This is a genomic window from Chromohalobacter sp. HP20-39 (assembly GCF_033052815.1).
Taxonomy (GTDB): domain Bacteria; phylum Pseudomonadota; class Gammaproteobacteria; order Pseudomonadales; family Halomonadaceae; genus Chromohalobacter.
In genome coordinates this window covers 57,672-260,890 of record NZ_JAWHTP010000005.1, presented here as the reverse complement: position 1 = coordinate 260,890, position 203,219 = coordinate 57,672, and the positions used below count along the sequence as shown (strand labels likewise).

At 59.2% G+C, this 203,219-nt stretch carries 169 protein-coding genes, 2 tRNA genes, 8 pseudogenes and 1 riboswitch (1 of these 180 only partly in view); of the genes and pseudogenes, 80 read left to right on the top strand and 99 right to left on the bottom strand.

Features of this window, described 5'->3' with window-relative positions; translation table 11 throughout:
- Nucleotide 1: 1 nt before the first annotated feature.
- From RVY79_RS12670 to RVY79_RS12645, 6 genes are all read right to left on the bottom strand, one after another.
- Nucleotides 2–76: transfer RNA gene (locus RVY79_RS12670), tRNA-Lys, on the bottom strand.
- A gap of 56 nt (nt 77–132) precedes the next feature.
- Nucleotides 133–207, bottom strand: a tRNA-Lys gene (locus RVY79_RS12665).
- Nucleotides 208–275: 68 nt separating this feature from the next.
- On the bottom strand, nt 276–1,136 hold the full coding sequence (rluB, locus tag RVY79_RS12660) for a 23S rRNA pseudouridine(2605) synthase RluB (protein WP_317464585.1): 861 nt from the start codon (nt 1,134–1,136) through the stop codon (nt 276–278).
- The gene (scpB, locus tag RVY79_RS12655) at nt 1,133–2,053 is read right to left on the bottom strand and encodes an SMC-Scp complex subunit ScpB (protein WP_317464584.1); all 921 of its coding nucleotides are present in this window, start codon (nt 2,051–2,053) and stop codon (nt 1,133–1,135) included. The genes rluB and scpB overlap by 4 nt, the downstream gene beginning before the upstream one ends.
- Nucleotides 2,050–2,928 carry a ScpA family protein gene (locus tag RVY79_RS12650; RefSeq protein ID WP_317464589.1) on the bottom strand — a complete coding sequence of 293 codons (879 nt, stop codon included), beginning with the start codon at nt 2,926–2,928 and terminating at the stop codon, nt 2,050–2,052. Before RVY79_RS12650 ends, scpB begins: the two co-directional genes overlap by 4 nt.
- Before the next feature lie 148 nt (nt 2,929–3,076).
- Complete coding sequence (locus tag RVY79_RS12645; protein ID WP_317464583.1) at nt 3,077–4,933, bottom strand: DEAD/DEAH box helicase; 1,857 nt, start codon at nt 4,931–4,933, stop codon at nt 3,077–3,079.
- Between the two features lie 167 nt (nt 4,934–5,100).
- Between RVY79_RS12645 and RVY79_RS12640 the strand changes: the two genes are divergently transcribed.
- Nucleotides 5,101–5,310: a hypothetical protein gene (locus tag RVY79_RS12640; protein ID WP_317464581.1), complete on the top strand. Its 210-nt coding sequence runs from the start codon at nt 5,101–5,103 to the stop codon at nt 5,308–5,310.
- A gap of 47 nt (nt 5,311–5,357) precedes the next feature.
- Nucleotides 5,358–5,675: a putative quinol monooxygenase gene (locus RVY79_RS12635; RefSeq protein ID WP_317464580.1), complete on the top strand. Its 318-nt coding sequence runs from the start codon at nt 5,358–5,360 to the stop codon at nt 5,673–5,675.
- Nucleotides 5,676–5,756: 81 nt separating this feature from the next.
- On the opposite strand, the gene RVY79_RS12630 is transcribed toward RVY79_RS12635, so the two are convergent.
- The 6 genes from RVY79_RS12630 to purL all read right to left on the bottom strand — a co-directional run bounded on the left by RVY79_RS12630 (nt 5,757) and on the right by purL (nt 15,203).
- Entirely contained in the window at nt 5,757–6,920 is a 1,164-nt protein-coding gene (locus RVY79_RS12630; RefSeq protein WP_317464578.1) for a mandelate racemase/muconate lactonizing enzyme family protein, read from the bottom strand.
- Nucleotides 6,921–6,945: 25 nt separating this feature from the next.
- On the bottom strand, nt 6,946–7,401 hold the full coding sequence (locus RVY79_RS12625) for a tripartite tricarboxylate transporter TctB family protein (RefSeq protein ID WP_317464577.1): 456 nt from the start codon (nt 7,399–7,401) through the stop codon (nt 6,946–6,948).
- The gene (locus RVY79_RS12620; protein ID WP_317464576.1) at nt 7,398–8,939 is read right to left on the bottom strand and encodes a tripartite tricarboxylate transporter permease; all 1,542 of its coding nucleotides are present in this window, start codon (nt 8,937–8,939) and stop codon (nt 7,398–7,400) included. The genes RVY79_RS12625 and RVY79_RS12620 overlap by 4 nt, the downstream gene beginning before the upstream one ends.
- A 105-nt stretch (nt 8,940–9,044) precedes the next feature.
- Nucleotides 9,045–10,004 (bottom strand): tripartite tricarboxylate transporter substrate binding protein, encoded by a 960-nt coding sequence (locus RVY79_RS12615; protein ID WP_317464575.1) that lies wholly within the window; start codon nt 10,002–10,004, stop codon nt 9,045–9,047.
- Between the two features lie 319 nt (nt 10,005–10,323).
- Nucleotides 10,324–11,073 carry a FadR/GntR family transcriptional regulator gene (locus RVY79_RS12610; RefSeq protein ID WP_317464574.1) on the bottom strand — a complete coding sequence of 250 codons (750 nt, stop codon included), beginning with the start codon at nt 11,071–11,073 and terminating at the stop codon, nt 10,324–10,326.
- 188 nt (nt 11,074–11,261) lie between these two features.
- The gene (gene purL / locus RVY79_RS12605; RefSeq protein ID WP_317464572.1) at nt 11,262–15,203 is read right to left on the bottom strand and encodes a phosphoribosylformylglycinamidine synthase; all 3,942 of its coding nucleotides are present in this window, start codon (nt 15,201–15,203) and stop codon (nt 11,262–11,264) included.
- 191 nt (nt 15,204–15,394) lie between these two features.
- Between purL and mltF the strand changes: the two genes are divergently transcribed.
- The gene (mltF, locus tag RVY79_RS12600) at nt 15,395–16,849 is read left to right on the top strand and encodes a membrane-bound lytic murein transglycosylase MltF (RefSeq protein ID WP_317464571.1); all 1,455 of its coding nucleotides are present in this window, start codon (nt 15,395–15,397) and stop codon (nt 16,847–16,849) included.
- A gap of 28 nt (nt 16,850–16,877) precedes the next feature.
- On the opposite strand, the gene tadA is transcribed toward mltF, so the two are convergent.
- Nucleotides 16,878–17,333 (bottom strand): tRNA adenosine(34) deaminase TadA, encoded by a 456-nt coding sequence (gene tadA, locus RVY79_RS12595; protein WP_317464569.1) that lies wholly within the window; start codon nt 17,331–17,333, stop codon nt 16,878–16,880.
- 72 nt (nt 17,334–17,405) lie between these two features.
- Here tadA and RVY79_RS12590 point away from each other — a divergent pair, with 72 nt between their 5' ends.
- The gene (locus tag RVY79_RS12590) at nt 17,406–18,212 is read left to right on the top strand and encodes an acyl-CoA thioesterase II (protein ID WP_317464568.1); all 807 of its coding nucleotides are present in this window, start codon (nt 17,406–17,408) and stop codon (nt 18,210–18,212) included.
- 128 nt (nt 18,213–18,340) lie between these two features.
- Here the strand turns inward: RVY79_RS12590 and RVY79_RS12585 are convergent, their stop codons facing one another.
- On the bottom strand, nt 18,341–19,396 hold the full coding sequence (locus RVY79_RS12585; protein ID WP_317464567.1) for an NAD(P)-dependent alcohol dehydrogenase: 1,056 nt from the start codon (nt 19,394–19,396) through the stop codon (nt 18,341–18,343).
- Between the two features lie 229 nt (nt 19,397–19,625).
- On the opposite strand from RVY79_RS12585, the gene RVY79_RS12580 reads away from it, so the two are divergent.
- Nucleotides 19,626–20,561 carry an AraC family transcriptional regulator gene (locus RVY79_RS12580; RefSeq protein WP_317464566.1) on the top strand — a complete coding sequence of 312 codons (936 nt, stop codon included), beginning with the start codon at nt 19,626–19,628 and terminating at the stop codon, nt 20,559–20,561.
- Nucleotides 20,562–20,621: 60 nt separating this feature from the next.
- Here the strand turns inward: RVY79_RS12580 and iolB are convergent, their stop codons facing one another.
- Complete coding sequence (gene iolB, locus RVY79_RS12575) at nt 20,622–21,428, bottom strand: 5-deoxy-glucuronate isomerase (protein WP_317464565.1); 807 nt, start codon at nt 21,426–21,428, stop codon at nt 20,622–20,624.
- Between the two features lie 57 nt (nt 21,429–21,485).
- Entirely contained in the window at nt 21,486–22,346 is an 861-nt protein-coding gene (locus RVY79_RS12570; protein WP_317464563.1) for a MurR/RpiR family transcriptional regulator, read from the bottom strand.
- A gap of 454 nt (nt 22,347–22,800) precedes the next feature.
- Here RVY79_RS12570 and RVY79_RS12565 point away from each other — a divergent pair, with 454 nt between their 5' ends.
- The 9 genes from RVY79_RS12565 to RVY79_RS12525 all read left to right on the top strand — a co-directional run bounded on the left by RVY79_RS12565 (nt 22,801) and on the right by RVY79_RS12525 (nt 34,606).
- Nucleotides 22,801–23,628 (top strand): TIM barrel protein, encoded by an 828-nt coding sequence (locus RVY79_RS12565; protein WP_317464562.1) that lies wholly within the window; start codon nt 22,801–22,803, stop codon nt 23,626–23,628.
- Between the two features lie 43 nt (nt 23,629–23,671).
- Complete coding sequence (locus tag RVY79_RS12560; protein WP_317464561.1) at nt 23,672–24,574, top strand: sugar phosphate isomerase/epimerase; 903 nt, start codon at nt 23,672–23,674, stop codon at nt 24,572–24,574.
- 15 nt (nt 24,575–24,589) lie between these two features.
- Nucleotides 24,590–25,600 carry a Gfo/Idh/MocA family oxidoreductase gene (locus RVY79_RS12555; protein WP_317464560.1) on the top strand — a complete coding sequence of 337 codons (1,011 nt, stop codon included), beginning with the start codon at nt 24,590–24,592 and terminating at the stop codon, nt 25,598–25,600.
- A gap of 319 nt (nt 25,601–25,919) precedes the next feature.
- The gene (locus RVY79_RS12550) at nt 25,920–27,860 is read left to right on the top strand and encodes a bifunctional 5-dehydro-2-deoxygluconokinase/5-dehydro-2-deoxyphosphogluconate aldolase (protein WP_317464559.1); all 1,941 of its coding nucleotides are present in this window, start codon (nt 25,920–25,922) and stop codon (nt 27,858–27,860) included.
- Nucleotides 27,857–29,707 (top strand): 3D-(3,5/4)-trihydroxycyclohexane-1,2-dione acylhydrolase (decyclizing), encoded by a 1,851-nt coding sequence (iolD, locus tag RVY79_RS12545; RefSeq protein ID WP_317464557.1) that lies wholly within the window; start codon nt 27,857–27,859, stop codon nt 29,705–29,707. The genes RVY79_RS12550 and iolD overlap by 4 nt, the downstream gene beginning before the upstream one ends.
- A 49-nt stretch (nt 29,708–29,756) precedes the next feature.
- Nucleotides 29,757–30,656 carry a myo-inosose-2 dehydratase gene (iolE, locus tag RVY79_RS12540; protein WP_317464556.1) on the top strand — a complete coding sequence of 300 codons (900 nt, stop codon included), beginning with the start codon at nt 29,757–29,759 and terminating at the stop codon, nt 30,654–30,656.
- A 22-nt stretch (nt 30,657–30,678) separates the two neighbouring features.
- On the top strand, nt 30,679–32,181 hold the full coding sequence (locus RVY79_RS12535; protein ID WP_317464555.1) for a CoA-acylating methylmalonate-semialdehyde dehydrogenase: 1,503 nt from the start codon (nt 30,679–30,681) through the stop codon (nt 32,179–32,181).
- A gap of 89 nt (nt 32,182–32,270) precedes the next feature.
- Nucleotides 32,271–32,654 (top strand): tautomerase family protein, encoded by a 384-nt coding sequence (locus RVY79_RS12530; protein ID WP_317464553.1) that lies wholly within the window; start codon nt 32,271–32,273, stop codon nt 32,652–32,654.
- Between the two features lie 218 nt (nt 32,655–32,872).
- Nucleotides 32,873–34,606 (top strand): hypothetical protein, encoded by a 1,734-nt coding sequence (locus RVY79_RS12525; RefSeq protein ID WP_317464551.1) that lies wholly within the window; start codon nt 32,873–32,875, stop codon nt 34,604–34,606.
- Nucleotides 34,607–34,896: 290 nt separating this feature from the next.
- On the opposite strand, the gene RVY79_RS12520 is transcribed toward RVY79_RS12525, so the two are convergent.
- Nucleotides 34,897–35,499: an XRE family transcriptional regulator gene (locus RVY79_RS12520; RefSeq protein ID WP_317464549.1), complete on the bottom strand. Its 603-nt coding sequence runs from the start codon at nt 35,497–35,499 to the stop codon at nt 34,897–34,899.
- Nucleotides 35,500–35,542: 43 nt separating this feature from the next.
- Between RVY79_RS12520 and RVY79_RS12515 the strand changes: the two genes are divergently transcribed.
- The 3 genes from RVY79_RS12515 to RVY79_RS12505 all read left to right on the top strand — a co-directional run bounded on the left by RVY79_RS12515 (nt 35,543) and on the right by RVY79_RS12505 (nt 37,839).
- Nucleotides 35,543–36,247 carry a B3/4 domain-containing protein gene (locus tag RVY79_RS12515; RefSeq protein ID WP_317464548.1) on the top strand — a complete coding sequence of 235 codons (705 nt, stop codon included), beginning with the start codon at nt 35,543–35,545 and terminating at the stop codon, nt 36,245–36,247.
- 9 nt (nt 36,248–36,256) lie between these two features.
- Entirely contained in the window at nt 36,257–36,877 is a 621-nt protein-coding gene (locus tag RVY79_RS12510; RefSeq protein ID WP_317464546.1) for a LysE family translocator, read from the top strand.
- Nucleotides 36,878–36,945: 68 nt separating this feature from the next.
- Nucleotides 36,946–37,839, top strand: a complete 894-nt coding sequence (locus tag RVY79_RS12505) for a dihydrodipicolinate synthase family protein (protein WP_317464544.1) — start codon at nt 36,946–36,948, stop codon at nt 37,837–37,839.
- Nucleotides 37,840–37,942: 103 nt separating this feature from the next.
- Here RVY79_RS12505 and RVY79_RS12500 read toward each other — a convergent pair.
- Nucleotides 37,943–39,089 (bottom strand): annotated as a pseudogene (locus tag RVY79_RS12500) (IS3 family transposase).
- A gap of 231 nt (nt 39,090–39,320) precedes the next feature.
- Here RVY79_RS12500 and RVY79_RS12495 point away from each other — a divergent pair.
- Nucleotides 39,321–41,873, top strand: coding sequence for an EAL domain-containing protein (locus RVY79_RS12495; protein WP_317464543.1), 2,553 nt, complete (start codon nt 39,321–39,323; stop codon nt 41,871–41,873).
- A gap of 51 nt (nt 41,874–41,924) precedes the next feature.
- Here RVY79_RS12495 and RVY79_RS12490 read toward each other — a convergent pair whose 3' ends face one another.
- A complete protein-coding gene (locus RVY79_RS12490; RefSeq protein ID WP_317464541.1) occupies nt 41,925–42,710 on the bottom strand; it encodes a DeoR/GlpR family DNA-binding transcription regulator in 786 nt (261 codons plus the stop codon).
- 240 nt (nt 42,711–42,950) lie between these two features.
- Between RVY79_RS12490 and deoC the strand changes: the two genes are divergently transcribed.
- The 5 genes from deoC to cdd all read left to right on the top strand — a co-directional run bounded on the left by deoC (nt 42,951) and on the right by cdd (nt 47,522).
- On the top strand, nt 42,951–43,724 hold the full coding sequence (gene deoC, locus RVY79_RS12485) for a deoxyribose-phosphate aldolase (protein WP_317464539.1): 774 nt from the start codon (nt 42,951–42,953) through the stop codon (nt 43,722–43,724).
- Between the two features lie 76 nt (nt 43,725–43,800).
- Nucleotides 43,801–45,129, top strand: coding sequence for a thymidine phosphorylase (gene deoA / locus RVY79_RS12480; protein WP_317464538.1), 1,329 nt, complete (start codon nt 43,801–43,803; stop codon nt 45,127–45,129).
- Nucleotides 45,126–46,376, top strand: coding sequence for a phosphopentomutase (locus tag RVY79_RS12475; protein ID WP_317464537.1), 1,251 nt, complete (start codon nt 45,126–45,128; stop codon nt 46,374–46,376). Before deoA ends, RVY79_RS12475 begins: the two co-directional genes overlap by 4 nt.
- Nucleotides 46,376–47,107, top strand: coding sequence for a purine-nucleoside phosphorylase (gene deoD / locus RVY79_RS12470; protein ID WP_317464536.1), 732 nt, complete (start codon nt 46,376–46,378; stop codon nt 47,105–47,107). The genes RVY79_RS12475 and deoD overlap by 1 nt, the downstream gene beginning before the upstream one ends.
- Nucleotides 47,100–47,522, top strand: a complete 423-nt coding sequence (gene cdd / locus RVY79_RS12465) for a cytidine deaminase (protein WP_317464535.1) — start codon at nt 47,100–47,102, stop codon at nt 47,520–47,522. The genes deoD and cdd overlap by 8 nt, the downstream gene beginning before the upstream one ends.
- Before the next feature lie 28 nt (nt 47,523–47,550).
- Here cdd and RVY79_RS12460 read toward each other — a convergent pair whose 3' ends face one another.
- Nucleotides 47,551–47,778 carry a DUF3820 family protein gene (locus RVY79_RS12460; protein WP_317464534.1) on the bottom strand — a complete coding sequence of 76 codons (228 nt, stop codon included), beginning with the start codon at nt 47,776–47,778 and terminating at the stop codon, nt 47,551–47,553.
- A 203-nt stretch (nt 47,779–47,981) separates the two neighbouring features.
- Between RVY79_RS12460 and RVY79_RS12455 the strand changes: the two genes are divergently transcribed.
- The 4 genes from RVY79_RS12455 (at nt 47,982) to RVY79_RS12440 (ending at nt 54,019) form a co-directional block, all read left to right on the top strand.
- Nucleotides 47,982–49,532: a BCCT family transporter gene (locus RVY79_RS12455; protein ID WP_317464533.1), complete on the top strand. Its 1,551-nt coding sequence runs from the start codon at nt 47,982–47,984 to the stop codon at nt 49,530–49,532.
- Entirely contained in the window at nt 49,529–51,565 is a 2,037-nt protein-coding gene (locus RVY79_RS12450; RefSeq protein WP_317464532.1) for a CocE/NonD family hydrolase, read from the top strand. Before RVY79_RS12455 ends, RVY79_RS12450 begins: the two co-directional genes overlap by 4 nt.
- A gap of 56 nt (nt 51,566–51,621) precedes the next feature.
- Nucleotides 51,622–52,533, top strand: coding sequence for a LysR substrate-binding domain-containing protein (locus tag RVY79_RS12445; RefSeq protein WP_317464531.1), 912 nt, complete (start codon nt 51,622–51,624; stop codon nt 52,531–52,533).
- Nucleotides 52,534–52,642: 109 nt separating this feature from the next.
- Nucleotides 52,643–54,019 carry a DEAD/DEAH box helicase gene (locus RVY79_RS12440; protein WP_317464529.1) on the top strand — a complete coding sequence of 459 codons (1,377 nt, stop codon included), beginning with the start codon at nt 52,643–52,645 and terminating at the stop codon, nt 54,017–54,019.
- Between the two features lie 43 nt (nt 54,020–54,062).
- Here the strand turns inward: RVY79_RS12440 and RVY79_RS12435 are convergent, their stop codons facing one another.
- Nucleotides 54,063–54,746 carry a GntR family transcriptional regulator gene (locus tag RVY79_RS12435; protein ID WP_317464526.1) on the bottom strand — a complete coding sequence of 228 codons (684 nt, stop codon included), beginning with the start codon at nt 54,744–54,746 and terminating at the stop codon, nt 54,063–54,065.
- Between the two features lie 224 nt (nt 54,747–54,970).
- Here RVY79_RS12435 and RVY79_RS12430 point away from each other — a divergent pair, with 224 nt between their 5' ends.
- From RVY79_RS12430 to RVY79_RS12415, 4 genes are all read left to right on the top strand, one after another.
- A complete protein-coding gene (locus RVY79_RS12430) occupies nt 54,971–56,605 on the top strand; it encodes a gamma-glutamyltransferase family protein (protein ID WP_317464525.1) in 1,635 nt (544 codons plus the stop codon).
- Between the two features lie 2 nt (nt 56,606–56,607).
- Nucleotides 56,608–57,174 (top strand): chromate transporter, encoded by a 567-nt coding sequence (locus tag RVY79_RS12425; protein WP_317464523.1) that lies wholly within the window; start codon nt 56,608–56,610, stop codon nt 57,172–57,174.
- Nucleotides 57,171–57,701: a chromate transporter gene (locus RVY79_RS12420; protein ID WP_317464522.1), complete on the top strand. Its 531-nt coding sequence runs from the start codon at nt 57,171–57,173 to the stop codon at nt 57,699–57,701. The genes RVY79_RS12425 and RVY79_RS12420 overlap by 4 nt, the downstream gene beginning before the upstream one ends.
- Before the next feature lie 119 nt (nt 57,702–57,820).
- Nucleotides 57,821–58,678, top strand: a complete 858-nt coding sequence (locus RVY79_RS12415; protein ID WP_317464520.1) for a transporter substrate-binding domain-containing protein — start codon at nt 57,821–57,823, stop codon at nt 58,676–58,678.
- A gap of 68 nt (nt 58,679–58,746) precedes the next feature.
- Here RVY79_RS12415 and RVY79_RS12410 read toward each other — a convergent pair whose 3' ends face one another.
- From RVY79_RS12410 to RVY79_RS12395, 4 genes are all read right to left on the bottom strand, one after another.
- Nucleotides 58,747–59,754 carry an NAD(P)-dependent alcohol dehydrogenase gene (locus tag RVY79_RS12410; protein WP_317464519.1) on the bottom strand — a complete coding sequence of 336 codons (1,008 nt, stop codon included), beginning with the start codon at nt 59,752–59,754 and terminating at the stop codon, nt 58,747–58,749.
- A gap of 110 nt (nt 59,755–59,864) precedes the next feature.
- Nucleotides 59,865–60,482: a TPM domain-containing protein gene (locus RVY79_RS12405; RefSeq protein WP_317464518.1), complete on the bottom strand. Its 618-nt coding sequence runs from the start codon at nt 60,480–60,482 to the stop codon at nt 59,865–59,867.
- Nucleotides 60,483–60,503: 21 nt separating this feature from the next.
- A complete protein-coding gene (locus RVY79_RS12400; RefSeq protein ID WP_317464517.1) occupies nt 60,504–61,289 on the bottom strand; it encodes a TPM domain-containing protein in 786 nt (261 codons plus the stop codon).
- Complete coding sequence (locus tag RVY79_RS12395) at nt 61,289–61,912, bottom strand: LemA family protein (protein ID WP_317464515.1); 624 nt, start codon at nt 61,910–61,912, stop codon at nt 61,289–61,291. Before RVY79_RS12395 ends, RVY79_RS12400 begins: the two co-directional genes overlap by 1 nt.
- Before the next feature lie 188 nt (nt 61,913–62,100).
- Between RVY79_RS12395 and RVY79_RS12390 the strand changes: the two genes are divergently transcribed.
- From RVY79_RS12390 to yejK, 4 genes are all read left to right on the top strand, one after another.
- Complete coding sequence (locus RVY79_RS12390; RefSeq protein ID WP_317464514.1) at nt 62,101–62,823, top strand: YebC/PmpR family DNA-binding transcriptional regulator; 723 nt, start codon at nt 62,101–62,103, stop codon at nt 62,821–62,823.
- A gap of 122 nt (nt 62,824–62,945) precedes the next feature.
- Nucleotides 62,946–63,953, top strand: coding sequence for an ABC transporter ATP-binding protein (locus RVY79_RS12385; protein ID WP_317464513.1), 1,008 nt, complete (start codon nt 62,946–62,948; stop codon nt 63,951–63,953).
- Nucleotides 63,950–64,711, top strand: a complete 762-nt coding sequence (locus RVY79_RS12380; protein ID WP_317464512.1) for an ABC transporter permease — start codon at nt 63,950–63,952, stop codon at nt 64,709–64,711. The genes RVY79_RS12385 and RVY79_RS12380 overlap by 4 nt, the downstream gene beginning before the upstream one ends.
- 64 nt (nt 64,712–64,775) lie before the next feature.
- Nucleotides 64,776–65,771: a nucleoid-associated protein YejK gene (gene yejK, locus RVY79_RS12375; protein ID WP_317464511.1), complete on the top strand. Its 996-nt coding sequence runs from the start codon at nt 64,776–64,778 to the stop codon at nt 65,769–65,771.
- A 24-nt stretch (nt 65,772–65,795) separates the two neighbouring features.
- On the opposite strand, the gene RVY79_RS12370 is transcribed toward yejK, so the two are convergent.
- Nucleotides 65,796–66,590 (bottom strand): RsiV family protein, encoded by a 795-nt coding sequence (locus tag RVY79_RS12370; protein WP_317464510.1) that lies wholly within the window; start codon nt 66,588–66,590, stop codon nt 65,796–65,798.
- A gap of 349 nt (nt 66,591–66,939) precedes the next feature.
- Here RVY79_RS12370 and RVY79_RS12365 point away from each other — a divergent pair, with 349 nt between their 5' ends.
- Nucleotides 66,940–67,986 carry an aldo/keto reductase gene (locus RVY79_RS12365; RefSeq protein WP_317464509.1) on the top strand — a complete coding sequence of 349 codons (1,047 nt, stop codon included), beginning with the start codon at nt 66,940–66,942 and terminating at the stop codon, nt 67,984–67,986.
- Nucleotides 67,987–68,123: 137 nt separating this feature from the next.
- On the opposite strand, the gene RVY79_RS12360 is transcribed toward RVY79_RS12365, so the two are convergent.
- Both RVY79_RS12360 and RVY79_RS12355 read right to left on the bottom strand, forming a co-directional pair.
- On the bottom strand, nt 68,124–69,587 hold the full coding sequence (locus tag RVY79_RS12360) for a catalase (protein ID WP_317464507.1): 1,464 nt from the start codon (nt 69,585–69,587) through the stop codon (nt 68,124–68,126).
- 452 nt (nt 69,588–70,039) lie between these two features.
- Nucleotides 70,040–70,504, bottom strand: coding sequence for a transcriptional regulator (locus RVY79_RS12355; protein ID WP_317464506.1), 465 nt, complete (start codon nt 70,502–70,504; stop codon nt 70,040–70,042).
- 188 nt (nt 70,505–70,692) lie between these two features.
- Here RVY79_RS12355 and RVY79_RS12350 point away from each other — a divergent pair, with 188 nt between their 5' ends.
- A complete protein-coding gene (locus RVY79_RS12350; RefSeq protein ID WP_317464504.1) occupies nt 70,693–72,489 on the top strand; it encodes a GGDEF domain-containing protein in 1,797 nt (598 codons plus the stop codon).
- Nucleotides 72,490–72,495: 6 nt separating this feature from the next.
- Here the strand turns inward: RVY79_RS12350 and RVY79_RS12345 are convergent, their stop codons facing one another.
- Complete coding sequence (locus RVY79_RS12345) at nt 72,496–73,689, bottom strand: aldose epimerase family protein (RefSeq protein ID WP_317464503.1); 1,194 nt, start codon at nt 73,687–73,689, stop codon at nt 72,496–72,498.
- 329 nt (nt 73,690–74,018) lie between these two features.
- Between RVY79_RS12345 and RVY79_RS12340 the strand changes: the two genes are divergently transcribed.
- Nucleotides 74,019–75,023 carry an NADP-dependent oxidoreductase gene (locus RVY79_RS12340; protein ID WP_317464502.1) on the top strand — a complete coding sequence of 335 codons (1,005 nt, stop codon included), beginning with the start codon at nt 74,019–74,021 and terminating at the stop codon, nt 75,021–75,023.
- Between the two features lie 10 nt (nt 75,024–75,033).
- On the opposite strand, the gene hemG is transcribed toward RVY79_RS12340, so the two are convergent.
- On the bottom strand, nt 75,034–76,464 hold the full coding sequence (gene hemG / locus RVY79_RS12335; RefSeq protein WP_317464501.1) for a protoporphyrinogen oxidase: 1,431 nt from the start codon (nt 76,462–76,464) through the stop codon (nt 75,034–75,036).
- Between the two features lie 102 nt (nt 76,465–76,566).
- Nucleotides 76,567–77,817 carry a dicarboxylate/amino acid:cation symporter gene (locus tag RVY79_RS12330; RefSeq protein WP_317464500.1) on the bottom strand — a complete coding sequence of 417 codons (1,251 nt, stop codon included), beginning with the start codon at nt 77,815–77,817 and terminating at the stop codon, nt 76,567–76,569.
- A gap of 133 nt (nt 77,818–77,950) precedes the next feature.
- On the opposite strand from RVY79_RS12330, the gene RVY79_RS12325 reads away from it, so the two are divergent.
- Nucleotides 77,951–78,724, top strand: coding sequence for an HAD-IIA family hydrolase (locus tag RVY79_RS12325; RefSeq protein WP_317464499.1), 774 nt, complete (start codon nt 77,951–77,953; stop codon nt 78,722–78,724).
- A 24-nt stretch (nt 78,725–78,748) separates the two neighbouring features.
- Here the strand turns inward: RVY79_RS12325 and yghU are convergent, their stop codons facing one another.
- Complete coding sequence (gene yghU, locus RVY79_RS12320) at nt 78,749–79,618, bottom strand: glutathione-dependent disulfide-bond oxidoreductase (RefSeq protein ID WP_317464498.1); 870 nt, start codon at nt 79,616–79,618, stop codon at nt 78,749–78,751.
- A 235-nt stretch (nt 79,619–79,853) separates the two neighbouring features.
- Here yghU and RVY79_RS12315 point away from each other — a divergent pair, with 235 nt between their 5' ends.
- Nucleotides 79,854–81,518, top strand: coding sequence for a hypothetical protein (locus tag RVY79_RS12315; protein ID WP_317464497.1), 1,665 nt, complete (start codon nt 79,854–79,856; stop codon nt 81,516–81,518).
- Between the two features lies 1 nt (nt 81,519).
- On the top strand, nt 81,520–82,626 hold the full coding sequence (locus RVY79_RS12310; protein WP_317464495.1) for a hypothetical protein: 1,107 nt from the start codon (nt 81,520–81,522) through the stop codon (nt 82,624–82,626).
- Here the strand turns inward: RVY79_RS12310 and RVY79_RS12305 are convergent.
- Genes RVY79_RS12305 through RVY79_RS12295 form a run of 3 tightly spaced genes read right to left on the bottom strand, consistent with a single transcriptional unit; the run spans nt 82,610 to nt 84,556 of the window.
- Nucleotides 82,610–83,863 carry an AGE family epimerase/isomerase gene (locus RVY79_RS12305; protein ID WP_317464494.1) on the bottom strand — a complete coding sequence of 418 codons (1,254 nt, stop codon included), beginning with the start codon at nt 83,861–83,863 and terminating at the stop codon, nt 82,610–82,612. The genes RVY79_RS12310 and RVY79_RS12305 overlap by 17 nt on opposite strands.
- Nucleotides 83,864–83,906: 43 nt before the next feature.
- Nucleotides 83,907–84,251 carry a hypothetical protein gene (locus tag RVY79_RS12300; RefSeq protein ID WP_317464493.1) on the bottom strand — a complete coding sequence of 115 codons (345 nt, stop codon included), beginning with the start codon at nt 84,249–84,251 and terminating at the stop codon, nt 83,907–83,909.
- An 8-nt stretch (nt 84,252–84,259) separates the two neighbouring features.
- Entirely contained in the window at nt 84,260–84,556 is a 297-nt protein-coding gene (locus tag RVY79_RS12295) for a YciI family protein (RefSeq protein ID WP_317464492.1), read from the bottom strand.
- A 197-nt stretch (nt 84,557–84,753) separates the two neighbouring features.
- Here RVY79_RS12295 and RVY79_RS12290 point away from each other — a divergent pair, with 197 nt between their 5' ends.
- Entirely contained in the window at nt 84,754–86,010 is a 1,257-nt protein-coding gene (locus tag RVY79_RS12290) for an MFS transporter (RefSeq protein ID WP_317464490.1), read from the top strand.
- A 15-nt stretch (nt 86,011–86,025) separates the two neighbouring features.
- On the opposite strand, the gene tenA is transcribed toward RVY79_RS12290, so the two are convergent.
- A complete protein-coding gene (tenA, locus tag RVY79_RS12285; RefSeq protein ID WP_317464489.1) occupies nt 86,026–86,697 on the bottom strand; it encodes a thiaminase II in 672 nt (223 codons plus the stop codon).
- 82 nt (nt 86,698–86,779) lie between these two features.
- Nucleotides 86,780–86,903: riboswitch (TPP riboswitch) on the bottom strand.
- A 451-nt stretch (nt 86,904–87,354) separates the two neighbouring features.
- Here tenA and RVY79_RS12280 point away from each other — a divergent pair.
- Nucleotides 87,355–88,569 carry an FAD-dependent oxidoreductase gene (locus tag RVY79_RS12280; protein ID WP_317464488.1) on the top strand — a complete coding sequence of 405 codons (1,215 nt, stop codon included), beginning with the start codon at nt 87,355–87,357 and terminating at the stop codon, nt 88,567–88,569.
- 153 nt (nt 88,570–88,722) lie between these two features.
- The gene (locus RVY79_RS12275; RefSeq protein WP_317464486.1) at nt 88,723–88,974 is read left to right on the top strand and encodes a helix-turn-helix transcriptional regulator; all 252 of its coding nucleotides are present in this window, start codon (nt 88,723–88,725) and stop codon (nt 88,972–88,974) included.
- An 11-nt stretch (nt 88,975–88,985) separates the two neighbouring features.
- Here RVY79_RS12275 and RVY79_RS12270 read toward each other — a convergent pair whose 3' ends face one another.
- From RVY79_RS12270 to RVY79_RS12255, 4 genes are all read right to left on the bottom strand, one after another.
- Nucleotides 88,986–90,419: an FAD-binding oxidoreductase gene (locus RVY79_RS12270; protein WP_317464484.1), complete on the bottom strand. Its 1,434-nt coding sequence runs from the start codon at nt 90,417–90,419 to the stop codon at nt 88,986–88,988.
- Nucleotides 90,419–91,783, bottom strand: a complete 1,365-nt coding sequence (locus RVY79_RS12265; protein ID WP_317464483.1) for a Na+/H+ antiporter NhaC family protein — start codon at nt 91,781–91,783, stop codon at nt 90,419–90,421. Before RVY79_RS12265 ends, RVY79_RS12270 begins: the two co-directional genes overlap by 1 nt.
- A 77-nt stretch (nt 91,784–91,860) precedes the next feature.
- Nucleotides 91,861–93,150, bottom strand: a complete 1,290-nt coding sequence (locus RVY79_RS12260) for an FAD-binding oxidoreductase (RefSeq protein WP_317464482.1) — start codon at nt 93,148–93,150, stop codon at nt 91,861–91,863.
- A 9-nt stretch (nt 93,151–93,159) separates the two neighbouring features.
- Entirely contained in the window at nt 93,160–94,527 is a 1,368-nt protein-coding gene (locus RVY79_RS12255) for a glutamine synthetase family protein (RefSeq protein ID WP_317464481.1), read from the bottom strand.
- Between the two features lie 188 nt (nt 94,528–94,715).
- Here RVY79_RS12255 and RVY79_RS12250 point away from each other — a divergent pair, with 188 nt between their 5' ends.
- On the top strand, nt 94,716–95,375 hold the full coding sequence (locus RVY79_RS12250; RefSeq protein ID WP_317464479.1) for a GntR family transcriptional regulator: 660 nt from the start codon (nt 94,716–94,718) through the stop codon (nt 95,373–95,375).
- Nucleotides 95,376–95,436: 61 nt separating this feature from the next.
- Here RVY79_RS12250 and RVY79_RS12245 read toward each other — a convergent pair whose 3' ends face one another.
- Nucleotides 95,437–97,152, bottom strand: a complete 1,716-nt coding sequence (locus tag RVY79_RS12245; RefSeq protein ID WP_317464478.1) for a mechanosensitive ion channel family protein — start codon at nt 97,150–97,152, stop codon at nt 95,437–95,439.
- A 308-nt stretch (nt 97,153–97,460) separates the two neighbouring features.
- Here RVY79_RS12245 and RVY79_RS12240 point away from each other — a divergent pair, with 308 nt between their 5' ends.
- Both RVY79_RS12240 and RVY79_RS12235 read left to right on the top strand, forming a co-directional pair.
- A complete protein-coding gene (locus RVY79_RS12240) occupies nt 97,461–98,969 on the top strand; it encodes a DUF2252 domain-containing protein (RefSeq protein ID WP_317464477.1) in 1,509 nt (502 codons plus the stop codon).
- Nucleotides 98,966–99,115 carry a hypothetical protein gene (locus RVY79_RS12235; protein ID WP_317464476.1) on the top strand — a complete coding sequence of 50 codons (150 nt, stop codon included), beginning with the start codon at nt 98,966–98,968 and terminating at the stop codon, nt 99,113–99,115. Before RVY79_RS12240 ends, RVY79_RS12235 begins: the two co-directional genes overlap by 4 nt.
- 152 nt (nt 99,116–99,267) lie before the next feature.
- Here the strand turns inward: RVY79_RS12235 and RVY79_RS12230 are convergent, their stop codons facing one another.
- The 11 genes from RVY79_RS12230 to RVY79_RS12180 all read right to left on the bottom strand — a co-directional run bounded on the left by RVY79_RS12230 (nt 99,268) and on the right by RVY79_RS12180 (nt 107,911).
- Complete coding sequence (locus tag RVY79_RS12230; RefSeq protein WP_166638253.1) at nt 99,268–99,417, bottom strand: hypothetical protein; 150 nt, start codon at nt 99,415–99,417, stop codon at nt 99,268–99,270.
- The gene (locus RVY79_RS12225) at nt 99,414–99,671 is read right to left on the bottom strand and encodes a hypothetical protein (RefSeq protein WP_317464474.1); all 258 of its coding nucleotides are present in this window, start codon (nt 99,669–99,671) and stop codon (nt 99,414–99,416) included. The genes RVY79_RS12230 and RVY79_RS12225 overlap by 4 nt, the downstream gene beginning before the upstream one ends.
- A gap of 11 nt (nt 99,672–99,682) precedes the next feature.
- Nucleotides 99,683–99,874, bottom strand: coding sequence for a zeta toxin family protein (locus tag RVY79_RS12220; RefSeq protein ID WP_317464472.1), 192 nt, complete (start codon nt 99,872–99,874; stop codon nt 99,683–99,685).
- A gap of 207 nt (nt 99,875–100,081) precedes the next feature.
- The gene (locus RVY79_RS12215; RefSeq protein WP_317464471.1) at nt 100,082–100,558 is read right to left on the bottom strand and encodes an NYN domain-containing protein; all 477 of its coding nucleotides are present in this window, start codon (nt 100,556–100,558) and stop codon (nt 100,082–100,084) included.
- Between the two features lie 84 nt (nt 100,559–100,642).
- A complete protein-coding gene (locus RVY79_RS12210) occupies nt 100,643–102,298 on the bottom strand; it encodes a GGDEF domain-containing protein (protein ID WP_317464469.1) in 1,656 nt (551 codons plus the stop codon).
- Nucleotides 102,299–102,565: 267 nt separating this feature from the next.
- The gene (gene rpiB, locus RVY79_RS12205) at nt 102,566–103,012 is read right to left on the bottom strand and encodes a ribose 5-phosphate isomerase B (protein WP_280542407.1); all 447 of its coding nucleotides are present in this window, start codon (nt 103,010–103,012) and stop codon (nt 102,566–102,568) included.
- Nucleotides 103,013–103,033: 21 nt separating this feature from the next.
- Nucleotides 103,034–104,308 carry a TRAP transporter large permease gene (locus RVY79_RS12200; protein WP_317464467.1) on the bottom strand — a complete coding sequence of 425 codons (1,275 nt, stop codon included), beginning with the start codon at nt 104,306–104,308 and terminating at the stop codon, nt 103,034–103,036.
- Between the two features lie 9 nt (nt 104,309–104,317).
- Complete coding sequence (locus tag RVY79_RS12195) at nt 104,318–104,785, bottom strand: TRAP transporter small permease (RefSeq protein ID WP_247619461.1); 468 nt, start codon at nt 104,783–104,785, stop codon at nt 104,318–104,320.
- A 65-nt stretch (nt 104,786–104,850) separates the two neighbouring features.
- The gene (locus RVY79_RS12190) at nt 104,851–105,837 is read right to left on the bottom strand and encodes a TRAP transporter substrate-binding protein (protein WP_317464466.1); all 987 of its coding nucleotides are present in this window, start codon (nt 105,835–105,837) and stop codon (nt 104,851–104,853) included.
- Nucleotides 105,838–105,844: 7 nt separating this feature from the next.
- Entirely contained in the window at nt 105,845–106,615 is a 771-nt protein-coding gene (locus tag RVY79_RS12185; RefSeq protein WP_247619459.1) for a FadR/GntR family transcriptional regulator, read from the bottom strand.
- Between the two features lie 348 nt (nt 106,616–106,963).
- Entirely contained in the window at nt 106,964–107,911 is a 948-nt protein-coding gene (locus tag RVY79_RS12180; RefSeq protein WP_317464464.1) for a DUF808 domain-containing protein, read from the bottom strand.
- A gap of 271 nt (nt 107,912–108,182) precedes the next feature.
- Here RVY79_RS12180 and RVY79_RS12175 point away from each other — a divergent pair, with 271 nt between their 5' ends.
- A complete protein-coding gene (locus tag RVY79_RS12175; protein ID WP_317464463.1) occupies nt 108,183–110,063 on the top strand; it encodes a monovalent cation:proton antiporter-2 (CPA2) family protein in 1,881 nt (626 codons plus the stop codon).
- 17 nt (nt 110,064–110,080) lie between these two features.
- On the opposite strand, the gene RVY79_RS12170 is transcribed toward RVY79_RS12175, so the two are convergent.
- Together RVY79_RS12170 and RVY79_RS12165 are read right to left on the bottom strand one after the other, a co-directional pair.
- Complete coding sequence (locus RVY79_RS12170; protein ID WP_317464462.1) at nt 110,081–111,295, bottom strand: hypothetical protein; 1,215 nt, start codon at nt 111,293–111,295, stop codon at nt 110,081–110,083.
- A gap of 598 nt (nt 111,296–111,893) precedes the next feature.
- Complete coding sequence (locus tag RVY79_RS12165; RefSeq protein WP_275285730.1) at nt 111,894–112,097, bottom strand: cold-shock protein; 204 nt, start codon at nt 112,095–112,097, stop codon at nt 111,894–111,896.
- A 952-nt stretch (nt 112,098–113,049) separates the two neighbouring features.
- On the opposite strand from RVY79_RS12165, the gene RVY79_RS12160 reads away from it, so the two are divergent.
- Entirely contained in the window at nt 113,050–113,676 is a 627-nt protein-coding gene (locus RVY79_RS12160) for a DUF6338 family protein (RefSeq protein WP_317464459.1), read from the top strand.
- A gap of 779 nt (nt 113,677–114,455) precedes the next feature.
- On the opposite strand, the gene RVY79_RS12155 is transcribed toward RVY79_RS12160, so the two are convergent.
- From RVY79_RS12155 to RVY79_RS12140, 4 genes are all read right to left on the bottom strand, one after another.
- The gene (locus tag RVY79_RS12155) at nt 114,456–115,142 is read right to left on the bottom strand and encodes a hypothetical protein (protein WP_317464457.1); all 687 of its coding nucleotides are present in this window, start codon (nt 115,140–115,142) and stop codon (nt 114,456–114,458) included.
- A gap of 99 nt (nt 115,143–115,241) precedes the next feature.
- The gene (locus RVY79_RS12150) at nt 115,242–116,579 is read right to left on the bottom strand and encodes a hypothetical protein (protein WP_317464455.1); all 1,338 of its coding nucleotides are present in this window, start codon (nt 116,577–116,579) and stop codon (nt 115,242–115,244) included.
- Between the two features lie 120 nt (nt 116,580–116,699).
- Nucleotides 116,700–117,167 (bottom strand): BrnT family toxin, encoded by a 468-nt coding sequence (locus tag RVY79_RS12145; protein ID WP_317464453.1) that lies wholly within the window; start codon nt 117,165–117,167, stop codon nt 116,700–116,702.
- Nucleotides 117,168–117,419: 252 nt separating this feature from the next.
- Nucleotides 117,420–117,740 (bottom strand): hypothetical protein, encoded by a 321-nt coding sequence (locus RVY79_RS12140; RefSeq protein ID WP_317464451.1) that lies wholly within the window; start codon nt 117,738–117,740, stop codon nt 117,420–117,422.
- Nucleotides 117,741–117,978: 238 nt separating this feature from the next.
- On the opposite strand from RVY79_RS12140, the gene RVY79_RS12135 reads away from it, so the two are divergent.
- Nucleotides 117,979–118,599 carry a tyrosine-type recombinase/integrase gene (locus RVY79_RS12135; RefSeq protein WP_317464450.1) on the top strand — a complete coding sequence of 207 codons (621 nt, stop codon included), beginning with the start codon at nt 117,979–117,981 and terminating at the stop codon, nt 118,597–118,599.
- A gap of 64 nt (nt 118,600–118,663) precedes the next feature.
- On the top strand, nt 118,664–118,909 hold the full coding sequence (locus tag RVY79_RS12130) for a hypothetical protein (protein ID WP_317464449.1): 246 nt from the start codon (nt 118,664–118,666) through the stop codon (nt 118,907–118,909).
- Nucleotides 118,910–119,113: 204 nt separating this feature from the next.
- Here RVY79_RS12130 and RVY79_RS12125 read toward each other — a convergent pair whose 3' ends face one another.
- The 4 genes from RVY79_RS12125 to RVY79_RS12110 all read right to left on the bottom strand — a co-directional run bounded on the left by RVY79_RS12125 (nt 119,114) and on the right by RVY79_RS12110 (nt 124,523).
- Complete coding sequence (locus RVY79_RS12125) at nt 119,114–120,568, bottom strand: UvrD-helicase domain-containing protein (protein WP_317464448.1); 1,455 nt, start codon at nt 120,566–120,568, stop codon at nt 119,114–119,116.
- Complete coding sequence (locus RVY79_RS12120; RefSeq protein WP_317464447.1) at nt 120,561–122,315, bottom strand: ATP-dependent nuclease; 1,755 nt, start codon at nt 122,313–122,315, stop codon at nt 120,561–120,563. The genes RVY79_RS12125 and RVY79_RS12120 overlap by 8 nt, the downstream gene beginning before the upstream one ends.
- A 506-nt stretch (nt 122,316–122,821) precedes the next feature.
- On the bottom strand, nt 122,822–123,409 hold the full coding sequence (locus RVY79_RS12115; RefSeq protein WP_317464445.1) for a hypothetical protein: 588 nt from the start codon (nt 123,407–123,409) through the stop codon (nt 122,822–122,824).
- A gap of 262 nt (nt 123,410–123,671) precedes the next feature.
- Nucleotides 123,672–124,523, bottom strand: coding sequence for a helix-turn-helix transcriptional regulator (locus RVY79_RS12110; protein ID WP_317464444.1), 852 nt, complete (start codon nt 124,521–124,523; stop codon nt 123,672–123,674).
- Between the two features lie 111 nt (nt 124,524–124,634).
- On the opposite strand from RVY79_RS12110, the gene RVY79_RS12105 reads away from it, so the two are divergent.
- The 4 genes from RVY79_RS12105 to RVY79_RS12090 all read left to right on the top strand — a co-directional run bounded on the left by RVY79_RS12105 (nt 124,635) and on the right by RVY79_RS12090 (nt 129,799).
- Nucleotides 124,635–125,744: an MFS transporter gene (locus RVY79_RS12105; RefSeq protein WP_317464443.1), complete on the top strand. Its 1,110-nt coding sequence runs from the start codon at nt 124,635–124,637 to the stop codon at nt 125,742–125,744.
- Between the two features lie 241 nt (nt 125,745–125,985).
- Nucleotides 125,986–127,338 carry a hypothetical protein gene (locus RVY79_RS12100; protein WP_317464441.1) on the top strand — a complete coding sequence of 451 codons (1,353 nt, stop codon included), beginning with the start codon at nt 125,986–125,988 and terminating at the stop codon, nt 127,336–127,338.
- Nucleotides 127,339–127,361: 23 nt separating this feature from the next.
- Nucleotides 127,362–128,219: a class I adenylate-forming enzyme family protein gene (locus RVY79_RS12095; protein ID WP_317464440.1), complete on the top strand. Its 858-nt coding sequence runs from the start codon at nt 127,362–127,364 to the stop codon at nt 128,217–128,219.
- Nucleotides 128,186–129,799 carry an EamA family transporter gene (locus tag RVY79_RS12090; RefSeq protein ID WP_317464588.1) on the top strand — a complete coding sequence of 538 codons (1,614 nt, stop codon included), beginning with the start codon at nt 128,186–128,188 and terminating at the stop codon, nt 129,797–129,799. Before RVY79_RS12095 ends, RVY79_RS12090 begins: the two co-directional genes overlap by 34 nt.
- Nucleotides 129,800–129,855: 56 nt before the next feature.
- Here RVY79_RS12090 and RVY79_RS12085 read toward each other — a convergent pair whose 3' ends face one another.
- Nucleotides 129,856–130,752, bottom strand: a complete 897-nt coding sequence (locus tag RVY79_RS12085) for a LysR family transcriptional regulator (protein WP_317464439.1) — start codon at nt 130,750–130,752, stop codon at nt 129,856–129,858.
- Nucleotides 130,753–130,834: 82 nt separating this feature from the next.
- On the opposite strand from RVY79_RS12085, the gene RVY79_RS12080 reads away from it, so the two are divergent.
- Nucleotides 130,835–131,425, top strand: a complete 591-nt coding sequence (locus tag RVY79_RS12080; RefSeq protein WP_317464438.1) for a cysteine hydrolase family protein — start codon at nt 130,835–130,837, stop codon at nt 131,423–131,425.
- Nucleotides 131,426–131,727: 302 nt separating this feature from the next.
- On the opposite strand, the pseudogene RVY79_RS12075 reads toward RVY79_RS12080, so the two are convergent.
- From RVY79_RS12075 to RVY79_RS12050, 6 genes and pseudogenes are all read right to left on the bottom strand, one after another.
- Nucleotides 131,728–131,832 (bottom strand): annotated as a pseudogene (locus RVY79_RS12075) (transposase); the annotation flags it as partial.
- Nucleotides 131,833–132,125: 293 nt separating this feature from the next.
- The gene (locus tag RVY79_RS12070) at nt 132,126–133,697 is read right to left on the bottom strand and encodes a hypothetical protein (protein WP_317464436.1); all 1,572 of its coding nucleotides are present in this window, start codon (nt 133,695–133,697) and stop codon (nt 132,126–132,128) included.
- Between the two features lie 48 nt (nt 133,698–133,745).
- A complete protein-coding gene (locus RVY79_RS12065; RefSeq protein ID WP_317464434.1) occupies nt 133,746–133,898 on the bottom strand; it encodes a hypothetical protein in 153 nt (50 codons plus the stop codon).
- A gap of 261 nt (nt 133,899–134,159) precedes the next feature.
- Nucleotides 134,160–135,857, bottom strand: a complete 1,698-nt coding sequence (locus RVY79_RS12060) for a hypothetical protein (protein ID WP_317464433.1) — start codon at nt 135,855–135,857, stop codon at nt 134,160–134,162.
- Nucleotides 135,854–137,542, bottom strand: coding sequence for a hypothetical protein (locus RVY79_RS12055; protein WP_317464432.1), 1,689 nt, complete (start codon nt 137,540–137,542; stop codon nt 135,854–135,856). The genes RVY79_RS12060 and RVY79_RS12055 overlap by 4 nt, the downstream gene beginning before the upstream one ends.
- A 152-nt stretch (nt 137,543–137,694) precedes the next feature.
- Nucleotides 137,695–137,835 (bottom strand): annotated as a pseudogene (locus tag RVY79_RS12050) (hypothetical protein); the annotation flags it as partial.
- Nucleotides 137,836–137,852: 17 nt separating this feature from the next.
- Between RVY79_RS12050 and RVY79_RS12045 the strand changes: the two are divergent.
- From RVY79_RS12045 to RVY79_RS12035, 3 genes and pseudogenes are all read left to right on the top strand, one after another.
- A pseudogene (locus RVY79_RS12045) lies at nt 137,853–138,347 on the top strand (ATP-binding protein); the annotation flags it as partial.
- A gap of 29 nt (nt 138,348–138,376) precedes the next feature.
- Nucleotides 138,377–138,609 (top strand): annotated as a pseudogene (locus RVY79_RS12040) (transposase); the annotation flags it as partial.
- A 162-nt stretch (nt 138,610–138,771) separates the two neighbouring features.
- A complete protein-coding gene (locus RVY79_RS12035; RefSeq protein WP_317464431.1) occupies nt 138,772–141,828 on the top strand; it encodes a DEAD/DEAH box helicase in 3,057 nt (1,018 codons plus the stop codon).
- Between the two features lie 147 nt (nt 141,829–141,975).
- On the opposite strand, the pseudogene RVY79_RS12030 reads toward RVY79_RS12035, so the two are convergent.
- From RVY79_RS12030 to guaB, 5 genes and pseudogenes are all read right to left on the bottom strand, one after another.
- Nucleotides 141,976–143,162 (bottom strand): annotated as a pseudogene (locus RVY79_RS12030) (tyrosine-type recombinase/integrase).
- Between the two features lie 130 nt (nt 143,163–143,292).
- Nucleotides 143,293–143,703 (bottom strand): annotated as a pseudogene (locus RVY79_RS12025) (GMP synthase (glutamine-hydrolyzing)); the annotation flags it as partial.
- A 1-nt stretch (nt 143,704) separates the two neighbouring features.
- Nucleotides 143,705–144,708: pseudogene (locus RVY79_RS12020) on the bottom strand (virulence RhuM family protein).
- Between the two features lie 73 nt (nt 144,709–144,781).
- Nucleotides 144,782–146,359, bottom strand: coding sequence for a glutamine-hydrolyzing GMP synthase (guaA, locus tag RVY79_RS12015; RefSeq protein WP_317464430.1), 1,578 nt, complete (start codon nt 146,357–146,359; stop codon nt 144,782–144,784).
- Nucleotides 146,360–146,504: 145 nt separating this feature from the next.
- Nucleotides 146,505–147,974 (bottom strand): IMP dehydrogenase, encoded by a 1,470-nt coding sequence (gene guaB / locus RVY79_RS12010; RefSeq protein WP_317464429.1) that lies wholly within the window; start codon nt 147,972–147,974, stop codon nt 146,505–146,507.
- Between the two features lie 226 nt (nt 147,975–148,200).
- Between guaB and abiEi the strand changes: the two genes are divergently transcribed.
- The 3 genes from abiEi (at nt 148,201) to xseA (ending at nt 151,184) form a co-directional block, all read left to right on the top strand.
- Complete coding sequence (gene abiEi, locus RVY79_RS12005; protein ID WP_317464427.1) at nt 148,201–148,740, top strand: type IV toxin-antitoxin system AbiEi family antitoxin; 540 nt, start codon at nt 148,201–148,203, stop codon at nt 148,738–148,740.
- Entirely contained in the window at nt 148,730–149,659 is a 930-nt protein-coding gene (locus tag RVY79_RS12000; protein WP_317464426.1) for a nucleotidyl transferase AbiEii/AbiGii toxin family protein, read from the top strand. Before abiEi ends, RVY79_RS12000 begins: the two co-directional genes overlap by 11 nt.
- Nucleotides 149,660–149,834: 175 nt before the next feature.
- Entirely contained in the window at nt 149,835–151,184 is a 1,350-nt protein-coding gene (gene xseA / locus RVY79_RS11995) for an exodeoxyribonuclease VII large subunit (protein WP_317464425.1), read from the top strand.
- A gap of 9 nt (nt 151,185–151,193) precedes the next feature.
- Here xseA and glrR read toward each other — a convergent pair whose 3' ends face one another.
- The 6 genes from glrR to RVY79_RS11965 all read right to left on the bottom strand — a co-directional run bounded on the left by glrR (nt 151,194) and on the right by RVY79_RS11965 (nt 159,039).
- Nucleotides 151,194–152,594, bottom strand: coding sequence for a two-component system response regulator GlrR (gene glrR / locus RVY79_RS11990; RefSeq protein WP_317464424.1), 1,401 nt, complete (start codon nt 152,592–152,594; stop codon nt 151,194–151,196).
- A 28-nt stretch (nt 152,595–152,622) separates the two neighbouring features.
- Nucleotides 152,623–153,153 carry a hypothetical protein gene (locus tag RVY79_RS11985; RefSeq protein ID WP_317464423.1) on the bottom strand — a complete coding sequence of 177 codons (531 nt, stop codon included), beginning with the start codon at nt 153,151–153,153 and terminating at the stop codon, nt 152,623–152,625.
- On the bottom strand, nt 153,150–154,706 hold the full coding sequence (locus RVY79_RS11980) for a sensor histidine kinase (protein WP_317464422.1): 1,557 nt from the start codon (nt 154,704–154,706) through the stop codon (nt 153,150–153,152). Before RVY79_RS11980 ends, RVY79_RS11985 begins: the two co-directional genes overlap by 4 nt.
- An 896-nt stretch (nt 154,707–155,602) precedes the next feature.
- A complete protein-coding gene (gene argA, locus RVY79_RS11975) occupies nt 155,603–156,916 on the bottom strand; it encodes an amino-acid N-acetyltransferase (RefSeq protein ID WP_317464421.1) in 1,314 nt (437 codons plus the stop codon).
- 120 nt (nt 156,917–157,036) lie between these two features.
- Nucleotides 157,037–158,308, bottom strand: coding sequence for an anion permease (locus tag RVY79_RS11970; protein WP_317464420.1), 1,272 nt, complete (start codon nt 158,306–158,308; stop codon nt 157,037–157,039).
- Between the two features lie 50 nt (nt 158,309–158,358).
- Nucleotides 158,359–159,039, bottom strand: a complete 681-nt coding sequence (locus RVY79_RS11965) for a TIGR00153 family protein (protein ID WP_317464419.1) — start codon at nt 159,037–159,039, stop codon at nt 158,359–158,361.
- A 118-nt stretch (nt 159,040–159,157) separates the two neighbouring features.
- Between RVY79_RS11965 and RVY79_RS11960 the strand changes: the two genes are divergently transcribed.
- Both RVY79_RS11960 and RVY79_RS11955 read left to right on the top strand, forming a co-directional pair.
- The gene (locus RVY79_RS11960) at nt 159,158–160,006 is read left to right on the top strand and encodes a CYTH domain-containing protein (protein WP_317464418.1); all 849 of its coding nucleotides are present in this window, start codon (nt 159,158–159,160) and stop codon (nt 160,004–160,006) included.
- 21 nt (nt 160,007–160,027) lie between these two features.
- A complete protein-coding gene (locus tag RVY79_RS11955; RefSeq protein WP_317464417.1) occupies nt 160,028–160,918 on the top strand; it encodes an ion transporter in 891 nt (296 codons plus the stop codon).
- Between the two features lie 162 nt (nt 160,919–161,080).
- On the opposite strand, the gene RVY79_RS11950 is transcribed toward RVY79_RS11955, so the two are convergent.
- Together RVY79_RS11950 and RVY79_RS11945 are read right to left on the bottom strand one after the other, a co-directional pair.
- The gene (locus tag RVY79_RS11950; RefSeq protein WP_317464416.1) at nt 161,081–161,701 is read right to left on the bottom strand and encodes an L-threonylcarbamoyladenylate synthase; all 621 of its coding nucleotides are present in this window, start codon (nt 161,699–161,701) and stop codon (nt 161,081–161,083) included.
- Between the two features lie 106 nt (nt 161,702–161,807).
- Nucleotides 161,808–162,701, bottom strand: a complete 894-nt coding sequence (locus tag RVY79_RS11945) for a PHP domain-containing protein (RefSeq protein WP_317464415.1) — start codon at nt 162,699–162,701, stop codon at nt 161,808–161,810.
- A 110-nt stretch (nt 162,702–162,811) separates the two neighbouring features.
- Here RVY79_RS11945 and RVY79_RS11940 point away from each other — a divergent pair, with 110 nt between their 5' ends.
- The 5 genes from RVY79_RS11940 to RVY79_RS11920 all read left to right on the top strand — a co-directional run bounded on the left by RVY79_RS11940 (nt 162,812) and on the right by RVY79_RS11920 (nt 168,218).
- Nucleotides 162,812–163,366, top strand: coding sequence for a septation protein A (locus RVY79_RS11940; protein ID WP_317464414.1), 555 nt, complete (start codon nt 162,812–162,814; stop codon nt 163,364–163,366).
- Entirely contained in the window at nt 163,366–163,665 is a 300-nt protein-coding gene (locus tag RVY79_RS11935; RefSeq protein WP_317464413.1) for a YciI family protein, read from the top strand. The genes RVY79_RS11940 and RVY79_RS11935 overlap by 1 nt, the downstream gene beginning before the upstream one ends.
- 157 nt (nt 163,666–163,822) lie before the next feature.
- A complete protein-coding gene (gene mnmC / locus RVY79_RS11930; protein ID WP_317464411.1) occupies nt 163,823–165,910 on the top strand; it encodes a bifunctional tRNA (5-methylaminomethyl-2-thiouridine)(34)-methyltransferase MnmD/FAD-dependent 5-carboxymethylaminomethyl-2-thiouridine(34) oxidoreductase MnmC in 2,088 nt (695 codons plus the stop codon).
- A complete protein-coding gene (gene ligA, locus RVY79_RS11925; protein WP_317464410.1) occupies nt 165,907–167,952 on the top strand; it encodes an NAD-dependent DNA ligase LigA in 2,046 nt (681 codons plus the stop codon). The genes mnmC and ligA overlap by 4 nt, the downstream gene beginning before the upstream one ends.
- Nucleotides 167,949–168,218, top strand: a complete 270-nt coding sequence (locus tag RVY79_RS11920) for a YheU family protein (protein WP_317464409.1) — start codon at nt 167,949–167,951, stop codon at nt 168,216–168,218. The genes ligA and RVY79_RS11920 overlap by 4 nt, the downstream gene beginning before the upstream one ends.
- Nucleotides 168,219–168,313: 95 nt before the next feature.
- On the opposite strand, the gene RVY79_RS11915 is transcribed toward RVY79_RS11920, so the two are convergent.
- Nucleotides 168,314–169,630: a 2-hydroxycarboxylate transporter family protein gene (locus RVY79_RS11915; protein ID WP_317464408.1), complete on the bottom strand. Its 1,317-nt coding sequence runs from the start codon at nt 169,628–169,630 to the stop codon at nt 168,314–168,316.
- Between the two features lie 207 nt (nt 169,631–169,837).
- Here RVY79_RS11915 and dcuS point away from each other — a divergent pair, with 207 nt between their 5' ends.
- Nucleotides 169,838–171,463, top strand: coding sequence for a DcuS/MalK family sensor histidine kinase (gene dcuS / locus RVY79_RS11910; RefSeq protein WP_317464407.1), 1,626 nt, complete (start codon nt 169,838–169,840; stop codon nt 171,461–171,463).
- Nucleotides 171,464–171,484: 21 nt separating this feature from the next.
- The gene (locus tag RVY79_RS11905) at nt 171,485–172,225 is read left to right on the top strand and encodes a response regulator (protein WP_317464405.1); all 741 of its coding nucleotides are present in this window, start codon (nt 171,485–171,487) and stop codon (nt 172,223–172,225) included.
- Nucleotides 172,226–172,349: 124 nt separating this feature from the next.
- Here the strand turns inward: RVY79_RS11905 and zipA are convergent, their stop codons facing one another.
- Nucleotides 172,350–173,192: a cell division protein ZipA gene (zipA, locus tag RVY79_RS11900; RefSeq protein WP_411161728.1), complete on the bottom strand. Its 843-nt coding sequence runs from the start codon at nt 173,190–173,192 to the stop codon at nt 172,350–172,352.
- Between the two features lie 644 nt (nt 173,193–173,836).
- A complete protein-coding gene (smc, locus tag RVY79_RS11895) occupies nt 173,837–177,331 on the bottom strand; it encodes a chromosome segregation protein SMC (RefSeq protein ID WP_317464403.1) in 3,495 nt (1,164 codons plus the stop codon).
- A gap of 389 nt (nt 177,332–177,720) precedes the next feature.
- Between smc and RVY79_RS11890 the strand changes: the two genes are divergently transcribed.
- From RVY79_RS11890 to RVY79_RS11870, 5 genes are all read left to right on the top strand, one after another.
- Nucleotides 177,721–179,175, top strand: coding sequence for an ATPase domain-containing protein (locus RVY79_RS11890; protein ID WP_317464402.1), 1,455 nt, complete (start codon nt 177,721–177,723; stop codon nt 179,173–179,175).
- A complete protein-coding gene (locus tag RVY79_RS11885) occupies nt 179,172–181,511 on the top strand; it encodes an EAL domain-containing protein (protein ID WP_317464401.1) in 2,340 nt (779 codons plus the stop codon). The genes RVY79_RS11890 and RVY79_RS11885 overlap by 4 nt, the downstream gene beginning before the upstream one ends.
- 114 nt (nt 181,512–181,625) lie before the next feature.
- On the top strand, nt 181,626–182,099 hold the full coding sequence (locus tag RVY79_RS11880; RefSeq protein WP_317464399.1) for a LexA family transcriptional regulator: 474 nt from the start codon (nt 181,626–181,628) through the stop codon (nt 182,097–182,099).
- Nucleotides 182,099–182,719: an IMPACT family protein gene (locus RVY79_RS11875; RefSeq protein WP_317464398.1), complete on the top strand. Its 621-nt coding sequence runs from the start codon at nt 182,099–182,101 to the stop codon at nt 182,717–182,719. Before RVY79_RS11880 ends, RVY79_RS11875 begins: the two co-directional genes overlap by 1 nt.
- Nucleotides 182,720–182,831: 112 nt before the next feature.
- The gene (locus tag RVY79_RS11870) at nt 182,832–183,857 is read left to right on the top strand and encodes a tRNA-dihydrouridine synthase family protein (protein WP_317464397.1); all 1,026 of its coding nucleotides are present in this window, start codon (nt 182,832–182,834) and stop codon (nt 183,855–183,857) included.
- Here the strand turns inward: RVY79_RS11870 and RVY79_RS11865 are convergent.
- Both RVY79_RS11865 and RVY79_RS11860 read right to left on the bottom strand, forming a co-directional pair.
- Complete coding sequence (locus tag RVY79_RS11865) at nt 183,847–185,028, bottom strand: GGDEF domain-containing protein (protein WP_317464396.1); 1,182 nt, start codon at nt 185,026–185,028, stop codon at nt 183,847–183,849. The two genes, RVY79_RS11870 and RVY79_RS11865, sit on opposite strands and share 11 nt — an antisense overlap.
- A gap of 241 nt (nt 185,029–185,269) precedes the next feature.
- Complete coding sequence (locus RVY79_RS11860) at nt 185,270–186,367, bottom strand: GGDEF domain-containing protein (RefSeq protein WP_317464395.1); 1,098 nt, start codon at nt 186,365–186,367, stop codon at nt 185,270–185,272.
- A 334-nt stretch (nt 186,368–186,701) separates the two neighbouring features.
- Between RVY79_RS11860 and RVY79_RS11855 the strand changes: the two genes are divergently transcribed.
- Nucleotides 186,702–187,106: a DoxX family protein gene (locus RVY79_RS11855; protein ID WP_317464394.1), complete on the top strand. Its 405-nt coding sequence runs from the start codon at nt 186,702–186,704 to the stop codon at nt 187,104–187,106.
- Nucleotides 187,107–187,121: 15 nt separating this feature from the next.
- Here RVY79_RS11855 and RVY79_RS11850 read toward each other — a convergent pair whose 3' ends face one another.
- Entirely contained in the window at nt 187,122–187,811 is a 690-nt protein-coding gene (locus RVY79_RS11850; protein WP_317464393.1) for a uracil-DNA glycosylase family protein, read from the bottom strand.
- A gap of 102 nt (nt 187,812–187,913) precedes the next feature.
- Nucleotides 187,914–188,354 carry a VOC family protein gene (locus RVY79_RS11845; protein WP_317464392.1) on the bottom strand — a complete coding sequence of 147 codons (441 nt, stop codon included), beginning with the start codon at nt 188,352–188,354 and terminating at the stop codon, nt 187,914–187,916.
- Between the two features lie 116 nt (nt 188,355–188,470).
- Here RVY79_RS11845 and RVY79_RS11840 point away from each other — a divergent pair, with 116 nt between their 5' ends.
- On the top strand, nt 188,471–189,010 hold the full coding sequence (locus RVY79_RS11840; protein WP_317464391.1) for a DNA-3-methyladenine glycosylase I: 540 nt from the start codon (nt 188,471–188,473) through the stop codon (nt 189,008–189,010).
- A 43-nt stretch (nt 189,011–189,053) separates the two neighbouring features.
- Nucleotides 189,054–190,127, top strand: a complete 1,074-nt coding sequence (locus tag RVY79_RS11835; protein ID WP_317464390.1) for a metal-dependent hydrolase — start codon at nt 189,054–189,056, stop codon at nt 190,125–190,127.
- A gap of 64 nt (nt 190,128–190,191) precedes the next feature.
- Here the strand turns inward: RVY79_RS11835 and RVY79_RS11830 are convergent, their stop codons facing one another.
- The 8 genes from RVY79_RS11830 to RVY79_RS11795 form a co-directional block, all read right to left on the bottom strand.
- Complete coding sequence (locus RVY79_RS11830) at nt 190,192–190,806, bottom strand: FMN-dependent NADH-azoreductase (protein ID WP_317464389.1); 615 nt, start codon at nt 190,804–190,806, stop codon at nt 190,192–190,194.
- 221 nt (nt 190,807–191,027) lie between these two features.
- Nucleotides 191,028–192,173 carry an iron-containing alcohol dehydrogenase gene (locus RVY79_RS11825; protein WP_317464387.1) on the bottom strand — a complete coding sequence of 382 codons (1,146 nt, stop codon included), beginning with the start codon at nt 192,171–192,173 and terminating at the stop codon, nt 191,028–191,030.
- A gap of 39 nt (nt 192,174–192,212) precedes the next feature.
- Entirely contained in the window at nt 192,213–193,595 is a 1,383-nt protein-coding gene (locus RVY79_RS11820) for an aldehyde dehydrogenase family protein (protein WP_317464386.1), read from the bottom strand.
- A 45-nt stretch (nt 193,596–193,640) separates the two neighbouring features.
- On the bottom strand, nt 193,641–195,002 hold the full coding sequence (locus RVY79_RS11815; protein WP_317464384.1) for a glutamine synthetase family protein: 1,362 nt from the start codon (nt 195,000–195,002) through the stop codon (nt 193,641–193,643).
- A 95-nt stretch (nt 195,003–195,097) separates the two neighbouring features.
- The gene (locus tag RVY79_RS11810; RefSeq protein WP_317464383.1) at nt 195,098–196,150 is read right to left on the bottom strand and encodes a TRAP transporter substrate-binding protein; all 1,053 of its coding nucleotides are present in this window, start codon (nt 196,148–196,150) and stop codon (nt 195,098–195,100) included.
- A gap of 69 nt (nt 196,151–196,219) precedes the next feature.
- Nucleotides 196,220–197,542 (bottom strand): TRAP transporter large permease subunit, encoded by a 1,323-nt coding sequence (locus tag RVY79_RS11805; protein WP_317464381.1) that lies wholly within the window; start codon nt 197,540–197,542, stop codon nt 196,220–196,222.
- The gene (locus tag RVY79_RS11800) at nt 197,542–198,138 is read right to left on the bottom strand and encodes a TRAP transporter small permease subunit (protein ID WP_317464380.1); all 597 of its coding nucleotides are present in this window, start codon (nt 198,136–198,138) and stop codon (nt 197,542–197,544) included. The genes RVY79_RS11805 and RVY79_RS11800 overlap by 1 nt, the downstream gene beginning before the upstream one ends.
- Nucleotides 198,131–198,931: an N-formylglutamate amidohydrolase gene (locus RVY79_RS11795; RefSeq protein ID WP_317464379.1), complete on the bottom strand. Its 801-nt coding sequence runs from the start codon at nt 198,929–198,931 to the stop codon at nt 198,131–198,133. The genes RVY79_RS11800 and RVY79_RS11795 overlap by 8 nt, the downstream gene beginning before the upstream one ends.
- 126 nt (nt 198,932–199,057) lie before the next feature.
- Between RVY79_RS11795 and RVY79_RS11790 the strand changes: the two genes are divergently transcribed.
- Nucleotides 199,058–199,939: a MurR/RpiR family transcriptional regulator gene (locus RVY79_RS11790; protein ID WP_317464378.1), complete on the top strand. Its 882-nt coding sequence runs from the start codon at nt 199,058–199,060 to the stop codon at nt 199,937–199,939.
- Nucleotides 199,940–199,997: 58 nt separating this feature from the next.
- Here RVY79_RS11790 and RVY79_RS11785 read toward each other — a convergent pair whose 3' ends face one another.
- Complete coding sequence (locus tag RVY79_RS11785) at nt 199,998–200,786, bottom strand: C-type lysozyme, inhibitor (RefSeq protein ID WP_317464377.1); 789 nt, start codon at nt 200,784–200,786, stop codon at nt 199,998–200,000.
- A 200-nt stretch (nt 200,787–200,986) separates the two neighbouring features.
- Nucleotides 200,987–203,219, bottom strand: partial view of a 5-methyltetrahydropteroyltriglutamate--homocysteine S-methyltransferase gene (gene metE, locus RVY79_RS11780; protein WP_317464375.1) — the 3' portion only. It continues 53 nt past the right edge of the window; 2,233 of the gene's 2,286 nt are visible here — the last part of the coding sequence; its start codon lies beyond the right edge, outside the window; it ends in the stop codon at nt 200,987–200,989.

Sequence of the window (203,219 nt, the reverse complement as noted above, 5' to 3'; positions counted from 1 at the left end):
ATGGTGGGTCGTGTAGGATTCGAACCTACGACCAATTGGTTAAAAGCCAACTGCTCTACCACTGAGCTAACGACCCGCCGCCGGGTCTTCGAGACGTATCAACGCACCATGCCACTCAAGGGCACGTAGCAATGGTGGGTCGTGTAGGATTCGAACCTACGACCAATTGGTTAAAAGCCAACTGCTCTACCACTGAGCTAACGACCCGTCCCGACAGGGCGCACATAGTACTGATAACGCTCGACATTGACAAGATTTTTTTGCCGGGAAGCCGCTCATCGCGAGCGTCGCGAGTTCTTCGGCTTGCGCATGGCATTGACCGGGCGACGCTTATTCTTGTCGCGGCTCCAACGATTTTGCTCGTCGGGCGTCAACTCGGGCACCTTACGCGCTGGCAGGTCCGCCAATTGCGCCAGATCGTCGACTTCTTCCTGAGAAAGTTCGACCCATTCCCCCGCCTTGGCGCGCTTGTCGAGGAAAATATTGCCGTAGCGCACCCGCTTGAGGCGGCTCACCGTGAGCTCTTGCGACTCCCAGAGACGCCGCACCTCGCGATTACGGCCTTCGAGAATCACCACGTGGAACCACGTATTGATGCCTTCGCCGCCGAATTCTTGCACATCGGTAAAGCGTGCCGGACCATCTTCGAGCATTACACCCTCGGTCATGGCGGTCACGTTCTCCTGGCGGACGGCGCCCATCACACGCACCGCGTATTCGCGCTCGACCTGCGTGGAGGGATGCATCAAGCGGTTGGCGAGCTCGCCATCGGTGGTGAACAGCAACAACCCGCTGGTATTGATATCCAGGCGGCCGATGGCGATCCAACGCTCGCCCTTGAGGCGTGGCAAGCGATCGAAGACGGTGCGCCGCCCCTCAGGGTCACGACGCGTGCACAACTCGCCCTCGGGCTTGTTATACATGATGACGCGCCGCGGCACCTCCTCGGCGTCGCGCAGATTGACGGGGCGCTCGTCGAAGGTAACCCGATCGCGCGTCTCGACACGATCACCCAGCGTGGCCACCTGGCCATTGACCTTGACGCGGCCGTCGCTGATGGCGGTTTCCATCTCACGACGCGAGCCAAAGCCCGCACGGGCCAGTACCTTCTGCAATTTTTCGGTAGGCGTGTTCATGGATCGAACGTTGTCTCGTCTGTTGAATGTTCCGCGCCCGCCGCGTCGGAAGCCTTTGCGTCACCCTCGGCAGGCGACGCTCCGGCCTCCTCTTCCCGTCGGCGGGCGCGTTCGGCCAGGCGAGCTTCGAGTTCGGCGAAGCTCAATCCCGACCGCTCGGACGCCGTCCCGGCGTGCTGATCGTCGGCCATCCCGGCCGTCGTCGTGTCTGTCGTCTCTAGCGTGTCTGGCGCGGCCTCGGATGGCGACGTTGCCTGCGACGTATCCTCGACCGGTGACGTATTCTCAACGTTGTCGGCGTGACTGTCACGCGCCGATGGATGATCCGCGTCATTGTGCCCCAGCGACTGCTTATCGTTCCCCAGAGCCTCCTCGAAACGCGTCTCGAATTCCTTGAGTTCGTGCATCGGCGGCAGAGCATCGAGCGTCTTGAGACCGAAGTCGTCGAGAAAGGCACGCGTGGTGGCATAGACTGAGGGACGCCCCGGCACGTCACGCTGCCCGACGACACGGATCCATCCCCGCTCGGTCAGGGTACGCATGATTGAGCTGCTCACCGAGACGCCGCGCACCTCCTCGATATCGCCACGGGTGACTGGTTGACGATAGGCGATCAGCGCCAAGGTCTCCAGCAGCGCACGCGAATAGCGCTGTGGCTTTTCATCCCAAAGCCGCGATATCCAGGGCGAAAAGCGTGCACGAATGCGCACTTGAAACCCCGAGGCGGTCTCGATGAGCTCCAGAGCGCTATGCTCGAGGCGCTCGCCCAGGCGCGCCAGGGCATCGCGCAACTCACCGCGCGAGGGGCGCTCACGCTCGTCGAACAGACTCTCCAGGCGCTCGGCTGTCAGCGGCTCGCCGGCGGCCAACAACGCCGCTTCGCAGACCTCGTCGAGAGACGTGGGTGCCTCGTTCATTGGGGGTCCTCTTCGGCATCGGCAAAGGCGCTTTCCCCGCCGTCGTCCTCGTCCGCCCCGGCGGTGTCGCCGGCCGCCTCGACGACCAGCCGGGCACGCACATGAATCGGCGACAGCGGCGCGTTCTGCGCGATCTCGATCATCGCCTCCTTGGCCAGTTCGAGAATCGCCATGAAGGTCACCACCACGCCCGCGCGCCCCTCCTCGAGCGTGAACAACGCCTCGAACGGGGTATAACGTTGGCCATCCAACTGCTCCATGATACGTAACATGCGCTCGCGGGTGGACAGCACCTCGCGGCTGATCTGGTGAGATTGCTGAAACTCAGCCCGCTTGAGCAATCCCGACAAGGCGTGCAGAAGCTCATCCAGCTCGACCTGGGGATGAACCACTCGGGTCTCGAGCGTGGGTAACGCGGCCTGCGCCGCGACCCAATCACGCCCTTCGCGCGGCAATTCATCGAGCCCCTCGGCGGCCAGCTTCAGCTGTTCGTATTCCTGCAGGCGGCGGATCAACTCGGCGCGCGGGTCTTCGGCATCCTCGTCCTCGCCCTTGGGTGGACGCGGCAACAGCGTGCGCGACTTGATCTCCGCGAGCATCGCCGCCATCAGCAAATACTCGCCGGCCAGGTCGATCTCCAGCGCCCGCATCAATTCGACGTATTCGATGTACTGATGCGTGATCGCTGCCACGTCGATGCCCAGGATGTCGAGATTCTGACGCCGAATCAGATACAGCAACAAATCCAGCGGCCCTTCGAAGGTTTCGAGAAAGACGCGCAGCGCCTCGGGCGGAATGTAGAGATCTTCCGGCAGCTCGGTGATGGGCTGGTCGTGCAGGCGCGCCAATACCGCCGCTTGGGACGCGGCTGTCACGGTATCGGCACTGACGGGCTCGGCGGTATCACTCACGCGTGACGCTCTCCTCGACTGCGCCTCACGGCGCGACCTTCGACAAACGCGCAGTGTAGCAAGGCCATCGGGAGGCGAACACGCCCGCGTCACGCGCGATTGTCGCGCGGGATCAATACGCCTCGGCCGCATCGGCCTTGCGATAGCGCCCTGTATAGTCGAAGAGCTTGTCGCGGATCTGCCAGTAACGACCGACCTTGCGCCCCACGACGAAATCCGGGGCCTTGAGCCGATGCTCATCGGCGATGACCTCCTCCGCCGAGCGTGGTTGCCAGTCGATGCCCGGTGCGCGCAGGTGGTAGCGCAAAAACGCCAGCGTGAAGGCGCGACGCTGCGCGGGTGTTTCCAGCGCGAACCATTCGTCGAGCGTGGCGCCGTCCTCATCGTGATAGGTCACCTTCAAGCGCGGCAGCCCCCGCCCGTTGAGCACCGCTTGCAGCTGCATGCCCGACACGCGAAGCACCTTGGCTTCCTTGAGTCGTAGGGCCGCCTTGAGCTTGTCATCGGGATCGACCATGCGCTCGCTGCATTGATGGCAAGCCCGCGCAGCGATGTCGTTTTCCGCACCGCACTGATCGCACACCTTGAAGCGAAAACGAAAGTCACACTGCTTCCTCGTTGCCGGTTTTGACGTTGTGCTTTTAGCGCGGTTTCGGGCGCTATCAACAAGCCCTTGGCAGCGCCGGCCGTGATGCTCGATGACCAGGTCGCCATCACGCTTGCCCCAGAACAGATTGGCGTGCCCGCACGCCGGGCATTCGACCTGCACCGGTTCAGAATCTGAGTCCGGACGCGGTTCGCCGACTTCCGGTGCGTACAGGTCCCAGGGATTGCCCGCGTAATCGAGAATCAGGCAGTCTTCCTTGCCCGGCGCCAAGCGCAACCCACGCCCGACGATCTGTTGATACAAGCTGACGGACTCCGTGGGCCGCATTATGGCGATCAGGTCCACGTGCGGCGCGTCGAATCCCGTGGTCAGCACCGCCACGTTGACGAGATACTTGATCTCGCGCGCCTTGAAGGCCGCAATCAAGCGCTCGCGCTCCTTCGTGGGCGTTGCACCGATGATCAATGCCGACTGCTCGGCCGGCAGGTAGCCGATGATCTCCTGCGCGTGCGCCACGGTGGCCGCGAAGATCATCACCCCACACCGCTCTCGCGCCTGTTCGACAACCTCGGCGATGATACCCGGCGTCGCCCGGTGCCCCTGGACAACGCGATTCAACTCGGCTTCCTCGAAACCGCCATCGCGCCCTGGCACCAGGCGCGAGAAATCGTAACGGGTCTGCCGACCATCCTCGGCGTAGAGCGCCGCATCCACGCGCTTGGGCGCGACCAGATAACCCTGCTTGACCATCAATCGTAGCGGTTGCTCGAACACACAATCCTGAAAGAAGCTCTCGGCGTCGCCACGCACCATGCCATGATGATGGCGGTGATAGATGAATCCTTGCCCCAGGCGATACGGCGTCGCGGTCAGCCCCAGCACCTTGAGACGCGGATTGTGCTTGCGCAGATGCGCGATCACGCGATGATAGCTCGACGGCGCCTTGCGCTGGCGGGCGTCATCGCTGGCAGGCGGGGGAATGCGGTGACATTCGTCGATGACCAGCAGCGTGAACGCACCCCACTCATCGTGTGCCTCGAAACGTGCCAAGCTATTGACCACGGACTGCACCGAGCCGAAGACCACTTGTCGCTCGCTCTCCTTACGCCCTAAGCCCGCGCTGAACAAATCCGCCTCCAGGCCGTAAGCCAGGTACTTGGCATGGTTCTGCTCGACCAACTCGCGCACGTGGGCCAGCACCAATACCCGCCCCCGAGCTAGACGCGCCAATTTGGCGATCACCAACGACTTGCCGCTACCGGTCGGCAACACCACCACGGCCGGATCGTCGCTCGCGCGAAAATGCTCGACGACCCGCGAAACGGCCTGTTGCTGGTAGGGTCGAAGCGAGGGCGCGCTCATGGCAGACTTCCAATCGGATCAAAAAGCGCATCCTACCATCGTCGGCAAGGTCGGCCAGATGGCAATACAGGCCTTGATCTCGCCTTTCCGCGCCCCGACCTCATGAGTGAGGCGCGGATGACAACGATCAACCCGTATCGCATTAACGTTTCCAGCAAGGAGGCCCTATGCAAGCACCGAGTAGTCCCGATTGTCCTGAATGCGGTAGTCGCGCCAAGCGTTTCCCTCCCGGTCGCGAGGGGCAATATCACGTTTTTTGCGCAGCATGCGACCATGATTTCGGGCGTTACGACCGCCTTGTCGCCGACTACCGTCATCTCCTCGACGACCTGGAAGCCCATCTCGGCACCTCGGATAACGCGCACCGCGACGTCTGAGGTTGTTATCGTCATTTTTCACTGACATCCGTTATCGGAGATCCTTCATGTCCTCGACTCAATCCCATTTCGTGGTGCTCGCCGAATTCCGGATCAAGGAAGGCCAAGTGCCTGCCTTTCTCGCCCTGGCGCACAACGACGCCAACGAATCCCTGGCCAATGAGGAAGGTTGCCTGGCGTTCGACGTGCTGACGCCGGAAGGCAGCGACAATGTCGTCGTGCTGCACGAAGTCTATCGCGACCGTGACGCCTTCGAGCATCACATGCAGATGCCCCACTACGCGCCCTTCAAGGAAGGCAGCGCACCGCTGCTCGCCGACGAGCCGAGCGTACGCTTCTTCTACACGGCTATCCGCCCCGAATAAGTACGCGTTTCAGTCGAGCAGGCACGGCGATCTTGTGATGACGTATGATGCATATCCTCTGCTGCAATTGGCCCAGAAAACTTAAAGATGGGCGTTGAAGACCTTCATCAGCTCGACCTTGTCCTCGAAGCCGACTCCCGGCATGGCCGGGATCGCCACGTAACCGTCCTCGACCGGGGTGGAATCGGCAAAACCGCCGAAGGGTGCAAAGACGCGCGGGTAGGATTCGTTGCCGCCCAACTTGAGGCCGGCGGCAATATTGAGCGCGAATTGATGTCCGCCGTGGGGTATGCATTGGCGGGTCGACCAGCCGCGAATATGCAACTCGTCCAGCATGCGCAGATATTCCACCAGTCCATACGACAGCACCGGATCCATCTGCAGAATGTCGCGATCAGGACGCATGCCTCCATGGCGCAGCAGGTTACGCACGTCCTGATGGGAGAATAGATTTTCCCCCGTCGCAGTCGGGCCGGCATAGTGCTCGCATAGCTGGCGCTGCAGAGCGTAGTCGAGCGGGTCGCCCGCCTCCTCATACCAACGCAGACCGTATGGCGCCAAGCCACCGGCGAAATCCAGCGTGTCCTGCAGGTCGAAGCGGCCATTGGCATCCACCGCCAGACGCGACGCGTCCCCCACCACCTCGAGCGCGGCCTCGACCCGTCGCAAGTCCTCTTCCAGGGGCACACCGCCAATCTTCATCTTGGTGGCCACATACCCCATTTCCAGGTAATCGCGCATCTCCTCCTGCAGCCCCTGGATTTCCTTGCCGGGATGATAATAGCCACCGGCGGCATAGACCGAGACGCGACGATCCGCCTCACCATCACCGAAACGCTCGGCCAGCAGCTGCGCCAGTGGCTTGTTCTCGACCTTGGCCACGATATCCCAGATCGCCATGTCGATGATGCCCACCGCCACCGAACGCTCGCCGTGACCGCCCGGTTTCTCGTTGGCCATCAGCGTCGCCCAGACCTTGAATGGGTCGAGATTATGGCCGCTATCGTCCAGTAGCGACGCAGGATCCGCTTCTCGCAGACGCGGCAAGAAACGTTCCCGAAGCAGGCCACTCTGGGCATAGCGCCCGTTCGAGTTGAAGCCATATCCCACGACCTGCCGACCATCGACCTTGGCGTCGGTGTAGATCGCCAGGATGGACACATCCATCTTGGCAAATGAAATGTAGGCATTGGCGATATCGGACGCGATCGAGACTCGCGCTTCCTTGATGTCGGTGATTTTCATGCAACTCTCCTTATTAAATAACGTGTTAAGACCAGATACCGGCCGGCAGCCTGACGCTCAGCACCTCAGTGAAAGCCACATAGAACACGCCGATCAATAGCGCCATGATGGGCACCCACATGACTAGACGGCGTGCCGATACTGGTATCTCTATCCGGGCCAAAAACCAGGTAAAGCCAAAGAAAGCGATGGCCGTGGCCAGCAGAAATCCCAGCACACCAATCGCATACCACCAGGCGAACAGTATCGCGATAGCGATAACCAAGCGTAGCGGACTGCCTTCGATCTCGACCTGGCGCGCAGCCGGCTTGACGAAGGCCTTGACCATCAGAGCCAGCGACAGCAACACCGTCACGATGATCATGGCACGTGGGAAAATAATACTGAGCCGCCCCAGTTCTTCGCGGGGTAGCCACAATAGCGCCGCGAAGGCCAAGCCCAGGATGCCCGCGGCCAGATCGGTATTGAGGCGCACGATCATGACTTGTCCTCCTCGTCAGGCTTGGCCTTGGCCATGCGACCGCTACGCTCCAGCCAGGCAGGTAGTAGTGATGTCGCAGCGCTGAGCAGCACCAGAACCGCCAGTACCTTGGATAGTGGGTTATCGACCAACCCCAGCCAGGGAATGGGATCGGCTATGGACATCAACATGGACTGCACGTAGCCCTTTTCGGCGATGATGCCGAGGATCAGGCCCAACACGATAGGTGCCGCCTGGATACCGATCAGGCGCAAGAAGTACCCGATCGTGCCCAGCAACAGCATCATGCCGACATCAAGAAAGCTGTTACGCAAGGCATAGGTGCCCAGAATCGTGACCATCGCGATGCTTGGCAGCAGGAAGTAAAACGGCGTCTTGACCACCACACGGTGAATCAACCGACCACCCAGCAAGCCGACCGGCAACAGGAACACGGCGGCAAAGCCCATCGACAGGATGAAGCCGTTGGTCAGCACACCGGTTTCGGTGAACAGATCGAGCCCCGGGCGCAGGCCATGCATGAGCAGCACCCCGAGAATGATGGCATCCGGCGGTGCCCCCGGGATCCCCAACGTCAGCAGTGGCACCATGCTGCCGGCCACCATGACGTTGTTGCTCGATTCCGAGGCGATCACACCATCGACATTGCCCTTGCCGAACGATGACGGGTCCTTGGAGAAACGCTTGGCTTCGTTATAGGCCACCAAGCTGGTGACGTTGCCTCCCGCGCCCGGGATGATGGCAACGATCTGACCGATGATGCAGGAGCGGATCAGATTGATGGGCTTGCCGAAGATATGTTTGCTCATCTTGCGAATGGCGGAACCCACGCCGCCTTCGAGCTTGCCGCTTTCCGGCAGGGCACCGCGCCCCTGGGCCGCCATCGAGAGAATTTCGGGTATCACGAACAAGCCGATCAGGGCAACGATCAGCGCGATGCCACCCTGTAGCGCCGGCATACCGAAAATGAAGCGAGTTTCGCCACCGATCGGCGAGACGCCGATGGTGCTCAGCAGAATGCCGATGCAACCGCCGAGCAGCCCCTTGAGCAATGAACCACTCGAGAGGCTAGCGACAAGGGTCAGGCCCAGCAGGGCGACCCAGAACATTTCCGCCGGGCCGAATACTACGGCAAGCCTCGCCAATGGCGGCGCCAGCAACAACAGGAACGCCACGCCGACGATGCCGCCGACCACCGAGGAAATGGTCGCGGCGGCCAGGGCTTCGTAGGCACGCCCCTGACGAGCCATGGGATAACCATCGAAGGTCGTGGCAATGGAGGAGGGCGTTCCGGGTGTATTGATCAGGATGGCGGTAAAGGCCCCACCGTAGATGGCGCCCATATAGACCGCCCCCAGCGCCATCAACCCCTGTAGGGGGGACATCGTGAAAGTGAACGGCAGTAGAACCGCCAGCGCCATGGTCGCCGTCAGTCCGGGCAAGGCGCCGATAAACAACCCTGCCGTTACCCCGACCAGGATCGTGACCAACCCTTCGAGTGTCAGGATCGAGAATAGGGCTTCCAGTAACATGTCCATAAGCCAACTACTCCACTAAATGCAGAATGGGTCGCGTCAGATGAACGGCCAGAACCCGGCCCTGCGCCCAGAAGGATCGCAGGGCCGGAGACGCATCACGTCGCGTTATTGGTTGGCTTTGGCTTCTTCGAGGATCGGCTGATAGGCCGACTTGAGTTGCTGCATGACCTTGTCCACCTCGCCATCGGTGATATCGGTCATGACGAAGCCGAGCGGCTCCTGTTTTTCAGCAATGCGCTCGTTAGTCTTCGCAAACGCATCTTCCAGCTTGTTGACGATTGCGTCCGGTGTTCCCTTGGGTACGGCCACGCCACGATAGGCACCCCCGACGATGTCATAGCCCAGCTCCTTGAACGTCGGGACATCCGGTAGCGCGGGGACGCGCTCTTCCGAGGCCACGGCCAGGACACGGGCGTTATCCTGCATCTGCACGCCGAGCATCGAATAGTTGAAGATGCCCGACACATGGTTGCCCTGTACCGCCGCCGGCAACGGACCCGTACCGGTGAAAGGGATGTAGGTCACGTCGATACCGGCTTCACGCTCCAGACGCAAGGCACCCAAGTGGTTGGCGCTAAAGGTCCCGCTACCGCCCAGCGTTACCGCCTGCGGGTTCTTCTTAGCGTATTGGACCAGGTCGTCGAGGGTCTTGAATTGGCTGTCTTTGGGGACGATCAGGGCATTGGGTGTGGTGTGGAAGAACGTCACGATTTTCCAGCCATCGGTTTCGTAACCGGCATTCTCACGCATGATGGGCTGGGCGATGATGTGCGGAATATTGACGCCGATCATCTCGTAGCCCGTCGGCTCGGCACTGTTCTGGAACTCGCTCCAGCCGACGGCACCACCACCCCCTGGGCGGTGATTGACGTTTACGTCAACCCCCAATATCTCTTCCAGATGAGGCTCCTGGAAACGCGCGGTGACGTCGGACTCCCCCCCCGGATCGAAGGGAATCGTATACGTGATGGGTTGTTCGGGATACTCAGCGAAGGCGATGCCGGGCATGCCCAGGGCAGCCATCAGGGTTAGCGAGCCTACCCAGCGTGTCGTGGCGAATTTCATTGGCGTACTCCTTGGTCTTCTTGTCGTCTGGCGATTTCCTCCGCTCGCTTGTTCTTGTCACTGTCATGGCGGAGCGAATGAAACGTCATACGCATTTCGTGTCGAGAAAATGCGTACCGCACCTTTGAAGATAGCCAACTTGTAAAATCTGTCCACTTTTAAGGAGATAGACCTTAGTCGAGCCAAGCAGGAAAATACGCTTCTGCATAGAGATTTCTATCAAATAGCATTTAAAACAATAGCTTATTTATTCAATATTCTATTTATAAGGAGAGCATGCATACAGATCGAGTTGTTTTACATGAACATGCCGACCTTGCTAACCCTCGAACACCCGACGACGCGAATTGCCTATATGCTCGCGCATTCGCTGGCAGGCCATTTCGGGATCGCCTTCGCGAATGGCCTGAAAAATCCGCACATGTTCTTCCTGAACTTCCGGCAAATGTTGCCCGGGACGACGCAACCCAAGGTTGCGTGCCAGATTCTGACCAAAATTGATCTGCGTCTTCAGGGAAAGAAGCGTGTCGCTGAAAAACCGATTATTGGTCGCATTGGCGACCGCCATATGAAAGCCGAAGTCCGCAGAGACACCGAGCTCCCCCGTCTGAATGCAAGCTTCCAGGCGCTGTAGCGCCTTCTCGATCTCCTTGAGCGCCGACGACGAGGCATATTGAGTGGCGGCACGTGCCGACTCGCCCTCCAAGGCCGCTCTAAACTCGAAACAGCGCTGCATATCCGCCAAGCTTTCCAACGGTGCAAAGTCCAACATGGCACGGTCAGGGCGACGCATCACGTAACTCCCTGCACCCCGCTGCGACCGTACTAGACCATCTTCCCTCAAGCGTGACAGCGCCTGGCGTACAATCGGACGGGAAACCTGGTTCATCTCAGCCAGCTTGGCCTCGGAAGGCAGCCGGCTTCCCTCGCCATATTCGCCTTTGAGAATACGCTCGACGATATCCCCATAGACCTTGTCACTGAGCCGCAGGGGACGCGCCGATTCCTCGAAGGCACCGCCCATGGAAGACATCGCCAAGTGTCGGTGGACGTTGGACTGACTGGTCATTGATAGGGCCCCATAGGCAAAAGCACACCCCTTAAACCTAACGCATTTCGTCTCGACTGTTGATTATCGGGGCCCGATACACAAAGCCCGATGCCAGGAAACCGGCATCGGGCTATCGCATCACGAGGGAGTGTTAAACCACTTTATCCAACCGGTTCCAGGAACCCTCTCGCGGGAAAAAGACGCAATCAGTCCACCCAGACGCGCGCGTTGCGGAAAAGGCGCAACCAGGCGCCGTCTTCCTGCCATTCAGCAGGGCGCCAGGAGTTGGTCACCGCACGTGCTACGCGCTCGGGGTGCGGCATCATGATCGTCACACGGCCATCCGGCGTGGTCAGCCCCGTGATGCCTGCGGCAGAGCCATTGGGGTTGGCGGGATAGCGCGTGGTTACCTGGCCGTAGTTATCCACGTAACGCATGGCGATCTGATCGCTGGTCTGCATGCTACGTAAATGGCCGCTGTCGCGGAACTCGGCGCGCCCTTCACCGTGCGCCACGGCGATCGGCAGCCGCGAGCCTTCCATCCCAGCGAGCAGGATCGAAGGACTCTTCTCGACCTGCACCATGCTCACGCGGGCCTCGAATTGTTCGGACTCGTTACGCACGAAACGCGGCCAGTTCTCGGCACCGGGAATCAGCGATTTGAGCTGCGAGAGCATCTGGCAACCATTGCACACCCCCAGCGAGAAGCTGTCATCACGCTGGAAGAAGCCCTCAAAGGCATCACGAGCACGGCTATTGAAGAGCACCGACTTGGCCCAGCCCCCGCCAGCGCCGAGCACATCACCGTAAGAGAAGCCGCCACAAGCGACCAATCCCTTCATGGTTTCCAACTCGACGCGACCCTCGAGGATATCGCTCATGTGCACGTCGATGGCCGCGAACCCCGCGCGGTCGAAGGCCGCCGCCATCTCGACATGGCCGTTGACACCCTGCTCGCGCAGCACCGCCACGCGCGGCTTCTCGCCCCGCCCCACATAGGGCGCAGCAATGTCGTCGTCAACCTCGAAGCTGGGCTGCGCCGAGAGGCCCGGATCGCGCAGGTCGAGCAAGGCATCGAATTCGGACTTAGCACACTGTGGATTGTCGCGCAGCGCCTGCATGCGGTAACTGGTTTCGGTCCAGGTACGCTGGGCGATGGCCCGCGTGGTTTCCAGTAGCGGCTCCTCGAACAGCGTGACACGTACCTGATCGTCGTAGCGCGGCCGGGCAACCACACCGCAGGTTTCGAGTCCGGCGGCGGCGAGCTGAGCGAGCACGAACTCGGTATCGCGGCGGTTGACCTGAATCACGGCGCCCAGTTCCTCGGCGAACAAGGCGTCGAAGGCTTCGTAGGCGTCGTCGATCAACCAGTCGAGCTTGATCTCCAGCCCGCCGCGTGCGGCGAAAGCCATCTCCAGCAACGTTACCAGCAGGCCACCGTCGCTACGGTCATGATAAGCGAGCAACTTGCCGTCGGCGTTGAGGCCCTGAATGACGGCGAAAAAGGCCTTGAGATCTTCAGCATCGTCGAGATCAGGACACACATCACCGACCTGGCCGTACACTTGCGCCAGCGCAGACCCGCCGAGGCGGTTCTGCCCCTGTCCCAGATCGATGAGGATCAAGTCGCTTTCATCCTGATCCAGGCGCAACTGCGGCGTCAGGGTGCGCATGGCATCGGTGACCGGCGCGAAGCCGGTGATGTCGAGCGTCAGCGGCGCCGTTACGCTCTTGTCTTCGTATTCACCGTCGGCGGTCTCTTCCTGCCACGCGGTGCGCATGGACATCGAGTCCTTGCCCACCGGGATGGCGATGCCAAGCTGAGGGCAGAGCTCCATACCCACGGCATGGACGGCGTCATACAAGGCCTGATTCTCACCGACATGCGCGGCGGCACTCATCCAGTTGGCGGAGAGCTTGATGTCGGAAAGCTTGGCAATCGGTGCCGCCGCCAGATTGGTAATCGCCTCAGCCACCGCCAGGCGCGCGCTGGCCGCCGGGTCGACTAGCGCCACCGGCGGCCGCTCGCCAAGCGCCATGGCCTCGCCAGCATGTGTATCGAAGCTTGCCGTGGTCACTGCGCAGTCGGCCACGGGTACCTGCCAGGGCCCGACCATTTGATCGCGCGCCACCTGACCGGTGATCGAGCGGTCGCCAATCGTGATCAAGAAGCTCTTGGAGGCTACTGCCGGCAGGCGCAACACACGATCCAACGCCTCGCGCAGATCGAGGTTGTCGAGCCCCAGCCCCGGCAGCGTTGACGCACGGCGCTCGAAGGCACGCGACATCTTGGGCGGCTTGCCGAACAACACGCTCATCGGCAGGTCGACGGGGCGCGTGTCGAAGTGGCCATCGTGAACCATCAGTTGATGGGCCTCGGTCGCCTCGCCGACCACGGCAAAGGGGCAGCGCTCGCGCTGGCACAACGCATCGAAGGCGTCCATGTCGTCCGGCGCTACCGCCAGCACGTAGCGTTCCTGGGCCTCATTGCACCAAATGGCCAGCGGGCTCATGCCCGGCTCTGCATTGGGAATATCGCGCAATTCGAAGCGACCGCCGCGGCCGCCGTCCTTGACCAGCTCAGGCAGCGCATTGGACAACCCACCGGCGCCCACGTCATGGATGAAACAGAGGGGATTGTCGTCACCCAATGCCCAGCAGCGGTCGATGACTTCCTGGGCGCGACGCTCCATTTCCGGATTATCGCGCTGCACGGAGGCAAAATCGAGATCCTCGCTGGAGGCGCCCGAGGCCATGCTCGAGGCTGCCCCACCGCCCAAACCGATCAACATCGTCGGGCCGCCCATCACGATCAGCTTGGCACCGCGGGGAATCTCGCCCTTGGCGACATGCTCCTCGCGAATATTACCGTAGCCGCCGGCCAGCATCACCGGCTTGTGGTAACCACGTCGTTCGATGCCGCCAGCGCCCACCGCATCCTGCTCGAAGGTGCGGAAAAACCCGGCCAGGTTGGGACGGCCGAATTCGTTGTTGAAGGACGCACCACCGATGGGCGCCTCCAGCATGATCTCCAACGCCGACTGAATACGCGCGGGTTTGCCGTAATCGAAGGCTTCCCAGGGCTGCACGAACTCCGGGATACGTAGATTGGAAACCGCAAACCCGGTCAGCCCAGCCTTGGGCTTGCCGCCGACGCCGGTGGCGCCTTCGTCACGAATCTCGCCCCCGGCCCCGGTCGCCGCGCCGGGGTGCGGCGCAATGGCCGTCGGGTGATTGTGGGTCTCCACCTTCATCAGGATGTGGATCGGCTCTTGTGTCGCTGCATAGCGCGCTTCCTGCTCGCGCCCCGGCAACCAGGGGGCGGCAAAGAAGCGCCCGGCCTCGGCGCCACGAATCACGGCGGCGTTGTCGCTGTAGGCCGAGAGGATATCGTCGCTGGAACACGCGTGGGTGTTCTTGATCATTTTGAACAACGAATGCGACTGGGGCTCGCCATCGATGGTCCAGTCGGCGTTGAAGATCTTGTGCCGGCAGTGCTCGGAGTTAGCCTGCGCGAACATCATCAGCTCGACATCGGTCGGGTTGCGACCGAGCTCACGAAAAGCCTTGTGTAGGTAATCGATCTCATCGGCGGCCAGGGCCAGTCCCAGCGCATCATTGGCGTCGACCAACGCATCACGCCCGCCCTCGAGCACATCGACACGCCCCAGCGGTGCCGGCTCGTGATATTCGAACAGCTTGGCGGCATCGCTCGAATTGGCCATTACCGTTTCGGTCATGGGGTCGTGAAGCAGCGTGACGAGCGCCGCAAACGTCGCCTCGTCGAGCTTGCCCTTGAGCGTCACGCTATACGCGATGCCGCGTTCGATACGCCGCACCTGGTGCAAACCGCAATTATGGGCGATGTCGGTGGCCTTGGAAGACCACGGGGACAGCGTCCCCAGGCGCGGCACGACCAAGAACAGCTGCCCCTCGGGCTCGGCGTCGGCGCCATCACGCACAGGGCCGTAGCTCAGCAGTTGCGCCAAGACCTCGCGCGCCGAGTCGTCGAGTTCGTCCTGGTGATCGACGAAATGAACGTAATCGGCATGCAGCGCCTCGACCTCGGGCACGGCATCACGCAACGCGGCTAACAGCTTGGCATGACGGAAAGCGGAAAGGGCGGGCGCTCCTCGCAGTTCGAGCATGTCGAATGGGCCTCTGGGACAGCAAATAGACGATGCCGCGGGCGGCGGCCAATGAGCTGTCATGATACTGGAAAAGGTCCCGCCGGGCGAAGACGGCTTCACGATCTTGCACGCCGCGAGGAATCTCCGCCAGGTGACACAAGGCGCAACGCCCGCTAAGGTGACCCCTCTCATCGCTGACGCGAACTGGCATGCTTGATGTTCTTTTGCACTACATGCGGCCAGCTGCAACAACACTCGTTGCTCTGCTGGCGCTTTTAATTCCCGACGGTCGCACATCCCACGTCCGTGACACGGCGTTGTCGGCGATTTCCTCGCGTGACTACATCCAAGTAGCCACCCGCAACACGCCGACGACCTATTACGAAGGTCGCCACGGCCCCACAGGGTTCGAATACGAACTGGTGCAGCAATTCGCTGAGACACTGGGCGTCAGCCTGTCGACCGATAGCCATGGCAATATCAGCGATGTACTCGATGCCGTGCGCAGCGGCCGTGCCGACTTCGGTGCCGCCAATCTGGCACTCGACCCCATCGAACCCGGTATTCGTTACAGTCGTCCGATCATGTCGATGCAGCCTTTGGTGATCTATCGCCCGGGCATAGCGGCCCCTGAAGCGCCGAAAGACTTGCTGGGGCTGGATATCGCCGCGATCAAGGACTCGGGTACTAGCCGCGCCCTGCGAGACCTGCAGGAGAAGCTCCCCAAGCTAAGTTGGCAGGAAACCGACGAACTGGAGGTCACCGACCTCATCGAGATGGTCGAGAAAGGCGAACTCGATGCTGCCGTCGTCTACGCTCATCAATTCAAGATCAACCGTCTGTTCTTTCCCGACGTCGAGCGTGGCTTCGCATTGGGCAAGCCACAAAGTCTGGTATGGGCGTTTCCCGAAAGCGACGGTGTCGCCCTCCAGCAAGCGGCTAACCGACTGATCGCGCGCATGCAGGAAACTGGAACGTTGAGCAAGCTGATCGATCAGTACTTCGGCCATGACAACTATCTCGAATACGTAGGGGCGAGCATTTTCATTCGCCATACCCAAAAGCGCTTACCAAAATACGAAGACGCCTTCAAGAAAGCAGCTCGTAGAACCGGCTTCGACTGGAAGTTGCTCGCCGCATTGGGCTATCAGGAATCGCACTGGAAGCCGCGCGCCACATCGCCGACCGGCGTGCGCGGACTCATGATGCTCACCAATGCCACCGCCGCCGAAGTCGGTGTGACCAACCGCCTCGACCCTGAGCAGAGCATCAAAGGCGGCGCTACCTATCTCAAACATGTGAAGGGTCGGCTACAGGAAGAAATCACCGAGCCGGATCGAACCTGGATGGCCCTGGCTGCCTATAACGTAGGTTTGGGCCATCTCTACGATGCCCAGAAGATCACCGAGATGCGGGGTGGCGATCCCTACAGTTGGGCGGACGTACGCAAGGCACTGCCGCTACTGCAGAAGCGCAAGTGGTACAGCAAGGTGCGTCACGGCTATGCGCGCGGCGGCGAACCGGTGATCTACGTGCGCAATATTCGCCGTTACTACGAAATTCTCAAGTACGTGGATCGCAGTCAGCGTCAATTCCACCAGCTCGGTAAACGCGACGACACCTTCCCGCAAACGCCTTTCAATACCGTCCCGCCGGTGCTGTAGGCGATCGCCTCGACATGACCCGAGCGCGTCATTCACGTCGCGCCGCAAAAAACGCCTTGAGCAATTGCGTGGCGCGCGAGGCCAGCACCCCCCCTTCCACCTCGACACGGTGATTGAACCACGGCTGGGCAAACAGGTTGGCCCGAGATTCGACCATGCCGCTCTTGGGTTCGGCGGCACCATACACGACCCGACCTACACGCGCATGAATGATCGCCCCGGCGCACATCATGCAAGGCTCTAGCGTGACGAAGAGTATGCAGCTATCCAGCCGGTAATTGCCCAGATGCGCTGCAGCGTCACGCAAGGCACGCACCTCGGCATGTCCACTCGGATCGTGACACGACACCGGGGCGTTAAAACCCGCGCCCACGATTTCACCACTGGGCTCGACCACCACCGCGCCCACCGGCACCTCGCCCGCCTCCAACCCCATACGCGCTTGATCCAGCGCACGGTGCATGTAGAAGGTATCGCTGCGCATCACAGGGGCACTCCGGTATGCTGATAGAATTGGAACAGTCGTATGAAAACGAGCCATTATAAGGATGCCGACATGACGCACCCCCTCGCCACCCTCGTCGACCTGTTGGGCCTAGAAACCTTGGAGGAAAACCTGTTTCGCGGTCGTAGTCAGGATCTCGGGCTTCCTCAGTTGTTTGGCGGCCAAGTACTCGGCCAAGCGCTTTCCGCCGCCACCCGGACGGTCGATGCGACACGCCGCGCCCATTCATTGCATGGGTATTTCCTGCGCCCCGGCGACGCCAAACGTCCAGTAGTGTATCAGGTCGACCGCGTACGAGACGGCGGGAGTTTCACCACTCGACGCGTCAGCGCCATCCAGAACGGCAAGACCATTTTCTTCTGCAGCGCCTCGTTCCAGGGCCAAGAGCCGGGCTTCAGCCATCAGCGCGAGATGCCCGACCTCGAGTCTCCCCAGGCGCTGATCGAAGACGGCGCCGAGGTACAGCGCTTCGACGGCCATCCCATCGAGTTCCTGCATCTCCCGGATACCACCACCGACATGCCGCGCAAACAACTGTGGTTCCGCCTGGCCGGCGAATTGCCCGAGGATGGCTCACTGCATCGCTACCTGCTCGCCTACAGTTCTGACTTCAATCTGCTGACCACCAGCCTCGTCTCGCACGATACCTTTTTCGGCGATCCTCGGCTGCAGATCGCGAGCCTCGATCATGCCCTGTGGTTCCACGACGATGTGACCATCAACGACTGGCTGCTGTATGACATGGAAAGTCCGTGGGCCGGCGGGGCACGCGGATTCGCGCGCGGCAGCGTCTACGACCGGACCGGACGGCTGGTCGCATCGGTGGCGCAGGAAGGGCTGACGCGTCTGCGGGACTGAGCGCCGTGCTGGGGGAGACATGCGAGCGCAGGTGTAAATCGATACGAATGGGGGCGGAAGCATCAACAAAAAGGCGCGGGCATAGCCCGCGCCTGACACGATCACTGGGTAAGCCGTCGCGGCTTAACTCAGCCGTTCTTCATCGATGCCATATCGATGACGAAACGATAACGCACGTCGCCTTTCTGCATGCGATCCCAGGCCTCATTGATGTTCTGGATATCGATCATCTCGACATCGCAGGTGATGCCTTTCTCGGCGCAGAAATCCAGCAATTCTTGCGTCTCGGGAATCCCGCCGATCAGTGAACCGGCCAGCACACGACGCCGGAAGATCAGGTTGGCACCCGCCACGCCGGGCTCCAACGGTTGCATCTGGCCGACCAGAATGTGCGTACCGTCGTACTTCAAGGCCTGCAGGTACGGATTCAGGTCGTGCTCATTGGGCACGGTATCGAGCATGAAATCGAAGGTCTCGCTGACCGCCGCCATCTGCTCCTCATCGGTGGAGACCACCACGTGATCGGCACCGTTGGATTTGGCCTCGGCGATCTTGCTCTCGGAGCGCGTAAACAGCGTAACTTCGGCACCCAGCGCCTGGGCCAGCTTGACACCCATGTGACCAAGCCCCCCCATACCGATGACGCCGACCTTATGGCCCGGCTTGACGCCGTAATGCTTGAGCGGTGAATAGGTAGTGATACCGGCGCACAGCAGTGGCGCGGCGGATTTAAGGTCGATGCCTTCCGGCATGCGCAGCACGAAACGCTCGCTGACCGTGACCCGGTCGGAATAGCCGCCCTGAGTAAGGCTGCCGTCGTGGCGATCGGGGCTGCCGTAGGTCATGGTGAAACCTTCGGCACAATACTGCTCCAAGCCATCGCCGCACGCCTGGCAATGACGGCAAGAATCGACCATGCAACCCACGCCGACCACGTCGCCTTCCTTGAAATTGGCGACATCACTACCGACGGATGTGACCCGGCCGACGATTTCGTGACCCGGCACGATCGGATACTGCGCCATTCCCCAGTCGTCGCGTGCAAAGTGCAGATCGCTGTGACAAACGCCGCAGTAAAGAATCTCGATGGCGACATCATCCGGGCGCGGTTCGCGACGCTCGAAGGCAAATGGCTCGAGCGCCGACTCCGCAGAGTGCATTGCATAGCCCGTCGCTTGTGGCATAGCGAATATCCTATAACTGGTGAGTGCAACCGCGTACCGGCTCGGCGAATCGCCCAGCCTGGGTCGCGAACACCAACATTGTGGGCGCGACACGGCGTCTCTACCATGCCCGATTCTGTGCAATCTTTGCCAGATACTGCTCACTACCAACACAACACCCATGTCAGACGGCAATTTTCATGCACAATGTTATCCTATGGCGGCGTTCGCCACCGTCGAGGAGACGCCAATGTCCCTGCTATCCCCCCAATCGCCGAGTATTCCTCAGACCGCCGCCGCGCACTCACTGGACGCGCGCCTGGCCACCCGCCTTGCCCCTTTGGCCACGCAAGAAGGCTTTGCCGCTACTAGCTTGCCCGGTGTGCAACTGATCACCTCACACTGCGGGCACGCGCGCACTCCATTGATGTACGAGCCGAGCCTGGTCATCATCGTACAAGGCAACAAGACCGGCTATCTCGGTGACCGCATCATCCATTACGGGGCCGGCCACTACTTGATCCAAGCCATGCCGTTGCCCTTTGAATGCGAAACCCACGCCAGTGATACGACCCCATTGCTGGGCTTATCAGTGAGCCTCGACATGGCCATGCTCGGCGATTTGGTTGGCCGCCTACCCACAACGCACGCATCGCGTATGCCTGCGCCCATGGCCGCGGTGAGCATGGACGCCGACATGAGCGATAGTGTCATGCGACTGATTGACTGCTTGCACGACCCCGAACAGGCCGCAGCGTTGGGCGATGGCCGCATTCGCGAGGTGCTATTCGCTGCATTACGTGGTCCTCAGGGCGCCTCGCTACGTCAGTTGGTAGCCCATCACGGCCAATATGCCCGCATCGCCGAGGCACTAACTTTTTTGCACCAGCAATATACCCAACCCCTGAACGTGGAAAGTCTCGCACAACGCGTCAACATGAGCGCCTCGCATTTTCACCACCACTTCAAGCGCACCACGCAACTCGCACCGATGCAGTATCTCAAGCGCTTGCGGCTACTAAAGGCACGTCTGCTTCTTACTCAGCAGGGCTACCAAGTGGCGCAGGCCGGCAGCCAGGTGGGCTATCAGAGCGCCTCGCAGTTCAGCCGCGATTACAAACGCTATTTCGGACAAAGCCCCTTGGGAGACCGGCAACGCGCCGCCGAAACACCCGCCGCTTCGTGAGCTGCAGCCAATCACACAATGGTTATGAGCCATTAGGCATGGGCTCTAATGCTCATGTCTTCATTGCTGCTTGGTAATCCATTCATGATCGGGATCATTCTGGAACTTCCACTCCCGCTTGGGGCCAGCCATGACGTTGAGGTAGTAGAGCTCGTAGCCGTGCGCCGCCCCCACCGGGTGATAACCGCGCGGCACCATCACCACGCAGCCATCCTCCACTGCCATGCTTTCGTCCAGCGATCGATCGTCAGTGTAGACCCGCTGGAAGGCGAAGCCCTGCGAGGGATTCAGGCGATGGTAGTAGGTTTCCTCGAGAATCGACTCATGCGGTAGATTGTCGACGTCATGCTTATGGGGCGGGTAGCTCGACCAGTTACCGGAAGGGGTGTAAACCTCGACGACAAGCAAGCTGTCCGCTGGCTCGGTCTCTGGCAGAATATCCTGGATGTGACGGGTGTTGCTGCCCGTGCCTCGTGTCGCCCGTTGGACGTCATCTGGCCCGATCAACCGCGCCTCGTGATTGCCATTTCCTGGCGCACTGCATACCGCTACCTCAAGGTCGGTCAGCGCCTCGACGCTGAAGCTCACGCCATCGGGTAGATAGACAGAATAGGGTGGGATCTTCTCGAAGATGTCCATGCGCTCGCCGATATTTTCCCAGCGATGGCTACCGCTGGTGACGTTAGCCTTGCCAGAGAGCAGGACCAGACAGTGTTCCCGCCCCCCGGTATCGGCCTCGAAACTTTGCCCTTTCTCGAGCTTGTGAACGCGAAAACCGACATGTTCCCAGCCTGCCGATTCTGGCGTTACTTCAAGAATCTTACCTTGGGCGTCGGGCTGCTGGGGGTGTACCAGAAGCGAAGTCATTAGCGCTACCCTCCTATCATTCGATCAGAGCGTTACTTGGTCATTGAACGTTGCTGTTCATCCTTCGGCCTGCGGCTCATCCTGGGCAGGCTCATTCGCCTTGTCCTGACGCACCCCCAGGGCAATCGCGAGAGTTTGCGCCAAGCATAGCGATGCCGTCAGGCCACGAAAGCTTTTTACTTCCGCTTCATGCACTACCAGGCTGATATCGGCCAGTCGTGCCAAAGGGCTCAGGCTGGAGTCGGTGATTACCACCATGGGAATCCCTCGCTCCTTGGCCTCGGCTGCGGCATCCCGCGTTTCCTGGGCGTATGGCGAGTAACTCACCACAAGCATGGCATCCCGGCTCCCGATAGCCTTCGTCTGCTCGCCATGCATGCCACCCAGGCCATCGATCAGGAAAGCCCGTTTGTCGATGTGATGCAGGGCATAAGCGAAATAGCTGGCCACCACGAAGCTGCGCCGTGCACCCAGTACATGGACGATCTCCGCGCGCTCGAGCACATCCAGGGCCCGTTCGAGTTCGTGCGGATCGATACGGCTGGGCAATGCCTCGAGCACCTCGCGGTTGGCCTCGGAGAATTCCCAGAGAAGCTGGGTGCTGTCGGGGGTTTCGCCAGTCGCCGTGCGCACCGCACGGATCCTCTCGGCGTAGTTGGGCAATTCGTCGACCAACCGGGTCCGGAATAGCTGCTGCATGTCCGAGAAGCCCTTGAAGCCGAAGCTGTTGGCAAAGCGGATCAATGTCGAAGGTGTTACACCGGCGCGTTCGGCCAGCTTGGCAACCGTGGCAAAGGCCACTTCCTGGGGATGATCGAGCAAAAAGCGCGCCGTCTGCTGCAAACGCCGGCTCAAGGTCGCGTACTCGGCAGTGATGCGCGCTTCGAGTTCGGCAAAGTCTTGTGGTAACTGATTCATTGAAGCCTGTTCTCCGAGTTCGATGCGCCGGGCATGGCCTGCTGGATGACAGCCTAGGCGAAATGGAACAAAAATTCCATGCATACCAAAGTATAGAATACACCAGCCCCCAGATGCATGAACGCCGTTCCTGCGCAGCACTCACCATAATAGGGTCGAGCGTTCGCGCCCGTGGACCTTACCCCACTTAATTTCAGTCCTCTCCTACATCTTTGGTCGCAGAGCCATGCCGAGTTATTCCCGAAGGCCGTTTCCCAAGGCAGTAAAAATTTATATATATAACTGTTTTAAAACGGTTTTTATTAACCAGTCAGAACAAGAATGCCCGCTCAAGATTGAATTTTCCAAATATTGATTTGATGGAATGTTTATTCTAGCCTCATTCCAATCGAACGGTTCCGCGCCGGCATGGCCGGGGCCTGCGCCTTAGCTCGCCAATCAAGAGAGAAGCACCATGTCTCAACAAGCTCCACGTTTTGCCTTGAACCACATGATCTGTCCACGCCTGAGCGTGAGAGAGCTGATCGACGGCGCTACCCAATTGGGCCTGAGCGCGATCGAGTTGCGCAACGACGTCGGCGACAACAGCATCAAGACACTCGACCAGGCCCGGGAGGCCGGTCGCCTGGCACGAGAGCAGGGCATCGAGATTCTGAGCATCAATGCCCTTTATCCATTCAATATCTGGAACGACGAACGCACCGCGCAGGCCGAGAACATGGCCCAACTGGTCGATGCGTGTGGTGGTCGCGGTCTGGTCCTGTGTCCCTTGGTCGACGCCAACCACAACGCTTCCGAGCCTGAAAAACAGGCCGGCCTCAAGGAAGCACTGACAGCGTTGGATCGTATTCTTGGTCGCTACGACCTGCAGGGCTTCGTCGAGCCGCTGGGGTTCCCGATATCCTCCCTGCGTAGCAAGCAGGCCGCCGTCGACACGATCCGCGAACTCGAGCTTTCACATCGCTTCAGCCTGGTTCATGACACCTTTCACCATGCCGGCGCCGGAGAGCAGGCGCTCTTCCCTGAACATACCGGTCTGGTGCACGTCTCCGGTGTCGAGGACCAATCGGTCGACTTCGAGACCATGCTCGATGAACACCGCCTGCTGGTCGGCCCTCACGACCGCCTTGGCAGCATCGCCCAAGTACAGCAACTGCTGTCGGCCGGCTATGACCGCTACATTTCCTTCGAACCCTTTGCACCCGCGGTCTATAACCTGGACGACCCGTTCACGGCTATTCAGGAAAGCATGGACGAGATTCGCCGCAAGCTGACCGCCTAGGCCGCGGAATCAATCAATAAATGCCGATTTTGAGGAGCTCCGCATGAAAATCGCCCTGGATCCGTTCATGCACCGCCATGTCCCGCTCAACGACCTGCCGCGTTTGGCGGCCGAACTGGGCTACGAACACATCGAACTATCGCCACGTGCCGATTTCCTCGACTGGTTCGTGCATCCCCGGGTCTACCCCGAGCGCCTGAACGCCTTCAAGAAGTCGCTCAAGGACCACGACGTGCAGCTCTCTTCGCTGCTGCCCATGTATCGCTGGGCCAGCCCGCACGAGGACGAGCGTCAGGCTGCGGTGAAATACTGGAAAAAGGCCATCGAGATCGCCGTGGAGTTGGGTGTCGACACCATGAACTCCGAAATGGGGCGCGGCCCACACCCGGAACGAGGTAGCTGCTCCAGCTGCTGCCAGGGCGGGGCGACCACCGAGTCCAGCGAGGCATCCTGGTGGCGATCCATGGAAGAGCTGGTGCCGATCTTCGAGCGTGAAGGCATCCAGCTCAACGTCGAGCCCCACCCCGATGACTTCGTCGAAACGTTGCACCCAGCCGTGGATATGATCCGTACGGTCAACTCGAACAACGTCAAGTTCCTCTATTGCGCGCCGCACACCTTCCACTTCGGCGACGACATGGAACAGATGATCCGCGACTGCGCACCGGTGCTGGCCCATGTGCATATCGCCGACACCTTCAACCACAAGGCCTCCTCAGGGCTGCGCTACATCATCAACCCCCCCGGCTCCACCGCCCGCGTCCACCAGCATCTCAACATCGGTGAAGGCGAGGTCAACTGGGAGCTGTTCTTCAAGACACTCGCCGACGTCGGCTTCGACGGCATCATGACCGCCTGCGTCTTCGCCTGGGAAGAGAAGGCCGAGGAATCCTCTCGCTTCATGCGCAACGAGATCCAGCGCTACGTCGACAAATACTGGAAATAATTCGGAGACAACATCATGACAGTCAGAATCGGAGTCATCGGCACCGGGATGATCGGCGAGGAACACTCCCGCCGCATCTCCCAGCAACTCACCGGCGGCGAGATCACCGCCGTCAGCGACGTCAATCAGGAACAGGCCCAAGCCGTGGTCGACCGCCTCGGCCTGGACGCCAAGGTCTACGACAGCGGCCTGGAGTTGATCCAGGCTGACCACGTCGACGCCGTCATGGTGACATCCTGGGGACCGACCCACGAAGAGTATGTCCTCGCCGCGATCCGGGCAGGCAAATACGTTTTCTGCGAAAAGCCGCTGGCCACGACCGCACAAGGCTGTCGCAACATCATCGATGCCGAGATCGAGGCCGGCAAACGTCGGGTTCAGGTCGGCTTCATGCGTCGCTACGACAGTGGCTACCAGCTCATGAAGGAAGCCATCGACGCCAACCGCCTCGGCGAGCCGCTGATGATTCATGCGGCCCACCGCAACCCCACGGTGCCCGAACGCTATGTCACGCCGATGGCGATTCACGACACCCTGATCCACGAACTGGACACCTTCCGTTGGCTGCTCAACGACGACTATGCCACCACTCAAGTTATCTTTCCGCGCAAGACCCGGCACGCTCACGGCAAGGTCGAGGATCCTCAGATCGTACTGCTCAAGACGACCCAGGGCGTACGCATCGATGTCGAGGTCTTCGTCAACTGCCAGTACGGCTATGACATTCAGTGCGACGTGGTCGGCGAGGAAGGCATCGCGCACCTGCCGGAGCCGCAGAGCCTGACCCTCCGCCAAGCCGGGCAACGCAGCAACGAGATCCTGCAGGACTGGAAGAAACGCTTCGGCGAGGCCTTCGATGTCGAGTTGCAAGCCTTCATCGACGGGGCCGCCAGCGGCACGGTCGGCGGTCCATCGTCTTGGGATGGCTATGCCGCGGCCATTGCCAGCGACGCCTGCGTCAAGGCGCAGGAAAGCGGGCAAATCGAAAAGATCGAGATGCCCGAGCGACCCGCCTTCTACGCCTGACCCGTCCCGGGAGCGATAGCAGCCCGTCTTGTCGACCGCAAGGCGGGCCGGAGCGAGGCCGACATGCCCAAGCATGCATCTCTCGGCTCCCCCGACACCTCCTGCCACGCAGATTGTGACAGGCCGTTTAGCGGCTCGAGGATGACGCTCGAAGCGCCAAAGGAATTTTTATTCTATTCATTGAAGTATTGAAATTTAAATTCTATATTTCCCTTTAATGAAACGCCTGACGTGACTACACCCTCACTGGCCGGCAGTACCTGACACAACGCGTACGTGCAAGCAGGCATACGGTGGCGGCCTAACGTAGGAAAACGCTATGAACAATACCGAGTCATTGGACCTGATCTGCCTGGGCAGAGTTGCCGTCGACCTGTATTCCGAACAGATCGGCAGTCGCCTGGAAGATGTCTCCAGCTTCGCCAAGTACTTGGGCGGCAGCTCCGGCAACATGGCCTACGGCACGGCCCGCCTAGGACTCAAGTCGGCCATGCTGTCACGCGTTGGTAACGAGCAGATGGGCAACTTCGTGCGCGAGGAGCTCGAACGCGCCGGGGTGGATACCAGTGCCCTGCAGACCGACCCCGAGCGGCATACCGGACTGGTACTCCTGGCACTGAAGGATCGCGCTAGTTTTCCCCTGTTGTTCTACCGCCGCGACTGCGCCGACATGGCCATCGACGCCGAGGAGATCAACCCCGACTTCATTGCCCGGGCTCAAGCGCTGGCCATCACCGGCACCCACCTATCTACGCAGACCACTCAAAACGCCTGTCGCAAGGCACTCGACGCGGCGGCGCGACATGGCGTGAAGCGGGTCCTGGACATCGACTATCGCCCGGTACTTTGGGGACTCACCAAGCCCGGCGATGGCGAGACGCGTTTCATTGCCGATGATCAGGTCACCCAGCATCTTCAGCGCTGGCTTGGCGATTTCGACCTGATCGTGGGCACCGAGGAGGAGTTCCACATCGCCGGCGGCAGCGTCGATACCCTCGAGTCGCTGCGCAACGTCCGCAAGATCAGTGACGCCACCCTGGTCTGCAAGCTCGGCGCGCTGGGCTGCGTGGTCTTCGAAGGCGAGATTCCCGAACGTATCGAGGACGGCATCCTGGTCGAGGGCGTCAAGGTCGAAGTTCTCAATGTGCTCGGCGCCGGCGACGCCTTCATGAGCGGCTTACTGCGAGGCTGGCTCAAGGGCGAGAGCTGGGAAACCAGCGCCACCTACGCCAACGCCTGCGGCGCACTGGTCGTATCGCGCCATGGCTGCGCGCCGGCGATGCCCACCGAGGAAGAGCTATTCGACTACCTGAGTCGCCGCGCCGCGGTGAAACGCCCCGATCAGGACAAGCGCCTCAATCACCTGCACCGGGTGACTACCCGTGTACCCGCCGATTGGCCGCAGGTGTGCGGGCTGGCCTTCGATCACCGCCGTCAGCTCACCGACATGGCCCGCGAGGTCAAGGCCGACCCGGCCCGCATTCCCACGCTCAAGCAACTGCTGGTGAAGGCCGCCGAGGGAGGCGCACGACGCACAGGTCTGAAGAGCCCGGCCATCCTGGTCGATGACGTGTTCGGCCAGGATGCCCTCAACGACGCCAGTGGCAATCATTGGTGGATCGGCCGACCGGTCGAGCTGCCCGGCTCGCGTCCGCTGCGTTTTCAGCATGGCGACGACCTGGGAAGCACGTTCCGCCACTGGCCGCGGGAGCACATCATCAAGTGCCTGGTGTTCTATCATCCGGATGATGAACTGGCACTGCGTCTCGAGCAGGAAGCCCGGTTGCGCCAGCTCTACCAGGCGGCCTGTACCAATAACCTGGAGCTGCTGATCGAGGTGATTCCGCCCGAACAGTCCGAGGTCGACGACCGGACTCTGGCCCGCTCGCTTACGCGTCTCTACAACCTGGGCATCCGCCCTGACTGGTGGAAGCTGCCGTCGATGTCTGATGCCGCCTGGGAAGCGGTCAGTCAGGCCATCGGCGATCAGGATCCGCACTGCCGCGGCGTGGTGCTGCTAGGCCTCGATGCCCCCATGGCGGACATGAAGCACGGCTTCGCCGTCGCCGCACGCCACGGCCAATGCAAGGGCTTTACTGTCGGCCGCACCCTGTTCGCCGCCCCCAGCCGCGAGTGGCTGGCCGGTGAAATCGACGATGCGCAGCTTATCGAGCGGGTCGCCGGCAACTACGCCGAACTGATCGAGGAATGGCAGCGGCTGCGTACCGCCCAGCCCAACGCAGAGGAAGTCCTGTCATGAATACCGTTCGTCTGACAATGGCCCAAGCCGTCGTTCGCTACCTGACGGCACAGAAAGTCGAGATCGATGGCGAGATCAAGCCGCTGTTTGCCGGGTGCTGGGCGATCTTCGGCCACGGCAACGTCGCCGGGCTGGGCGAGGCGCTCTATCACGCCCGCGACCAGTTGCCGACCTACCGTGCCCACAACGAGCAGGGCATGGCCCATGCCGCCATCGCCTACACCAAGACGCTCGACCGGCGCCAGATGATGGCCTGCACCGCCTCCGCTGGCCCTGGTTCGACCAACATGATCACCGCCGCCGCGGTGGCCCACGTCAATCGTCTGCCGGTGCTGTTCCTGCCGGGCGATACCTTCGCCACGCGCCTGCCCGACCCGGTGCTGCAGCAGATCGAGAACTTTCACGATCACACCCTGACCAGCAACGACTGCTTCAAGCCGGTCAGCCGTTTCTTCGACCGCATCACCCGCCCCGAGCAGCTGCTCACTTCGCTGCCCCAGGCGATCCGCGTGCTGACCGATCCGGTCGAGTGCGGTCCGGTCACCCTGGCCATGCCCCAGGACGTGCAGACCATGGCCTTCGACTACCCGGTCCACTTCTTCGCCGAGAAGATCCACCGCCCGCGCCGCCAGGCGGCCGATCGCGACGAACTGGCTCGCGCCATCGAATTGATCAAGCAGGCCAGCAAGCCTCTGGTCATCGCCGGTGGCGGCGTGCACTACGCCGACGCCCGCGAGGCGCTCGATGCGCTGGTGTCCACCTACCACCTGCCGGTGGGCGAAACCCAGGCCGGCAAGGGTGCCCTGCCCTGGGACCATGAGCAGAACATGGGCACCATCGGCGTCACCGGGGCGTCCTCTACCAACTCCCTAGCCGCCGAGGCCGATCTGATCGTTGCCGTGGGGACCCGGCTGGGCGACTTCGCCTCCGGCTCGCGGGCCATGATCAACCCCGAGGCCAAGCTATTGTGTCTCAACGTCGCCTCGTTCGATGCCGTCAAGCACAAGGCCCAGCCCTTGGTCGGCGATGCCCTTCTCACCCTGCCTGAACTGGTCGACGGCCTGGCCGGCTGGCAACCCGACGGGGGATGGGTCGAACAGGCCGCCAAGCTGCGCAACGACTGGAACAAGGCCGTCGACATCGCCACCACGGACCGTGGGACCGACTTGCCTACCGATGCCGAGGTGGTGGGCGGCGTTAATCGCGCCGCCGGTGAGCGCGATATCGTGGTGTGCGCCGCTGGCGGCCTGCCCGGCGAGCTGCAGAAGCTATGGCGTACCCGCTACGCGCGCGGCTATCACATGGAATACGGCTATTCGTGCATGGGCTACGAACTGGCCGGTGGCCTGGGCACCAAGATGGCCAAACCCGACTCGGAAGTGTTCGTGATGGTCGGCGACGGCTCCTACCTGATGCTCAACTCCGAGATTGCCACCTCGGTGATGCTCGGCCACAAGATCATCGCCGTGGTGCTCGATAATCGTGGCTACGGCTGTATCCATCGACTGCAGCAGTTCTGCGGCGGCCCCGGCTTCAACAACCTGCTCGACGACTGCCTGAGCGTCGAGGGCGGCGCGCCCAAGACCGATTTCGCCGCCCACGCCGCAGCGCTGGGAGCACGTTCCGAGAGGGTCGGCAACATCCGTGAACTGGAAGCGGCGCTGGAACGCGCCAAGGCATCGAGCATCAGCTACGTGATCACCCTGGACACCGACCCGCTGGTCGATACCGAGGACGGCGGCTCCTGGTGGGACGTGGCCGTCGCCGAGGTTTCCGAGCGCAGCGAGGTCGAGGAGGCCCGTCGTCGCTACGAGTCCTACAAGGCACGTCAATGGAAGAATCAGTAACGGCTCTCATCACGACATCATCAACAACAGTTACTTTCGGGAGTTCGCCATGAGCGTAAGACTGGGTATCAACCCCTTGACCTGGACCAACGACGACCTGCCCAGCCTGGGCGGTGACACGCCACTGGAAGTCTGCCTGTCCGAGGGCCGCGAGGCCGGCTTCAGCGGCTTCGAACTGGGTCACAAGTTCCCACGTAAACCCGATGCCCTCTCGAGGGTATTGAAAAACCACGACCTCTCGCTGGTCTCCGGCTGGTATTCCAGCCAACTGCTGGAACGCAGCCCCGAGGAAGAGATCGAGGCAGTCAAGGATCACCTCGAGCTACTCAAGCAGTGTGGCGCCAAGGTGATGGTGTTCTGCGAGGTCACCCACTGCGTGCACGGCGACCAGTCGCATCCGCTGTCCCAGCGCCCCCATCTCGGCGAAGACGAATGGCAGCGCCTCACAGAAGGGCTGAACATCGTCGGCGACTACCTCAAGAAGCAGGGTGTGCACATGGCCTACCACCATCACCTCGGCACAGTGGTGGAGAGCCAGTCTGATGTGGAACGCCTGATGGACAACACCCGCGACTCGGTGGGCCTGCTACTCGATCTGGGTCACCTGGTGAGCGCCGGCGGCGATCCGCTGGCAATTGCCCGGCGATATGCCTCGCGCATCAACCATGTGCATTGCAAGGATATCCGCTTCCCGGTGCTCGAGGACGTGCGCAATCGCGACAAGAGCTTTCTCGACGGAGTGCTCGATGGCCTGTTTACCGTTCCCGGCGACGGTAACGTCGAGTTTCTGCCCACTCTCCAGCACCTCAGCGAAGCGAGCTATGAGGGCTGGCTGGTCGTCGAGGCTGAACAGGACCCCCAGGTCGCTCATCCACTGACCTATGCGCGCATGGGCTATCAGAATCTACGTTCGCTGGCCGAGCAGGCGGGCTTCACTGTCGAGAAGTAACCACAAGTTAGAGGGCTCTCTCATGAATCATATCCATCACTACCTCAACGGTACGACCGTGCTTGGCCATAGCGAGCGCTTCGCTCCGGTCTATAATCCCGCGACCGGCGAGCAGAACGCACAAGTCGCGCTGGCCTCGGCTGACGAAACCCGCGTGGCCATTGCCAGCGCCGAGCAGGCATTTGCCACATGGTCGAAGATGTCTGCCCTCAAGCGCTCGCGCATTCTGTTCAAGTTCAAGGCATTGGTCGAGGAACACGCCGACGAGCTGGCACGACTGATTTCCCGTGAGCACGGCAAGGTGTTCTCGGATGCCAAGGGCGAGGTGACCCGCGGCCTCGAAGTCGTCGAGTTCGCCTGCGGCATCCCGCATCTGCAGAAGGGCGAACACTCCATGAACGTCGGTACCGGCGTGGACAGTTACTCGATGATGCAGCCGTTGGGCGTATGCGCCGGCATCTCGCCGTTCAACTTCCCGGCGATGGTGCCGATGTGGATGTTCCCCATCGCCCTGGCCTGCGGCAACACCTTCGTCATGAAACCCTCCGAGAAGGATCCGTCGACACCGCTTCGCCTGGCCGAGCTGCTGAGCGAGGCGGGCCTGCCCGACGGTGTCTTCAACGTGGTCAATGGCGACAAGGAAGCCGTCGACGTGCTGCTCACCGATGAGCGCGTCCAGGCGGTGAGCTTCGTCGGCTCCACGCCGATCGCCGAGTATATCTACGCCACCGGATCGGCCCACGGCAAGCGCGTTCAGGCACTGGGCGGCGCCAAGAATCACATGGTGATCATGCCCGACGCCGACCTCGACCAGGCCGTCAACGCCCTGATGGGCGCCGCCTACGGCAGCGCCGGCGAGCGCTGCATGGCGATCTCGGTGGCAGTTCCGGTCGGCGAGGAGACCGCCGAACGTCTGCGCGAGAAGCTCATCGAGCGGCTGGGTACGCTCAGCGTCGGCCCCGGCCTGGCCGACGGCCCCGAGCACGACATGGGCCCGCTGGTCACTAGGGAACATCTGGAGAAGGTCAAGAGCTACATCGACACCGGCGTCGCGGAAGGCGCGGAACTGGTCGTCGACGGCCGCGAGACTACCCTCGATAACGCCGGTAACGGTTTCTTCGTCGGCGGCACGCTGTTCGATCACGTCAAGCCGGGCATGCGTATCCATTCCGAGGAGATCTTCGGGCCGGTGCTGGCCATCGCTCGTGCCACAAGCTTCGACGAAGCCGTGTCCATGATCAACGCCCATGAGTTCGGTAACGGCACGGCAATCTTCACCCGCGACGGCGACGCGGCGCGCCAGTATTGCGAGCAGATCCAAGTAGGCATGGTCGGTGTCAACGTGCCGATCCCAGTACCCATGGCATTCCATAGCTTCGGCGGCTGGAAGCGTTCGTTGTTCGGCCCGCTGCACATGCATGGCCCCGATGGGGTGCGCTTCAACACCCGCATGAAGACCATCACCCAGCGTTGGCCGAGCGGCATTCGGGAAGAAACCAACCACTTCACGATGCCCACCCACTAAAGAACACAGTCTAAATGCGCGGGCAGGTCGCGTTGTCGCCCTGCTCCGCCCGGCGATTTATGCAGCGCTTTTATCCAGGAGAATGCCTCATGCCACTCGTGACCATTTCCGTTCCCGACCACCGCCCGGCTCTATGGCGCAAGAAAGTTGCCGATATCGTCAATGCGGCAGTGATCGAGACGCTGGACTTTCCGCCGGACGATCGCTACCAGTTGATTCAGACACTACCGGCAGAGCAGATCGAACTGCAGGATCGCAACCGGGATGCCATCGTGTTGCAACTGACCATGCGTGCCGGTCGCACCAGTCATGCCAAACAGGCCTTTTATCGGCGGGTCGTCGATGATCTAGTCAAGCGTGCCGACATCGCCCCCGACAGCGTGATGATCGTCATCACCGAAAATGCTGATGCCGACTGGTCGTTCGGACACGGCGAAGCGCAGTTCCTCGTCGCCCAACAGCAAGCCAGCTAACACCTCATCCTTCCGCGCTTTTCCTTCCCAGTCCCGCCGAGACCGGTCTATCCACGTTCGGGCAGGACTGCCTGGATTGGAATAAAAATTCCATTAATACCAAAGTATAGAACAAATAGTTTGAATGTTCCTTTCCCGGCATATAGATTCAAGAGACGCCCTTTCACGACATCATCCCCATCGTGGTCCATGCCCAACGGCCCTGGGAGGAAAAAACAATGACTTCGACTTCAAACACAAGGAAAGTTACCGAGCCCGCTGAAAGCGGCGAGTATGAGCGCCAGCGTATTCCAGCCGACAAACAACTCAGCGGTACCTACTTCCTCGGCGCCTATGCCGGTGAGCATGTAGCCGGCACGGAGTTCGTTATCGGCGCCTCACTGGTCGCTCTGGGTGTCAGTACCAGCGACCTAATCTGGGGCCTGCTGCTTGGCAATCTGCTCGCCGTGCTGTCCTGGGCCTGGGTCTGTAGTCCGATCGCCACTCGCTCGCGCATGACCATCTATTGGTATCTGGAGCGACTGGCCGGCAAGCACTTCTCGACCGCCTATAACCTGCTCAACGGTCTGATCTTCGCGGTGGTCTCCGGCGCCATGGTCACCGTATCGGCCTCGGCCTTCCGCGTCATGACCGACATCCCCCCCCAAACTGCCTGGTATCCCCAGAGTGTCAGCTTCGTAATGCTGGCGCTGTTCGTCGGGGCCATCACCGTGTGGTTGACGATCAAGGGTTTCAAGCTGATCGCCAACTTCTCTACGGTCTGCTCACCGTGGATGGCTACCATGTTCCTGGCCAGCGGTATCGTCACTGTGCCCGTGCTGCTGCACACCGGCCAACTCGACGGAATCACCTCACTCAATGGCGTCCTCGACACCTTCGTATGGACCGGCACCACACCTGACGGCTCCGCAGGGATTTCAGTGTGGGTCATTGCCGCCTGGGCCTGGGGCGCCAACCTGCCCATGCACCTGGGCATGAGCGACATGAGCATCCTGCGCTTCGCGCGCAAGTCCAGCTATGGCTATTTCTCCGCCGCCGGCATGTACATCGGTCATTTCATGGCCTGGATCTGTGCTGGCCTGATGGGGGCCACCGCCGCCCTGCTGGCAAAATCCTCACTCATCGAGATGGACCCGGGCGGCGTGGCGTTCCGCATCCTTGGCGCCATGGGCCTGATCGCCGTCGTCGTGGCTGGTTGGACGACGTCCATTCCCAGCCTGTATCGCGCAGGCTTGGCCTTTCAGGCCGTGTTCGACCGCTTTTCGCGTGTACAAGTCACCGTCGCTACGGGAGCCGCTACGACCGTGATTGCCTGTTTCCCGTTCGTGTTTACCCAATGGCTGAACGTCCTGTCGTATTTCATCATGCTGATCGCCCCAGTCGGTGCCATCATAGCTGCTGAGCATTTCCTCCTGCCGCGTTTGGGTATTCGTCCCTTCTGGCGTGAGCAACACGGACTCGCCACCAACCTGCCTGCCTTTGCTTCGTGGGGACTCGGTGTAGTGGTGGGGATCATGCTGTTGTCACTTCACGCCATCCACCTGTTCGCCCTGTTCATTCCCGTGTGGCTGGTCAGTTTCCTAGGCTATCCGCTGTTGTGCCATCTCGCTGGGGCCGCCGAAGGCAATGATGCCCGGGAGCCTTACGAAGCCGCTTATGGCCCGGTACTCAAGCATGATTCCAAGGAGGCACCGCCTACAGGTTACCAGCCGGTCAATCGCCGCAACCCTTGGTATGCCATCGCCGTGGTCTGTCTGATTGCCATTCTGGGCATCGCCGGCTGGGGTGCGATCACCGATAGTCCCGTGGAACATCTGGATATCTTCCAGCACCTAATAATCATCCCGACGCTGCTCTACTTCATTGCCGCCACCGTGTGGATGAAAAGCCGTCGCAAGCCCCGCTCCCGGACCGGTCGCGCCACCTCATCTTTAGTTAGTCGCGCCGATTGAACTTCTTATCCCTCGACCTCTTTACGCCGCCTATCGTTCTCGATAGGCGGCGGTGTCTTGCACTACCTTATATACTATGCGGCTCCCACACCATTGATGATAAAACTAATATATTTATGGACCTCCGGGGTAACTGGTTGATTTTAGATTGCGAGCCAAAGTGATCTCCGGATAAAATGGTTGGTGCCTATAGCTATGCATCTAACTAGGCCTGGAGCCCTAAGTAGCTGATTGCCCGGGATCTTTCGCCATAGAAAAATGTAATGCTCAAATACTAAAAATACCGGCAACTATTGATGTAGCTCGACAACGGTCATCGTAAATATAAGTCTGGATTCGCCATCATTAGCATAAAGATGGGGTACGTCCGTCCTGGCCACTGTTGATGAGCCCGCGGGGACGACCAGCTCGGTTTCACCGACTTCTATCCTCAACTTGCCTTGCTCCACATGAAGCAACTCATAGGTTCCATTCGGATGGCTGAGCGCCTTAAATATTTCCCCTGGCCTCATCTCCCAACGCCACATCTCGATCATATTAGGGCCACTTGTCCCTGCAAGCAGTCGGGCGGTGCCTCCCTCGGGACCTGTCCACAGCGTCGGAATATCTTTGCCCTCGATAAGATGCACCGCCGGAGGGCTGGCGACATTCACGACATCCGCGACTGATACACCGAGCGCTGCCGCTACTTTGCATAGGATGGCGATGCTGGGATTGGCGATCCCCTTCTCCATCTCAACCAGCATCCCCTTGCTGACGCCAGCCCGGCGGGACAACTCGTCGAGGGAAAGCTTCTGATCTTTTCTATACGCTTTTAGCTTGGTGGCAACGGCCTGGCTGATAAATTGCGCATCCGCACCCGGGGCGGTCATTATATTGACTTTATTGGTCATAGGTCACTAGCATAAGATAAAATGGTCACTCAAGGAGTTTCCAATGAATTCCGTTAAGCCGTCAATCGATTCAGGGATAACCCGCATCGCACCCGGGTTTCGTGCGCTTAGCATCAGTGTGGAGGCATCGACGATCGTCGACACGGGCATCGCTTCTGAGACCCTCTCACGCGCCTGCCGGTCGATATCCGACGGAGATGTTGCCTGGGGTGAGGCGCACTCATCGGCATGGGCCGAGGTGTTCCGTGCTTTCGGCGCCAAACCGCAGCGAACCCCCTGTTCCTCTGACGCTCTACGCAAGCGGGTATTGCGCGACGGCAGCCTGCCGAGCATTGACCCCATCGTCGATCTGTACAATGCCATCAGCATCGAGTACGCCGTGCCGGTCGGTGGTGAAAATGTAGCAGTCTATGTCGGAGAACCCAGGCTAGTGATCGCCGAGGGAACAGAATCTTTCGACACCATGAAGGATGGCGCGGTGGCTCATGAGTCTCCCAACAGAGGCGAGGTCGTGTGGCGGGACGAGATCGGCGTGACTTGTCGACGCTGGAATTGGCGACAAGGCATCAGAACACGACTGAGTACCGATGCGCCCCGGATGTGGTTCATCCTGGAAAGTTTGCCTGCTATGCCACTGGATGCGCTCCACGAGGCCGGCGAGCGTCTCACTCAAGGGCTACACCATATGATGCCGGGAGCTGTTATCGACACTCGGCTGATTGGTGTAGACCCCGACAACACACTTTAGGAGCAGGTCATGCTTCCTACGTTCAGCTTTCTGTTGGCAGCCACTCTGCTGGCCATTATTCCCGGTCCCGGTGTCGCTTATGTGGTGGCACGCACCGTCGCTGGTGGCACTGCGGAAGGGATCACTACGACGGTAGGATTAACCTTGGGCGGCATGGTGCATGTTCTGGCCGCCGCCCTGGGCCTGTCCGTACTAATTGCTCAGTCGGCGATGGCTTTCACGGTCTTGAAGTATCTCGGGGCAGCTTATCTGGTTTATCTCGGCATCAAGACAATCTTATCCAGGCCAGAGGCGTCAGGGTCCCCTGCCATCAAGCGAGCCGGTCCCGCCAAGGCACTGAGGGATGGAATCATTGTCGAGACACTGAACGTGAAGACTGCCATGTTTTTTCTGGCTTTTATTCCCCAGTTTGTCTCGGTTCAGCAGGCCATGGCCCCTCAGTTTATTTTGCTTGGAAGTATCTGCGTCCTGTTGAACAGTACGGTGGATCTGATTGCCGTTTTCGCTGCGAGTCGAATCGTTAGTACGGGGGTGGCCAAAGCAGCCAAGGAGCGCCTGCTGTGCAGGCTATCAGGGACCACTATGATGACATTGGGCGTGCTGGTGGCGATCGCCAACCGCGAGGCGTAATCGAGAGCGCACGTGAGCGTTCCACCCTGATATTACTTTTCATTTTTTTCGCTGAGGAAAATCGAACTATGTTTTCTGGCTTGAGTGCATTTCCCCTGACCCCGATGAAGAGCGGCGTCATCGACGAATCAGCCTTCATCGGGTTGGTGGAGCGCTTGGTCGACGCTGGCGTCGACTCCATCGGCGCGCTGGGGTCGACAGGGAATTACGCCTACCTCACCCGGGAGGAACGGGCACGCATCGCGCAGCTCGCGGTGAATCATGCCGGCGATGTCCCAGTGATCATTGGCATCAGCGCCTTGAGCACCCGAGAGGTGCTGGCCCTGGCCGAGGATGCGCAGGCGGCGGGAGCGAGTGCTGTGCTACTGGCACCGATGTCGTATCAGAAATTATCCGAGGATGAAGTCTTCGGACTGTATGAAACCGTGACACGCAAACTGTCAGTACCGCTGTGTGTCTACGACAACCCTGGCACCACCCATTTCGTATTCAGTGACGAACTGCATGGGCGTATCGCTCAACTTCCCAACGTTGGCTCCATCAAGATTCCAGGCGTTCCGGCAGCGCCCGATGCCGCCAGGGTGCGTGTCGAGCGTCTGCGAGCCCTCATCCCACCTCACGTCACGATCGGGGTCAGTGGTGATCCCTTGGCGGCCACCGGTATGAATGCCGGATGTGAGGCCTGGTATTCGGTGATTGGCGGCCTGTTTCCACAAACAGCACTAGCCATCACCCGTGCCTCACAGGCCGGCGATACCCAGGAAGCTTTGCGCCTTTCCGAAAAATTGACCCCGCTATGGGCGTTGTTCAGCCAACATGGCGGCAGCCTCCGTGTGGTGGCCACGGCAGCGGAGCTTATGGGGCTGGCCGCGTCTCGCTGCCTACCGCTACCACTCAAAAATTTGGAGAGAGAAGATCGAGAGAAGCTTGCCAGGCTGCTGAATGAGCTATCGCTGACCTGATAACGTGTGTGGAGTTCTATGTACGAAAGCTATAGCACGGTAGCCAGTCAGTTTTTTAGCCTAGTTGAAGTGCTGATCTGCCCCGCTGAAAACGGACACTCGGTTAAGCACTGGTTTTGAGCTCGTAGCCCATGGGGCTCACATAGCCCCAAGCACTGTGACGTCGCCAGCGGTTGTAATCAACTTCGATGTATTCGAACACCTGTTGGCGAAGCTGCTCCCGGTTCATTATGGGTCGTAGTGAATCGCCTCGATTTTCATTGAATGGAAGAAGCTTTCCACGCAGGCATTATCCCAGCAATTGCCCTTACGGCTCATGCTTTGACGCAGCTGGTGGGTGCGCAGCCGATCCCGATAGGCATGGGAACAGTATTGGCTTCCCCGGTCGCTGTGGCAGATCACGCCAGCGGGGAAGTTGCGTCGCCACGGCGCCATCTCCAGCGCGTCACAGACCAGACCTGTCGTCATCCTGGTGTTCATGGACCAGCCGATAACAGAGCGCGAATACAGGTCAATGATGACGGCCAGATACAGCCAGCCTTCGGAGCTCATCAGGTACGTGATGTCGCCAGCCCACTTCTAGTTTGGGGCTGTCGCTTCAAAGTCCTGCTCCAACAAGTTGGGTGCCACAGGCAAGTGATGGTCGCTGCCTGTGGTGGCGACAAACTTGCGGGCGGCCTTGGGCACCAGCGCCTGGCGCCGCATTCTGGCACCCACCGTTTTGACATCATACCGATATCCGTCAGCGGCCAGCGTGGCTTGGATACGACGAGCCCCGTCGCGCCGCTTGCCCTGGCCAAACGCCTCTTTCACGCGGCGATCAAGCCTTTTCCGAGTCTGCTCCCGTTGGCTGGACTGCAAGCGTGTCTTCTGCCATGTGTAATACCCACTTCGTGATACCCCGAGCACAGATGCCATCCGGGTCACGGAAAACCGGCCACTGTGCTCACGTATGAAGTTGTAGCGCTTCACTTTTGGTTCTTGGCGAAGTAGGTCGCCGCCTTTTTTAAGATGGCCAGCTCCTCGTCAAGCTCGACCATTTGGCGCTTCAGGCGGGCGTTTTCTGCAACCAGCTCGGACTCGCGCTCAGAGACATTGGCTTTCTTCTTCGCTGCTGAACGCCAGCCATAGATCTGCGATTCATGGATACCCAGTTCGCGGGCGGCGTTGGCAACGCTGGTTCTTCCTGCGAGTTTCAGCGCTTCGGCCTTGAACTCATCGGAATAGCGGTTGCACGTTTGCTTGCTCATCGTGGATCACCTCATAAGCGGATTGTACTCGCTTAACGCGGTGTCCAGAATCAGTAGGGCGGATCAAACATAAGAACATACCAACCTTTGGAATCCTCATCGCCTCCTAACTTCAAGTGGCGACGCCGCCATGCCGATAACGTTATCCTGACGTAGGGCGTCGCGCCCTTCTCATGCTCTAGTACGCGCCGGGCATCGCCACACACCACCCGACGAGAATACGCCGATCGCATGACTCACCATTTCATAACGCCTGGCCCGGTACCTCAGGCCATTCAGGGAAACTGGGACCCTTGGCTGATCGTCCTTTCCTGTTGCGTGGCATGGCTGGCCGCCAGCATCGGCTTGTTGATCGGTGAGCGCATGCAAGAAGCCGATAGCCGCCTACGCCGCGGCGTCTGGTTGATCGCCGGCGCCGGCATGATGGGGCTGGGCGTGTGGAGCATGCATTTCACCGGCATGCTGGCCCTGCGCCTGCCGCTGCCCATGAAATACGATGTGGGGATGACATTCTTATCGCTACTCCCCGCCGTGCTCGGCAGCGGCTACGCCATGCGCATCATGGCCCGACCCATCGCAACGCCGCGCTACTCGGTACTGGGTGGGCTGGTGTTGGGTGCGGGTATCGGCACCATGCACTACTTGGGCATGGAGGCCATGCGCATGCCCGTCGACGTGCGCTACGACGCCACACTGTTCATCATCTCGCTCGGCGTCGCGCTGGTACTCGGTGTGGTGGCAATGCTGGCTCACCGCTACTGCGTTCGCCATCAACGCCTGACACACCTCGACCGCCGGCTATTTGGGGTCGCTGCCTGCATCGCACTGGCCATCAGCGGCATGCATTACGTCGCCATGTCCGCCACGTATTATCTCCCAGCACCCGCGCCCCATCACATGATAGAAACATCGGCCTCGTGGCTCGCCGTCAGTGTCAGCGGTGCCGTCACACTGCTATTGCTGGTCGCCGCACTGAGTGTCGCCATCGACCGGAGCTTGCAGCGCCATGCCCGTCAGTCGACGATGTCGCGTGAGCAGTTGATGGAAGTCATCGCCGCAATCAATGACGCCTTCCTGCTATTCGATGCCCAAGGCCGGATCGTGCTCAGCAACCGGGCCTTCACGGCCATGACCGGTTACACCTCCACCGATATTCAGGGCAAGCCGCTGTCAGTGCTCGAGCACTCCCAGGAAAACGCCCAAGTTCATCGCGATATCCGCCGCCACATCATCGACAGCGGACAATGGCAAGGTGAGATCAAGGCGCGGCGCAAGAACGGCCAGGCGTTTCCCGCGCGCCTCAGCGTCAACCGCGTCGAGTACAGCCAGGGCACTACCCGCCATTACGTCGCCACGCTCAACGACTTGAGTGCGCACCGCGAGGCGGAGGCCAAGATCCACCGCCTCGCGCATCATGACCCTCTGACCGACCTGCCCAACCGCCAGACCCTGTATACGCGCCTCGACGCCGTACAAGCCACGTGTCGTACGCGGGGACAAAGCGGTGCGCTGATCATGCTCGACGTCGACAACTTCAAAGCGCTCAACGACTCACGGGGTAACGCCGCCGGCGATATGCTGCTTCGCCATGTGGCGCGGCGCCTCAGGCGTTTCGCGCACCACGAACACGACCTAGCGCGCCTGGGCGGAAACGAATTCGCACTGGCGGTGACCGGCTTGCCATCCGATCGCGACGCCGCCATTGCCGAATTGCAACACCACATGACCACCGTGCAACAAGCCACCAGCGGCGTGTACGATCTCGACGGCTTTTCGCACACCACGACGCACAGCCTTGGCGGCGTTTGGTTCAACGCCGAAGACGTAACAGCGGATGAGCTAGTCAAGCGCGCCAGTTTGGCTCTCTCGCGGGCCAAGCAGGACGGTGGCAACGCGAGTCACGTTTTCCACCCAGAGCTGGAAGCCGCCTTAAAGGATCGCGTATGGCTGGAGACCGAGCTGCGCAAGGCCCTTCAAGACGATCAAATGCGCTTGCTCTATCAACCCCAGGTCGATGCCGAAGGCACTACCATCGGGGCCGAAGCATTGATCCGCTGGCAGCATCCTGAACGAGGAACGATCTCGCCGGGCGCTTTCATCCCCCTTGCCGAGGAAACCGGACTCATCGTGCCCATGGGCCAATGGGTACTGGCAAGGGCATGCGAGCAACTGGCCCGTTGGGCAACTGATCCGGCCCTGGCCCACTTGCAGATCTCCATCAACGTCAGCGTTCACCAATTTCAGCAGCACGATTTCGTTGCCCAGGTGCTTGCCACGCTCGCCGACCATCAGGCGCCGCCCGAACGACTGACCCTGGAGCTGACCGAAAGCCTACTCCTCGCCAATGTCGAGGGCGTCATCGAGAAGATGATGCAGCTCAAACGTCATGGCGTAAGCTTTTCCCTGGATGACTTCGGCACCGGTTATTCGTCGCTGGCCTACCTCAAGCGCCTGCCGTTCAATGCCTTGAAGATCGATATCTCCTTCGTCCGCGACGTCCTCGTCGAAGCCAACGACGCCGCCATCGTCAAGACCATCATCGCCCTGGCCGACAGCCTGCAACTCAAGACCGTGGCCGAAGGGGTGGAAACCCTCCCCCAGCGCGATTTCCTCGCGCGGCTAGGCTGTCATCATTATCAAGGCTATTACTACGGGCGCCCAGGCCCCATCGAGGCTTTCGAGGCGCTTGTCACGCCGCTTCCCGCACGACATTCAGATCAGCCCTATCACGCCACGCACGGCCCATCACCCCACGCACGGCGTAGTAACCGCCCACCGGGGTAACCCGCCTCGCAAGCTGGCCTTGGTGAGGCGGTATGACTAGAACGCGCGCCCTCACACCACCTTGAGCGTCGGCCACTCGTGCCCCGGCCGCGCCATCAAGGTGTCACGCAAGGCCTCGCCCGCCGCGCCGCTGGTCAACATCACATCAAAGGCTTCGAGATCAGCGAAGAACGCCGGGCGCACCCGGTCGAGCTTGCTTTCGTCGGCGATCAGGATGCGCTGCACAGCGGTCTCGAGCGCCACCTGTTTGGGCACCACCTCGTGGAAATGAAAGCAGCTCACGCCCTTGTCGGCATGCACGCCGGCGGCGGATATGAATGCCTTGTTGATGCCCAGCCGGCGGATCGCGGTCACCAGCTCCTCACCCCCGAAAGACTGCGACACGGGGTAGTAGAGCCCACCGAGCAGAACCAGACGCACGTGAGGAAGCGCCATTTGCTCGATGGCATTGGCGACGTTGAGCGCGTACGTCACTACCGTCAGTGGCATGTCGGGATCGAGCTGGGCGAACAGTGGAATCAGCGTCGTGCCACAATCCACGAAGATCGTGTCATCGGCCTCGACCATGCGCGCCGCCTCATCGCACATACGCTGCTTAGCCTGCGCAAAGCTGTCCTGCTGGGCGGCGAAATCGTACCCGGTGGACACTTGCGGATGCTCGGCCAGCAGCAAACGCCCACCGAGCGAGACGATGGTGTCCTGGCTGGCGGCGATATCGCGACGTATCGTCATCTCCGAGACTTGGCAACGCTGAGCGGCCTCGGCGATCGGCAGCATGCCCTCCGCACGCAAGGTGTCCTGTAGCCATTGAAGGCGTGCCGCACTGCGGCTATTCATGTCACATCTCCGTCGACACGCCGGTCGACGAGCATCGCTCGCCACTCCGGCACATTTTGTTAGCTTAGCCACAAAATTTCTGTTAAAAAAATAACAAAAGCATCCCAACAATAAAGACAAGGACACTACCATGCCAGCATCTTCTTGCGCGTCTTGCGGCACATTCACCGCCCGCGCGACCGACTCATCTAACCATCCAGCGGCGCCAGACGCTTGCACACCACTCGGGGACTCACGCCCATGACCGATCTCAAGTCCATCGCCCGTCAGGCGCTCGGCCTGATGGATCTGACCTCTCTCAACGACGATGACGACAGCGCCCGCATCCAGGCCTTATGCCGTCGTGCCGACACGCCCGCCGGTCGTCCTGCCGCGCTGTGCCTGTATCCGACCTTCATCGAGGACGCCCAGCGCGAACTCGATGCCCTCGGCCTCACCCATCGCGTGCGCATCGCCACGGTGACCAACTTTCCCGACGGCGCCCCCAACGCCGAGCGCGCCGCGCGCGAGACACGCCTCGCCGTGGCTGCGGGCGCCGACGAAGTCGACGTAGTCTTTCCCTATCGGTCTCTGCTCGATGGCGCGCCCGATGTCGGCCGCTTGCTCGTCGAGGCTTGCCGCGAAGCCTGCGGCGGCGCGACCTTGAAGGTCATCCTCGAGAGCGGCGAACTCAAGGACCCCGCCCTGATCCGTCAGGCCGCAGAGATCGCGATCATTGCGGGTGCCGACTTCATCAAGACCTCCACCGGCAAGGTCGCCGTCAACGCCACCCTCGAGGCCGCCGAGATCATGCTCGAGACGATTCGCGACAGCGGCCGCGACGTCGGCTTCAAGGCCGCCGGCGGCATTCGCACCACCGAGGACGCCAAGGCCTATCTCGAGCTGGCCGCGCGGATCATGGGCAAGGACTGGATCAGCCCCGCGCACTTCCGCTTCGGCGCCTCGGGGCTGCTCGATGCCCTGCTCGCTACCCTGGACATCGGCGAGACCGACGCCGCACCAAGCGGTTACTGAGGGCTATCCGGCAACTCCCATACGCAACGACAGACATCGACATTCACCGGCAGACAATAACAACGCGGAGCTCGCCATGCTGATTCAAGACATTATCCGCCGTAAGCGTGACGCCGAGGCCCTCGACGCCGAGGCCATCCACACCTTCATGCGCGGCGTCGCCGACGGCAGCGTAGGCGACGCCCAGATCGGCGCCTTCGCCATGGCGGTCGTGCTCAATGGCATGAACCGCGACGAGGCCATCGCGCTGACCGAGGCCACCCGCAACTCCGGCCAAGTCCTGCGTTGGAACGATCTCGACCTCGACGGCCCGGTGCTCGACAAGCATTCCACCGGCGGCGTGGGCGATCTCGTCTCGCTGGTGCTGGGGCCGTGGATCGCCGCCTGTGGCGGCCACGTGCCCATGATCTCGGGGCGTGGGCTCGGCCATACCGGCGGCACGCTGGACAAGCTCGAAGCGATTCCCGGCTATGACGTCACCCCCAGCGACGCTCGCTTCCGCCAACTGGTGAAAGACGTCGGCGTGGCGATCATCGGCCAGACCGGCACGCTTGCTCCCGCCGACAAGCGCTTGTACGGCGTGCGCGACGTCACCGCCACGGTGGAGTCGCTACCGCTGATCGTGGCCTCGATCCTGGGCAAGAAGCTCGCCTGTGGCCTCGACACCCTGGTGATGGACGTCAAGGTCGGCAACGGCGCCTTCATGCCCACCGCCGAGGCCTCCCGGGAACTCGCCGACGCCATCGTCGCCATCGGCAGCGGCGCCGGTACGCCCACCAGCGTGCTGCTGACCGACATGAACCAACCGCTCGCCGACTGTGCCGGCAATGCCCTGGAGGTCCACGAGGCGCTGCGGCTGCTGAGAGGAGAAGGTCGTGATAGCCGCCTCTATCAGGTCACTCATGCTCTGGCGGCGGAAATGCTGCTCCAGTCGGGATTGGCAAGCGACGCGGAAGACGCCGCAACGCGTCTGGAGTTTGCCCTCGACTCCGGCGAGGCGCTAGAGCGCTTCTCGCGCATGGTGCATGGGCTCGGCGGTCCGAGCGACCTGGCCGAACGCCCCGAGCACTATTTAGCGCCAGCGCCCTTCACGACCGATGTCGTCGCCCCTCGGGCCGGCACCGTCAACGCCATCGACACGCGCGCGTTGGGGCTTGGCGTGGTCGAATTGGGCGGCGGGCGTCGCAATGCCGGTGATGCCATCGACCATCGCGTCGGTCTCTCACATATCGCCGCGCTCGGTCAGCACGTCGAGGCCGGCCAACCGCTGCTGCGCCTCCACGCCGCCAGCCGAGCCGACGCCGTCACACGCCACTTGAGCGCGGCCTTCACCCTCGGCGAGGAAGGTAGCGCCGCGCCAGCGTCGCCGATCCACGCCACTCTGCGCCAGGAGGATCTGTCATGACCCGCGCCGTTCTGTTAGTGCTTGATTCCTTCGGCATCGGCAATGCCCCGGATGCTGATGCCTTCGGTGATGCCGGTTCGGATACGCTAGGGCATATCGCCCGTCATCGCGCCGCTGCCGGCCGACCGCTCGCGCTGCCCAATCTGGCAAGGCTGGGGCTCTATCATGCACATCATCTCGCCACCGGCGAGTGGGCGGCGGGCGTCACGCCGCCCGATACGCTCAACGGCGCCTACGCGGCGGCGGCCGAGATTTCCTCGGGCAAGGACACGCCCTCCGGGCACTGGGAAATTGCCGGCGTGCCGGCGCTGTTCGAGTGGGGCTACTTCCTCGACAAGACGCAGAGCTTCCCGCCCGACCTCTTGGACGCGCTGATCGAGCGGGCCGACCTGCCCGGCGTGCTGGGTAACTGCCACGCGTCCGGCATCCCAGTACTCGAGGAGCTGGGCGAAGAACATATCGCAAGCGGCAAGCCGATCGTCTACACCTCGGCGGATTCAGTGTTCCAGATCGCCGCCCATGAGACCCATTTCGGTCTCGACCGCCTGTACGCCCTGTGCGAAATCGCCCGCGAACTGCTGATGCCCTACAACATCGGCCGCGTCATCGCGCGCCCTTTCATCGGCGAGACGCCACAAACCTTCGAACGCACCGGCAACCGCCGCGACTACGCCATCGAGCCGCCCACGCCGACCGTTCTTCAAAAGCTGCACGACAGCGGTGGTACGGTATTGGGCGTGGGCAAGATCGGCGATATCTATGCTCACTGCGGCGTCTCGAAAGTGCTCAAGGCACATGGCCATGACGCGCTATTCGACGCAACGCTCAACGCCATCGATGAGGCCGGCGAGCGTTCACTGGCGAATAAGCAGACGCTGGTGATGACCAACTTCGTCGACTTCGACACGCTCTACGGCCACCGGCGCGATCCGGATGGCTACGCCGAAGCGCTGGAAGCCTTCGACCGGCGCCTGCCGGAAGTGCTCGCCAAGCTGCGTCCCGAGGATTTGCTCATCCTCACCGCCGATCACGGCAACGACCCGACCTGGACGGGCACCGACCATACCCGCGAGCGCGTCCCCGTGCTCGCCAGCGGCGCGCGCCTGACGCCAGGGCCGTTGGGTGACGATGAAGGCCGTCTGACGACCTTCGCCGATATCGGCCAGAGCCTGGCGACGCATTTCGGGTTGAGCCCAATGGAACACGGGCAATCTTTATTGCCAATCTCATCCAAGGGAGAAAGCTGATGGCTACCCCACACATCGATGCCCCCGCAGACGCCTTCGCCGATACCGTGCTCATGCCCGGCGACCCGCTGCGTGCCCAATTCATCGCCGAGACCTTTCTGGACGACGTGGAATGCGTCAACCAGGTGCGCAACATGCTCGGCTTCACCGGCACCTACCAAGGCCAGCGCATCTCGGTGATGGGCAGCGGCATGGGCATCCCCTCGATCTCGATCTACGCCAAGGAACTGATCACCGAGTACGGCGTCAAGCGCCTGGTACGCGTGGGCTCCTGCGGCGCGGTGCGTGACGATGTCGCCGTCAACGACATCGTCGTCGGCATGGGCGCGTGTACTGACTCCGGAGTCAACCGCACCCGCTTCAAAGACCACGATTTCGCCGCCATCGCCGACTTCGACCTGACCCGGCACGCCGTCGACGCTGCCCGCGCACGCAGCACCCCCGTCAAGGTCGGCAATCTGTTCTCGGCGGACCTGTTCTATTCGCCCGACGATGCCCTGTTCGAGCTCATGAAGCGCCACGGCGTGCTCGGCGTCGAGATGGAAGCCGCCGGCCTGTACGGCGTCGCCGCCGAGCTCCAAGCTCGGGCGCTGACCGTGTGCACGGTCTCCGACCATATCCTCAAAGGCCAGGCGCTCGATGCGCACACCCGTCAGACCGGCTTTCACGAGATGATGGCGATCACCCTCGATGCCCTGCTCCGCGACACGAGAGAAAGCACCCATGGCTGAGACATCCCCCGCGCCGCTTTCCGATGCGCTGCGCCAATCACTGCTACAGACACGCGAGCGCGCTTATGCGCCCTATTCCCGCCATCCGGTGGGGGCCTTGTTGATTGCCGAAAGCGGCCGGCATTACCTGGGCTGCAACGTGGAGAGTGCCAACTACAAGGGGCTCTGCGCCGAGGCCGGCGCCATCAGCGCGATGATCGCGCAGGGCGAGCGCGAGATCGCCACGCTCTATGTCATCGGCCCCGGCGAACACCTGTGTACACCCTGCGGCGACTGCCGCCAGCGCATCCGCGAATTCGCCACGCCGGACACCGTCATCATCGTCCTCGACGGCAACGGCGCGCCACTCAAGCGCTATACCATGGAGCAACTGCTACCCGACTCCTTCGGCCCGGAGAATCTTCCCCAGGCGTGATGGCGCCGAGTTACCTTCCTCCCGACGGCTATTCATCACCCCCGGATGATCCACGCAGTGGCTCGAGCAGAGCATTGAGCCCGTTGTGGTCGACCTCGTGCATCAAGGCGAGTAGCCGCCCGATCTCGCCGTTGGGGAAACCCTGCCGGGCGAACCAGGCAAGGTAGGGCCCCGGAAGGTCGGCGATCAGCCGGCCTTCGTATTTACCGAAGGGCATCTTGCGGGTGGTGAGCTGTTGCAGGTCTTCAGGGTTCATGGTTGGGTTTCTCGCATAGCATCTCTAAGAGGGCATGCTAACGGACGTGGCAGTGCACGTCGCCATGGCGTGCATGCCATGCGTCGAACGCATACCCCCATTACCAGGCAGCGTTTGAGTCTAGCGCCCCGTGTGTCGGTAAAGTGGCATGCCATGATATTGGCGCATGACGCCACACGATAACGACAAACGGAGACTGGGTGATGCAAACATCGCTACGGCCCTTGGTTTTCTGGCCAACCTTCCTGGTGCTGCTGGCGGCGGTAATCGCCAGCTACGTCAATCTCGATGCCTTCCTGGCGAGCACCAGCGCGCTCAACGATGCCATTCTGGATAACTTTTCGTGGCTATTTAGCCTGGGCAGCCTGTACCTGCTGGCTCTAGCAGTCATCGTTTATTTCTCGCCGCTGGGTAAATTACGTATCGGCGGCGAGCAGGCAACACCCATGCTATCGCGGGTGCGCTGGTTCTCGATCACCTTGTGCACCACGCTGGCCGTGGGCGTGTTGTTCTGGACTACCGCCGAGCCGCTGTATCACTTCATGGGGCCGCCCGAGTCACTGGGCCTGGAAGCCGGTTCCAGCGATGCCATGCTGTTCGCGATGTCGACCATGTTCCTGCACTGGTCGTTCACGCCCTATGCCATCTACGCCGTGCCGGCACTGATCTTCGCCCTGGCGTTCTACAATCTGCGCCTGCGTTTCTCGATCTCCAGCATGCTGGAGCCGGTATTCGGGCCCAAGGTCAAGCGCTTCGGCGGCTTGATCGACGCGGTCTCGCTCTACGCCCTGGTCGCGGGGATGGCCTCGTCGTTGGGCACCGGCGCGCTGACACTGGCCGGCGGCGCGGGGCAGTATCTCGGCGGCGAGACCAGCCCGCTGCGTTTGGGTGTGGTCATCGCCCTGATCGTGGTGACGTTCGTGATCTCGGCGGCCAGCGGCCTGCAGAAAGGCATCGCGCGCCTCTCCTCGCTGAATGCCGTATTGCTCGCGATTCTCGGCGTATTCATCTTCGTGGTGGGCCCGACGAGCTTCATGCTCTCGCTGGGCGTGGAGTCCTTCGGCGTCTATCTCGATGGCTTCTTCACCAAGAGCCTGTTCACCGGCGCCGCCGGCGAGGACCAGTGGCCACAGTGGTGGTCGATCTTCTATTGGGCGGTATGGTTCGCCTGGGCGCCCATGGCGGCGCTGTTCCTGGGCAAGATTTCACGCGGCTACACGGTACGCGAGTTCCTGCGGGTCAACCTGTTCTATCCGGCCCTTTTCGCCTCCGCTTGGGTCATCATCTTCTCCGGCGCGGCGCTCTATTATCAGGCACATACCGGCGTCGACCTGCATGCCATTCTCAGCGATCGCGGCGTCGAGAACGTGCTCTACGAGCTGTTCCGCCAGCTGCCCTTCTCGCAGGTGTGGATCCCGCTGCTGCTGTTCATCGCCTACATCTCCTACGTCACCGCAGCAGATTCGCAGACCGATGCCATCGGCAATCTTTGCACCCGTGGCCTGACCGCCGACTCAGATCTCAATACCGGCGTGTCGATGAAAGTCCTGTGGGGGATCATCGTCGGCATCGTGTCCTGGGTAATGGTCAGCTTCGTCGGGATCGATGGCATCAAGATGCTCTCCAATCTCGGCGGCCTGCCCGCGCTGATCATCGTGCTGCTCGCCACCGGCTCGCTATGGCGTTGGCTGAAATATCCCGAGCGTCTCGCGACACCGTCTCCCTCTTCTCACGCCGCCAAGGACGACGCATGAACATCAAGCACGACTTTCCGCACCGCGTGCGCGAAATCGAGAACCAATGGATCCTGCTGGCCGACGGGACGCGGCTAGCGGCCCGCATCTGGCTGCCGGAAGATGCCGAGTCAAGGCCGGTGCCGGCGATCCTCGAGTATCTGCCCTACCGCAAGCGCGACGGCACCGCGGTGCGCGACGAGCTCACCCATCCCTACTTCGGCGGTCATGGCTATGCCTGCATTCGAGTGGATATGCGCGGCAACGGTGAATCCGACGGCCTGATGGAGGACGAGTACGCCCCCCAGGAACAGGCCGACGCCCTGGAGGTGATCGACTGGATCGCCGCGCAACCCTGGTGCGATGGCAAGCTCGGCATGATGGGCATCTCCTGGGGAGGCTTCAATAGTCTGCAGTTGGCCGCGCTGCGCCCCGGGCCGCTCAAGGCGATCATCACGCTGTGCTCCACCGACGACCGCTACGCCGACGACATCCACTACAAGGGCGGCAACATGCTGCTGGAGAATCTCGGCTGGGCAGCGACCATGCTGAGCTTTTCCGCCGCCGTGCCCGATCCGGCGCTGGTCGGCGAGCGCTGGCGCGAGATGTGGAAGCACCGTCTCGACAACATGCCGCTGCTGATGGATCCCTGGCTCGAGCATCAGCATCGCGACGACTACTGGAAGCACGGCTCGATCTGCGAGAACTATGACGATATCGAAGCGGCCGTCTACATGATCAGTGGCTGGGCGGATTCCTACGTCAACACGATCCCGCGCATGATGGAGCACCTCTCCTGCCCCCGAAAGGCGCTGGTCGGCCCCTGGATGCACAAATATCCGCATTTCGCGATTCCCGATCCGGCGATCGGTTTCCTGCAGGAGGCACTGCGCTGGTGGGATTACTGGCTCAAGGACGTCGACACCGGAATCATGGACGAGCCGCCTTGCACCTTTTATCTGCAGGATGGCGTGCCGCCGGCGCCCAAGTATCTCGAGCGCCCCGGGAAGTGGGTACGAACCTCCGCCTGGCCGGCGCCCAGCAACGAGGTCGAGACACAGTCCCTAGTGCTGGGCGATCACGGCCTGGGGAGCAACGGCCGCTTGAGCAATGACCGACAAATCGCCTCGCCACTGACTGCTGGCTCGCTGCAGGGCGAGTACATCCCGCTGTGGTTCGGCGCCGATTTCCCGACCGATCAGCGCCGCGATGACGGCCTGTCGTTGACTTTCGACTCCCCCCCTTATATCGAAGGACTCGACATTCTCGGCCAGCCGACGCTCGCGGTATCGGTCACCAGCACCGAGGCGTGCGGCCAGCTACACGTGCGCCTGTGCGACGTGGCCCCCAGCGGCGAAAGCGCGCTGATTACCTACGGCACGCTCAACCTCAACCTGCGTGACGACCCGGGCACCATCACGCCACCGGTGCCGGGCGAACCGATGGACGTTCGCGTGCCGCTGGACCTGATCGGCTATCGCCTGCGCCCGGGACACCGCCTGCGCGTGGCGCTCTCCAGCGCCAGCTTCCCGCTGGTATGGTCACCTTCGAGGCGCGCCGACCTGACACTCAAGTCGGGCATGCCGATACTCGAGTTGCCACGTTCAAAAGCGGCTTATATCCCCATGCCGTTCGAACCGCCGGAGAGCGCCACACCCTGCCGGGTCGAAACCCTGCGAGCCGGAAAGCCCAAGCGCACCATCAGCGAGGACGTTGGCAGCGGCGAGGTGACCGTCACCGTCGAAGACGACATGGGCGATATTCGCTTCGAGGATCACGGCCTGCGCGTCGAGCAAAAGGCGAAAGAGGTCTATACCAGCCACCCCAGCGATGCCACCCGCACACGCGCCGATATCGAATGGGTCTACCGCGCCAGCCGTGGAGAAGGCCAGAACGTCAAAAACGATCAGTTCGCGGTCGAGGTGGTGAGCCGTTATCACCTGCATTGCGACGCACAGACCTTCTACCTCAACGCCGAGCAGATCGCTCATGAGGGCGAGACGTTGGTCAGCGAACAACGATGGGAACGGGAGATTCCACGCACGGCCCTGTGACCGGCGGCGTGCATGTTATGCTCCGGGACCGAGAGAACTCGGTCCCGGATGCTTTCATGCCCACTCGCGATGCACTTCCCCCCTTGGCTTGTCTACGTGCCTTCGAGGCCGCCGCGCGACATGCCAGCTTCACGCAAGCCGGCAACGAACTCAGCCTGACCCAGAGCGCCGTCAGCCGTCAGATCAAACGGCTCGAGGACGACCTGGGCCGGCCGCTGTTCGAACGCCACTACGAAGGCTTGCGCCTGACGCCCGCCGGCGAGCACTACTTTCGCGTGGTGCAGCGCCTGTTGCGTGACCTGCGCGATGAAACGGCCCGCCTGCGCCGTCGCGGCGATGACCGCCAGCTCACCTTGGCCTCTAGCCCGACCATCGCCTCGATCTGGCTGGCGCGACAGCTTCCCGACTTCCAGCGCGCCCACCCGCATATCGAAATCCGTATCCTGACCGTCGAGGATCCGCATCGTCTGGATCTAGCCGAGTTCGATCTGGGGATCTATTACCATGTCCCGCATGAAGTCGACCCGCCCGGCCTCAGCGCCGAGGCGATTTTCGCTCACGAAGAGGTCGCCGCCGTGTGCAGCCCGGCCTATCTAGCCCGTCACGGAGACATCCGCGATGCCGACGACCTGCTCGCTCGACACACGCTGATGGTCGTCGAGGACCATTATCACGACTGGCTGACCTGGGAAGGCTGGTACCAGGCGCAGGGCCTGCGCTGGCACGCCCCGGAACACAGCTTGCGCGCCAACAGTTTCCAGCTACTGATGAACGCGACGCTCGCCGGGCAAGGCGTCACCCTGGGCTGGAAACGTCTACTCGAGGCGGACCTGGCGCAGTGCAACCTGGTGCAAGCACTGCCACATACGCTGCCCAGCCGAGGGTGTCTGTCACTGCTCACCCCGCAGCATCGCCACCTGACCGAGCCCATGCGTGCATTCCGGGCCTGGGTACTGAACACAGTTTGAACAGTGCCTGCACTATACACCTAAAGTGGCAAGCCGAGCCCATATCCGGTAAGCTGCACGCCCGCTGCCCGCCTACTCTGGCCCACTTCGCAGCCACCGAGACGATTTCATGAGCTTTACCTCCTTGGGGCTTTCCGCTCCGATTCTGGATGCCGTGGCCGAGCAAGGCTACGAGACACCTTCACCGATCCAAGCCAAGGCGATCCCCGCCGTTCTCGAGGGACGCGACGTGATGGCCGCCGCCCAGACCGGCACCGGCAAGACCGCCGGATTCACGCTGCCGATCCTCCAGCGCCTCTCCACCGGCACGCGCGCGCCCGCCAAGCAGGTGCGCGCGTTGATTCTCACGCCGACCCGCGAGCTGGCTGCCCAGATCGGCGCCAATATCGAGGCCTACGGCAAGCATCTGCCACTACGCAGCGCCGTGGTCTTCGGCGGCGTGAAGGTCAACCCGCAGATCGCCAAGCTACGCGGCGGCGTCGATATCCTGGTGGCAACGCCGGGTCGACTGCTGGATCTGTATAGCCAGAAGGCCGTCAGCTTCGATGCGCTGGAAGTACTGGTGATGGACGAAGCCGATCGTATGCTCGACATGGGCTTCATCCACGATATCCGTCGAATCCTCAAGACACTGCCCGCCAAGCGTCAGAACCTGATGTTCTCGGCGACCTTCTCGCAGGAAATCCGCACGCTCGCCAAGGGCATGGTCAACGACCCCGTGGAAATCTCGGTCACGCCGCGCAATACCACCGCCGAGACGGTCACCCAGTGGATCCATCCGGTGGATAAGACCCGCAAGCCGGCGCTACTCACGCACCTGATCCACGAGAATCAGTGGCAGCAAGTGCTGGTCTTCATGCGCACCAAGCATGGCGCCAACCGCCTGAGCCGCCAGCTCGAAGACGCCGGCATAGAGGCAGCGGCCATTCACGGCAACAAGAGCCAGAATGCGCGCACCAAGGCTCTCGACGGCTTCAAGAGCGGCGAGATTCGTGTGCTGGTAGCGACCGATATTGCCGCGCGTGGTCTCGATATCGACCAGCTCCCACAAGTGGTCAATTTCGAGCTACCCAATGTCGCCGAGGACTACGTCCACCGTATCGGACGTACCGGACGGGCAGGTGCCAGCGGCCACGCGGTATCACTGGTCAGCCCCGAGGAAGGCAAGGAACTCGCGGGGATCGAGCGACTGACCCGCCAGACGCTGGAACGCCAGACCATCGCCGGCTTTGAACCCAGCGAAGCACTCGTCAGCGGCAAGGGCACCAGCCCGCGCAGTGGCGGGGGTAGCAGTAGTGGCCAGCGCAACGGTAGCGGTCGCGACAACGGCCCACGCCGTGGCGGCAATTCAGGCGGTAACGACTCACGCAACAGCAGCTCACGCAACGACAATGCCTCACGTGATCGCAACGATGGCGGCGAAAACCGCCCGCGCCGTCGTCGCGGGGGACGGGGCCGCGGTAACGGCACCCAAGGCGGGGCATAAGTCACGTCAATTGTGAGTCGTGGCGAGATCACCGTCCAACGGCTCACGTATTGTCATCGGATGCCGGTAACTCGCAACAACCGCGGGCAACGCTGTGAGACATTCGTATGTGATCATCGAGCAATGCCCGTGCAGCGCGAATGTCTCGGCTCAACGCCAGTTCGACCAGTTCGCCGTGCTGGCGATCGAGTACCTTACGCACTGCTGGGTTGGGCGGCGCCAGGCGTCGGTAGCGGTCGAACTGGTCGTGCAGTTGTTCGATGAAACGTAACAACCAGTGTGATCCACACGACGCTAGCAACGCCCGATGAAAGCGCAGGTGTGCCTGCTCCCACTCCTCCACTCGCTCAGGATGCTCGTCGGCACGGCGCAACCGATGGTGCGCCGCCAACACCTGTGACTCCCATTCTGAATAGCCCGCCTGAAACGCCTGCGTCAACGCCATGCATTCAAGCTGGGTGCGCAGCCCCGCGATGTCATCGAGCTCCTCGAGGTGCATCGCCGGCACCCGAAAGCCACGCTGGTTGACCTGCTCGAGCAGGCCGTAGGCCGCCAGCCGGTTGAGCGCCTCGCGCAACGGGCTGAGCCCGACCTGGTAGTGATCCTTCAAGGCGCTGATGGCGAGTTTCTCGCCCGCCGCGAAACGCCCGCGAATCAAGTCCTGCTTGAGCGTATCGAAGACCCGGCTCGAGGCCATGTCGCGACTGGCGGATGGCGATGCGGTCATGGCGTGGCTCTCTTCTCAAGTTCGAAGGTAATGGCTTATCAAGTTCAAAGGTAATGGCCGGTGATGCGCGTGTCCGGCTCGGCAAGCAAGGGGCTGCCTCAGTGCAGTCGGCGCTGTGCCAAATCCTATATTGACGTTAATAAAATCGCGCGCCATAGTCATCTCAACAAAATCGATTTTTTTACTCAAAACGATTTATAACATAACAATCGATTGGAGACGGCATGTTGACGCCCTTTTCCCAGGCAACGCCCTACGCGTCCCAGCGCAGCGCCACCTACGCCAAACACGGCATGGTCGCCGCGTCCCAGCCCCAGGCCAGCCAGATCGGCCGCGACATCCTCGCCCAGGGCGGCAACGCCGTGGACGCCGCCATCGCCACTGCGGCAGCGCTCACCGTGGTCGAGCCCACCGGCTGCGGGATCGGCGGTGACGCCTTCGCGCTGGTGTGGATCGCCGACGACAAGGCAGGCAAAGGCGCGCTTCACGGCCTCAACGCCAGCGGCACCGCCCCCGCCGCGCTGACTCCTCAGGCGGTCGCCGAGGCCGGCTTCGAAGCCATGCCGCTGTATGGCTGGACACCAGTGACCGTGCCCGGCATTCCGGCCGCCTGGGCCGAACTATCGCGGCGTTTCGGCAAGCTCGATTTCCAGACGCTACTGGCCCCGGCGATCCGCCTGGCCCGCGAGGGGTTCCCAGTTTCGCCGGTGATCGCCAGCCTGTGGCAGCGCGCCGAGACGACCTTCCGCGAACATCTGACGGATGCCGACACCGCCGGCTGGTTCGAGACCTTCACGCCGACCGGGCGTGCTCCGCGCGCCGGCGAGTGGCATCGCTGCGAGGACCAAGCGAAAACCCTCGAAGCCATCGCCGAGACACGCTCCGAGAGCTTCTACCGTGGCGAGCTGGCCGAGCGCATCGATGCCTTTTCACGCGAGACCGGTGGCTATCTGCACGCGGCGGATCTTGCCGGTTATCAGCCGGCATGGGTCGCGCCGATCGCCGCGAATTACCGCGGCCATAAAGTCTGGGAGATTCCGCCCAACGGCCAGGGGCTGGTGGCGCTGATGGCACTGCGCATGCTCGAGGGCTTTCAGGCCGACAGCCGCGACAATCCCGAGGTACTGCACCGCCAGCTCGAGGCCATGAAGCTGGCGTTCATCGACGGCCAAACCCATATCACTCAGCCCGAGCACATGTCCCACAGCGTCGAGGCGCTACTCGGCGATACCTACACCCGCGAGCGTCGCGCGCTCATCGGCGAATCGGCACTCGACCCGACACCGGGCACCCCGCAGGGCGGCGGCACCGTCTACCTGGCCACCGCCGATGACGACGGCAACATGGTGTCGTTCATCCAAAGCAACTATCACGGCTTCGGCTCCGGCGTGGTGGTGCCGGGCACCGGCATCGCGATGCAGAACCGCGGCCACAACTTCAGCCTCGACCCGAGCCACGACAACGTGCTCGCACCAGGCAAAAAGACCTTCCATACCATCATCCCCGGCTTTTTGACCCGCGACGACGGCACGCCGCTCGGGCCATTCGGCGTGATGGGCGGCTTCATGCAGCCCCAGGGGCACGTTCAGGTGGTGATGAACCTGGTCGACTTCGGCCTCAACCCCCAAGCCGCGCTGGACGCACCGCGCTGGCAATGGATGGGCGGCAAGCGCATCGGCATCGAACACGGCTACCCGGCACCGCTGGTACGCGCGATGGCCGAGCGCGGCCACGACATGCAAATCGATCACGATCCGCGCGGTTTCGGACGTGGCCAGATGATCATCCGCGACCCGGACAGCGGTATCTACTGTGGTGGCACCGAGCCGCGTACCGACTCTAGCATCGCGGTGCTGTAATCATGCTGCGTACTCAAACCCAATTGTTCCTGGCCTTCCTGCGCATCGGCCTGTTCGGTTTCGGTGGCGGCCCGTCGATGATCCCGCTGGTTCATCAAGAGGTGGTCAAACGCCACGCCTGGATGGACGACGAGGCGTTCGCCGATGTGCTGGCGATCGGCAACACCCTGCCCGGGCCGATCGCTACCAAGATGGCCGGCTACATCGGTTATCGAGTCGGGGGCAGTCTAGGCGCACTCAACGCCGTCATCGCGGTGATAGGACCAATCATCGTGGCAATGATCGCATTACTCAGCCTCTACGCACGTCACGGCGACCAGCGCTGGGTGCAGGGCATGGGCCAGGGCGTGGTACCCGTGGTCATGGTGATGATGGCCAAGCTGACCTGGGATTTCTTCACCAAGTCGCGGGCCAGCCTCGGTTGGCTCGTGACGCTGGTGATGGGCGCCGTCGCCGGTGGGCTGATCTACTGGCTCGACGTGCATCCAGGCTTAGTGATCGGGGCGATCCTGATCGCCGCGCTGCTACGTCCCGAGCCGCATCACACCACCCGCGAGACGGACACATGATCTATTGGCAGCTGTTCCTGGCATTTTTCATTCCCAACATCGTCGGTTACGGCGGCGGACCAGCGATCATCCCGCTGATCGAAAACGAAGTGGTCGGCCGCTACGGCTGGATGAGCTCACAAGCATTCGCCGAGACCCTGGCGCTGGCCAACGCCCTACCCAGTCCGATCGCCACCAAGATGGCCGGTTATATCGGCTACGACGTCGCCGGCGTCCCCGGGTCGCTGATCGCCACCTTCGCCACCGTCGCGCCATCATTGCTGCTGATGCTGGTCGCGCTAGGCACGCTGTATCGCTATCGCGAGTCGGTCAAGGTCAAGTCGATGAGCCAATGGGTCCGCCCGGTGGTGATGACATTGATGGCCTACCTGACCTGGCGCTTTCTCGATCAAGGACTGGATACCGCCGGCATCCTGCACACCGCCATCATCGGTGGCATCGCCGGCGTACTGCTTCTGGCGACCCGGGTTCACCCGGCGTTCGTCGTGTGTTTCGGGCTCGTCTACGGCGCCTTGCTACTCGGGTAGCAAGGACCGGAAATTGCCCGTTCGCGGTTCGGCGGTACACGCACGAACCGATATGGGCCCTCACGGGCCAAGCAACTACACAATGAATCAACACGATGACCTACAAGGACACAACAACCATGTCATTCTTTACTCCGCAACACCCAAGCGACATCCGTTCCACACGGTTCAAGCTGGCCATCGCTATTCTGCTTGTAGGTGCCGGCCTGACCGGTACGGTTTCCGCACTGGCCAACGACACGTCCAGCGACGACAGACAACAAGTGCGAATTGCCGTCGACGTACCTTACCCACCGTTCGAATATCGCACCGCTGATGGCGAGCTCGCAGGTTTCGAGATCGAGCTGGGTAACGAGCTCTGTCAGCGCGCCAAGCTGAATTGCGAGTGGGTCGTGCAAAGCTGGGATGGCATCATCCCTGGGTTACTATCGCGCAAGTACGACGCCATCTTGTCGTCGATGCGCATCACCCCCGCCCGCGAGCAGCAGGTGCGCTTCACCGAGCCCTACGCCATGTCGCCCAAGGTGTGGGTGGCGCGCGCCGGCCATGCCATTACGCTCGACGACCCACAATCGCTCGCCGGACTATCGGTAGGCGTCCAACGCGGCACCACTCAGGACAACTATGTCACCGAGCGCTACCGCGACACTCTGGATATCCGTCGCTATGCTACCGCCGCCGACGTTTCACTGGACCTCGAAGCCGAGCGCATCGACTTGGCCTTCATCAATTACCCGGTGGCGCTCGACACCCTGAATATCGGTGAAAGCGATGCCCGGTTCGTCCAGATCGGGCCGCGTATCAACAGCCCCGAGTCGATCTTCGGCAAGGGCAACGCCATCGCCGTTCGACCACGCGACAAGGCACTAGCCAACACCTTCAATCAAGCGTTGGATAGCGTCTACGCCGACGGCACTTTCGTCGAGCTGATGGAACAGTATTTCGACTACGACCTACGACCCGCATCGCGTAAATGAAAAAACGCCGCCGGAGAGCCTCCGACGGCGTTTTAGCGTTCCATTTACTGGCAATCAGATGCTGACGATCAGAATTCCAGGCAGATCTTGCCGAAGTGACGTCCTGCTTCCTGGTGACGAAACGCGTCGGCGATCTCGTCGAGGGCGAAACGCCGGTCGATGATCGGATGCAGGTCGCTGACATCGATGGCGCGGATCATCTCGATCTGATCGCGCCGGCTACCTACGATCAAGCCCTGAAGACGTGCCTGCTTGGCCATCAGCTTGGCGGTGGGGATCTCGCCGCCGCGTCCGGTGAGCACGCCGATCAATGAAATGTGTCCGCCGATGCGCACGGCGTCGATGGATTGCGGCAGCGTGCCGGGGCCACCTACTTCGATGACATGATCGACGCCCCGGCCATCGGTGAGCGCCTTGACGCGCTTGCCCCATTCCGGCTCGGTCTTGTAGTTGAGCGTGTGGTCGGCGCCCAGTTCCTTCAGCCGTGCGATCTTCTCGTCCGAGGACGAGGTCGCGATCACCGTGGCCCCCATCAGCTTGGCGAACTGCAAGGCGAAGATCGAGACGCCGCCGGTGCCCAGCACCAGCACCGTGTCGCCGGCCTTGAGCTTGCCGTCCACTACCAGCGCGCGCCAGGCGGTCAACCCGGCCGTGGTCAAGGTAGCGGCTTCGGCATGATCGTAATCGCGTGGCGCGTGGGTGAACCATGTCGTCGGACGCACGACCTGCTCGCGGGCGTAGCCATCGACGCCATCCCCGGGCGTGGTGGTGAAGTCGCCAATCCGCGCCGGCCCTTCGAGCCAGCCGGGGAAGAACGTCGAGACCACGCGGTCACCCACGGTGAATTCCTCGACGCCTTCACCCACGGCTTCGACGACACCGGCCCCATCCGACATGGGAATGCGACCGTCTTCGGTCGGCATGGCCCCGGCGACGACACCATAGTCATGATAATTGAGCGAGCTGGCATGCACTCGCACGCGCACCTCCCCCGGCCCCGGTTCGCCCGGCGCTTCGCGTTCGTGAACATCGAGCTTATCCAGCCCGCCCGGACTACGTAATGTGACGACGTTCATCGTGCTCTCCTGTGCTGTCATTCTATGCTTGCGGGAGGCATCCAACATGACGCGCCCCGCAAGAGCCCTTACTGAATGATGGTGGCAAATCGCCGCGAGGCAAGGGGCGGTTATTCCAGCACGATCAGACGATTGGGAAGTTCGTTGCGCTCGTGCGTGGCGGGCACGTGCTCTCGAAGATGCTCGCCGCATGCTTCGATACAGGAGAGAAAGCCCTGTAGCGTCTGGCCTTGCTTCACCTGCTGGGTGAAGGTCGAGACGATGCCCTGCCAGGTCTCGTCATCGAGTCGGCTGGAAATCCCGCGATCGACCAGGATTTCCACGTAGCGCTCGGCCTCGGAGACGAAGATCAGCATGCCGGTGCCGTCTTGAGTATGGTGCAGGTTCTGCTCGAGAAACTGCCGCCTTGCCAGATTGGCAGCTCGCCAGAAGCGAACGCGGCGCGGGATCAGCCGCGTCGTCACTGCCGGCAGCCGAAACACGATCGCCAGCACCGCAAAACACGCCCACTGCACGATCAAAAGCTCCGAGGCCCCCAGCCATTGAGGGAAGTAATTGATCGCCCCGGGGATCAACAGGGCCAGAATCCCCGCCCAGAGCAACGGGATGTAGGTGTAATCGTCGGCCTGCGGTGCAAGCACGGTCACCAATTCGGCGTCGGTCCCGTGCTCGATATGCGTGATCGCATCACGCACCTGTTGCTGCTCGCTATCGCTCAATAATGCCATGGTGCTGTCCCTTGCGTTGATCTACCAGCCACCGGAGGCGCCGCCCCCGCCGAAACCGCCACCACCGCCGCCGAAGCCACCGCCTCCGAGGCCGCCACCGCCACCTCCGAAACCGCCGCCCATGGCGCCGCCAAGCAGTACACCGCCAAGCAAACCGCCGCCACGACCGCGACGACGTCCGCCGCGTCCACCACCACCGATGCCGCGCACGATGCCCATGACGATCATCAGCATGACGAAGAATGCCACCGATGCGCCGCCGACATCGCGCGACTTGTCATTCCCGGACGACGAGCCGGCAGGAGGCGCATTGGCCATCGGGTCGCCGCCCAGGACTTGGATGATCGCTTCAGTGCCTTGGGTAATCCCCGTCGCGTAATCGCCCTCACGAAACGCCGGCGCGATCGTCTGCGTGATGATCGCCGAGGACTGCGCGTCGGTCAGGCGCCCCTCGAGGCCATAGCCGACTTCGATTCGGATGGCCTTCTCTTCCATGGAGACGATCAGCAGCGCACCGGTGTCTTCACCTTCCTGACCGATGCCCCAATGTCGTCCCAACTGGTAGCCATATTCCTCGATCGGCGCACCTTGTAAATCGGGCAGCGTGACCACGACGACCTGCTCGCCGGTACCTTCTTCGTGCGCCGCGAGCATGCCGCTCAACTCACTTTCGGTCGACGCATTCAACAGGTTGGCCTGGTCGACCACACGCCCGGTCAACTCGGGAAACTCGATATCCTGGGCCTGAACGCTGAGGGCAAAAGCCCACAGCAGCATCAGGCATGTCAGACGGATGCAATGCTTCATCAGAACTCCACCTCAGGCGCCTGATCGGCGTTCTCAGCGGTCGCGTCGAAATTTTCGCGAACCGACATGTCGCTATACAGCAAGGCATGCCAGAGTCGCCCGGGGAAAGTACGAATCTCGGTGTTGTATTGCTCGACCGCCTGGATAAAGTCGCGGCGTGCCACAGCGATGCGATTCTCGGTGCCTTCCAACTGCGACTGCAGTGCCAGGAAGTTCTGGTTCGACTTCAACTCCGGATAGCGTTCAGACACTGCCATCAGGCGACTCAGCGCCCCGGTCAATTGGCTCTGGGCCTGCTGGAATTGTTTCAGCTTCTCGGGATCGTCCAGCGAGTCGGCATCGATATTGATCGAGGTCGCCTTGGAGCGCGCCTCGATGACGGCGGTGAGTGTTTCCTGTTCCTGGTTGGCGAAGCCCTTGACGGTTTCCACCAGGTTAGGCACTAGGTCCGCGCGCCGCTGGTACTGGTTCTCGACCTGCGCCCAGGCCGACTTCACTTTCTCGTCCAGCGTGGGGATATCGTTGATACCACAGCCCGTCAGCGAGACGGCAAGGCACAACCACAGCATGACGTGCCAGACGGAGCGAGCGGTAAACGGCATTGGCATGGATTGCATCGACATACGCATTTCCGGTGTAAAGTGGGCAAATAGTAGCTTCCTAAGTTACAGGTGAGCGCGCATTAAGCATAGCGGCGTCTGAGACAGCTCAGCATTTCGCAGACACGGTTGGCGTCGCAAAATTAAACCTGCCTCATACGCCGATGTTGCGTAGAATTCTGTACGTTGCGAATAACTTGAAAGGGCATGACATGGGTAGGGCTTTCCAGAACCGCAAGGAATCCATGGCCAAGACGGCCGACGCCAAGACCAAGGTGTACAGCAAATACGGGCGCGAGATTTACGTCTGCGCCAAAGCCGGCGGGATCGACCCCGAGGGCAACCTCGCCCTGCGCGGCTTGATCGAACGCGCCAAGAAGGATCAAGTCCCGTCGCACGTCATCGACAAGGCGCTGGACAAGGCCAAGGGCGGTGGCGGCGAGGACTACTCCCTTGCGCGCTACGAGGGCTTCGGGCCGGGCAGTTGCATGGTCATCGTCGAATGCCTGACCGATAACCCCAACCGCACCTTCGGCGACGTACGCGCCTGCTTCAACAAAGCCAAGAGCAAACTTGGCACCCCGGGCAGCGTCAGCCACATGTTCGATCACTGTGCGATCCTCGCTTTCGAGGGCAGCGACGAGGAAGCGGTGCTGGAAGCCTTGATGGAGGCCGATGTCGATGTCACCGACATCGAAAGCGAAGCCGATCGCATTACCGTATTCGCGCCCCATACCGAATACGCCAAGACCAAGCAGGCCCTCTCCGAGGCTTTCGGCGAGCTCGATTTCGAGGCTGACGAGATCCAGTTCCTGCCACAGACCACGACCCCAGTCGCCGGTGATGACGTGGCCATGCTCGACAAGTTGCTCGCCACCCTCAACGACCTCGACGATGTGCAGAACATCTACCATAGCGCCGAGCCGCAGGACTGACCCGGCTTCGCCGACGAGGCACTCGTCGACGATGTACTTACCCGATCAGGTGAGCGCCGGCCACGACATGCCGGCGCGCGCCTATACTGATCGTCCCATTATCCACGGGAGCCCGGTATCGAATGAGTCATGACATCGCAGACGCCACTGCCACAGAAGCTCGCTCCACTGCACGCGCCCACACCTTGCAAACCACGCCTTCGGTGATCGCCGTTCAGGGGCTGACCAAGCGTTACGCCTCGGGCTTCGAGGCGCTCAAACGTATCGACCTGGATATCCAGCGTGGCGAAATCTTCGCCCTGCTGGGCCCCAATGGCGCCGGCAAGACCACCTTGATCAGCATCATCTGCGGGCTGGTCAACGCCAGCGACGGCCAGGTCCGTGTCAACGGCCACGATATCGTCACCGACTACCGTGCCGCGCGCGAGCAGATCGGTCTCGTCCCCCAGGAATTGACCAGCGACGCCTTTGCCACGGTCTGGAACACGGTCAGCTTCAGCCGTGGCCTGTTCGGCAAGCGCGCCGACTCCGCGCACATCGAGCGTGTGCTCAGGTCATTGTCGCTGTGGGACAAGCGTCGCAACAAGATGATCACGCTCTCGGGCGGCATGAAGCGCCGGGTACTGATCGCCAAAGCGCTGGCGCACGAGCCACAGATTCTGTTTCTCGATGAGCCCACCGCCGGGGTCGATGTCGAGCTGCGCCGCGACATGTGGGACGTAGTGCGGCAACTACGCGACCAAGGCGTCACCGTCATCCTGACCACGCACTACATCGAAGAGGCCGAGGAGATGGCCGACCGCATCGGTGTGATCAACGATGGTGAAATCGTGCTCGTCGAAGAAAAAGCCGCCCTGATGCGCAAATTGGGCCGTAAGCAGCTCCGGCTCGACCTGCAAACGCCACTAGCGACCATTCCCGAGACGCTGGCGAACTATCCGTTAAGCCTGACAGACGGCGGTCAGGTGCTGATCTATACCTACGCCGCGTCATCTGACGAGCACTCGACGCCGACGAGCATCAGCGCTCTGCTCAACGATATCGAAGCAGCGGGCGTTCACTTCAAGGACCTCCACACCGAGCAAAGTTCACTGGAGGAAATTTTCGTCAACCTGGTGAGGAAGCCATGAATTTCCGCGCGGTCGGCACCATTTACCATTTCGAATTGGCTCGCGCATGGCGCACGTTACTGCAGAGCCTGGTCTCGCCAGTGATCTCCACCTCGCTGTATTTCGTGGTCTTCGGCGCCGCCATCGGCTCACGCATTCAGGAAGTCGAAGGTGTCAGCTACGGCGCCTTCATCGTGCCCGGGCTGATCATGTTGATGCTACTCACTCAGAGCGTCTCCAATGCCTCGTTCGGGATCTTCTTCCCCAAGTTCACCGGCACCATCTACGAAGTGCTCTCGGCGCCAGTCTCTTATCTCGAAATCGTCCTCGGGTATGTGGGCGCAGCGGCCACCAAATCGCTCATTCTGGGTTTGATCATTCTCGTCACCGCCAGCTTCTTCGTGCCCCTGCGTATCGATCATCCGTTCTGGATGCTGCTGTTCCTGGTACTCACCGCCCTCACCTTCAGCCTGCTGGGCTTTATCATCGGTATCTGGGCGGAAGGCTTCGAGAAGCTGCAACTCGTGCCACTGTTGATCATCACGCCGCTGACCTTCCTGGGTGGCAGCTTCTACTCCATCGACATGCTCCCCCCTGTGTGGCAAACGGTGACGCTGTTCAACCCGGTGGTCTATCTAGTCAGTGGCTTTCGCTGGAGCTTCTATGGCATTAGCGATGTGAGCGTCGGTGCCAGCCTGCTCATGATCCTGGTATTTCTGGGCCTATGCCTGGCACTGGTCGGCTGGATCTTCAAGACCGGCTACAACATCAAGCCCTAGGCCTTAGAAGCTGGCCCGTAGTGCGCGCTATTATATCCATTTTCGTTTTCATCAAGATGCCGCCATGCCGATTCTGACCAGCACCCTCCACCGCATCGACAAGCCCGATACCGAGACACCCGCCACGCTGACCTGCGCCGAGCAGGCACAGTCATCGACGGCGTCTCTCGAGGCGCTGCTGACGAGCGTCAATGACAGCTATCATGCCAAGCCCAAGGCGTGGGGCCACTTCGGCGAGACCGGTAGCAGCGCCTTCGCCGCAGGACTCTCCGAGTATCTGGCCGGATCGGTCGACTTCGTCACCTGGAGTGCCCAGATGGCGGAGCGCATCAAGGCTTTGATCGACGCCCACCTCTCGGTCGGTGGCCACCTGCTGTTCGTGCATTATCAGCACGGCGAGTCACAGTACGTCAGCGTGGCACTCCTCCATCATCGCCAAGGCTTTGCCATCGACAAGGCCCTCGAAGTGACCGAGACGCCTCAGCTCAATCTTGGTCAATTGATGCTCGCCGTGCGCATCGATCTTGCCCAATGGCAAGGAGGCACCTCGCATCAGTACGTATCTTTCATCAAGGATCGAGGCGGCAAGAAGTTCGCCGAAGGCTTCCGCGAACTGCTCGGCGTCGAGGAAGGCGTGGATGCCGGCGGCGAAACCCGGACCTTGCTCAAGGCGTTCAGCGACTATGTCGCGCACCAGGACTTGGCCGACGACGAGAGCCGCGAGAAGACCGATGCCATGATCGACTACGCCAGCACCCAAGCCAAACATGGCGAGAAGGTAACCCTCGACGAGCTGTCAGAACTCGTCGATGAACAACACCCCAAGGCGTTTTACGACTACATTCGCCATCAGGATTACGGACTCTCCGAGGAGATTCCGCCGGACAAACGGGCACTCAATCAATTCCGCCGCTTTACGGGACGCGCCAGTGGCGTCTCGATCAGCTTCGACTCTCATCTACTTGGCAACAGCATCGAATTCGACGCCGAGCGTGATCGACTGATCATCAAACAAGTGCCCGGCTCTCTGAAGGAACAGCTCAAGCAGCGCCGGAACTAGGTATTACCTGAAAGCACTTGAAAATCAGCGCTCCAGATAGCGTGGCTTGATGATGCCTTCGAGCGCCTGGGCAGGAATGCGTAGCTCCGGTTGCCCATATGAATAGGGGGCGATGTCATAGGCGTTGTACCGCACCCGCCATTCGTCGGCGAGCGGCGCTACGTTGCGGTTCATGCTCAGCGGCCAGGATTCGGCGAAGTCGACACCCGCCTGTTGTGCTTCCAGCCAACGCAGATGCGCGCGCGACAGCGCCTCGCGATAGGCCGGCGTCTGCCCCTCGCGCAGCATGTCATCGAGTGTCACCACGCGTCGCTCGCGTTCGTCGATGACCATGAATTCCGTCAGCGGCATGCCGTGCGCCCCGCCGGCGAACACGTAGCTATCGAGTTTGACGGTGGTCAGGTCGGCATGCCGGTCATAGACCTGCGCCTTGAAAACCGCCTGGTAACCGGGCAATTCAGGAACGCGTTCTCGCGTCTCTCTGGCCTCGTCGAAAAACGTCTGTGCATACTCTTCCCAAGACGACGCCGGCGCATCGCTTTCGCCATTGGTAATCCCCGAGCCCATGCTCAGCAACTCGTCTCGTAGCCGCTCGCTCAGGCCCGGCGCACCGGGAAAGCGTAGCGATTCGACCTCAACGGTCGCACAACGCCCTGCCGGACAACCACGCTCGACGAAACTTTTCTCCACGCGCTCGGCATCCAGCTTTGCCGCCACCGGTGACCATGCTTGGCAACCACCGAGCACCGCAAGGGTGCCCAACATGACGCCACCGCCCGCCAGACGGCGCGCAATCGATACATTAGCCTTACAGAACAAGATTCATCCTCCCTGATGCGCCGGGGTCCGGCCCGACTATTATTCCTGACGCGGTTCCGCCGCGTTACGCATGCCCCACTATAGACGATATCCAGTGATGAAGGCGTGAGTGGCACTGGCCCTTCTTGCCATACTGGCCCCTTGCCATCCATTGGGCGGGACGACGCGACGCAAGCGTTGATGAGCTGACAACAGAATCGGGCATGAACTCGACAGAATCGCGCATTTTGTCTGTCGTCATAGGGTCCATACTGAAGGAGGGCACCCCGCCCCATGCCGCTTAGCCGCGCCACGGGTCACAACGGCGGTTATCTACGAGGGGCGATTTCATCACCGTCAGGAGTGTTTCATGCGTTATCAACCATTCGGCAATACCGGTTTGTTCGTCTCCGAACTGTGCCTCGGCACCATGACCTTCGGTGGCCAGGGCGAGCTCTGGAGCCAGATCGGCGATCTACAGCAAAGCGACGCCGAGCGCCTGATCGGCCGCGCGCTGGATGCCGGCATCAACTTCATCGACACCGCCGATGTGTATTCCCAGGGCCAGTCCGAAATCATCACCGGCCAGGCACTCAAGAATCTCGACGTCCCACGCGACGAGGTCGTCGTCGCCTCCAAGGTATTCGGCGAAACCGGCCATGGCGGCGTCAACGCCCGTGGCATGTCGCGTTATCACATCATGGAGGGCATCAAGGCCAGCCTGAAGCGCCTGCAACTCGATCATCTCGACGTCTACCAGATACACGGCTTCGATCCCGCCACGCCCATCGAAGAAGCCGTCCGTGCACTCGACACCCTCGTACAGCATGGTCATGTACGCTACGTCGGGGTCTCCAATTGGGCGGCCTGGCAAATCATGAAGGCACTGGGCATCGCCGAACGTCACGGCCTGGCGCGTTTCGAGTCACTACAAGCCTATTACACCCTTGCCGGGCGCGATCTCGAGCGCGAGTTGATCCCCATGCTGCAGAGCGAAAACCTCGGACTGATGGTCTGGAGCCCGCTCGCGGGTGGCTTCTTGAGCGGCAAGTACACGCGCGACAGTCAGGGCGAAGCGGGCAGCCGTCGCCTCAACTTCGATTTTCCGCCGGTCGACAAGGAGCGTGCCTTCGACTGCATTGATGTGATGGGCAAGATCGCCAAGGCACATGGCGCCTCCGTGGCCCAGATCGCGCTGGCCTGGTTGCTGCATCAGTCAGCGGTGACGAGTGTCATCGTCGGGGCCAAGCGTGTCGACCAGCTCGACGACAATATTGCCGCCACGCAGGTCACGTTGAGCCACGAGGAACTCGCCGAGCTCGATGCCGTCAGCGCACTCCCCGCCGAGTATCCCGGCTGGATGTTCGAACGCCAGGGCGACTATCGCCGCCAACAGTTGGCCGACGCCAAGCGCTGAACCGACGTCCGCTCACGCCCATGACGAGCCCCCCCGCCACCAACGATGAGCTTGCAAAAAGCACGGCCCGCTTCCCTGAAGAGAAGCGGACCGTGTAGTGATAAAGTAAGTAGGTAAAGGCTAAAGCGGGCCGTGCGTTACAGCCCCTTGTTTGCCTTCACGCCTTCTTCGATACGCCGACCGATCTCGGCATCGATGTTCTTCCAGTACTCGAACACGCGCGACAGCACCGGCTCCTCGACACCATCAGAGGCATGCCCAACCACATTGTTGACCAAGCGATCCCGCGCGGCATCATCCATGACCTTGTTGATCAATTCATTGGCCTGGCTGTAGTCATCGTCGTCCTTGCGCAAGGCATAGGGCGCGCGCACCATCTGGCCGTTGGATTCCCAAGTGGAGTCAGTGGGATAACGCTCGCCATCCGCCGCCGGGCCACCCTTGGAGTTGGGCGCGTAGACCGGATCGGAGACCTTGTTGATGCGCATCGCCCCATCCTTGCTGTAGCTATGCACAGGGGCTTTGGGCGCGTTGACCGGAATCTGCTTGTAGTTGACCCCGAGTCGCGCACGGTGCGCATCAGCGTAAGAGAACACACGCCCGATGAGCATCTTGTCCGGGCTGATACCGATGCCGGGCACGAGGTTGTTGGGCTCGAAGGCCGCCTGTTCGATCTCGGCATGGTTGTCGGTCGGGTTACGGTTCAACTGCAGCTTGCCTACCTTGATCAGCGGGTAGTCGTCGTGCGGCCAGACCTTGGTCAGATCGAACGGATTGATGCGGTACGTATCGGCATCCGCGAACGGCATGACCTGCATGTAGAGCGTCCAGCTCGGGTAGTCACCTTGCTGGATGGCGTTATAGAGATCTCGGGTATGGTAGTCACCGTCCTCACCGGCCAGTTGGTCGGCTTCTTCTTGGGTCAGGCATTCGATGCCTTGGTCGGTCTTGAAGTGGTACTTGACCCAGAACTTCTCGCCCTGAGCATTGGCCCACATATAGGTATGGCTAGAATAGCCGTTCATGTGACGCCAAGTCTTGGGAATCCCGCGGTCCCCCATCAGCCAGGTCACCTGGTGCGCAGACTCCGGCGACAGCGTCCAGAAATCCCACTGCATGTCGTGATCGCGCAGGTTGTTGTCGGCACGACGCTTCTGAGAGCGGATGAAGTGCTGGAACTTCATCGGGTCACGGATGAAAAACACCGGCGTGTTGTTCCCCACCATGTCGTAGTTGCCTTCGCTGGTGTAGAACTTGATCGAGAACCCGCGCGGATCGCGCCACGTGTCGGGACTCCCGCGTTCGCCGGCCACCGTGGAGAAGCGGATCAGCACATCGGTCTTGGTACCGGGCTGGAAGACGGCCGCCTTGGTGTACTTGCTGACATCCTCAGTCACTTCGAAATGACCGAATGCCCCACTACCCTTGGCGTGCGGTTGACGCTCGGGAATCCGCTCGCGGTTGAAATTCGCCATCTGCTCAATGAGATAGTGATCGTGCATTACGATCGGACCGTCAGGACCCACGGATAGCGAATGCTCGTCGCTGGCCACCGGAATCCCGGCGTCTGTCGTCGTCGGCTTGCGATTGTCTTGCGTCACGATGATATCTCCCCATCATTTTCGTATGTGGCACGGCATGTCGCCACGCCCTTTCCCTGGGATCGAACCGCAGGTCCGTGGAATAGAACCACTGGCGCGATGGTGCAATCTGGCCGGGGGACCTCCCGTTCCCCCTCTTCATGTATAGGAAATAACCCTAGTGACTGTCTACCTACACGCAGTTGCCCAAGCGGCCAGGACGGCCATGACCAGCCTCTCCCCAGCCATAGCCGATGGGGTAATTCAGCCCGCAAAGCCCGGCATGGCAAGGGATCGCTATGCGCAAGACTCAATCAACCCTAACCACTTGATAGTCTTTAACTATTTTTGTCATCAAGAAGTTTCATAGCACGTGACACGCGGCACGCTAAAATCACTGACAGTCTACATACCACCCTCAAAGCCCCTCGCCTCCAATGCCGAAGTAGGGCTCGATACCTTGGCGGTTTTGCTCACGACGTGTCCTCGTTATCGTTGGGCGCATTCGCTTTGCCGAATGTATCGATGACATGGCGCAGCACCTTGCGTTGCTCGCTAGGCAGGCTACGGTAAATTTTCAGTACTTCAGCTTCGTCGCCATAGACCGGTACGACATCCAGTTCATTGGGCGCGGCATAAAGCGCTCGCTCACTCTCATCTCCATAGCGCAACACATGCGGTTCGATACGCAGCCACTCGGCAAGCACCTGAAGCTTATCCTGTGCAGGAATGGAGTCACCACGAAGCCAACGCCGTACCGCTTGGAATGTAATCGGCTTTCCCCAGTAACGGAGATTGAACTCGCGTTCAAGTACCGAGGGGCGAGGCTCATAGCCTGCGGCAACAAGGGCCTTTTGAAGGCGTTCGGCGAACATGGTTTTTTCATTCATACGCTGAATTTGAATCAATGATTCAATTCGCGTTGAATCGTAGTTCACTTTAATATTGAATTATCCATTCAGTGCTCTGATTGGACGGTTCATGGTTCAGCCTCTATGCCTTGGTGCTTCCGGGTGGTGGAATCCATGATACAGGGGGAAGGTGAATCGGCTAAGTGCCTCGCACGACGTCTCACTGAATTCAAACAAACGGCTGCATATCATAGACATCGGGGGATGGCATTGTGATGCTAAAACGACATGAACAACGTCGACTTCATGCACTGCACGAAATTGGACTTCTAGATACCCCCCCGGAAGAACGCTTCGACCGCCTGACGCGTATTGCCAAGCAGCACTATCAGGTCAACATCACGCTCTTCACGCTCATCGATGCCAAGCGCCAATGGTTCAAATCCAAGCAAAATCTTGGCATGGACACGACTCCCCGGCGACATGCCTTCTGTGATCATACTATTCAACAAAATGGTATCTATGTCGTTGAAGACGCAGCTAACGATCCTCTTTTCTATAAAAATCCACTCGTTACCGGCGCGCCTTTCATTCGCTTCTATGCCGGCATCCCCGTACGCAACCCCATGGGATTCACGATCGGCACCTTATGCCTCATTGACTCCGCGCCACGTGACGCGTCTCGCATGGACTTCAGCGTCTTGCGCAGCCTAGCGGCGATATTGGAAGAAGAACTCGAGCGCGAGCACCTGAATGCTGGAAAACAGGAAAAAAAATGGCTATTACATGAAGCGAGCAAGACCGACGTTCTCACTGGCTTACCTAACCGGCATTTTCTCGATGGTTTTTTCCAAGATGAACTCACTGCGGCAAAGCAACGGCGCGGTTCGATTTCAGTGTGTTTTCTCGACCTGGACGACTTCAAGGCGATCAACGACTTCCAGGGCCATGCGGTCGGTGACGACGTACTCAGATGCGTTGCGGATCGACTCCACAGCGCCATACGTCATCACGACGTCACCGCCCGCCTGAGTGGTGACGAGTTCGTGCTCATTCTCCGTGACGTCGAAAACCCAAGAATTTACCGTCATATTCTCGATCAACTGCGCCGCCCCATGCATCTTCAAGGACATGTGATCGAGTTGTCCGCCAGCATGGGGATAACACGTTTTCCAAGCGATGACTCGGATAGCGATTTGCTGCTACGCCACGCCGATCAAGCCATGTACACCGCTAAGGAAACAGGCAAGAACTGTTATCACTTCTTCGACCTTGAGAGCCATCACACCCAGCAAGAGCGCTTTGCCATCGGAGAGCAAGTGCAGCACGCACTGGACAACGATCAGCTCGAACTTTTCTATCAACCCCAGTTACATTACAAGACCGGTATCGTATCAGGATTCGAGTGCTTGATACGCTGGCACCATCCCTCCGGCAAGCTCGTGTATCCGGGGCGTTTCCTGCCCTATATCGAGCATACCAAGCTCGATATCGAGCTCGGCAAACAGGTCATCAACCAGGCGGTGTCGACCCTCGAAACGTTCCAAGTACGGGATCTTCCCTACACTATCAGCATCAACCTGAGCCCATCCCACTTTCTCAACGACGAGTTTCTCGATCATCTCAACAACACGCTAAGCCGGTATGACATGGCGTTTCGCAAACATCTGACGCTCGAAATTCTCGAAAGTACGGCACTCGACGATGCGGGCCTCGCAGCATCGAATATCAAGGCATGCCAGGCACTGGGCGTGCAGCTCTCGCTCGATGACTTCGGCACCGGTTTCGCCTCGTTGAGCTACCTGCGCAAGTTCTCGACCAACGAGATCAAGATCGACCGTTCGTTCATCCTCGGCATGCTCAACGACCCCGAGGATGAAATGATCGTCGAGGCGATCATCGCGCTGGCCAAGAGTTTCAATCGCCGCGTCATCGCCGAGGGTGTCGAGCATCGCGCTACCGAGGAAAAGCTCATCGCCTTGGGCTGTGACATGGGGCAGGGCTTTTTGTACAGTCCCGCCCTACCCCTCGATGAAGCGCTGGACTGGGCGGCCTGCTACGCGCGCCCCTGACGTCGTTCAGCTATCGTCACTCTGCGTGGAAAAACGCCATACCGTGCGCGACTCATAGGTATCGCCAGGCTTGAGAATCGTCGACGGGAAATCCGCCTGGTTGGGAGAATCCGGGAAGTGCTGGGTTTCCAGCGCGAACCCGCCGCGCTTTTCGTAGGCCTCACCCCCTTTGCCGGTCAGCGTGCCATCGAGAAAATTCCCCGAGTAGAACTGAATCCCCGGCTCGGTGGTGGCAATCTCCAGCACGCGGCCACTATCCGGCGCTACAACGCGAGCAGCCTTGACCAGTTCGCCTGCTTCGGCGTCATCGCGCACCAGCACGAAATTGTGATCGTAGCCCTGACCGTACTCGAGCTGGGTATTGTCGTCATTGATGCGTGCCCCGATCACTGCGGCCTCGCGAAAATCGAACGGCGTGCCCGCTACGTCGCGAATCTCGCCCGTCGGAATCAAGGTCTCCCCCACCGGCGTGAAAGCATCGGCATTGAGCATCAACCGGTGATCGGTGATCGGGCCGCTGCCTTCACCTTCGAGATTGAAGTAGCTGTGCTGGGTCAAATTGACCGGCGTCGCCTTGTCGGTGGTGGCGTGATAATCGATGATCACTTCGTCTTCAGTGGTTAGTGTATACCGCACGCGGGTCTCGAGCGTTCCGGGATAGCCTTCTTCGCCATCTTCGCTGGTATAACGCAGTTCGACGCCGACACCGGTGTCGTTCTCGAAGGAGCTCGCCTGCCAGAGTCGCTTGTCGAAGCCTTGATCCCCCCCGTGGAGATGATTGGGGCCATCGTTGGTTGCCAGCTCGTAGGTCGTGCCGTCGAGCGTGAAGCGCCCCTCGGCGATACGATTGCCGTAACGCCCGATCAAGGCACCGAAATAAGGGTTGGACTTGCGATATGCCTCGGAACGGTAGGCTTCCAGGGAATCGAAACCGAGTACGATGTCGTCGACATTGCCCTGCGCGTCCGGGGTGCGCAGGGACGTGATGATGCCGCCATAGGTAATCACCTGCATATCGATGCCATGGCCGTTGCGCAGGCGGTACGCCTCGACCTCGCGGCCATCGGGGAGTTGGCCGAAGCTATGCTTTTCGATGGAAGGAGTCTGTGTGGTCATCTCGTCTGCCTGTGCCACACTCAACGCTAAGCACGTCACTCCCATGCCCAGCGCCAAGCGCGGAATCATCTGAAATCGTGTCATCCTCGGCCTCTCGATAGCGCATTCAGCGCCACCCCATGCGACGCCTCCCCCTTCACGCTAGCCGGGCCGAGTCTCCCTCACCAATAACCGAGTGACGACATTGGCATGTCCTAATGGATATCGACTCTGCACGAATGGGGTCGATACCCGCTCGCGCGGCATCGCCTATCAGCCCCACGCTAGACCAACGTCGTGCCAACGCCAGCACATCAGGCCGTTTTCATGAAACGCCCCTTGCGTCCGGCCATCATCATGCCCATCTAATGAATACATGCACACCCATCCGAGTATGCAGCATGACACATACCTGTCATCACAGCGGAGACATCATGGAATCACGCTATTTCACCATTCATTCTCATCCTCAGGGTCTGCCGTCTCGGGATTTTTTCGCGCTGGAATCCCAAGCATTGCCTGAGCTGGCAGCAGGCGACGTTCGCGTGCGAAACCTCTGGCTGTCGGTCGATCCCTACATGCGCGGGCGCATGGACGGCGTCACGACCTACGTCCCGCCCTTCACGCTGGGCGAGCCGCTCGAAGGCGCCGCCATCGGCGAGGTGCTCGAATCGCGCGACGACCGCTTCGCCCCCGGCGACCGCGTCGTTCACATGGGCGGCTGGCGTGATATCGCGCAGCTTCCCGGCGATAGCTTGCAGGCATTGCCCGATCTCGACGTGCCGCCGCAAGCCTTCCTCGGCGTGCTGGGCATGCCGGGTATGACCGCCTGGACCGGACTCAACCGCATCGCCCAGCTCAAGGAAGGCGAGCGCGTGCTGGTCAGCGCGGCGAGCGGCGCCGTCGGCTCCCTGGCCGTGCAATTGGCCAAGGCCAAGGGCTGCCATGTCGTGGGAATCGCTGGCGCACCGGAGAAACTCGAATGGCTGGAATCGCTTGGCGTGAGCGCGGTCAGCTATCGCGGCAAAGACGCGCAACAACTCAGTGCCGACCTCAAGGCCGCCAGCCCCGACGGGTTCGATGTCTACTACGAAAACGTCGGCGGCGACTGCCTCGAGGCCGCGCTCGACAACATTCGCGTCGGCGCGCGCATCGCGATATGTGGCTTGATCGACAGCTATAACGCGGAAGCGCCCACGCCCGGCCCCAGCAATATGTCCCAGGTGCTGATCCGTCGCGCACGGATGGAAGGCTTCATCATCCTCGACGCCGAAAACTGGGAACACTACCCCGAGTTCCTGCAAGAAATCGGGCCGCTCGTAGCGCGTGGCGAGATCGACTACCGGGAAACCGTCGAAGAAGGCCTCGAACGCACGCCCGACGCCTTCCTCAAGCTCTTCGAAGGTGGCAACACCGGCAAGATGCTGGTCCGGCTGTAAACTCCCGCGATTACCCCTCATTCAGCGCCTCGGCGATCCGCTCGCCGAGGCGCCGTCCGTTCTCCAGGCAATCCCCCACCGCGATGCCATCGCGCCAGTTGCCAATCAGCGAGAGCCCCGGATGACGCTCGAGTGCCGTCTCGAGGGCGGCGATACGCTCGAGATGCCCCAACTCGTACTGCGGAATCGCCTGCGGCCAGCGACTCACGCTCTGCCATACGGGTTCGCCGCTAATACCTAACAGATCACGCAGATCGGCGACGACCTGCGCCACCTGGGCGTCGTCATCGCTGGCAGCCGCCTCGGGCTGGCGACGGCCACCGAGAAACGCAGTGAGCAACACATGATCGGAAGGCGCGCGCCCGGGAAACAGCGTCGAGGAAAATAGCGCGCCCAGGGTCTGGCGATGCTCGACACCGGGAATCAGCATGCCGAAACCATCCAGCGGATGGGCGATATCGGCACGACGAAAGCCCACCGACACGGCGTTGACCGGCGGATAAGCGATTGCCTCCAACGGCGCAGCCACTTGCGGATCGAGGGGGGCCAGTAGCGCGGCAGCCGTGGGCGCCGGGACCGCCAGCACCAGCTCTCGCGCACGAAAACCCTGCCCCGGTGCCGTCTCCACACGCCAGTACTCACCCTCGCGATACACGCCGCTCACCTCGCACTCGCAGTGGATCGACGCATCGGGCTGCGCGACGATGTCCTCGGCCAAACGCTCGGCGAGGCGTTGCAGACCGGCGGGAAAGCTCACCAACTGGCCACGCCACTCGCGCGGCAAGGCAGGCGGCGCGCGCCGTGCCTGGCGCAGCCGCACCAGCCCTCCGCGAACCAGCGAGCCGTACTCGCGCTCCAACGCTACCAACCGAGGCATCGCCGCCTGCGCCGAGAGCCGCTCGGGATCGCCGGCGTAGACACCGGACACGAAGGGATCGACCAGATGATCGAGCGCGCGACGCCCCAAGCGCCGCGTGACGAAATCGGCCAGGCTTTCTTCGGCCTGCGGCGCACGCCGCCGAAACGGTTCGCACAGCAACGCGCCCACGCCACGCGGACCGATCAGCGAATTGATGGGCGCCTTGAGCCAATGGGACGGCAGTGCCACCGGCGCGCCCCGATAGACGATGTAACGCCGCCGTGCATCCGGGTTAGCGGGCTGCGCCTCATCGAGCAGGCCGAGCTCATCGAGCAGCGTATGCAGCGGCGGCTTCATCATCAGAGTATTGGGGCCGAGCTCGATCTGCCAGTCGCCATCGCGATGGGTGCGCAGATTACCACCGACCTGCATCGTGCGTTCCAGCAAGGTCACGCTCAGCCCACGCCGGGCCGCGGCGCGTGCAGCCGTCAAACCGCTGGCCCCACCGCCGACGACGACCACATCGCGCGTTTCTCGCGTGCCTTGCCGGTCGGAGGCCTCGGATTGTGCTTCACACTGCATGACATCTCCCGTGACAGGGTGCGCCGGCACGTGCCATCCGGTCAGGCGCGTAGGGTGCATTCAGGTACCCAGCATAGCGGGCAATGCCGACTACACGCGCGTTCATGAGCGCGACGCATCGACGCACGCATCGCGCTGCACGTCTTCTTCGCTGCGGGCGATGATCGAAGCACCGACCATGTCGCCGGTCACGTTGAGTGCCGTACAGCCCATACCCACCAAGGCGTCGATAGCAGTCAGCAAGGCCACCGTCTCGATGGGCAGGCCGACCTGCGAGAACACCGTGGCGATCATGATGATACCGGCGCCTGGCACGCCGGCGGTGCCGATGGACACCAACGTGCCGATCAGCACGATCTCCAGCATGCTGGTGAAGTCCAGCGGCGCGCCGATCACATTGGCCGCGAACACCGCCGAAATCGCGATGCGAATCGCCGCGCCATCCATGTTGATGGTCGCCCCCAGCGGCAAGCTGAAGCCGTACACACCGCGCGACAATCCCATGCGCCGCGCGGCATCCAACGTCAGCGGTAATGTCCCGGAACTACTTTGGGTCGCGAAAGCAGTCGCCATCGGCGTGCGCGCCTCGTGGAAAAACCGCCGCAGCTTGACGCCAAAGGCCCCCATCAAGGCGCAATAGAGCAGCAGATGAACGCCCAGAGCGATATACAGCACCAGCACCATGTCGCCCAGCGACAGCAATGTCTCCATCCCTTGCTCGGCCACCGTACCGGCAACGATGGCGAACACGCCGATCGGCACGTAATGCAGCACGCCCGACATCACCTTGAGCGTGACCTCGTTGAGCGCCTCGATCACACGGTACAGTTGCTCGGCCAGCGCCCCGTGCGACTCGGACGTGCGCAGCTTCAACAGGGCAATGCCGAAGACGATGGCGGTAAAGATGATACCCAGCAGGTTCAACTCGGCGAATGCTCCGATGATGTTATCCGGCACCACGCCTAGCAGCACTTGGGCAATACCGGGATTCTCCGGCACCGACACCTCGGCGCTGCTATCCAGCGTCATCCCGCTGCCCGGGGAAAACAGCGTGGCCACCGCCAGCCCCACGACAATCGCCAGCGCCGAAGTGCCGATATAGTAGACGAACACCTTGCGCCCGACGCGGCCCATGCTGCCCGCGCTTGCTTGATTGATGCCCACCATCAGCGTGAACAGCACGATGGGCACGATCAGAAACTTCAACAACCGCAGTAGCAAATCACCGAAGGGCGCCAACCAATCCGCGACATCCTGGCCACCGACCAGACCCACGACGACGCCGAGTACCAGCGCAATCGTGACCCTCAGGATCAATGAGCTCTTCGTATAGGCCTGCCACAATGCTTTCACCGCTCCCTCTCCTCTTGTTTGGCTGACACCGTGTTTCGCCTCATGTTAAGCAAAATGCCCGATACGGAGGCTGCGGCGGCGTTACATTACCATTATGCTGGTCGCATCGACTCAGCAACAGGACACAAAGGCGATGAGCGAACGCGCGATCGACTGCTGGTTAACGGACATGGACGGTGTACTGATCGGCGAGGACCGGGCCCTGCCCGGCGCGGTCGAGTTGATCGATCAATGGCGTGCCAATGGCACGCCCTTTCTCGTGCTCACCAACAACTCCATCTACACGCCGCGTGATCTCAGTGCCCGGCTGACGCGCCTGGGCATCGATGTTCCCGAAGACCGGCTATGGACATCTGCCCTGGCGACCGCCGCCTTCCTACGCGACCAGGCCCCCGGCGGCTCGGCCTTCGTGATCGGCGAAGCCGGCCTGACCACGGCGATTCACGAAGCCGGGTTCGTGATGACCGATATCGCGCCGGACTTCGTGGTACTCGGCGAGACACGCAGCTATTCGTTCGAAGCGATCACTCGTGCGATTCGTTTGATCAACGGCGGCGCACGTTTCATCGCCACCAACCCCGATGTCACCGGCCCCAGCCCCGAAGGGCCGTTGCCCGCCACCGGCGCGGTCGCAGCCTTGATCACCGCCGCCACCAAACGTGAACCGTATTACGTCGGCAAGCCCAACCCAATGATGTTCCGCTCGGCCATGAACAAACTCGGCACACATTCCGAGCGTACCGGCATGATCGGCGACCGCATGGATACCGACGTCATCGCCGGCATCGAGGCCGGCCTGCATACGGTGCTGGTGATGACCGGCATCGCCACACGTGAGGAAATCGAGCACTACCCCTTCCGGCCCCGCGAGATTCTCAACTCGGTCGCGGACCTGTTGCAGAAGTAGCGCTGACGTGTCGAGCGAGGCATTCTATGCCTCGCGCTTATCCTCTGTCCGGGTTTCGAAATCACTGGCATCGTGGCGCTCGTGGAGCTGGAGTTCCGGCTCCCCGAAGGTGCGATTGACCATGCGACCGCGCAGTACTGCCGGGCGTGCGTCGATTTCCTCGGCCCAGCGCACGACGTGGGTATATTCCTGCACCTGAAGGAACTCGGCAGCATCGTAGAGCCGCCCCAGCACCAGTTGCCCGTACCATGCCCAAGTGGCGATATCGGCGATGCTGTACTCGTCGCCGGCCAGATAGCGATGATCCGCCAGATGGCGGTTCAATACATCGAGCTGACGCTTGGTCTCCATGGCATAGCGGTCGATGGCGTACTCGAGCTTGACCGGCGCATAGCTATAGAAATGCCCGAAGCCGCCGCCCAGAAATGGCGCACTGCCCATCTGCCAGAACAGCCAGTTGAGCGCTTCGGTACGTGCCACATGCTCCTTGGGTAGCAACTCTCCGAACTTCTCGGCGAGATACAGCAGAATCGAGCCCGACTCGAACACGCGTATCGGCTGATCGCTGCTACGATCCATCAGCGCCGGAATCTTCGAATTGGGGTTGGCCTCGACGAAGCCGCTACCGAACTGATCGCCCTCTCCGATGTTGATCAACCATGCGTCGTACTCGGCACCCTGATGCCCCAACGCCAGCAGCTCTTCGAACATGATCCCCGCCTTGACGCCATTGGGCGTGGCCAGCGAGTAAAGCTGGAACGGATGCTCGCCCACCGGTAGCGCTTTCTCGTGGGTCGGTCCCGCGATCGGGCGATTGATGCTGGCGAACTTGCCGCCGCTTTCACTCTTCCAGGTCCAAACACGGGGTGGGGTGTACTCGGTTTCTTGGCTCATGCAGCCTCCTGGTATATGCATCGGATTACGCCTCACCAAGCGGCGGGACGTATCCAGTCGCCTGAAAAGGTAGTCTGATAATCATTGGGACGCGAGGCGGGTGGTTCAATGGACAATCCGATAGCACAGCCCAATCCTTTCTTAACAAATCATGACAAAGTGCTAAAGCTCAGGGTAAATTACGCTTTTTGCGGTCCATGTGCCCGCGTCCCGAGAACTGACATAAGGCATTGCCATGGCCGCGCCCCAGGACGAACTTTCCCCTTCCCTCGAGGCTGGCAATACCCTGCCGCCGACGTCATCTTCCCAGTCCATCTTCGAGCACGACCTTTCGGCCCTTAATACCAGGCCAGCACCCACACAGCGGCGCAGCGCCTTGAAGGAACAGCGCACGCAAGAATTGCTGGATCACTGCCGCGATGAAGCGCTAAGGCAACTGATTGGGCCCTTTGGGCTCACGCCTGCCATGTTCAATGATATCGAAGGTGGCAATGTCACTACCCAGCACAACGCCAATCAGGATATCTACGCCAAGACATCGGAAAAATACAATCGCAACGACTACGACTACCAGAATGCCAAGAAACACAAGAAGCGCGACGCCGTTAAAAACGGTGACATGAATTCCGACACCTTCACGGATGCCTATACAGGAGAGAAGGCACCTACCAAACGCACCACGTCTGGCGGCAAGCAGGCCATGAATGCGGAACTCGATCACACCGTCCCGCTCAAGCAGGCGCATAAAGAAGGGGGATGGATGCTCGGTGAAGAACGCCGCCAAGCACTCGCCTCGGATGATAAAAACCTGAATTACACCACGCTCGAGAACAACCGCCGAAAAAGTGACGCCCCCGCCGAGGAAGCGCTTTCCAGTCAACATGGTTACGATGAAACACGCACACGTCCCCTCATTGATGACGCACGCACCGCCATCGACGAACACTTGCCCGATACAAAAGAGCGAACCATCTACCACGCCAAGGAACTTGGCAAGACCGGCACCCGTGAGTTTGGAAAAATGGGACTGCGTCGCGCCATGGGCTTGCTGCTGCATGAGCTAATCAGCGGTATTTTCTCCGAAATCAAAACGGTACTTAACGACCGCGATCACCCAGACACACTACTGGACCGCTTAAGCGCTGCCATCAAACGTGTGGCCAAACGTGTGCAAAGCAAGTTCAAAGATGCGCTTGGAGAGTTCTTCAAAGGCGGTCTACAAGGCTTTATCAGTAACCTTCTTACCTTCCTCATCAACAACCTCATCACCACCTCCGCCAAGGTGGTCACGATTATCCGCGAAGGCATTCATCAATTATGGGATGCATTAAAGATGATGCTCTGGCCTCCCGAAGGGATGAGCCGTGAAGAAAGGCTACGCGCCATTACCAAAAGCGTTGCCGGGCTTTTCACACTCGGGGTCGGCATGGTGTGGGAAGAGTCCCTTAACGCCTTCTTGCTCAGCATTCCTCCATTGGCGCCCATCGCAGGTTTCATCTCCCCCGTCATCACCGGGTTGTTGACCGGATTGGCGACGGCACTGCTGATGTATGCCATCGACTCGCTAATCGACTGGATGCTCGACAAGGGTACCGCCTACTTGAATGGCCAAATCGAGGCGTTGGAAGGTTATCAGGCGCTCATCCAACGCACGGCCGAGCATATCGACGTCCAGTTTCAGCTCTCTGCCAGTTTCAAGACGTCATTAGACATCAACGAGGCCGTCAAACATCGGTTAAGCGATGCCGACAGCGCCATGACTAATGCCAACTTGGCCGCCGCAGACACGCGCTCGGCGCACGACGAAACGCTCACCAACCTCGACAGCGCCACGCGTACTCAACAAGAAGTCAACGCAAAACTCTCCCGCCTTCTCAACCGATCTCATAAGGAAACATGAGATGTCCAACGTCATTGCCCAGCTCGCCAAGACCCAGCCGCCTAAAGAACTGCTACAGCATATTGATATCAACGACATTTATGAGAAGTTCCATGAGACCTTCAAGCGTCTGGATGATTTCAAGGATATTCGCGACAAACATGAGCAACGCGGTTTCCTGGGGCGCCTCTTCAATGGCAAAGAACTAAAAGATGCGCAGCTCGATGCCCACGAGCTGCAGGCGGAATTTTCCAAAACATTGGCCCAGCTGATGATGATCAGCACCATGCAGTCGCAACAACTCGTGGCACAACAAAATCAACTGGGCCAACAGCAAAGCGATTTGAAAGAAAAGGCCGAGTCACTGGCCAATCACACTCGAAAACTGGAAGAGCATCAGGCCAGCATATCCCAGCAGGCAACCGAGCTGCGCCAATACGTCACCAACCTCCTCAATGTTCAAGGTCTAACCGCTGAGCATGGCCAGCAGCTCATCGACATCGCCGAGGAAGTCACATCGACCAAGGACCGGCTTCTGGAAGAATTCGCGACGCGCGTCCAGGAGATCGATGCTGCCTTGGTCGCTCAGCAAGAAAGCGCCCAGACGGAAATCGACCGAGTGCATGCCGAGCTACAAGAGCGTCTCGCGGTATCCGAACGCCATCAGCTTGAAAAGCAGCAGCATGCTGAAAGCCGACAGGAACAGCGGCAAGAAGCATTGACTTCACGTCTGGAGCACATCAAGACGACACTCGAGGAAGCAACACGCGCCGACATCGCCACGCTACGAGGCGAGGTCGAGACGCAACAGCGCGACTTCCTTTCACGCCAGTCCTCTCTGTCCGAGGCTATCTCGCAAGCTCGGCAAGAGTTGCAAGCACAGCTCGATACCGACATAGCCAAGACTCACGAGACACTCTCGCGACAAATAGACGAGCGTACGACACAAAGTGATAAAGAAATAACGCTGCTACGCACCGAGCTTGGCCAGTTGCACCAGCAGCAACGCACCGACGCCAAGGCACAGCGTCGACGCACCTATTGGCTGTGGGCCGGCATGACCTTGCTCGCTATTGCCGGTGGGGTTGGCATCGCTTACCCGTATCTGCCGCTCAACTATCTTGCATAGCTACCGCCACGGCCAACGCGGGCGCCAGCGGTAGACGCGGCAGCAAGGTGGCTTGGTAAGCGTGATAGAGATCGGGTTTGACGTCGCCCTGCGCCATGTCGATAGCGAGGCGATGATCCAGTTCTTGCTGCCAGCCGCCACGTGCCCGGTCGATGAAGGTGGTGTCGATGAAGTCCCACACATGGCGATACCAATGCTCATAGTGCGCCTCGCCGGTGCGCTGCAGGAAAGCCCCAGCCGCTGCCAACGCTTCGGCATGCGTCCAGTGGCGCCGCCGCCGGGAGCTTGGCTGGCCCTGCCAATCCACAGTGTAAACCAACCCAGGCGCACCGTCACAGGCCCAGCCGTCACGTAGGCTGGCCTCGAACAGCGCAGCGGCGTCCGCGAACAGCCACGCGGGCGCCTCCCGCCCACGCGCCTCGAGCGCCGCCTCCAGATGCAGCATCAGGCGCGACCATTCGAAGCCGTGTCCGGGCGTGGCGCCATAGGGGGTGAAATCATGGTCCGGCTCGTCGGCATGAAACGTCAGCCATTCGGACCAGTCGCCATGAAAGTGTTCGAGTATGCGATAGTCGCGCGGCGCCGCGTGCTGATGGATCAAGCGCTCGACGACAGCCAGCGCCCGATCCAGCCAATGTGGCTCATCGCGCACATCGGCCAACGCCAGGCACAGCTCCACGCCATGCATGTTGCTGTTGCCGCCACGATAGTCCGCCAGCTCACGCCATCCTTGCGCATAACTTTCGACAAAGGCCTGCTCGCTCTCCGACCAGAAGCGCGTCTCGATGACCTCGACCACTTCATCGAGCAGCCGTGCTGCACCGGGGATGCCCGCCTGGGTCGCCGTCGCGGCCCCCAGGGCGACGAAGTGATGCAGGTAGCACTGCTTGGTGCGATCCTCCGTCGAAGCGGGATCGGCCACCAGCCAGCCGCCATCCTGCTCGTCACGCAGCAAACCGCTCAAGGCACGTATGGCATGCTCGGCCAGCGCGGCCGCGCCGGGCACGCCCTGCATCGCCGCCAATCCATAGCTATGCGCCATGCGCCCGGTAATCATTGTATCGGCGCCGGCGCCTTCAAGAATCCGGCCATCGCCGTCCAGCGGCGCGAAACCGCCGCTGTCGAGCCGCGCCTGACGGTGAAAATCGAGCAGCCTCAAGCCCTCCCGCATCAGCCAATGATGGTGTGTATCGGTATCCAACCAGCGCCGTGATAGTGAGCGATTGTTATCTGTCATGTCATACACGCCTTGAGTTCTGGATAAGTAGGGCCAACGGAATTCACTCACGCGCCGCCAGCACGCGCTGGTATTCCTCCCGCCACGCCTGAGCATGCAAGGCGGTATCGGCGGGAAAACGCCCCAGCTCGACGGCCAGTTCGAAGAAGCCACGGGCCGGCATGTGCGGCGCGCGGCGACTGACGACCAGCGCGGCGATGAAGGGTCGACCTTGAGCGGCGTCTTCACGCATCAAGACCTCCAGCGCCTGGGCAACACGCTGGATGGTACGCGGTGGCTGCAAGCCGAGCGCGTCAGCGACCTCCTGGTAGGTCATTGGCAGCTTCTCTCGCGGCGCCGCTTCGAGCGTTTCGCGCACGGCGGCAAGCGGTAGCGGACTATCGGACATGGTCTCGCTCAAGCGCTCGGGTCGAACAGTTTGACTTCGCGAATATCGACGCGCTCCCACACACGACCGGTCATGTAGGGTTCCGTCTCAAGCCACGCCTCCAGCGCATGGCGGTCGGCGAACTGGAAGTGCACGCTGGAACCCATCATCTTGCCGTTGTCATCCAGAATCGCCCCGCCGCTAAGGAAACAGCCCTCACGGGCGAGCTGGCACACGCCGTTCAGATGCGCATCGCGATTGGCCAGACGGCGATCCAGCGCCTCGACATCGGTGTAATCGTAGGCCACTACGGCATATTGCGGCATGATGTTCTCTTGTCTCAAAAATATTGAATCGGGGGCGTTGCCACCATGGTCTGAATCATGCGTGAGGCCAGGCCGTGGTACAACGGTAAGTAAGGTATTAACGCCGCCACCCTGGCCCCTTTCACCTGACCCGAGATGCTCATGCACCGCAACTCGACCAATAGCGCTCACGTCGTCAACCAGCCGCCACGCATGGCATGAGCGATACCCGCCTTTTTCGCTCGCTACGTTTTTACAATTACCGAGTGTGGGCTATCGGCGCCCTGGTCTCCAATATCGGCACTTGGATGCAGCGCATCGCACAGGACTGGCTGGTACTGACCGTGCTCACCGATCACGATGCCAGTGCCGTGGGCATCACCATCGCCTTGCAGTTCGGCCCGCAATTGCTGCTGCTCCCGCTGACCGGCTATGCCGCCGACCATTTCGACCGCCGCCGGCTGATCCTTCTCACTCAGGCATTGCTTGGACTATTGGCAATAGGGCTGGGGCTGGTCACCCTCACCGGCGTAGTGACACTTTGGCAGGTCTATGTCTTCGCCTTGGGGCTCGGCTGCGTCACGGCCTTCGACGCCCCCGCTCGTCAGACCTTCGTCAACGACCTGGTCGGCGAAAAGCATCTCTCCAACGCAGTGGCCCTCAATTCGACCTCCTTCAACGCTGCACGGATGATCGGCCCCGCCGTTGCCGGATTGTTGATCGCCGCCGTCGGCAGCGGCTGGGTCTTCATGATCAATGCGGCCTCATTCGCCGCCGTGCTCGGGTCGCTATGTCTACTGCGGCTCGACGAACTGCTCCCCGTCGCTCGGCCAAGGCATAACGCCGGCGGACTGACGGAAGGCTTCCGTTATGTCTGGCGGCGCCCCGAGTTGAAAGCCATCTTGCTGATGCTCTTCATGATCGGCACCTTCGGCTTCAACTTCGCGGTCTATATTTCCACCATGTCGGTGAAGGCGTTTCACGGCGAAGCGAGCCTGTACGGCTTCCTGACCTCATCCTTGGCCGTCGGTTCGGTCGCGGGCGCGCTATTGGCCGCCAAGCGCGAGCGCCCGCATATGCGACTGCTGTGTTGCTCTACTCTGGGATTCGGTGTCTGCTGCGGTCTGGCGGCGCTCGCCCCCAACGCATACCTCTTCGCCGCCGCCCTGATGCTGACGGGCCTGGCGGCACTGACCTTCATGACCGCGTCCAACGCACTGATTCAGCTCTCGACGGAACCAACAATGCGCGGCCGAGTAATGGCATTACGCATGGCGATCACCATGGGCGGCACGCCGCTTGGCGCCCCCGTCGTCGGCTGGCTCGCCGATCACGCCGGACCACGCTGGGCGATGAGCGTCGGCGCCAGTGCCGGCGTCATCGCCGCCCTGATCGGGAGTATCATGCTGATTCAACAGCGCCGGCAGCGCTTGCATCGTCGACCGCAAGGGGCTGATCGCCAACATGAGCCGTGACATGGACTGATCTGATTATTGGCTGACTTGCCAGTCGAGCCCCATTTGCCAGAAGTCGATTTCAAGACGGGTCGCATCTCGAAAAACACCGGCGAGCTCGTCAAAGCGCTGCTCGGTCACGTCGGCCAGTCGTTCATCCAGCCATGCGATTTCGCTGCGCATGGCGCTCTGGAACGCGTCGCTTTCGTACATTGCGATCCAGGCATCGTAGGGATTGGCATCGCGAACCGTCGTGGGGTCGCTGTTGAGAGTATTGGCGATTTCGCCATAACCCACCAGACACGGAGCGAGTGCCACGTGCATGTCGAGTAAATCGCCCCGGTTGCCGGCATCGAGCACGTAGCGCGTGTAGGCCATGGTGGCCCGGTCTTCTGGCAACCGAGCCAAGTCATGATCGGTGATCCCCCATTGCCGGCAGTAGTCGACATGCAGCGTCAGCTCGGTATCAATGATGGCCTTGAGACTGTCAAAGGCTTGGCGCAGATCTGCCATATTGCGGCTTTTATAGATCGCCAATGCATACGCCCGCGCAAAATGCTGAATGAACAGATAGTCCTGCTGGAGATAATAGCGAAAAGCGTCCGACTCGAGCGTACCGGCGCCCAATCGGCGCACGAAATCGTGCTGGATGTACGCCTGCCAATCGGCCGCGCACGCGTTTTTTAGATCGTTGAAACTATAGCCCATGATCGTCTCCGGTCGTTGGCAAGTAGAGGATCCGGAGACCAGGAGAGGTAAGCGGGTGTGTTGTCATTGACTCGCTTGATTCCCTACGCCAGTACCCGCCTGCATACGCAGGCATTCCCCGGATCAGGTTCAACGGGTCGATGCACTAGCCAGGCCCATGGGCCTTGCACCTCTCAGCCGGTCGTCCGGCACCCCGTCAAGCACGCTAGACACACTAGCCAACCGGAGGTTGTTTTTTCAACAACCGCACGGGAGAGGGTCAGTCCTGAGGCACACGAGGCGAAATCACAGCAGGAGCGTTCTAATATCGCTCAGCGCCTGGGATGACGCCGGAATAATTAAACAGCACTTTGTGCTTATAGCGGTCTTGTGCCAATGGATTTCTGGCGACCCCGTTGCCGGCGATGATGCTCTGGAGGCACGCTGGATGCCGATAGAAGGTCTAAAGAGCCAGGAGTTGGCGTTAAGCCTTGATGTGGTCGAAGTGGCCCAGATGGCTGCCAAGCTAAACCATGCTTTCTCATGAGATAGAAAGATTTTCCTCTCGTGCTCGGGCGAGAGAAGGCGCCAACTTTGCGTAATACAGCGATAGTCCAACCCACCACGTCATTCGCGTCTATCTTACGAGGATCGCCTTTCCTTGCTCACGGAGCCTGTATGGACCTCAAAAGCGGCTATCCTTTCTGGGCAGTCAAGAACGGACTGCTACAGGCCTTTCCCAAGCTCGACCAGGACTTGACCTGCGAGGTCGCCATCATCGGGGGCGGTATCACCGGCGCCTTGATCGCCGATGAATTGGCTCAGCATGGACATGATGTCATCGTGCTGGAGCGCCGTGATGTGGGCTGGGGCAGTTCGGCGGCCAGCACCGCGCTGATTCAATACGAGATCGATACCCACATGACCGATCTTGCCGCACGCTACGGCGAGGCCGATGCCGTGCTGGCCTATCGCGCTTGCGCACAGGCCATCGAACGCCTCAAGGGCCTAGCCGACGCTCTCGGCGATGTCGATTTCGCCATGCAAAGCAGCCTGTATTACGCCAGCGACGAAAGCGATGTCGATAGTCTCTATCGCGAATGGAAGATGCGCCGTCGGTACGGCTTTGCCGCCGATTGGCTACCCCAGGAAGCCATCTCGGAACGCTTCAGCTTCAGCGCTCCCGGGGCGATCCTGACGCATCTCGCCGCGCGCCTCGACCCTTACCGTATGGCCTACAAACTGCTCGACCGCGTACTCGATGCGGGCGGACGGGTGTATGACCGCACCGAAGTCGACAACGTCACGCCGCACGCACGCGGCGTCACGCTCACCACTACCAGCGGCCACTCACTCGCCTGTCAGCATCTCATCGTCGCCGCAGGCTATGAAGCGCAAACCTGGCTCGATGACAACGTCGCCATCAACCGCAGCAGTTATGCCTTTATCACCGACCCCATCGCAGCAGACGTGCTGGGCGAACTCGCCTCGACACTGGTCTGGGAATCCGCGCGCCCTTACCTCTACATGCGCACCACCGGCGATGGCCGGCTAATGGTCGGTGGCGAGGACGACGATATCGATATCCCCGCCAAGCGTGATCAACGCGTAGGCCAAAAGGCTGAAACCTTGATCGAGCAAGTGGAAACGCTATTCCCTCATCTATCACTCAATCCCACGTTTTCCTGGGGCGGCACCTTTGCCGAAACCGATGATGGCCTGCCCTTCTTCGGCCCTCACCCGCAATACGGTGATCGCATCCACTTCGCCATGGCCTACGGTGGCAACGGCATCAGCTACAGCATGATAGGCGCCGACCTGCTACGCGCCCTGATCGAAGGCCGAGAGCACTCACTGGCCGAGCTATTCTCCTTCCGGCGCGTGGGAGATTGACAAGCGTAAAGCCACTAAAAATTACCGTTCGGTCACTAACCGGCCATCAAGCCTCTCGTGGCGTCATAAATTACCGCTCAGTAATTATAATGCTGAAAGTCACGATATATGACGCTACACTTACCGAACGGTAATTATAGATCAGGAACGTAAATGGCCGACTCCCCCCCATCCAAAACATTTGGCGACCGCATTCGTCACAGCGAAGACCTCGGCAAGCTGGTACGCCAGGCGCGTGCCGAACAATCATTGCTACAGACCGACTTGGCCGGGCTGGCCGGCACCGGAAATCGCTTCATCGTTGACCTGGAGCGGGGTAAACCGACGCTGCAGCTCCAGAAAGTTCTGGATGTACTCGATCTCATGGGTCTCGAAGTCATCGTGCAGCGCAAGGGGGTTGGATAGCAGCTCGGCGATCATTCGATGATCGAGGCGAAGTAATCGTTCACCCGCTTGAGTGATCGCTTGAGCAGCGGTACCGACTTGCCACGACGCATCAATGACTCTTCTCCAGCGTAGCTGTAGGTGATCGCTTGTGCGGCGAGCCAGCGCAACGGCTCGGCTTCCCAGCGTTTGATCAACTGCCGATGACTCGCGTTGGTAAAGGCCCACGGCATCCGCGCCAGGTGGGTATCGCGGCCCAGGATCATGTCCGCTAATGTACGCCCGAATAAATGCGAGGCGGCCACGCCTTCACCGGCATAGCCGCCGGCCGTGGCAAGACCGCTGTTATGGTCGAAAATCGCATGTGGTCGGAAATTGCGCGACAAGCCCAGCGAGCCGCCCCAGCCGTAGTCGATCCTGACCCCTTCCAGCGCGGGCAGAAGATCGACCAGCAGATCCCGCCGCATACGAATCGCCTCGTCGCCGATGGCCTGGCCGGCCTTGGGCCGGGCGCCGAGACGATAGTTGCCGCGGGCGCCGAAAACGATGCGCCCGTCGGCGGTGCGATGACCGTAATTGATCAACCGGCTGGCGTCGGAGAAGGCGAGGCGTTCGGACATCCCGACCGCTTGCCACGTGGCATCTGAAAGCGGCTCGGTGGCGATCACCAGACTCTGCACCGGAATCACATGGCGCTTGAAGTCATGAAAGCGATCGGCGTAACCCTCGGTGGCACACACGACCGTCGGTGCCTCGACGCTCCCCTCGTGAGTGCTCACTTCGTGTCGACCCAGGTAAGTGGCGCGGCTGTGCTCGTGGATCGTGACGCCGAGACGTTCGACGAGCTCAGCCAGGCCCGCCACCAGCTTGGCCGGGTTCAGCGTGGCGACTTGACGATGGTAGATACCACCGTAGCCGTCGCGAAAGCGGGCCTTCTCCGCCAATTGTTCGGCATCGAGCCAGTGGCAATCCTCCTCGCTATGGCCGAGTTCATGGAGGTGGTGGAGGTAATCGCGCTGGATGGCGATCTGATCCCGGTAGCGCGCTGCCGCATAGATCGCGCCGCCCTTGTTGAAATCGGCGGCGATCCCCTCGCGTGCGAGCACCCGGCCGATCTCGTCGACGTTATCGGCGACCACGCCACAACACTCGCGCCGCTCTTGCAGTGGCAAGCCCCCGATATGCCGCTCCAGGCCGGCCAGATTGCCTACCACCCAACCACCGTTGCGCCCGGAGGCGCCATGGCCGACGCGTTCCGCCTCGAGCACGACGATCTCCAGCGCGGGGGCAAGCCGCTTCAGGTAATAGGCAGTCCACAGCCCGGTGAAGCCGGCGCCGACGATGACGACGTCGGCCTGTACCTTCCCGGACAGGCGCGGGCGCGATGTCGGCTGCTCGGCGAGCGTAGAGGCCCAGAAATTGCAACACGCATCGTCGTGCATGGCGTACTTTCTAGAATCAGTCATCACATATACCCCAATACCAGGTAGCCTGCGGCGGCAATACAGCCCGCCAGGGCCGCATAAGGCAGCTGGGTAAAGGCATGCTGGAACGGTGTGCAGCCGCTAGCTTGAGCGGTCAGCACCGTGGCATCGGAGTAGAAGCACGCGTGGCTGCCGAAGGTGCTGGCGGAGAGCGTGGCGCCGATCACCAGGGTCATGTCGGCCCCCAGATTCTGGCCCAGCACGGCGACGATCGGCAGGATGATCACGAACACGCCCCAGTTGGACCCGGTGGCGAAGGAGACGAAGCCCATCACGGTAAAGATGACGAACGGCAGCATTTGCGCGCTGACCAGTGGCTCGACCGTGGTGATGACATAGTCGGCGAGCCCTAGCGACGTATTGACCTCATTGAACAGGAAAGCAGCGACCAGCACCGCCAGTGCATCCAGCATCGACTTGAAGCCTTCCAGAATGTTATCGAACGTCTCGCTGGGCGACAGCTTCTTGAACCCGATGAAGGCCACGATCATCCCGGCCAGGGTCACGAAGATGCCCATCAGGAAATCGAGATCGAACCACCAGGTAAAGAAGGCCAACGACGCCATGGGCAACAGAAAGGACCAGATGCTGCCTTTCGCATGGGTGTCCGCTTCGAGGTGGGCAATCTCGTCATCGATGTGTTCAGCGCCGGGAGGCACGCACTGCCCTTGCTTTTCGGCACGCTGCTCGGCCTTCTTCATCGGGCCGAAGGCAGGAATCCAGCGGAAGATGAAAAGCGGCACCAGGATCACCGCGACCCACGGGTAGAACATGAAGGGAATAGCCTGGATGTAGGTCCACACCCCCTGGCCATCCTCCGCCACGCCGTTGCTCTCGAGCAAGGCGCCGAAGAAGACCGCCCAGGTCGAGATCGGGATCAGCACGCTGATGGGCGCCGCCGTCGAGTCGACCACGTAGGCCAGCATTTCCCGGGACGTCTTGAAGCGGTCGGTGACCTTGCGCATCGAGGTGCCGACGGCCAGGGAGTTCAGGTAGTCGTCGACGAACAGGATGATGCCCATGATCCAGCAGCCCAGCAGCGCGCGGGGCTTGTTGGTCGTGTATCGCATCAGCTTGTCGGCGAATGCCCGGGAGGAGCCGGACTTGAGCAGCAGCGCGATGATACTGCCCATCAGGCCGCAGACCATGATGACCCAGGCGACATCCTCGTTGGTCATGACCGTGAGCAGATCCTCGGTGAGGCTGCTCAAGGCATTGCCGGGGTCGATCATCAAGGTACCGATGAAGGCCCCCAGCACCAGGGGTTCGAGAGCGCGTCGTGTCCACAGCGCGAGTATCAAAACGATTGCCGTGGGCAGCAGGACAAGGGGATTGTCATATTCCATCGTGTCTCACCTCAGCGGAGTTGTTGTTGTGCCTTCGTGAATGACGGGAAGCCGAATTGTCGGGCGCAAAAGCGCCGCTATTTCAGTTTTTCGAGTAATTGGTAGTACCACATGCCGGCCGCGAGCAGTGCATTGCCAAGCCGGTCGTCGAGCGGGATGCGGATGTGTCGAACGCCAGCGAAGGCATCGAACTCCTCGAGCGTGCCGGAAACGGCATTGGCCATGATCTCGCCGACGATGTGCGATGTTGCTATGCCGTGGCCGGAATAGCCCTGGGCGTAGTAGACGTTGTTCGAGAGCTTGCCGAGTTGAGGAATGCGGTTGATGACGATGCCCGCCATGCCTTGCCACTGGAAATCGATGGCGATGTTCTTCAACTGAGGGAAGGTGCCTTCAAGGCGCGGGCGCAGCTCGCCGGCAATGTCCTCCGAATTGCGTCCCGAGTAGTTGGCGCCGCCGCCGAACAACAGACGCTTGTCGGCAGTCAGCCGGTAGTAGTCGAGCACGAAGCGCGTGTCGTAGACCGCCAGGTCCTCGGGGTTGATGGCCTGCGCCTGCTCGGGTGTCAGTGGCGCGGTGGTCACGATTCCCAGCGCCGCAGGGAAAAGCTTGCCCTTGAGCTGCTTGCGTTCGAGCCGATGATAGGCATTGCCGGCAAGGATCACGCTGTCCGCCCTGACGCGGCCATGCTCGCCGATCACGGCGGGCTGTTCGCCATGCTGGATGTCGACAACCGGCGAGTGCTCGAAGATCAGTGCGCCCAAGGTTGCCGCGGCACGGGCCACGCCGAGGCACAGGTTCAGCGGATGCAGGTGCATGTTGTAGTCGTTGCGGATCGCGCCGTGGTAAAGCGTGGTACCGATGACACCGCGCACCGCCTCGGCATCGAGCCACTGCACATGCTCGCCGATCGCATGATGCTGCGATTCCTCGTAGTCCTGGCGCAGCGCCTTCACATGGCTCGGTTTGTAGGCCGCCTGCAGATGGCCTTGCTTGAGATCGCAGGCAATACCGTATTTCGCTACCCGCTCGCGGATGATCCGGTGCCCCCGCCAGCGCAGATTCCAGACGAACTCCTTGGCGTCCTCGCCCAGCGTACGTCGCATCTGCTTGGCCATGGCATCCTGACCGGAGAGGCTACCGGTGACCTGGCCGCCGTTGCGCCCGCTGGCGCCCCAGCCGATCTTGTTGGCCTCGACGATGGCGACACGATAACCGCGTTCGGCCAGTTCGACCGCGGTGGCCACGCCAGTGAAGCCGCCGCCGACGATGGCCACATCGACCCGGTGCTCGCCTTCCAGGCGCGGGTAGTCGGACTCCTCGGCGACCGACGCGGTGTAATAGGAAGCGCAGCGTTCCTGGGGCATGTCTTCTCCTTAGAGCCGGGTGAGGTAAGTCTGGCGATCGATGTCGGTGACCATGGCCAGCAGGCGCTGGGCCTCGTGCCGTTTCACCTTGGCGTAGAGATCGCGGTACTCGGTGCCGAGGATGTCGGCCATGGCCGGCGAGGCGGCGAAGCGCTCGATGGCGGCGAGCCAATCATGGCTGAGACACTCGGGGCGCTGTGGTGAACTGGCATCGTCCTCGATGGCCGGCGGCGGTGCGGTGCGCTGCTCCAGACCCTGCAGGACACCGCCGAGCAGCGCCGCGGCCACCAGGTAAGGATTGGCATCGGCGCCAGCCACGCGATGTTCCAGCCGCGCGCCGGCACCGCGCCATTCCGGTACGCGCACCGCCGCGCCGCGATGGTCGCGACCCCAGTTGCACTCGATCGGTGCGAAGCAGTCCGGCTGAAAGCGCCGGTAGGAATTGGCGTGGGGGGCAAAGATCGCCTGGGCGTCGAGCAGGCTGTGCATCACGCCGCCGATGGCGACTTCGAGATGCCCGGCGCCGTTGGCTTCATCCAGGATGTTGTTCCCGGCCTCGTCGAGCACGCTGACATGCAAGTGCATGCCGGAGCCGGCCTGCTCGGTGTAGGGCTTGGCCATGAAGGTGCTGGACAGACCGTGGCACTTGGCGGCCTGGGCAACGAGGCGCTTGAAGTAAAGCGCATCGTCGGCGGCGGCCAAAGCGTCCGGGCGGTGCCACAGATTGACCTCGAACTGGCCGGGACCGAACTCGGCGATCAGCGTGTCTGCGGGCACCTGCTGGGCGTCGGCAAAGGCGCGAATGGTATCAAGCACCTCACCTAACGATTCCATCGCGTCCATTTCATAGAGCTGCAAGCCCTTGGGCACGCCGCCGGGACACAGCGAGGCGGGTGGCATCGGCTTCAGCGCCTGCCGTTCGTCGGCGTCGAGCAGGTAGAACTCCAGCTCGATGGCCACCACCGGCGTCCAGCCGTGCTGGCGAAAGCGCTCGACCACGGCGGCGAGGATGGCGCGCGGGTCCATGAAACTTGGCGTCCCATCCAGGTCGTGCAGGGTGGTGAGAATCTGGTGGCCATTGGCCCACGGTAGTGGCGACAAGGTGCGTTCATCGGCGTGGCAGACGCCATCCGGGTCGCCGATGGATTGCGATAGCCCGGTGAGGGCGTCGTTGTCCTCGCCCCAGATATCCAGCGACTGCGTCGAAAGCGGCAGGCGGATCTGCCCGGCCAGCACCTTGTCGAACTGGGCGGCGGGCACCCATTTGCCACGCGGAATACCATTCATGTCGACACAGAGCACGTCGACCCGCTTGCTGGTAGCGTCTAGCCGGGAGCACTCGGGACTGGGAGCGCGTTGCGAAGATGATTGCGTCATGGATCGATCTCGATAGTGTATTGTTCTGAGAATAGTGTGATCACACGCGTGTGATCACACTAGCAGAGGCCTGCAAGGCTCACAAGGCACGCATGGCAGTCGTGATCGCCCAACTGAGTTAAGATAGGTCGTAGAGCCTCGCCGGCACCGTCGCCCCTGTAATAAGCGAAATGACAATGGCAAACGGCATGACCACGGAACGAACCGCCCATCGCGATGCGTTTTCACCCGATACTGCCTCGACCCGTCTGCACCGGGCGCTGCGCGTGCGATTATGCGAAGGAGACTTCACGCCAGGTGAGGTGATCTCGATCCGGCGTATCGCCGCGGAATACGGCACCAGTGCCATGCCATCACGGGAGGCGTTGCGCTGGCTGGTCACGGAAGGAGCACTGGTATTCTCCGACAGTCGCAAGATCATCGTTCCCGAACTGAGCCATGACCGGTTTCATGAAATCTTGTTCGCGAGAAAGAACCTGGAAACCGAGGTTTCACGTCAGGCCTTCGCCAATATCGCCGATACCGACATCGAGGCCCTGGAACGGATTGATGAGCGGATCAACACCGCCATCGCCCAGGGCGATCTGGTCAGTTACATGCGGGGTAATTACCAGTTTCACTTCCATATCTACCGTCTAAGCCAATCGCAGGTGTTGTTGCCATTGGTCGAAATACTCTGGCTGCAATACGGCCCCAGCATGCGCTACATCTGCACGCGCTGGGGGGCATCGAGCATCGCCGACGATTATCATCGCGAAGTGACCCAGGCGCTCAGACATGACGATCGCTCGGCGTTCTGTCAGGCGATTGCCGCAGACATCGAACAAGGCATGCTGCTGCTGGAATAACGACCACCTGGTAAGTCCCTATAAAGCGTCCCTATCAAAGAGCCTCTATCAAGAGGCCCCATCAAGACGCCCCACCGCCGTGGCCGGGCGAGTGCCCCGGCTTTTCGACTAGCGTCACATCGTATTCACTAATGGCCGTCACCTCACGCGGCCACCACTCGGGATGGTTATCCCGGATGAAGGCCATTAATTTCTCCCGAACATTCATTTCAGCGACCCAGCCGGCGAAAGGATCCGACGTCATCAGGTAGCAAACGACCGTCTGCGCCCGCTCGGTTTGCCCCGTCACGTAACAAGAAAGCTTGTGGTGTTCGATGACGTTCTCTTCTTCTTGTGCGTACTCCAGGAACTTCTCCCTGAGGCATTGGATGTCGGCGCTCAAATGGAGGATCAGCTCCAGGCTTCTAAACTCCTTGGTGCTCTTGATCGACAGGTTTTCGAAGGGCCTGGAGACGAAATACGTGACTGGCACGATCAAACGCCGATCATTCCAGACCCTCAAGCGGATGTAGGTATAAAAGATACCCTCCACATAGCACCATTGGTCTTCAAAGACCACCAGGTCGCCGATGCGTATGGGCTTGGCCAACGACAGCTGAAACGAAGAAAGGATATTGCCGAGTACCGTCTGGCCGGCGATACCCACCAGTACCGCCAAGACGCTGGCCGAGGCCAGCAAGGTAACCCCCAGCGTCTCGAATAGCTGAATCTGACTCAGCACATAGATCGAAACAGCAGTCACCGTGATCAGGATGATGATGCGTCGCAACGCGTAGAGTGTCGTCAAGAACTTACGCTCGTCTTGGGGCTTGGTGTCATCGATCTGCCCGATGAGGCGCCGGGTTACTTGCAGCATGAGGGTGTCGACGAATCGCAGCGCGATCGTACCGCCACTCCAAGCCAGAATGACGATCAGCAGCACCCGGAAAGACGTGGTCGCCACGGCCGAGAAAGACACCACGTAGTCGAGCACCGCCTGGGTGACCAGTGACATGACGACGAGTGCCACGGGCGCCTTGATTCGACCGACAAAGATGCTGGGCGAGCCGGAAGGCAGCCAGCGTGTCACCACCCCGACCAGATGATGGATCCACCCCCCCATCAGCCCCACCAGCAACAGAAAAACTGGAATGGCGATCCATTCCCAGATTCGGAGCACTCCAAGCGACGCCTTGAAGCGCTCCGGAATATACGCCTCAAACATCAAGGGGCCATATTCCTCGTAAAGCAACGGCACCGACGAAACACTGTCCGGCATGACCAACCAGGCCGGCGTCTCATCACCCACCCGATAACGGCCCAGACGGATGTCATAGGGTTCACCCTTGGCGGTGAGCGATGCCAGTTTGAGGTTGCGTCGGGGCTCTCCTGTCTGGGGATGCTGGCCCGTGGGATCCTCGATGGCAGCATCCTGGCGTCCAGGAAGGCTAGAAACCTTGAGCCATTCGCCACGTTTGAGAACCTCCGCCAGTTGCCTGGCCAACTGGCCCCCTCGCTCTCGCTGCTCCGCCGGGGATAGCTCGGAAAGGTTGAGGATATGCGCCGCCGCCGCGAAGTCCTCATTCTCGGTCAGTGTCAGGAAGCTACGAATCGCCTCCCGTGGCGTCATACGTTTGACCGCCTTGGGGACCTCACCCAGCCCCGCGTTCAGCGAATCGACGGAGAACCAGCGCGTATCAGCGCTCTCGTCGTCCGGCGTTTGTGCCATACATAGGCTGGAAAAAATGAAAACCACTGCCGCCATCAGCCACAGTTGCCATGCACCATGTTTCTTCATACGTCCCTTACCGATTCAGTGGGTCATCCATGTCTTCCACCTACCACCGGATCATCCCGACCCGGCCGGGCCTTTATCCGTAAAAGGCCATCACGTTAGTGGTTGCTCGCAGTACAGCGCACCGGCGAACGCCGCGTCCAGTTTTCATTCCTCGATGGCCGGCATTTGGGCATAGGGGAAACAGTGATGTGCCTGATAAATAAGGCGCCGAGCGGCGGCGAACACATGCACCAGCCACCCAAGTCATACATGCTAGTCTGCAAGGACCTATCGACATCAAGCGCAGCCAAGACAGGCAAGGGGTATTCATGAGCCGGGAATCGGAACCGACGCGCAAGGCGCTGTACGAGCAAGCCCAACAGCAAGAGATCGCGGGGCGTTCGTCGATGAGCAAGGCAGAACTGGCGGCGGCGCTCGAACGCCAACCGTTCGAGGAGGCCGCCCCGGTGGTGGCGACACGTTTTGACACCTTCAAACGTCTGGCAGAAGCCGTGGCTGGTGGAGAATTCGTGCTACGCCCACGCGCCTTGACCGGTTTCGAGCGACGCCGGCACGTGCGTCAGACGCTGCGCGAGGATCATAGGATGCGCATCGCGGACGGCTCAGAGGAGGCCAGCGCCAAGTTCGACCAGCTCTCGGACTCGCTATTTTCGTTCTTTCGCGGCACGGCGCTGCTTTTCTATCGCGACATGGCCGGCGACGATGTCTGGATGCCCACCGTGCTCGCGCTCGGCGACGTTCACCCCGGCAATTTCGGCGTCATGCCCAACGCCGACAACGTGCCGATCTTCTCGGTCAACGATTTCGACGAGGCCTACTACGCTCCGTTCACCTGGGATATCAAGCGTGGCGCGGTCGGTTTCATGATCGCTTCCCAGACCGAAGGCGAGCTCAAGCGCAAGCAGCAGATCAAGATCGTGCGTCACTTCGTTCAGGGCTACATCGAGGAAATGGCGCGGCTGGCCCACGAAGGCACCGAGCAGGACGAAGAGATGCGTTACGACAACGCCCCGACGCTCATCCGCAAGCTGTTCGAGGACGCCGATGAAGACCGCGACGAGTGGCTCGCCGACGACTATCTCAACGAGACGCGAAGCGGCTTCCGTCCGACCAAGAAACTGGTGCCGATCTCGTCGCGCCGCGACGAATTCCAGGCGATCACCGACCGGCTGGTCAAGGAGAACGAGATCGAGGTGCCGGCACGCGCCCGGGGGCGAGATGAGCATGGCATGCGCGTGAAGGACGTGGCGCTGCGCCGTGGCCAGGGCACCGCCTCGCTGGGACTCAATCGCTACTACGTACTGATCGAGGGCCCCGAGCGCGACGGCACGGACGACCTGATCATCGAGTACAAGCAGGCCCGACGCTCGGCCCTGGCCGGCCTGGTGCCGCCCTCCGCCTACGAAATGGACACGCTCGCCGAGCGCATCAGCCATGCCCAGGCCGTGCACCTGATACGCGGCGACGTCTTCTACGGCCATGTCGAGTTCGAGGGCCACAGCTACCTATCGCGCGAGCGCGCGCCGTTTCGCGACGATATCGATCTCGACGATCTTTCCAAGAGCGACTGGAAGACTTACGCCGGCATCTGTGGACGCGTGCTCGCCAGCGTGCACGCCCTCTCCGACGAATCCGGCAAGCTCGACTACGACATCGAACCCGCGATCATCAACGCCATCGGGCCACCGGCACTGTTTGCCGAAGATATCATGGAGTTCGCCACGGAAGCCGCCGACCGCGTACGCCGCGACCATGGGCTATTCCGCGAAGATCATGCCCGAGGCGCGTTCACGCATCTGGATATCGTGCATCGGTGAGTGACGGCGAGATCGAAGTGCATCTGGGCACGCTCGATGCACCCGATCAATTCAGTCCGACCTATGAGCTATGGACCATTCGGCGTGAACACTGGTTGCCGCCGTTTCCGCTCGAAGATCGGTATGACCGGGATCGCGAGGGCTAAGATCAACTGGTTTTCCAAATGAGAAATTTAAGCACTCAGAGAAACAACGCCATCAAAGCGCTACACGCATGCCTGGCGCACCAAAAAAAGAACCCGCCAACGGACGAGTTCCTATGATGTTCATCTCACGATGGGACTAGCGCAATGGTCCGTCAGTGCTGCTCCTTCGCCTGCTCAAGGACACGCTTCTGACGAGCAATGGCATTGTCGATGACCTTCTTGCGCATCGCCTGCTTCTGTTCAGCGGTCGTATGGCGCGCAAACTGCGTCAACGGGGTCGATTTCGCGATTCGATCTTTCATGTTTCATCCTCGCCTGTCAGCAGGCTTTCCAACTGCTCACAAGTGTAGCGCTCAGGCAGGTAAGCATCAATCGAGTCGATATCTGACTCCCAGTGCTGATTCGTGCCATCCGTGTTCTTTATGATCATGTCCAGGACGACTTGCTCGCCAAAATCCCGTTTGATCCGGCTCACCACTTCCTGAACATCCAGAAATTGCCGAATGAAGCCTTCGAGCGGGATATGGCGCCCTTCGACCTTTTCGCGGCTGCACACGAACTGCCACGCTAATCGAGGGCGGCAACATATTCCTTGGCGATCTCGGTCTTTCCCGCTCCGGGTGAGCCCGCCATGAAGATCGAGATAGGCCGCTCTTCAGATTCGTATCGTCTCGTGTCCGTTCGTTCACGTGCGATCCACTTCTTATTACGCCTGGCAAACGCAACCGCATTGGCTATGATCTTTTCTTCGTCGACCATACACGTCTCCAAAAGTGCGAGGCATCCCTCTTATCGGCAAAAGGCCACCCGACTTCTCGACTAGCTTTTCCAAAACTACTGGATAATGCCAGGCAGTGCTTCAATCTCCCACGCAATAGCAGCAGATGGCTTGCTGCTCCCGCTGCGAGTTGACGCGCGTTCTCCTGACCAATTCTCCGACGGATCCGGCAACTCAGCATCAGCGCCTCACCCCAGCAGCAGGTCGCCCTCGATTGGAATGAACTGGCTCGCGGCCTCGATGAGGGAGGCCGCCGTGAGCTGCGGCACGCCGTAGACCTCGACGCGTTTGCCATGCACCTCACGAATTTTCTGCACTAAAAGATCGAAATCGCCATCGCCGGAGACCAGGACCACGACGTCCGCGAGCGCCGCGTACTCGATCGCATCAAGCGTGATACCCACGTCCCAGTCGCCCTTGGCAGAGCCATCCGCGCGCTGAATAAAAGGCTTGAGCTTAACTTCGAAGCCGATCGATCGGAGGATATTCTGGAACTCACGTTGCTTGGCATCGCCCTTGTCGGTGGCATAGCAGCGGGCGGTCAGCACCTCCCGGTTGGCGGTCACTTTCGCCCAGAACCGACGATAATCGAAGTGTTTGCCGTAGGTGTCACGCACGGTGTAATAGACGTTCTGGGTATCCACGAAGATGGCGACACGTGTCATGACAAGGAGATCCCCGGCAGGCAGTGAAAGAAAAACGATATCACACAAGCAAGAACCCACTTATGGTGAAGATTCCGCTGAACATCATTCAGCGAAAGCTACCTGATTCCTGCCCGACTGTTTCGCCTTATAGAGCTGCTGATCGGCGCGATTGATCAGCGTCACAGCATCGGGGTCGGATGCATGTGCCAGCGCCACCCCGATGCTGACTGTTATTTTCCCGACCACATCGAACGTGGCGGCGGCGATGCTGGCACAGATTTTCTGGGCAAGCACCTGCGGGCCTTGCTCGCCTTCACTATGCGGCAACACCACGGCGAACTCTTCGCCGCCATAACGCGCCACGAAGTCCGTTTCGCGAGTATTGAGCTGTATCAGTTGGGCAAGTTGGACCAATACGTCGTCCCCCGTGGCATGGCCATAGGTATCGTTGATGCGCTTGAAGTGGTCGGCGTCGATCAACAGCAAGGCGAAGCCATGGTTCGTTCGCTTGAAAAGCAGCCTGCACTCTTCCAGCTTCTCGTCCAGATACCCTCGGTTATAGACTCCGGTGAGCGAATCATGGGTGGCCAGTTGCAGCAGCTCGGCATTGGCTTGCGTGAGTGCTGCGGTACGCTGCGCGACGGTGGCTTCCAGGCACGCATTGGCATCCTGCAGCTCCCGTTCCTTGCCCAGCAGAGACTCGGTCATGCTTTGCAAGGACTGGCCCAATTGCGCAATTTCCAGCACGGGGTGGTGCAGTGGGAAAGACACGCCGGTTCGATGGGCTTGTACCTGCCTGGCAGCTCCTGCCAATTGCTCGACCGGCCGGCTGAGGTTTCGTGCCAGATAATAAGCCGCTGCGACAAAGAGAAGCGCGGCAAGCACACCCAATCCCAGCAGCTTATAGAGCAGAGTATGTGCAGGCTGCAAGGCGGTCGCCAAGGGCTGGCGAACCACGATTGACCAGGACAGGGCTGAATCGGGCGGCATCGGCACAGGCGCGACGCTGCTCACGTACTCCTCGTCCACTGACCAGGCCGGTCCCTTGGCGGTGTCCTGGGGCACACTTTGCTGCTGCCCGGCAAGTTGTTCGGGGTACAGGATCAGGCCGCGTTGATTGACGATCAGCACCTGCATGCTAGGCGTCGTTTCGGTCTGCAACGTGGCGGATTCGACGATCGACGTCACCCAGCGCCAGTGGGCATGCGCGCCCAGGACACCGATGACCCGGCCGTCGCCATCGATGATAGGCGCGGCGAAATCAATGAAGCGCAGGGGCTCGCCGTTGGCGTTGGACGGCAGCATTTTGGCCAGCAGCACAGCTTCGTGAGGGTCATCCGTATAGGGACCGTGCAATCCGGCCTGGAACCAGGGGCGGGCTTTCACCGACTGATTCAGCAACAGACCATCTACCGCTTGACGCACACGCCCGTTGGTATCGGCAACGCCCATCCAGGCGTATTCGGCACGAGACTCACTGCGTAACTCCAGCGACCGCAATATGTCGGGATCGTCGAGGTCGCCCTGCACCAGATGGGGCTCACGACTAAGCAGACGGATTTCCTGCTGGCGTTCCCGCAGCTGTATGCCCAACAGCGCAGCTGTCGATCTGGCAGCGTTCGACAGCACACTGCCACTCGCTTGCTCCGCTTGCTCGGTGGCGATATCACCCACATAGACACCGACGATCAGCAGCGTAAGCAGGGAGAGTCCGGCGAACCACAGGGTTAAATAGCTACGAAGACTAGCTGTGAGCATTGGGCAAGGCTTGGAGATTGTAATTGTGCCATGTTAAACGCGATGCATTGCCCCTACCAATAACAGGCGCTGGATTCATGCCCGGCCTCGAGGGTTTCTTACGCACAAGTTGCTGATTTGACGCGCCGCGCGAGGCGCGTTTAAACCTCTAAATGGGTACATCGATAAGCACGGGAAATCGCAACCCGTAGGGGATTCAATCTTTCACGATGGCCCACCAGCGCCTAACCGGCTCTAGGCGACCTCGTTACCCTATCGATTGTGGTCCTAACCTTCGTTCTCCATGGCATGCAGCTTTTCCACTCGCCGTCGAAACTCCTCGCTGGTGGAAAATTCGGCTTCGAGATAAGCCTTGATAAGGTCGTTGGCCAGCCAGGGGCCGACGATCTGTGCACCGATGCACATCACGTTGACGTCATCGTGCTCGACGCACTGGTGCGCCGAGTGGATGTCATGGCACACCGCAGCGCGAATGCCGCGAATCTTGTTGGCGGCAATGGAGGCGCCGACGCCGGTACCGCAAACCATCAAGCCCCGGGCCGCCTCGCCACTCGTCACCTTGCCGGCCATCTGCTTCGCAATATCGGGGAAATCCACCGGGGTGTCATCGTGTGACCCCACGTCGACCACCTCATGGCCGAGCGATTCCACGTATTCCACCACCGAGGCCTTGAGCCTGTAGCCCGCATGATCCGAGCCTATGACGATCTTCATATATCTACTCCAAGTTTTTGTTTAGCGAAGCATGCCGGGCAACCAGAGCACCAGGTCCGAGGCAAACGTGATAATGGCCAGCGTCGTCAGCAGCGGCACATAGAAGGGAATCAGCGCCCACAGCAGCTGGCGCAGCGATATTCTGGCAATCGACGAAATCAGGTACAACGACAGTCCCATGGGCGGCGTCAGCAGGCCGATCATCAGATTGAAGATCGCCACGATGCCCAGGTGCACGGGGTCGACACCGGCCAGCACCATGGGCGGTGCAATCACCGGCACCACCAGCAGCGTGGCAGTGGTGGAATCAAGGAACATGCCCACCGCAAAGAAGATCAGGTTGGCGATCAACAGCAGTACCAGCGGATCCTTCGAGACCTGCAGGATCCAGCCGGCGAATTCCTGGGGAATCTGCTCGACGGCCAGAATCCACCCAAACAACGAGGCAGCGGCGACGATGATCAAGATGGCACTGGTACTGCGAAGCGTGACCATCATGGCATTCCACAAGTGCGCCCAGGTCAGTTCCCGGTACACCACCCCGCTGACCAGCAGCACATAACCGGCCGTGACCGCCGCCGCTTCGGTCGGGGTGAACAGACCGCTCATCATCCCCGCGATCATCAGGACCGGCGCCAGCAACGCCGGTAGCGCCGGCAGCAGTGCCGACAAGATTTCCCCCAGGGTGGGCCGGCGTGCCGCACGGGGCATGTTGCCACGCAGCGCCAGCACGGCTGCCGTCGCCATCAGCAACGCGATGCAGATCAGCGCCGGCACAATGCCTGCAATCAACAGCTGCACGATGGAGACGCTGGTCACCGAGCCATAGACGATCAGAGGAATGCTCGGCGGAAAGATCGGCCCCACGACCGCCGACGAGGCCGTGACGGCAGCGGAAAAAGGCGCCGCAAAGCCACGCTTGCGCATGGCCTCGATTTCGATCTTGCCCAGCCCGCCGACGTCGGCCAACGCCGCGCCGGACATCCCCGAAAAGATCAGGCTGGAGAAGATATTGACCTGTGCCAGCCCGCCCGGCACCCGGCCCACCAGCGTATCGGCGAAACGAAAGATGCGCTCGGTCACGCCCGCCAGGTTCATGATGTTGCCCACGAATATGAAGATCGGCACGGCCACCAGGGGAAAACTGTCGAGTGCATAGGTGATGCGTTGGGCCAGTAGACCGCTGGGAAAGCCCTCGATCAGCACATAGCCAATGGAGGGAATCAGAATGGAATAAACGACCGGGAACCCCAGAATGAACAGGGCCAGGAAGCCGATGATCAAGGCAATGCCCATGATTACCCCTTATTGGTTGGGTCCGACGTCAGCGGCGGGTGGCTTGTTGCCATGGACGATATGCAACAGGCATGCGGCACTAAACCCGAGCAATGTCGATCCCAAAAACAGCCAGAACGGAATCTTGAGGGTCGGCGTGGTATTGCCGAGGTTCGCTTGCATAGTGATGACCGTGGCATAGGCGATAAAGGCGCTGGCCGCGATCGTGCACAATAGAATCACCACCTTCACGGGCCCGCGCAGCCATGTCGGCAACGACTCTCGAAGCTCGGCCATGACGATGTTCTCGCCGTTGTCGACCACCAACGGATAAGCCATGAAGACCAGACAGACCAGCAAGAAGCGGGTGAACTCCTCCGCCCCGACCATCGGGCTGGTGAAGACTTGCCGCAGGATGACTTGCGCCAGCGGGACCAGCACGATCCCCGCCAGCAACAAGGCGCATAACCCTTCAAGCAGCCTCCTGACTAGATGCATGCCGACACTCCTTTACTGACGAACCATTCGCCAAGGAGCCCCATTCCGGGGCTCCTGGCGCTAACTCACTCGACCTTCGAGATCATGTCGATGTAGGGTTTGAAGTTCGGAAAGTCCTGGTCGACCTGGGCCCGCACCTGCTCGCGGAAGGCTTCCACGTCCAGCCCGTCGTCCTCGTCCAGCACCGTCATGCCCTTGTCCGTCAGTGTCTGCACCAGCTCGTCTTCCGAGCTTTCTGCCCACTGCAGCGACTGTTCTGCCTTCTCGTCGAGCACCTTCTTGATGGCGCTGCGATCCGACTCATCCAGCGACTGCCATGCCTGCTCGTTCACGAAGACCGCCAACACGGAATCCATGTGGCCGGTGAGCGAGACATGCGACTGGACTTCGTACAACTGGTTGGCGTTGATCATGGTCAGCGGGTTTTCCTGGCCGACCACCAGCCCGGTCATCAGTGCCGTGGGCAGCTCCGAGACCGCGACGGGTGTCGGCGTGGCGCCAAAGCCCTTGACCATGGAAACCCAGAGATCCAGCGGCACGGCCCGGAAAGGCTTGTTGTCGAGATCTTCCGGCGACTTGACCGCGAAGTTGGAAGAAATGTGGCGCTTGCCCCGGTAAATCCTGCCGATGATGCGAACGCCACCCTCTTCGATCAGCTGCTGATTGATTTTCTGTACTGCCGGCGACTCCGGCGCTGTCGCGTTCAGGGCATGTTCGGCATCGCGATAGACGTACGGAGCATTGAAGACAGCCGCCTCCGGCACGATCCGAGCCAGCGAGGCAAAGTCATGATGGCCCATGCCGATGGACCCCATGCGTACCCCATCCACCATTTCGGCCACGCCACCTAGCTGGCTGGCGGGAAAGACCTGAACCGAGATGTTGCCGTCGGTCGCGTCGTTGATCTCTTTGGCGGCTTCGGCCGCGTAACGGGTTTGAAGGTCGCCTTCCGCCCCCACGTGGGCGTAGCGCAGGGTTTCAGCGGATGCCGTGGTGCTCAGGCCCAGCGCCAATGCCGCCGTGGCCACTCCCATGCCGATTCTCGTGAACATGCGTGCCTCACTTATATTTGTCGGTTGAGTACGTGCTGGCGCTGCCCTTGGTATGGGCAGCAATGATGCTTCGCCGGCGCAGTTCGTCGCCTATCGCGAAGTGTTCGCGGAGCCTCTGGTGGGCCAGGTCGCCATCGCCCTCGACGATTGCCAAGAACACCTGGCGGTGGGAATCGATATGGCTCTCGATGATCTCGGGTGCGTTCGCGGTCGTTCTTCGCCGCTCGACGTGACTTTTCAGCAGCATGTTGGAGATGGCGTGGTAGAGGGTGATCAATGTCTGGCTGTGGCTCGCCTCCACGATGGCGATGTGGAACTCATAATCCGAGCGACCGCCCAGCTCCGGATCGTCCACTGTCTCCGTCAACTGCGTGAAGCACGTCTCGATGCGGGAGATGTCAGCATCCGTGGCTCTCTCGCAGGCGAGGCGGATGGCCTGACACTCGATGGCGATACGGGCCTGCATGACGTCATCGAGCGCGCTCTGCTCCTGGGCCAGATAAAAGGTGAAGAAATCCGACAGCATCCCGAAGTTGGCGCGGGCGATGAAAGCCCCCTTGCCATGGCGGATGTCGAGTACGCCCAGCATGTTGAGCGACCGCATGACCTCGCGCAGCAACGGCCGCCCCACTCCCAGGGTCAGCGACAGTTCACGCTCGCTGGGCAGGCGATCCCCGGGGCTCAGCGCCCCCGAAAGGACCTGATCGCGGAAATAGCCGAATACCTTCTCGGCGCCGCGCAGTTCCTCACCCTTCCCTCGGGCCGTCTCCTCAGCCATGCATCCTCCTCTGGTCTTACCTCTTGGCACCAATGACACGCCTACGTTGCTCAAACTGAAGCATAAGCGAAGCTTCGAAACTCGACATTGGCGGGGAAGCGCCATCAAGCCCTCTTGCAAGCAACCCTATGGCGGTTCTTCGTGGTCAACAATTAAACTTTCGTATCCAAAAACTGGTCTTACCACTTAAAGCACACGCTAGCCCCTTCGGCGGCTAACACGCAGCCATGGTATATCCCGGCCCGAGGAGCCACCGCCCGAACGGTGTAATACACGGAGCTCGACACAACAAAAAGCCCGCCTGATGGCGGGCTCCGAGAGGCCTGATACGCACTTCGCGACTCGAACCTATTCGGTCTGTGCCTTCCTGGAAGGTATGAAGTGCAGCACGCCCACGACAACCGAGCCCACCAAAAAGCCGATCAACGCAGAGCACAGCGTATTGAAGCTCCAGCCCAGAATGCCACCCAGGCCGCCGATTGCCTCGCCGATGCCCTGCTCGACATGGTGGACCCACGCATAGGGCGCGTTGAACCAACCCGTGCCATCGGCACCCAGGTTGACCAGCAGGATATGCCCGCCCACCCAGAGCATGGCGACGGTGCCCACGACCGAGATGGTCGTTAGCACCTTGGGCATGGCAGTCACCAGGCTCCGACCCAGCGTCTTAATGCCAGAGCTATCCCGCTGGGCGAGCTTCAGGCCGAGGTCGTCCATTCTGATCAACAGCGCCACCACGCCATACACCAGAATGGTGATGAAAAACGCGACCACCACCAGGCTCGCCAACTGTGACCAAAATCCCTGGTGGGAGACAGCGGAAAGCGCGATCACCATGATCTCGGCGGATAGAATCAGGTCGGTCCGCACGGCACTGCTGACGATCTTTTTCTCGGCTTCCGGTCCCTTTTCGACCGACGGCTTGTCGTCATCCTGCTCCCCGGAGAGCTTGTGCCAGACCTTCTCCGCGCCCTCAAAGGCCAGATAGGTGCCCCCCACCATCAGGATGATCGGCAATAGCCCGGGCAAGAAGTGATTCAGCAGCAAGGCCACCGGCAGGATAAAAATCAGCTTGTTGCGGATCGATCCCAGCGCGATCTTCTTCACGAGCGAGAGTTCACGCTCCGCCGTCACCCCCTGCAAGTACTGTGGCGTCACCGCCGTATCATCGACCACCACCCCGGCCGCCTTCGCCGTCGCACGCCCAGCGGCGGCACTCACATCATCCAGTGATGCTGCGGACAACTTCGCCAACGCGGCAATGTCATCCAGTAATCCGATCAAACCGCCGATCATGGAAGCCTCCTAAATCAATAAAAGATGAAGATAGTAAAGCACATGGCTGCCATCCCCCGTGAATCATACGAGGGACGGGGCTGGGTGAGGATTTTCCCGGGGTCAGCGTGACAGCGGCCTTTAGGTAGCGAATCGGAGAAAAGGCCGCCCGGGGAAGGACGAAGGCCCGAAAATCGGGTCTGTCCCCGTTTTCGAAACCGGAAGCAAAATGCAGCCATTCATCTAGGGTTAGAAGAACCGATATCTGATTCCCGGTCCACGGACATAACTAATGACTGACTACTTTGTTCAGGCGTTTATATACTTGGGGGCAGCGGTGATCGCGGTGCCGCTGGCCAGGCGGCTCGGGCTAGGGTCGGTACTCGGTTACTTGGTAGCCGGTGTCGTCATAGGGCCGGTGACCGGACTGGTGGGCCAGGAGGCCGTCACTCTTCAGCATTTTGCCGAGTTCGGCGTGGTAATGATGCTGTTCCTGGTGGGGATGGAGCTTGACCCCAAATCCCTCTGGGCCATGAGAATCCGGCTGCTCGGCCTCGGCGGCCTGCAGGTCACACTGACCGCCGCCGTCGCCACCGGTTTTGCCTGGTCGCTGGGGATGGCCTGGCAAACCGCCGTGGCGGTAGGGTTTCTCTTCTCCCTCTCCTCAACCGCGATTGTCCTGCAGACTCTGACTGAAAAAGGCCTGGTCAAAACCGAAGGTGGCCAGAGTGCCTTCTCAGTGCTGCTCTTCCAGGACATTGCGGTGATTCCCATGCTGGCCGTCATCCCGCTGCTGGCCGTGTCCGGAATCTCTGCCATCGGTGCAGAGCGCGGACACAGCAGCCTCAGCCTGGTTGAGAACCTGCCGGGCTGGGCGCATGGGCTGGCCGTTGTCGGTGCGATCGTGCTGGTGATTGTCTGCGGCCATTACCTGAGCCGGCCGCTGTTCCGCTACGTGGTGCAGTCCGGCATGCGGGAAGTATTCACCGCCACATCCCTGATGCTGATTATCGGCATCGCGGCGCTGATGAGCCTGGTCAACCTGTCGCCGGCGCTTGGCGCATTCCTGGCCGGTGTCGTGCTGGCCAACAGCGAATTCCGGCACGAGCTGGAAGCCAATATCGAGCCGTTCAAAGGGCTGCTGCTGGGGCTGTTCTTCATTACCGTGGGCGCGGGGATCAATTTCGGCATTCTGGCGGAGTCTTGGCATACCGTCCTGCTTCTCGCCCTGGCGGTGATCATTGGCAAGGCGCTGATTCTGGTTGGCCTGGCGTTCGCTTTTGGTATCCGCAGCAGCGAAGGCTGGCTATTCAGCCTCGGGCTCGCCCAGGCCGGTGAATTCGGGTTTGTGCTGCTGACCTACAGCACCCAGAACCGTGTGATCCCGGCGGACACCGCGCAGATGCTGTCATTGGTGGTGGCTCTGTCCATGTTCCTGACGCCGCTGTTGTTCATTGTCTATGACCGGGTGGTGCTGCCACGCTATCAGAAGGCCTCCAATGAAGAAGTGGAGCCGGATGAGATAGAAGAGCAGGCGCCGGTGATCGTGGCAGGAGTCGGCCGCTTCGGGCAGATCGTCTGTCGGTTGCTTCGCGCCAACAACATTCCCAGCGTTGCCCTGGACCACGCCCTGGAGCAGATCGAAAACCTGCGCCGGATCCAACTGACAAGTTACTTTGGCGACGCCACCCGCATCCAGCTACTGGAAACCGCAGGCATTGCCGAGGCACGCCTGCTCGTCGTCGCCATTGACGACAGGGACCGGGCCGTACGTTTGGTACGTCACGTCAAACAGCTTTACCCAGAGGTCTGGGTGCTGGCCCGCGCTTTCGACCGCGGCCATGGTTACGAGTTGCGTGAGGCCGGCGCCGACGATGTGGTGAGCGAAACCTATTACTCCGCTCTGGAACTCGGCGGCGATGCCCTCACCGCCATGGGCGTCCACCCAGAACGCGCCCGCCGGATGACCCAATCCTTTGTCGCCAGCGAAAAAGCCAACGCAGACCAACTGTTCAACGCCTGGCGCAACATCGAGGAAGGCATCCACTTCAGCCCGCGCTACGGGGAGTTGTTCATGAAGCTCGAAGAGTCACTGGGTCACGCCATGCGGGAAGACGCACGGCGAATCGAGGACGAAGCACCGGCGTGGGCCCCACCGAGGAACAACGGCTGATCACAAAAACAGAATTGTCAGCGCCTATTCGCTTCCTGGTTGCGGCGCCGCTGCCGGTAGCCGTAAGTGGCGTTTCTGACGGTTTCTTCATCTTCCAGTCCGGCCCCCAAAGCCCCAGCGATAGTGGCAACCGAAGTCGCGAGCCAGGCAAGAGAGGTGTAATCGAAAAGACTGGCCGCGTGGCCGAGTTGCGCTTCCAGCATGTTGGCCGGAATGAAAACGAGGACCGTGAAACAGAAAAGGCCCAGCAAGATCACGTAATAGAATATGACCCCGGCACTTAGCGTCAGGACAGTGACCGTGTTATAGAGGCGAACCAGACGTGGTGATCGGGCGTTTTTTATCGATTCCCACAGCGTGTGGGCAATGATGATCCAGGCGATCATCGCCGCCATGGCCACTCCCATAAGCAGCACAAGGCGTGGCCGGCCATAATTGGCGCTGAGCTGCCAAAGGGTGGGAAACACCAGACCATAGGCGCCGGTCGCAAACGCAACGGCGATGACGCGCTTGAAAGCAGGAAAGATGGTCCAGGGGCGGTTGGCTCGCACCATGCCTGCCAGGATGCGAAGGCTTCCGTTGATCCTTGATTCGGCAATGAAGCGTACATCGAAGAACTCTCCCTTGCCCGGTAGCGCTATCCGCCGTATCGGGAACAGCTTCTCGTAGAGGTGACTACCCAGTAGCTGCCGGGCACCTTTGCCACGCAGGCTCTCGTGGACTTTATCGGATTGCTGGGTGCGCTGCTCTTGGCGAGCACGGTCCTCTTCCGAACTGCCATGGTGCAACTCGTTGACCAGTTGCAGAATCGCTTCGCTCAGGCGACGGCGTATCGCGGTAATGCCGAAGGCAGGCAATGAGACCATCGCAACACCATGCACCGTGCTGGTTTCAGCGATCACGAAGCGCCCATGCATGTAGATCGGCAAATCGGTAATACAGACCGCGTAGTCCCACTGCCGATCCCGCTTGTACTCGAGAATACTCCCTATGATATCGGTGGAAGCCCCTGCAGCGCCGATCAGCGGATCGACGATCAGTTGCACCTCCCAACTCAACCGGTCATCGACGTAGTTGGCCAGAAGTTCAGGTAACTGATCGATTACCTGTTCGGCCATCTCAGCGGACATCTCCGGGGCGGGTACCAGGCCCACCACCTTTCGGCATGCGTTGACCGCCTGACTCCCTTCCGCTTCGGGTTCGGCGTAGACATCGTTCTGGGCCTTGGACATAAGCGCTCCTCAACGACGTGCTAGCGCATTAGGGAGTGGGGCGCTGGAAAACCCACCTTGGCATATCCAAGCTTAGATGAAGATCAGCTTAGCGCGACTCACGCTATAGCCATTAAAAATAGATATGTCTCGGATTTTTGAATTCTGATGGCCATGGCAAACTACCTACCTTGACCGTTCTGCTACCCGTTTGCGCTCAGGGCCCGATGGCACCCATTCATTCAAAAAAGCCCAAGGCACTTGCCAGCTAACAGGTATTTGACTCAACGGTCTTCTATCGGATGAACGTTCTCGCTACCTGTGCCGGCGTGGATGAGCACTTTTGCCCCAAGGGCACCGTCGACCATTTCTCACCGGGGGTTTCATCATCAAGGCACTTGAGTCATGGCGCTAGCCAGTATCAGCAGGGGCCTGGCGATTAGGGAGGAAAGTTCATAATGCACGGTGGGAGGTGGTGAGGCAGGTAGTGAATATCGATGCTGGAAACTCAACATCAGGCGAAATCTCACGTTTCTGACACGCAGAAACACCAAAGCCCGCCGAAGCGGGCTTTGGTGCTCGAAGCCTTGCGGCTCGAAAGCGCAGGCTAACCCGGAGGTTATGCAGCCTGAACGCTTGAAGCCTGAAGGCCTTTCTTGCCCTGAGTCACGTCAAACGAGACTTGTTGACCATCCTGCAGGGATTTGAAGCCGTCAGCTTGAATTTCAGAGAAATGGACGAACAGATCGTCGCCGCCATCGGCGGGAGAAATGAAGCCAAAACCTTTAGCGTCGTTAAACCATTTAACTGTACCAGTTGCCATGTTCGAATTCCTTAGCGCAAAAGCGCTTTTACTACGGTTGCCGGGTGCTACCCCAGATGAAGTGGGTAAGACAAGGGATATAACCAGACTACCGAATGATTCGAGTACAACTGACATATGCGACTTGCTAACCAACTGAATGCATCATGTCATGTTAGCCAGGGATCGTCAATGGGGGGGGGGTCGCTATAAAACCCAACGAGGCGGTATGGCGTGTCATGGCCTTAGTTCACGCTCCGCCGTATCACCACCACCCCGGCCGCCTTCGCCGTCGCACGCCCAGCAGCGGTACTCACATCACCACCTGGCTTGCCTAGCGGCTGCGGAAACTCGACTGATGCCCCGGTAGCCGCAGCCTAGCTGAAAGGCCCCGGATCGTTAACCGCCCCTGCATCAGTTGGTATCCAATCCTCAGAGGCAGCTCACGAGCAAGGGTCAACGTGACGGCAGCATTACATTCAGGGTCTGGCGGGTGTAGGGAATACCTAGCGATTGATGACGACCAGGTTCACTTCTTCGCGGGACCAAACCTACTCCTGTCGTACTCATCGGTCAGCTAACGGCCAGAAGCGGACGCTGATGGCACAATAGCGGCGGACTGCTACAAACGGTGCTGAACATCAGGTACTTTAATCGCCTAGATCTGCCCCGACACTCTTGATCTCGAACACTCGAATCGCTTGGTACGGATCCGCAGTTTGGCAGTGCGCAGCCATCGTTGACTGCGACTATGTCGATTCGTCACCGCCGTTTTGGCAGCTTTCTCCATCGGTGGAACTGCTTTCCTGAATCTTGTAGTCTTACCATGATCGTTTCTCACGCTCACTGTAAACAGGGAACTTGCCGTAAGTGGCATCGATAGGCAATGATCTTTTCGGAGATATGACTGAGGCTGTACTTTCCCGTAAGCCTGATGTCTGTTAAAATCTTATAAAGACAATGAGACTTTGGTATGGCTTACGAATCATTGGGCTTAGATTTTCTTCTAAATTTCATCGTTCCCGGTTTAGTTGGCCTCAAATGGTGGACTCTAAAGCACCCTAATCACAGAAAGCCAGTAAATGAGCAGCTTGTGTCTGCCTTTATATTCGGTGCAGCCTGCTTCTCAATCACATCAATGTTTCCTGATCATATCAGCATCCCATTGTTGTTTGAGGATAATTCTGAGAAAGTGGCTTGGCAGGTATCCCTTTCTGATTCGCCATCTATATTCGGCATGTTCATTATTCCGATTGTCTTGGCAGTTTTGGGAAAAAGAGCGTATGCAAAAATGTTCCCCGCAAGGCATCCAACGCCCATCGCATGGGAGTTTGTTTTCGGTGAATATTTGACTGGTCGTCTACCGATTTTTATGAAAATAACGCTGACGGATGGCCAAGTTGTTGCTGGCGCTGCTACGGATGATGCTACCTTTTCTGATCTACCAGACAATTATCAGATATTTCTTGACTACGAGTGCGAGCTCGATGAAAAAGGAGAAGTTGGCGAAGTCAAGAAAGGCTCAGGAGGGGTGTTGCTAATGGGACATAATATATCCCATATTGAATTTATCAAGGCCAGAGAAGAGGCAGATGAGTAAAGAATATTCTAATCGAGACCATACGAGAGGATTTCAACCCGGAAACATTAAAACCAATAGCCATCAACCCGCGAAAGGGCAGTGCCAAACTAAGGTCTAGGCACGGGCACCGAAAGCGCACCCCAAGCCAACGAAAAGGTGAGTTATGACTGATAAAAAGTCTCCAACACATGATCGCTTAACCCATGATAGCTTTCAGCCTGCTCTTGAGAGGCGTGAACATGGTCGTGAGCAGAACAGTCATCAGCCAGGTAAGAAGTCAGTAACGACGACTTCTGAAAGAAAAAGCCAGCTGCCTAAACCAACAAAACGTTAACATTGTCACACAGCTAAAGCTCCAACTTTTGCGTGCACTCCTTTCCACGCGCCTTGCCAAACCCGGTACTATTAAACATGACCACGCCGTGAGACGTCATCATTCCTAACACTGCGCAGCAAATTCGTCTGCAAGTGTTGATGCTGCTTTGATACTTCTGATGTCAGCTCGATCGAGATCGTTCAGACGATCCGCAATGACTTCTACGCCCCGTTACGATCCCACCGCACGGTCGGTGGCACTGAATATAGCTACCATTTTCTCACCTGCGTGGCCGACCCCGTCATCGAGAGCGTCTCACCTGATACCATTCACCACAGGATCGCCAGTGAGTTCCAGCCAGTCAGTCTCGGGCCAAGAGCGGTCTTTAAGGTATTACTGGGATAGCGCTGCCAACAAACACGGACAGCTTTGGAGTGAAGGCGAAGCCGCAACGGAAAATCCGTCGCTTTGCCTGCGATTGTTATGTGTTTGAGCCACTTCCTGATTTACACCTCTCAGATTCTTTTTGTAGTTTTTTAACATAGTCATTTAACGATTTATTAAACCTGGGGATAATTTCAGCCAAAAAATCCCAGTTAAAGATAAACAAAGCACTATTCCAGCCTACGCTATATACAAGCCCATCTTCATTAGGCAGTTTATCGCCATGAGTCATATTAAAACTCAATTGATCAAAATGAGCGCCTTGTTGATTTCGATATGATTTAGCTTTTTCTATAAAATCATAAAAATTTTCTTTAACATCGTCAGAAAATGCCTCTTCAATCAGTTCATCAACAATGGGGTTCCAGAATGCTTTATCATTGTTAGCAATCTCCCCTACTCTCCCATAACCTCCGTTAAAAATAGTGCAAAACTTGATGATTATTTCTTCGGTGATCAATTCATCAATCAGTTGAACATCATGAATATCTGGGAATAAAGAGCCATGTTCATCTTCAAAGTTATCTAATGCCTCTCCTTCAAGTCGCAGACCTGTTTTTAACCTTTCGCGCTCTTTATCATATAATTCAGTGATGTCCTTTGGTCTTCCTGTGCTACAGAAACGATCAACTCGTAGCCTTAGCTCCAAAAGCTCGTTAATTCTACTAAGTGCTACTTGCCATAAATATAATCTCCCGAGGATTTCTTTCTCGTTTAACATCATATTTTTCCTATCGCTGATAATAATATTGAAACGAACCTTAGCGCCGGTTTGGAGCCGCGAAGCGGCGGAAATCGGTCGCTTTGCAGCCGATTATTATATCTAGTTGGCTTTGAGAACCGAGCTTTTAAATACCTTGTGATACTTCGACGGAGAATAATCTGGATTGAGGTAAAACTTAGGATACCCTTCCCCCTCGATACTGGCGTATCCATCTAGCTTGTCTTTTATCTGACCCATTTTTGAAGGAGTCGCTAGCTCCTCTAGGGTCCGCTTTATAAAAACTCGATATCTTTTACCAACGAAGAACTGCTTATAAAGGGCGCTGGGTAAAGGACACTTTAGGCTCGCGGGGTCACCATTGACTCCAATACCTAAAAGAGTAGTAGGAGGGGTAAGCGTGATGTACCGTTTCTCTAATCCTTTTTCAATTAAGATATTCTCACCGATTTTTTCGATGTCGGCTTTTAGCTTCTGAGCAGGCCTAATATCACCTGACGCAATGCCATTATTCACTTCTGACAGCATTGACCTGAGCGACTTCACGTCACTCTCATCTCTCATTTGCTTAAGCACAGTAATAAAATCCGCGCCATCCTTGGACTCTTGTATCAATAACGGCAATAGGCTGTGGATGGTAAGTGTTGATGATTCAGGCGATAGGCCCAGATCCTCAATGATGGCGGGTAGTTTGCCCGAAAATCTTGTGACACCTTTAGTGAAAACTCGCGAGAACTCAGAAGCATCCGTGGCGCCGCTTTTTATTCGCCCCATAAAATCGGCTGCAAAAAAATCTCTCAAAGGATGAGGCATGTAGCTATGACCATTTTCTGTGGCCATTACTTGGTGCCACACATACTGGTTACCAAGCCACCCAAGAACGGTGAGCATTTTCTTAACGTGTGGAGCGAGACGTTTCCATTGAACGGGTGCCCCATCAGCACCTCGGATGCTAAGCCTTGGACCTGTTAAGGAATCCACATTCTCAGCTAAGACAGCCTCAATTAAGGGGTTAGCCTTATCGATTCCTAACGCACGAAAAACTAGAAAAAACTCTGAACTAGAGTGCTCCCAAAGGAAGTGGCTAAATGCTTGTACCTGCTCAAAATAATGATTGAATAGACCATCGTCCTTCTGGGCTTGAAATGCTTCCGTCCAAGTTTCTGACAAGCCGGACGCTGCTTCAATATATTCACGATCTTTTTGACTTGGAATCTGTGCAAAGCTTACTGATGGATGGTCTAGAAGTTCTTTTCTTTGATCGGAGAATTCCTCTTTATAGTTGTCAGGGATGACCAGCTGATCATGGCACAAAAACGCCTCTACAAAACGACCTAACGCCACATGCTCCATGTCCAGGAGGTTGGGTTCAGAAATTGGAGCGAACCCCAGCGCACGCTGAACACTCGATATCGTAGAATTATCAATTAAGGTCGCCATTTCTTGTTAACTCCCAAAATATAACGTTGAGGTAACCGGCGCCGGAGCGACAGCGTTGGGAACCATAGCCCGCTAGGGCTATGGCGTCCGGTTGACCGTCTTGTTAGAACGTCAAACGACCTACATTCCTGCATTACCTGAAAGGACCGGATTATCATACTGTTGCTCTTCTTTCGGTCTTGCTCTCCTGACCGAGATTACGCGCTTGCGCCCCAGGGCCAAATCCCCTCGGAGGGTGGAAATCAGAACCCACGTCTTTCCATTATGCTTGAAAATATACATATCTCGGACAGGGTCTGTGTTGGGTCCAGTGTGCTCGATACCTTCCTTTTCGAAGTCCAGCCCTTCTAGGTTCTCCCATTTACTTGGATCGCCTACCGGGACTCTTACAGCATGGTGATCCTTCTCAAGCGCTTCGGTCGCCTCGCCGAACGAAATACCTCGTTCTCTCTTGGTGAGACTGCTCTTAGCGTCGTCCCACTCCCAGCTATTTCTAGCTGTATAAGGCGTGAAGTGCTGGCACGTCTCTATGGTGGGGTCATGGATTGGGAGCGGCCAACCGTTCTTGTCCCATCGGCACTCTTTCATACATCGCGTCGGCACATCGTCCGGTAGTTCCCTAAGTGGAATCAAGCCTCGGATGTCTATGAAAAAGGCGCAATTTTCGCAATTCTTACGCACTCTGAAAAACGCCTCCCTGTCACAATTACCTTTACGTTCTAACATAGATTATCGTGCCGGCTGCATAACACGGCTGAATCAGCATGCCGCTATCGTAGAAAGGGCCGCTTTGGGTCGCTATCGGACAAAAGTGGCCCCCTTGACCTTACTAGTATGAGATTACAATCCCATTTTACGCTTCACGTGCTCAGCTGTGGTCGCTTTTAGCATTTCGCTCCAAGACCCAAAATCTGAAATCTGAGCAATATATTTGTCCCAATCATCATCTGGGATCGCTTTAAAATCTTCTGCATTATTAATTTCAAAACCACTTTCATCAAAAATTTGCTGAGCATCCCGAAATTTCGCATGCTCGGACACAAAATCTTCGGTGAGCAAACCAGGAATAGAAATTTGCTCCTCACCCTCAAGCTCTTTGGCTCCTTCCACCATCTTCTTGAGTTTATTCTGGAGTTCGTCAAATCCCTTAGTGTTGCTCATAATTTCTTTCCTCATAACAGGTATTAGACGAGCTTGCTCGTTCAAAATTCTTGTGCCGACACACCAACCCACTGATTGATCTTCGCATTTTCTTTGATGTGCCTATAAAAACGTAACCGCACTTGCTGCATTTGCCGGCATGGCCGCTTTGGGTCGGCCAGCGACTGGTAGCGAGGTCAAGCCCACACTAGGCATGGATTGAGCCACACTTTCCTCTTCACCTATGGAGAACCATGCCATGAACGCTTCAACAACTGCAATTCGTGAGCCCTGGAACAAAGGCAAACTGGTTGGTCAGAAAGCACCACTTCGCCTAAAAGATATCTGGGCCATTCGTGTTCGGCTACAGCTCGCTGGGAAGAGACGTGATCTAGCGTTATTTGATCTAGCGATAGATAGCAAACTACGGGCCTGTGATCTGGTCACTTTACGAGTCCGTGATATTGCTCATGGTAAGAACGTACCCCCAAGGGCCATCGTTATGCAGCGGAAAACACAACAGCCAGTGCAATTTGAGATAACCGAGCAGACACGCGAGGCCCTAGGCGATTGGATTCAGCATGCCCGGCTTCGAAGCGAGAACTATCTGTTCCCGAGCCGCATCAGTAGCTCAGAACACCTGTCGACACGACAGTACGCTCGTATCGTCAAAGCTTGGGTAACCTCCATTGGCCTGGACCCTGCAATCTATGGTACGCATACGCTGCGCCGTACCAAAGCATCGCTGATATACCGCCGGACGAGAAACCTAAGAGCCGTTCAGCTACTTTTGGGTCATACAAAGCTGGAAAGTACTGTCAGATACCTTGGGATAGAGGTAGATGATGCCTTGGAGATGGCTGAACAAACAGAGGCATAGCAAGAGTAGAGGCGGTCTGATTCGGGCCGCCTTTACCAGCCAAAAGCGGACGATCAGTGTTCTCGTGCGTGTGATCAACGGCCTCGATGACATGCTGGGCAGCACCATTTACATCCATCAACTCTTCCGCCAAACCTCGTTCGTGCAGCCGCTGTCGCTGGGCCGCAGGAATCATGAATGCCCAAAGGCAGACGGTTGCGGTCGGCTGGTGGATGCGGACATCCAGTCGTGTGGACTTCGTGATTTCCATTCTCGTCTGTATTCGTATTCGCGTAGTAACGTGGCATTCATTCTCTCCTTTGCTATCTAGTGGCGAACGGCGAAGAATGCAGTTTCAGTCGTGGTGTCATATCCCACTGCGTCGCCAGCTGTTGCACTATCATAATCAGCATATACTAACACTCCTTACTCGGCCAACAGCAGTCATCCATCACGGCTTCACACGCTGCGATGCAACGTCTCCAAAGCTGACATACGGCTTGCGGTAAAAGCAGACTGATGACTCCAAACATCGTTACTTGCCCCATGAGACTTGGGATTGTGATGACAACACAGTCACTGACTGCGTGGCTCGTGTTAGTGCGACATACCAGTCCTCTTTGGTCATCCCGTCGTACTCAACGATTATTACATGCTCGAATTCCAAGCCTTTTAACAGGAGCGTGCTACCTACACTCCTACGGGCTAGGTGACACCCCAAGTGTCTCGCCTTTGCTTCAACATCTGCTGCAACTTCGGAAAGCGGAGCGCCTGTCGCCCTCGAAGTTCGGAGTGCTGAGAACATCATGCTTAGAAGTTCGCGACGATACGGAAAAACGTCGTCACGGGCCAATAGTCCTTCCACAAGATCAGGCACGTGAGTCATCCCATTCGCCTGGGCTACACGGTCTCCAATGTCAATTAGGTTACCGTACTTCGTTCGACCAGCGCGTCTGCCTTCTTGGTGTGCCCTAACAGAATTGGCAAAATCGGCCTGAACACCAACAACGCATAGTCTGACGAAATCCAAAACCTTTTTCAGCCTTTGCGCATCATCCGCTTGCTCAATGGATTTCGAATGTTTTGCAAGTGGTTTGCAAGAAACAGGCTCTACGACAGCAAACTTCTGTTTTGCCAAAGTTTTAGCTATGCTGGCTCGTGATCCCTCAGATGCTGATTGAGCCACAACCACTAACGTACCTTCCAGATCCATTGTTGCAAGACAAGTGGCTTTGACTTTAGCTGACTTGGCTCCGGGATCATCTGGGAGCCACTGACGCCGGACACCCCTTTCGTTGACACAAAAATCTAAAGGGCCGCCGGCTTCAATCCGTTCTCGCAACTCGATCAACTTTTCGCCAAGCTCAGCATTCGCGTTTTCTTTCTTCCAACGCCAGGGTGTGGTCAGTTTCGCAATATTGGGAAAGTCCTTTTCGACGACATCGAACCAGTCTACCGCGCCGTCGAAGTTGAAGATTGATTGCAAGGGGTCACCAAAAATACACACAGGGACTAGCCGCTTTAACCTCACAATTAACTCATGCTGGCTTGCGCTGCAGTCCTGGTACTCATCAACGAAAACGCAAGTGTAGGTGGCAAGGATCACGTCATCGATACCGTGCGAACCAAGAAGCTTGACCGCAGCAGGATAGACCTCTGACCAGTCTTTGTTGCTCTGTGGGTTGACCTTTTTTATCCCCGAGGTCTTTGGGTAGCTTTTCGAAAACCGCAAGCACCAGCTCGCGATTGTATCAATCCTGTAGGAAGACGCAGGAACGTTGATCTTGCGTAAACGCTTCTGCAGTACGTCAACACCCGCAAATGTATGGGTCAGAATGAGGCAGCGTTTCGAAACTTCCGAATCATCGCTTATAGCTTTCACCGTCCGTACGATTTGCTCGGTTTTCCCGCATCCGGCAGCCGCGATCACGCTGCCAGCTTTGGTCGCACGAATGATGGCCGTGACATCCTCTTGGGAAAAATCAGGCATCAATCCACCGCCTCACTTCATTTATCGTTTTGGCAAGTGGGGTCTCTGGAATGTCCTTGAGGCAACCAAAGACAATTTTTCCAAGTTGCTCGCCCCGCGTCATGTCTTTGAACCATGAACGATCTTCTTTGACGCCGGGCTTTTTTTCAACTTTCAGAATGGCGGCCGCTGCCAACCATTTTCGATTGTCCTCAGAGTCAGTAAGGGCGTCTAGCTCCGCTCGGTCAATGCTCGCCTGCTCTGGGGAAGTCATACAAAGATTTCTCAGAACCCTACCTTCGCCGACGACATCAAGAGCATAATCAACTATTTCGAGTACAGTTGCCCATGGAACGTCGAGAAAAACCCTGCGTTCGATATCGCAGTTGTCCAACCATTCAGCGACTTGGCCTCCAGCGTATTTGAACGCTTCCTTGTTGGTTGCTTTAATCTCGACATCCGAGTCAAGCAAAACGAAACAACGATAGCCGAGCGTTTGCATGTGGAGACCAAACTTTAAGGCATTGTCACTACCTCCACCGTCAATCGCAACGACACCCCGATAGGCAAACGACTCTTTGTCACCCTCGCACCATTGGTCATCAAGCCCGCGCCAAAATCCGACTTCCGTTCGCCCCTCCCCAATCAGCAAGCGTGGAGATAGGAAAGCATGGGAATTGGAGCGCACGTGCCGTTGTGCCGTATCCACTGCTCCTCCAGTTGGCCGTGCGCACTTAACTGCGACACTACCTGCGTTGTTGCGAACGCAAAACAGTTCTCCAACATCCAATTCGCAAACAACAACTGGTGAATGAGTTGTCAGGAATGTTTGGTGTACGATAGGCGGTGCATCGCCGTTCTGTGGAAATCCGGATCGCAGAAACCGCAACAAGCGCATAATGCGATGGGGTTCCAGCCCGAGTTCGAGCTCATCCACAAGCGTGATGTTTTGAGTAGGGCCTGAATTTTGAACACCAGCCACCATAAGGCGTGACGATCCGCTACCGAGGGTCCTAAGCGGCATGCTGCCATCATGTAAAGAAACTGCGCCCGAAGCCAACATACCTGAATGGATGTCCAACTGGGCTTCGTAACCTTGGGTCTTGGGTACCAGAAAATCCTCACCGACCTTCTCTGTCAGCTTCACAACATCATCGAACGAAGTACGATCTCCGGCGGCGAATGATGCCTTTGCCTGCCTAACCGAACTGGTCAGCAACTCAGACGCGTTGGGCCCTTTCTCAAGCCTCCCAAGAACGGAGTTTCGACCCCACGTGAGATGGCGGTCGGCGTATTCCCCAAGCCGATTGGGTGCTATCAACTTCGCGTCCTTGAAGCCCAAACGGGGTGGCTCACCTTCGAGGCGTTCGTTGAAGACCTCCCAGCTCCATTCAAGGGTTTCGGGATCAAGCAACGCGTTCACTGTCAGAGCCGGAATATCACCTTCCGCTTGTTCATCGTCTATTTTTTGGGCTGCCTCGCTCCAACCGCGCAAATACAGTCCGTATTTGTGCTCCACAATCAACTCTTCCGGAAGATCAACGAGCGTCAAGCAAATCGCAGGTTTGCTTGTTGGATCGCATCCAAACAGATCGGGATCACTTCCGGTGTAACCAAACCGCGGGCTCAGGCCGATCTCGATGGCATCCAAGACCGTGGTCTTGCAGGAGTCGCCCGGACCAATCAGACAATTCAAGTTCGGCGACGGCGACCATTCAAGTGATTTGATGCCTCGAAAGTCTGAAATTGAGATGTGTGCAATACGCATTACGAAAGAATCCTGACTAACCGTGCGAGTAATGTAGCTCGTGGCATCCGCGTGAACCTAGCGCCAGCGTAAACTGGAATCTGCAGATGCAGGCGAAGTCTGGCAGCTTACATGCAGTCGGTACAATTGCTCTGCAGCTGCAGCAGACGGCTGCTTCCAGCCCCTCGTGCCCGAGCCACATCCCATGCTGCGTCGGGCACGAATGTCTGACCAGGGTCGAAAGGTTTCCTAATAGGAAAATTTAAACCGCCTATCCAAGCAAGCATCAATCTAACTCCACATCAACGATCCATTTCCGTTAGTTTATATACTGTATACAATTCAACTTATTTGTTTCTTGCGAACCCATCCCCGTTTTCTCCATTGCACTAACACACTGAAACATCTTGTACCCCTGCAGCAATGTCGGAGATAGCATAATTGCTATAGCAATTAGCATTGCAGATAAAAGGATTGTTCGCTGTAAACTCATAAATGCAACTACGCCTTTCGTGATAGGAAAGCTTTCACAACAAATTGCCCGGACATTTTTGATCATGCCCCTTCATAGCTTTCAAAAAAGAGCCACAACCCGAGCACCGAAATTTACCTTTAAGCCGTTTCATCACTTGATCATCATTAGCATATTTTTTCCATTCCTTGGCATGGCTTTGACTTACATGCATATCTACATCAACAACCTTCTTAGCACAAAATGGAAATTCAGATTTCTGTCTGCACTCTGCCTTTCGGCTTTCCTTTTGCTCGCCTATCTTCAGGCCGTAGTCATTTTGTAGCATGTTTAGGACTTCATCAAGAGCCCTAATGATGTGTAAATTATTCGCCCCAAACGCATACCGGCCTGTCATCAGGTCTTCCATTGATATATCTCTAGCAACAACTCTTCTAGACCCTAGCTTATTAAGCCTTATTGGGTATCTAAATGCCCGCCCTTCCCCTAGCCACTGGCCATTCGGCCCCCAGTTCTGTATATTTCCGTTAAAACAGCTTGAGCCGATAATTTTTTCCATTTTAATCAGAAGCTGCTTCCTTTCTTCGCTTTTCATTTCCCATTCTACCAATAACGAAAATTTAAATTTATTAGTTGCTTGCATATACCTCATGAGCTTCATTAAGCTCTGGCAGCTTTGGGTCGAAAGCGGACTTTTACCTTACCCATCCACACTACCGTCCGGGGATGACATCCTTTCCCTGCGACTCGCTACGCATTGTTTTCCTTGTATGTTCTATCGGCCGCTAGCCCAGAGGCTTAATCCTACTTAGCCTTGCTTGGTAACATTTTGCAATGGGACTTAGTGGCAGGTTTTGGAAGTCGGCAAATCGGGGCGAGGCTGAACCGCCGCAACGGCTACTCGGCTATTCCTTGCCTTCGCCAGTCACCCAGCGGGCGAAAGCCTCAGCCTGAGGATCGGCCTCCTGCACGGCATAGACGACCAGGCGCAGATGCCGGCCTTCGTCGACGATCAGGCTGGTGTGCTCGAAGTCGACCTTGCCCAGGCCATCGAGTTCGAGCGCACGCACACCCTGGCAAGGCGCGTCCACGTCGTGACGGTGCCACCATTGGCGAAAATCGGGCGAGTGCGCGGTGAGTTCCTTCACCAGGTTACCGATGGCCGGGTCGTCATCCGCCCGTGCGTAGTCGCGCCGGAAGCTGGAGAGAATGCGCGGCGCCTGGGTCTGCCAGTCGGCAATGACCCGGCGCAGTTCAGCGTTGGTGAACAGCATCCACAGCAGATTGCGATACTCGGTTGGCTGACGGTCGAAGCCAAATACCCTCGCCGCTGCATCATTCCACGCCAGCACGTCCCAACGCAGGTTCAGCACGTAGCTGGGGCGTGCCGTCAGGTCGTCCATCAGGCGCTTCACCAGAGGCGGCACCTGACACCAGGTCTTGCCCGGCTCGACTGGCGGGCGCTGGTGAGTCAGCAGGAATAAATGGTGCCGCTCCGCCGCGTCCAGTTGTAGTGCGCGCGCCAAGTTATCGAGAAAGGTCGACGACACGCCGATCTCGCGCCCCTGCTCCAACCAGGTGTACCAGGTCACCCCCACACCCGCTAGGGTCGCGACTTCCTCGCGCCGCAGGCCCGGCGTGCGCCGGCGCGTGCCCGCCGGCAGCCCCACCGACTCGGGCAAGATCCGCTCGCGACGGGTACGCAGAAATTCGGCGAGTTCATACCGTGTGCGTACAAGCGTGCGTTCCGGAGCCATGCTGTTGCCTCGAGTAATAGCATAAACGCTTAAATTGTAACCCTCTAAATCCCGCCACACACTCCGCGTGCTTCCCCTACAACGCCATTCGATGCATCGAGGAGAGTACAGATGGCACGCGGCTCACATAGCACGACCTACCTGGTGGCCATTGGCGCGTTCGCGCTGGGCATGGCCTCTTACGTTACCGCCGGGCTGATCCCGATGATCCAGGCTGACTTCACGGTTTCCGTTTCCGTGGCGGCCCAGTTGGTCACCGCCTTCACGCTTGCCTACGGGCTGGGTTCGCCGCTATGTGTCGCCCTGCTGCCCGCGAATCGCCAGCGCGGCGGGCTGTTTCTGATGCTGGGGTTGTTCGTGATCGCCAACGCAGCCAGCGCACTCACGACCAGCCTCGCCACCCTGATGGCCTGGCGCGTACTGGCCGGCATGGCGGCGGGTACCTATCTTGCCATCGGCATTGCGGCGGCCGTTGGCGTGGCACCGGCGGGGGCTCGCGGCAAGACGATCTCGATCATCATGGGCGGCATGGCGAGCGGCACCGTGCTCGGCGTGCCGCTCGGCCTGCTGCTGGCACAGCGTTGGGGCTGGCAGGCCGCCCTATGGTTGATTGCATTGATCGGGCTGGTGGCGCTGATTGGGCTGGTCTGCCGGCTACCGCCCATGCCCGCCGCCCAGGTGGTCCCGATGCGACGCAAGCTCTCCATCCTGACCGACCGACGGGTCATTGGCCTGCTCGGCATTTCCCTGCTGGCCGCCATCGCCAGCCTGGGCATGTACACCTTCATCGCGCCGCTGATCGGCGCACACGGCGAGCGCTCGGTGACACCCTATCTATGGGTGTGGGGCGTAGGCGGCGTGCTCGGCAGCTTCTTGATCGGAACACTGGTCGACCGCTTCTCGGGCCCCAGACTCACCTTCGCCATCATGCTGCTACTCGGTATCGCGCTGATCGCCCTGCCACTGCTGCTCGGCATCGCTCCCTGGCTGGCGCTGATCCCAATCGCGCTGTGGGGCGCCGTGGGCTGGGCACTGCAGGTGCCCCAGAACAACGAGTTGATGAAAGCCCGCGAGTCTCAGGGAGACGGCAACCTCGCGGTGGCCTTGAACGAATCCACGCTCTATCTCGGCAGCGCCCTTGGCGCCTCGCTCGGTGGGGTCGGCCTAGCGATGCAGATGCCTACCCACAGTCCTGAAGAGGGTCACTTCAAATACTGCTAGGAACCTTATTATGCAGAATAACCAGATTACAAAAAACTGCCTACAAGAATAAAATCTAATAACCGTTAAAAAACATAAAGAAGGACTTTGCACAGAAAAAAGTTTAGGGCTTACACATCATTGAAAATTGACCAAACGACTGGGCGTTATATTCTTAATTTAGAACTCTATTTAAACCAGTCAACGTAAAGGCATGACAATGACTTACCCAATCTATTTTTATCGCGCAGCACATAGTGCAATGCTTAAGCAGTTAATTTCCTTCCACACACTACCTCTTAGTAATCTAAAAGCTCTCAGTAATTCGAGATTCGAGGATAAATATCTTGACCTTATGTCTTCGAATTATGAAATGAGCGTTACAGAGCCATTCATTGACTCAATAGCTTCATTGAACTCTGTATTAAAGGATTCCGAAAAAGAAGCCTCCAGAACATTCGGTACAGATTCAACACTTTTTATATGCTCTGGATCTACAGTATCAAACCAAATTGCCGTTGCAGCATCTTGCAGCAGTGAAAGCAGAATAATTATACAAAAGGGCCTACATCAATCGTTTCATTTCACAATAAATTCGACCCAGGTTGAGAAGAAAACCTACATTGATGATATCGAGATTGATGAGACAACTGGTAAGACATCCCTAAACGTAAAGGCAATGCTTGATGAGATCATATGCGCAGAAGAGAATGGAAATGGCTATGACGTTGCTATTATCAACAGCCAAACTTATGAAGGCATACAGCAAAAACTGGACGAGATACTTCCCCTGCTTCTTAAGCATGGCCCATCTCTCAAGAAGATAATAATCGACGAAGCGTGGGGTGCGTGGTCCAACTTCTCCACTAGTCTTTCACGGCATTGTGCGATTGATGCTGCGAAAAATCTCAGAAATAAATATGAAGTCGATTTTGTAGTCACTCACTCAGCTCACAAGTCGCTATTTGCATGCAGACAAGCAAGTTACTTACATTGCATTGGGGGTGAGGAAGCCATCGAAAAACTCAAACAAATGCGATACCGGCTTCATACTACCTCACCCAACTATAGACACCTCACAAGCCTAGACTTGGCCCAGTGCCATGCTCGTATAGAAGGAAGAATGTTTTCTGACCGAGCGGAAGCCAACGCACGACTTCTTAAAAAATTGGTTAAAGAGAAGCTTACGTTTTTTTCAGTAATCAGCAGTCCCAAAGCAGACTCTATAGCACAGCAAAATTACGCGACTAGTGACGAAACCAAGGTGTGGCTGAATATTAGCGAACTGAACATCACTGGCAGACGGTTGCGGGAAGTTCTCTACAAAGAGCACAACATATATATAAGCAGGTACACTGAAAGCTGTGCTCTATTCAACATTCATTTTGGCATCACTCAAGAAAACGTAATCACACTAATACGGGCTCTACAGAATGTTGAGGAAAAAAATAAATGGTGCATCGGCCAGCTTCGTGAGGACACTATATCAGAATACTTTGTAGTACCGTATCCCCCAGGCGTGCCTATTGTAGTGCCCGGAGAAAGAATCTCAAAGGTGAGGCTTCAGAAAATCAAGAAATGTATCGCATCTGGCGTAAGCATGAAATTACTTTGAATACAAAACAAATGGAGTGAAATATGATACCGCTAAAATTAATCAAAGAGTTTGCTTCCTGCCGTACCGATAGGGAAGCTATCGCTGATCAACAACATAGCCTTACATGGCAGGAATACCATGATAAGGTAGAAATAATTTTTAGAAATATGCACAACACTTTTAATATTTATAAAATTAGAAGCATTTGCTACATTTCACCAAACAGAAGCGAGCTTTTCATCCTTGCTGCAGCTGCGGCCACATTTAAAATACCTTTTGTCGGTATTGATTACACCCAGAAACCGGAGAACATCAAGCACATGCTCGATGTTTCAGATTGCGGCTTGATCGTTATATCTTCTTCGTTTTTCCTCGAAGAAGGAATTGACATTCGAAGAATTATCGATCTTGCCCCAATCATTGACCTTGATAATGGCCTCAAGGCAGCAACTCATTATTCTCGACTGGAAGAGCTTGACTCTACTACAGAGCCTGATATAGGCCAGAGAGCATTCAAGGCCATATCATTCACTTCCGGCACCTCAGGACCTCCCAAAGCCGCAGTTCGTTATGCTTCCTTTGATGCCAGGCGTTTCAATTATTTCAAAAGTCGATACGGGTTCAGTTCCGAAGATAAATATATGCTGGCTATGCCCATGTACCATGCTGCTGGAAATGGTTGGGCCAGACTTTTTATGAGCTTGGGCGCAACGGTCATCATTGCTAAGCCACATGATACGAAGGATATGGTCCGGCTGATAAAAAGCGAGAAAATTACAGCCAGCTCTATGACACCGCCACTGCTTTTAGAGGTCATCTCTCATGCCAACGGTCAGGAGCATACCTTTAAACAAAATTCACTGCGATTTTTGCTTGTCGGCGGAAAAACTTCCCTATAAAGCTAAAGCTAGATGCTCTGCACATCCTTGGGCCAGTAGTCTACGAATATTATGGTACTACCGAAACTGGCGTTAACACTATCGCTGAGCCTCACGACATTATGAAACAGCCCACTAGTGTGGGGAAACCATATAATGGCAACAAGCTGCTCATGCTGGACGAGAAGGGTCATAAGATCGCTGATGGTGAAATTGGTCGCGTTGCAATTTCGAGCTATATGAACATGGATGAGTACCACAATATACCACATGATATTATTGAATATGATGGAGATAAATATTTACTGACTGCTGAATCCGGGTATATCCAGGGTGGGTTGTTATACCTAATGAATCGAGCACAAAATGCTAAAGGTTTGAAAATTTATGAAACCGAAAACGCGATCAACAAACACCCCGGAGTCAGGGATTTGGCAATAGTGCCGACTGACGCCAATAACGGCAAGGTCATATGCGGAATAGTGGCTTCTGATCATGCTGATGGAATGAAGCCTGAAATTTATGATCTTGCTAAAAAGGAGATGAAAAAAAGAAAAATGAAATGCATCAAAATTCAGTTTCTCAAAAATATCCCCTATTCCCCTTCAGGAAAAGTTAGGGTGGAAGAACTGAAAAGCATGCTTACTAATGACCGTTATATCAGAAACGATCTAAAACACCCCGGATTGATAGTGGGCATTCTATGTCTTTTGCTAACAACTTTATCATGGGGCGGCATGTTCCCTATCGCAAAGAGTGCATTATTATCAATGGACGCTGTACATATCAGCCTGATCAGATATGGCGTAGCATCCTTGATCCTCCTGATATTGCTAGCAGCAAAAGAAGGCATCTCAGCACTCAACCCCGGACGTCAGGTTCTCAAACTTTATGCTTTCGGATCGCTCGGATTTGCTGGCTTCAGTATATTGGCTTTTGCTGGCCTAGCTCATACGAAACCACAGCACGGGGCGATTATCATGGCCCTCATGCCTCTTATCTCAGTGATAATGGTTTGGGTACTAAAAAAACAAAAGCCTTCAAACTTTACATTTGGAAGCATCTTTTTTGCACTTCTCGGTGTCGTACTGGTAGTCAGTAAAGGCAGCATTACATCATTGTCAGGAGGGGCCCTACTACCTAACTTAGTAATTTTGCTAGGTGCTTTTTGCTGGGTTACTTATACAATCGGCGCATCATATATAGAAGGTTTCTCCTCGCTACGCTATACGGCCATCTCGGCAGGACTTGGCAGCATTACCATAGGGGTCATCTGCTTACTTACCAATATGGCAGGCGTCACTCATATGCCCTCCGCTTCTATTCTTGTAGAAAACATTCTGGAGTTAAGTTATTTGGTAGTGTTCGCTGGGGTAGTGGCTGTATTTTCTTGGAATCATGGCATCAAGACCGTTGGGCCGGTGAATGGAGTGTTGTTCATCAATCTGGTTCCAATTACTGCATTTGCGATAGCGTTCTTCAGCGATGATAGCATTGTTCCTGAAGAAATATTTGGATCTGCTCTGGTGATCCTGTCCCTCATTGCAAACAATATGTATACTCGAGGTTGGTTAAACTTCAAGAACAAACTGGCCTATTAAATTTTTACTAGCACGGTCTGGCCATCTCCGGGTTGCCAGACCGTTTGTTTTATATTTCATTGACTGTATTTCTCAAAAACACTCGCCAGCTCCTCAATTATCAGCCTTACAGCAGTGAGTTCATAGCTTTGTTTCTTAGTGACCAACCAGATGTCTTTAGAAAATTCAGGCTCTTCAGATGATTTACAAAGCTCTGTATTTTCGATCATAAAGTCCGGCAACAATACCACTCCGTATCCCGCGATCGCAGCTGACCGCTGAACAACAGATGAGTTTGATTGGAAACTAATTCTTTCCAGCCCTACAGTTTTAAAAAAATGCTTTACTTCCTGCAGCTGCCACATTTCTTCATTAAATGTTATCGCAGAAACAGCCTTTCCCTCCTTCATTGCACGAATGACGATTTCTGTCCCACAAAGATAATAATCCAACCTCCCCAACTTTAACTTGAAAGTATTTTCATCATCTGCTTGTGTATTACTCAGGCGTATTGCTATATCGGCTTCTCGCTTTGGAATGCTGATATTGCGATCAGTCACTTGAATATCGTAGATCAGGCTACTGTATTTCTCCTGAAGACTTCTTAACCCCGGGGCGACTATTTGATAAGCTAATGATTGTATTGTTGAAATTCTTATTTTCTTTTGTATCACATCTTCCGCACTAAGATCCTCCACAAGCTGTTCAGCTGTATTGTGCATAGCCTGCACTTTCTCATATAGCTTTCGGCCATGCTTTGTGAGAACAAAGCCTTCAGAATTCCTTACAAACAACTCTTTATGAAGTGTCTCTTCCAATTTCTCTAGCCTTCTAGACACAGTCATATAACTAACATTCAGCTTTTTAGCTGCTGAGGTCATTGATTCACTGTCTGCAAGCGCATAGAAAAAACGTAGGTCATCCCAATTTAGCCTTTGCTTTATCTTCTTCAAAACTGTTTGTGAGTTACACATAATTTTAAATTTACCTCCAAGTCAGAATTGTTCATATTTAGCGTGCCTTTTAAACTACGGATAGCGAAAAATGACTTTACCAATGACCTTGCTTGACATGGCTGGTGCCCCAAATGAAGTCGCTGACTGGAAGAAGTGTGCGCTCGTCCTGATTGATTATCAGAATGAGTATCTGGATGGGGCATTGCCCCTGAAAACTACCGGCGAAGAGGCTCTTCAAAATGCTAAGCTTTTGCTTGGCAAGGCCCGGCAAGAAGGAGCGCCTGTTTTCCATGTTGTTCAACATGGAAAACCTAACGGCAAGATCTTTGATCCGCTTACCGACAAAGTTTCGATCCTGAGCCCCCTCGCCCCCTTTTCGGATGAGAAGATCATCAAAAAAACACACCCGAACTCTTTTCATAACACCCCCCTCAAGGAGTTATTGCTTCTAACCAATAAACAGCAGGTAGTTTTTGCTGGCTTTATGAGTCATATGTGCGTAAGCGCAAGTGTTAGAGCATCTCTTGACCTGGGGTTCAAAAATTTTGTTTGTCATGACGCCTGCGCTACGAGAGAACTCCCAAGCCATAATGGTTCGATTATTTCTTCTGAGCTTTTGCACGACGCCGCAATGGCTGCACTCAAGGATCGATTCGCAACAATAGTCTCAACAAAAGAGCTTACAGCTTGATCCTGTTCATTAAAAAAGGCCTATTTCTAATAGGCCTTTTAAATGTACCACATACTGCCTTTGTCTGCATTAGTATTAATTTATAGACATAAGTCATTGATACAAATAACTTTTACAAGGGAAAGACCTGTTGCCTCAAGGCGATGGACCCAAAAAACTCGGCGAATCCAAAAGCCTGATACGTCTACTTGTTGAAGAGTATTTACTGGCGATGCTCAGCGGGCTCACAGGTGCCTTTTTGCCGGCGAACAGCCCTCTCCGTAAATCGGGGGTGCGGACAACCTTCATTGGCGTTGACACTGATAGAGACTGTACCCGGACACGACCAACCGGACGGCCACCTCCGTGACGGGATGGCCTCGCCTCGTCACCTGCTTGACGGCGTCAATCTTGAATTCTGTGGTATATCACTGGTGACTCATAGGGTCTTCAGTATAAGGCCTGGAGGTGTCTATGAAGCACGGGGCGATTCAATGGTCACCCCCCAATAGTAATTATGAATATGTCATGCAACCTGAACTGGTCCAAGCGCTGGAAGAAATAGGATGAGAGCAGTAACGATTAGACAGACAAGCACTGTGCACGGATCACCCTTCAGCGGGGTTACACCACCAGCACCTTGGCATGTTTTGCTCTTCTTTGGCTGCAGTTGAGAGAATATTCATTCCCACCTGCCCGGCCATGTGTTCAGATCTCCTTTTCATAGAACAGGGTAATTAATCTGCTTCATTCCTATAAGCTCGTAGACCCCTTTCAGGTTGTCTGTGGTGGGCTTGTCTTCACGAAGCCAGCGAACCGATACACCGAGATAGCAGGCCCACAGAACGCCTTTCTTGAATAGCCGCCATTGGCGAGTCTTTGCCATCACTTCGATATATTGGTTCACGAGCAGGTACTGGTACTCACCGGCTGTGTACTTGGCAGCGTCGAACGCTTGCTGGTAGTGAGTCGCAGCAGACGCATAGTCTTCGGCGCGATAACAGACAACACCCCGCAACCAGTGCAGAAGCCAGGTGAGTCGCTCAGCCACCTCCGCCTGGTTCATGTCCTCCTCAAACGCATCAATGGCCGCCGGGTTGAGCTCAGGATCCTTGCGCTTCGATAGGCCACGCTTGATCAGAGGCACAATATCCACGGGGGGAGGTTGACGCCAGCGAGACACGACATCCACAGGCACTTGTGCCACATAAGACCCATATCTACTCTCGTTCCAATTCACAATTAATGGATCAGGTTCGCCTGCCGGACTTGCATGATGTCGTAAAATTTCCGCGGCGCTTTGACGTTTTGCCTCAAAGAAAGCCCAAAAATTAGGTGCCATCTTCAGCCCCAATAGCATTTGATCATCCTTGTCTGGTTCGGGGCCTAGCTGCGCCTCATATTCCCGATAGAAGTCTTCGAGTTCCTCGTTCATCCAGCTGGCATATAAACGGATCTGCTCACAGAGTTCGTCCAGGAAGTCCTGGCCATACGCTTGGCTAATAAGATAAGTAGCCATGGTTGCCATTCTAGCAAGGGCCGCATGGGTAATAATGGCATCTTGCAACGGCTTGTCGATCGGGTTGCCGACAGCCTCCTGCACCTCGAACGATTCTTTCAGGTTCTGCAGCAAGTGTCCCAAAGAAGGTATGTGCCCGCGTTGATGCCAGTTCCTGGCAGTTTTCTCGTTTTGCCACTCTCTGGGTTTGGGGTCTTGTCCTTCGGGGGTGGGCTGCCTGTGGAAGTTCACCAGGGTATGACCGCAGGATTCATAGGCCCAGTAAAGCACCTTGCTAAGCGGCGATACTTGGCGCCCTGCTTTTGTGGTTGGCAGGAACCAGAAGGGATCCGACGGCCGGATGGGTTGAACGACGAAGCCCAAATATTTCAACCACTCCCTCGTCAAGGAACGCGTGCCTTCGTCAGCCAGGTAAGTCACCAGCAAGAACCTGATAGAGTCACGCTTGCTCATGAAGGTACCTTGGGTTGTAACCAGAGACGCATATAGGCCATACAAATCATTGATCAGGCCTGTCAGCTGACGTTCCCGTACCGGACAGCGGATATAAGGTTCCAGGCACTCCGCCAACAGGGTAAATAACTTCTCAACATTAGGCTGTAGCTCGCCCTGCTCCTTCGTCAATCGCTGAAGGCGGGTCTGAATGGTTTTCTTCTGTTCTTCGGCAAAGCCGGTTGGCCCCTGTTGATTCTCTTTGGTTCGCGGCATAACTCCGGTGATGTCGAATAAAATTTTCACCACATCACCGAGGGTAGGTAGAGCGTATCGAGTCATGGCATCACTTTCCTAGGTTCTAGGGAACTTCCCTGTCCCCCATTGCTGTTATTTTTTGTTAGAGGTGCGACTCTCTTTAATTTGCTTGCCGCGGTTCCCGTTGGATTTGGCATTCTTGATGTTTTGACCAGTTGTGCCTGTATTGCGGTTCAGTGTATCGGCACGGTCATTCAGTTGCGCGCGGGTCTTTTGGCTTGCCATAAGGTAATCTCCTGTGAGTGTGTTGCAGGAGTCAGGCTATCGCCCCTTTGTGGCCCTGGCGAGGTCAAAGTTGGCGACACGTTTTTAAATGGCCGGACATGCAACTACTAACACCACGATGACTAGGGCCCATAGACCTGGTCATACGTCATGCCTTCCGTGCGGCCAATGACATACAATTCAGCTCCGCGCTTAAGCTTTCTATGCTGAATCAAGGCGAACCGAGGGCTTCTTGGAAATAGCTTGCTCCGTGGCGACAACCTACCCAGCGTCCGGTGCGGAGCGATCCTGACCTTGCCAAACGTGCGGTGGCACAGGCATGCGATAATGGCGGCAGGCCGTGAGGAGGATAGGGATCAGACCTATTCTCACAGCACTTACTCGCTCATGCAGTGGATGCTCTTCCATCACGCGATTAAGTAGACTAAAAACGGCTTCTAGTGAGTCATTGAGTGGCAGACCTGGTACCGACAACCCGTGATCTCGATCACCATCCCAGAAAACTTCATCCGTTCGTCCATCAGGAACCCAGATTTGGTGCGTCATGTGCGGAGCGTGTTCTAACAACGTGCTACGCAAGCGCTCTGCGCGTTCCTGATCTCCGATCATCGCAAGCCAAGCGAGTACGAAGGTGTAAAGAATCCCCGCGCGCGTATGCTCTTCGAAGTATGCGTCGCTACGGTCTCTAGGATGAGCTAGGACGTCTCGATAATCTGTCTTCGGCGTCGGATAGTGCTGCCTACTCATGAGCCCATTGCACAGGTGATCGGACATGCCACGGATGTAGTCGGCGACGTTGGAAAGTCGGCCGCGCACGTCTGCAAGACGCATAAACAAAGCCAGTTCGATCGTGAAATCGTCGCGAACGGGGACGGCAAGCGCCGGGTTCGCGTTCAGCATCCCGATCGCTATGTTAAGCACCTTATCCGCCCCTTCACTCATTGCCTGCGCAATCGCCTCGTCCTGCGAGGCACTAATGGCCTCCAGCCATAGTCCATGGAGAGACAACCTCCCCAGCGTCTCGAACAGCGCGATATTGATGTCGACCGCGTTGCGTGAATTTACGGCCATTGAAAGCGCGTAGCGCTTATCGGCGAACGGCCCAATTTTCTCGACAAGAAGAAGGTTGGCGATGATGATATGAAGTTGTAAGACCTGATCGAAATGAGCCAGCCGCTCCTGTTGCGTCGTCCCCTTGCGCAGACGGGTATTGTCGCAGTACGGCCAGCTACGTAGCAGCACCAGTTCAGATGCTCGATACGCTGCCTCGAGGTTACCAGCGTCGCGAGCCCATACGAAGAGTATCCAAAGGCACAAGTAGGCTTTGCGTAGCTGGCGTGTCCGCTCTGCCTGGTTCTTCGGCTCAGTGAAGATGGCATCGAGCAAGTCACGGAAATGCCGATAAGCGACGTCGGGCTGATCAAGCATCGCTAGCGCCTTCTGAAACACTCCCCGGTTCTCGCTCTCAATTAACTCTGCCCGGAGCATGCCGCTTAGGATCAGATCCGCGAGGCGATCTCCGTTCCACTCGGCGAAGTAAACGTTAGCCTTCTCGTTCGCCCGGCAGAAACCGCTCCACTGGGCACGAACATCCTCGCGCATCTCGCCACCCATGCAGACACAAATGACGATGGGCAGATCCGTAAGGTGGGGAGGGATGCGGTTCGGGATGTAGTCATCCAGAACTTCGTTCAGCGACGGCCGCACGGCCTGCTGACCAGTATCCCAATGCTCTCGTGTCAAATCGCCGGACTTGATTGTGAACAGAAACAGGCTTCGAGTGCCATTGCGATCAGGGTTGGGGCCGATTGCAGCGACGTCGACACCAGATTGCCGTGTGCCACGACGTGGACGGGTTAGAACTTCGAACCCACTCTCGGCCAGAAGATCGGGCAAGATAGCGTCAAGTTCGTCGCGCTCACGCAGCGAGCGCAGATAGTGCGTCACGACAAGTTTCATTGTTGTTCTCGCGGCTCAAGCTTGAAGTGGAAAAGCATGTGTTCGAGGCCAACCGGGTCAACAATATTAAGGAGGGGCAACTCGGACGAGACCGAGAACGATTTCATCTCAATCTCGGTGAGATGCGTGGCGCCCTCACCAGTATGAATCGGCGTCAGCGAAGAGCGGCCATAAAGGATGTATTGCTTGGAGAAGATATCCTCAAAGATAGATCTCCGACTTTCCTGCTCCATGCCTCGTTCCATCCTCTCGTTCCACTGAGCACGCTCTACCTCACGCTGCATTTCGCTGGGGTGCAATTCAACCAAACGTTCAATACCCTCCATCGCATCCTGAAATGCAGCCTTTCGTGCGAGCAGTTCAGTAATACCTGAGCCGTTCGCTCCGCCGTCTTCAACGTAGCGTTCAAGGTAGCTCTTCAAATTGCCACCATAGCTCAGGAGCAAGGGATCGTAGATCAGATTGAGGACATCACTGGCGATATCCTGAGACCCATCGCGAAGTACCGCTAAAGGTATGGCGACCGCTGCCAGCGGATCGATAAAGAACCATCCGACAGCCTTGCGACAGAGAAACAGCTGGTCTGATGGGGTTGGTGGCAGAGACGACGTAGGGATTGAGAAGGGTGGATCCTCGTTCCCAACACTGCACACTTCATTCGCCACGCATTTACGAGTGTGTACTCCCCCATTGAGCAGCCAGTACACAACCGCACTACCAAGCACCTCAGCGCCTGCATGCGTCAGCGCGTGGTACGCACTCTGGAACGCGCTTAGTGTAATCTGCCCCTTTGAACGATCGATCAATTCACCAAGTAGTCGGATCACCTGTTTAGCGCGCCCATCTCTCACAAGTTGGTATGAGGCATGATCAATGTGCGAAATGGTTACAATATCGTCTGGGTCAACATCTGCAACGGTATAGAGACACAGGTCTATGACGTTCTCTGTGAGGCCTTCTCGATAACGCCACAGGAGATCTGCCGCCAAGTGAATCGCAGATGGGCTCTGCGTCTGAAGGACCCGTTCGAGTTGTTCGTCGAAACTGGCTGGTGCATATACTTTTCGCTTTGCAGCAGCGCGGTAGCCCGCTTCAAGGGACCGAAGGGCGGTGCCCTCATCGTCGCTAGACGCTCCTTGAAGCAGTGTGTCGAGTACCTCATGATAGCGTTCACCCAACTCCATGGCACCCAAAGCCGAGATGGCTGCGAGTTTCGCCTCCCGCTCATGTGCTCGCGTGAAAAAGAGGCCTTCCTCAACATCAGCATTCATTAGGAGAACCATAAATAGCTGCCGCAGTGCGAGGTTATTACCGGCACGTGCTGCCTCGTAGACCTTGGAAGATCTAGCTGGATCCTTTTTAGTCCATTCTCCAAAAGCGGTACTCGGGCCGCCAGCAGCTAGATCGTGGCCCCCTGTATCCAGCAAGCGCGTGATGAAGGCAAGAAGGACCTCCTGATCTACATTCAGAAGAGGTATCAGATCGCATAGAACATGCTGGACGAGGAAGAAGCGCCGTCCCTCCAGCTCTGCCAGTGCATCTTCGGCATGGAGATCAATTGGTGGCGCATCGATAGCGTTCAATATGGCCGCGAGCGCCTCGACCAACGCAGAGCGGTTATCGTCTAGACGCCGGAACTCTCGATCCGCAATAGCACGAACCAAGCCGCGTGTACGGAGCTGCATAGCCAATTCCGTCTCGTCTACCGGTGTCTCCTCTGCTCCCATTGGCCCCCCATTGGATTCTTTGTTTCCAAAAGAGCTTACAAGGCTCTATAAGTTGATGAAACGCCCCCAGTCTACTTCGTATTCAATGGTGCCACATGAGAGCCTCACTTCTACTCAACTGTCGCGGGTGGCTTGCTGCTCACGTCGTAGGTCACGCTGGAGATACCCTCCATCTCATTGATGATACGGTTGGAGACTTTCTCCAGCAGCTCATACGAGAGATGCGCCCATCTTGCGGTCATTAAGTCGATGACTCGGCAGCGCGCAGGGCGTCGGGAAAACGCACCTCGCCGTGGCATTGGCGGTGAAAGCGGCAGAAGCTGGCCACCGGGTGCTGTTCATGACCTTGGACCGGCTGGTCAGCACGCTGATGAGTGCCCGACAGGAAAACCGCCTTGAGCGACAACTCCGGCAACTGACGTACCCGAATGTCTTGGTATTGGACGAGATGGACTACCTGCCAATGACGCGCGAAGAAGCGAGTCTGTTCTTCCTCTTGATCAATCGGCGGTACGAGCGGGCCAGCACCACTCTCACCTCGAACAAGTCGTTCATGGACTAGGGAGAGATCTTTGGCGACCAGGTCATCGCCACCGCGTTCCTAGATCGGCTGCTGCATCATTCGACCACCCTGAACATCAAAGGCGAGAGCTACCGACTGAAGGACAAGCGACGCGCCGGACTGGTGACGACACCAACGTCGAAGGAGAACGAATCCTCAAAAGAACCGAAACCTGAAGCTGTTCCGATGAAAGAGCACTGACAAAAACCGGACAATCTGGAGTGATGAAAAGCGGTACAGCGATTTACTTCGCAGACCCACATAGCCCATGGCAGCGGGGCTCCAGCGAGAACACCATGAGCTGGTGCGGCAGTATCTGCCAAAGAGCACTGTTCTCTTCGTCTACAGCCAGTAAGAGCTCGACGATATCGCCGACTCTCTGAATACGCTACCGCACAAGACACTGGACTGGCGAACGCCGCTGGAAATCTATGCCGATGAGCTCAGGGAATTCGTCGGTTGACCGAGCACTATTCAATAGCATTGCGCTTGGAACTTGAGACCGCTAATTTTAGCCGCTAAAATTCTCACTAACTTATAAACTCACCAACATCTTGCTTTAACGATGCAGACAATATAAAAACTTTGCTCAATATTAATATTATATTTCTACAGGGGATAAATTGTGAATATCAAAGGATTTTCAATAAATAGAAACTTATGGGATGACTTAAGAACTTGTCAGCAAGAGAGTATAAAAAAAGCTTTAAGCTACTTAAAAAAACCGCTTACTGAAACTGATAAGTCTTGTTTGGTCAGCTTACCTACAGGTGCTGGAAAGTCTGGTGTGATTAGTGTCATCAGCCATAAATCCTCTCAAAAAAAGGTTCTTGTACTTTGTCATCGAAGGGCTGTTTGTGATCAATTGCATTCAGAGATAAATGGTAAGTTTTTTAGCGAACGCGCGGAAGGTTCAAGCATTACATTAAAGCATGCTTTTGATGATATCAACGACTTATCAAAAAATGGCATTTATGTATCAACATTTCAAAAGCTACAAAAATTGAACTCTATAGAGCTAGAAAAACTGAAGAAAGAAATTGACCTTATTATTATTGATGAAGGTCACTCTGAACCCTCTCCCGTTTGGCGTACTCTTGTAAGGGGAATGAATGCTCATAAAATTGTCATCACAGCAACACCGTATCGCAACGATCTATTTCAATTTGATGTTTCAGCGGACTTCAGCTACATCTACACCTTTGAAAAAGCACTTTTGGACAATGTGCTTAAAGAGCCTGAATTTGAATCTATTGAGCCTCAAAGCTTAAGCACTTTTATTCGCTCATTCTTAACTAAAAATCCTAATACAAAATGCATCATAAAATGCAAAAACATAAGTGACATTGAAAGTTATTACAACCAATTAAACAGCGACTTCAATATACTGGCTATACACGACCAACTTAAGCAAGACCCTCGCAGTAATGTTAAGTCAGCCGTACCTGCCAACTTAAAAAACTCTCAATATGAAGTCATCATTCATCAACGAAAGCTTGATGAGGGTGTTGACATACCCCAAGCAAAGCTATTGATCCTAACTTACAATGTTAATAGTGGTAGAGAGCTTGTACAAACAATTGGCCGTGTCGTTCGAATATTTTCTGAAGTCGAACCCAAAGTAATAGAGATAAACAGCAATTCAAATCATCAAATGTGGCAGAACTATCGCCTATTTGATGCATCCCTTAATAGTGATAGCGCTGTAAAAAAATTCATCCTCTCCTTAGATGCAAACAAGTTAATAGAGCTTTATCTAGAGGCTTTTCCCGATTCAAGTTATTATGGCAATCGCTTTTTGAGAAAATTTGATCTTAACGAATTTGATCCAGAGTCCTCACTAAATATACCAACAGCATCTGTTTGCTTTTTAAACACAACCGAGGGATTTAGTGTAGAACTTCTATCAGACATGTTGTATTGGCGATGCCATAATAACGGAGAGCTTGCAAAGCAATTTAACACACAGATTGGTATTTATATTATTGGCTCCATAGCTTTCAATCGCTCTAAATTCTTGAAAGAGCATTTCTTTTTCGAGCCATCCTTAGAAATAACTATTATTAAAGAGCTATCTAATAATATTGTCGCAATTTACGATAGCAGAGGACGACGCCTTAGCAGAGATAAAGAATTAAAACTTGGCTCTGCAGTACCACAAGAGAATTTATTTAAGATTCTATCTCTTGGCGAATCCTCAACTACTAAAGAGGCCAGCAGCAAGTCTGTTAGTTCGGCAAGGAGACGCCCTGATAGTATAGCGATTAAGGGACAGAACCTGGATCAAATGGCAGATCAACAAGCCAACTCCTCATACAGAATTTCTACTGCAAGATTAGACACTTACGACATAATGCAAACAAAATCTGGTAGCTATTACGTAGGGGTTGACTCAGGGCGCATATCAGACCAAAAAGAAAATTCATTCAGCCTGCATGAATTAAATGACTGGTTAGAAACAATGAACAATGTCCTTGCTGGAGACTCATTAGTTAACAACCCTCTCATCGACTCTTATGCAAAGCCAGTTAACATAGACACTAATGTAAATGTTGAAAGCGTGATATTTGACTTCAGCGAGTTCGAATCACCAATAACAATCTCAATCGATGGTTCAACTCATACCATAGACAATGATTTCTTGCATAGGAATTATGAAGATGGATTTCTGCTACTACCTGGAGTTGAGGAGAGTCGAATAGTAATCGAGCTTCGTAATGAAGAACCATACCTGGACATGAACCCTGATCAGCCAATTTTTTATTCTATAAATGAACATGACGTTAAAAAAGAAAATATTGTAGAATTTCTAGCTGAACACCTCCACAAAGCTTTGTTGGAAAATGGAATTGGGTATTCCCAATATAAATTCTATCAAACAAAACTTCCCGTCGAACACTCTTTCAATTTTGATGAATCAAACCTAGCAAACGTGGTCATTGGGCTTCCTGAATTACTAGGGGAAAACCTAGATGAAAAGGGTTACAAGAATAAAGTATACCAAGTTGTAAACCAGAATTTCAGCACAGAATCAATCTTCTATCTATTAGATAAGATTAAAGCCAATGGAATGGACAACCCAACACGTGCCGACTTAGGACCTTTTTCCCCATATATTCCCAATGCCGATCTAGTTCTAAACACTGATATGGGTACTGAGCCTGCCGATTTTATTTTGTCATCTAAGAACAAACTTGTGTATGTACACATAAAATGTGGTGACAGTCCAAAAAAACCACAATCTTCAGCTGGTGCACTTGCTGAGGTAGGATCTCAAGCAATCAAGAACATGGAAATGTTGGTAAGTGGGAACGAATTGCTAAGACCAGGGAACTGGAACTTACTACTTTCAGCTTGGCCCACAGCGGGGGCAGAGCAATTGATGTATGAGAGGATCAGGTTGATTAACGGAAAATCCTATACCACCAGTAATTCTCAAGATAGGCAGCAAAAGCTGAACGAAGTCTGGGACGTAGTTTCCCAGAGACGCCGCTCGACAGCAGTTCGTAAGGAAATATGGATTGTTTCCGCAAATAGTTTTTCTGTAGGGCACTTTAAAAGTCAGCTATGGCTTGGTCAAAATGCGGCCAGTGAGACATTACAAGCTTACCAATTAATTAATAGCTGGATATCGACAGCGCACATCAATGATGTGGAGCTAAAAATATTTGTTTCTCCATAAATTCAAAACAAATTTTTAAATGTCGAGTCACAAGTATCTCTGCTGGCTCGACATTTCTAAAGGCAAGCATCTTGTCTAGAAAAATACATTAAACTGGTTGTTTTAAGCAATAACGTTAAAAAGATTGAGCTTGCAGTCTATAACCGTTTAAACTGTCCACTCATCAATCATGTCAGCCCAGTCTTGCAACATCGATGTACGCTGCTCTCGATACTCAGCTTTGTTATAGATCGCCCTCACTCCCTTTTGCTCATGTGCCAGGCATTTCTCTATCCAGTCGGTATTGTAGCCAGCTTCATGGAGCAAGGTACTCGCTGTGCGCCTCAGATCGTGGGGGCCAAACTTGGCAAGCGGTTGCTCTTCTTTCTGAGCCAGCTTGTACGTCATTGTCATGACTCGATTGAGTGTGGCACTGCTCATGGGTACGTCAGAATCGTAACGCGACGGCAAAATATAATCCGATCCACCGGAGAACGTCTTCAAAGCGATGAGGATGTCCATAGCTTGCCTGGATAGAAACACCAGGTGAGGGTTTCGCCGCTTCATCCGTTCTTTGGGGATCGTCCAGAGCGCTTCGCTGAAGTTGATCTCACTCCAGGTGGCATTCGTCAGCTCGCTTTTACGCACCATCGTCAACAACAGTAGCTTTACCGCAGCCCGGATCGATGGGGATGTACCAATACGCCCCATGTACTGGTACATGATGCTGATTTCTTCGGGCGTCAGGGTTCGATCTCTCGGCTCAAACCTGGCAATGCTTGCTGGCCGCACCAGGTCTGCCGGGTTCTCAACCTTCTGGCCTCGCTCAGTGGCCCAGCGGTATACCTGGAGTACAATCTCACGCGCATGAACCGCCGTAGCAGGCGCACCGCGCTCTACAATGGCGTCGGTTAGTGCTCGCAAGTCCTCGTGAGTGATTTCGGTCAGCTTCTGATTGCCGAATTTCGTTTCCAGCTCTCTCGTATAAACCGAGCGGCGCATATCACGGGTAGAGTCGGCCATCTGGTAGCCACGTAGCCACTTTTCCGCCCAGGCACCAAAGGTTTCAGCCCCTTTCACACGCGCCTTGTCTCTGGCCTTCTCCTTCGCTGGCGACTTCCCATCTGCGACCATCCGTTTGGCCTCACCTAGCCGCTCACGGGCTTCTGCCAGAGTGATGCCCCCAACGCCGTAGCGGCCAAAGGTGATTGTCTCTTACCTGCCATGGATCGAGTAGTTGTAACGGAATGAGATGGAACCGGCAGGGTGACAGCCACGTAGAGGCCGTCCCGGTCATTCACCTTGTAGAGTTTATCCCTCGGCTTGAGGTTGCGCAGCTTGGTATCGGTCAGCAAGAGTCTTATCCTTCTTCGATTCCGATACCATGCTGAAAGATCACCCAAAAATAAGGCGACAAAGCCCATAAAAACATGGGCTTATTGGCAATTTATTGCCGGGTAGTGCCAGCTAGCGCCTAACGCTTATTCACTCCCACTCAATCGTCGCGGGCGGCTTGCTGCTGACGTCATACGTCACGCGGAAGACGCCGCTGATTTCGTTGATGATGCGGTTGGAGACCTTCTCCAGCAACTCATACGGCAGGTGGGCCCATCTTGCGGTCATGAAGTCGGTGGTTTCGACGGCGCACAGGGCGATGACCCATTCGTAGCGGCGGCCGTCGCCGACGACGCTGACGGATTTGACCGGCAGGAAGACGGCGAACGCTTGGCTGGTCTTGTGGTACCAGTCAGCGTTGTGCAGTTCTTCGATGAAGATGGCGTCGTCTTCACGCAGGATGTCGGCGTACTCTTTTTTGACTTCGCCGGGGATGCGCACGCCGAGGCCCGGTCCCGGGAAGGGGTGACGGTAGACCATGTCGTAGGGCAGGCCAAGTTCGTTATTCATCACGATTGCATTTGATATTTTCTTCAAGCGCTTCTAGGTCTTCCAGATCTTCTGCATCCGCTTCCAAGGCTTCTGTCTGGCGTCGGTGAGCATCAAACTCGCCATAGCGCTCATGGGCAATGGCCTTAGCTCCTTGGGCACTGATAGTGCCGGCCCCATCCAGAATAGGGCGTTCGCTGAAGTCCAATCGGCGGTCGACATTGCGACGCCAGTAATCCAGCGTGAGATCTTTACGTTCTTTGGCACGCAACTCGGCCTGTTCCAAGAAGATCACCACCAGCCGGTTAAGCGTATCTACCTCATCCGCGGTCAGATAGTTCTTGGCTATGGTCACGTCCTGCTTGCGCACCCGAGTGCCTTGCCAAGTGGTGAGTGCCATGTTGAGCTCATCGGGATTGGCACGATTCACGACGATTTCGGCTGCGGTCTGCTCAGTGACGGCATACAGCAGCTTGTTCTGCACCTCAGCAAAGAAGCGATGAGCATCGCTATCATCGGTGTGTAGTCACTGCTCAGGGCGAATAGATCGCGAACCTTCTGATAGAAGCGTTTTTCCGAGGCGCGAATATCACGGATACGCGCCAGCAGTTCATCGAAATAATCCCAGCCACCTGGCTCTTTCAAACGCTCATCATCCATGACGAAGCCCTTGATCAGGTATTCGCTGAGGTTGGCTGTGGCCCATTGACGGAACTGCGTTCCTCGCGGAGAGCGCACCCGATATCCCACTGCCAAGATCATCGGCAGACTATACCAGTTGACTTTATAACGCTTCCCGTCAGACGCAGTTGTCAAGGATTCCTTGACAACTGCCTCTCGAGATAACTCGCCTTCTTTCAGTATGTTACGAACGTGCAAGCTTACATTCTGCTTCGACGTCGCAAACAGTTCGGCAAGCTCAGCCTGGGTCAGCCATACGCTCCCGTCCTCGGCGCGTAGGTGTACGGCGCTACGTCCATCATCGGTCCGGTAGAGGATCAATTCCCTGTTACCCATGAGCCCGCCCTATCGAGGTAAATACCAAAAGCCCGCCTTTTGGCGGGCTTGATAGATTAGCAAAGCCTGGCTTTCACTCCCACTCAATCGTCGCGGGCGGCTTGCTGCTGACGTCATACGTCACGCGCGATACGCCGCTGATCTCGTTGATGATGCGGTTGGAGACCTTCTCCAGCAGCTCATACGGTAGTTGGGCCCATCTTGCGGTCATGAAGTCGATGGTTTCGACGGCGCGCAGGGCGATGACCCATTCGTAGCGGCGGCCGTCGCCGACGACGCCGACGGATTTGACCGGCAGGAACACGGCGAAGGCTTGGCTGGTCTTGTGGTACCAATCAAAGTTGTGCAGTTCTTCGATGAAGATGGCGTCGGCTTCACGCAGGATGTCGGCGTACTCTTTTTTGACTTCGCCGAGGATGCGCACGCCGAGGCCTGGTCCCGGGAAGGGATGACGGTAGACCATGTCGTAGGGCAGGCCGAGTTCGAGGCCGAGCTTGCGCACTTCGTCCTTGAACAGTTCGCGCAACGGTTCGACCAGCTTGAGCTTCATGGTCTCGGGCAGGCCGCCGACGTTGTGGTGCGACTTGATGACGTGGGCCTTGCCGGTCTTGCTGGCGGCGGATTCGATCACGTCCGGGTAGATGGTGCCCTGGGCGAGGAAGTCCACACCCTCGATCTTGGCGGCTTCACGGTCGAACACATCGATGAAGGTGTTACCGATGACCTTGCGCTTGGCTTCGGGGTCGGCCTCGCCTTCCAGCTTGCCGAGGAATTCGTCTTCGGCGTCGACGCGGATCACGCGCACGCCCATGTGCTGGCCGAAGGTTTCCATCACCTGGTCGCCTTCTTTCTTGCGCAGCAGGCCGTTGTCGACGAACACGCAGGTCAGTTGATCGCCGATGGCCTTGTGCAGCAGTGCGGCGACCACGGAGGAATCCACGCCGCCGGAAAGGCCCAGCAGCACGTGGCGGTCGGCGACTTGCTCGCGTACGCGCTCGCAGAGGTCTTCGATGATCTGTGCCGGGGTCCACAAACGCTCGGCCTGGCAGATATTCAGCACGAAGTGTTCGAGAATGCGCTGGCCTTGCAGGGTGTGGGTCACCTCGGGATGGAACTGCACGCCGTAGAAGTGCTTCTCTTCCCAGGCCATGGCGGCAATCGGGCAGCTCGGCGTGGAGGCCGTCACGGTGAAGGTCTCCGGCACCTGGCCGACCTTGTCGCCGTGGCTCATCCACACGTCGAGCAGCGCACGGCCGCTTGCGTGATCGACATGATCCTTGATGCCCGAGAGCAGCGCGTTGTCGGCGTCGATACGCACCTGCGCATAGCCGAATTCCTGTTTTTGCGAGCCTTCGACCTTGCCGCCCAGTTGCTCGGCCATGGTCTGCATGCCGTAGCAGATCCCCAGCACCGGCAGACCCATCTCGAACACGCATTGCGGCGCGCGCGGTGAGGCGAGTTCAGTGACGGATTCCGGCCCCCCGGCGAGGATGATGCCGTTGGGATTGTACTCGCGGATCTCTTCTTCGCTGATATCGAAGGCGCGCACTTCGGAGTAGACGCCGATCTCGCGCACGCGGCGCGCGATGAGCTGGGTGTACTGGGAGCCGAAGTCGAGGATCAGGATCTTATGGGCGTGAATATCTTGCATGAAAAGGGCACCGCCGTTGTGGACTCAAACGTCGAGGCCTGGATCATTGCCTCGAAAATCGAGAGGGAAGACTGAAGAAGTAAGAGGCGGTATAACCCGCCTCTCTTTTCTTCCCTCTTATCTCTTCTATCTTCTTACTCAGATATCAGCCCGCCCGGTAGTTGGGGGCCTCTTTCGTAATCTGCACATCGTGCACGTGCGATTCGGCAAAGCCCGCGCCGGTGATCTTCACGAACTCCGGCTTGGTGCGCATCTCGTCGATATCGTGGCAACCGGTGTAGCCCATCGAGGCACGCAGGCCGCCCATCAGTTGGTGGACGATGGCGCTCATCGCACCCTTGTAGGGCACGCGGCCTTCGACGCCTTCCGGCACCAGCTTCTCGACGCCGGCGTTCTTATCCTGGAAGTAACGATCGGACGAGCCCTGAGTCTGGGACATGGCGCTCATGGAGCCCATGCCGCGATAGGCCTTATAGGTACGGCCTTGATAGAGCTCGATTTCGCCCGGGGCTTCCTCGGTGCCGGCCAGCAGCCCACCGATCATCACCGTGCTGGCCCCGGCGGCGATGGCCTTGGAAAGGTCGCCGGAGAAGCGAATGCCGCCATCGGCGACCAGCGGGATGTCGAATGGCTTGAGCGCGTCGGCCACGTCGGAGACGGCGGAGATCTGCGGCACCCCGACACCGGCGACGATACGCGTGGTGCAGATCGAACCGGGGCCGATGCCAACCTTGACGCCATCCGCGCCGGCTTCAGCGAGCGCCTTGGCGGCGGCGGCGGTGGCGATGTTGCCGCCGATCACCTGCACCTGCGGATAATGCTCCTTGACCCAACGCACGCGCTCGATGACGCCCTGGGAATGGCCATGTGCAGTATCCACCACCACCACATCGACGCCCGCCTCGGCCAGCGCGGCGATGCGATCCGGCGTTTCCGGCCCGGTGCCCACGGCGGCGCCGGCCAGCAGACGGCCATCACCGTCCTTGGCGGCGTGCGGATAGGTGCGCGCCTTCTCGATATCGCGAACGGTGACCAAGCCACGCAGGCGGAACTGATCGTCGACCACGAGGATCTTCTCGATGCGATGTTCCTGCAGCTTGGACTTGATGATATCCAGCGAGGTGCCTTCGGGCACGGTGACCAGCTTCTCACGCGGGGTCATGATTTCCGCCACGCTATCGCCCTTGTCCGGACGGAAGCGCATGTCACGCCCGGTCACGATGCCCATCAGGGTGTCGCCCTCGACCACCGGAAACCCGGAATAGCCGTACTCGTCGGCCATCTCGAGCAGATCGGCCAGCTTCGCCTTGGGACTCACGGTCACCGGGTCCTTGACGATCACGCTCTCGTGCTTCTTCACCTTGCGCACTTCCGCCGCCTGCGCCGCGATGGTCATGCTCTTGTGGATGATCCCGATGCCGCCTTCCTGCGCCATGGCAATCGCCAAGCGGGCTCCGGTGACGGTATCCATCGCGGAAGAAAGCAGCGGAATGTTGAGGTAAAGGTCGCGCGTCAGGCGGGATCTGAGGCTGACATCCTTGGGCAGGACGTCGGAATAGCCGGGGACGAGTAAGACATCATCGAACGTAAGAGCTTCTTGCGCTATACGTAGCATGTTGCGACACCTGTGGGGGAAGCGGGTGCGGGGAAGATTAATCCGCCATTATAAACCTCTATCCCCCTCCTCTCAACGTTGAGAACGTTTGTCAATGCGTCCTTGGGGCGATGGCCTCGTCGTCCTCGCAGGAAGGAATTCACTCCCGGCATCCAAGCCAATGCTCTACTTGCCACGCAGTAAGTGTACACATAGACTATTTTAAAATAGTGTTTGCGTAGACTTAATGGACCAAATCACCGCCCGAACCCGGCTCGACGACTGGGACCGTCAACATCGGTATGTATTTACCCTGTCGGACCTAGCCAAGATTTTTCCCGAAGACAGCCCGAAGGCGCTGCAGGAGGGAATCAATCGGCTACGTCGTCATGGCATGCTCGAAGCAGTCAGTCGCGGCGTGTATGTCTACAAGCTGTCACGGCACCATGACGCCGATCTACTCGAACGAATCGCCAAGGCCATGCGCCGCGGCGAGTACAGCTATGTCAGCCTTGAGTCCGCACTCTCGGAATATGGTGCGATCTCACAGATCCCTGTTGATCGGCTGACGGTCATGACCACCGGCCGCAAGGGCGAGTATCGAACCCCTTATGGCACCATTGAATTCACCCACACCAAACGATCCGTTCCCCAGTTGCTCGACCGAATGCGTGACGTAGGGCGCCCCTTGCGGCTGGCAACGCCCCAAGCCGCCTGGGCAGATCTCAAGCGTGTCGGGCGCAATACCCACCTTGTCGATGAAGCGAGCCTGCCGAATGAACACTGAACGCGCCAACTTCGACGAGCTAGTCGCTCGAGCGATGTCCCAGCCCGGTCGTGTTGCCATGCGCCCGGTCATCGAGAAGGAGCTGCTGCATCTCGACATCCTGTTCGCACTCGAGCGGGAACGGCTTCTGGATGGGCTGACCTTTCAGGGAGGAACATCTCTTCGCTTGTGTCAGGGCTCACCGCGCTTTAGCGAAGACCTGGATTTCGCCGGCGGCTGGGATTTCTGCAGCCAGGATCTGGCCCGCATCCGCGCATGTGTCGAGGATTACGTCAGCAATCGCTATCAGCTCGAGGTCAGCGTCAAGGAACCGAAGCAACTGCGGGAAGAACCCGGCTACCGGGATATTCGCGTCGACAAGTGGCAGGTTTCCGTAGTCACGGCGCCGGCCCGAAAGGACATTCCCAAACAGCGCATCAAACTGGAAGTGGCCAGCATTCCTGCGTATACGCGGGAGGCGCATGCAATCCAGGTCCACTACCCTTTTCTGCCGGATGGCTACGATGACTTGCTGGTCGAGACGGAAAGCCTGGATGAAATCATGGCGGACAAATTGATCTCGCTGGTCAACACAAAGAAATATGTGCGGCATCGTGACATCTGGGACCTGGCATGGCTCAAGCAGCAAGGGGCGTCTCCCAATGTCGAGCTTATCAAGCGCAAGATTCAGGACTATACCGTAGAGCACTACCCTGACCGAGCCATAGATATGCAATCACGCCTGGTCGGCATTGTGTCCGGCACGGCCTTTCAGGACGAAATGAGCCGCTTTCTGCCTGCCGAAACCGTCAACCGAACGATAAGGAACCCCCGCTTTTCCGACTTCCTCGCCCGCGATATCACGGCCATGCTGAATCAGGTGGTCACCGCGCTTGAGGGCCCGGCACCGGGATCGCCCAACCCGGAGTTCACCCTCTAGGAAACATTGCTCGAAAAAGCTGCCTGCCACCTGGCAGACATGTCTAAGCGCGGCTCCCACGGCTTCGGCCTGTAGCTTGAGAGAATTCATCCCCGATAGCCGCGTCACCATAGCTCGCGGCCACAATGCTAGACTGCCCCCTCTTCCAAACTTACCCAATCTTGCGAGGCCTGCGATGGACGACACTGGCACCCCCACCGCCCTGTCCGTCAGTGAACTCAACCGCCAGGCCCGCTTGATGCTGGAGCGGGGCTTCGGTGAGTGTTGGGTGGAGGGCGAGATTTCGGGCGTGGCGCGTCCGGCGTCAGGGCATATCTACTTCACGCTCAAGGACGATCGCGCGCAGTTGCGCTGTGCGTTCTTCCGCAACCGGGCACGCTTGATGCGCGCGACGCTCAAGGATGGCGACCGGCTTCGGGTACGCGGACGCGTGTCGATATTCGAGCCGCGTGGCGATTATCAACTGATCGTCGAGGCGGTGCAGGCATCGGGAGAAGGCGAGCTGCTGGCGGCGTTCGAGCGGCTCAAGGCGAAGCTTTCCGCCGAAGGTGTCTTCGTCAACGCGCGGCCCCTACCCTGTCCGCCGCGCCATCTGGCCATCATCACCTCGCCCACCGGCGCGGCGATTCGTGATGTGCTAGCGGTGTTGCGCCGCCGTTGGCCGGCGCTGGAGGTGACGATCTTGCCCGTGCCGGTGCAGGGCCGTGAGGCGCCACCGGCGATCATCCGCGCCATCGCCCAGGCCAATCAACGCGCCCAGACGCCGGAAGACACCGTCGATGCCCTGCTCATCACGCGTGGTGGCGGCAGTCTTGAGGATCTGTGGGCGTTCAATGATGAGCATCTGGCGCGGGCGATCCATCATTCCCGGTTGCCGGTGATGTCGGCGGTGGGACATGAAGTCGATGTCACGCTGGCGGATTTCGCCGCCGACCAACGCGCGCCCACACCCTCCGCCGCCGCCGAGCATCTGGTCCCCGACTGGCACGAGCGTCAGTCGCAACTGCAAGCCGCCGAACGCGACCTGACACGCGCCATGCAGGCACGGCTGGAACGCGATGGCCAACGTCTCGATCATGCCCGGGCGCGGCTGCGCCATCCCGGTGAGCGCCTGGCCGAGCAACGTCGGCGCCTGGAGAGCTGGGAAACGCGGCTGCGCCTGGCCATGCGGCGGCGGCTCGACCGCGAGCATCAGCATCACGAGACGCTGTCGCGCCGCGTGGAGCGCCAGGACCCACGCCTTGCCATCGCGTCGCTAAAGCAGCGCCTGACGACCCTGGAACGTCAGCTACATGCCGCCCTGCCTCGCCGGCTCGATCAATCCCGGGAACGCCTCGAAGCGCTGGCGCGCGAACTCAATGCCGTCAGCCCGCTGGCGGTATTGGGGCGCGGTTATGCGATTCTCGAGGATGACGAGCGCCACGTCGTGCGCAGCGCCCATGACACTCAACCCGGCCAGGCCCTCACCGCGCGACTCGGTGAGGGGCGGCTCAAAGTGGAAGTGAAGCGGCGCTTCAAACGTTGAACACGCGCCTCAACGCTGGGCGCGGCGCGGCGGGGTATCGTCGTTCTGCGCCGACTGCGGCTGCGTGCTGGGCTTGAAGCTGCTGGGTTCCAGTTCGTGCCGGGATAGCAGCTTGTAGAAGTCGGTGCGGTTGCGCCCGGCGATGCGTGCGGCCTGGGTGACGTTGCCTTCGGTGATCTTGAGCACCTTGACGAGATAGCTGCGCTCGAAACCCGCGCGCGCCTCGTTGAACGACGGCAAGGCGTTTTCCTCGGCCGCCAACGCCTGCGCTACCAGCGCTTCGGGAATGATCGGCGAGCTGGTCAACGCCACGCACTGCTCGACGACGTTGACCAGTTGACGCACGTTACCCGGCCAGGCGCTGGAGGCCAGCAGGTTGAGCGCTTCCGAGGAAAAGCCTTTGACGAAGGGCTTGTGGCGTTCTGCAGCCTGCCCTACCAGATACTTGGCCAGTAGCGGCACGTCTTCGGCGCGTTCCTTGAGTGCCGGCAACTTGAGGTTGACGACGTTGAGGCGGTAGTAAAGATCCTCGCGGAAGTCGCCTTCGTGCATGGCGCGGTCGAGATCGCGGTGCGTGGCGGAAATGATGCGCACATCGATAGGCACCGAGGTGGTCGAGCCCAGCGGGCGGATCTGGCGCTCCTGCAGCGCGCGCAACAATTTGACCTGCAACGTCAGCGGCATGTCGCCGATCTCATCAAGGAACAAACTGCCTCCATCAGCGGCGAGAAATAGCCCTTCGTGCTGGCTGACCGCGCCGGTAAAGGCGCCCTTGGCGTGGCCGAACAGCTCGCTTTCCAGCAATTGCTCGGGCAATGCGCCGCAGTTGATCGCCACGAACGGCTTGTCGGCGCGACCACTGGCCTGGTGGATGGCATTGGCGAGCAGTTCCTTGCCCGAGCCGGAAGCCCCGGTGATCAGCACGCTGACATCGGACGCCGCCACCATGCGCGCCTGCTCGAGAATGCGCTCCATCTGAGGGCTGCGGGTGATGATCTCGGCACGCCAGGCATCGTCACCGGCGCCATGCGTGCCCGGTGTCTGCGATAGCGCCTCCTCGATGGCGGCAAACAGCTCGTCGCGGTCAACCGGCTTGGTGAGGAAGCTGAACACGCCCTGACGCGTGGCACTCACCGCGTCAGGAATCGAGCCATGCGCGGTAAGAATGATCACCGGCATGCCCGGCGCGCGGCGCTGCAGTTCGCGAAACAGCGCCATGCCGTCCATTTCATCCATGCGTAAGTCGGAAAGCACCAGGTCCGGGCGGTCCTCGGCGAGACATTCCAACGCCTGCCGCCCACTTTCGGCGGTGGTTACGCGGTAACCTCGGCTTTCCAGGCGCATGCCCAAAAGCTTGAGGAGGCTGGGGTCGTCATCGACCAGCAGAATATGGGCGGCGGCGTGCTTCACGTCTTTCTCCTTGGACTCATTCGCGCCGTCATGGCGATTGCTCATGGCGCGAATTGATGCTCTGTTCGATGGCCGTCAAGGCGTCGAGTTTTTCGGCGAGTTCGTCACGCTCCCGGCCGAGCGCCTGGCGGCGCGATTCGCTCTTGGCAAGCTTGGCGGCCAGGTCACGACGACGCTCGAGACCGTTGAGCCACTGTTGCAACAAGGGCTGTAAACGGCTCGGTGCCGACGAAATCTCTGCCTTGTACAGTTCGGACGCCTGTTCCCAGCCATCGCGATCTCCCCATGCCAGCACCGTGGCACGCGCCAGTTTGAGATGCGCTATATCACCATTCAGGCGCGTCAGCATGGTGCTGCGCCACTCGCTGTCACCGCGCTGTGAGGCGAGCCCGAAGGCGATCCAGTCATCCACCAGGCAGACATTGTCAGCCAACTTGGGGATGTCACCCTTGCAAGAGGTGACCGGGGCTGCCGGGGGGGACGTCTCTTGCGTCATCCACTGGCACCCGGTCAGCAGCGAGCCAGTGCACAATGCCACTAGCAGCATCCGGATGTTCATGCGTTCGAGTTCCTTGCGTTTAGCGCCGGTGTCGTCGTAGCCGGCGTCGTTATGGAAGCGTCGTCGCCATCGGCTCCTTCCTCCGGCGGCGTCACTTCAGGCAATGTCAGTCGGAAGCAGACCGGGAAGGTGTCATCCTCGACCAACTCCAAGCGTCCATTTTGAACCCTGGCGCAATCGGCCGCTACTGACAAGCCGATGCCCGATCCCTTGAGAGCGCCCTGGCGCCGCATGCGACCTTGATAGAACGCCTCGAATAGACGTGCGCGGTCGCTGTCGTCGATGGGCTCGCCGGTATTGGCGACTTCGACCACCAGCCATGACGCATGTTGCAGGGCTCGCAACGCCAAGTAGCCGCCATCCTCACCGTAAGCAATGGCATTGGAAATAAGATTATCTAGAATGCGCGCCGTGCGCTCCCGATCCGCCCGCCAGGGCAAGGGCGTATGCCGGGGCCAGTCAACGTGCATGCCCTTCTTGTCGAGCGCCAAGCGGTGCTTGGTGAGCACTTCCTGGATCACCGTGACCAAGTCGAAACGCGTCACTTTGAGACCGCGACTGTGCTGCATGAGATTGTAGTCGAGCAGCTGCTCGATCAGGGCCTGAAGTTCCTGACCACTGACATCGATCAAGCCGACGATTTCCCGCTGACGCTCGCTTAGCTCGCCGACCACACCGTCGGAAAGCAGCGCCGTGCCTTCCCGCACGCTGGCCAGCGGCGTCTTCAACTCGTGTGACATATGGCGCAGGAACTGTTGCTTCTGTGCCTCCAGTTCGGTGAGACGACCGGAAAGCCATGTCAATCGCTCACCCAAGCGGACCAGCTCCGCCGGGCCCTGAATATGCTGCGGCGAGGCCGGTTCCATGCCGCTTCCCAGGCTGAAGATCCGCCGCTCGAGCTGACGGATGGGACGAATGATCAGCCAGGTGAAGATCAGCATCAGCCCCAGGCTGACCGAGACCAACGCGGCGGTCTGCATCCATAGCTGTGTACGCACGGTGCTGGCGCGCTCGCGAATGTTCTCGATGCGCGCATCGATGAGCGTGTTTATCGCCTGGCGTACATTTTCCGTACGCTCCGAGAAGTCGCGGAATATCGCCAACCGGGCGTGGAATTCGTCAGCCGGCAGTTGCGTTAGCTCATTGAGTTGATGCAATTGTTCACGCAATCGCGGGATATCGGGGTTGTCGGGCAGCAAGGGGGCGAGCGTATCGAGCAACTCCGCGTAACGTTTGGACTTCTCGTTGTAGATACTGAGCAACCCCTCCTGCTCGAGTACCGCGTACTGGCGCGCGCTGCGCTCCATTTCCAATGCCAGATTACTCAAGGTGCGGGCGCGGCGGGTCTGCTCCACCGCCTGGCGCGCGCTGACATCGGCCAACGACGAAAGCTCGGACAGGGCCTGGCCGGCCTGGAACATGAGCACGGCAATCGGCAGCATCACCATCACGAAGGCGAGCAATACCAACTGCAACAATGAACGGGGACGCCAGCGGCGGGAGACCTGGGTGGCCATGAGCGCGATTCTATGCAGGAAGAGGGTGGATGCCATGTCAGCTTATCCGCATAGGATAACAGAGTTGCGTTCGCATGCCGGTTTTCGCATCACCGCACCGGTTGAAAGCATGGGGAAAGTCCCGTCCAGGCCATGCACACTCGTCACATCCACCAGATACACGACAGCTTCAGCGAGACGCGCAAAAAAGTGGGCCGGAAGATCCGGCCCAAGGTACGCAGGGAACTGAAGGGTCAAGTGAACACTCTCGAACATCCACCTGGCTGAATTCTCGAGAGTGATCGAGGGGCTCGAAAGCCCACGAAGCCATGAGGTCCAGACATTGCCAGGAAAAGGCCCCCATGTTGACGGCGCGGCCGCCACTTCGTTTCGTGTGCCGCGTCGCCAGAAGCGGCGCGGCGAAGTTAGCCCCCGAAGGGGTGGCATCCATGCCTGGGCATCCTTGCCCTTTTGGTACCTTTCCATGCCCGAAGGCGGTACCCGTCTCATCGCAACCTAAGTCACACATCGCGTGGAGCAGACACTGATCGATCTAGCCGGGACTCAACGCACAGGGTGGTGGTCGAAACGCCCTGGCTTGATCGATCGAGAAACGGCTCGAGCCGTATTGAACCGTTTCCCGTTGCTCACCCTATATATTGCGATAGCCGTGCCACTTTTTTAAAAATCTTTAAAAAACAGTAACTTAAAACCAGAACCTGCAGGCCAAAACCACACGACAGGCTATTACATCGAGAATCGCGGGTTTTTCGGCGCTCATAATGTCGCCATTCACCAACACATTTTCGCCAATAAATAAAAATATAAATAAAATCAGTAATTTATTACGTCTCTCTTTGGAGACGTGACTCAGGCGAGAGCGACACTGCGAGCCGTCGCATGAGCGCACCTGAATGCCGCCGCGTCGCTGAGCGGCGGCACAGGGCTGGTACTCAAGCGAGGGGTTTGAGCAACACCTTGGATTGGCGCGCGTGGTTGTAGGAGTCACGCCGCAGGTGCGGCAACACCTCTACACCATCAAGACGAAAGCCATGCTCGAGGAACCAATGCGTCGTATGCGTGGTGAGCGCAAACAAGGCACTGTAGCCACGCCGACGCGATTCACGCTCGACCTCGGCCAGCAACAGGTCGCCACGCGCGCCACCACGATAATCGCCATGCACGGCGACGCAGGCCAGTTCACCCATCTCTGCCTCGGGATAGGCGTGCATGGCACTGCAGCCGATGATCATGCCGTCGCGCTCGATCACCCAGTAGTCCTCGATCTGATGCTCGAGCCGCTCCCGCGAGCGCGCCACCAGCATGCCGCGCTCCTCCAGCGGACGTAGCAATTCGAGCAAGCCACCCACGTCTTCAAGCGTCGCGCGGCGCAATTGTTCGTAGCGATGCTGGGTGATCATGGTCCCCACGCCGTCGCGGGTAAACAGCTCACCGAGCAGGGCATCGCGATCGTGCCAGGTCAGCAAATGAGTGCGCGCCACACCATGGCGTGCCGCTTCACACGCCGCGCCCAGGTGCCGCGCCAGTTCGCTACCCGGCGCAGCCTGGCGCCGCAACGGCTCGGCTTCCAGCGGAGTGAGCTGACGCTGCAGCATGCCGCTGGCATCGTGCAGTCCTGCCGCCTCGCCCAGCAGAATCAGCTTGTCGGCACCCAGCCCCATGGCGACGTGCTGAGCGACATCGGCCGCGTCGAGATCGAACACTTCGCCGGTGCTCGAATACCCCAACGGCGGCAACAGTACCAGCGTGTCCTTCGCCAGCAGTTCGGCGATGGCCTGGCTGCGCACGCGGCGCACCTCGCCGCTGTGATGGAAATCGATACCATCGCGCACCCCCAACGGCTTGGCGGTCACCAGATTGCCGGACACCACCGTCAGCTCGACGCCGTGCAGCGGGGTGTTGGGCAGTCCCAACGAAAGGCGTGCTTCGATCTTGAGACGCAGCTCGGCGGCGATGCGTTCTACATGGCGCATGATCGCCTCGTCGGCCACCCAGCGCCCATCGATCCGGCGCGGTTCGATACCCGCTTCGCTCAACGCCTCGCCAACCTGTGGACGAATACCGAAGACCATTACCAGGCGCACGCCCAAGGTATTCAACAACGCCAGGTCCTGAAGCAGTGGCTCCCATCGCTCGGATGCCAATGCCTCGCCTTCGATGAGCACCACGAACGTACGCCCACGGTGCGCATTGATATACGGAGACGAATTACGAAACCAATCGGCGAAGGGAAAACGAGTGTTCAAGGCCCGCGCTCCAGCTGCAGGAAGAAAGAGACACTGACTATATCAGAGGCAATGAAAAGGCGGGACCGGTGTACCCCGATCCCGCCTCATGTGCGCATTCGTGCGATGCCTGATGGCGTATCAGCCGAACATGCCCTTGAACATGAAGAAGAACATGATCGACAGCAACGCCCCGGCCGGCAGCGTAATCACCCAGGACAGCACGATGGTACCCAGCACCCGCAGGTTGAGCGCCGTGATGCCGCGTGCCAGACCGACCCCGAGCACCGCACCGACCAGTGTCTGCGTCGTGGAGACCGGCAAGCCGGTCCCCGAGGCCAGCACGACGGTCGTCGCCGCCGCCAGGGTCGCCGCGAAACCACGGCTCGGCGTCAGCTCGGTGATTCCCGTACCCACCGTGGCGATGACCCGGTGGCCATAGGTAACCAAGCCGACGACGATACCGCCGCCGCCCAGCACCAGCACCCACCACGGCAATGCTGCAGCGCCGCTGACATCGCCACTCGACTCGACGACGCTGATGACCGCCGCCAGCGGCCCTACGGCGTTGGCGACATCGTTGGAGCCGTGCGCGAATGCCATGGCGCAGGCGGTAAACATCATCAACACGCCGAACACACGCTCGACGCTGTTGAAATCGAACGGTGAGCCACCACGCTGGCGCTTGGTGCGCTCGACGCGATTTTCCATCAGAATGCCGATGATCATCACCACCAGACCGATGCCGATCGCGGTCAACAGGCTGTCGCCAAAGCTCATGTCCAGCCCGACATGGGAGAGCCCCTTGACCAGGGTGACCATCGCCACGATGAAGCCGACCAGGAAGATATAACCGGGCACGTAGCGCTTGGCGGCCGCGAAAGGGTCATTGTTTTCGAAGATCAGAAACTGCACCGACTTGAACAACGCGAACGCGATGGACCCTGCCAACAGTGGCGACACGACCCAGCTCGCCGCGATCTGGGCGACCTTGGGCCAGCCGACGGAATCGACGCCCAATCCGGCGACCGCGAAACCGACGATGGCGCCGACGATGGAATGCGTCGTGGACACCGGCCAACCGCGTATGGAAGCGATGAGTAGCCATAGCCCGGCAGCCAGCAACGAGGCCAGCATGCCGTAGACCAGCAACTGCGGGTCATCGGACAACAAGCTAGGGTCGATGATGCCCTTGCGAATGGTATCGGTGACCTGGCCCCCAGCCAACCACGCACCGAGGAACTCGAACACCACGGCGATGAGAATCGCCTGACGGATGGTAATGGCTTTGGACCCCACGGAGGTCCCCATGGCATTGGCCACGTCGTTGGCCCCTACCCCCCAGGCCATGAAGAAACCGAAAATGCAGGCGAGAATAATGAAGACATCGCCGTATTGCGCAATGATGGACATAGGCAAGTTCTATCTGGCTGGCGTGAGACGGAACATCACACGGCCCGCATTCAGCGGGCCGTGAGAATTTGGAGACGACTACCGACGCGCTCGGCGCGGTCGGACAATTCACCGATCCACTCGATGATCTTGTACAGGAAGATCACATCGACCGGCGGCAATTCCGCTTCCAATTGGAAGAGCTGGCGTCGAATATGCACCTGCTGATCGTCGGCTTGGTGCTCGAGATCGTGAAGATCACGGATGAAGTTCTGCATGACATCCGAGACATTGCGCCCGAAGCCGGAATCGAGCAGCTCCTGAAGCTCCTCGAGTGCCTTGCGCGCTTGGCCCACGGTCGCGATAGCGGTTTCGAGGTAGGCGCGCATCGAAGGCGCCAAAGAGTCCGGCACCTGCATTTGGCGGCCTAGCATGATGCCGGTGATATCGCGTGCCTTGTTGGCAATCTTGTCCTGTACGCTGATCAATTCCAGCAGGTCGGAACGCGAGACCGGCAGGAACATGCTGTTGGGAAGATTGAGGCGCAACTCGGTCTTGAGAGTATCGGCCTCGTGCTCGAGTTCGGTAATTGCTTCTCGATGCGTGGCGGCGTCGTCCCAGTTGCCCGCCTGCGTGGCATCGAAAAACGGCAGCAGTCGCTCGGCGCATTCACTTGTCTTGACGATATGCGCCAGCAAGGGCTCGAAAGGCGAGCGCCCGAACAACGCCGAAAACGGATTGGAAGTCACCATAATGTCAGATTCGATGCGTTGGAAATGGCGGCGTCAGTATAGTGACTGCACCCCTTCGCGTCATGGAAAATTCATCATCTTGTCATCAACGTACTGTCATCAACACACAAGGTCCGGCATGGCTCAGGAAATCGAACTCAAGCTCGCCCTCGGCGCCAGCGGCCCGCATGCGCTGCGTCAGCATCCGCGACTCGCGGGTCACGACATGCAGCGTGCGTGGCTGGCCAACACGTATTACGACACGCCCGAACACGCCCTGGAGCGCGCGCGCATCGCGCTACGCATTCGCCGCACGCCCGACGGCTACCTGCAGACGCTCAAGACGGCGGGCAGCGGCCAGAGCGGACTACATGCACGCGGCGAATGGGAATGGCCGATCGATGGCGACGAACTGGACATCGACGGCATCCGCCAGCATGCGCCGGACACCATCGACGACGCGGCTCTCGCCCGGCTCGCTCCGCGCTTCACCACCGACTTCACCCGCGAGCGCTGGGACGTCATCGAGGCGGACGCCACCATCGAGGTCGCGCTGGATATCGGCACCATCCACGCCGGCGAGCGGCAGGTCGCGATCCGCGAGTTGGAGCTCGAACTCAAGGCAGGCAGCGCCGATGCCCTGTGGCAACTGGCTGCCTCCCTCGCGGACGGCGTGGCATTGCGTCCCGCCAACGCCAGCAAGGCCCAGCGCGGCGCCGCCCTGCATGACGGCTGGACGCTTCCCGACAACGCCGCAGACGCCCAGAGTCACTGGAATGCGGCACTCGAGGCGCTGGATGCCTGGCAAGACACGGGGCATGCAGGCTACCGTCATCGGGCCGGCCGCCATCTGGAGGCACTTGGCGGCAGCGCCGCTCAACGCCTGGCAAGCGCCTTGCGCGACGCCGACGACGCGCGTCCCGATACCTGGCTCACGCCCGAGATGAGCCGCGACTGGCTCACCGCCTGGCACCATGCCACCCCCTGACGCGACGCAGGAGACACCCCTTTGACGCTGCCTTTCGAACCCGCCGACACGGGCCTGCGCAAGACGCTGTTCCACATCATCTTCGAGTCCGACACACGGGCCGCAAAGATCTTCGACATCGTCCTCATCACGCTGATTCTACTCAGCGTGGCGGTGGTGTTCGTGGACAGCGTGCCGAGCCTTCACGCCCGTTTCGGCGGAACGCTCTATCTGCTCGAATGGGGCTTTACGCTGCTCTTCACATTGGAGCTGGCGGTACGGCTTTACTGCCTGGAACGCCCGCTGCGCTACTTGAAGAGCTTCTATGGCATCGTCGATTTACTCTCCATCCTGCCCACCTGGCTCAGCCTGCTGATCCCTGGCGCCCAGTCGCTGCTCGTAGTGCGCGTGCTACGTGCGCTACGCGTCTTTCGCGTGTTGCGGCTGATGGAGTTCGTCGGCGAAGGCCGCATGCTGACGCAGGCACTGACGCGCAGCTATCGCAAGATCATGCTGTTTCTGTTTACGGTGCTGTTGATCATCACCATCTTCGGCGCTCTGATCTACATGATCGAACCACCGGAGGCCGGCTTCACCAGCATGCCGCGCGCGATGTACTGGGCCATCGTCACGCTGACCACGGTGGGTTATGGCGACATCACCCCCATCACCCCACTCGGGCAATTCATCTCGGCGTGCATGATGATCCTGGGGTACTCGATCATCGCCGTGCCCACCGGCGTCTTCTCGGCGGAAGTGATCCGCTCGATCCACGCAGAACGCTACTCCGAAGAAGCCTGCCCCGGCTGCGGGCACGAAGGACACGAGCGCGACGCCAAGTATTGCCGCAAATGCGGCACCTGGCTCGACGAAGATACCCAGGATCCCCGCCTGAAAGACGACGCAGAGGGCGTCTCACAGGAGGGGCACTGACACCAGCGTGTTTCGTGAGGGTGTCGTTTCGTGAGAGAGCCACGCCGGTGACAAGCCGGCGCGAGGGTCATTCGCCATGGATGACGAATGTAGCGCCCGAGGAAGGGGTCATAACGCCCTCGCGAAGGCTTGTCACCGCAACGTGCTACCTTGCCCTCGTGCTTACTGGAACGGCGCGACGTCCCCGCGCCCCTCGCGGACGACGGTAGGCGGCATCTCGCGCATATCGACCACCGTGGTCGGATCCAAATGGCAGGCGCCGCCGTCGATGACCGCATCGAGATGCGCGCCGAAGCGTTCACGGATCTCTTCGGGGTCGGTCATCGGCAGATCGTCGTCGACGGGGATCAGCGTCACGCTCATCAACGGCTCGCCCAATGCCGCGAGCAGCGCATGGCTGATGCGATGATCCGGCACGCGCACCCCGATGGAGCGCCGCTTGGGATGCAACAGCAGACGCGGCACCTCGTTGGTGGCGTTGAGAATGAAGGTATACGGCCCCGGCGTATGCGCCTTGAGCAAGCGAAACACGTCGTTATCGACCTTGGCGTAAGTGCCGATCTCGGACAGGTCGGAACACACCAGCGTGAAGTTGTGCTTGTCATCCAGCGCGCGCAGCCACTTGATCTTCTCGATGGCCTTCTTCTCGCCCAGGCAGCAACCGAGCGCATAGCCGGAATCGGTCGGATAGGCGATCACGCCGCCACCGCGCAACAACGAGATCGTCTGATCGATGAGCCGTTTCTGCGGGTTGTCGGGATGGATCTGAAAGAACTGGGTCATGCCTGCCTCCTTGGGCCGGAAGAACGAACCGGAAGAACCGAGGCCCGAACGTGCTGAGTAGCGAAGGCGCTGGGCCGCACGGCGTGCCTCCTGCCCAGCAATAACCTTACGCGGCAAATCTCGCAAGCCTGGGGTGACGCCACACCGGCGTCACCGAACAACGTGGCGGCGCACTCATCACGCCCGGCGCCAACGGCCCCCCCGGATAGTGAAAATCGCTGCCTTGCGACCCCATGAGATCGCGCGCTTCGAGCTGGCGGGCCAGGTCACGCCCCACGTCGGCGTTTTGATGCCCGCTGATCAACTCGGCGGCCTCGCCGCCGGCCTCGCGGAAGCTGTCCAGCAGTTGGCTGCGCTTGCGATGCGTGAGGCGATAGCGCAGCGGATGCGCCAGCACCGCGATGCCCTGACTGTCGCGAATCCATTCGACCACCTCGCTGAGGTACGGCCAATGGGTCTTCACGTCACCGGCCTTGCCGGCACCCAGATACTTCTTGAAGGCCGTCGGCATATCCGCCACAACGTCCGCCGCCACCAGGGCCTTGGCGAAATCCGGACGCCCCAGGGGCCGCTCGCTGCCGGCCTGCTCACGGGCACGCGCCAAGGCGTCGTCGAGGCCGATTTTCTCAAGGCGGTGAGCGATTTCCTCGGCGCGTGCCACACGGGCTTGCGCCTGCGTCTCGAGCCCAGGGACCAGGGCACCACTGGCACCCTCGGGCAACAACGCCACCACGTGAATGCCGATACCGCGCCACAAGGTGGACAACTCGCTACCCGCCAGGCATCGCATGCCCAAGCTTTCAGCATGGCGCTGGGCCTCGGCAACACCGGCCACGGTGTCATGATCGGTCAGGGAAAATCGCGTGACACCCTTGGCATGGCAGGCGTCGGTCAACGCTTGGGGCGATAGCGCACCATCGGAGGCGGTCGAATGCATGTGCAGGTCGAGGCCAAGATCGGCATCGAAGGTATCGGGCAAGGGGGGTAAGGGTTGGCTCATGGGCATGACGCGGTGCGGCGTCTTTGTCAGAATAGGCCCGCCATAGTGCTCGCTCGCGCTGCGCTGGGTCAATTCCCGTGCCGCGTCGGCACCTCACAGGATGCTCGCTGATGAAAATGTTCTTGGATTTCCTGCCCATCGTATTGTTTTTCGCGGTGTATCACTTCAGCGGCGATATTCTGCTCGCCACACTGGTGCTGATTCCCGCCACGCTGCTGCAGGTCGCCTTCATGTGGTGGCGCTACCGCCGTGTGGAAAAAATGCAGCTTGTGACCCTGGTACTGGTCGTCGTCATGGGTGGGGCAACCGTGCTGTTTCACAATGCGGCGTTCATCCAATGGAAGCCGACCGTGGTCAACTGGCTGTTCGCCTTCGCGTTTCTGATCGCGCCTCTATTCGGTGGCAAGACCCTCGTGGAGCGTATGATGGGCAAGGCCATGACGCTCCCCGCCGCCACCTGGCGCCGCCTCAACCTCGCCTGGGCGCTCTTCTTCATTGCGCTGGGCGCGATCAATGTATATGTCTTCAAGACCTACGACGAGGCCACTTGGGTCAACTTCAAGCTGTTCGGCATGCTGGGGCTGACCCTGCTGTTCGTGATCGGCCAGGGCATTTATCTGGCCCGTCACATGCCCCGCGACACTCACCGTAAGGATAACGTCTGATGCTTTACTCGATTGTTAGCGACGATGTGCAAGACAGCCTCGAACGCCGCAAGGCGGCGCGTCCCGATCATCTGGCGCGTCTCGAGAAACTCCGCGACGAAGGGCGCCTGGTGCTTGCCGGCCCCAACCCCGCCGTGGATGCCAACGACCCGGGCGAGGCCGGATTCACCGGCAGCGTGGTGATCGCCGAATTCGACAACCTGCATGAAGCCCAGGCCTGGGCCGATGCCGATCCCTTCGTGATCGCCGGCGTCTACGCCAAGGTCACGGTCAAGCCGTTCAAGAAGGTATTACCGTAAACGCGTTTATCCACACCCGGAGCTACGAGCCTTTATGCACACCAGGTGTGGATAACACTGTTAAAAGGCGGCGGACGCCTTTCTCGATGGCGGTCACCACGCCGCCTTGCCAATTTCGATCAATTTTTAACCAGTCTTCACGCCTTTGCCGAGAGCCATGTCGCCCCCTCCGTCTCCCTTGCCGCCGCTGACCGCGCTGAGCGCACCCGACCTGGAATGGCGCGCCGACGACATTAGCGACGCGCCCTATTCCAGCGTCTACGACGATGTGTATTTCTCGCGTCACGACGGCCGCGCCGAGACCGCGCATGTCTTTCTCGAGGGTAACCGACTGCCCGAGCGCTTCGCCGCATGGCGGGAAGCACGTCCCTTCGTGATCGGCGAAACCGGCTTCGGCACCGGCCTCAATATGCTCTGCGCCTGGACATGTTTCGAGCAACACGCCCCCGCCGAGGCGCGACTGCACCTTGTCTCCACCGAGAAGTATCCGCTCCCGCGCGACGCCCTGGCGCGGGCACTGGCGATCTGGCCCGATCTCGCCACGCATGCTCGCCCGCTGATCGATCAATGGCCTGAACCGCTCAGCGGCGTGCACCGGCTCTGGCTTTCCAAGCGCGTCACGCTGGACCTGCACTTCGGCGACGCCGCCGAGCGCCTATCGCGTCTCGATGGCCGTGTGGATGCCTGGTTTCTGGATGGTTTCTCGCCGGCCAACAATCCCGACATGTGGCAAGCGGCGCTTTACGAGGCCATGGCCAACGTCAGTCGCCCGGGGGCAAGCTTCGCCACCTTCACCTGCGCTGGCGTGGTCAAACGCGGCCTACGCGCTGCCGGCTTCGCCTGGCGCAAGGCGCCGGGGTATGGACGCAAACGCGAGATGCTGTGTGGCGAAATCGCCGAGCCGCCGCATGACACACGGCGCGCAGCGACGCCATGGTACACGCCGCCCGAGGCGTCCCCTGCGCGGCATGTGGTGGTCATCGGCGCGGGACTCGCCGGCACCAGCGTGGCCGCCGCCCTGGCGCGGCGTGGTGTTCACGTCACGCTGCTCGAACGTGACCATACCGGTGCGGGCGCTTCCGGCAATCGTCAGGGGGCGCTTTACGTCAAGTTGGCCGCCGAAACCAATTCGCAAAGCCGCGTCTACCTTGCCGGCTTACTGCACACCCGGCGCTGGCTGGTCACGCTCGACCCCGAGCGGCGTCAGTTGTGGAGCGACTGCGGCGTGCTGCAACTCGCCCTCGACGCCAAGGAGGCCAAACGACAACAGCGCTTTCTTGAGCATCACAGGTTGCCTGAGAGCGTGGTCCAGGGCATCGATCAGGCCGCCGCGAGCCATGACGCCGAGACGCCGCTTAACGCCTCGGGACTGGCCTACCCTCAGGCTGGCTGGGTGCGTCCCGATGCGCTCTGCCGCCACCTGGCCGCCCACCCGGGGATTACCTTCCATCAGGGCGAGGCACGCACGCTCGAGCGCAACCCGGACGACGCCGGATGGCGCATCGCGCTGGCCGACGGCTCGTCGCTCGAGGCCGATCAGGTGGTCGTCGCCACTGCCCACGAGGCCCCCGCATTGGGGCCCCTGGCGGGACTTCCGCTCCAGCCCATTCGTGGTCAGCTCACCCATCTGCCGATGCCGCCCGGCGCGCCAACGTTGGCCCGCGTGGTCTGCGCGGGAGGCTATGTCTCTCCGGCCCTGGACGGTGTTCTGAGCCTAGGAGCGACGTTTGCCCCCGGCGATACCGATACCACGCCGCGCGCGGCCGACCACGCCCGCAATCTGGCCGAATTCGAGGCCACCCTGCCCGCCTTCGCCGAGGCGCTACGCGCCGCTGGTGCCACGCTTGATCCCGCGGCCTGCGAGGCGCGCGTCAGCCTACGCGCCGCCAGTCCGGACAAGTCGCCCTATGCCGGCCCGGTACCCGTGCGCGAGGCCTGGCTCGACGACTACGCCGTGCTCGGCAGCGATGCGCGTCGCGTCCCCGATACGCCGGGCCGCCACCATCCCGGCCTGTGGGTCAGTGCCGCGCATGGCTCGCGAGGACTGGCCAGCGCACCGCTATGTGCCGAGGTCATCGCCTCACGGCTGTGCGACGAGCCTTTGCCGCTGGAGCGCGAGCTCGCCGATCATCTCCACCCCGGTAGACGTCTGATTGCCGATATCATCCGCGGAAACGCTACACTGTCGGCATCATCCGAGCGCGACGAACCCCCGACGTCACCGAACACCACCGAGACACCATGAGCCAGATTTCCCCAGCGACCCGTGAACGGGCCGATGCCCTGCGACAGCAGTTGGAAGATGCCAACTACCATTACTATGTCGAAGATGCGCCGCAGATCACCGACGCGGAATACGACAAACTGCTGCGCGAACTGCAGTCACTGGAGGCCGAGCACCCCGAGCTGGTAACGCCCGACTCGCCCACCCAACGTGTCGGCGCGGCCCCCGCTGAGCGTTTCGAGGAAGTGACCCACGCCGTTCCCATGCTGTCGCTGGACAACGCCTTCGACGAAGCGGAGCTTGCGGCCTTCGTCAAACGCGTCGCAGACAAGCTCGAACGCGACGGCGAAACGCTCGCGTTCTGCTGCGAACCCAAGCTCGACGGCCTGGCCGTGGCGCTGATCTATGAGAACGGTCAACTGGTGCAGGGCGCTACACGCGGCGACGGGCGTACCGGCGAGGACGTAACGCTCAATCTGAGGACGGTGCGCTCCATTCCGCTCAAGCTGCGCGGCGATGCAGTGCCCACGCTGATCGAGGTGCGCGGCGAGGTCTACATGCGCCACTCCGGATTCGAAGCGCTCAACGAACGTGCCCGAGAGAAGGGCGACAAGGTCTTCGCCAACCCACGCAATGCCGCCGCCGGCAGCCTGCGCCAGCTGGATTCCTCGATCGCCGCCCAGCGCCCACTGGAATTCTGCGCTTATCAGGTCGCTCGGCTCGAGGGCGAGGACGATGCCCGCTCGCATTCCGATTATCTCAAGCGCCTGCGCGGCTTGGGTTTTCGCACCAGCCCATTGCTCGATGTCGTCACGAGCGAGCGCGGCGTGATCGACTTTTGCCACCGCCTCGGCGAGCAGCGCGACGGGCTCGACTACGACATCGACGGCGCCGTGCTCAAGGTGGATAGCCTGCGCGATCAGCGTGAGCTGGGCTTCGTCGCCCGTGCCCCGCGCTGGGCCATCGCCTACAAGTACCCCGCCCAGGAGCAGATAACGACGCTCAACGACGTGGCTTTCCAGGTCGGCCGCGTCGGCACGCTGACGCCGGTGGCCAAGCTGGCGCCGGTTCAGGTCGCCGGGGTCACCGTCTCCAACGCCACGCTGCACAACATGGACGAAGTCGCACGTCTCGGCGTACGCATCGGTGATACCGTGATCGTGCGCCGCGCCGGTGACGTCATCCCGCAGATTGTCGGTGTCGTCGAGGCACAGCGCCCGGCCGAGACCCGCGCCATCGAGATGCCGACCGAGTGCCCGGTCTGCGGCTCGCAGATCGAGCGTGCCGAGGGCGAGGTCGCGGCACGTTGCTCGGGGGGCCTTTATTGCCCTGCGCAGCGCAAAGAGGCGTTGAAGCACTTCGCCAGCCGCCGGGCGCTGGATATCGACGGCCTGGGCGAGAAGCTGATCGATCTGCTGGTCGAGCGCGAGTGGGTCCAGACACCGGCGGACCTGTTCCGCCTCGAAGCAGCCGCGCTGGCCGAACTGCCGCGCCTGGCGGAGAAGTCTGCCAACAATCTGGTCAACGCCCTGCAAACCGCCAAACGCACCACACTCGCGCGTTTCGTCTATGCCATCGGCATTCGCGAAGTGGGCGAGGCCACCGCCGCCAATCTGGCGCGCCATTTCGGTACGCTCCAGGCACTGCGCGAGGCCACGCTGGAAGCGCTGGAAGCGGTCGAGGACGTGGGCCCAGTGGTCGCCCGGCATATCCATACGTTTTTCCGTCAGGCGCACAACCAGGAGACCCTGGACGACCTGATCGCCGTTGGCCTCACTTGGGACGAGCAAACCATCGCTGAGCGCCCCCAGCCACTCGCCGGGCAGACCTGGGTGCTCACCGGCACCCTCGAAGGCATGACGCGCGACGAAGGCAAGGCGCGCCTGCAGGCGCTGGGCGCCAAGGTCTCGGGGAGTGTTTCCAAGAAGACCGCCGCGCTGGTCGCCGGTGAGGCGGCAGGTAGCAAGCTCGACAAGGCACGCGAACTCGACGTGGAAGTGCTCGACGAAGACACCTTCCTGCAACGACTCACCGAGTGGGAAAACGCGGAGGAAAATCAATGAGCGGACGTTTCATCGAAGTGCCCTACCGCATGCTGCCGGCCGATACGCTGGATGCATTGCTGGAGGGCTTCGTCACCCGCGAAGGCTATGACACCACCGATGAAGGCGAAGGCATGCCGGCCTGGGTACGCGAGCTCAAAGGCCAGCTCGAGCGCGGTGAGTTACTGATCGCCCATGACCTGCAAACGGAGACCACCGAGGTCATGACGCTGGCACAATGGCGTGCGTTCGGACGCCAGCTAGCCGACGACGAGGAAGAAGGCTGAGTCACTTCTCGACATACCCAGCATGAAACGCCAACGGCGCCCTTCCAGGGGCGCCGTTGATCGTTTCGCGGATGTCGACCCAGGTAAAGATCGTTTCAGGTGAAGAACATCGGCACGAGAATGCTGGAGAGCAGTAGGATTAATGCCCCACCCAGGCGCGAGGAGATCTGCGCGAAGGGCATCAGTTGCATGCGCTTGGCCGCGGAGAGCACCGCGACATCACCGGTGCCGCCCATGTTGGCCATGCACAGCCCCGCAGTAATCGCCGACTCGACGGGGTAGAAACCGACCAGCTTGCCGACCAGCCCGGCGCCGAAGGCGGCCCCGGCCACCACAGCGAGCACGATCATCACATAGGTCGGGGTAATGGCATCGATCACTTGACCGAGGTCGGTATAAGCGATGCCGATCCCGAACAACAGCGCGAAGGTCCAGTTCTTGGCGACGAACTGGAACCACTGCGAGGCGGACTCATTGACGCTTTCGGGCATCACATTGGCGATCTTGAGCACGGCGACCAGGATGATCATCAGCGCATAGGGATGCAGCGGAATAAAGCCACCCAGAATCTGTCCGGCAGTGAAGAACGTCACGGCGGCAACGACACCGATACCCAACTTGGAAAGATCGAAGGTGCTCTTGCGCTCCTCGATTTCCACGCCCGGCATCATTTGACCGTTACCGGTCAGCCCCGGAAAGCGCTTGGCCAACCCGTTAAGCAGGCCCGCAATGATGATCGCGAAGACGTTACCCAGTGCCAGCGCCGGTACCAGAATCGAGATGTAGTAGCTCGCCGGCTGTCCGAGAAGCTGCTCGTAGATCTGGCTCAAGGGGATCGCGCCCGCGCCCATGCCGCCACCGAGGATCGGCAGGGTAATGACGACCAAGGCATCCTGTACCGAAAAGCCCATCAATGCGCCGACAATCACGGCAAACAGCCCCGCGAAGAATACCGCGCAAAGCAAGGGCAACGCGTAACGCGACCCCACCTTGACCAGCACCTTGGAGTCCATGCCCAGAATACTACCGGTAATCAATGCAGCGATGTAGAAGTTGAGAAAGCCACCGCTTTTCATGAAGGTGGTGACATTCTCGGTAATACCGGCCGGCAACCAGCCCACATACACCAGCGCGGCCGCACCGAAGATAGCCAGGATCGCGCCACCGCCCAGATAAGACCTGATGATCGGCAGGCGATCACCGATGAAGCCCAAGAGTTCACCGAGTATCATCATCACCAGCAAGGCACCGATCATGCCGCTGGGCAGGGTATCGGTGAACATGGCGACGACCATGACGGCGAAAGCGATAAAAAAGATCGGCAGTGGCATGCCGAAGATGCGCAACGCACCTAGCGCGCTGGAAACGCGCTGGGTATCGTCCAGGTTTTGCGTAGCGGCGCTGGTATTCATTGGCGTGCTCCCATGTGTTGGAATCCGCCGCGCGGGCGGAGAACGTGAACGCCGCCGAGGATAAGCCGCACATACCGTGAACCAAGTTTTGCCAACTTATTAAAGCGTTTTGAAATTATTGAAAACGACGGCCTTGTGTCCGGCATAGCGCGTCACGCTTGGGTATTACACCAAGGTCGAAAATCACCCTCTATTGGCCCCATGCTCATGCCCCGCTTGCCGACCGTTCGTCTCAATGTGCTGATCTCGCTGCTCGTGGCTTCGACGGTGATCGTCACGCTGAGCGTAGCGCTGTGGATGTTCGATGCCACCCTGCGCGATACGCAGGCAAAAGCTCAGGCAGCCCGCGTTACGGATATCGCACAGGTCGTGGCATCACGTCGGAGTGTGGTCAATGCGTTACAAGCGCGAGGGGATAGACGCGATTTTTCTCCTAATAACGACTTACAGCACGAGATCGATGGTTTGAGACGACGCCTGGGTGTGGACTTCATCGTGGTGATGAACCCGCGTGCCATTCGCCTGACACACCCCGACCCGGCCCGTATTGGCGAACATTTCCAGGGTGGCGACGAAGGCCCCGCACTGCAGGGTGAGCATTACGCGTCGCGCGCCGAAGGGACTCTAGGCACCAGCATCCGTGGATTCGCCCCGGTACGCGATGCTGCCGGTAAGGTGATCGGCGCCGTCTCGGTGGGGGTGACGCTAGATACCCTGGGCGCCCGCCTGGCCGACAACCGCCTACACATGGTGCTGGGCATCGCACTATTGATGATTCTCGGCTCTCTCGGCGCCAGTTGGCTGGCACGTTACATCAAGCGTGTGCTGATGGACCTCGAACCGCACCAGATCACGCGTCTGGTGGAAGAACGTCAAGCGATCCTCGGCTCGGTGCACGAAGGCATTCTCGCGGTGGATGTCACCGGCCATGTCACCCTGACCAACGCCGCTGCGCGATCACTCTTTCACCAAGCGGGCCTTGAAGCGCCGACGCTGGGCATACCCATTACCGACTACCTTCCCCAGAGCGGATTGCCGGACGTGTTGCAAAGCGGCGAAGCTGCACTCGACCAGGAAGTCTTCATCAACGGCCAGGCACTGATCGCCAACCGCATGCCGATTCACCACCAGGGCCAGGTGATCGGTGCGGTGGCGACCTTCCGCGATAAAAGCGAAGTGCGCTTGCTCGCCGAGGAGTTGACCGGCGTCCGACGTTACGCCGAAGCTCTGCGCGCGGCGACGCATGAGTTCAAGAACAAGCTGCATGTCATGCTCGGCCTGGTGCAGTTGGAGGAATATCCCGCATTGCACCGCTACCTGCGCGACGTCGCGGACCATCAAGTCGCGCCGGGCACAGCCCTGGTCGAAGGCATCGACGAACCGGTGCTGGCGGGCTTTCTGCTGGGGAAGCAGAGCGAGGCTCGCGAGCGTGACATTACCTTGACGGTGGATGTCGAGGACGCCATCCCCGTACCGCGCGATCCCGCCATGATCCATACGCTGGTCATCGTGCTGGGCAATCTGCTGGAGAACGCGTTCGACGCCGTCGACGAGCAGTTCGAGCGCCACGTCACACTTACAATGGGTGTCGACGCCGCCCTGCTATCACTGCATGTACAAGACACCGGCCCCGGCATCCCTGAATCCATGCGGGAGCGCATCTTCGCCAGCGGCATCTCCTCCAAGGGAGGCCAACGTGGCCTCGGGCTAGCGATGGTGCGCGAGCATGTCGAAGCACATGACGGTACCCTGGCACTGTATTCCGAACCCGGGCGCGGCACCCTGATCGAAGTCGCCCTGCCTTATCCCGTTTCATCCACCACTGAGAAATGAGCGAGCAATGAGAACGCCGGCATGAGCGATACGCCACTGCAAGTACTCATCGTCGAGGATGACCCCATGGTCATGCGCCTCAACGTCGAATACCTCAACCGGCTCGAAGACGTGACATTGGTCGCACAATGCGGTGATGTCCCTGGCGCCCTGGACGTGCTGGAACGCGACGCCGTCGACGTCATCCTGCTCGACGTCTATCTGCGCGGTCGCAATGGGCTGGAAATCGTCCGTTACCTGCAGCGGTTGGGGCGCGACATCGACGTCATCCTGATCACCGCCGCCAGCGAGACCGAAACCGTGCGCGCTGCGCGACGCCTCGGCGTGCGCGATTATCTGGTCAAACCCTTCGAGTTCGAGCGCTTCAAGGTCGCCGTCGATGCCTGCCGACGCGTGCGCGCCACGCTGGAGCGCCTCCCCGAACAAGCCGACCAACGCGACCTCGACCGGCTCTTCCAGCCCGCCAGGCCACGCCAGACGCGTAGCGATGGGCTGCCCAAGGGGCTGACGACACCCTCGCTAGTACAAATCGCTCAGGCCATTCTGGCCCTCGATGAAGAAACCTTCACCACCGAAAGCCTCATCCCGGCCACCGGCATGTCTCGCGTCTCGGTGCGCAAGTATTTGAAATACCTGACCGAGCACGGCTATCTCGGCGAGTCTTTCCACTACGGGCAGGTGGGACGCCCCTCGTTCACCTACCGCTGTCTGGATACCAGCGCGCTGCAAGGACTCCTCACGACCGACCGCCCGACACCATGACGGCGACCGCATCGTCGGGTGGATAAAAAAACGAGGCCCCGAAGGGCCCCGCTGATTTTCAAGAACAGTCGTTTTCAAGAACAACCGTCTTCAAGAACAGGCAAGAATCGCGATGCCAGCGCTCTCAATTCGCCTGATAGCGATGCAGGCGATGGCGGCGTTCGAATTCCTGCACGCGCTGCCGAGCGAACTCCACCGTCTGCGCAGTCATTACGCTGCGGTTTTCGTCCTTCAGCTCACCACTGAGGTTACGTACCAGCACCATGGCGGTTTCGAACATGGCCTCGAACGCCGCCGCGCTATCATGCGCGCTGGGCAACGGCATCAAGAACGTCACCCCCGGCGTCGCGAACTCGTCCATGTCGTCGAGATCGAACACCCCCGGTTTGAGCACGTTGACCATCGTGAACTGCAAGGCACTGTCGTCCGATTCGGTCTCGAAACGGTGAAAAACGCCCATTTCATGACAGTAACGCAACCCGCAGGCCAGCATCAGATTGAGCAGGTCCGGACCCTGGAAACCCGCCTCATCGCGTGACAGAACGCTGATGACGATGACTTCCTCGGCGTCGGACAACGCCTCGCGTGCGCGATCGGCATGCACCGGATTGCGCTTGGCACGCTCCACCGCCGGATGATCGGTCACCACCTCGCGGCGCGTCATGTGCTCCTCGGCGCGCGCGGGTTGGTCCGCCGGCTCCTCGGTAGACGCCGGCCGCAGTGATTCATCGGCCGTTTCGTCCGTGGCACGAACCGCCGGGGACTCCTCAGACATTGTCCGCCGCGTAGCAGTCTCCTGGCGATGCTGCGCCGGCTCGTCCATTGTCGGGCGCGATGCCGTGTCGGGCGCAGTCTCTCGAGCCGATGATGGCTCAAGCGTCGGCTCGTGATGCGGATGCTCGTCTTCCGTCAGGCGCTCATCATCGTGGTCACGAGACGCCGTGAAGCGCTGGGCCGAGGCACTCATGCGCTGAGCCCCCGCGCGCACCGCATCCTTCATGCCCTGCATGCCTGAACGCTTGCCCTCCTGAGCCTCAGCATCCCGATGCGCACGGTCCTCATAAGCACTGCCCCGGCTACGCTTGAGCACACTGGGTTTGAGCTTTTCCTCGGGAATTCGCTCCTGCCGCAAAGGCGATTCCGGCCGTACCGGCTCACGCTCCTCGCTACGATCGAAGGTGGCATCACGCACGACACGCGCACCTCCATTGGGCAATTCCCGCCGGACCTCCGCCTCACGGGCCGCTTTTTCCGGATCCTCTTCCTCGGCGTCCCTGCCCTCGGCCCCCTGACTATGCGCGGCCTGGTCGAGGCGCGGAACGCGGCGCTGGCGCTGGAGTCGACGCACACCATCGATCACGATGGTCGTCACCAGCACCAACCCCAGGATGATTAGCCACTCTCTTAGTTCCATGGGTAGTCTTGCCTGTTCGCTATTGGCGCCATGATTAAAACTCGTTCGTGAAGAAGCATAGCGCGATTAACAAAAAAAGGGCCACTTTTTTTGAATGTCAAGTAGTACCCTTAGCTCAGAGCAATCACCCTTCAATATCCCTGTCGAGGCTCACACAATAGTGTTGGTAACCCTTTTGGCGATTTTCTGCAAGTCGTTCATGCGTCTGCCAGGGTCGCCGCCTCGTCGATTCCTACCGATACCAGCCGGGATACCCCGGCTTCCTGCATGGTCACGCCCATCAATCGCTCGGCCGCTTCCATGGCAATCTTATTGTGTGTGATGTAAATGAACTGAACACTCTCTGACATTTCTTTCACCAGCTTGGCGTAACGTCCCACGTTGGCATCATCCAACGGCGCATCGACTTCGTCGAGCATACAGAATGGTGCCGGGTTGAGCTGAAAGATAGCAAATACCAGCGACAATGCCGTCAGTGCTTTTTCACCCCCCGATAGGAGATGAATGGTGGTGTTTTTCTTGCCCGGTGGGCGCGCCATGATCGCCACCCCCGTCTCCAGCAAATCGTCGCCGGTTAGCGTCAACCATGCGGCCCCACCGCCGAAGACCTTGGGAAAAAGTTCGCCGAAGCCGGCATTGACCTGATCGAAAGTCTGCTTGAAACGCGTCCGCGTTTCCTGATCGATACGCCGGATCGCCCTTTCCAGGGTCTCGATGGCCTCGCTCAGTTCGGCATGCTGGGCCTCGAGATAGTCACGCCGCTCGGCCTGCTGATCGTACTCCTCGATGGCGGCCAGGTTGATGGCGCCGAGGCGACGGATCTTCTCGCCGAGCTCGTCGAGCCGGGTCTGCCATGCCGATTCGGTGGCGTTGGGATCGAGCCCTTCACGCAACGCGTCGACATCGTGCCCGAGTTCTTCGAGGTGTGAATCCTGCGCATCGGCTTTCAGCGTCAGGGCCTGCACCTGCATACGCGCTTCTTCGAGCTTGCCACGTAGACCGTCGAGATTGCGCTCATGTTCCTGGCGCGCCGCCTCGGTGTCACGCAGCGTCTCGGCCAATTGATGTGCGCGATCGCGCGAGGCGTTGAGCGTCGCTTCCTCGCGACTGCGGCGGTCGAGCAATTCGTCGAGCCGCTCGCGGGTTTCCTCTTCTGGCTCACGCAGGGTGGCGCGCTGCTCTTCGAGCATGGCGAGCTTTTCGGCCAGGCGCTCACGCTGATCGCGCGAGCGCGCATGCTGCTGATCGAGCCCCGAGCGCTCCGTCTCCAAACGCTGACGCTCCATCGCCAGATGTTGCTGGCGTTCGCGCGCGGGCGCTACCTGCTGGCGTAGCGACTGGGCTTTTTCCCGCGCTTCGCGACGCTGATTTTCCAATGTTTCACGGGTCTGGCTGTTGGCGTCCACGTCGTTCATCGCCGCCTGCCAGCGCTCACGCGTTTCCTCGAGTTCCAGGCGCCGCTCGGCATGCCGCTCGACGAGCTGCGCCACATCGTCATCGAGCTCACGGGAGCGCGCGTCGAGCTGCTCCAGGCGGCTCGCCAGTCCGGCCTCGCGCGAGGCCAGTTGCTGCCGACGCTGCCCGAGATCGCGCTCCTGAAGACGCAGCGATTCGAGTTCCGCCGCCGCGTGTTCCACCGCTTCACGCGCGCTCTGCAACGTTTCCTCGAGCGTCTCGAGAGATGCCTCGAGCGCCGCGATATCGGCCTGCAGTGTCTCGCGTCGACGGCGCTGGACCAGCACGCCATCCTCGGACGCCGACTCGCCGCGCCGGCGTACCCAATCCGGGCCTAGCCACAGCCCGCCAGGGGTGACCACGCTCTCGCCCGCCGCCAAGCGCGCGCGCATCGCCCAGGCGGCGTCTTCATCGGCGGCGCAGTGAATGCCGTTGAGCCAGGTGCCCAGCGCCCCGGCACCGTCGACCTGCTCGCCCAATGTGCCGGCCACCGGCGCCACGTCATCGCCACCCAGTAATGCCAATTCAGCAGGCGGGGCATCGGCGACGATCTCGGCCATGGCGGACGTCGTCGCAAGACGCGCCTTGAGCCACGGCGCCAAGACCCAGGCCACGACCGTCTCCCAGGGCGCGGCGACCTCCAACCGTTCGGCCAGACGCGGCGCCTCGGCCAGGCCATGGCGCTCGAGATGCGACTCCAGAGCGGCGTCGTCATCGGTCAGGGCGGCATCGAGCAAAGCCTCCACCGACGCCAGTTCGCCCTGCAGGCGGCTCAGCTGCGAACGCTGGGTGTCGCGCTGAGCCGCCGCTTCGTCGAGGCGTACCTGGGCGTCCTCGCGTTGTTGCTGCAGGCGCTCGCGCTGGCTTTCCAACGCTTCCTGGTCGAGATCCAGCGCTTCGAGTTGCTCGCGCAGTTCACCGCGCTCGCCGCGCAACGCCTCGACGTCGGGCAGCTCCTGGCGTTGCTGGCGACGCTTGCCGATCTGATCGTCCAGCTCGGCGATGGTGTTTTCGAGGCGACGCACGTCGTCCTGGGCACGCTCGGCCCCATGCGCCACATCACGATCGCTTTCGTTGAAACGCTCCCACTCTTGTTGCGCGGTGGCGGCTTCTTCGTCGGCGGCGTCCAGCGATTCCTGCAGCATCTCCAGCGTTTCCTGAGCCTCTTCAAGCTCGGGGGCGATGCTCTCCAGGCGTTCGTCCAGGGCCGCGCGACGCTCGTCGTCCTGGGCCCCCAACTGTTCGAGTTCGCCCAACTCGCGGCGTGCATCCTCGATATCCTGCGCCAGTTGCTGATCGCGCGAACGCGCATGTTCGATGGACTGCTCGATGCGCGCAATGGCGGCACCGGTCTCATAGAAGCGGGCCTGATGGGTCTCCAGCTCGGCGGCAACCTCGTCGTGTGCCAGACGCGACTCTTCCAGACGGCTTTCGCATTGGCGCTGGCCGAGAATCTCTTGCTCGACTTGGGTTTCCAGCTCGCGGACGTGTTGCTCCTGGGTATGCTGCTGGGTCCGGAACGCCCGCGCGCGCAGCAGCGCCAGTTCGCCCTTGAGGCGGTGCTCCTCGTTCTTCAGGGTTTGATAGCGACGCGCGGCATCGGCCTGGCGCTTCAAACGCTCGAGCTGCTTGTCGAGCTCCTCGCGAATGTCATCGAGGCGGTCGAGATTTTCCTGGGTGCGGCGCAGGCGATTCTCGGTTTCGCGGCGGCGTTCCTTGTACTTGGAAACGCCCGCCGCCTCCTCCAGTGTCGAGCGCAGCTCCTCGGGGCGCGCCTCGACCAGTCGCGAAATCATGCCCTGCCCGATGATGGCGTAGGAACGCGGCCCCAACCCCGTGCCCAGGAAGAGATCGGAGATATCGCGACGCCGGCACTTCTGGCCATTGAAGAAATAGTTGGATTGGCTGTCGCGGGTGACCTGGCGCTTGACGGAGATTTCGGCGTACTGGGCATAGGCGCCGCCCATGGTCCCGTCGCTGTTGTCGAAAACCAGTTCGATGGATGCCTGCCCTACCGGCGAGCGTCCGGTGGAGCCGTTGAAGATGACATCGGTCATCGACTCGCCGCGCAGCGTCTTGGCGGAGGATTCGCCCATCACCCAACGCACGGCGTCGATGATATTCGACTTGCCGCAGCCATTGGGGCCGACGATGGCGGTCATGTTGCCGGCGAACGGCACATTGACCGCATCGACGAACGACTTGAAGCCGACCAATTTGATGGACGTGAGGCGCATGCGCTGCCGAAATTCCCCAGGATGAGTCGCGGCCCGATGCTCGAGCCATGCATGAAAGCACGCAGTCTATCCGAGGCACCGGCGCGGCCCAAGCCCCATCACCAACTCTACGCCGCCAGAACAAGGTCCGGACGCCCAGGGCAGGTCTCGCCTGGTGCACGGCCAACGTTATTCTGCGGATCTAGGTTTACTTCGAAAGTGACGACCACTTAGCATTAACTTTCAGGGAAAGACAGCGAGAAATACTGCCATACGCTATTTCTAGCCGTAATCAGAGCGCATACCTCAAACCCAACGGCTCCACGCAAAAGATGTGTATCAGGGAAAGTTACCTTCTGTAGTGCAAATTGCCGGTAGCAGTTAAGAGACTTGCAGCACAGGAGAACGACATGCCCACTTTGGCCGAGAACCGAATTCGTACTGGTGTCCCTGGCTTCGATGAAATTCTCCGGGGAGGCCTGATCCCCCGGCGTACCTATCTACTCCGTGGTGGACCTGGCTCGGGCAAAACCACTCTAGGCTTACATTTCCTGATCAATGCCCCCCAGTCGAATAGCCTGTTCGTCAGCCTCGGTGAGGCGGAGCAGCAGCTGCGCGATAACGCCGTGGGTATCGGCTTGTCGATGGAAGGCGTGGATGTGCTGGACCTCTCGCCGGGACAAGAGGAATCCGGCGACACCTATACCTTGCTGGAAAGTTGGGACGTGGAAGGCAATAGCCTCCACGACAGTATTCTGGACTACGTTCGGGAACATCAACCGAAACGCATACTGATCGACTCCCTCAGTCAGATGCGCTACCTCTCGGCCGATACGTTCCTGTTCCGCAAGCAGGCGATGTCGCTGTTGCGAAAGCTCACGGCCGAGGGCGCGACGGTCTTGTTCACCTCGGAGCAAGGGCCAAGTGACGATGATGACGAGACCCTGGCCTTTCTCAGTGACGGCGTCATTACGCTGGAACAAACCGACAGCGGGCGTCAGTGCCAGGTCACCAAGCTGCGGGGCTCTTCATTTGCCCAAGGCGCGCACTATTTCAGCCTGGGCGACGACGGCATGACGCTATACCCACGTCTGGTACCCAGCCACCATGGCCGCCAGGTGGAGCATGCTCCGCTAGGCTCCGGACTGCCGGAATTCGATGCTCTCACCCACGGCGGACTTGAGCGGGGTACGATCACCCTACTGTCAGGACCCACCGGGGTAGGCAAGACCACGCTCGGCGCCCAACTGATGAGTGAAGCCGCCAGACGCCACGAACGCTCGGTGATCTACTCTTTCGACGAAGGCGCTTCGACATTCCTTGCCCGGTGCCGGCAAGTCGGTCTGCCCGTGGAAGAAATGATGGCCGCCGGGCACCTGAATTTTGAAGCAGTCGAATCGCTGCATTACAACCCCGACGAGTTTGCCGCCCGGGTACGCATCGAGATTGAAGAGTGCGGCGCCACCATGGTGATGATCGACAGCCTGTCCGGCTATCAGCAATCGGTACGCGGTGAGGACTTGCAGCAACGCGTACATGCCCTGTGTCGCTATCTGGTCAACATGGGCGTCACCGTACTCTTGGTCAACGAAGTTTTCTCTATCACCGGACAGCAGACCCGGGTGACCGAGTACGGCCTCAGCTACCTCGCCGACAATATCATCATGCTCCGTTACATTGAGCTGGACAGCGAGCTGCGCAAATCGATCGGTGTATTGAAGAAACGCGCCGGTGGTTTCGAGAAAACGTTACGCGAATTCGATATTACCTCTGAAGGACTGAAGGTCGGTCAACCGTTTCACGGGCTGCGGGGCATCCTGGGCGGCATTCCTGAAGTAACGACCAATTCCCGGGATACCACATGATGACATCCACCAGCCCCCCGCACGCCCCCCCGCGCATCGCGGTGGCTCTGGCAAATCCCGCCAATGGGAAATTGCTAGAACGTTTTCTGGGCCACACGTTTAGTCTGATTCATGGCTTCTTCGACGACCATGAACGCCATGCTCAAGAGGCTGACCTGGTGGTGATTGATGTCGCCTACCTGCGCCGCTATTACCAGCTGGTCCATGAGCTGCGACAGCATGCCAGCCCCATGGTGCTACCGGTATTGCTGGTAGCCGAAAATCGGGGGAACGCCCATCCTCACGTTGCGGACGAACTGGGCAAGAATGTCGATGACATTCTGCGGATTCCTACTAGCCAGGCCGAGTTGCAAGCCCGTATCAATAACCTGCTGCGCCTGCGTACCTTAGCCAGAGAGCAGGACGACGCCCGGCAAAAGCTGGTGGGTGTGGTCCAGGCCCTGCGGACTCTGAGTGCCTGCGACAGCATCATTGTACGTTCAAGATCCGAGAGCGAGTTAATCACGGCACTCTGCCAGGCTGTGGTTGATGAAGAGGGCTATAATCTAGCCTGGATCGGCTTCAGCAGTGCCCAGAACGACCCGACGCTGAACATCTCCGCCTGGGCCGGCACTTCCCAGGCCTTCATTTCTGACTTGAAGCACATCTTGAGCCAGGCAACACAGTACGCCGAAACACTCTCTCAAGGCATCCGTACCAACACAACGCGTATCGTCAACAATATTGCGGATACGCTACCTGCCTCCCAGCTTCGCGAACGTGCCATAACGCACCAGCTTGCGGCGGCCATCGTACTGCCACTGAAGACTGAAATCGGCCCGCCCGGTTGTCTGGCCCTCTACGCTAATCAGTCCGGCCACTTCGACCGCGATGAATGTCAACTGCTGGAACATCTCGCCGCCAACTTGGCTTTCGGACTGAACTCCTTGCGCATTAAGGGTGTCCGTGAACAACAAGCCGCTGAAATCCATTATCTTGCTTACACCGATGCATTAACCGGACTACCCAATCGCCGGCACCTGATCCATTATCTGGACGATCTCCTTGCAACTCATGCAACACGAGAGACCGACCACGCCATCCTGTTCATTGATCTGGACGGCTTCAAGCTGATCAACGACGGCCTGGGTCACGAAGTGGGCGACGAAGTTCTGCGACAACTCGGCCAGCGACTGCAGGCTGCGGTGCGCGATTCTGACCTGGTGGTTCGCCAGGGGGGTGACGAATTTCTCGTAGTTTTGAGCGGTGCTGCCCGCGATGGCATTCCTCGAGAGCCTGCGGCAATCATCGACATTGCCCATCACCTCGCCAACAGGATTATCGCTCACCTAAGCGAACCACTGATGGTGGGCGGCTATACTCATCAACTGAGCGCTAGCATCGGTATCAGTCTGATTCCCGAGCATGGCCGCACTCCCGCCCTGCTCATCGAGAATGCCGATAAGGCGATGTACGAAGCGAAACGTCTAGGAGGCAAGCAAAGCCACTTGTTTTCAAACGATCTCGCGGCTAGCCGCCAGCGGCGCTTCTCTTTGGAAACCAGGCTGCGTCAGGCACTAGAACAGGAACAGTTCGAACTTTATTACCAGCCCATATTCGAACTCGATTCCTGTCGAATCGTCGCTGCCGAAGCGCTGATCCGCTGGCCTCAGGGAGATGGGGAAATCCTGACACCAGGCACTTTCATGCCGCTGGTAGAAGAAATAGGGTTGATCATCCCCTTAGGGGACTGGGTACTGGAAACGGCCGCCCGCCAGTTGCGCGATTGGCATCGTCAAGGCTTACATCTCAGCATGGCGGTCAACCTGAGCATCAACCAGCTCTACCCGAACGGGGATGCCAAACACTTTGCCGATTTGGTCACGCCTTACATCGATCCTTCTTGGATACATCTGGAAGTCACGGAAAATGCGCTAATGGAAGATCCGGCCGAGATCGAAACCTTGCTGAAAGCGCTCCACGACCAAGGCTTTCAATTGGCCGTTGACGACTTTGGCACGGGCTACTCATCACTGAGCCGACTACAGCACCTATCAATCCAGACCTTGAAAATTGACCGCAGTTTCGTCAATGAACTGGGCCGGCCGAACAGCAAGGGAAGCGCCTTGGTCACCATCATTCACCAGATGGCGAGCAGCCTCGACCTTCAGATCATCGCCGAGGGTATCGAAACTCAACAACAGCGTCAGTTGCTGCTGGAAACGACAACGAACGAGGCTTGGGGGCAAGGTTTCTGGTTCAGTCCACCCGTCCCGGCAAAACAATTCGAGCAATTGACAGCCGCCAACGCTTCCACCGGCGTATCGGGCCTGACGCAATCTCAGGAATCTCCTTAGGCGTCGGGCACGATAAGGCTAGGCCACGGAGAACCCAAGGCTCAAGTGCCAGCGGGATTTGCCGCCTCGCCCCGCCTTGCTATGATGCCGAAGGATCATCCGAGGGAGAGGGTCATGTCGCACGTTACGCCGCACTACCTGCAGCGCCTGCCGAACCTGCCACTATCGGACGCCGCCTGGGAGGAGATCGACGCCACCGATTTCGTCGAGATTCCCCTGTTGGGCGTGGTCGCCGCCGGGCTGCCCATGGAGGCCTGCCCCGACAACGAGGCCATCCATGTGCCGTCGCGCATGGTGCGACGCAACACCTACGCCTTGCGCGTGCGCGGCGATTCGATGATCGACAGCAACATCTTCGATGGCGACATCATCATCATTGAGCGCTTCGAGTCGGCCGAGAACGGCGAAACTGCCGTGGTACAGATCAATAACCAGGAAGTCACACTCAAGCGGCTTTATATCGAAAAATCCGGCGTGCGCCTGCAACCCGCCAACGATGACATGCCGCCGATCTATCTCAAGAACGACGATGTACAAGTGCTGGGGCTGGTGATGGGTGTGATGCGTCACGCGACCACGAGTCACTGATGCGCTACGCGATTCCCGACCTCGCATCCGGTGAGTATCGTTACCACGAGATCGAAATCGAGAAAAGCCGCTTCATTACCTGGACGGCTTTCATCCCCGATATCGCCAGTTTCGACGCGTTGCTGGCGCAAGCGCGGGCAGCTCATCCCAACGCTAGTCACCACTGCACGGCCTATATCGCCGGTGCGCCCGGTGAGCAGAACGCCATCGGCTTTTCCGACGACGGCGAGCCCGGCGGTACCGCGGGGCGGCCCATGTATCAGGCACTGGAAGGCTCGGGGCTGGGACAGATCGGCTGCGTGGTGATTCGTTACTTCGGCGGCACCAAACTGGGCACCGGCGGCCTGGTGCGCGCCTATACACAGGCAGTCATCCAGGCACTCGAGGGCCTGCCCCGGCGCTCCTTCATCGAGCGCCGCACGCTGCGGGTACGCATCGATTTCGCCGGCGAGGCCATTGCCCGCGAGTGGCTCACCACGCAGGATGCCCTCATCGAGAGCGCCGATTACGACGCCGACGGCGTGACGCTCGATATCGCCTGGCCACGCGAGCGCGACAGCGACTTGAGCGAGCTGACCTCGCGCCTCAAGGGTCGACTCACTCATCTCACCTTGCCATGAAGCAACGCCAAAGCACCCACTATCGTTTTTCTCATCGTCGGGGGGGTAATGACATAATACCCCGTCCGATTCAGGGGGGGGTTGCAATGACATCGAGGGTAACGGCAGGCACATGACGCAAGTGGCCAGCGGACGCATCGGTTTAGCCCCGATGGAAGGCGTGATCGACGTGGTCACGCGGGACTTGTTGAGCGCCGACGGTGCGCTCGACTGGACGGTGACCGAGTTCGTGCGCGTGGTCGACGCGCGTCTACCGGCGCGAGTGTTCCTGCGTCACTGTCCCGAGCTCGAACACGCCGCTTGCGCGACCTCGAACGGTACACCAGTTCACTTGCAGCTACTCGGCTCCGACCCCGATGCCCTGGCAGCCAACGCAGTGCACGCCCAGGCACTCGGCGCCCGCCAAGTCGATCTCAACTTCGGCTGCCCGGCCAAGACCGTCAATCGCCATGACGGCGGCGCCTCGCTGCTGCGCGACCCTGATTGCGTCTACAACGTCGTGCATGCCGTCCATGAAGCGCTGACGCCCCTGGGGATCGACGTGACGGCCAAGATCCGCCTGGGCTTCGATGACAAGCACTTGGCGCTGGCCTGTGCCGAGGCCGCCGAGGCCGGAGGTGCGGCACACCTGGTGGTACATGCCCGCACCCGTCGCGAAGGGTATCGACCGCCCGCGCATTGGGAATGGATCGGACGCATTCGCGCCCGGCTGACGATACCGGTAATCGCCAACGGCGATATCTGGACACTGGAAGACTATTGGAAGGCACGTACGCTATCAGGCTGCACGGATGTAATGCTGGGACGCGGCATGCTCGCCGACCCCTGGCTGGCACGGCGCATCAAGCATTGGCAGAGCACCGGCGAGCGCTCACCGGAGACGCCCTGGTCAGCACGTGCCGAGATGCTGACGGCCTATGCCCAGCGTATGCGCATGCACCTGCCGGAAAAGATCGTGGTCTCGCTGCTCAAGCAGTGGCTCAACCAGATGCGTGGACGTGACGACGAGGCCGCCAAGCGCTTCAACGTCCTGCGTCGGCGTACCGAGTTGGCAGATTTTCTTGCCGGGCTGGCGCCCTCGCAAGCACGTGCCCTGGTGCCGTCTCCGGCAGTGCCGAACGCGACGATCACGCCTTGACCACTGAATCATCATGTCGCCGAGGCGGTTCGAACGGGCACGCCTCTGCGCCTTCGATGACACACCGGACCGGCATGGGGGACAGCGTGTCAAAGGCTTCCAAGGCCATGACACGATCGCGCCCTGCCCCTTTGGCGGCATACAACCGCCGATCGGCCAACTCCAGCAGCTCGCTTAGCGTCACGGCTTCGTCGTGCACCGCGATACCTTGACTGACGGTCATGCCGAGCGACTTGTCGGGTAGCACCAGGGGCTGGTTGCGCACGACGGCCGCGACGCGCTCGGCGACCGCCATGGCAGCGCCACGCGACGTTTCCGGGAGCAGCAGCATGAACTCCTCGCCACCGTAACGCCCCAGCATGTCACCATCGCGCAGTCCTTGGCGCAGGCAGTTCACCAGATGGCAGAGCGCCGCGTCCCCCGTGGCATGTCCATGTAGATCGTTGAAACGCTTGAAGTGATCGACATCCAGCAACACTACGGCGAAAGGCCGCTTGGCGCGCTGCCAGCGCTCGGCAATGGAGACGATCGCACGACGATTGAGGGCACCGGTCAGCATGTCGTGCAACGCTTCACGGCGATATGCGCGTTCGAGCCGCTCGGTGACGCCTTCCAACCCCATCAGTACGCCGGCGAATAGTACTCCTGTCAGCACGAGATTGACCCACAAAAGCCACGTCGCCACTGCTGGTGATAGCTCAACCGAGGGCGTACCCTGGTGCATGCTCATCAACAACACGCCGATCACGCCCAGCAGCAACAGCGACAACACGATCTTGTAACTGCGCGGAATCGCGCTGATGTGCAGCACCAGCAGTGCCAGGCTCACGTAGAACTCGAAGCCTACACCGGCGCCGTAGAGGCGAATCGCCTCACCAATCAGCAGCAGCATCATGCCCCACAGCAAGGCCGCACCCCAGGCCATGTAGCCTCGATGATGCAGCCCGCGTGCACCGAGTGTCATCAACACGCTGAACACAACGATCAATATCGGACTGGGGCGTCCTAGCCAGACGAACAGCGGCAGCATCAAACCGGCATAGGCCACCAACGCCATGGCATACAGATGGGCGAAGGTATCGAAATAACGACGGTATTCCGGCGGCAGGGGGCAATACGGAGGCAACGATGCGCCTCGGCCTCCCCAGAGACGATAGGTACGTAGCGGCATGATGAACGAATCCCTTTTTATTGCGTTAGGCCACGTCATGCGACGGGCCTCCCCCTGCATCGATTCCCTAGCAAGGTTAGTCATATTCGACGCATCAAAAGGACGATTCGTGTATGAATTTAGCCGCTTTGCAGCATGAAATTCGTCAAACGCCAAATAAGCAAAATGCCATGTTATCGCTTCGTTGCGCTAGGGTATCCGTATTAGATGACACGATATCCACACGGCGTTTCCGGACATCTCACAATGCCGCCGCCGGCCCGATGATCTCCAGGTCACTCATGACCAGCTGATCGCGCCCGGCGGACTTGGCGCGATACAAGCGACGATCGGCCATGTCGATGAGCGCTTGCAATGATGTGACTTCCTTGGCCGCAGCCATGCCCATGGAGAACGTCACCGGGAGGGTCAACGCTTCCAGTCGACACGGCTGGTCGGCCAGGCATCGACGAATGCGTGATGCCACCGCAAGCACATCGTCACGCGTGCTGTCGGGCAAGACGATCAGGAATTCCTCACCGCCCACGCGCCCGAGACGATCGTTTTCGCGCAAGGCGCCACGCACTATATACGCAAGGTGACGCAATACTTCGTCGCCTGCGGTATGGCCATGGGTATCATTGACCTGCTTGAAGTGGTCGGCATCGAGCAGCAGTAGCGTGAAATCCCGCTCCTGCTGCCACAGCATGTCGGCTTCATGAAAGATGGCGCGACGATTGAGCACCGAGGTGAGGTAATCGTGGGTGGCATCGCGCCGGAAATGGTGCTCGCAGCGCTCGGTAATGGCATGCAGCCGCCACAGGATCAGCCCTAGGATCAGGAAGACCATGACCAGGTTGGTCAGGCGGATGTCCTCTCGGAAATCTGCAGTTTCCAGCATCCAGGGGGTGGATTGCGGTGCCATCAAAAGCGTGGCCAGCGCCACGCTACCGATCGTGCTACTCATCACGATCTTGTAACGCGCCGCCATGTCGCTGATCAACATCTCGCAAAGCAGCAAGAAAAAGTAATATTCGAAGCCAGCATCGTGACCAATCAACCACACGCTCAGCGTGATCAACACTAGCGTTGCAGCCAGCTTGACGGTCATTGCCCAGGTCAGTTGCAAGCGCCGGTGTAGCATCAACGCCGCAGCATTGGTCGCCACGCAGGCGAGGTTCAAAACAATCAGCAGCGGAATCTGCAAGCCGATCAGCACGCATGCAAACAACAAATGTCCCAAGCTTGCGAGCACGAAGGTCTGCGCTACCACCTCGTAGCTGCGGCGTTGCTCCAGCGGCAAAACCCCCGGCGCACTGCACGACCATCCCCAGAGCCGCTGCAAGGCCCTTGAAGTCATCTTGGATATCCCTTTCTACCCGCGTACCGTTGCGTGTTTCGCAACGTAGCGTCCTCGCCTCTGCCCACCCTTCTGGGAGGACCTCAGGGCAAGGATCGTTATGTGTCTCCACCGGATGACGGCCTTACCCGCCAGTATCGGTGCCAATATCTGCAAGGATCCGCTTCCAGCGGCATTAGCTAAGAAAGCTTAGTTAATGCACGCCAAAGTGCTAGTAAAACGTAAAGAAATGTTAATCAGTACGATCGCTGGTGAGCGACGCGCGAACATGCGAAAGTTCACACGCCTTGTCCGGCTAGATGCCGGTTTCACACGCTGAAGGATGCCGATCTCCATGCAACGACTGCTGCATCATGACGACCTGGGAAAACTGATTCTGCGCCTGGCCGTGGGCGGGCTGATTCTGCTGCACGGCATCGACAAGCTCCTGTCACCCGCCAGCATTACCGACATCGGCAACATGCTCGACGCCATGGGCGTCCCGGTCTTCCTCGCGTATGGGGTGCTCATCGGTGAGATCGTTGCGCCGTTGATGGCCATCCTGGGTTGGCAGGCGCGCATCGGCGGCCTGTTGATGGCCGGTAACATGCTGGTGGCGTTTGTCCTCGTCCATCGCGACGAGTTGCTGACGCTCAATGCGCAGGGCGGTTGGACGCTGGAATTGCAGGGCATGTTTCTGTGCGGCGCCCTGGCGGTCATGCTCATGGGCAGCGGGCGCCTGGCGATGCAGCCCGACTGATCCGACTCATGCCCTTCAGCGGACACTTTCCAGAGCAGCGAGGCGCGCATCGAGCAATGCCGGAAAGCGCTTGTACCAGGTTTGATTGAGCGGAGAGGGATGCGGCAGCGGCGCCAACTGGAACTCGGCGCTACGCCCATCGGGAAGCGATAGCACGGTGGTATGCAGCGCCTCGAAGCGGTCCTCGCGCGCCCAGAAAGCCTCCAGTTCACGCTTGATCTCGCGCGGCTGACCGATGGCGAACCACAAGAACGCCTCGCGCCCCAGGGTAATCAGAGTGCGGCCTTGCCAGTGCGCGATCAAAAGTGCCGCCATCAAGGGCTGAAAGCGCTTCTTGACCGCCATCGACCACGCCTTGTTGCCGATCGGCTTGTAGGGCACGGTGTTGGCCCAGAAATAACGCCGCCCCACGGTAAGCGAAGCCTCGAAATCGGGCAGCGCTTCCCCGTGCAGATGTTTATACAGCCCGGCACGCACCTTCTGACCGCCGCTGCCCACGAACGGCGCGCCATGCACGACCTCCTGACGACCGGGGTCGCGTCCGAAAAAGCCTACCGGCGCGTCGCGTGGGCCCAGGCCGATGATCGGCTCCAACGGATCGCGCCGATTGGCGAGGTAGACATCACGGTCGATGCCGTCGAGCGTATCGGCTTCACGGCGAAACGCATCGCGCAGCGCCGACGGGAGAGTCACGTCTTGTGCCATACTTGGCATCCTTTCCAGCCCTAGGGAGCCTAAGGGGTCGTGCAGCCTACGGCGGTAGTCGCGTCCCGCCCACCGCAGGGACGGGGCGCGACACGCGGCGACTTACCAGCTGCCGGTGTTCTCCATCGACGCCCACGGCTCCTGAGCGGGCAACGCATCGCCTTTTTGCAACAACTCTACGGAGATGCCGTCCGGCGAACGGACGAAGGCCATGTGGCCGTCGCGCGGCGGGCGGTTGATGGTCACGCCATTGTCCATCAGGTGCTGGCACAGGGCGTAGATATCGTCGACACGGTACGCCAGGTGACCGAAGTTGCGACCGCCGGTATAGGTTTCCGGATCCCAGTTATAGGTGAGCTCGACCTCCGGGGCCTTTTGCTCGCGCGAACGTTCCTCATCCTCCGGCGCGGCGAGGAACACCAGCGTGAAGCGGCCCTTTTCGTTCTCCTTGCGGCGCACTTCCTTGAGGCCCAGCAGGTCACAGTAGAAACGCAGCGAGGCGTCGAGATCGGCGACACGGACCATCGTATGCAGGTACTGCATGGTAAGCTCCTCATGATGTTATGCAGGCTAAACGTCTATGGTAAACCAGCCCACCGGTCACGGCGAATTCATCACCGGCAGGGCGATTCGTCAACACTCCGCGAGGCACACTTCCCATGAGCACGTATTGCGACCATGCCCCCGGCCATCCCTTTCATGGGCCTTACCACGACCACGAATACGGATTTCCCGTGCGTGACGACGACCGGCTCTTCGAGCGCCTGATCCTGGAAATCAACCAGGCCGGGCTCTCCTGGCTGACGGTGCTCAAGAAGCGCGAGGCGTTCTCAATGGCCTTCGATGACTTTGCCGTGGCACGCGTCGCCGCCTACGACGATACGCAAAGGGCGCGTCTGCTCGCGGATGCAGGTATCATCCGCAATCGTCGCAAGGTCGACGCCGCGATTCACAATGCCAACGTCGTGCTCGATCTGCAGGCGTCTCACGGTAGCTTCGCCGCCTGGCTCGACGCGCATCATCCGCTCGCCTTGTCGGAATGGGTAACGCTATTCAAACGCACCTTCCGCTTCACCGGCCCGGAAATCGTCAACGAGTTTTTGATGAGTACCGGCTACCTGCCGGGGGCCCATCGCGAAGACTGCCCGATCCAGCACCAGATACGCGCACAACGGCCGCCGTGGCTGCACACCGCATGAATGCCCACCAGGGACACACCGCCGCAAGGGGAGATCACAGCGCATGGATTCACTGACGCAGGCCTGCCTCGGCGCCGCCATCGGCGGTACCGTGCTGGGCCGCCGTCTAGGACGCAAGGCCGTCATCGCCGGCGCCGTGCTCGGCACATTGCCCGATCTCGACGTGGTCATCGACTACGGCGACGCCGTGGCCGATTACACTTATCACCGAGGTTTCAGTCATTCCCTGTGGGTACTCGGCGCCCTTGCCGTCATATTGACCGGACTGGCCAGAGCAGGCGAGCGTTGGCGTCAAATCTCGCCGCCCATCGGCACCTGGCGCTGGGGCCTACTGTTTGGCGGCTGCCTGCTGACACATCCACTGCTGGATGCCTTCACCACCTATGGCACCCAACTCTGGTGGCCGATGACCACTCCACCGGTGAGTTGGCACAGCATCTTCATCATCGACCCACTGTTTACGCTGCCGTTGCTGGTGGGCGTGGTCGCCGCACTGATCAAGGGCTATTCACCGCGTCTGCTGGGCTGGGGGCTGACGCTCGCCTGCTTTTACCTGACCTTTACCGTCGCCGCCCAGAACACTATAACCGCGCGCATCGGCCCGAGCCTCGCCAACCAAGGACTCGAGGATGCCCCCCGGCTAATCCAGCCGACGCCTTTCAACGCCCTGCTCTGGCGCGTCACGGTAGTCAAGGACGACGTCTACTACGAAGGCATCGTGAGTCTCTTCGACGGTCGCACGCCGGTGGCGCTGACCCGTCTGCCACGTGGCAGCGAATGGCAGGACACCGCACTGGCGACGGCAGCGGGACGGCGTCTTGCGTGGTTCGCCGGGCCTTTCCTGCGCTATCGCACTGAGGAACGCCAAGGCACCACCCAATTGATCGCTACCGACCTGCGGCTGGGCACGCCTGGCTATCACATGTTCAACTTCACGCTTGCCGAGCGCGGCGCCAATGGCTGGCACCCCATCGATAGTCAACGTATCGCCGGCCCACGTCCCGATGGGGCCGCCTTCGCCTCACTCTTCCAGCGCCTGGTCGCACCGCAAGCCAGCGCCTGCCTGCCGCTGGATGACCTCCAGGCGCGGTGCCTTACGCCAGATGCCTCGCCCTGACACACAGAAGGCGGCTCGTCTTGAGCCGCCTTCTGTGTTGTTCAGCTACTGTCATACACGGACGTCAGAGACGTTCCGCCGTGTAATTCGCCACCGCCTGGCGTGCCTCGCCCATAGCGCGTTCACGCACCGCTTCACCCATGTTGAGGCCTTCCGCGTAGATCCAGTCGATATCGCGAATGCCGATCAAGCCCAGCAGACTGCTGACGTGGCCGGTTTGAGTATCCATCTCGGTACCGACGTACTGGCCGCCGCGTGCCGCCAATACCAGCGCGCGTTTCCCCTCGACCAGCCCCACCGGGCCGTTCTCCGTATACTTGAACGTCTTGCCGGCCCGCAGAACGCGGTCGAACCACGCCTTGAGCTGACTCGGGATGCCAAGGTTATAAAGCGGCACCGCCAGCACGATCAGGTCATGCGCCAACATCTCCTCGATCAGCGTATCGGAGCGCGCCGCCAGTTCGTGCTGGGCTGCATCACGTTCGTCGGGAGCAGTCATCCAACTGGCCATTTCGGCGCCGTCGAGATGTGGAAGGTCGAGCGCTACGACATCGCGCTCGGTCAACTGCACATCATCACGCGCGCCGAGCTGCGCCTTGAAATGCGTCGCCAGCGCACGTGATTGACCATGCTCACCGAGGATGGAGGCAGTCACCAACAGAATATTGCGAACGGCCATGCGAAATTCCTCTCATTGGATTCAGGGCAGGTGATGCGAATAGATCTATTATTCGTTGCCCTTTTTGAAAAGAAAAACGCAAAAAACCCCATAAACCATTCGATATAATGAATGAATCCCCGTATACGTCTCAGCGTGTTCGCTCGATGTCCTTGCGAGGCATGATCGTCACCGGGCCTGGCACGAAGAGTGAAAACCGCTCACAGGCCGTCGAGCGCTGCTCACATGCACTGACGGAACAGCGCCTTGAGATCGTCGACGGTCAAGGTCACGGGATTTCCTCCACAGCTGGGGTCCTCGATAGCCATTGCGGCCAAGTCGTCGATGCGCTCCGGGTCGGCGCCGATCTCGGAGAGCGTACGCGGGATACCCAGTTGATGGTTGAGCGCCTGCACGAAGGTCCTGAAACCGTCGAAGCCGCCCTCGATCCCCAGATAAGCGGCCGCCATGTCGAATCGTTCGCGGATATGATCGGCGTTGAACTCCAGTACTGCTGGCATGCAGATCGCGTTGGTGGTGCCGTGGTGGGAGTTGAATACCGCGCCAATCGGATGGCTCATCGCATGGATGGCCCCCAATCCCTTCTGAAAAGCGGTGGAGCCCATCATCGCCGCGCTCATCATATGCGCACGCGCCTCAAGATCGGTGCCATCGGCATAGGCGCGCGGCAGGTACTCCTTGACCAGCCGCATCCCTTCCAGCGCGATGCCCTGACTCATCGGGTGATAATGTGGGCTCGAGAATGCCTCCACGCAGTGGGCAAAGGCATCGAGCCCGGTACCCGCGGTGATCGCCCTGGGCATGCCCACCGTCAGCTCGGGGTCGCAGAGCACCACCCGGGGCAGCACCCTGGGATGGAAGATGATCTTCTTCTCGTGCGTCTCGGTGTTGGTAATGACGCTGGCCCGTCCCACTTCCGAGCCGGTCCCGGCCGTGGTAGGCACCGCCACGATGGGAGCGATCGCCTCGGCATCGGCGCGTGTCCACCAATCGCCAATATCCTCGAAATCCCATACCGGACGCGTCTGGCCGGACATGAAGGCCACCATCTTGCCTAAATCCAACCCCGAGCCACCGCCGAACGCGATCACCCCGTCATGAGCGCCCGCGCGAAAGGCCTCGACCCCTGCCGTCAGGTTGCGCTCGTTGGGGTTGGGATCGACCTCGGCGAAGAGCGCCCGACCCAGTCCCGAGGCCTCCAAGATGTCCAGCGCGGCAGTGGTGATCGGCAGCTCGGCCAGACCGCGATCCGTCACCAGCAACGGTCGAGTGATGCCCGCCTCGGCACAGGCCTCGGGCAACTCCTCGAGCCGGCCGGCCCCGAAGCGAATGGCGGTGGGATACGTCCAGTTTCCCGTCAATGTCATGTCGTCACCTTCTTTAGCCTGTTGTTGTTTTCTTTATCTTTAGGTTGTTGTTTTTTTTAGATAGTAGGACTTGGGGCGTGTCAGGTTGTGATAGCCAATCACCGACAAGCCGCCGCCGCGCCCCGATTCCTTGCAGCCGGTCCAGCACAGCCCCGGGTCGAGATAATCCGCGCGGTTCATGAATACGGTACCGGTCTCGACCTGCTCACCCACGCGCTGGGCACGCTCGATATCGGCCGTCCACAGGCTGGCGGTCAGGCCGAAGCGACTGTCATTCATCAGCCGGATGGCTTCTTCATCACCGCTCACTTTCATGATGCCGACCACCGGGCCGAAGCTTTCATCGCGCATAACGCGCATGTCATGCGTCACCTCGGTAAGGATCTGCGGACTCAGATAAGCGCCGCCGTCATCTTCAAGCTTCGGCGTGACCCTGGCCCTCGCGCCGGCGGCCAGGGCCTCATCGATCTGGCTACGGACCTCGCTGGCGAAGCGGATATTCGCCATGGGGCCGATATCCGTCTCGGCGGCCAGTGGATTGCCAAGCTTGTAGCCCTCGACGACCGCCACCGCCTTGTCGACAAAGGCCTCATAAAGATCCTCGTGCACATAGATGCGCTCTATCCCGCAGCAGCATTGCCCCGAATTGAACATCGCCCCATCGATCAGGGTGGCAACCGCGGCATCGAGGTCGGCATCCTCCATGACATAGCCCGGATCCTTACCGCCCAGTTCGAGCCCTAGCCCGGTAAAGGTGCCGGCCGACGCCTGTTCCATGGCACGGCCGCCACCCACGGAACCGGTGAAGTTGACGAAATCGAACGCTCGATCGGCAAGCAGCGTCGAGGTGGTCGCGTGATCCAGAAAGACATTCTGGAACACCGCCTCGGGCACCCCAGCCGAATGGAAGGCACGCGCCATCCGTTCGCCCACCAGCAGGGTCTGGGTGGCATGCTTCAGCAGTACGCAGTTGCCCGCGATCAACGCCGGCGCCACCGTATTGATCGCCGTCATGTAGGGGTAGTTCCAGGGGGCCACGACCAGCACCACCCCGTGTGGAATGCGCTTGATGTAGCGCTTGACGGTGGCGTCCTCGCCCACCGCGATATCGGCCAGCGCCTCTTCGGCGATGGTCGCCATGTGGCTACCCCGTTCCTCGAAGCCACCGAATTCGCCGCCGTAGCGAACCGGGCGGCCCATCATCTGCGCGAGCTCCGGTACTATCTCGTCGTTCATCGCCCCCACGGCGGCGATTCCGGCCCGCACCAAGTCGATACGCTCGCGGAGGGGACGAGCGGCCCAGTCAGCCTGCGCCGCCCGCGCCCGATCCGCCGCCTGCCGCGCGGCCTCGGGCGATAGCGCCTCACGCTCGGCGAAGACCGCCCCATCGATCGGCGAGATACATCTCAGAACATGACCCATCATCCCCTCCCATTCTCGTTTCTCGTTAGCGCAAGGCCCCAGGCCTCAACACCGCTCGAACCCGCGGGCAACCTCATAATCGGTCACCACCCGCTGGAAGTCCTCGAGCTCCACTTCGGCGGCACGCGCATAATGATCGACCACATCATCACCCAAGGCCTCGCGCAGCATGGTGGAACCCTTCAGAGCCTGCATGGCATCGCGCAGGTTCTGGGGTATCAGGCCGGTTCCCCCCTCGTAGGTATCGCCCACGGCGGGAGGAGGTAGTTCCAGGCCTTCCTCGATCCCCTTGATGCCGGCGGCCAACTGGCCGGCCATGGCCAGATAGGGGTTCAGGTCCGAGCCACCGATGCGACACTCGATGCGCACCGCCTGAGTGCCCTCGGCGCAGAGACGAAACCCTGCGGTACGATTGTCCACCGACCAGACCGTACGCGTAGGTGCGAAGGAGCCCTTCTGGAAACGCTTGTAACTGTTGAGGTAGGGCGCCAGGAAGTAGGTGTAATCAGGCGCGTATTTCAGCAACCCCGCCAGGTAATGCTTCATCACAGCGGACATGCCCAGCGCATCGCTCTCATCATGGAAGACCGGCACCCCCTGCTTCCACAGCGACTGGTGGATATGACTGGAACTGCCCGAATGCGCGTGATGCCATTTCGGCAGGAAAGTCACCGCCCGCCCCTGCTGCCAGGCGATCTCCTTGGCCGCATGCTTGGCGATGGTATGGTAATCCGCCGTATCGAGTGCTTTCGCATAACGAATATTGAGCTCCTCCTGGCCCGAACCAGCCTCGCCCTTGGTGCCTTCTACGGGGATCCCTGCCGTCTGGAGGTGGTTACGCAGCGGACGCAACACATGCTCCTCCTTGGTGGTCTGGAAGATATGATAGTCCTCGTTGTAGCCGCTGATCGGCTGTAGATCGCGAAATCCTCCCTTGCGAAGGTCGTCGAGGCTTTTCTCGAACAGGAAAAACTCCAGTTCGGTGGCCATTATCGCTTCCAGCCCCATCTCCTCCAGTCGCGCCAGTTGGCGTTTGAGGATGGCCCGCGGCGCATGGGGCACCGCAGCGTGGGTGCGATGATCCAGCAGATCGCACAGCACCATCACCGTGCCTTCCAACCACGGCATGGATCGCAGCGTGGCCAGGTCCGGTTTCATGATGTAGTCGCCATAGCCCGCCTGCCAGGAGGCGCTGGCATAACCACCGGGCGTTGCCATCTCGAGATCCGTGGCCAGCAGATAGTTACAGCAGTGAGTCTCGTCCCAGCCATCGTCCACGAAGTGACGCGCATGAAGCCGCTTGCCCATCAGACGCCCCTGCATATCGACAATGCACACGAGCACCGTATCGATCTCACCGCTCTCGACCTTGGTCTTCAGAGCATCCCAAGCCAGCGCGTTGGTCATTTCCGAGGCTCCCAATAGCCATCACCATGATGAGGCACGACCCTCGGTCGTCCCCTTCTACATACGACGCCCCCGGCCAATACCGGGGGATCGATTCATGTAGCGCTGTATCGATAGGGCCTGCCGGCATTGCGCATATCGGCGTTGTACTGCTTGAAGATTGCGACCACTTTGGCCTTGGTCTCAGATTGCGCCGCGATTTCATCCCAGAACTCCTGGGCGGCCGTCTCTACCTGATCCCATTCGTCATCGGGAATCGAGGTCAGCTCCAGCTTGTCACCGTGGACGCGCAGTCTGGCCTCGCCGCCCCAGTACCAGTATTGGCGATGGTAGTGAGACTGCTCACAGCACATCTCGAACAGCATCCTGAGGTCCTCCGGCAGCGCCTCCCAGCGCTCCATATTGACGAAGAAGTGGCCGATCCAGGCACCCGAGATGTTGTTGGTCAGGAAGTAGTTGGTGACGTTAGCCCAACCGACCGTGTAATCCTCGGTGATGCCGGACCAGGCGATCCCGTCCAGCTCGCCGGTCTGCAAGGCCACCTCAATATCCTCCCAGGGCAAGGTCACCGGTACGACGCCGAACCGGGAGAGAAACCGCCCTGCGGTGGGGAAGGTAAAGATGCGTTTGCCCTCCAGATCCTTGAGGCTGCGAATCGGCTCTTTGGTGGCGAAATGGCACGGATCCCAGGCGCCGGCGCTGACATGCTTGACACCAACCTTGGCGTACTCCTCTTCCCAGATTTCCTTGAGCCCGTACTGGTTGAACAGCACCGGCACATCAAGGCTATAACGGCACCCGAAAGGGAAATAGCCGCCGAAGACGGTGACCTCGGTGGGCGACGCCATCGAATCGTCATCCGATTGCACGGCGTCGATGGTGCCACGTTGCAGTGCTCGGAATAGCTCCCCCGTCGGCACCAGTTGATCTGCACTGTACAACTCGATCTGCATGCGATCCCCAGCGATCCGGTTGAACAGGTCGATGGCGGGCTTGGCAACATGCTCGGCCAATGCGGCACCGGCATAGGTCTGCATGCGCCAATTGATGGTCGGCTCGGAGGATGATTGCGCCATGACTCTCGAGGCCAGCGGCACGATGGCCGCACCCGCTGCGGCATTGATCAGAAATTTGCGTCTTGTTGTCATTTTCTCGCTCTCCTGGTGTCACTATCGAATGGCCCTTGGCAGGGCTCTTGTTGCTCGGTCACATTGCTGTCAATTCCCATAAATATAGCCTGGAAGCCAAAGAGCAATCTGTGGAAAGGCCATCACCAGACTCAGGGCCGCCATCATCACCACCACGAAGGGGAGGATGGATAAATAGATGTCACGCAACCCGATCTCCGGAGGTGCCATGGCACGCATCAGGAAAAGGTTGTATCCGAACGGCGGCGTCATGTAGGCGATCTGCGTGGTGATCGTATAGAGCACGCCATACCAGATCAGATCGAACCCCAGTGCCTCGACCAGCGGCACGTAAAGCGGCGCGACAATCACCAGCATGGCGGTATCGTCGAGAAAGGTTCCCATGACGATGAAGCTGAGCTGCATGAGGATCAGAATCACCCAGGGCGAGAGTCCCAGGCGTTCGGTAAACAGGCCCTCGATGGCCTTCACCGCGCCCAGCCCGTCGAATATGGCCCCGAAGGCCAATGCCGCCAGGATGATCCACATGAACATGCAGGAGATGGCCAACGTCTTTCGCACCGACACCTCGAAGACCTGGCGCGTCATTCGTCCCTTGAGGATAGCCGCCAGCAGCGCGGCCACTGCACCGACCGCCGAACTCTCGACCAGGGATGTCCAGCCCTTGACGAAGGGGACCATCATCACCGCAAAGATCACCAGGGGCAGCAGCCCCGCCCTCAGCAGACGCAGCTTCTCGGCCAGCGACACGTTCCGCTCCTCGACGGGAAGGACGGGGCCCAGGCCTGGCTGAAGGCGGCAGCGCACATAGATATAGAGAATGAAGAGCGTCGCCATCATCAGCCCCGGTAGCACGCCGGCTAGCCACAATTGCCCCACGGGCTGGCGCGCGATCATGGCGTACAGCACCAGCACCACCGAGGGAGGCACTAGAATGCCGAGGCTGGATCCCGCCTGGATGACACCGGTGACCATGATCTTGTCGTAACCGCGCCGGAGCAGTTCGGGCAAAGCGATGGTGGCGCCGATCGCCATCCCGGCCACCGACAGCCCGTTCATGGCCGAGATCAACACCATCAGGCCGATCGTGCCAATGGCCAGGCCGCCTTTGACCGGGCCCATCCAGACATGAAACATCCGGTAGAGGTCATCGGCGATACGGCTCTCCGAGAGCACATACCCCATGAAGATGAACATCGGCAGGGTCAGCAGCGGGTACCATTTCATCAGCTTCATCGCCGATGAGAATGGGATGTCGCCCCCACCAGTGCCCCACAGCAGGACGCCTGCCAGGGCGCCGACGAAGCCGATAGCGCCGAAAACACGCTGCCCGGTGAGCAGCATCAGCATCATCGAGCTGAACATGACGATGGCAATCATCTCGTACGACATCAGTCGAACACCCCGCGCAGACGGCCAATATCCCGGAAAAATTCGGCGAGAGACTGAAGGATCATCAGCAACACGCCGAGACAAAGCACGGTCTTGATGGGCCAAAGCCAGGGTCGCCAGGCCGTTGGACTACGCTCCAGAAAACCAAGCTGGTCACCGGCTGCCGCGGGCCCCTCCGTGAAGAAGGTGCCAATGAGGCTGAGAAAGAAGCGGAAGGGCTCATCCCCGAAGTAGCCGAGGGAATAGGCCGTCGATACCAGCCCCCCATAGAGCAGGACGCCGAGATAGAAAATCAGGAAGAAGACCGTGAAGGCATCGACCCACGCCTTGGTCTTCGGGCTCCACTCGCCGTAGAAGAGATCCATGCGTACATTCGAGCCCAGTTGGATCGAGTAAGGTCCGCCCAGCACGAAATACGCCACCATGACGAACTGTGCGGTCTCCAGCGTCCACATCGTGGGTGTCAAAAACACTTTGGAGACCGAGGACCACAACAACACCGCGATCAGCACGAAGATCAGGTACATCGCGATCCGCCCAATGAAGCGGTTCATCGCGTCAATCACGCTGATGTAGCAGAGGATGGCACTAGGCATCGTGCTTACCCTCCCCGAGCACAAGCTCGACACCGATAGCTGACAGCGCCGGCTGGATAAGCTGCATCAGTTCCCGAGCCATGGCGTTGGCGTCTTCCAGAGTGGCCAGCAAGTCGTTACGAATCTCGATCATCACGTTCGCCAAGCCATTGTCGATACCGTGGCGAACCAGCGAATGGGTGACGCCGTCCTGCGGCCCATAGGGCGCGTTGCGCTGGATGCATCGATGAGGCAGGCGATGGGCGTGCGCCAGCATCGCATCGGCCAGACGGCGGTCGGCATCATGCAGAATGCCGATCTCGACCGCGCGCACCCGGCCATGAAAGGTGGGCGTGAAGCTATGCACCGTGATCAGCACGGTGGGGATATTCTGAGCCGTACGCTGTGCCAGCACCTGCGCCACAGCCTTGCAAAACGGGTAGTAGACGGCCTCTACCCGAACGGCTCGCTGCGTTGGCGTCAGATCTCGATTGCCCGGCACCTCGACGATCTCGGAACGCTCCGGCATCGCGCTGGCGGCCTCGGGAGGGCGATTGCAGTCATAGACCAGCCGCGAGACACGGCTAGCCACAAGCGGGGCATTGAGCATCCCCGACAGTGCAACGGCCACATTGCGTGCGCCAGGATCCCATACCGCGTGACTGCGCTGATGGGCGGGGTCCAGTCCCAGTCCCTGATAGTCCTCGGGTATATGGTACGACGCGTGCTCGCACAGCAGGAGAACCGGGCCCTTGGCGTACCGATAGAGGATCTCGATGTTCGGGGATAATTGTTCTAATTCGCTGGACATCATGAATTCTCCGCGACTCTGTAAAGATATAGACGTCGCCAAGACCACGTGTCAATATTTTTTCAAAGGCCGTGATAGCGCTGAAATGTCACGATCAGCACCCGCGCAAAGCCTACCCGGGAGAAAAGTGTGAGAGCGACCGCCAATGCCACCTCAACCGTGCGTGAACTGATCCGAGAGCACTACTCGGTGTTGACGCAAGGGGAACGCAAGTTTGCCAATGCCTTGCTCGATAACTATCCCGCAGCTGGCCTCGCCTCGATCACTATCGTGGCAAGCAACGTGGGCGTGTCGTCTCCCACCGTGGCAAGGATGGTCAAGAAATTGGGGTTCAAGGGTTATCCGGAATTTCACAAAGCACTGTTGCGCGAACTGGAAGCAAAAGGGATCGGCCCCACCAAGAGGCGCGACAATTGGTCATCCGAAGCCCCCAGGATGCATCTGCTCAACCGCTTCTCTCAGGCGGTCACGAATAACCTGCAGCAGACCTTCGCCCATATTGATACCGAGCGGTTCGATCAAGCGACTCGCCAACTGGCCGATGCCGAGAAGCGCCTTTACATCGTCGGCGGACGCATCACCCAGGCCCTGGCCGATTATGCCTTCACGCATTTCCAGGCGGTGCGCCCCGGGGTCACCCATATGACGTCGTCTTCGGGCACCTGGCCGCATTACGTGCTGGACATGAAGCCAGGAGACACCCTGCTGATCTTCGACATCCGGCGGTATGAGACCAACCTGCTGCGCCTGACGGAGATAGTTCAACAGCAGGGTGCGCAAATCGTGCTATTCACCGACCAATGGGGCTCCCCCATTTCGTCGCTCGCCGATTTGACCTTTCACTGCTGGGTAGAGATTCCCTCGGGATGGGACTCCAACGTGGCGACCATGATGCTGCTGGAGACCATGATCGCCGCCGTCCAGGAGCAACGCTGGCCAGACGCCCGAGATCGCTATGAACGGTTAGATGAGTTGTTCGACACGACGCATTTCTTTCGTAAGTTCACCTGACGTCGACTTTCTTAACGGCTTATTGGTCATCCATGACTCACGACATTGCGCGCACCATTCAGCGGATACTCTCGACACCCTGGCCGCAGCCGACCCAAGTACGCCCTGCCTCCTCGACACGCACCCGAACGGGATACGGCTTGCCGCTCATGCTGTCGAAACAGGCTCGCGCCTTGAGCTCGACGGTCACGGGCGCGTCGGCGTCGCCGGCCTTGAGCGTCATGGCGGCCTGATGACCGTTGTCGAGCCGCGTGACTCGATAATCCAGCGTGCGCTTTTGCTCGCCGTATTGCGTGATCAGCGTGAGTTGCGGCGCCTCGCGATCGAGTTCGAGCGTCCAGCCGGGCTCGTTGCCCTGCCCCTTGAAGATTACATTCGGGGCGTCGGCGCGCGTGATCGCTTCGCGACGGGCATCTTGCTGGCACGCCAATTGGCCGTTGTCGCTTTCGACGTGCGCCTCATCGCCCTGTTGGGCGAATATCAGGGTGCCCTTGCGATAGCGTTTACCCTCGGCGACCACGCTACGCTCGAGCGCGTAGTAACCCTGCCCCGACCAGAGCCGCAAGTGCCCCTCGGGTGCCGCCGAGATCAAATCCTGGGCCGGCGTGCAACGCCAGGAGACGAATGCCTCTGCGCCATCGGCAAAAAAGGCACTCGGCAGCAAGGGCGATTCAGGCTCGCTGGAGACATCATCCGGGGCTTCGAGACGTGGCGGAGGCGTGAAGCCATCCCCGGAGGCGTCGCGCACCTGTGGCGGGCCGTCGGAACTGGCGCAGCCACCCAACATGGCAACGCATACCACACCCGACAAGACGTGCCGCGCACGTCGAGACATTCTGGGGAACATTCAGCTTCTCCTTGCTGGTCAGGACCCACCCCACATCAGCGGGGCGTATTGCATGCGATATCGTTCAATCAAAGACGGCCGATAGCATACCAGTCCTCATGCCATGAGAAACGCTGGCGCCACGAGAAACACCGGTACCATACGAAATGCGCCGCCAAGCATCGGCTAGGCGGCGTATTCATGGCATCTCAGCGGGACGCTTACCCGTGGCGGCGACGCAGTTCCTTGGCCGCCTCGACCATGTTCGCCAATGCCGGCTCGACTTCCGCCCAGCCGCGCGTCTTCAAACCGCAATCCGGGTTGACCCAAAGCCGCTCGGCGGGAATCTTCTCGGCGGCTTTTTCCATCAACTGCACCATCCATTCCACCTCGGGAATGTTGGGCGAATGAATGTCATACACCCCCGGGCCGATCTCGTTGGGATAGGCGAAGTCCTGGAAGGCGTCGAGCAATTCCATATCCGAACGCGACGTCTCGATGGTGATCACGTCGGCGTCCAACGCCGCGATGGCGGCGATGATGTCGTTGAACTCCGAGTAGCACATGTGGGTGTGAATCTGCGTCTCGTCGCGAGCCACGGCCGCGCTCAACTTGAAGCTTTCCACCGCCCAGTCGAGGTAGCGCTGCCATTCGCCCTGCCGTAGCGGCAGGCCTTCACGTAGTGCCGGCTCGTCGATCTGAATGATCTTGATGCCCGCCGCTTCGAGATCGGCGACTTCGTCACGCAGGGACAGGGCGATCTGGCGACAGGTAGCATCGCGCGGCTGGTCGTCGCGCACGAAGGACCACTGCAGGATCGTCACCGGCCCAGTGAGCATGCCCTTCATGGGCTTGTCGGTCAGCGATTGCGCGTACTCGCTCCAGCGCACCGTCATCGGGCCGGGGCGGCTCACATCGCCGAAGATCACCGGCGGCTTCACACAGCGCGAGCCGTAACTTTGCACCCAGCCGAAGCGCGTGAAGGCAAAACCATCCAGCAGTTCGCCGAAATACTCGACCATATCGTTACGCTCAGGCTCGCCGTGGACCGGCACGTCGATGTCCAGGGCTTCCTGACGTTCGACGGCGTGGACGATCTCCTCACGCATGCGTGCCTCGTAGGCATCGCGGCTCAATTCACCATTCTTGAAGGCACGGCGCGCGGCGCGGATGTCCTGCGTCTGCGGGAACGAACCGATGGTAGTGGTCGGGAACAGCGGCAGGTCGAGATGACGAAGCTGAGCCTTGGCGCGTGCACCGTAAGGACTCGGGCGCTCGGCGTCGGCGGCGGACGTACCCGCCAGGCGCTCGCCCACGGCGGGTTTGTGAATGCGTGGGGAGTTGCGGCGTGACTCCAGCGCTTGCGTGGCGGCTTCCAGACGCGCCGTGTCCTCGCCCGTGGCACGCCCGTCGAGCAAGTGTGCCACGGTGACGATTTCATCGAGCTTCTGGCGGGCGAAGGCCAGCCAACTCTTGAGCTCGTCGTCGAGATCGGTTTCCGCCTCGAGGTCCACCGGCACGTGCAGCAGCGAGCAGGAGGCCGAGATCCACAGACGCTCGCCGAGGCGCGCGCGGGCCACTTGCAGGCGCTCGCGCAGCGCCGCCAGATCGGCGCGCCAGATGTTGCGCCCGTCGATGGCGCCGATGGACAGCACTTTATAGGTGGGAAGGCGGTCGAGCACCGCATCGAGCTGTTCGGGCGCGCGGACCGTATCGATGTGCAGCCCGGCGACCGGCAATCCGGCAGCCAGGCCCAGGTTGTCGCCCAGGGCGCCGAAATAGGTCGCCACCAGAAGCTTGACTCGCGCGGACTGCAACTTGTTGTAAGCGGCCTCGAAGGCCTGACGCCAGTCGCGGGGCAAGTCCTGCACCAGCGCCGGCTCGTCGAGCTGTACCCATTCGACGCCCTGCGCGGCCAAACGCTCGAGGATCTCGCCATACACCGGCAACAACGCATCGAGCAGGGTCAGACGATCGAGCCCCTCGCTTTTTTCCTTGGCCAGCCACAACCAACTGATGGGCCCCAGCAACGCCACCTTGACCGGGTGCCCCTCAGCCTGGGCTTCGGCAACCTCGTCGAACAACCGCGTGGAGGCCACTCGGAAGCGTTGATCGGCATGCAGTTCGGGGACCAGGTAGTGGTAGTTGGTATCGAAATACTTGGTCATCTCACAGGCCGCCGCGGGCTCGCCGGTGGGTGCCCGACCACGCGCCATGCGGAACGTCGTGTCCAGGTCGACGTCGCCTTCGACGGCCCCGAAACGCGGCGGTACCGCACCCAGCAGCGCGCTGACATTGAGCACCTGGTCGTAGAAAGCGAAGTCGCCCACGGTGACAAGATCAAGCCCCGCATCGCGACTGGCTTGCCAGTGTGCGGCACGCAGCGCCTTGCCGCGTTGCTCTAGCGCGGCCTGATCGATATCGCCTTTCCAGTAGGCCTCGACGGCCTTTTTC

Excerpts from the sequence above, each read along its gene's own strand:
- rluB (WP_317464585.1), bottom strand. The coding sequence starts at position 1,136 with ATGAACACGCCTACCGAAAAATTGCAGAAGGTACTGGCCCGTGCGGGC.
- scpB (WP_317464584.1), bottom strand. The coding sequence starts at position 2,053 with ATGAACGAGGCACCCACGTCTCTCGACGAGGTCTGCGAAGCGGCGTTG.
- RVY79_RS12645 (WP_317464583.1), bottom strand. The coding sequence starts at position 4,933 with ATGAGCGCGCCCTCGCTTCGACCCTACCAGCAACAGGCCGTTTCGCGG.
- RVY79_RS12640 (WP_317464581.1), top strand. The coding sequence starts at position 5,101 with ATGCAAGCACCGAGTAGTCCCGATTGTCCTGAATGCGGTAGTCGCGCC.
- RVY79_RS12635 (WP_317464580.1), top strand. The coding sequence starts at position 5,358 with ATGTCCTCGACTCAATCCCATTTCGTGGTGCTCGCCGAATTCCGGATC.
- RVY79_RS12630 (WP_317464578.1), bottom strand. The coding sequence starts at position 6,920 with ATGAAAATCACCGACATCAAGGAAGCGCGAGTCTCGATCGCGTCCGAT.
- RVY79_RS12625 (WP_317464577.1), bottom strand. The coding sequence starts at position 7,401 with ATGATCGTGCGCCTCAATACCGATCTGGCCGCGGGCATCCTGGGCTTG.
- RVY79_RS12620 (WP_317464576.1), bottom strand. The coding sequence starts at position 8,939 with ATGGACATGTTACTGGAAGCCCTATTCTCGATCCTGACACTCGAAGGG.
- RVY79_RS12615 (WP_317464575.1), bottom strand. The coding sequence starts at position 10,004 with ATGAAATTCGCCACGACACGCTGGGTAGGCTCGCTAACCCTGATGGCT.
- RVY79_RS12610 (WP_317464574.1), bottom strand. The coding sequence starts at position 11,073 with ATGACCAGTCAGTCCAACGTCCACCGACACTTGGCGATGTCTTCCATG.
- purL (WP_317464572.1), bottom strand. The coding sequence starts at position 15,203 with ATGCTCGAACTGCGAGGAGCGCCCGCCCTTTCCGCTTTCCGTCATGCC.
- mltF (WP_317464571.1), top strand. The coding sequence starts at position 15,395 with ATGCTTGATGTTCTTTTGCACTACATGCGGCCAGCTGCAACAACACTC.
- tadA (WP_317464569.1), bottom strand. The coding sequence starts at position 17,333 with ATGCGCAGCGATACCTTCTACATGCACCGTGCGCTGGATCAAGCGCGT.
- RVY79_RS12590 (WP_317464568.1), top strand. The coding sequence starts at position 17,406 with ATGACGCACCCCCTCGCCACCCTCGTCGACCTGTTGGGCCTAGAAACC.
- RVY79_RS12585 (WP_317464567.1), bottom strand. The coding sequence starts at position 19,396 with ATGCCACAAGCGACGGGCTATGCAATGCACTCTGCGGAGTCGGCGCTC.
- RVY79_RS12580 (WP_317464566.1), top strand. The coding sequence starts at position 19,626 with ATGTCCCTGCTATCCCCCCAATCGCCGAGTATTCCTCAGACCGCCGCC.
- iolB (WP_317464565.1), bottom strand. The coding sequence starts at position 21,428 with ATGACTTCGCTTCTGGTACACCCCCAGCAGCCCGACGCCCAAGGTAAG.
- RVY79_RS12570 (WP_317464563.1), bottom strand. The coding sequence starts at position 22,346 with ATGAATCAGTTACCACAAGACTTTGCCGAACTCGAAGCGCGCATCACT.
- RVY79_RS12565 (WP_317464562.1), top strand. The coding sequence starts at position 22,801 with ATGTCTCAACAAGCTCCACGTTTTGCCTTGAACCACATGATCTGTCCA.
- RVY79_RS12560 (WP_317464561.1), top strand. The coding sequence starts at position 23,672 with ATGAAAATCGCCCTGGATCCGTTCATGCACCGCCATGTCCCGCTCAAC.
- RVY79_RS12555 (WP_317464560.1), top strand. The coding sequence starts at position 24,590 with ATGACAGTCAGAATCGGAGTCATCGGCACCGGGATGATCGGCGAGGAA.
- RVY79_RS12550 (WP_317464559.1), top strand. The coding sequence starts at position 25,920 with ATGAACAATACCGAGTCATTGGACCTGATCTGCCTGGGCAGAGTTGCC.
- iolD (WP_317464557.1), top strand. The coding sequence starts at position 27,857 with ATGAATACCGTTCGTCTGACAATGGCCCAAGCCGTCGTTCGCTACCTG.
- iolE (WP_317464556.1), top strand. The coding sequence starts at position 29,757 with ATGAGCGTAAGACTGGGTATCAACCCCTTGACCTGGACCAACGACGAC.
- RVY79_RS12535 (WP_317464555.1), top strand. The coding sequence starts at position 30,679 with ATGAATCATATCCATCACTACCTCAACGGTACGACCGTGCTTGGCCAT.
- RVY79_RS12530 (WP_317464553.1), top strand. The coding sequence starts at position 32,271 with ATGCCACTCGTGACCATTTCCGTTCCCGACCACCGCCCGGCTCTATGG.
- RVY79_RS12525 (WP_317464551.1), top strand. The coding sequence starts at position 32,873 with ATGACTTCGACTTCAAACACAAGGAAAGTTACCGAGCCCGCTGAAAGC.
- RVY79_RS12520 (WP_317464549.1), bottom strand. The coding sequence starts at position 35,499 with ATGACCAATAAAGTCAATATAATGACCGCCCCGGGTGCGGATGCGCAA.
- RVY79_RS12515 (WP_317464548.1), top strand. The coding sequence starts at position 35,543 with ATGAATTCCGTTAAGCCGTCAATCGATTCAGGGATAACCCGCATCGCA.
- RVY79_RS12510 (WP_317464546.1), top strand. The coding sequence starts at position 36,257 with ATGCTTCCTACGTTCAGCTTTCTGTTGGCAGCCACTCTGCTGGCCATT.
- RVY79_RS12505 (WP_317464544.1), top strand. The coding sequence starts at position 36,946 with ATGTTTTCTGGCTTGAGTGCATTTCCCCTGACCCCGATGAAGAGCGGC.
- RVY79_RS12495 (WP_317464543.1), top strand. The coding sequence starts at position 39,321 with ATGACTCACCATTTCATAACGCCTGGCCCGGTACCTCAGGCCATTCAG.
- RVY79_RS12490 (WP_317464541.1), bottom strand. The coding sequence starts at position 42,710 with ATGAATAGCCGCAGTGCGGCACGCCTTCAATGGCTACAGGACACCTTG.
- deoC (WP_317464539.1), top strand. The coding sequence starts at position 42,951 with ATGACCGATCTCAAGTCCATCGCCCGTCAGGCGCTCGGCCTGATGGAT.
- deoA (WP_317464538.1), top strand. The coding sequence starts at position 43,801 with ATGCTGATTCAAGACATTATCCGCCGTAAGCGTGACGCCGAGGCCCTC.
- RVY79_RS12475 (WP_317464537.1), top strand. The coding sequence starts at position 45,126 with ATGACCCGCGCCGTTCTGTTAGTGCTTGATTCCTTCGGCATCGGCAAT.
- deoD (WP_317464536.1), top strand. The coding sequence starts at position 46,376 with ATGGCTACCCCACACATCGATGCCCCCGCAGACGCCTTCGCCGATACC.
- cdd (WP_317464535.1), top strand. The coding sequence starts at position 47,100 with ATGGCTGAGACATCCCCCGCGCCGCTTTCCGATGCGCTGCGCCAATCA.
- RVY79_RS12460 (WP_317464534.1), bottom strand. The coding sequence starts at position 47,778 with ATGAACCCTGAAGACCTGCAACAGCTCACCACCCGCAAGATGCCCTTC.
- RVY79_RS12455 (WP_317464533.1), top strand. The coding sequence starts at position 47,982 with ATGCAAACATCGCTACGGCCCTTGGTTTTCTGGCCAACCTTCCTGGTG.
- RVY79_RS12450 (WP_317464532.1), top strand. The coding sequence starts at position 49,529 with ATGAACATCAAGCACGACTTTCCGCACCGCGTGCGCGAAATCGAGAAC.
- RVY79_RS12445 (WP_317464531.1), top strand. The coding sequence starts at position 51,622 with ATGCCCACTCGCGATGCACTTCCCCCCTTGGCTTGTCTACGTGCCTTC.
- RVY79_RS12440 (WP_317464529.1), top strand. The coding sequence starts at position 52,643 with ATGAGCTTTACCTCCTTGGGGCTTTCCGCTCCGATTCTGGATGCCGTG.
- RVY79_RS12435 (WP_317464526.1), bottom strand. The coding sequence starts at position 54,746 with ATGACCGCATCGCCATCCGCCAGTCGCGACATGGCCTCGAGCCGGGTC.
- RVY79_RS12430 (WP_317464525.1), top strand. The coding sequence starts at position 54,971 with ATGTTGACGCCCTTTTCCCAGGCAACGCCCTACGCGTCCCAGCGCAGC.
- RVY79_RS12425 (WP_317464523.1), top strand. The coding sequence starts at position 56,608 with ATGCTGCGTACTCAAACCCAATTGTTCCTGGCCTTCCTGCGCATCGGC.
- RVY79_RS12420 (WP_317464522.1), top strand. The coding sequence starts at position 57,171 with ATGATCTATTGGCAGCTGTTCCTGGCATTTTTCATTCCCAACATCGTC.
- RVY79_RS12415 (WP_317464520.1), top strand. The coding sequence starts at position 57,821 with ATGTCATTCTTTACTCCGCAACACCCAAGCGACATCCGTTCCACACGG.
- RVY79_RS12410 (WP_317464519.1), bottom strand. The coding sequence starts at position 59,754 with ATGAACGTCGTCACATTACGTAGTCCGGGCGGGCTGGATAAGCTCGAT.
- RVY79_RS12405 (WP_317464518.1), bottom strand. The coding sequence starts at position 60,482 with ATGGCATTATTGAGCGATAGCGAGCAGCAACAGGTGCGTGATGCGATC.
- RVY79_RS12400 (WP_317464517.1), bottom strand. The coding sequence starts at position 61,289 with ATGAAGCATTGCATCCGTCTGACATGCCTGATGCTGCTGTGGGCTTTT.
- RVY79_RS12395 (WP_317464515.1), bottom strand. The coding sequence starts at position 61,912 with ATGTCGATGCAATCCATGCCAATGCCGTTTACCGCTCGCTCCGTCTGG.
- RVY79_RS12390 (WP_317464514.1), top strand. The coding sequence starts at position 62,101 with ATGGGTAGGGCTTTCCAGAACCGCAAGGAATCCATGGCCAAGACGGCC.
- RVY79_RS12385 (WP_317464513.1), top strand. The coding sequence starts at position 62,946 with ATGAGTCATGACATCGCAGACGCCACTGCCACAGAAGCTCGCTCCACT.
- RVY79_RS12380 (WP_317464512.1), top strand. The coding sequence starts at position 63,950 with ATGAATTTCCGCGCGGTCGGCACCATTTACCATTTCGAATTGGCTCGC.
- yejK (WP_317464511.1), top strand. The coding sequence starts at position 64,776 with ATGCCGATTCTGACCAGCACCCTCCACCGCATCGACAAGCCCGATACC.
- RVY79_RS12365 (WP_317464509.1), top strand. The coding sequence starts at position 66,940 with ATGCGTTATCAACCATTCGGCAATACCGGTTTGTTCGTCTCCGAACTG.
- RVY79_RS12350 (WP_317464504.1), top strand. The coding sequence starts at position 70,693 with ATGCTAAAACGACATGAACAACGTCGACTTCATGCACTGCACGAAATT.
- RVY79_RS12345 (WP_317464503.1), bottom strand. The coding sequence starts at position 73,689 with ATGACACGATTTCAGATGATTCCGCGCTTGGCGCTGGGCATGGGAGTG.
- RVY79_RS12340 (WP_317464502.1), top strand. The coding sequence starts at position 74,019 with ATGGAATCACGCTATTTCACCATTCATTCTCATCCTCAGGGTCTGCCG.
- hemG (WP_317464501.1), bottom strand. The coding sequence starts at position 76,464 with ATGCAGTGTGAAGCACAATCCGAGGCCTCCGACCGGCAAGGCACGCGA.
- RVY79_RS12325 (WP_317464499.1), top strand. The coding sequence starts at position 77,951 with ATGAGCGAACGCGCGATCGACTGCTGGTTAACGGACATGGACGGTGTA.
- yghU (WP_317464498.1), bottom strand. The coding sequence starts at position 79,618 with ATGAGCCAAGAAACCGAGTACACCCCACCCCGTGTTTGGACCTGGAAG.
- RVY79_RS12315 (WP_317464497.1), top strand. The coding sequence starts at position 79,854 with ATGGCCGCGCCCCAGGACGAACTTTCCCCTTCCCTCGAGGCTGGCAAT.
- RVY79_RS12310 (WP_317464495.1), top strand. The coding sequence starts at position 81,520 with ATGTCCAACGTCATTGCCCAGCTCGCCAAGACCCAGCCGCCTAAAGAA.
- RVY79_RS12305 (WP_317464494.1), bottom strand. The coding sequence starts at position 83,863 with ATGACAGATAACAATCGCTCACTATCACGGCGCTGGTTGGATACCGAT.
- RVY79_RS12300 (WP_317464493.1), bottom strand. The coding sequence starts at position 84,251 with ATGTCCGATAGTCCGCTACCGCTTGCCGCCGTGCGCGAAACGCTCGAA.
- RVY79_RS12295 (WP_317464492.1), bottom strand. The coding sequence starts at position 84,556 with ATGCCGCAATATGCCGTAGTGGCCTACGATTACACCGATGTCGAGGCG.
- RVY79_RS12290 (WP_317464490.1), top strand. The coding sequence starts at position 84,754 with ATGAGCGATACCCGCCTTTTTCGCTCGCTACGTTTTTACAATTACCGA.
- tenA (WP_317464489.1), bottom strand. The coding sequence starts at position 86,697 with ATGGGCTATAGTTTCAACGATCTAAAAAACGCGTGCGCGGCCGATTGG.
- RVY79_RS12280 (WP_317464488.1), top strand. The coding sequence starts at position 87,355 with ATGGACCTCAAAAGCGGCTATCCTTTCTGGGCAGTCAAGAACGGACTG.
- RVY79_RS12275 (WP_317464486.1), top strand. The coding sequence starts at position 88,723 with ATGGCCGACTCCCCCCCATCCAAAACATTTGGCGACCGCATTCGTCAC.
- RVY79_RS12270 (WP_317464484.1), bottom strand. The coding sequence starts at position 90,419 with ATGACTGATTCTAGAAAGTACGCCATGCACGACGATGCGTGTTGCAAT.
- RVY79_RS12265 (WP_317464483.1), bottom strand. The coding sequence starts at position 91,783 with ATGGAATATGACAATCCCCTTGTCCTGCTGCCCACGGCAATCGTTTTG.
- RVY79_RS12260 (WP_317464482.1), bottom strand. The coding sequence starts at position 93,150 with ATGCCCCAGGAACGCTGCGCTTCCTATTACACCGCGTCGGTCGCCGAG.
- RVY79_RS12255 (WP_317464481.1), bottom strand. The coding sequence starts at position 94,527 with ATGACGCAATCATCTTCGCAACGCGCTCCCAGTCCCGAGTGCTCCCGG.
- RVY79_RS12250 (WP_317464479.1), top strand. The coding sequence starts at position 94,716 with ATGACCACGGAACGAACCGCCCATCGCGATGCGTTTTCACCCGATACT.
- RVY79_RS12245 (WP_317464478.1), bottom strand. The coding sequence starts at position 97,152 with ATGAAGAAACATGGTGCATGGCAACTGTGGCTGATGGCGGCAGTGGTT.
- RVY79_RS12240 (WP_317464477.1), top strand. The coding sequence starts at position 97,461 with ATGAGCCGGGAATCGGAACCGACGCGCAAGGCGCTGTACGAGCAAGCC.
- RVY79_RS12230 (WP_166638253.1), bottom strand. The coding sequence starts at position 99,417 with ATGAAAGATCGAATCGCGAAATCGACCCCGTTGACGCAGTTTGCGCGC.
- RVY79_RS12220 (WP_317464472.1), bottom strand. The coding sequence starts at position 99,874 with ATGGTCGACGAAGAAAAGATCATAGCCAATGCGGTTGCGTTTGCCAGG.
- RVY79_RS12215 (WP_317464471.1), bottom strand. The coding sequence starts at position 100,558 with ATGACACGTGTCGCCATCTTCGTGGATACCCAGAACGTCTATTACACC.
- RVY79_RS12210 (WP_317464469.1), bottom strand. The coding sequence starts at position 102,298 with ATGCTCACAGCTAGTCTTCGTAGCTATTTAACCCTGTGGTTCGCCGGA.
- rpiB (WP_280542407.1), bottom strand. The coding sequence starts at position 103,012 with ATGAAGATCGTCATAGGCTCGGATCATGCGGGCTACAGGCTCAAGGCC.
- RVY79_RS12200 (WP_317464467.1), bottom strand. The coding sequence starts at position 104,308 with ATGGGCATTGCCTTGATCATCGGCTTCCTGGCCCTGTTCATTCTGGGG.
- RVY79_RS12195 (WP_247619461.1), bottom strand. The coding sequence starts at position 104,785 with ATGCATCTAGTCAGGAGGCTGCTTGAAGGGTTATGCGCCTTGTTGCTG.
- RVY79_RS12190 (WP_317464466.1), bottom strand. The coding sequence starts at position 105,837 with ATGTTCACGAGAATCGGCATGGGAGTGGCCACGGCGGCATTGGCGCTG.
- RVY79_RS12185 (WP_247619459.1), bottom strand. The coding sequence starts at position 106,615 with ATGGCTGAGGAGACGGCCCGAGGGAAGGGTGAGGAACTGCGCGGCGCC.
- RVY79_RS12180 (WP_317464464.1), bottom strand. The coding sequence starts at position 107,911 with ATGATCGGCGGTTTGATCGGATTACTGGATGACATTGCCGCGTTGGCG.
- RVY79_RS12175 (WP_317464463.1), top strand. The coding sequence starts at position 108,183 with ATGACTGACTACTTTGTTCAGGCGTTTATATACTTGGGGGCAGCGGTG.
- RVY79_RS12170 (WP_317464462.1), bottom strand. The coding sequence starts at position 111,295 with ATGTCCAAGGCCCAGAACGATGTCTACGCCGAACCCGAAGCGGAAGGG.
- RVY79_RS12165 (WP_275285730.1), bottom strand. The coding sequence starts at position 112,097 with ATGGCAACTGGTACAGTTAAATGGTTTAACGACGCTAAAGGTTTTGGC.
- RVY79_RS12160 (WP_317464459.1), top strand. The coding sequence starts at position 113,050 with ATGGCTTACGAATCATTGGGCTTAGATTTTCTTCTAAATTTCATCGTT.
- RVY79_RS12155 (WP_317464457.1), bottom strand. The coding sequence starts at position 115,142 with ATGATGTTAAACGAGAAAGAAATCCTCGGGAGATTATATTTATGGCAA.
- RVY79_RS12150 (WP_317464455.1), bottom strand. The coding sequence starts at position 116,579 with ATGGCGACCTTAATTGATAATTCTACGATATCGAGTGTTCAGCGTGCG.
- RVY79_RS12145 (WP_317464453.1), bottom strand. The coding sequence starts at position 117,167 with ATGAAAGAGTGCCGATGGGACAAGAACGGTTGGCCGCTCCCAATCCAT.
- RVY79_RS12140 (WP_317464451.1), bottom strand. The coding sequence starts at position 117,740 with ATGAGCAACACTAAGGGATTTGACGAACTCCAGAATAAACTCAAGAAG.
- RVY79_RS12135 (WP_317464450.1), top strand. The coding sequence starts at position 117,979 with ATGAACGCTTCAACAACTGCAATTCGTGAGCCCTGGAACAAAGGCAAA.
- RVY79_RS12125 (WP_317464448.1), bottom strand. The coding sequence starts at position 120,568 with ATGCCTGATTTTTCCCAAGAGGATGTCACGGCCATCATTCGTGCGACC.
- RVY79_RS12120 (WP_317464447.1), bottom strand. The coding sequence starts at position 122,315 with ATGCGTATTGCACACATCTCAATTTCAGACTTTCGAGGCATCAAATCA.
- RVY79_RS12115 (WP_317464445.1), bottom strand. The coding sequence starts at position 123,409 with ATGCAAGCAACTAATAAATTTAAATTTTCGTTATTGGTAGAATGGGAA.
- RVY79_RS12110 (WP_317464444.1), bottom strand. The coding sequence starts at position 124,523 with ATGGCTCCGGAACGCACGCTTGTACGCACACGGTATGAACTCGCCGAA.
- RVY79_RS12105 (WP_317464443.1), top strand. The coding sequence starts at position 124,635 with ATGGCACGCGGCTCACATAGCACGACCTACCTGGTGGCCATTGGCGCG.
- RVY79_RS12100 (WP_317464441.1), top strand. The coding sequence starts at position 125,986 with ATGCTTAAGCAGTTAATTTCCTTCCACACACTACCTCTTAGTAATCTA.
- RVY79_RS12095 (WP_317464440.1), top strand. The coding sequence starts at position 127,362 with ATGATACCGCTAAAATTAATCAAAGAGTTTGCTTCCTGCCGTACCGAT.
- RVY79_RS12085 (WP_317464439.1), bottom strand. The coding sequence starts at position 130,752 with ATGTGTAACTCACAAACAGTTTTGAAGAAGATAAAGCAAAGGCTAAAT.
- RVY79_RS12080 (WP_317464438.1), top strand. The coding sequence starts at position 130,835 with ATGACCTTGCTTGACATGGCTGGTGCCCCAAATGAAGTCGCTGACTGG.
- RVY79_RS12070 (WP_317464436.1), bottom strand. The coding sequence starts at position 133,697 with ATGACTCGATACGCTCTACCTACCCTCGGTGATGTGGTGAAAATTTTA.
- RVY79_RS12065 (WP_317464434.1), bottom strand. The coding sequence starts at position 133,898 with ATGGCAAGCCAAAAGACCCGCGCGCAACTGAATGACCGTGCCGATACA.
- RVY79_RS12060 (WP_317464433.1), bottom strand. The coding sequence starts at position 135,857 with ATGAAACTTGTCGTGACGCACTATCTGCGCTCGCTGCGTGAGCGCGAC.
- RVY79_RS12055 (WP_317464432.1), bottom strand. The coding sequence starts at position 137,542 with ATGCAGCTCCGTACACGCGGCTTGGTTCGTGCTATTGCGGATCGAGAG.
- guaA (WP_317464430.1), bottom strand. The coding sequence starts at position 146,359 with ATGCAAGATATTCACGCCCATAAGATCCTGATCCTCGACTTCGGCTCC.
- guaB (WP_317464429.1), bottom strand. The coding sequence starts at position 147,974 with ATGCTACGTATAGCGCAAGAAGCTCTTACGTTCGATGATGTCTTACTC.
- abiEi (WP_317464427.1), top strand. The coding sequence starts at position 148,201 with ATGGACCAAATCACCGCCCGAACCCGGCTCGACGACTGGGACCGTCAA.
- RVY79_RS12000 (WP_317464426.1), top strand. The coding sequence starts at position 148,730 with ATGAACACTGAACGCGCCAACTTCGACGAGCTAGTCGCTCGAGCGATG.
- xseA (WP_317464425.1), top strand. The coding sequence starts at position 149,835 with ATGGACGACACTGGCACCCCCACCGCCCTGTCCGTCAGTGAACTCAAC.
- RVY79_RS11985 (WP_317464423.1), bottom strand. The coding sequence starts at position 153,153 with ATGAACATCCGGATGCTGCTAGTGGCATTGTGCACTGGCTCGCTGCTG.
- RVY79_RS11980 (WP_317464422.1), bottom strand. The coding sequence starts at position 154,706 with ATGGCATCCACCCTCTTCCTGCATAGAATCGCGCTCATGGCCACCCAG.
- RVY79_RS11970 (WP_317464420.1), bottom strand. The coding sequence starts at position 158,308 with ATGTCCATCATTGCGCAATACGGCGATGTCTTCATTATTCTCGCCTGC.
- RVY79_RS11965 (WP_317464419.1), bottom strand. The coding sequence starts at position 159,039 with ATGGTGACTTCCAATCCGTTTTCGGCGTTGTTCGGGCGCTCGCCTTTC.
- RVY79_RS11960 (WP_317464418.1), top strand. The coding sequence starts at position 159,158 with ATGGCTCAGGAAATCGAACTCAAGCTCGCCCTCGGCGCCAGCGGCCCG.
- RVY79_RS11950 (WP_317464416.1), bottom strand. The coding sequence starts at position 161,701 with ATGACCCAGTTCTTTCAGATCCATCCCGACAACCCGCAGAAACGGCTC.
- RVY79_RS11945 (WP_317464415.1), bottom strand. The coding sequence starts at position 162,701 with ATGAGCCAACCCTTACCCCCCTTGCCCGATACCTTCGATGCCGATCTT.
- RVY79_RS11940 (WP_317464414.1), top strand. The coding sequence starts at position 162,812 with ATGAAAATGTTCTTGGATTTCCTGCCCATCGTATTGTTTTTCGCGGTG.
- RVY79_RS11935 (WP_317464413.1), top strand. The coding sequence starts at position 163,366 with ATGCTTTACTCGATTGTTAGCGACGATGTGCAAGACAGCCTCGAACGC.
- mnmC (WP_317464411.1), top strand. The coding sequence starts at position 163,823 with ATGTCGCCCCCTCCGTCTCCCTTGCCGCCGCTGACCGCGCTGAGCGCA.
- ligA (WP_317464410.1), top strand. The coding sequence starts at position 165,907 with ATGAGCCAGATTTCCCCAGCGACCCGTGAACGGGCCGATGCCCTGCGA.
- RVY79_RS11920 (WP_317464409.1), top strand. The coding sequence starts at position 167,949 with ATGAGCGGACGTTTCATCGAAGTGCCCTACCGCATGCTGCCGGCCGAT.
- RVY79_RS11915 (WP_317464408.1), bottom strand. The coding sequence starts at position 169,630 with ATGAATACCAGCGCCGCTACGCAAAACCTGGACGATACCCAGCGCGTT.
- dcuS (WP_317464407.1), top strand. The coding sequence starts at position 169,838 with ATGCCCCGCTTGCCGACCGTTCGTCTCAATGTGCTGATCTCGCTGCTC.
- RVY79_RS11905 (WP_317464405.1), top strand. The coding sequence starts at position 171,485 with ATGAGCGATACGCCACTGCAAGTACTCATCGTCGAGGATGACCCCATG.
- zipA (WP_411161728.1), bottom strand. The coding sequence starts at position 173,192 with ATGAGTGCCTCGGCCCAGCGCTTCACGGCGTCTCGTGACCACGATGAT.
- smc (WP_317464403.1), bottom strand. The coding sequence starts at position 177,331 with ATGCGCCTCACGTCCATCAAATTGGTCGGCTTCAAGTCGTTCGTCGAT.
- RVY79_RS11890 (WP_317464402.1), top strand. The coding sequence starts at position 177,721 with ATGCCCACTTTGGCCGAGAACCGAATTCGTACTGGTGTCCCTGGCTTC.
- RVY79_RS11885 (WP_317464401.1), top strand. The coding sequence starts at position 179,172 with ATGATGACATCCACCAGCCCCCCGCACGCCCCCCCGCGCATCGCGGTG.
- RVY79_RS11880 (WP_317464399.1), top strand. The coding sequence starts at position 181,626 with ATGTCGCACGTTACGCCGCACTACCTGCAGCGCCTGCCGAACCTGCCA.
- RVY79_RS11875 (WP_317464398.1), top strand. The coding sequence starts at position 182,099 with ATGCGCTACGCGATTCCCGACCTCGCATCCGGTGAGTATCGTTACCAC.
- RVY79_RS11870 (WP_317464397.1), top strand. The coding sequence starts at position 182,832 with ATGACGCAAGTGGCCAGCGGACGCATCGGTTTAGCCCCGATGGAAGGC.
- RVY79_RS11865 (WP_317464396.1), bottom strand. The coding sequence starts at position 185,028 with ATGCCGCTACGTACCTATCGTCTCTGGGGAGGCCGAGGCGCATCGTTG.
- RVY79_RS11860 (WP_317464395.1), bottom strand. The coding sequence starts at position 186,367 with ATGACTTCAAGGGCCTTGCAGCGGCTCTGGGGATGGTCGTGCAGTGCG.
- RVY79_RS11855 (WP_317464394.1), top strand. The coding sequence starts at position 186,702 with ATGCAACGACTGCTGCATCATGACGACCTGGGAAAACTGATTCTGCGC.
- RVY79_RS11850 (WP_317464393.1), bottom strand. The coding sequence starts at position 187,811 with ATGGCACAAGACGTGACTCTCCCGTCGGCGCTGCGCGATGCGTTTCGC.
- RVY79_RS11845 (WP_317464392.1), bottom strand. The coding sequence starts at position 188,354 with ATGCAGTACCTGCATACGATGGTCCGTGTCGCCGATCTCGACGCCTCG.
- RVY79_RS11840 (WP_317464391.1), top strand. The coding sequence starts at position 188,471 with ATGAGCACGTATTGCGACCATGCCCCCGGCCATCCCTTTCATGGGCCT.
- RVY79_RS11835 (WP_317464390.1), top strand. The coding sequence starts at position 189,054 with ATGGATTCACTGACGCAGGCCTGCCTCGGCGCCGCCATCGGCGGTACC.
- RVY79_RS11830 (WP_317464389.1), bottom strand. The coding sequence starts at position 190,806 with ATGGCCGTTCGCAATATTCTGTTGGTGACTGCCTCCATCCTCGGTGAG.
- RVY79_RS11825 (WP_317464387.1), bottom strand. The coding sequence starts at position 192,173 with ATGACATTGACGGGAAACTGGACGTATCCCACCGCCATTCGCTTCGGG.
- RVY79_RS11820 (WP_317464386.1), bottom strand. The coding sequence starts at position 193,595 with ATGGGTCATGTTCTGAGATGTATCTCGCCGATCGATGGGGCGGTCTTC.
- RVY79_RS11815 (WP_317464384.1), bottom strand. The coding sequence starts at position 195,002 with ATGACCAACGCGCTGGCTTGGGATGCTCTGAAGACCAAGGTCGAGAGC.
- RVY79_RS11810 (WP_317464383.1), bottom strand. The coding sequence starts at position 196,150 with ATGACAACAAGACGCAAATTTCTGATCAATGCCGCAGCGGGTGCGGCC.
- RVY79_RS11805 (WP_317464381.1), bottom strand. The coding sequence starts at position 197,542 with ATGTCGTACGAGATGATTGCCATCGTCATGTTCAGCTCGATGATGCTG.
- RVY79_RS11800 (WP_317464380.1), bottom strand. The coding sequence starts at position 198,138 with ATGCCTAGTGCCATCCTCTGCTACATCAGCGTGATTGACGCGATGAAC.
- RVY79_RS11795 (WP_317464379.1), bottom strand. The coding sequence starts at position 198,931 with ATGATGTCCAGCGAATTAGAACAATTATCCCCGAACATCGAGATCCTC.
- RVY79_RS11785 (WP_317464377.1), bottom strand. The coding sequence starts at position 200,786 with ATGTTCCCCAGAATGTCTCGACGTGCGCGGCACGTCTTGTCGGGTGTG.